Source organism: Massilia aquatica (assembly GCF_011682045.1).
Taxonomy (GTDB): domain Bacteria; phylum Pseudomonadota; class Gammaproteobacteria; order Burkholderiales; family Burkholderiaceae_D; genus Telluria_A; species Telluria_A aquatica.
In genome coordinates, this window is sequence record NZ_VVIW01000003.1 from 229109 (window position 1) to 457526 (window position 228418).

Sequence of the window (228418 nt, forward strand, 5' to 3'; positions counted from 1 at the left end):
ATGGGATATATATATTTTATGATTCCCGGGGACGTGCATTATATGTCGGAAAAGCCAGAGAGCAGACGATATGGAAAGAAATGAATCTGGCGTACAACCGAAAGCGAGATATTCAGAAAATATCGCTCGTACGCCATCCGGAACGAAATCAGGAATTTAAGCCAGGCTACGAAAAATTACGGCAGCCAAAAGACACGCAACTTGAATTATTTGATTTGGCTTGTTATTTTAGTGCTTATCGCGTTGATGATGGAATGATTGATGACCTGGAGGCGTTAATGGTAAGGGGGTTTGTAAATGACTTATTAAATGTCCGTATGGAAACTTTTGCGCATGCAAGATAATTTGGGAAGCTTTCGCCACGGATGATTTAATTACTTCAGGGTGACCGTCGGCCAAGCAGCGGACGGTTGCGCAAAACCAGAGATGCTATGGTGAAAATATAGTACTCGAAAAATAAAGTGAATCTATTACAGTCGGCCCAGGCGGGCGAGGGCGACGCCCGAGGAACCGGATCCGGACGATGTTATTGGGGGCGATCGCAGCAGTTCCAATGAGCAAATCAAACAAGCATTTCAGAGGAAAATCAGTCGGGTTCATCCGGAGAAATTCATCGGCCTGGACCAGGCAGTCGTTGAATTTGGCACTAAACGGGCGCGAATGATCAACCGGGCACGCGATCGGATTGTCGAAGATCGCGCGGCACTGCCGGCGGTGTAACCCGAGGCTGGCGGCCTCGGACTCTGGAATCGCCGACACTGTGCGATGGCAGTTTCGGCACCGACTACTTCCGGCACGGATTCGTTTTGCGTTCGGTGGCAGGAGCTGAGCTATTTCCCGGTCAGCGGGTCGAACCACAGTTCCCCGCGCGCCAGCGGCGTCTGCGGCGTCAGGCGGGGATTGGGCAGACGGATCACGCGCCGCTGCGTCATCGCCGCCCTGGCGATGATGTCGCCTTTGTAGCGCAGGAGCAGGGCATGGAGCGACCCGTCGCGGATCATCATTTCCATACCCGCTTCAATGCGGCGCGCCAGCTGCGCGCCTTCGGCGTCGCGGCGCAGGAAGAAGTAGCGCGGCAGCGGATAATGCAGCAGCAAGGTCGGTTCGATTTCCATCTGCGGGAAGGCGTCATGGCGTTCGCTCAATTCGCGCAGGGCTTCATCGGCGGAACGCGAGAAAAAGTCGAAGCGTCCCGCCGCCAGCATGGCGAACAGGCCGGCGTAGTTGCTGCCTTCGACCACGCTGATGCCGGCGTGTTGCAGGATCGCGATGTCGACCCAGCCCTGGCCGACGCCGGCGCGCAGCGGGCGCAGGTCGGCTGCGGATTTCACGCGGGCAAAGCGTGCGCGGTCGGTCTGGCGGATCAGCAGCAGGCGGTAGCCGAGCAGGCCGCGGTCGACCGGCAGGCGGATGGGCAGGAATTGCGTTTCCAGTTCCGGCGAACTGGCGCGTACGAAAATGTTGATGCGTCCGGACGGCGTCGCCATTTCCTGGGCCACGCGCGAGGGCGACATTGCGGCCGCCGAATGGCGCTGCTCAAAGGCGCCGAAGGCGGAGACAGTTTTTTCCAGCGCCGCGCGCAGCACCGCCCAGTCGTAGTCGTAGCGGCTGTCGACGCCTTCGCTGGTGAGTGGATAGGTGAGGGTGGCCGCGTGGGCGGGGCAGGCGAGCGCCAGCGATGCCAGCAGCATGCCGCAAAGGCCGGCCAATCGAAGGATGATCTTGTGCATCAGAAAGTGACGGGGACTGGCGAAACGCCAAGTGTGCCATGCGCGCCTGTGGCTCACCAAGCGCGGCGCTCTGCGCTGGCGCGATAACAACGGATCGCGGCGGCATGGACACGCGCCGACAAGGATCATGCGCAACTCAACAAGCAATGGACTACTGGCATCAACGCTGCGCAAGCACACCAATGTTGACAAGCACGGCGCGCTTTAGGCGCTCCCACGCCATGCACCGATCGCGACGATCAAGAAATGGCAGGAAGAGAAGCCGCCTGTGCTCCTGAAGGGCCTGTCGAAGCAAGCGAATCTTGGCACGTGGACACAATAAATTGTTTTATGGAAATGTTCTTAAGTGGTATTTGATGGTATATTGCAAGCGTGGATCAGTAGTAATGAAAGTCGGCACCCGCGCCTGTCAATTTCTGCCTGGAACGATATCTCCGAAGGTGGCCCGATGCAGGCTAATTCTTAATAGAAACACTGTCTTGACGGATGCTGTTGGAACTTATTGTCTTGTTCTGATGTCGAATAATTGCCCTTTCAGTGAGTTATCATGGAATGATTGTCGCCTGTTGTGGCTTGTTGAAATCGATGTTCTGTGTTTGAATAGAACGTTGAGCTCTCTCATCCTTCGCAGTTGTTGTTAGGCATGATCTCCCTCGTATTCCCTCGTCAGTTCCGTGCTGTTAGATGCTATTTAGCATGCATAACGGGCTGTTTGAATGCGTCGACATCATGCGCAATGGTGAGTCATCCTGTTGCGGATTGAGAAGCCCGGAGATTTTATTGCCGATGTATTTGGCAGGAAAAAGCAAGCTGATAAAACGCAGATGCCAGCGCGATCATCGATGTCTGTCGATCGCCATTGCACCGAACCGGATTAACTCGAACAAGTTTTTGGAGCGCTACAGAAGTGACGGATCAATCAAAGGGCGCGAATTGGGCGCTGGAATCGGGCACATGGTCCATGGAGCGCGGCGGAGCCGAATTGCGGCTGACTGAAACCAGGATGGGATTCCCGGTTTCTCCATTATTCACATCCGCAGATCTGGTCCAGGCGATGCACATGCGTACCGCGCCGGATGGTTCCGGCCCGGCTTACCCGCCCGAGTTCGAGTTTTCGCCGCTGGACGGCGCGCCCCTGCAGGCAGCCCGTAGCAGCGAGGCGGTCTGGATTGCACCGAGCGGCGCGCGTTCGGTGAACGACCCGTCGGCGCAGCTGGCCGTGGGGTTGCAGCAAAGCGCGCAATCGATCGACAGCGCCTTGCTGAGAGGCGGCGAGCCCGATGGCGAGCCGCCGCTGGAAATGCCCTTGCCGCCGCCCGGCGCGTATGAATTCTTTTCCGCGCCCTTCGGCACCCGCGCCAGTGCGCTCATTGCCATCGATACCAGCAAGGGCGCGGTATTTGCATGGCTGCCGGCCGCGCAGGCCTGGCAGCCGTTGGCGGGCGAGGATGCCCTGCTGTCCGAATGTCATTTGTCCCATCGTGCATGGCGCGCCGAATTGATGGTGCAATTTAACAGCTGTCTGTTCCTGGCGACGGACAATGGCCTGGTGCTGCTGCAGCCGGATTTTGCGGCACTACAGTATCGTGTTGCCTATTTCGGTGACGGTGCGGCGCAGGCTGCGCCGATCGCCTTCGAAAAAAGGGTGTGGGTGCCCGTGACCGACCGCAGCGGCATGCTCAAGATGGTCAACGTCGATACCGAAGGTGAAGAGGGCCCGCCTTTGTTACTCGGCAACGTTCACGATATTGGCGAAGTGAGCCGGCCCGTCGCCTATGGGCGGACGGCGGTCTGGCCTTGTGGAAAAGGCCAGATTTGTCTGCAGACGGGGCCTGACGGGTCGGTTTCCGCCAGCTTCATTCCTTGGCAGCAAGACATCATGCCCCACTTCGAATTCGGCTCGCCTTACCTCTCGCGTGCCGGCGTGCTGTGGCAACTGTGCTTTTCCGGCACCGAAGACACCTATGTGTACGTGCGCCTCGGAACCACCCGCTGGGAGCGCGTGCCCGCGCTCACGCCGCGCCTGTGCTCGGGTACGGTCAACTACCGCTTCAGCACCATGTATCCGGGCGTCGATCCGTGGCTGGAACCTGAACACGGCGACGACGGCGCCGCCAACGCGGTGGTGTTCCCCTTGCTGGAACTGAACGGTGGCGTGCTGGCGCTGAAGATGGCCAGTACATCGAGCCTGACCGCGCTGCTCAATTCGCACGACAAGATGCGCGCCGAACTGATTTTCGAAGACCGCAGCAGCGCGTTCGTGATTCAAACGATCCCCGTGCCGCAGCCATGGGACATGCGCGTATTCGTCCACCAGGGCGCCCTGTGGGCCTATCATCCGGGCATGCAGCGGATCATCGGCTGGGGCGTGGCGGTATGAGCGCGCTTGGCCGGCTGTTCCCGAAGTTGACCGTCGCGTTTGTCCTGGGCGCCGCATGGCTTGCCCCCGCGTGCGCCGTCCAGCAAGCATTCCTGGTCCAGAATTCAGGCTGGATGGAGCCGTTTTATACCGATCCGGATTCGCAGTTCAAGCCCCTCATCGCCGCCGTCGCGGGTGCCGCCGCCAGCCCCGGCGACAAGCTGACCCTGCTCGCGTTCAGCCAGACCAGCGGCACCAATGTCTCGCCGCTGGCGCTGGGCGAGATCGGTACCGCAGGCGCCGTCATGCCGTCCCTGGCCGCGCTGGGACTGGCCCGCAAGGGAGGTCCCAACTCGGCCCTGGCCGACACGGATTTCCAGGAAGCCATCGGCAGCGTCATTCGCACGACCTTCGGGGCCAGGCCGGGCATCATCTGGATTTTCACGAACAATAAGAACAGTCCGGGCAACGACCCCGCCACCGCGGCGCGCAATCTCGATTTCTACCGCATGCTGCACCTGGAGCCGTCCATCACGCGCACCCTCGTGTTCCCGCTCAAGATGCCCGTTCAAGGCAAGAAATTCGCGGCGCGCGGCTTGATGGTCTACGCGCTCGCCTACGGCAAGGAAGCCGGCGACGAGCTCAACAAGATCCTGGCCAATGGCAGGCTGTCGGCCATCCTGACGCGCCAGCCGGCCCGCTTAAAGCCGGTGGACCAGGACGGCGTGCGCATCGTGCCCGAATCGATCCTCAATACGCCGGACATCAAGGCCAGCATCGGCCGCGACCAGCGCACCCTGGTGCTCGATGTCGAGGCATCGAAGCTGGTGCCGGCGGTGCGCCTGAAGGCTTCGCTGGAAAACCTGTTCTATCCGTATCTGATCGGCCATGCGGGCGTGCAGGGGACACTGCGGGTCGGCCAGCGCACGGTGCCGCTGGAGGTTACGCCGGCCAACATCGACAACCTCGCTCCGGGCGAACGCAAGTCGATCGAAGTCAATTTCAAGCTGCCGCTGGAAGAAGTGCCTTCGGCCTGGTCGCGCCAGTCGATGGCCGCCATGGGCAAGCAGGTGACGATCCCCATGACCGTCGAACTGGGCCTGTCCGACCAGCAGCTGGCGCTGCCGGACAGCTTCAAGGCGGAGATGGCCGAACTGTTTCCGGGCGACCCGATCTCGGACGTCTTCGTGCCACCGGCCAGCGTGCGCGTCTCGATGACCCGGGTGCCGCTGCTGGTGCGGGTCCAGTATCCGATGCTGCCCGTGCTGGTGGTCATCGGCGCCGTGTTCGCTTTCGTGGCGGCGCTGCTGGGCCTGTTGCTGTTGTCGTCCCGCAGCACGCGCTACGCCGTCCATGTCGACGGCGTGCGCCGCCAGGTCGTGCTCAAACCCTTCCGCAGCCTGGTCATCCAGGATGGCGAAGGCAATCCGGTGGGCACGCTACGGCGCGGTGTCGGCGGCCCGCAAGTCTCAAGCGTGCTGCCGGGACATACGCTAACCCTTGGCTGACGCCATCTCCTTTTTCGCTTTTCACCTCGCCCAGGAACCATCATGCAAGAAAAAAAAGACAATGCCGGCTTCGCCTTGCCGGCGCCGGTCGAAACTAACCCGGCTGCGCCGGCCGCGCCTGCGACCGATACTGCGGCGCCTGCTGCGACCACCACGGTAGAAGGCCAAATGCCGGGCTTGCCCGCCGAAGCGGTCAACACCGGCTCGCGCGACATGATGATCGGCGGCGCCGTCCTGCTGGTGCTGTTCATCGCCTTCTTTTTCGCGAAAAACGCCTACGCCAACGGACTCGTCGGCAAACGGGTGCCGCCGGCCAAGGCCAATGCCGCCGGCTGGTGGATGTTCATTTTCATGGCCAGCCTGGCCACCGCCGTGGTGCTGGCAGTCGTCAATTCGGCCAAGTTCGTCGCGCCCATGTTCCTCGGCCCGCTCGGCGCGGTGGCGATCGTCGCCCTGGTCCTGATGATCCTCTCCGGCCGCAAGTAATTTCCCCCGCACCACTGACAGTTCACAAGGAATCCAAGCATCATGGCAGACAATCTCAACCAGACTATCGGCGCCGGCAACGAGCGTAAGGCGGAGCAGAGCATCGACCTGCGCCCCACGCTTTTCATAGGCATCGGTGGTACCGGGATGGAAGTGCTGATGCGGGTGCGCCGGCGTATCCTGAACACGATGTGGGGCGGTTCCGGCGCGCGCACGCGCATCGAGAGCCTGACCGAGTTCCCGGTTGCGCAATTCATCCAGTTCGACCTCGATACCGGCGCCATCGTCGACAGCGGCCGGGCCCAGTCGGAAGACTTGCAGTTCGACCAGGTCAAGTTCACCGACGATGAAAAAATCGTCGAAGGCTTCGACATGGACAAGTACAGCCGCGACGACGACGCCCTGGAAAAATACCCGCACATCAAGGAATGGCTGTCGCTCACGCCCAAGAAAATCCGTGAACTGGGCATCGATCCTTCCAAGGGCGCGGGCCAGATCCGCGCCGTCTCGCGCCTGTACCTGTTCGACAAATACATCAAGATCCGCGACAAGATCCGCCTCAAGCTGAAGAACCTGAAGGCCGGCCTGTCGCACGAAAGCCAGCTGAGCGCACTCGGCTTGCGCATGGAAACGAGCAAATTCCGTATCGTCATCGTCGGTTCGGTGGCCGGCGGCACCGGTTCCGGCGCCTTCCTCGACATGGGCCTGATGGCGCGCTGGCTGGCCAAGTCGGAAGTCGGCCACGCCGACGTCGAACTGATGCTGTTCCTGCCCACCGGCTATGCGGGCGCCAACAAGGACCGCACCGAAGCGAATGGCTACGCCGCGCTGATGGAGCTCGAATCGGCCATGCTGGGCAACAAGGGTTACGTGGGCCGCTGGGATGCCTACGACCAGCCGGAATTGCCGCGCGAGCCCTACCACGAAGTCTACCTGATCGATTCGGGCAACCTGGCGCAGCAGCACACCAAGGATGTCAAGGACGTCTACCACATGGTGGCCGACGCCCTGTTCGAAGATTTCGCCTCGGGCGACTTCGCGCGCAAGAAGCGCTCGGTGGCCGTCAACCAGGCGCAGCACAAGAACTTCCTGCACGATGCACTGGTGCCGAAGAACCGCTTTGCCGACATGCGCCTGTCGTATTCGAAACGCTTTTCCTCGTTCGGCCAGGCCGTGCTCGACACGCGCCAGGAAGCGCGCCGCGACGAACGCGCCTACCGCTGGGCCGGCGCCATGCTGATGGCCTTCTTCGGGGTGGGCGGCAGCGATGTGGGCGCCAACCGCGCCACCGACAAGCAGCGCGATGAATTCACCTCCGCGCAAATGGCGCTGAACAAGACGCCATTCAGCGATTTTCCGGAGTTTTCCGACAGCGCCATCGAGCTGAAACGATCGAGCGGCCAGTTCGACGAGTACGCCATCGTCGACAACCTGCTGCAGGACAAAAATGGCTTGCTGCTGGCCGGGGTGGAACAGCGCGTCAACGTGCGCATGGACACCATCAAGAGCGGCTTCGACCGCAAGGAATGGCCGGCGCAAGTGCGCGAAGCGGTCAAGCAGCTCGAACGCGATGCCGTGCGCGACCAGGATTCGACCGCCGACACCACCGAAGACCGGGTTACCAAGCGGCGCCGCGAAGTGCTGGAACAAATCAAGGGCAATATCCGCACCCAGCTGTATGCCTACCTGGACAACAAGGAATTCGGCGGCCTCGAATACGTGCTCTCGCTGGTCGAACAGATCAAGGACAAGCTCGAATCGCCCGGCACCGGCATCCTCAACGCCCTGAGCACGAATGCCGAGCGCTACCGCGAAATCAAGGAAGCCGTGCGCACCCGCGAGTACGAGCGCCTGCTGGCCAACCTCGAGCAGACCCGTGGCGGCCTGTTCGGCGGCGGCGAGAAGCAGGCCGTGACCGTCATGGATCACTTGCGCACCGAAATTGCCAATGCCCTCAAATTCCATCTGCGCGCCAAGGCCGCCGACGAAGCCGTGGCGCTCATGACCGAGCTGTCGGCCTGGCTGGGCAAGCGCACCGGGGTCGATGCCCAGGGCCGCGCCCACTGGAACGGCCTGGTCGGCGAATTCCAGGCCGGCCGCGAAGCGGTGCTGGCCATGCTGGCCCAGCTCCAGCATTCCAACGCCGTGCTGCAGCAGGATTTGCGCAAGGACCACGCCACCCTGATCGCCATCCAGGTCAACCAGCCCGAGGTGGCCTTGCCGGGTGCGGCCCAGCTGCGCGAATGGGCCGACGACGCCTTCAAGGACCTGGGCGGTTCCAGGGCGCTGTTCCCGATGCTCGGTGAACCGGCCCAGCGTGCCGACATCCTGCTCAAGGTCAAGCGCATGGCCGAGCGACAACTGGCCCTGGCCAGCGCCACCGATGGCGACACGGCGGCATCGGATCCCCTGTTCGATGCACTTGAACAGATGAATCCGGCCGAGCGCATGGACAAGTTCCGCAAGCTGCTGGCCTGTTCCATGCCGTGGATCGACGCCAACCTGGCGGGCGACTTCACGGTCAAGGCCGACCAGTTCAAATGCTTCATCGGGGTGGCCGGCGCCGCCAGGTTCAAGGCCAAGTTCGGCGATGAACTAGGCGCCGGCATTCCGACCCACGCCGGGATTACGGCGGCGCAACTGGAAATCGTCGAAACCGGCGTGCCCGGCCGCGCGGTCTGCTACTGCGAGCTGTCCGGGATTCCCATGACAGTCCTGCGCGGCATGCCCGGCTGGCGCACCAGCTACCGCAAGGAAGCCGAAAAGAATCCGACCCACACGCACATCGACGCGACCCAGTTCAGCCACCCGATGGCGCCGTCGACCGAAGAAATTGGCCGCCTGGCCGAAGACTTCAAGTACTACCTGCTCGCTGTCATGCTGGGCATACTGACCCGCTCGACGCAGCGCATCGTGCCGCGCGGCCAGTACCAGTTCGCCGTGGCGCGGGGCGACGTGCGCCGCATTGGCAACGAACGCGCCGTGCGCCAGAACGGCTTGCCGTCGACCTACCGCGCCGCCATCGTCAGCCGCGTGCAAGACCGCCTGGCCGAATGCGACGCCGAGCAGACCGCGGCCCTGGCGGCGCTGGCGCATTTCTACGAGACCGCCGTGTACACGCCCAAACTGGTCGAGGACGCCACCGGCGCGCAAGAGAGCCGCAAGGGTTTCGCCAGCGCCATATCGAGCGAAGTCATGCATGAGCTGCGCGACAAAGCGCGCCGCAAGGGCATGGGCGAGCGCGAACTGGACCAGCTCGACGAGCGCCTGCAGAACAGCCTGAAGGACTGGGCTGTGGTGGTGGCCGATTCGGATGAAGATGCTTACGACTACGAAGTGCGCGAGCCGGGCGACGATGGTCAGCCGCGCCTGAAATTTGCCATGCGTCCTGAGATGCTCGAAACGGGCGCCATGGCGGCGCTGCTGGCGCGCGGCGCCGCTGCCGGCGCGGCCGTCACGCCTGGCGCGGCGGGCTTGCCGGGCCTGGCGCCGGCCATGCCGCCGATGCCGGGCATGCCGCCGCCGCTGGGTGGAATGCCGCCGCCGCTGGTCGAGCATCAGTATCACCTTGGGGTGGGCGGCCAGCAGTACGGCCCGTTCGGCGCGATGCAGGTGGTGCAGATGGTCCAGTCCGGCCAGATCGCCGTTGCCGGCACCAAGGTCTGGCGCGTGGGCCTGACCGCCTGGGGCGAGCTGGGCCAGTTGCCGGAACTGGCGCTGCTGCTCCAGGCGCCGGCCGCGCCGATGATGCCTCCACCTCTGGTTTAAGGAATTTGTTGTGAAATCGTGTACCACATGCGCGTCCCCGCTCTGTAGCGACGTGAAATACTGCCCGTTCTGCGGGGACGGTACGACGGCCCAGGCCCGCGCAAACAAGCCAGCGGCGCGCGCCGCCGTGGCTGCGCCAGCCGATGGCGAGGCCGCGCCCGCGCCGCGCGCCAGGCGCGCGCCCGAAGCGGCAGCCGCGCCGGCGCCAGCGGTTCCCGCAGCGCGCCCAGGTCCGGCAGGGCCCGCCGTTCCCGCAGCGGCGGCGGGCCCTGCCGTCGCGGCGCGCGAGGGCGTGCGCGGCACCCCGCCATCGTTCCCTGTCCCGCCGGCGCCTGTCGCGCCTAAAAAAGGCGGGTTCGGCAAGTGGGTCGTGCTGGCTGTGATCGCGGCGGGTCTGTTCCTTTACTTCAAGAACAAGCCCGACCAGAACGAAGTCGCCTGCAATGCCGCTTTCGATGCAGGCAACAAGGCCTTGCTGGCCAAGGACATGGCGGGTGCGCGCAGCCAGGCGCTGCTGGCCAATGGCAGCTGCACCGGGGACTTGCGCAACAAGGCGCAGTCGCTGCAAACGGCACTCGAGTCGGCCGAGTCGGCCAGCAGCGGTTGCCTGCGCAGCTTCCGCACCATCGACAGCCACCTCGATGACCACAAGCTCGCCAGCGCGCGCGAGGCGCTGAACCGGCTCTCTAGCAGGTGTTCGGCCGAGCCGGATGCCGCGCAGGCGCGCGGCAAACTCACTGCGGCAGTCGTGGCAACGCAGGCTGCGCAAGCCATCCTGCGTGAAGCGCTCGACGCCAACGACGTCGCTGCGGCAAAGACGGCGTATGCACGCCTGCTTGGCCTGAACCGCGAGAACCCCGATCTGGCTTCGCTCAAGAAGGAGCTCGCCCAGTCGGTGGCGGCGGCCGCCGAGGCAGCCGTGACGCGTGCTGTCGCAGCGGCGCCGGAGCCTGCCAGGCCGGTTGCCCCGGCCCCGGTCCGGGTGCAGGAAGCGGCGCGCCCGTCGCCACCGCCACCGAGTCGTAAGCAGGAAGCGGACAGCGGCGCCGCAGTCAAGGCGGAGATGGCGGGCAGTTTCCTGCGCGAGGCGGAGACAGCGCTGTCGCAGAAAAAATTCGATGCCGCCAAAACCTACGTGGAAAGCGCACGCCGGATGGATCCGAACAATCCCCGTCTGGACAGCATGCTGCAGCGTATCAACGACCGCGAACACCAGGTATTGCAACAAGAATCGACCCTCAGATAAATTCACAACCCGGAAGAGCCATGCAAAATACATCGACAAAACTGATTGCCCTGGCATTGGTCACAAGCATCGTCGGCGGCTGCGCGATGCCTCCCCAGCAGGGTGATGTCTATCGTAACGCCTCCGATTCGCCGCGCAACGCCGGCGCCGAAGATCCGTGCAGCGTGGGCCAAGCGGCGCTCGCGGGCGCGGCCATTGGCGCCCTGTTGGGCGGCCTGACCAAGGGCGGCAAGGGTGCTGTGAAAGGCGCGCTTGCCGGTGGCGCCGTCGGTGCCGCTGGCTGCCTGGCGATTAACGCCAACTCGCGCCAGACGCGCACGGCGGCGCAGGTCGACCAGGCCTACATCCAGGCCAACAACCGCCTGCCGGCCGACCCCCAGGTGCTGGCTTACACGCCGACGATCGCCAGCACGGCCCAGCGTGGCCAGCCGGTGCGGGTCAACTCGACCGTCGAACTGGTCAACGGCTCGCAGAACAAGGTGACCGAAGTCCGTGAAGAGTTGCAGGTATTTGACCAGTCCGGCAAGCAATTCCTGGGCGGTCAGAAGCCGCTCACCAACAACAGCGGCGGACGCTTCGAGAATTCCTTCGTCATGACCTTGCCGCAGTCGGTATCGCAGGGTACCTACACGATGAAGACCACGTTGTATGTCAACGGCAAGGTATCGGCGACGCGCAACCTGCAGACCCAGCTTGTGATTGATGAGCGCGGCGTGATGATGGTGGCCAGCCGGTAAAGCGGCGCGACGCCCCGTGCGGGCGTCAGCGACGGTTCTGCCAGGGCTTTTTTCGCTGCGCGTCGAAGAAGAAGCCCTTCCACAGGAACATCAATTTCCCATCGGCCTTGGGGAACAGGAAGGTGCACCTGGCATCAATGGGTGTCACTGTCGCGGGCAAGTGCAGCTTGTCGGTGCTCGCGTGCATCTGCTCGCGAAAATAGTCGGCAGTGCGCTCCTGCGTTCGCGCGTAGGTCGGCGACCTGCATACGCGGCCGTCGAAGGCGAAACTGTCCTTGCTGATGCTTACCGGTTTTCCGACCAGGCGTTTCGCCTGTTTATCGTCTATCGCGGTTACATCGGCTGAGTCAAGGGCCGTAACAACTGTCCATTTGCCCAAAATATCGGCATTGTTCGCTTCACCGGCTCGCGCGCTCAATGCAATGACAGCGCCGAGGACACCGACAAACACGTGCGATAGTGTGGATTGAAGAATTTGCATCGTATTGGCGCCCCGGCTATTTTTCAGACGACAGGAAGGGCGCGGCTTCGCCAGCCCTGCGGATGATCAAGCCCCTTAAAAGAACGAACTTCGTCTTGCCGTCGCGTCCCTTGACCCGTGCTTTTGTCATTGATGCGATCAGCCGTCCAGCCGCCTTCAGGTTGCCGCTGCCGACGAGGTCGAATATGTCCGATGAGCCTGGGATGCCGAGGTTGTATGCCAGGCTCACCAAGGCGTCAAATTGAATCTCGGATAATGCCTGCTTAGTAACCCGGCGGCGAACACCCCTCTCCGCTTCCGCGACTTTTGATGAGAACGCCACCTCGACTTGAGCTGCACTGACCTTCTGCTTCAGCTCAGCTGCGGTGCATGGGCCATCGTGGGCTTTGATACCGATGCCCCAGGTGCAATTTCCGCACGCAACGCAACTTATACGGAGTTGGTGCGCATTAGCGGTCGAATGCGCATGTACAGACCAGCCGAGCCTGAGGCTTGGCGCGGCCGTGAAGCCTTACCCGGCCATGGCAGCTTAACGCTAAGTGCTCCATACTACTGATGGAAAAGGCGCGATCGACGAGGTGCTGTTGGGAGATGCAGACACTTTGCGGACAAGCTATGCGCTGGTGCAGCAAGGAGGATGGTCAGGGTGAGAGGATTCGAACCTCCGGCCTCTGTGTCCCGAACGCAGCGCTCTACCAGGCTGAGCCATACCCCAACGGCAAATCGTGATTCCTTTACCTACCAACGCCTTGTAAAAACAATGATTTGGTGACCGCTCCGCTTACTTGCGCATAGTTGCGCGAAACCGTAACCAAGAGCTCTTTGGTATGCATTGGTATGCATTGGTATTCATTTCAACGAAGTCGAAGAAAGATGACAAACGAAAAAGCCGCCCATTGAGGCGGCTCGTCTACGCATCTTGAGGTGCGCGCTACAGTCTCCACGCGCTGCCGACTCCGCCAAAGAATACTCGCTCTTCCGGTGCGTATCCAATACTTTGCCCAAGAAACGTTCTCTGTCCATCCAGCTCCAGTTGAACGAGTTTCCTTGAGGCAGGAGGGGGGAAGCCCCAATGCATGCAACGCACAGCCCGATTGGTAACCGCTGGACGTGGCAAATATTTCCTCGTTGTTGTACAGGCTCGCTATAAGAGCGCGAGAGGAGTTGCGGGACATACTCAGTTTGATGTGAATACGTTTATATTGTTCCTTTGTATATTCTAAATTTTTCAGTTAGAAGGATGCCAAATGCATCGGCCAAAACGGCGGACGCAGAGAGAGTTAATACTTGGAGTGATGGTTCTGGCTGCTCCTGACGAACAGGGTCAGCGAGCAATATCGACGCAGGCCCGTCGCGCTAGGAACCAGCGTCAGTCGGTCAGGTGTTCGTTCATCTTAGAGACTTCAGCGCTGAAATTGTGCGGTGCTTGACGTAGATGATTCTGCGAGGTGTCTTTTGATGACTTGGCGCGATAACGAGAGTTGCATGGCACCGCTAATTTTTCGACGAAGAGGTGGGCGTACTGCAATTCAAATGTCGTCGCGGACCGGATGGTACAAAAGTGAACGCGCGAGATTTCAGCGCCGAAATCGCAAGCGTAGCTTCCTTCAAATTTAAGCTTGGCCTGTTTCCTGAGCGTGGTCAGGGAACTTAGATGCTGCGTCTGTGCCAGTAACGCAGTATTCGTCATCCAAGCATCCTGTAATTTCTCCCAGTGCCAGAGCCCATCGGTCGTGGAAGCGTCCCATGTCGCTCACCTCAAGATTTTCCAAGAATGTGTGGAATGCCCTTCTGGAGGCGAACACCGGGCGCAGCAAGGCCATTGATTCTTTAAGTAGGTGCTCAGGCAAGCCTGCCTATGTGATGTGGTCAGCGTGTAGCTGATTCGTAAATGATGCGTATGGCAATTTGATTGTCAAGCGGGAGGGGGAATGTCGCGTTGTATTGAATCACCCGCATCGTTGAACGCTGCTCGTTAGGGGAAGTGATGAGGGGCGGCGCAATCATGGAAGTGCGATTTTTACTTGTGTATGCACAGTATCAACTATGGAATGTCCACGCATCGGCAGTCAAGTTGCCACAAGGCTATTAAAAGAGCATCAGCAAATTGCCATTCGTTGAAATTCATTGGGGTAACTATCGTTTCCTATGGTAAAAATTTACTTTTATGGAACTTTTCAATGATAAAATATCAGAAACTACTAACATGCATTGAAAATTTATGCCCAAATATCCAGAAGAAGTGAGTTTTCCTTTAGCTGTAGCACATGCTTTGGAAAGCATATCTCCCATGAAGAGGGCTATTGCGGAAAAGGCGCAAATTTACGGTGGCTGTCACGTCTTAGCACTATTAGCTTGCTTAGTTCTAGCGTTCTATTCCGGTTGGGTCCGCTGGGTGGCCGAGTTCTTCGTTTTGATCTCCCTGATTAACACGTGGTGTATGCGAAATGCATTATCGCAGCTGCAATCATATATGTCGACCGCCCATCCTGGTGGGCTAGACGCAGTCCTGTGGAAACACAGGATTTTGAATTATGTAGCGCTTCTATTGATGAGTTATGCCGTAGTCGCTATTTTGGTCTCTTGGTCCGGATGTATGCTCTCTGTATTTTTGGTAATGCTTATTAATATGGTCCATTATGCTGGCTATCGGGGGAGCGGTGCGTAGGTGCGCGAACAATAGAATAAGGAGAGAAAATTGGGATACCCGATAATTCGCTACAAATGTTCTAAGTGCGCTCGACAAGAGAGTGGAGGCGGCTCGCATAAACCGCTCTACTATCGACTTTCGAATGGTCGATATATGCGGCTAAATTCGTGTGTGGGCTGGTGTTTCTCATGCGATGGGTTGCGAAACATAGAGGACCTCTCGTTGGATGACCACTTAGCCGTTGTGCGCCGTATATCTCGTTCACTTGGCTCCGCAACGTCACGTTGGAGATGGTTTGCGACTACGTGGGAGTGCCAATCGTTTCATGCACTTGATGAAGGGCTATCCAATTCGCGTGAAATCGATGCCGAAAATTTCCGGAAGATGGCAAGACAATTAGAAGAAGCGACCACCTATATCGAATATTTGTCTTTGCGGAAATCTGAACCCAAGTGTTTGACATGCTCCAGTGAAAACGTGGAGCGCTTGACCAGGCAGGAAACCGAGGATTTTTGGGGCGGATGGAACCATCCGGTGTGTGGAGGCACCCTAGTACAGTCAATCCTCGGGAGTATGAATCTTATCGCGAGTGCGACTCGGTTGGTCTACGGCCCTGATGGTGGGTTTTCCTGTGAGGAGCCTGAGTCTCCGTGCGAGCTACTTTCTAAATTTACACATCAGGAAGATTGAACGAAGCAGCATGCGATAAGTCAAATTAAAAGAATGGTAAATTAACAATGGCAACGAGCCCCGGAAACAAGAATCCTGGTAACAATTTTGAATATTACTGTCCAAAAACTAGTTCTAACAAAGCTGTTCCTGCTAAGTTAAGGGGTAAAGGATAAGAAGTTAAAATATAGGAGGTCAGAGCATTTTATTGATACAAAATTTCTCTGGTTAGTAATGTTTTTTTTCCGGAAAAAGGAAAGCTACTAACGGAGCGTGTCGTTCTGGAGTTGGAAATCAGTTTGGGCGCAATCGAATGCGGATACGGAAGATGAACCGCTGCACTTCTGATTTGGCAATGAATTCACACGAGGCAACTCTTTTGAAACCTTACTTAATTGCCCGGAAAGATGATGCATTTAGCCTAATTTTTGGTAATTCCGACCAAGCCTTAGAGTTATCTCTGATACGCATGTTGAGTCCTCGGAGAAGGCCGATTTGTCGTTCGTGCATGGCAGCATGGGAGCGTACTTGACGGCGCAATACTGATTGGCTACCGGGGGGCAAGCTTGATTTATTTCCGCATACCACGATTTTCACGAAAGCGTTAGTACTTCCCCGCGCTAGTGCCGCTTTCTCAATGAATCATAGTAAGTCCCCTTACTTCTGGTCGGGGTGAGAGGATTCGAACCTCCGGCCTCTGCGTCCCGAACGCAGCGCTCTACCAGGCTGAGCCACACCCCGACGGGTGGTCAGATCTCACGCCTGATAAATTATGCCGCTCAGTGGTTCCTGTCAACTGCAAAGGTACACAGTTGCAGCAGGCTTTGCTTGTACAAACTTTCCGGCAATCCTGCAATCGCGTCCGCCGCGCGCTTGGCGGCAATTTCCGCCTCGCGCCGCGTGTAGTCGAGCGCGCCGCTGCTGGTCACCGCCGCCAGGATCGCGTCGAAATGCTGCTCGTCGCCTTGCTCGATGCAATTACGCACCAGTTCGCGCTGTTCCGGCGTGCCGTTTTCCATCAGCCAGATCAGCGGCAGGGTCGGCTTGCCTTCGCGCAGGTCGTCGCCGACGTTCTTGCCGATTTCGCTGGCGTCGCCCGCGTAGTCGAGCACGTCGTCGATCAGCTGGAAGGCCGTGCCCAGCGAGCGGCCGTATTCGCCGGCCGCGCTGATCTCGTCATCGTTGGCGCCGGAAATGAGCGCGCCCAGCTCGGCCGCCGCCTCGAACAGCTTGGCGGTCTTGGAGCGGATGACTTTCAGGTAGCTTTCCTGCGTCACATCCGGATCGTGCATATTGAGCAGCTGCAGCACTTCGCCTTCGGCGATCACATTGGTCGCGTCCGACAGAATCTGCATCACGCGCATATTGTTCAGGCCGACCATCATCTGGAACGAACGCGAGTACAGGAAGTCGCCCACCAGCACCGAGGCCGCGTTGCCGAACAGCGCGTTGGCGGTCTGGCGCCCGCGCCGCATCGACGACTCGTCGACCACGTCGTCGTGCAGCAGGGTGGCGGTGTGGATGAATTCGACCACGGCGGCCAGCTCATGGTGGGCCGTGCCCTTGTAGCCATAGGCGTTAGCCACCAGCAACACCAGCACGGGGCGGATGCGCTTGCCCCCGGCGCTGATGATGTATTCGGCAATCTGGTTGACCAGGCTGACCTCGGAATGCAGGCGCGCGCGGATCACCGTGTTGACTGCCTCCATGTCCGGAGCGATCGATTGGGCGATGGAATTTTGGGGTGCGTGTAAGATGGCGGCGGACAAGGCGAACCTGCAATGGACGTTAGGTGCGGCGATTATACGACAAGCCGCCTGTTTCCGCCCCATGCTCTACGGTTAAGCCCGCCCGCCGGCAGCGCCGGCCGTGCGTCCGTGGCGCGCCATGTCGTTGCCGACATACCACGAACATGTGGCCCTGTGCATGTATTTTGACGAAAAAAACCAATCCATGTATAATCTGCGGTTCCCCCGGCTCCGGCCAGGGAATTTTTTAACATTTGATGAGGTTTCCTATCATGTACGCGGTCATAAAAACCGGTGGCAAACAATACAAAGTTGTCGCTGGCGAAAAACTTAAAGTAGAACAGATACCGGCAGACATTGGTTCCGAACTCACCATCGATCAAGTTCTCGCAGTAGGCGCGGGCGACACCATCAAGTTTGGTGCGCCATTGGTCGAAGGTGCAACGGTACTGGTAACTGTTGTGGCACACGGTCGTCACGATAAAGTGAAGATTTTCAAGATGCGTCGTCGTAAGCACTACCAAAAGCATCAGGGCCATCGCCAGAATTTCACCGAAATTCAAATCGTTTCGATCAACGGTTAATTCCGTGTGCCAGGCGCGCAAGCGCCCGGCTAGATCAGTCCAAAGTTAACCAGCTATCCAGGAGTATTTAAATGGCACACAAAAAAGGCGGCGGCACAACGCGCAACGGCCGTGACTCAGAATCAAAACGCCTTGGCGTTAAAGTCTACGGCGGCCAGACCATCAATGCCGGCGGCATCATCATCCGTCAGCGCGGCACCCCGGTGCGCGCAGGCGAAAACGTCGGCACCGGCAAGGATCACACCCTGTTCGCGCTGGTCGACGGCAAGGTGAAGTTCGTTGTCAAGGGCGCAGGCTCGAAGCAGTTCGTTACCGTTGTTGCTAACGACGCAGCTCCAGCAGCAGTCGCAGCGTAAGTTGTATCCGCGCTGTCATGGCGCACATTTGTAAGGCGCAAGCCTTCCATTGAAAGGCTCTGCCCACGGTAGAGCCTTTTTAGTTTTAGGGCGGCACAAAATATGAAGTTTATCGACGAAGCAAAAATCGAGGTCATCGCCGGCGACGGCGGCAATGGCTGCGCATCGTTCTGTCGCGAGAAATTCCGGCCTTTCGGCGGCCCGGACGGCGGCGACGGCGGCAAGGGGGGCTCGATCTGGGCCGTTGCGGACCGCAACATCAACACCCTGGTCGACTTCCGTTACTCCAAAATGCACAAGGGCAGGGACGGCGAACCAGGCCGCGGCGCGGACTGCTATGGCAAGGGCGCGGAAGACATCTACATGCGCATGCCGGTCGGCACCTTGATCGTCGATAACAACAACGGCGAGATCATCGCCGATCTGACCGAACACGGCCAGACCGAACTGCTGGCCAAGGGCGGCGAGGGCGGCTGGGGCAATATCCACTTCAAGTCGTCCACCAACCGCGCTCCGCGTCAAAAGACCGAGGGCAAGGAAGGCGAACGGCGCGAACTGCGCCTGGAACTGAAAGTGCTGGCCGACGTGGGCCTGTTGGGCATGCCGAACGCCGGCAAGTCGACCTTCATTACGGCCGTCTCGAACGCCAAGCCGAAGATCGCCGACTACCCGTTCACCACCTTGCACCCGAACCTGGGCGTGGTGCGCGTGTCGCACGAGAAGAGCTTCGTCATCGCCGACATTCCCGGCCTGATCGAAGGCGCCTCCGAAGGCGCGGGCCTCGGCCACCAGTTCTTGCGCCACCTGCAGCGTACCGGCCTGTTGCTGCACATCGTCGACATGGCCCCGTTCGAGACCAATGTCGATCCGGTCAAGGAAGCCAAGGCCCTGATCAAGGAACTGGAAAAGTACGACGAGTCGCTGGTCGACAAGCCGCGCTGGTTCGTCCTGAACAAGCTCGATGTGGTGCCGGCAGAAGACCGCAAGAAGCTGGTCAAGGATTTCGTCAAGCGCATGGCCTGGAAGGGTCCTGTGTTCGAAATTTCGGCCCTGAGCCACGAAGGCTGCCCGGAGCTGGTCAACGCCATCTACCTGCACCTCGAGACCATCAAGAAGAGCGAGCACCGCGCCGAAGAAACGCAGATGACCGAAGAAGCACGCGGCATTGCGTCGATCGATCCGGACGATCCACGCTTCAAGATCCTCGACTAAGTTGGCAGTATCCATGCTCAAGCAGAAGCTGCGCGCGCAGCTTCTGAACCTGATCGCCCTTGCCAGTTCGCTGGCCGCACTCGCGGCCTTGCTGGACCCGGACCGGGTGGCGATCGCCATGGGCGTGTTTCTCGTTGGCGTGAACGGCTACAGCCAGTTCTTCGCCATGTATGTCGGCGTCAGGGTGGCTACCGCCGCCCTGGCGCTGCTGGCAGCAAGGCAGGCCGACCAGCCTGTCCTCGGCGATATCACCGCATTGTTCGTCCTGGCGCAGCCGGCCGGCCGCTTTGTCGCGGCTTTCGCCATCGGCCTGCCCCAGGGATTGTTGTTAATCGTTTGCGGGATCGAACTGGCGGCAGGCCTCCTGCTGCTTGCCTTGCGCCCGCGCTGACAAGAACCGCCGACCCATGAACTCCGTCATCCAGACCGCCACCCGCATCATCATCAAAGTCGGCTCCTCGCTCGTCACCAACGACGGACGCGGGCTCGATCACGCCGCCATCGCGCGCTGGGCCGCGCAAATCGCCGCCCTGCGCGCCCTCGGCAAGGAAGTCGTCATGGTCAGCTCCGGCGCCATCGCCGAAGGCATGCTGCGCCTCGGCTTCGAGAAGCGCCCGACCGACATCCACGAACTGCAGGCCTGCGCCGCCGTCGGCCAGATGGGTCTGGCGCAGATCTATGAAACCAGCTTTCGCGCGCACGGCCTGGGCACGGCCCAGGTGCTGCTGACCCACGCCGACCTGGCCGACCGCGAACGCTACCTGAACGCGCGTTCCACCCTCACCACCTTGCTGCGCCTGGGCGTGGTCCCGATCATCAACGAGAACGATACCGTCGTCACCGACGAGATCAAGTTCGGCGACAACGACACCCTCGGCGCGCTGGTGGCCAACCTGATCGAAGCCGACGCCCTGGTCATCCTCACCGACCAGCATGGCCTGTACAGCGCCGACCCGCGCAAGGACCCGGCAGCGGTGCTGATCGCCCATGGCGAAGCGGGCGACCCGGCCCTCGAAGCGATGGCCGGCGGCGCTGGCAGCAGCATCGGTCGCGGCGGCATGCTGACCAAGATCCTGGCCGCCAGGCGCGCCGCCGGTTCGGGCGCGCACACCATCATCGCCTGGGGCCGCGACAGCGACGTGCTCACGCGCCTGGCCGCCGGCGAAGCGATTGGCACCGAGCTGCGTGCCCCGACCGGGCGCCTGACAGCCCGCAAACAGTGGATGGCCGACCATCTGCACACCGCCGGCAAGGTGGTGCTCGACGCCGGCGCGGTGCAAAAGCTGACCAGGGAAGGCAAGTCGCTGCTGCCAATCGGCGTGATCGAAGTGCGCGGCGAGTTCGGACGCGGCGCCGTCATCACCTGCCTGGCCGAAGACGGCAGCGAGGTCGCGCGCGGGCTGTCCAACTACACCAGCGGCGAGGCGCGCCGCATCCTGCGCAAGCCCTCGTCCGAGATCGAAAAGCTGCTGGGCTTTCTCGAAGGCCCTGAACTGATCCACCGCGATAACCTGGTCCTGCTCTGATCCGGAGCGCAGCCGCGTGCTGCGCTTCTGGAAACATTGCGCTCTAGCATCGGATCAGTTACGCTTTGGCATCCATCCGCCTGCCTGACTGTGCGCCCATCCCATGAAAGACGTCTTCTCCACATTCCTGAGCTGGATCAGCACGCTGCTGTTCCTGTTGCTCGGCTTCTTCTACTATTCGACCACTTACAGCGTGCTGGTGTTCTTCGTGACCCTGCTGGCGGTGTTGGTGTGCGCGCCGCCGTCGCGCCGCTTTTTCACGGCGCGCACCGGCGTGACCCTGTCCGGGGGCGCCATGGCGCTGGCCACCTTCGTCCTGTTCATCGCCCAGGGCTGGATCGGCATTGCGCAAAATTTCGAGGTCGCGGAAGGGGAGCATGTCCAGCGCGAGCAGGACAAGGTGCAGGCGCTCGAGAGCGCGCGCGCACGCGAATGGGCGCGCTTCCTGGAAGCCAAGCCGGGCCTGTTGGCCAAGGCCACCGCCATGCGCGACCAGGGCAAGCTGGCCGAAGCCCTGGCGCTGATCGCGCAAGCGAACGCGCGCATGAAAGACCGCGATCTTGATGAGCTGCGCACCTCGATTCTCATCATCCAGACCGAAGCGGGCCTGAAAGACGAAGCGGCGCTGCCGCTGCGCCAGCGTCTGGCCCTGTACACGCGCCTGGCCGCGCTCGACCCGGCGAATGCGCGCTTCGCCGCCAAGGTGGCCGCGCTCGACGCGCAACTCAAGGAGAGCAGCGCGCGCGAACAGGCCGAGACCGAGCGTTTCAGCCAAGCCCACGGCCGCGAAGCCATGCTGGCGCGCCAGTTCGACAAGCGCAGCGGCGCGCACCGGAAGCTGCAGGCGGAGATCAAGCGCACCATGCTGAACCCGGCCAGCTACCAGCATGTGGAAACGACCAATCTCGATACCGGCAGCGGCATGAGCGTGTGGACCACCTTCCGCGGCAAGAGCGCGGCCGGCGAGATGGTTGAAAACAGCCTTTCGGCCACCGTTGACGACAGCGGCAATGTGCTGACCATCGAGGAGTAGGACGGGCGTGTGCGGCATGCGCGCGGCCGCGCGGCGCAATGATCCTGCCGAAAAACGCGCCGCGACGGTATGATGGCAATTTCGCCATCGTTCCACCGAGCCCCATGATCAATTCACTCAAGCGCCTGTTCGCCCGCCCCCAGGCTGTCGTTCCGGCCGCGCCGACCGGCGCGACGACTCTCTACAACATCTACTGCACGCGCCACACCATCGCGCAGCCGGCCTTTGCGCACGAACTGCAAGGGCGGCGCGACCTGTCCGACAGCGAGCTGCTGGTGCACCTGCACGGCTTTTGCGGCTATGTGTTCAGCCGCGGCACGGAAGCGATGACGCGCGATAAATACCACGTCATCCTGCACATGCAGCGGGTCCAGCATCACCTGAGCATGGAAGTGGCCGAGGATGCGCTGCCCGAGCTGCACGCCTGGGCGCGCGACGCGAACGCGCTGCTGTTCACGCCGGACGGCCACGTGCGCGACCCGGACGGCCATGTGCTGATCAACGTCGCCGACGGCCAGGCCGCTGCCGATGCCAGGGTGCCGTATCCGGCCAAGGCGTGGACGCGCAAGAGCGCCACCGAAGCCATGCTGGCCGCGCGCGGCATTGCGGTGCCCGACAGCCTGCCGCCGCTGGCGTGCGAAGAAGAAGTAACCCTGCGCGAGCGCGACGAAGTGATCGGCCGCGCGCGCGCCCTGCTGCTGGTGGCCCTGCGCGCCGAATCGGTGGCGGCGGGCGAGCCGATGCCGGTCGCCACCCTGCTCGATAAAATGCCGCTGGCGGACGACAGCCTGTCGCCGGCCGAACGCACTTTTCTCGCGCTGGAGTCGCCCTCCGAGCACGAGTGCGCGCAGTTCCTGTGGCGTTACGAAAGCCTGTACGTGCTGCAGTGGGCGCTGGGCATGGTCGACGAGCTGCCGTATCCGGACGCGCCGTGCGACACCGCCGCCGCGGTGGCGCGCCAGATCGAGATGCGCGGGCCGCAATTGCGCGACGCCAGCCAGATCGTCGACGCGCTCGACCAGACCTACCGCCTGCACTGGAATATCCGCCAGATCCGCCTGAAAAAGACCGGCGCCGACTTCGGGGCGGATGCCGACGTGGTGATGGAACGCCACCATGCCCTGAACTGGCTGGTGCGCTTCCAGCACGCCGACTGGGACTTCGTCGACACGCCGACTTAGCGCTTGATCAGTTCCGCCTCATACAGCGCCAGGTCGGCGGCCGAAAAACAGCAAAACACCACCTCGCGGATGCCAGGTGCGGCCAGCAGCGCCTCGCGCACGCTGGTCAGCGCCACGTTGGCGGCCAGTGCCGGCGGGTAGCCGTAGATGCCGGTGCTGATCGCCGGGAACGCGATCGACGCCAGCCCCCGCGCGGCGGCAATCCCGATGGCGTGCCGGTAGCAGCTCGCCAGCAGCGCCGCTTCGCCATTGTCTCCGCCGCGCCAGACCGGTCCGACCGTGTGGATGATGCATCTGGCGGCCAGCCGGTATGCGCCGGTGGCCTTGGCCTCGCCGGTCTTGCAGCCGCCGAGCAGGCGGCATTCGTGCACCAGTTCCGGCCCGGCCGCGCGGTGTATCGCGCCGTCGACCCCGCCGCCGCCCAGCAGGGACGAGTTGGCGGCGTTGACGATGGCATCGGCCGGCAAGGTGGTGATGTCGGCGCGTACGGCGCGCAGCAGTGCGCCATTCTGATGAAGCATGTCGTCGGTCATCCGATTCTCCAAAAAACCGCGCCTGGTCAGGAGACTACTTGACCGCCGGCGCCGGCGTCTTCGCCTTGTACTCGCACAGGTCGGCGATCATGCAGTTCCAGCACAGGGGTTTGCGCGCGATGCAGGTGTAGCGCCCGTGCAAAATCAGCCAGTGATGCGCATCCTGCATGAACTCCTTGGGCACGAACTTGAGCAGCTTCTGCTCGACCACCACCACATCCTTGCCGGGCGCGATGCCGGTCCGGTTCGAGACCCGGAAAATATGCGTATCGACCGCCATGGTCGGCTCGCCGAACGCGGTATTGAGCACCACATTGGCGGTCTTGCGTCCCACCCCCGGCAGCGCTTCGAGCGCCTCGCGCGAGTGCGGCACTTCGCCGCCGTGCAGGTCGATCAGCATCTGGCAGGTGGCCATGACATTCTTGGCCTTGGTGTGATACAGGCCGATGGTCTGGATGTACGATTTGAGTTCGTCGATCCCCAGCGCCAGGATGGCCGCCGGCGTGTTCGCCACCGGGTACAGCAGGCGCGTGGCCTTGTTCACGCCCACATCGGTGGACTGGGCCGAGAGCAGCACTGCGATCAAGAGTTCAAACGGCGTGGTGTATTCGAGTTCCGTGGTCGGGTGCGGATTGGCCGCGCGCAGGCGGCTGAAGATTTCAAAGCGTTTTGCTGGATTCATCTTATTGTTCCGGAGGCGGCGCCGCCTTCTGGCGCGCGCGTTCCATGGCGGCGGCGATGATGGCGCGCTTGCGCTCCTTCTCGGCGATTTCTTCGGGCGTGTTGGTCACCTGCGCCGTCACTTCCTGCATCTTGGCGACCGCTTTGGCGGCCAGGCGCGCATCGTTTTCCTCGCGTTCGCGCTGCAGGCGCGCGGTGCGGAAGTCGTGCCGCTCGCGCGCGCTGTCGGCCTGTTCCTGCGACCACGCGGCCCAGCCGGTGCGCTCGCCCGTCACCGGCATCATGCTGATGCAGTCGACCGGGCAGGGCGCCACGCACAGGTCGCAGCCGGTGCACAGGCTCGGCAGGATCGTGTGCATCTGCTTGGCCGCGCCCATGATGGCATCGACCGGGCAGGCCTGGATGCACAGGGTGCAGCCGATGCACAGCGCTTCATCGATAAACGCCACCGGGCGCGCACGCTCGATGCCGTTGGCCGGATTGATGGGAATGACCTTGCGGCCAAGCAGCGCGGCCAGGCGCGCCACGCCCTCGATGCCGCCCGGCGGGCACTGGTTGATGTCGGCAGTGCCCTCGGCGATCGCTTGCGCGTACGGGCGGCAGGCGGCGTAGCCGCATTTGGTGCACTGGGTCTGCGGCAGCAGGTCTTCGATGTGGTCGGCCAGGGTCTTGGTCACGGCGGCGGGCGGCGGGCGGCAAATGGGTGGGAAAGCGACATTATAGTCGCCGCCCGCCATCCTCAGCGCCCGCCCCGCAGGGCAGCGCCGCTGGCGGCGAAAAAAATGCCGCAGACGGGATCAACCCGCGTGCGGCATTTTTGGGAAGCGGGCTGAAATCAGCCGTGCTTCTGGATGAATTCGCCGATCTTCGGGCAAATCACTTCGCGCCAGCGACGGCCCGAGAAGATGCCGTAGTGGCCGCATTTCGGCGCCACGAAATCCTGCTGCATGTCGGCCGGAATGCCGCTGCACAGATCGTGCGCGGCCTGGGTCTGGCCGGCGCCGGAGATGTCGTCCAACTCGCCTTCGACCGTAAACAGCGCCACTGTGGTGATGTCCTGCGGACGCACCAGGTTGCCGCCGACGGTCCACGTGCCCTTCGGCAGGCGGTGTTCCTGGAACACGGTCTTGATGGTGTCCAGATAGTACTCGGCCGGCATGTCGAGCACCGCGTTGTACTCGTTGTAGAACTGGCGATGGCCTTCGGCCGGCTCGTCGTCGCCCGCCACCAGGTGGTTGTAGAACTCGCGGTGGCTCTGCGCGTGGCGGCCCGGGTTCATGGCGATGAAGCCGGCGTGCTGCAGGAAGCCCGGATACACCTTGCGCCCGAAGCCCGGATAGTTGGCCGGCACCGCGTAGATCACGGTGTTTTCGAACCACGAAAACGGCTTTTCGATGGCCAGGTCGTTGACCGCGGTGGGCGACTTGCTCGGGTCGATCGGGCCGCCCATCATGGTCATGGTTTTCGGCAGCTGCGGATCCTTGGCGGTAGCCATCAGCGAGATCGCGGCCAGCACCGGCACGGTCGGCTGGCACACCGAAATGACATGCAGATCGGGTGCGAGCAGGCGGATGAAATCCTGCACGTAGTAGATATAGTCGTCCAGGTGGAACGGACCCTCGGTCAGCGGCACCATGCGCGCATCGGTCCAGTCGGTGATATACACGTCATGGCCGGTCAGCAGGCCGCGCACGGTATCGCGCAGCAGGGTCGAATGGTGGCCCGACAGCGGCGCGACCAGCAGCACTTTCGGCTGGCCCAGTTTTTCAATCGCCTTGTCGTTCAGGTCTTTTTTGAAGTGCAGCAGGCGGCAGAACGGACGGGTCTGGACGACCTGCTCCATGATGCCGACCGTTTCGCCGTCGATGACGGTCGATGTGATGTCGAAAGCGGGTTTTTCGTAATCCTTGCCGAGTCGGTACATCAGCTCGTAGCCAGCGGCGATACGCTGCGCGAACGGCGTGTGCGCGAACGGCGACACCGGATTGGAAAACAGTTTGGATGAGGCGTCGGCCCACTGCATCAGTGGCGTCAGGAATGAGCGTTGCATCTCGTGCAATTGGTAAAGCATACATATTCCTTCGTTGTAATCGTTGCCTTGCAATCGTTTGCGTAAGGTGTGCTGATGAATTATAGGCCATTTGAAAGGCCGGTCTGCAATTTGCAATTCTTGTTGGAAATTACGCCGCTGTCAGTTTCAGGCAAGCCAGGCGTGTTCGATACACCGTTTTATCACACAATGCTGCGCTGCGTTTATGAGCTACCTAACGCAGCATGAAAAATGCCCCGACTGAGCGGGGCATGTGTTGTTGCAGTAAGACTGATCCGGCGTGACCGCTTGTCAGTCGAACGTCGGCGTTTCGACACCCAGGATCTTGTGCAGTTTCGGCGACGTGGTCGTGTACTGCATGTGGATCTTTTTATCCGGGAAGATGTACGGCGCCGCACCGAAGGCAGCCAGCGCCGCTTCGTGGAAGCCCGACAGAATCAGTTTTTTCTTGCCCGGATAGGTGTTGATATCGCCCACCGCAAAAATACCCGGCACGTTGGTTTCGAACTTCTCGGTGTTCTGCACCTTGAGCTGGCGGCGCTCGATGTCCAGGCCCCATTCGGCGATCGGGCCGAGTTTTGGCGACAGGCCGAAGAACACCAGCAGCATGTCGAGCGGTACGCGGCGGGTCACGCCGTCGGCGCCGGTGACTTTCACTTCGCTCAGCTTGCCGTCTTTTTCATCGAAGCCGGTGACCTGGCCGATAATCAGCTGCATTTCGTACGCTTCGCACAGGGCCTTCATCTTGGCCACCGAGGCCGGCGCGGCGCGGAAGTCTTCGCGGCGGTGCAGCAGCACCACCGATTCGGCCTTGCCCACGAAATTGAGGGCCCAGTCCAGCGCCGAGTCGCCGCCGCCGCAGATGATCAGGTTCTTGCCTTCGAACTGGCTCGGATCCTTGACCTTGTAGTGCACCTGAGTGCCGTCGAAGGCGTCGATGCCGTCGACCTTGATCGTGCGCGCCTGGAACGAACCGACGCCGGCCGCGATGAAGATGGTCTTGGTGATGAACTGGGTGCCGGTCGAGGTTTCAACGTTGAAACGGCCGTCTTCGCGGCGCTGCACCACGGTCACTTCCTGGTTCAGGTGGAAGGTCGGCTCGAACGGTTCGATCTGCTTGAGCAGGTTGTCGGTCAGTTCCTGGCCGGTACACACCGGTACCGCGGGGATGTCGTAGATCGGCTTGTCGGGATACAGTTCCACGCACTGGCCGCCCACGGCCGGCAGCGAATCGATCACATGGGCCTTAATTTCCAGCAAGCCGAGCTCGAACACCTGGAACAATCCGACCGGGCCTGCGCCGATGATCACGGCATCGGACTCGATGGCGCCGGCAAAGGAACTATTGGCAGCGACGCTGCCTGCTTCGTGGTTGGCGATGATAGTCATGCGCTTACTTCCTGTTGATTTTGGGGTGGGGTTGCTGCTTGCAGCGCTGCATCGGGCGTTGTCGCGGATGGCCGACAGTGTGCCACGATGGAGACGATCTTGCTGGCGCGAACCCTGGCGCCGGCCCGCGAGGGCGGTCCGGCGGGGCTGCTGGCTGGCTTAACGGATCAACTGATCGATCTTGTTCTGGACGTCTTTCCACTGTTCCGCGTCGGGCAAGGCCGGCTTGGTCTTGGTGATGGACGGCCAGGCGCGCGCCAGTTCAACGTTGATCTTGATGAACTGCTGCTGGTCGGCCGGCACATCTTCTTCCGCAAAGATGGCGTTGACGGGACATTCGGCCACGCACACAGCGCAATCGATGCACTCGTCCGGATCGATCGTCAGAAAATTCGGGCCTTCCCGGAAACAATCTACCGGGCATACATCGACGCAATCGGTGTAACGACAGCTGATGCACGATTCGGTGACAACGTGGGTCATAACAGTCCTATCAGTGAAAAGGGTGCTGCGGGCCGGTGGCGAAGGGCTTACGCCGACCATAGCAAAGCACTGTATTTTAAGGCAATTCGCTTATTCCCACAATTGAGGCTTATACACAATCCACATAAGCAAATGCGCCGTTGCGCCCGCACACATGGGCTGTTTTGCTCAAAAACCAAGACTTGTTTTCCTGCCACCCAAGCGAACTGAGCAGAAATGGTCGCCCTGATAACGCCGCACCGGTTTGATGCGGCGCAAACAGCCCGCCAAATCGTGCTACAGCAGGAACATGATCATGGCCATGATGGTCGGCGGCAGCGCGCCCGCCAGCAAGCCGGCCACGCCGATCGATTCATCCTCGAAGCCATCGCGCACCAGCGCCGCGCCGGCCGGATTGGGAGCGTTGGCGATGATGGTCAGGCCGCCGCCGGCCACCGCGCCGGCCATCAGCATGTACTTGGCCTGGTCGGACAGGCCGGCGATCAGCGAGCCGAGGTAGGTGAGGGCGGCGTTGTCGGTGATCGCGGTCAGCGCGGTGGCGCCGAAAAACAGCGCGGTCGGGCCCATGCTCGAGACGATCGGTTGCAGCCACCACTGCTGCATGCCGCCCAGCACCACCAGCCCGGCCAGGAAGAAGCCGACCAGCAAGCCTTCCTTCAGGATCAGGGGACTCTGGTACTTGTCGTAGGCATGGGTAAAGCCGATGAAGAACATGAACAGGCCCATGAAAATGACCGGATGGTGCGCAAAGCCGACCACGGCGGCCAGAAAAGCCAGGTGGATCGCACTCACCAGCAGCGGCACCCTGACCGTGTCGGGCGACGGCGGCGGTGCATCGACGATGTGCTTGCGCAGCATGACCGTGACCACGGTCGCGTTGATCAGCACGGCGATGGCGGCGCGCCAGCCGAAGGTCGAGGCCATGAAGGCGCTGTCCCAATTCCAGGTGGAGGCCACCATCAGCACCGGCGGCGCGGCGAAGGAGGTGAGTGTGCCGCCGATCGACACATTGACGAACAGCACGCCGAGGGCGGCGTACTTGAGCCACTCGGGCATGTCCTTGCGGAAAATTTGCGGTGCCAGCATCAGCGCGGCCAGGGTCATGGCGGCCGGTTCGGTAATCAGCGAGCCGAGCAGCGGCACCAGCGCCAAACACAGCCACACGTTGACCAGCGGCGTGCGCAGCGGCACCAGGCGGGCCAGGGCGGCGATGGCGGCGCGGATCGCTTCGAGCACCGGCCTGGACGCCGCCACCACCATGATCACGAACACGAACAGCGGTTCGGTGTAGGTGCGCGATTCGGCGTAGGCGATCGCTTCCTTACCGCCGACCAGGAAGGCCATGGCCACGATCAGCACCAGCGCCCACAGGCCGAACACGACCTCGACCTCGCCGAAGAAATGGAACAGCCCGGCATGGCGCGGATAGCGGTCGGCCAGGCGTTCGAAACTCTTGGCGGCGAAGGTGTGCGCCAGGGCGAGTCCGAACAGGATCGCGGCGATGAGTTGCATGTCGCTCATGTCATTCCGATAAAAAGTAGCCTAGAGGCATTATAGGACGGGAAGGGGCGGGCGGCGGAGGCGAACTAGGCGGGGCGAGCTCAACAAGGTATCATGTGCGCGAAAAACACAACAAGGAAAGTCATGGCTGACATCAGCATCGTTCAGGAGCATAGCCTGACACCGATCAAGGCGCGCGAAGCGGCCCAGAAAGTGGCCGACAAGATTGCCGCCGAATATGGCCTGACCTGTGCGTGGCAGGGCGACGTGCTCCATTTCGAGCGCAGCGGCGTGCACGGATCGCTGGCGCTGGAAGCGCAGCGGGTGGCGATGCATATCCGCCTGGGGTTCTTGATGAGTGCCTTTGCGCCGAAAATCGAGGCGAAAGTGAAGGAAAAGATGAAAGCGGTATTCGGCGCAGCCTGAAGCGGCCGCGCCGGGGGGGCGGGCAGAGCCTATCAGCCCTTCAATTCTTCGATCAGGTCGATGTACTGCTGCATGGCGTCGTCCTTCGACGTGCCTTTGAAACCATCCCACGCATCGTACTTGGCGCGCGCGACGAAGTCGGTCATGCCGGGACGGCTGCCGTCGGTGTCGCCGGCCGATGCCTGCTTGTAGAGCGCGTAAATCTTCAATAAGGTTTGATTATCGGGACGCTCGGGCAGATTTTTGGAATCGGCCAAGGCCTGGTCGAACTGTTCCTGCAAACTCATCGTATCTCCTGGGGTGGCTCAAATGAAGGATGAGAATCTTAGCGCAGCTTGCACGCCAAACCCCGGAAAAGCGCAAGAGATTAGAGGGGATGCTCAGCTTCGCTACCGCGTCGTCCCCGCGAAGGCGGGGATCCATAGCACCGCTGATCAAAGGTGCTATGGATCCCCGCCTTCGCGGGGACGACGGTTTCGACGCTCGTGGGTATGGGAGATGTAGCGGGTGCCCAGAGAACCAAGCTGCGTTGCAGCTACTAATCCTTCCGCTCCGCCTCGGCCTTGGCCTTCGCCGCCTTTTCTTCATCGCTGTCGCGGAACGGGTACGTGGCCACCTTCACCGCGCCCTTGGTCACCGCGACCCCGGCGCCAACCGCCGCCGAGCCGACCGCCACGCCGGCGCCGACTACCGCGCCGGTGACCGCAACGACGGCGCAGCCACTCGACATGGCCAGCACCAGCAGCGCCAGCGCGTAGCGCAGGGCGCCCATCGACATGCTTAAACCTTCAGCAGTTCGACGTCGAAAATGAGCGTGGCGTTCGGCGGAATCGCACCGCCCGCGCCACGCGCGCCGTAACCGAGGCTGGCCGGGATCGTCAGGCGCCGCGCGCCGCCGACTTTCATGCCCTGCACGCCTTCGTCCCAGCCCTTGATGACCCGGCCGGCGCCTAGCGGAAACTGGAACGGGTCGTTGCGATCCTTGCTGGAGTCGAACTTGGCGCCGGTCGTGCCGTCGTCGTTGCGCAGCCAGCCGGTGTAATGGACGGTCACGTGCTGGCCGGCTTGCGCTTCGGCGCCTTCGCCAACGATGGTGTCTTCGTACTGGAGGCCGGATTCGGTAGTAATAATGGACATGGTTTTCCTTAGTGGATCGGTGTGATTGGCGATTGTAGTGCATGCCGTGCCGAAGCGCTATTGACGCCACCCCCGCACGCGCCCAAAGCGCGCTACACTGCGTGGACTTTTTGACTACCATCCGGCCGCTTTCCATGACCAAGACTCCCTGGCGCCCCGTCGCCACCGCCTACCGCCGCGCCCTCGTCTCGCAGGCCAATCCCAAGATGCTGCTGCTGACGGTGATTCCCTTCGTGCTGTCGGTGCTGCTGTGGGCGATCCTGCTGGCCTACGGCTTCCAGCCGCTGCTCGACTACGTCCAGGCCCTGTTCCAGGACCACGACTGGTTCAAGACCACCAGCGCCACGCTCGGCACGTTCGGCATGAGCGCGGTAAAAACCATGATCGTGCCGCTGATCGCCATGCTGCTCCTGCTGCCTTTGATGATCGCCACCTCCCTGATCTTCATGGGCGTGGCCGCCATGCCGCCGATTACCCGGCACGTCGCGGCGCGCCATTACAGCACCCTCGAAGCGAAGAATGAAGGCAGCTTCATGGCCGGCCTGGCGATCAACATCAGCACCTCGCTGCTGTTCGTGGTGGTCTGGATCGCCACCCTGCCGCTGTACATCGTGCCGCCGGTGGCGGTGCTGGTGCAGGTGGTCCTGTGGGGCGCGCTGACCACCCGCGTGATGGTCTACGACGCCCTGGAAGACTACGCCAGCGCCGACGAAATGAAGGAAATCCGGCGCCGCCACCGCGCGCAGCTGACCTTCATCGGCATCGTCTCGGGCTTCATCGGGGCCTTGCCCGGCATTGTCTGGCTCGGCGGCGCGGTCATCTCGTTCGTGCTGTTCCCGTTCCTGGCGGCGATCTCGATCTGGCTGTATGTGCTCATCTTCGTATTTACCGCGCTCTGGTTCCAGTACTACTGCATGCAGGCGCTGGCCGACCTGCGCGCCGCCCGGAAAACCGCCCCGGACGGCGCTGCCACCCCTGTGGACGCGGGCACCCTGCCACCTGCCTGACGCGCTTTCGTGGCACACTGACCATTTTTGCAACAACGGAGAATCACATGGCAATCGGTTTGATCATCATCGGCGACGAAATCCTGTCGGGCAAGCGGCGCGACCAGCACTTTCCCAAAGTGCTGGAGCTGCTGGCCGAGCGCGGCCTCAAGCTGGACTGGGCCGAGTACCTGGGCGATGATCCGGCGCGCATCAGCGCTACCCTCAAGCGCACCATGGCCAGCGGCGACATCGTGTTTTCCTGCGGCGGCATCGGCGCCACCCCGGACGACCACACGCGCCAGTGCGCCGCCACCGCCCTCGGCGTGCCGCTGGCGCTGCACCCGCAGGGACGCCTCAACATCGAAGAGCGCATCGCCGACATGGCGCGCGAAGCGGGCACGCAGGCCGACCTGGGTTCGCCGGAAAACCTGCACCGCCTCAAAATGGCCGAGTTTCCCGAAGGCGCCTCCCTGATCCCCAACGCCTACAACAAGATCGCCGGTTTCACGGTCGGCACCCATCACTTCGTGCCGGGCTTTCCGGTCATGGCCTGGCCGATGATCGCCTGGGTGCTCGACAACTGCTACAGCGAGCTGTTCAACCGGCAGCCGCACAGCGAGCAGTCGGTGCTGGTGTACGGTTCGATGGAGTCGACCCTGAATCCGATGATGGAGGAACTGGAAGCGCGCTTCGCCCCGGTCAAGGTATTCAGCCTGCCGAGCGTGGGCGACGCGCTCACGCGCGGCCATATCGAACTGGGCGTGAAAGGCGAGCCGGCGCTGACCGCGACCGCCTTCGCCGACATGTGCGCGCAGCTGGGCGCCATGGGCATCGAATTCGCGCCGTACGAGGCTGGCGCCGGGACCTAGCATGACCGGCATGTGACGCGTTTTGCGGCAGCGCTTTTGCGCGGCGCGCTGAGCCGTTGTTTTTTTGCGAAAAACAAACGACCAGATCAAGTTTTCTTGAACATGCCTTCGCCACGGTCACCCGATGTGGTGGAATGGTGACCGTGCAGCACTCGTTCCCGCGTGAGATTCGCGTGAGATACGACCGAGTGCAGTTTTAAATACATCAGCTAAATAGATCAGCAATGCGATTGACCACCCGATTACACGAAGCGACCCGTTGCACGATGGCGAAGGTTGATGCGGTGATCGCAGGTACGATTGATTTAAACCGGTTGAGCCATCATGGAAAGTAATCGTCGTTCTCGACGGCCCCGCATCGTCGCCAGCGCGGTGCGCAAACTGCGCGCCCGCGCGGCAATGATCCAACTCGGCCATGTGCCGCCTGAGCCGGACGACGGCATGGCGGCGCCGCATTCCCACCTGTCCCTCGTGTCCGACGGCGCCGCCAGCGCCGCCGCCGCCACGCACACCGATTCCGACACCAACATCAACGCCGACACCTTGCCCAATACCGACACCACCAGCAACACCTTGCCCGATTCCGAACACGACACCGAGCCCCAAGGCACCCCTCCGCGCCGCCGCAGCCGCATCAAGCTGGTCCTGTGGCTGCTGATCCTGGCCTTGCTGGGGGCCGGGGTCTGGTGGCTGCTCGACGAAGTACGCACCTCGGCCATGCAGGCCAAGTACTTCGCCGGCATGGCAAAAAAGATCAGCTACAAGGTCGAGAAGGGCCCGAGCACCAACATCCGCTTCCCGCACGACAGCCCGTACGACGAGCGGCTCGGCTACGCCAACATGCCCGAGTACCTGGCCAAGCTCAAGGCGCGCGACTTCATGATCGATTCGCAGGCGCGCCTGTCGCCCAAGATGGTTGAACTGGCCGACCAGGGCCTGTTTGCCACCTACCGCGAAAAAACCAAGGTCGGCCTCGAAATCCTCGACTGCCGCAGCGAGCCGCTGTTCCTGTCGCGCTTTCCCGAGCGCTTCTACGAAAAATTCGACGACGCGCCCTCCTCGTTGGTGAAAAGCCTGCTGTTCATCGAAAACCGCGAACTGCTCGACCCGACCTACCCGAAACGCAATCCGGCGGTCGAGTGGGACCGTTTCAGCAAGGCTGTCTTCGACAAGTCGCTGCACGTGTTCAGCGGCGGCGACAAGCGCTCGGCCGGCGGCAGCACCCTGGCCACCCAGATCGAAAAATACCGCCATTCGCCGGACGGACGCACCAGCTCGCTCTCGGAAAAAGCGCGCCAGATGGTCTCGGCCACCCTGCGCGCCTACCAGTACGGCGAAGACACCACCAAAGCGCGGCGCCAGATCGTCATCGACTACCTGAACACGGTGCCGCTGTCGGCCAAACTCGGCTACGGTGAAGTCAACGGTATCGGCGATGGCATGTGGGTCTGGTACGGACGCGATTTCGCGGCCATGAACAAGATGCTCAAGGACGATCCGCATTCGCCCGAGGCGGCGCTGGTGTACAAACAGGCGCTCTCGCTGATGATCGCCCAGCGCCGTCCGGCCCACTACCTGGGCGCCGGCGCCAACGACCTTGAAAACCTGACCAACACCCACCTGCGCGTGCTGGCCCAGGCCGGCGTGATAACGACCCAGCTGCGCGACGCCGCCCTCGCTGTCAAGCTGGCGCCGGCCAAGGGTTCCGGGGTGGCGCCACCGGCGGCCAATGCCTTCGTCTCGCGCAAAGCCTCGAACGCCGTGCGCACCCACCTGGCCGGTCTGCTGGGCGACCCGCGCCTGTACAACGTGGACCGGCTCGACCTGTCGGTGGTCAGCACGCTCGACTCGGAAGCGCAAAAAGCCGTCACCGACATGCTGCGCAAACTGCGCAACGCCGACTCGGCGCGCGAGGCCGGCCTGACCGGCAAGGGCATGCTGGGCAACGGCGACCCGGCCAACGTGGTGTACAGCTTCACCCTGATGGAACGCGGCGAGAAGGCCAACTACCTGCGCGTGCAGACCGATAACTACGACCAGCCGCTCGACATCAACGAAGGCGCCAAGCTCGATCTGGGCTCCACCGCCAAGCTGCGCACCCTGGTGACCTACATGGACATCATCGACCAGCTGTACCAGCGCTTCAACGGCATGAGCGCCGAGGAACTGCGCAAGACCGTGGTCGATCCGAAGGACCGGCTGTCGCAGTGGGCGATCGAATACTTCCTGATGATGCCCTCGGGCGGCGCGCGCGACCTGCCGGCCATGCTGGAAGCGGCGATCGAACGCCAGTACTCGGGCAGCCCGGCCGAAGGCTTCTTCACCGGCGGCGGCATGCACACCTTCGGCAACTTCAGCAAACTCGACAACTCGCGCGTGATGAGCGTGCGCCAGGCCTTGCGCAGCTCGACCAACCTGGTGTTCGTGCGCCTGATGCGCGACGTGGTGCGCTACTACATGTTCCAGCTGCCCGGTTCCTCGGCCGCGCTGCTGGCCGACGCCGACGATCCGCGCCGCGCCGAATACCTGGCCCGCTTCGCCGACCGCGAAGGACGCGAGTTCCTTGGCCGCTTCTATAACAAGTACAAGGGCAAGAACGCGGCCGACGCCGAAAAAGTGCTGCTCGCGAGCTTCCGCCCGACCCCGACCCGGCTGGCCAACGTGCACCGCACGATCGCCCCCAATGCCACCCTGGCCCAGTTCTCGGCCTTTGTGAAGGACAACCTGGTGTCGGCCAATGAAGTGCCGGAAGACCGCATCGCCCGCATGTACGACCAGTACGCGCCAGCCAACATGTCGCTGGCCGACCGCGGCTACCTGGCCTCGATCCACCCGCTCGAACTGTGGCTGGTCGGTTACTTCCGCGCCAACCCGAACGCGACTTACTCGGACATGATCGGGGCCAGCGTCAAGCAGCGCCAGGAAGTGTATGCCTGGCTGTTCAACACCCACCGCAAGCACGCGCAGGACCGCCGCATCGCCGGCTTGCTGGAAGTCGAAGCGTTCCTGAAGATCCACGCGCAGTGGAAGAAGATGGGCTATCCGTTCGACTCGCTGGTGCCGTCGTATGCGACCACCCTGGGCGCGTCGGCCGACCGTCCGGCGGCGCTGGCCGAGATGATGGGCATTATCGTCAACAAGGGCGTGCGCAAACCGGTGCAGCGCATCGACTCGCTGCATTTCGCCGAAGGCACGCCGTACGAAACCCTGGTCAAGCAGGCCAAGAGCGCGCCGGGCGAGCAGATCCTGTCGCCGGAAGTGGCGCGCGCGGTGGCCGATGCGATCCGGGGCGTGGTCTCGGACGGTACCGCCAAGCGGGTCAAGACCGCCTTCAAGATGGCCGACGGCAGCATCATCGCCGTGGGCGGCAAGACCGGCACCGGCGACCAGCGTTTCGAGGTGTATGGCGGCGGCGGACGGCTGATCGAATCGCGTTACGTGAACCGTTCGGCGACGTTCGTCTTCAACATCGGCGAGCGCTTCTTTGGCAGCATGACGGCGTATGTGCACGGACCGTCGTCGGCCGATTACGACTTTACCAGTGCCTTGCCGGTGCAGTTGCTGACAGTGCTGGCGCCGACCCTGATGCCGATGATCGAGCCGCCGACGGACGGTACCGCCAAGCAGTGCGTGCGGTGACGAAGTAGTACGCGGTTAAGCCGTGGGGATTGTTTAGTCCCGCTAAACCATGAGCCGTCTTTCCCGCCTTCGCGGGAAAGACGGCTCTTAGCTTTTTGGCATGAAGAAAGGCCCGTACTTGCATAGTTCGTAAAATGTTGGCATCGTACCGAACCATGAAACCTTTGCAACGTGCGATGTCCAAAATCCGGAAGTTTACCCAGTTCTCGTTTCGCGACCTGGTTGCCACCGCCGGTCCCACCGTCCTCACCATCGTCGCCCTGTGCGCGGTCGCCTACCTGCTGGTCGACCCGTCGCCGCCGCGCAGCGTCACCCTCGGCACCGGCCAGGAAAACAGCGCCTACGAAGAATTCGGAAAAAAATACGCGGCCAAACTCGGCAAGCATGGCATCAAGGTCACCTTGCAGCGCTCGCTCGGCTCGCAGGACAACCTGCAGCACCTCAATGAAGGCAAGGTCGATATCGCTTTTGTCCAGAGCGGGTCGACCGGGCAGGCCGAAGCCCAGCGCAAGGGGCTCGTTTCCATCGGCAGCCTGTTTACCGAACCGGTCTGGCTGTTCCTGCGCGAAGACGCGCAAGTGACCCGGCTGACCCAGCTCAAGGGCCTGAAAATCAACCTCGGACCGGAAGGCAGCGGCGTGCCGAAGCTGTTTCGCCAGGTGCTGGCGCTGAACGGCGTCGAGCCGGGCGACCTGACCATCAGCGCGCTGGAAAACACGCCGGGCACGGTGGAACTGCTGGAAGGGCGCATCGATGGCCTGGTCTTCAGTTCGGGACCGGACGCGCCGCTGGTGCAGATGCTGCTGCAAACGCCGGGCTTCAAGCTGTTCGACTTTTCGCAGGCCGAGGCCTATTCGCGGCGCTTGCCGTTCGTCTCGCACGTGGTGCTGCCGCGCGGGATTGTCGACGTCGGGCGCGACTTGCCGGCCCAGGATTATCACCTGATCGCGCCGACCGCGACACTGGTGGCGCGCGAGGACCTGCATCCGGCGCTGATCGACCTGTTCGTGCAGGCGGCCAGCGAAATCCATGGCGGCACCGGCTGGTTCCAGCAGCAGGGACAATTTCCTTCGGCGCGCTACACCGAAATTCCGGTCGCGCGCGAGGCGGCCAAGTTCTACAAGGATGGCGCGCCGCTCTTGCAGCGCTATATGAGCTTCTGGCTGGCCAATTTCTTCGACCGGATGTGGGTCGTGGTGGTGGCGCTGGCCGCCCTGATACTGCCGCTGTCGAAAGTGGTGCCGCCCTTGTACGTGTGGCGCATCCGCTCGCGCGTTTACCGCTGGTACGGGCAGCTGCGCACCGTGGAGCAGGAACTGGAGGCGGCGCAAGGCCCGCAGCGCGCGCAGATTTGCGCAGGCCTGTTAAAGCGCCTCGATGAAATCGAAGAGATGGTGAACCAGATTTCGATTCCGCTGGCCTTTGCCGATGGACTCTATGGGCTGCGCAGCCATATCAATTTTGTGCGGCAGCGGGTGAAGAACGCCGATGGCGCGATCGCAGCGGCCAAATAGCGGCCCGTCGATGATCCTGCGGGCACTGCGAGCCGCCTGCCTGCTGATCGTGGCCGCCGCGTACCAATGCGCTTGCGCAGCGGCGCCCCGGCCTCTGCTCACCGACTACACGCACACCGCCTGGACCGAGCGCGATGGCGCGCCGACAGGCGTGACGAAATTTGCGCAGGGTCCCGACGGCTGGCTGTGGATCGCAACGCCTACCGGCTTGTACCGTTTTGACGGCGTGCGCTTCGAGCGCACCGACACCGTCCACGGCCACCGGCTCGAGTCCAGCAATATCATGGCGCTGACCACCGCACCGGACGGCGCGCTCTGGATCGGCTACCGCGTCGGCGGCGTGTCTGTGTTCAGGAAGGACGGCGCGCACACCTATGCGGAAGGCGGCGGCTTGCAGCCGGTCGGCGTGCTGCACATCGAAGCGGCGCCCGATGGGACGATCTGGGCGGCGATGCGCGACGGCGTGGCGGTGCTGGCGCCCGGCGCGTCCCGCTTCCGCTATCTTGGTCCTGAGTCCGGCCTGCCAGCGCTGGGCGTATTCCAGATTCTGTTCGCCCGCGACGGCACCACCTGGGTCGGCACCAACACCGGCGCCTGGTTTCGCAAGCGCGGCGAGACCCGCTTTTCCCGTGCATGGCCGCACGTTACGCTGGTCTGGCTGTGCGAGGCGCCGGACGGCACGATCTGGGGCAACGACTTCAAGCAGGGCTACTACCGCGTTCATACCACGGAACCTGCCGCCGGCGCGCTGGCCGCACCCGAAATCGAAGGCTATGGGATGTTCTTCGACCGCCAGGGAGCCATGTGGATGATGCATCCCGACGGCCTGGAACGCCGCCTGGGCCCGAACCTGCCGGATCAGCGCCTGTCGAAGGAGCACGGCATCAGCGGCCCGTTCCCGAGCACGCGCTTTGAAGACCGGGAAGGCAATCTCTGGATCGGCACCCAGCGCGGGATGGACCGGCTGCGCCCGAATCGCCTGCGCACGGTCGCCGTCACCCCGCAACTGGAGTTTCCCGCGCTGGTGAGCGGGCCATTGGGCCAGATGTGGGTGGGCGACTATGCGGGCGACCTGTGGCGCTTCGACCGCGAAGGGCGCATCAGCCGCGAAGTGGCGGGCAAGCTGACGGCCAGCTATACGGCGCCGGACTGCGTGCTGTGGCTGGGCGGGATGGAGGGCGTGCAGCGGCGCGGGCGCGATGGCGCGCTGACCGCGTTCCGCTTTCCAGACGAACTGACCGGGCTGCGCGTGCACGCCATGCAGCAGGACCGGCATGGCGCGCTGTGGGTCGCATTCTCGGCCGGCAAGGGCGTGTACAAACTGGCCGGGGGCGAGTGGAGCAAGGCGGGCGGCGTTCCCGATCTGCTGGCGACATCGATGGCGGTCGATGCCGGCGGCAATGTCTGGATGGGGCATCTGCGCAGCCAGGTCAGCATCGCCGGCGATGGCGCCGTACGCCGGCTTGGGGTTGACCAGGGCCTGAAACTGGGCACCATCCTGACGCTGCACGCCGACGGCAAGGCGATGTGGGTGGGCGGCGAGAACGGCGTAGCACTGCATCGCGACGGCCGCTTCAGCGCCTTGCAGGGCGAGCGCAACGAACAGTTCCGGGGCGTGTCCGGGATTGTGCGCGAGCCTGGCGGCGACCTGTGGCTGCATGGCGCCGATGGCCTGTATCGCATCGCCCGCGCCGATCTGAATGGATGGTTGAACGATGCGCGCATGGCGCTGGCATTCGAGCGCTTCGACGCGCAGGACGGCATGCAGGGCCACGCGCCGCAATTGCGGCCGGTGCCGTCGCTCAAGCGCGCCAGCGATGGCGTGCTGTGGTACGCCACGGCCGTGTCGGTCGGCAGCATCGATCCGGCCAACATCTTGCGTAACCGGCTGGCGCCGCCGGTGCAGATTACTGCGGTTCATGCCGATGGCGTGCGTTATCCGTTAGCCGATGGCCATGTGACCGCGCTGGCGCAGGGAACGCGCAATCTGCAGATCGACTTCACCGCATTGAGTTTGTCGATTCCCGAGCGCGTGCGCCTGCGCTACCGGCTGGTCGGGTTCGACCGCGCGTGGCAAGAGGCGATAGGGCGGCGCCAGGCGTATTACACCAATCTGGCGCCGGGCACATATCGCTTCGAGGTGATTGGGGCGAACGAGGACACTATGTGGAACACTGCGGGCGCCACGCTGGAACTGGCGATTGCGCCGACCTTCGTGCAAAGCGGCTGGTTCACATTGCTGGCGGTGGCGATCGGCTTGTCGCTGTTGTATGCGGCGTATGCCCTGCGCATTCGCTATCTGACGCAGCGCATGCAGGAGCGCTTGCAGGAACGCCTGGCGGAGCGTACCCGCGTCGCGCGCACCCTGCACGACACCTTGCTGCAAAGCGTGCAGGCGCTGCTGATGACGTTCGATGCCCACAGCCGCAAGGTGGAAGAGGGCACGCCGGAGCGCACGTGCCTGGACCAGACGCTCAATCTGGCGGAGCAGTTGCTGGCGGAGGGGCGCGACCAGATCATGGGCTTGCGCACGCCGTCGTCGGACGAGGTGCTGGAACTGACCCTGGGGCAGTTCGGCCAGTCGCTGGCCGAGTACTGGCCGCATGCGTTCGACATGCAGGTCGAGGGCAGTCCGGTCACGCTGCGTCCGGACGTGCATGCGGAAGTCTACGCGATCGCGCGCGAGGCGCTGTTCAACGCGTCACGCTATGCCGACGCCACCCGGATCGAACTCGGACTGGCCTACAGCGCCAGTAAGTTCGTCATGCGCATCCGCGATAACGGGCGTGGACTCGATGCCATTGTCGCCGCGGCGGGCCAGCGTGCGGGCCATTGGGGTCTGGTCGGCATGCGCGAGCGCGCGGGCAGCATCGGCGCGGTGCTGGACATTGACAGCAAGGCGGGGGCGGGGACGGACATCACGGTGACGGTGCCGGGCAAGATGGCTTACTGACGCTTTGGGACGTTAAGGTTAACTTGCGGTGCTCCCGCCGCTGTGTGAACGTGTATCAGGCCCCCATCCACGGCAAGCCTGCCTTGCACCACCCGCCCACCGTCTTGCGGTGGCCGTTCGCATCCTTGTCGCCTTCAAACCCTTCCAGGATATCGAACGCGTGGACATAGCCGTTTTCGGTCGCGACCCTGGCCGCGTGACGCGAGCGCACGCCCGAGCGGCACAAGAACAGCAGCACTTCATCCTTCTGCGCCACCGCTTGCAGCTGCTGCACAAAATCAGGATTGGGCACGCCCTCCGGCCACACGCTCCACTGCACCGCGCAGTGCTGCTGCGCGGGAATGGCGACTTTGCCGACCCAGGCGCGCTCGGCATCGGTGCGCACATCGACCAGGCGCACGCGCGCTTCGCTTTGCAGCAGCTCCCAGGCTTCCTGCGGCGTCACCGCCCCGGCATACGGTTGGCCCGGCGCGCGGGTGCGGGCGGCGGCAAGCAGGGTTTCGGCGTTACTCATGGCGTATTCCTCGTGATGGTGGGGACTGGTTTGCGATTATTATAGGAGCGGCGCACCATGGCGCGGCATTTTTCCCTTTTCGGTGCATGCCGCCTCAAACTGGTGCAATCGGCCGCGTTTGCACCAGTTTAGTGCGAGCGCAGCCGGGCGGCGCGGCCACGGCGCCAACAGGGACTCAGGAGTTTAGTGATATTTGGCAGCATATTCAACGCCGCCGGGGCCTTTGGCCTACGTGGTCTGGCTGGCACGCTTTCTGCTATGATCCCTGTGAGTTTTGCCGCCCGGGCGGCAACCCCCCATTTATATTAGGAGAGATACGCATGGCAATGACGGCCGCAGAAGTCTTGGAAATGGTTAAAGAGAAGAAGGTTCGCTTTGTGGACTTTCGTTTCGCCGATACGCGCGGCAAAGAGCAGCACGTAACGGTTCCGGTATCGCACTTCGATCTCGACAAATTTGAATCGGGCCACGCCTTCGACGGCTCCTCGATCGCCGGCTGGAAGGGCATCGAAGCGTCCGACATGATTCTCATGCCAGACCCGAACACCGCCAATATCGATCCGTTCATGGAAGAAATCACGCTGTTCATGCAGTGCGACGTGATCGAACCGGCCGACGGCAAGGGCTACGACCGCGATCCGCGTTCGATCGCCAAGCGCGCCGAAGCCTACCTCAAGTCGACCGGCATCGGCGACACCGCCTACTTCGGCCCCGAGCCGGAATTCTTCATCTTCGACAGCGTGCGCTGGAAGATCGACATGTCGGGCTGCTTCGTCAAGATCGATTCGGATGAATCGTCGTGGGCGACCGACGCCAAGACCGAAGGCGGCAACAGCGGCCACCGTCCAACCGTCAAGGGCGGCTACTTCCCGGTCCCGCCAGTCGATTCGTTCCAGGACATGCGCTCCGAAATGTGCCTGATCCTCGAAGAACTGGGCATCCCGGTCGAAGTGCACCACCACGAAGTGGCCGGCGCCGGCCAGAATGAAATCGGCACCCGCTTCTCGACCCTGGTCGAGCGCGCCGACTGGACCCAGAACCTGAAATACGTGGTCTGGAACGTGGCCCACAGCTATGGCAAGACCGCCACCTTCATGCCGAAACCGATCGTTGGCGACAACGGCTCGGGCATGCACGTGCACCAGTCGATCTGGAAAGACGGCAAGAACCTGTTCGCCGGCGACGGCTATGCGGGCCTGTCGGAAGATGCGCTGTTCTACATCGGCGGCATCATCAAGCACGCCAAGGCACTGAACGCGATCACCAACCCGGGCACCAACTCGTACAAGCGCCTGGTGCCTGGCTACGAAGCGCCGGTCAAGCTGGCTTACTCGGCCAAGAACCGTTCGGCCTCGATCCGCATTCCGCACGTGGCCAATCCAAAAGGCCGCCGCATCGAAACCCGCTTCCCGGATCCGCTGGCGAACGTGTACCTGTGCTTCGCCGCGCTGCTGATGGCGGGCCTGGACGGTATCGCCAACAAGATCCACCCGGGCGAGGCAGCGTCGAAAGACCTGTACCATCTGCCGCCGGAAGAAGACGCGCTGATCCCGACCGTTTGCGCTTCGCTGGAAGAAGCCCTGGACAACCTGAACAAGGACCGCGAGTTCCTGACCCGTGGCGGTGTGTTCAGCGACAGCATGATCGATGCCTACATCGAACTGAAGATGCAGGACGTGCAGCGCATGCGCATGACCACGCACCCGGCTGAATTCGATATGTACTATTCGCTGTAATTGTTTTTTGTTGGCAAGCATTGCCAACTTGCAGCACCTGTGGCCGTAGAGACATCAAAACGTATCTCTACGGTATAAAAACGCGAGGAAGGCCAAGGCTTTCCTCGCGTTTTTCATTGGATGTTGTATATTCGGTTGAATCTAATTACTCCACGGAATTCCGTGAAACAACGCTGATGCTTATGATAACGAGGATGTCCCGGATTCGCCCGCTCCGCCCGCTGCGCTCGCCAATGTTGCCGTCACTGGCACTGGCACTGGCGCTGGCGCTGCTCGCCGGCCTGGGCGTGCAGCCGCTGGCCCGGGCCGACATCTATTTGTGCGTCGACGCCAATGGCAAGAAGGAGTTGACCGACAACCCCAAGAGCGGCTGCAAGCAGCTCGATGTGCCCAACAATATCCCGGCGCCGTCCGCGCGCAAGAATACCGGTCCGGCCAAGCCGGTGACGACGCCGACCGATTTTCCGAAGGTGGGCGGGAGCGAGCAGCGCGCGCGCGACGCCGACCGGCGCGAAATCCTCAACGAGGAGCTGCGCGCCGAAGAGAAGAAGCTGGCGGAGCTGCGGCGCGAATACAACAAGGGCGAGCCTGAACGCCAGGGCAACGAAAAGAACTACGCCAAGTACGAAGAGCGGGTCAAGCAAATGGCCGACAACATCGCGCGCGCCGAGAAAAACATCGAAGCGCTGCGGCGCGAAATCTCGAACATCAAATGATGGGAGCCTCGCCAAACCTACTGCGCGACGCAATTTTCGTCCTGCGATGCTCACCGTACCTTCGTACGTCTCCGCTTCTCGGACGAAACTTGCGCCGCTCGCTACGGTTTTGCGAGCTCCCATGACTGTAGCCGCACCCCGGCGCGACGGCCTGGCCGGCCTCGACCTGCTGGCGTCGGCCGTGCTGCTGGTCGACGCCGGCGGCGCCATCACCTTTGCCAACGCCGCCTGCGAGAACCTGCTCGAAAGCTCGCTGCGCGCCCTGCAACGCCAGCAGCTGCACACGCTGTTCCTCAACGCCGAGGAGCTGACCAATCTGTGCGAGCAGGCGCTGGCCCATAAATATGCCGACCTGCGCCAGGACCTGACCCTGGAGCGCAGCGGGCGCGAGCCGCTGCATGTGCACAGCATCGTCAGCGAGGCTGGCGAGTGGGGCATCGTGATCGAGCTGCGCGAGAACGTCCAGCAACTGAAGCTGGACCGCGAGGAGCGCATCCTCGACCAGAGCCAGGTCAACAAGGAACTGGTGCGCAACCTGGCGCACGAGATCAAGAATCCGCTGGGCGGCATCCGCGGCGCGGCGCAGCTGCTCGAACTCGAACTGCCGGCGCTGCACCTGACCCAGCTGCGCGAGTACACCCAGGTGATCATCAAGGAAGCGGACCGCCTGCAAACCCTGGTCGACCGCCTGCTGGCGCCGCACCGGCGCCCGCATATCGTCGGCGACGTCAATATCCACGAAGTGCTCGAGCGCGTGCGCAGCCTGATGCTGGCCGAGTTCCCGGCTGGCCTGACCATCCGGCGCGACTACGACGCCTCGATCCCCGAATTCAGGGGCGACAAGGAACAGCTGATCCAGACCGTGCTCAATATCGCCCACAATGCGGCGCAGGCGCTCTCGGAGCAAATCGTGGCGGGCGACGCCCAGCTCATTTTCAAGACCCGCGTGGCGCGCCAGGTGACCCTGGCCAAGGTCCGCTACGGGCTGGCATTAGACTTGCATATCATCGACAATGGACCGGGCATCCCGCCGCAGATCCGCGACCGCATTTTCTATCCCCTGGTATCGGGACGGGAGGGCGGCAGCGGCCTGGGGCTGACACTGGCGCAGACCTTCGTGCAGCAGCACATGGGTGTGATCGAGTGCGAAAGCCGGCCTGGATTTACGGATTTCAGGATCCTGTTGCCGCTGCCATAAGCCGCGCACCAGCCTTGTTGTCCGGGTCCCATCAATTGAAGATCCATATTGCGGGGAAGCGCGAACACATGAAACCAATCTGGATAGTCGACGACGACGCCTCCATCCGCTGGGTGCTTGAAAAAGCCCTGGCACGCGAGAACCTCGCGACCAAAAGCTTTTCGAACGCGCGCGATGCGATGGCGGCGCTCGAATTCGATACGCCGCAAGTGCTGGTGTCCGACATCCGCATGCCGGGCGAGTCGGGGCTGGACCTGCTGCAGACGGTCAAGGCCAGCTATCCCGGCCTGCCGGTCATTATCATCACCGCGTTCTCCGACCTCGATTCGGCCGTCGCCGCCTTCCAGGGCGGGGCGTTCGAATACCTGGCCAAGCCGTTCGACATCGACAAGGCGGTCGAACTGATTCGCCGCGCGCTGGAGGAAAGCCTGCGCGAGACCAGCGTCGAATCGGGACCGACCGACACCCCCGAAATCCTGGGCCAGGCCCCGGCCATGCAGGAAGTGTTCCGCGCCATCGGGCGCTTGTCGCAGTCGAACGTGACGGTGCTGATTACCGGCGAATCGGGCACCGGCAAAGAACTGGTGGCGCGCGCGCTGCACAAGCACAGTCCGCGCGCGCAGCAGCCTTTCATCGCCCTGAACACCGCGGCGATTCCGAAGGACTTGCTCGAATCGGAATTGTTCGGCCACGAACGCGGCGCCTTTACGGGGGCGCAGACCACGCGCCGCGGGCGCTTCGAGCAGGCCGAAAACGGCACCTTGTTTTTGGATGAAATCGGCGACATGCCGTTCGACCTGCAAACGCGTTTGCTGCGGGTGCTCTCGGACGGCCACTTCTACCGGGTCGGCGGGCACCAGCCGATGAAGGCCAATGTGCGCGTCATCACCGCCACCCACCAGAACCTGGAACAGCGCGTGCGCGACGGCCTGTTTCGCGAAGACTTGTACCACCGCCTGAACGTGATCCGCCTGCGCCTGCCCAGTTTGCGGGAGCGGCGCGAAGATATCCCCCTTTTGGTGCGCCACTTCCTGGTGCAGAGCGCGCGCCAGCTCGGGGTCGAGGCCAAGCGCATGAGCGACCCGGCGCTGCATTTCCTCACAGGGCTCGACTTGCCGGGCAATGTGCGCCAGCTGGAAAACCTGTGCAACTGGATCACCGTGATGGCGCCCGGGCAGACGGTCGATGTCAAGGACATGCCGCTCGAACTGACGCAGGAAGGCGCGGCCGACACGGCGCTGCCGCCGGCCCCGGGCGAGAGCGCGGCGCCGCAGGGCGCCATGGCTGACGGCGGCGCCGGCATGGCGGCGCTGAACGCGGCCGGCGGCTGGATCGGTTTGCTGGAGCTGCAGGCGGCCGGCATGCTGGCGGCGGGGCAGTCGGAAGTGATGGACGTGCTGGGACGGCAGTTCGAGTCGGCCCTGATCAAGACGGCGCTCAAGCACACGCACGGGCGCAAGAACGATGCGGCGGTGCGCCTCGGGATCGGGCGCAATACCATCACGCGCAAGATCGCCGAACTGGGGATCGACGGCGCCAAGGACGAATAGGGCGGTGACGGGCGGCGGGCGCGTGCCCCGTCCCCGTACGGCATGGTGTAAGCTTCTGTCCAATTTATTGTTGGAACCATCATGCTGATCAACTGCGTCGCCTACCAGGAAGGCAAAAAGCTGTCCGACATTTCCGTCGAAGCCATCAGCGACTACATCCAAAAACCCGACTGCTTCGTGTGGGTGGCCCTGAAGGACGCCCAGCCGGACGAACTGGCCATCATGCAGCACGAATTCGGCCTGCACGAACTGGCGGTGGAAGACGCGCTGCGCGGCCACCAGCGTCCCAAGATCGAGGAGTACGGCGATTCGCTGTTCGTGGTGGTGCAGACCGTGGAAACCGATGGCGATGAACTGAGCGTGGGCCAGGTGGCCATGTTCGTCGGCGAGAACTACGTGCTCTCGGTGCGCAATAACGTGATGCGCGGTTTTCTCGGCGTGCGCGCGCGCGCCGAACGCGAGCCGCACCTGCTGGCGAAGGGGTCGTCGTTCGTGCTGTACGCGCTGATGGATGCGGTGGTGGACCGTTATTTTCCGGTGGTCGACGTGCTCGAATCGGAACTCGAAACCATCGAAGACCGGATTTTCATTCGCGGCTCGCAGCGCGACAATATCGAGCGCCTGTATGAACTCAAGCGCAAGGTGCTGGTGCTGCGCCACGCGGTCACGCCGCTGCTCGACGCCATCGGCAAGCTGCATGGCGGGCGCGTGCCTTCGTTTTGCCGCGACACCCAGGAATACTTCCGCGACGTGCACGACCACCTGCAGCGCATCAACGCCTCGCTCGACACCATTCGCGACACCATCGGCACGGCGATCCAGGTCAATCTGTCGATGGTGGCCATCGACGATGGCGAAGTCAATAAGCGGCTGGCCGCATGGGCCGCGATCTTCGCGGTGTTTACCGCGTTTGCCGGTGTGTGGGGGATGAACTTCGAATTCATGCCGGAGCTGAAATGGCATTTCGGCTACCTGGCCGCATTGTGCATCATGATCAGCGTGTGCTTCTACCTGTATTATCGGTTCAGGAAGTCGGGCTGGCTGTAGCCGCAGCGCCGACGATGCCGGCCTCTTAAAAGACGCGCATGAACTCGATAGAGATTACCTCACCGCCGCCGCGCCGCGCCATGGTGGCGGTGGCCGAAGCCGGCCGCGGCGGATGCACCGCCCGTGATACGCGGTGCCAATGCCGCCACTTGGTAATGCGTAGCGCTGCATGCCACTACTTTCCCACGCCAGCACTTATCAAGCTCCGGCATTGACGCGTTCCCATTTGTTTTCCTGATTTATGCATTTTGCATATATTACTTTGCCCAGAAACTTAAATTGCCGCAAGCCAAATTTATATCAATGACGATAGCAAGTGGCAGCGACAATCAAAATGATAGAAAATAAATGACGCACCATTAATTTTGCTCTAGAATAAGATCATAGACAGGCAAGATTGATGATCTATAAAGCCACTTGCACTTGCAAGCGTGCTGGTGGCATATCTGTCAAAGCGTCCTGTTTGTGGCTCGATGGGAAAATACCCGCCGGCCATGATAAGGCGCCGATGATGGGCAGGTTTTTGCGATGCTGTTTGACTTTTTAAATGCTGATTAAGGAATACCGATGCGCGCATTGAATATGACTGAACTGGACTATGTTTCGGGTGGCGATGGAGATGGTAACGCCAACGACAACGCTGGCAACAATGGCACAGTGGGCCCTAATCCAGGCTCCGGCCCCGTGAACCCACCGTTTATCCCGACCGAACCATGGGTCGATAGCGATGGCAACATTAACTTTCCTCCTTGATACTTCAAAGTAATTTGCTGATTCGACGGGATATTTCTTGAGATATCATTCAAGAAAAATCCCGTTCACAGGCAGGCAAGATTGACTGATCTATAAAGCCACCGGCACTGCGCACCTTGCCGGTGTGCTTGTGGCATAGCGGTCAAAGCGTCCTGATTGTGGATTGATGGGTAAATACCCTTTGGCCACGATCAGGCGCCGATGATGGACAGATTGTTTACGGATGCTGTTCGAATTTTTAAATGCTGATAAAGGATTGCCGATGCGCGCATTGAATGTGACTGAACTGGACTATGTTTCAGGTGGTGAGGGGGATAATAACGCCAACGACAACGCTGGCGGAAATGACGCACCTCCCCGTAATGGGAGCTCCGGCCCTGTCACCCCCTCCAGCCCCGTCTATCCTCCGTTTATCCCGACCCAGCCATGGGTAGGTGAGGATGGCAACACCAACCATCCGCCTTGATAATACAAAGTTGTTCCTGATTCGACGGGTATTTCTTGAGATAACACGCGTCGGCGCCTCGTCGACGATGATCAGTCAAGAATAATCCCGTTGAATTGCATCCTGCCTGCGAATCAGCGCTACGCTGATTCATTATTTTTTCTTGGTCCGCTGTAAAAATCCGCAACAGCCTTCCATTCCCCTGCTTCTTGCTGCGAGCGCACCGATCGCCGCCATTGCCTTATACCGGCGCTAATACCTTATCGATGTGAATGTCCCTGTCCATCTCGGGGCTGCGCAGTTCGACAAGTTGACCGCCGCGTAATTCCACCACCCTTTGCGCCGATGCAATCGTTTCCGGGCGGTGCGCGACCATGATGCAGGTGAGGTGAAGTTCGCTGATGGCGTGGTTGACTCTTTTTTCGTTGTTGATATCGAGGTGGCTGGTCGCTTCGTCCAGCGCCAGGACGCGTGGCGCCTTGTACAAGGCGCGCGCCAGCAGGATGCGCTGTTTTTGTCCGCCGGACAGGCTGCTTCCCATGTCCCCGACCAAGGTTTGATATCCCATTGGCATGGCGGCGATCTCATCGTGTACCGCCGCCATCCGCGCGCACTGTTCAACGCGCTGCGCATCCCTGGTGTCGGCGAAAAAACTGATATTGTCGAGAATCGACCCGGCCAGCAACACATCGTCCTGCATCACCGTTCCCACCAATTGCCGGAACGTCCGCAAGCCGAGCTGGCGTACCGGAATGCCGTCGATGCATACCTCGCCTTCGGTCGGTTCCAGCAAGCCGATCAGGATCTTGCACAGGGTGGTCTTGCCGCAACCGCTGGCGCCCACCAGGGCGATACTCTGGCCGGCCGGAATCGACAGGTTGACCTTGTCGAGCACCCAGGGCTCGCCTTCGGCATAGCGGAACCTGACATTTTTCAAGGTCAGGGACGGCTTGATGCGACTGATGTCGGTCTCGGTGACGGACTCGGGCTCGGTGTCTTCCAACACGATGTCGGCCAGCCGTTCGGCATGCATGCCGAGCATTTTGACGTTGATCGACAGATCGATCAGACTCATGATCCGGCTTGAGAACGTCGCCGCGTAACTGGTGAAGGCCAGCAGCATCCCGATCGACAGCGCGTTATCCATGACCAACCCGGCCCCGACATAAAACAGCGCCAGGCTCTGTACCCCGGCAATGGCGGTATTGGAAATCTTGAAGGCGATGCCGATTTTTTGCGTCTTGATGTCCCGGTTGATGACGTCCTGTTTCATGTTCTGCCATCTGGCACAGCGCTCCGCTTCGCGGCCAAACAGCTTGAGCGGGACAATGGCGCGGATCGTTTCCAGGAAATTGGTGTTTTCCTTGGCGGACAGCACCAGGCGCTCGCGCGATGCTTCCCGCAGCGGGTGGTAGAAGGCCCAGCGCAGCAGTGCATACAGCACGACGCCGATCACCACGATCACGCACAGCTTCGGGCTATACAGCAGCATCATGCCGAACGCCATCAGCGCCATGACGCCATCGAGCACGCTTTCGACGCACAGGCTCGTGAGCGTGCCCTGAATCGCGCCGATACTGCCGAAGCGGGACACGATGTCGCCCACATGGCGTTTTTCAAAATAGCTCACGGGCAGACGGGTCATGTGGGCGAACACCCGGGTCGCCCATTGGAAGCCGATGTCGATACTCCAGCGCATCAGGAACCAGCTGCGTGCCAGTCCGATGGCCGTCTGGGTAATCAGCAGCAAGGCGAAACCGCACACCAGCACCTTGAGTAATTCACGATCCCCGCTGACGATGACTTCGTCGACCACGAACTGATTGAACAGCGGCATGACGATGGCGAACACCTCGAGCGCAAGCGCGAGCATGATGACTTGCACCATGGCCCGTCGCAGTCCGATGATTTTGCCTGCCAGCTCGCGCACGGAGATGCGCCGCGCGATGTCTTCTTTTTTGAACGCCGGGGTCGGGCACAATTCCAGCGCCACGCCGGTAAAATGCTGCGACACCTCGTCCAGGCCCATGCGGCGCTCGCCTGCGGCTGGATCGAGAATCACCACGGTGACGGCCCCGCCCAGGCTCCTGGTGATCTTTTTCAGTACCACGAAGTGGTTGAGATCCCAGTGCAGGATGCACGGTGTTTTCAGCTCGTCCAGCTCGGAAAGATCAAGCCGCAGCGGGCGCGCCGCCAGGTGCATGGCAGCGCCGTGACGGATCAGCTGATTGAGGGTGGCCCCTTTCAGGCTGATCGCGAATTTGCGCCGCAGATCGCTCAAATCGGCGTGATAGCCGAAATGGTTCGCGACCATCGCCAGGCAAGTCAGGCCGCATTCGCTTGATTCAGTTTGTAAGATGGACTTCATGGATTGGCCAGGGAGGGCGAAAAAATAAGCGAGGCGGGCGCGCTGCGCCGTGCATGCGGAGGGAAGGTCATCGACTTACCTGGCGGGGAGCGACGCCAGCACCGGTTCAAGTATCCACTCCCATATCTTGCGGCGGTCCTGCTGGACATCGGCATCGAGCGTCATGCCGGGTTTGAGCGCTTGCTCGCTGCCGTAGGTCTTGATGGTTTGTCTGGCCAGCCTGACCTTGATCCGGTACATGCCTTCGTTCGGATTGACGCCATGAATATTCTGCTGGGCGTTACTGAGAATGGTGCTGGCGACGTTTGACGGCAATTCATTCGGCGCGAACGGGGTTTTGCTGACATCGATGATCGTTCCTTGCTGAAGCCCGAATTTTTGATAGGGATAGGCTTGATATCGAATCAGCACTTCCTGGCCGGGCGCGACGAATCCGGCGGTACGGCTGTGGGCATACAGATGCACTTGCAGTTCACTGCCGGCAGCGCTGGCGGCGTCGTCGGGAATGAGCGTGGCCAGCACCTGTCCCGCGTTGACCAGCTGGCCTGCCTGATAGGTGACCGTGGTAATCACGCCATCGTGCGGCGCCACGATCTGGCTGGCCTTGCGATTCTGGTTCTCGGCCAGTTCCTGGTCCAGCGAGGCGACTGCGCGGTCGAGTTGCGCCATCATGGATTGATGATTGGCTGTCACATCGTTTTTTTCCGACTCCAGACTCATCCTGGCAGAAGTGAGTTGGACCCGGGTCCTGGTCAGGGTGCTGATGCGGGAAGTCAGATCGAGCACGTCTTCCAGTTTCTGCTGCGACTGGGTAGGCGACACAAAGCCGCTGCTTTGCAGCGTTTCAAATTTTTCCAGGCTCTTTTGCGCCAGCGCCAGGCGTTTTTGCGCCAGCACCAGTTCTTGATCAATCTGTTCCGCTTCCATGTTCCAGTTAATCAGACGGGCCTCGACGCTGCGGCGTTTGTCATTATCCTGGGCGATGCGGGTCATGCGCTCCGTTTCCAGCGTTTGCTTGCGGATCGCTAACTGCTGGCCGATCAGCGCCGTGATTTCGCCCTTGCTGCCCTGGCGCTCCATCGATAAATCGAACAAGACCTGGCCTTCCCTGACGCGCTGGCCTTCGCGCACATGGCTGCGCACCAGCACGCCGGCATTGAGGGCGCTGATGGTCAGGCTGCCGCCGGCCGGCGTGGTAATGCCTGAGATGCGCGCCTTTTTGGTGAAACTGCCCCAGGTAATAAAGGCGAGCAGGAGCGCGGCAATCGCCACTGCGCAACAGGCGATCAGCGCACTGGAAACCGGCTGCGCCAACCGGATTGCTCCGATCCATTGCGCATTTTTGGAGGCGAATACTTCCTGGCGAAACAGGGCTTGCTGCGGCGGGACGGGGGAGGGCTGGGCTGCGGTATCGGAATCTTGCATGGGGCAGGTCGTTGCGCAGCATTCGCCAGTGCACGCGCAAGAAAAGGCGCGTGCAGATCTGGAAGAAACGATTGGGAGATATCGGCAAGTCCGCCTATGCGGAATGGGTAAAACCCGGATCGCATTTCAATTCAAATGAAATGGTTTTTAAGTCCACATTTCTTTTTCTAAATTATAAACGATTTGCCAGGAAGGTCAAAAATCCCGTTGCGGTTTTTTATATGAATGCATATTGAAACCAGATGGCGCTGCCGCCATTGCTGCGGCAAAGGCTGGCGCTGCGCCGGCGCCGCCGGAAGCGGCGCCGGCGTGGCTCATGCCGCCATCGACAAGGCGACCGCCTCGGCCACTTTGATGCCGTCCACCGCCGCCGACAAGATGCCGCCCGCGTAGCCGGCCCCTTCGCCGGCCGGGAACAGGCCGCGCGTGTTCAGGCTCTGCAGGTTGTCGTCGCGCCGTTTGATGCGGATCGGCGACGAGGTGCGCGTTTCCACGCCGGTCAGTACGGCGTCTTCCTGGTAGTAGCCGCGAATCTGCTTGTCGAACGCCGGAAAGGCTTCGCGCATGGCGACGATGGCGTAGTCGGGCAGGGCGGTGGCCAGGTCGGTCAGGTGCACCGCCGGCTTGAACGACGGCACCACCGAACCGAAGGCGGTCGAGGCGCGGCCCTTGACGAAGTCGCCCATCAGCTGGCCCGGCGCGTCGTAGGTGCCGCCGCCGAGCGCGAACGCGCCTTCTTCCAGGCGGCGCTGCAGGGCAATGCCGGCCAGCGGGTGGCCCGGGTTGTCGATATAGTCGGCCGGGGTAATCCCGACCACGATGGCGCTGTTGGCATTTCTTTCGTTGCGCGAGTACTGGCTCATGCCGTTGGTAACCACGCGGCCCGGCTCCGAGGCGGCCGCCACCACCGTACCGCCCGGGCACATGCAGAAGCTGTACACCGAGCGGCCGTTAGCGGCGTGGTGCACCAGTTTATAGTCGGCCGCGCCGAGGATCTTGTTGCCGGCGTTCGGACCGAAACGGCAGGCGTCGATCAGCGACTGCGGGTGCTCGACCCGGAAACCGACCGAAAACGGCTTCGCTTCAATATACACACCGCGCTCGTACAGCATCTCGAACGTGTCGCGCGCGCTGTGGCCGATGGCCAGCACCACGTGGCGGGTCGGAATATGCTCGCCGCTGGCCAGGATCACGGCGCGGATCTGGCGCGCGTCTCCCTCGCCCTCGACCTCGATATCGGCGACCTTGCTCTCGAAGCGGTACTCGCCGCCCAGGGCGATGATGTTTTCGCGCATCTGTTCGACCATCTTGACCAGGCGGAAGGTGCCGATGTGCGGTTTGCTCACATACATGATTTCGTCCGGCGCGCCAGCCTTGACGAATTCGGTCAGCACCTTGCGTCCGTAATGCTTGGGGTCCTTGATCTGGCTGTACAGCTTGCCGTCGGAAAAGGTCCCGGCCCCGCCTTCGCCATACTGCACGTTCGATTCCGGATTCAGTTCGCGCTTGCGCCAGAAACCGAAGGTGTCGACGGTGCGCTCGCGCACCACCTTGCCGCGTTCGAGAATCAGCGGGCGCAGGCCCATCTGGGCCAGGATCAGCGCCGCGAACAGGCCGCACGGCCCGGTGCCGATCACCACCGGGCGCTCGCTCTGGTCGTGGCCCTGCAACTGCTCGCCGCCGGCCACGAAGGTGTAGCTGGTGTCGGGCGCCGGCAGGATGTGGGCGTCGTGCTTGAGGCGGGCCAGCAGCGCGGCCTGGTCGCGCACCTCGGCGTCGACCGCATAGATCAGGACGATGGCCGTGCGTTTGCGCGCGTCGTAGCTGCGTTTGAATACACTAAAACCCAGCAAGTCGGCGTCGGCAATGCCGAGGCGCGCCAGAATGGCCTGGCGCAGGTCGGCGTCGGCATGGTCGAGCGGGAGTTTGAGTTCGTTAATTCGCAGCATAGGAGTCGTTCGTGGTTCAGGGTGAGGGAAAGCAGGGCAGGGCGCTATTTTACCGGCTGCATCGCCGCATGGGCGAATCGCGCTACACAGCGTGGGTATTTTCGATGTCAAGTTGTTGCTGCGCGTCCATTATTGTCTTTGCGAGAAATTTTGTTGCAAAACAGACTCATTCATTGTTCTTATTTTCCCGCAATGCACAATATTTCGTTTGGTGCATATACGCATACGAAGAATTTTCGCTGTAGTCGCAAGCAAAGTTGCATTTAGGTTCTTTTTGGCCGCCATTTTTTTGTCACTGACCCGATAATGCCCCTTGCAGAAAAATGACGCGACGCCCCCTGCCGCGCGCGGCCTGCCTGGTGATTTTCTACTGGGCAATGTGCCAGCGCGGTTTTGCGATCCGAAAGGCTGTCGTGCAAGCAAGCTGCTGCAGTGTCATTATCCTCATCCTAAACGGAGTTCTAAAAATGATGTTTCAAGAGAAGATTGGCGTACGTTCCGTTCGCCTCGCCCTCGGCCTGTTAGCTGGTATCGTCGCCGGCCAAGCCCTGGCCCAGGATGCACCTATCCAGCGTGTTGAAATCACCGGTTCGAGCATCAAGCGGATTGTGAAAGAAGGCGCGTTGCCAGTCCAGGTCGTATCCAAGGAAGTCATCGCTCGTTCGGGCGCGACTACGGTAGCCGACTTGCTCCAGAAACTGCCGGCAATGCAGGGTTTCACGATTGAAGCCGTGGCTGCGGGCAGTAACTCGGGTGGCCGCACGCTGGCCTCGATCCACGATCTGGGCGGCAGCTACACCCTGGTCCTGCTGAACGGCCGCCGCATGGCGCCTCTGCAAGACAGCGGCAGCGCGGTCAATCTGAACTCGATCCCGATGGCTGCGGTTGAGCGCGTCGAAGTGCTGACCGACGGTGCTTCGGCACTGTACGGCGCCGACGCCATCGCCGGCGTCATCAACTTCATCCTGAAGAAAAACTTCCAGGGCCTGACCCTGGACGCGGGTGTGTCGGTACCGACCAACCCGGGCGGCAAGAGCGCCAACGCCAGCATCACCTGGGGTTTCGGCGATCTGGAAACGAATCGCTACAACATCCTGATGACCTACCGCCACGACGAACAGAAGATGGTCAAGGCCACTGAACGCGAGTTCAGCAAGACCTCGTACATCCCGTTCGGCCACGAAGGCAAGAGCTACATCTATGACCGCACCTCGACCTCGGGCACCGCGGCCAACGTGAGCGTGGCGTTCAACAATACCGGTAAAGCCGATAAAGACAAGCTGCCGGCCTACGGCTTCAACCCGTACCGCGCCGTCAACGGCCAGTGCGCCCCCGGCTTCTTCCCGTACCTGTCGAGCACCCCGGCCGCCAACTACTGCGCCGTGGACAGTGCGTCGACCATCGAAACCGTGCCTGAATCGAAACGCGACTCCCTGTACACCTCGGGCCGCTTCAAGTTCTCGGACAACCTGACCGCCTTCGCCGATCTGTCGCTGGGCCGCTTCGACCTGACCGCGCGTATCGCCGCCAATCCGGTCAGCGTCGCCGTTGCACCGAACTCGGCAGTCTACAACCAGTACGTCAAGCCTTACCTGAGCGCCGACCAGCAGAAATACGTCCAGACCGCCACCGCAACTTACCGCGCCAGCGAATTCGGCACCCGTGACAGCCAGACCATCACCGACGTGATCCACTTCGTCACCGGCTTCGATGCCAGCGTGGCTGGTTGGGACGTGAATACCGGCCTGACCTACTCGAAGTACAAGCTCGACGAGCGCTACACCGGCGGCTACCTGTTGAACAAGGAATTCCGCAGCCTGATCGGCAGCTCGACCTTCAACCCGTTCCTGCCAACCGGTTCGCCGGGTTCGCCAACGGCTGCGCAGATCGGCAGCTCGATCTTCCACGGTTCGATCCGTGAAGCGTACTCCGACATGCGCGCCATCGACACGCGCGCTTCGCGCGAACTGTTCACGCTGCCAGGCGGCGCCTCCAGCATCGGTATCGGCGCCGACTACCGCGAACTGAACCAGGTACAGACCGCCTCGACCGCTGCCAAGAATGGCACCATCTATGGCTTCAGCGCCTCGAACGAATTCGACTACACGCGTGATTCGACCGGTGCGTTCGCCGAGCTGGCACTGCCACTCGTCAAGAACCTGGAAGTGACCACGGCGGTCCGTTACGACCGTTACTCGGGCGTGAAAGACGCGAACACGGGCACGACCAAGGGTAAAACCCAGGACGCCAGCACCTACAAGGTCAGCGCACGCTTCACCCCGACCACCGCGGTGCTGCTGCGCGGCTCGTACGGTACGGGCTTCCGCGTAGCCGACCAGGCCGAGATCGCCGGCACCCTGGTGCCAGGTGGCGTCACCGCCACCGCGTACGACTGCCCGGCCGCACTGATCGCTTCCAACGAAGCGCTGTGCAAAGCTGGTCGCCTGCAGTATTTCCTGAGCCGCGGCGGCAACGAGCAGCTCAAGCCTGAGAAATCGAAGCAGTACACCATCGGTTTCCGCGTCGAGCCATCGTCGAGCCTGACCTTCGGCGCCGACCTGTGGGATGTGCGCATGACCAACCAGGTGTCCTCGGTCAGCGAGACCCAGGCCTTCGCCGACGCCGGCAAGTTCCGCGAACTGTTCACCGACTTCGCCGATCCTGCAACCGGTATCAAGAGCTGGGCGTTCATCGACGCGCCGATCAACATCGGCCGTACCCACAACCGTGGTATCGACTGGGACCTGACCGTCGGCGAGAAGTATTCGTTCGGCAAGATGACCCTGAACGTCAACGGCACCCACATGCTCAAGGCCAGCTACACCAAGGCCGGTACCGACAACGAGTGGACCGACAGCATGGATAGCTACGGCACCAACGCTGCCGTGACCTTCCGTAACATCGCCAAGGCCGTGTTCGCTCTGGAAACGGGCAGCATGACCAACGCGCTGACGATCAACTACCGCAATGGTTACAAAGATCAGGAAACGATCCCGTACGACGTGGCGACCTCCAAGCCAGCGCTGTCCGCGATCCGCCTGGACGTGCCGTCGTACAGCACGGTCGACTACCAGGGCAAGTTTGCGATCAGCAAGCAATGGGAAGTTCGCGGCGGTATCAAGAACCTGATGGACAAAGAGCCACCACTGACCCTGCGCACGTCGTCGGGCCACCAGATTGGTTACGATGCCCGTTACGCGGACACGCTGGGCCGTACCGTCTACCTGAACACCAGCTACAAGTTCTAAGCTGAGTCCAGGTTAGTCGTGACAAAAAGCGCGTTGCTTCGGCAACGCGCTTTTTTTTCGTCCGCTGCGGTGTCCACTGCGGTGTCAGGTCTGGCATTTGGACACGGGCTGGACAGGCACGGCATCGGCCTTCCTGTCGCTTGCGCGAACGCGCAGCGTGCGGCCGATGGCGCTTACATCCCGCCCCACAGGGCGTTGAGCGCGGCCACGGCGGCAATCCCGGCCGTTTCGGTGCGCAGGATGCGCGGCCCCATCGACAGCGCCAGCGCGCCGCGCGCCATCGCCGCGTCTTCTTCCTGCACCGTAAAACCGCCTTCCGGCCCGATCATCAACGACAGCGCCTGCGGCGGCTGGTGCCGGGCCCAGTCGGCCAGCGACTGCCCGCCGCGCGGACTGAGCAAGATGCGCTTGTGCATACCCTGCTGCGCGCACCACTGGTGCAGGTCGTCGACCGGGGCCAGCCGCGCCAGGCGGTTGCGCCCGCTCTGTTCGGAGGCGGCCACGATCACGCCCTGCCAGTGCGCCAGGCGCTTTTCGGCGCGCTCGCCCGACAGCCGCACCACACAGCGCTGCGCGGCCAGCGGGGCGATCGCCGCCACCCCCATCTCGACCGCCTTTTCGATGATCCAGTCCATCTTGGACGCTTCGGGCAGGGCCTGGGCCAGGGTGATTTCGTAGGGCAGCTCGACGTCGCGCGCCACCTGCGCCTTGATGGTGACGCTGGCGCGGCGCTTTTCCACGCTGGCCAGGTGGGCGATGTATTCGCCGCCGTCGCCGTTGAACAGGCACAGTTCGGCGCCGATTTGCATGCGCAGCACGTGCAGATGATGAGCGACCGCCTCGGGCAGGTCGAGCGTGAGGCCAACCGCCAGCGGCACGGAACAATAGAAACGGGGCATGGAATCCTGGGAATGAGTTGAGGGTGTAGTCGAGGCCGGCAGGCGCGGCAAAGCGCTTCATTTTAATTCGCCACCCCATGGTCTGGTAAAATACTTGACCCGGTACGCCAAGCAGCGCCACCCGCATTTCCAATCCTACGACCTCACAGATTCGACCCATGAAAACGACGCTCCCTACCACTTTGATGGCCAACGCGATCCGCGCGCTGGCAATGGACGCAGTGCAACAGGCTAATTCCGGCCACCCAGGCATGCCAATGGGCATGGCGGAAATTGCGGTGGCGCTGTGGGCCGGCCACTACAAGCACAATCCGTCCAATCCGAAGTGGCTCAACCGCGACCGCTTCCTGCTGTCGAACGGCCACGGCTCGATGCTGCATTACGCGCTGCTGCACCTGTCGGGCTACGACCTGAGCATGGCTGACCTGAAAAACTTCCGCCAGATGCATTCGAAGACCCCGGGCCACCCGGAAGTCGACATCACTCCGGGCGTGGAAACGACCACCGGCCCGCTCGGCCAGGGCATCGCCAACGCGGTCGGCATGGCGCTCTCGGAATACCTGCTGGCGGCGGAATTCAACAAGCCGGGCTTCGACGTGGTCGACCACTACACCTATGCGTTTTTGGGCGACGGTTGCCTGATGGAAGGCATTTCGCACGAAGTGTGTTCGCTGGCCGGCACCCTGGGCCTGAACCGCCTGATCGCCCTGTACGACGACAACGGCATCTCGATCGACGGCAAGGTGGAAGGCTGGTTCACCGACGACACCCCGAAACGCTTTGAATCCTACGGCTGGAACGTGATCGCCGCCGTCGACGGCCACAGCGTGGCAGCGGTCGACGCGGCTATTTGCCAAGCGAAGCTCTCGTCCAAGCCGACCCTGATCTGCTGCAAGACCATCATCGGCAAGGGTTCGCCCAACCTGCAAGGCGGCGACAAGGTGCACGGCGCCGCGCTGGGCGACAAGGAAGTGGCGGCCGTGCGCGAGCACCTGCTGTGGACTTCGGTCCCGTTCGAGATCCCGGCCGAGGTCTACACCGCCTGGGACGCCAAACAGCACGGCGCCGCGCTGGAAGCCGAATGGAACACCAAATTCGCCGCCTACCGCGCGCAATATCCCGAGCTGGCCGCCGAATTCGAGCGCCGCATGAAGGGTGAACTGCCGGCTGATTTCAACGCCACCCTGGACGCGGCGATCGCCGCCTGCGTCGAGAAAAAAGAAAACATCGCCACCCGCAAGGCCAGCCAGAACGCGATCCAGGCGCTGGCCCCGACCCTGCCGGAATTTTTGGGCGGCTCGGCCGACCTGACCGGTTCCAATCTCACCAACTGGAAAGAGTGCATCGCACTGCGTTCCGGCAAGCCAGGCAACCACATCAACTACGGCGTGCGCGAATTCGGCATGAGCGCCATCATGAACGGCATCGCCCTGCACGGCGGCTACATTCCGTTCGGCGCCACCTTCCTCACCTTCTCCGACTACAGCCGCAACGCGCTGCGCATGGCCGCGCTGATGAAGCAGCGCTCGATCTTCGTGTTCACCCACGATTCGATCGGCCTGGGCGAAGACGGCCCGACCCACCAGTCGGTCGAGCACGTTTCGTCGCTGCGCCTGATCCCGAACCTGGACAACTGGCGTCCGTGCGACACGGTTGAATCGGCCGCTGCCTGGGGCGCCGCCGTCCAGCGCAAGGATGGCCCGTCGACCCTGATCTTCTCGCGCCAGAACCTGCCGTTCCAGGAACGCACCGCGGCCCAGATCGCCGACATCGCGCGCGGCGGCTACGTGCTGCAAGACGTGGCTGATGCCAAGGCCATCCTGATCGCCACCGGTTCCGAAATCGAACTGGCGACCAAGGCAGCTGCCGCGCTGGCCGCCGAAGGCATTCCGGTGCGCGTGGTATCGATGCCGTCGACCGACGTGTACGACCGCCAGGACGCCGCCTACAAGGCCAGCGTGCTCACCCGTGGCGTGCCGCGCGTGGCGATCGAAGCGGGTGTAACCGATTTTTGGTATAAATACGTTGGCCTCGAAGGCGCCGTGGTCGGCATCGACACCTTCGGCGAATCGGCTCCCGCGCCGGTGCTGTTCAAGCACTTCGGTTTCACGGTCGAGAACGTGGTTGCCAAGGTCAAGTCGGTACTGACGAACTAAGCGAAGTGTAAGCGAATGCAGGCGGCGCTTCGGCGCCGCCGCGTGCCACCCATTTTTATCACTCAGGAGCAAAGTAATGACGATCAAAGTTGCAATCAACGGTTATGGCCGTATCGGCCGCAATGTCCTGCGCGCTTTCTACGAAGGCGGCAAGAAACACGACATCCAGATCGTGGCGATCAACGACCTGGGCGATGCCAAGTCGAACGCGCACCTGACCCGCTACGACACGGCGCACGGCAAGTTCCCCGGCACCGTGACGGTCGAAGGCGACAACATGATCGTCAATGGCGACGCGATCCGCGTGTTCGCGCAGCGCAATCCTGCTGAAATTCCATGGGGTGAGCTGGGTGTGGACGTGGTGCTGGAATGCACCGGCTTTTTCACCACCAAAGAAAAAGCCTCGGCCCACCTGAAGGGCGGCGCCAAGAAAGTCATCATTTCGGCGCCGGGCGGTAAAGACGTGGACGCGACCATCGTGTTCGGCGTCAACGACAATGTGCTCAAGTCGACCGACACGGTCATTTCGAACGCTTCGTGCACCACCAACTGCCTGGCCCCGCTGGTCAAGCCGCTCAACGACGCCATCGGCCTGGAAACCGGCCTGATGACCACCGTGCACGCCTACACCAACGACCAGGTGCTGACCGACGTGATGCATGAAGACCTGCGCCGCGCCCGTTCGGCCACGATGAGCATGATCCCGACCAAGACCGGCGCCGCCGCCGCGGTTGGCCTGGTGCTGCCTGAACTGAACGGCAAGCTGGACGGTTTCGCGATCCGCGTGCCGACCATCAACGTCTCGCTGGTCGACCTGACCTTCATCGCCAAGCGCGACACCACCGTCGACGAAGTCAATGCCCTGATGAAAGCGGCATCCGAAGGCGCCCTGAAAGACGTGCTGACGTACCAGACCGAGCCGCTGGTATCGATCGACTTCAACCACAATCCGGCCTCGTCGAATTTCGATTCGACCCTGACCAAGGTGTCGGGCCGCCTGGTCAAGGTATCGTCGTGGTACGACAACGAGTGGGGTTTCTCGAACCGCATGCTGGACACCACGGTGGCACTGATGAACGCCAAGTAATCATTGGCCGGATCGACAAAAACGCCCTGCGGGGCGTTTTTTTTCGCGCCGGACTTGGCGTGGCAGGGCAGGCGGGTGCGTCGGAAACATCAAGTGTATTAAAAGGCAATCCCGCAAGTCCCTCTACGGTAGCGGCGCCAGCCATTTCGCTGCAACACGACTGTGCATCCGATACTGCTGGTCCGAACCAGCACAAAGAGCACCATGGGACCGATCGCTTACTCGCTCTGCCAGAAGCCAGTCATTGGACTGGTCATGTATATCACCTTCGCCTGTTCCTTTCCGCCGCTGATAGCCGACCAGCCGCTGGCGCTGACCGAGGCCGGCGCCAGCGCATCGGCCGCGTTTTCGGTCGCGGTGGACAAAAGCTACTCGCTCGACCTGACGTTTGCATTTCCGAATGCATGGGCGATGCGCAAGGATGAGATCGTCGGTTCGCGCTACGACCAGCACTGCGGGCCGGGTGTGCATTATGGCGACATTCCAGTAGCGCAGTTGGCGGGGCTGGGCCGCCCGATCCCGTTTCGCGTGGTGGTCCAGCGCAAGTCGGACAAGGCCGTCGTGATCGAGCGCACCTTCACCTCGCTGTGCCAGGTTTCCAGCGGCATCGAGCGCGCGCGCAAAACGCGCCGGATCGGCCGGCTCGACCTGGTCCGGGGCGACTACCTCCTGGTCATCACCAACCTCGAGCGCCAGGACGGGCTCGACCGTGTCGCCACCACGTTTTCCCTGGTTTCCGGCCACGGAAAATAGCCTGCCCCCAACACCGGGGTCAGGGGCTTGCCGCGAAAGGCTTTAGGACGAGGCCTGGCAGTTGCGGCGGATGCTTATTTGTAGACGCCGGACCCAACCATCATGTCGTCCACCCGCTCGATGTAGCCGGACTTGTTTTCGACCGCCTTGGTCACGGGATTGGGCCACTTGAAGTCGACCCAGCCTTTGCCGGCAGGCGACTTGGCCAGTTCGGCCATGTCCTTGATCATCAGCTTGCCGTTGCTGTCGGCCAGCGCCATCAGGTTCTTGCCCACAATCTTGGGATTGTTGCCGTGGACTAGGCAAACACCGTTCAGGTCATATACATACACATACAGATCGCGGTCGTGATACTCCTTGTTGGCGGTGTCGCTGATCGCCGCGAAGGCCTTGGCCTTGTCGGCCTTGATCAGCGCGACGGCTTTCTTGACCATCGCGACCGCTTCGTCGGCACTGCCTTTGTCGGCCGACCACGCCGCTCCCGGCAGGGCCAGCAGGGCTACGCTGAGTAAGCTTGCGGAAAACATTGTTCTCATCAATACACTCCGATCCAGGTCCATGGCGCGTTGTTGCGTGGAACCATTATGCCGATGTTCGCCAGCTTGTCAGGCACTTTGCGGCAAATTCTGGGTGCGGCCGGCGAATTCAATGCACAAAAACGACAGTGTACCGAACTGAACTACATACAGCCGAAGTTGCAAAACGACGGTTTTTGCATAGGTATGTTCGTCTAAAAACAACAGTAAATACTGCAAAATTGACGCATATGCATAAGTTGTTTTCTTCGCCACCATGTTCATGCGAAATTTGTCATCACCCGTACACATAAATGGGTTTCAAAAAACAAAGAGCGGATTTTATTCACGGAAGAATTTCTTACCTGGAGTTATCTTGAAAAAGCCTTTCGTACTGAAACAAAGTGTTATCGCCGTCGCGCTGACCATCGGCGTTTCCCACGTCGCACTGGCACAGCAGCAAGCGGCACAGCCGATTCAAAAAGTGGTCGTTACCGGTTCCAACATCAAGCGCGCGGTGGACGAGGAGACTTCCTCGCCGGTGCAAGTCATTGGCCGTATGGAAATCGCCGCCATCGGCGCCAGCACCGTCAAAGATGTGCTCGATACCCTGACGTCGAAAGCGACCGACCTGACCGATCTGGGCGGCGGCAATTCCTTCGCCTCGGGCGCCACCGGCATTTCGCTGCGCAACCTGGGCAAGGGCTCGACCCTCACCCTGCTCAACGGCCGCCGCGTGGCCAACTATGGCCTCGCCGACGGCGGCCAGGAAACCTTCGTCAACATCGACGCCATGCCGTCGGAAATCATCGACCGCATCGAGATCCTGCTCGATGGCGCCTCGGCCGTGTACGGGTCCGATGCGGTGGCCGGCGTGGTCAATATCATTACCCGCAAGGATTTCAGTGGCGTGATGGTCGCCGGCAGCATGCGCCAGTCGCTGCTGAAAAGCGCGATCAACAAGGACAAGACGGCCTCGCTGACGGCCGGTTCCGGCGACCTCGAAAAGGATGGCTACAATGTCTTCGGCCACTTCGAGGCGTATCACCGCCTGCCGTACGACGACCGCACCATCATGCCGGCAATCCCCGGCTATTACAAGGAATACGTCAATCCGAACTTCGGGGTGAAGTCGACCTATGCCTATCCGGGTAACTTCGTCGACCGTTATCCGGCCAATTATTCCGACCCTGCGCTGGCCGGGAAAAGCTTCAATACGCCTGTGGCCGGTTGCACCGATGTCGAAGATGGCACCTGCCGCTTCGATCAGTGGGCGCGCTATGGGGCGCATGCCGAAGCGAAGCGCTACAACTTCTTCGGCAGCGGCCGCCTGAAGCTGGGCGGTAACCGCACCGCGTTTTCCGAAGTGACGCTGGGCCAGACCACCACCACCTACTATAGTCCACCGCCGACAATGAGTTATACGGGCTCGCCGTCGACCTGGTTCAACAGCAAGGAAGGCAAGCTCAATTCCTTCCTGGAACCGAAGCTGCCGGTTGGCCACCCGAACAATCCTTATTCGTTCCCGGTCGCGCTGCGTTACCGCTACGCCGATGACGTGACGATGTTCAAGAGCGAGGCCCAGGCCAAGCAGTACCGCGTCATGGTTGGCCTGGAAGGCAGCGATTATGGCTGGGACTGGAACACGGCGGTCGGCGCCATGGGTTCCAAGGTGGAAAACAATATGCGAGGCAGCAAGCACGCAGCGAGTTACCTCGCGGCGATCACTAGCGGCGAGTACAAGTTTGGCGGCGTCAACAGCCCTGAGCTGCTCAATAAAATGTTCCCGAACCTGCTGTTCGGCGGCGAATCGAAGCAAGCCTTCATCGACTTCAAGGCTACCCGCGAACTGATGCAGCTGGGCGGCGGTCCGCTGGCGCTGGCTATCGGCGGCGACTTCCGTACCGATTCCTTCGACGCTTACGTCAGCGATAATATCGCCAACGCCGAGATCGTCGGCTACGGTTCAATCAATGTTACCGGCTCGCGCCACATCAGTGCCGCCTTTGCGGAGTTGAACGCGCCAATCACCAAGGCACTCGAAGTCAATGCCGCGATGCGGGTCGATAAGGTGGGCGACACCGATATTTCGGTGGTGCCAAAACTCGGCATGCGCTTCCAGGTGAGCAAGAGCGTGCTGCTGCGCGGCACCGTTGCAAACGGCTTCCGTGCACCGAACGTGGCCGAAACCGGGAAGGTCGACTTGTCCGCCTTCCAGAACAGTCAGGTCGATCCGAAGCGTTGCGCAACTGCCACCCAGCTGTACAACATCTTAAAAGAGGGTAATACAATCGACAAGGCCGACGCCCTGACTGCGCGCGATCGCGGCTGCAGCGTCAGCTTCGCCGCCCAGATCAAGGGCAATCCGGAGCTGGAACCGGAAAAGTCGCGCAGCTATAACGTCGGTATCGTGCTGCAACCGCTCGACAGCCTGAGCATGACCGTGGACTACTATCGTATCGAGCGGCGCAACGAAATCGGCACCAAGACCGTCAGCCAGATCCTGGCGGACGAAGACCGCCTGCCGGGCAGCGTGCAGCGCCGCGCCGTGACCGAGGAAGATAAGCGCTTCTCGACGCGCGCCCAGGAATTGTCGGGCAAAAACATCCAGTATCCGATCGGTCCGGTCGGTTCGATTTCGAACCGCTATGAAAACATGAACCGCTCCAAAGTGTCGGGCATCGACGTGGAAATCAACCACCGCTGGAACCTCGGTTCCGCAGGGCGCCTGGTCAGCAACCTGAAAGGCAATTACCAGCTCGATTACCGCAAGTGGGATACGGTCACCGACACGTTCACGGAAGACCTCTCGGCCAACTACGAGAAATACCAGTATCAGGTACGCGCCTCGAGCGCCTGGATCAACGGACCGTTCAAGGTGGGCGCCGCGGTCACCTTCCGCCCAGAAACGACGCTGGTTGACGATCAGTACGACGTCAACTACAACGCATCGGGCTGCGAAGACCAGGGTATTCCAACCGAGCTGTGCCGCGTGAAAAAGGATGTCGTCACGGATCTGAACATGAGCTACACGGGGATCAAGAACACCACCATCGCCCTGAACCTGTACAACATCTTCGATCGCGAGGCGCCGCCGAACGTACGTGCTTCCAACCCGGCTGTGCGCGGACGCAGCGCACGCGTGTCCTTGCAGTACACCTTCTGATCGATGTACTGACGCTGTTGCGCGCCGCTGCCCGGCGGCGCTACCCGACCCGGCCCTGGCGCCGGGTTTTTTTTCGCCTGTACCGTGCGTTTCTTTCGTGACGAAAACAACGAAAATTCACATAGATGCACATTTTTGTGAATTCCTCTTGGCCCCCGATCCATGTTTGTGCGAAATTCATGGCCCTCGCTTTTGTGCCCGCCTGTGGGCGTGCGCTGCGGGGGGAACGGAAAACACGATTTACACATACTTATAAAGCAATCCTGGAGCTGATTTTGAACAAGAAACTCGCAGTAAAACGTAGCGTCATCGCCGTCGCCCTGACCCTGGGCAGCGCCCAGGTCGCGCTGGCGCAGGAACAAGCCGCCCAACCGATCCAGAAGGTCATCGTCACCGGCTCGAACATCAAGCGCGCGGTCGACACCGAAACCTCGTCCACCGTGCAGGTGCTGGGCCGGGCCGAAATCGCCGCCATTGGCGCCAGCACCGTCAAGGACGTGCTCGACACGCTGACCTCGAGCGGCACCACCACCTTGTCCGACAAGAACGGCGGCAGTTCCTTCGCCGGCGGCGCCTCGGGCATTTCGCTGCGCAACCTGGGCAAGAATTCCACCCTGACCCTGCTCAACGGCCGCCGGGTCGCCAACTACGGCCTGGCCGACGGTGGCCAGGAAACGTTTGTGAACATCGACGCCATGCCGTCCGAAGTGATCGAACGCATCGAAGTGCTGCTCGACGGCGCTTCGGCCGTGTACGGTTCGGACGCGGTCGCCGGCGTGATCAACATCATCACCAAGCGCGATTTCCAGGGCGCGCTGGCCAAGGCCGGCGCGCGCCAGTCGCTGCTTAACAGCAAACTGGACAAGGACAAGACCGCCTCGCTGACGGTCGGCAAGGGCGACTTCGAAGCCGACGGCTACAACGTGTTCGGCCACTTCGAGGCCTACCACCGCGAGCCGTACTCGACGCGCGAAGCCATCAACGCGGTGCCGGGCTGGTGGAACAAATACGTCAACCCGAGCTACGGCGTGCAATCGACCTATTCGTATCCGGGCAACCTGGTCGACCGCTATCCTGCCGCTTACCCGGCCAATCCGGCATTGGCGGGCAAGACCTTCAGCACCCCGCTGGCCGGCTGCGCCAACGTGATCGACGGCACCTGCCGCTACGACCAGTGGAGCCGCGTGGGCCGCAGCCCGGAAGCGAAGCGCTACAACTTCTTCGGCACCGGCCGCATGAAGCTGGGCGGCAACCGCGTCGCGTTTTCCGAAGTGACCCTGGGCCAGACCAACACCATTTACTACAATGCACCGGCCATCATGCAGTTCACCGGCACCCCGGTCAACTGGTATAACAGCAAGGATGGCAAGCTCAATTCCTACACCGAGCCGAAGCTGCCAGTTGGCCATCCGAACAATCCCTACAGCTTCCCGGTGGCGCTGCGCTACCGTTACGCCGACGATGTCAATCTCTTCAAGAAAGATGCGCAAGCGAAGCAGTACCGCGCGCTGGTCGGGCTCGAAGGCAGCGATTACGGCTGGGACTGGGCCACGGCGATCGGCGTCATGGGCTCGAAGGTCGACAATGAATCGCGCAGCCGCAAGCATGCCGTCAACTACACTGCCGCGATCATGAGCGGCGAATACAAGTTCGGCGGCGTCAACAGCCCCGAGCTGCTGCAGCGCATGTTCCCGGCCTCGACGGTCGGCGGCGAGTCGAAGCAGATCTTCATGGACGTCAAGGCCACGCGCGAGCTGATGCAGCTCGACGGCGGTCCGCTGTCGCTGGCCATCGGCGGCGACTTGCGCCGCGATTCGTTCAGCGCCTACGTGAGCGAGAATATCTCGAGCGGCCAGATCGAGGGACTGGGCGCGATCAATGTGGACGGCGCGCGCAATGTCAGCGCCGCGTTCGCCGAACTGAATGCGCCATTGACCAAACAGCTCGAACTCAATGCCGCGATGCGTCTCGACAAGGTGGGCGACACCGACCTGTCGCTGGTGCCGAAAGTGGGCATGCGCTACGAAGTGAACAAGCGCTTCATGGTGCGCGGCACGATCGCCAATGGTTTCCGCGCGCCTAACGTGGCGGAGACCGGCAAGGTCGACCTGGCCGCTTTCCGCAATAGCAACGTCGATCCGAAGCGTTGCGCCACCGCCAACCAGCTGTACGCCGCGCTCAAGACCGGCACTACCCTGGACCAGGCCGACGCCTTGCGCGCGCGCGATGTCGGCTGCAGCGTCAGCTTTGCCTCGCTGACCAAAGGCAATGCCGAGCTGGAGCCGGAAAAATCGCGCAGCTACAACCTTGGCCTGGTGATCGAGCCGCTGGCCAATATGAGCCTGACGTTCGACTACTACCATATCGAACGCCGCAATGAAATCAACACCCGCAGCACGCGCCAGATCCTGGCTGACGAAGACCGTCGTCCGGGCAGCGTGCAGCGCCTGGCGGTGACGGCCGACGACATGCGCCTGGCGGCGCGCGCCAAGGAGTTGACCGGTGTCGATGTCGCGTTCCCGATCGGCCCGATTGCGGCGGTGTCGAACCGTTACGAGAACATGAACCGCACCCGCGTTTCCGGTATCGACATGGAAATGAACCACCGCTGGAACATGGGTTCGGCAGGCAGGCTGGTGAGCAACCTGAAAGCCAACTACCAGCTCGACTACCGCAGCTGGGATACGGTGACCAATACCTTCACCGAAAACCTGGCCGGCAACTACGAGCAATACCGCTACCGCGTGCGCGCCTCGACGGCGTGGACGCGCGGCGTGTGGAGCGTGGGCGGCGCGGTGACGTACGTGCCGGGCACCCGTTTGTACAATGACAAGTACGACACCAACTACACGGCCGAAGGTTGCGCCGGCCAGGGCATCGACGCGGAATATTGCCAGATCAAGCGCGATGTGGTGACCGACATGCACGTGACGTACACCGGGTTCAAGAACACCACCCTGTCGATGAATCTGTACAACGTGTTCGACCGCGCACCGACGCCTGACGTGCGCGCCGAATACGAGCCATCGCGCGGCCGTTCGGTGCGTGCCGCGTTGCAGTATCAGTTCTGATAACGGCATAATGGCGCCGCAGGGCGCCATTTTGTAGATCGCAACAGCCAGAACTGTCGACGATTTTTTTCGAAAATCGCTAACCTCAAAACCGTCATTCCCGCCTTCGCGGGAAAGACGGTTTTTAGTTTGTCGGCAAAAGCACGCCAAACGCTAATTCATATAAGCAAACTTGTTTATCTTCGTGTCGCAGGCTTTCCGCCTTCGATATACTTTTCGGACGAGATAGACGAGCACGCATTACCAATCAAACAAGAAGGAACACCGATGGCAAAGCAGTTGATCGCCCACGGCGCACTGGCGATCTTCTCGCTCGGCGTCATCGCTCCAACCCAGGCCCAGCAGGCGCCTGCCACCGATGGCGCCGCCCGCGCCGCCGCGCGCCAGGGGGCCGGCGCCAGCACCTCCGAACAGATCGACAAGGTCGAAATCACCGCCACCCGCGCCGTCAACGCCGTCGACGTGCAGCAGGTCCCGGCCGCCATCACCGTGCTGCAACCCGAAGGCCTGGCCAAATTTAGCCTGGGAAAACTGTCCGATATCGCCAGCCTGGTGCCGGCCATGAGCGTGCAGGAGCAGGGCGCCGGCGTGAACAACATCACCATGCGCGGCCTGGTCGTGCGCGGCATCGTGCCGTCCGAAATCCAGGATTCCTCGCTGGTGGCCGTGTATGTCGACGAGATGCCGGTCACCCTCAAGTCCGGCAACCCCGACCTGAAAGTGCTCGACCTGGAACGCATCGAAGTGCTGCAAGGCCCTCAGGGGACCCTGTTCGGGGCCGGCGCCATGGCCGGCGCGGTGCGCCAGATCACCCAGAAGCCCGATACGACCGACCTGTTCGGCTCGGTCGAAGCGGTCGGCTCGCGCACCTCCGGCTTTGGCGGCAACAACGGCAACCTGCGCGGCATGGTCAACATTCCGCTCAAGGCCGAGGTGGCCGGCCTGCGCCTGACCGGCTATACCGGCAAGGAGTCGGGCTACATCCGCAACGACTTCAGCGGCGCCACCACCAACGCCGTCTCGACCAACCAGGGCCGCGCCGCGCTGCGCCTCCGCGCCTCGTCCGACCTGGTAATCGACGCCAGCGCCACCGCCTCCAACATCAAGGGCGGCATCAACGATGCATATTCGAAGCTGGCGCCATTCACCACCTTCGCGCTGCTGCCGCAGCAGAGCAACGATTCGTTGCAACTGTATAACCTGTCCGTGAACTATGACCTGGGCGGCGCGCAGCTGGTGTCGTCGAGCTCGTATTTGCACCGCGATACGGCGTATGCGCAGTCAGCCCAGTATCCGGCCACGGCCTTCATTTTCAGCGGCAAGAATCCGCTGATGGCGTCGGCCTACACGATCGGCAATGCGGTGACCGACTTTGCCCAGGAACTGCGCCTCAATTCGAAAGCGGCGGGCCCGTTCAAGTGGACCGCCGGCGCGTTTTTCGAAACCGGCGAACGCAAGCTGCGCCAGGAGCAGCCGACCGCCGGCTTCGACGCCCGTTTCGGCGAGACGCGCAACTTCCCCGGCTATAACTCGCAAACCAACGACGGCGCCACCACGCCCAACAATTACTTTTCGGGCCGGCAAGACACCAAGTCGCACCAGGTCGCGCTGTTTGCCGAAGGCACGTACACCGTGTTCGACAAGCTCGACCTGACCGCCGGCCTGCGCCTGTTCAAGGGCACCCAGGATTTCGACCTGCATTTCAGCGGCCTGTTCGGCAACCTGGTCGGCGCGACGCCAGCGCTGCCCACCGGCAGCCCCGAGGTGAGCAGCAGCAGCGCCACCGCGCAGGGCGCCAATCCGCGCTTCGCGGCGGCTTACCATGTGGATCAGGATCACCTGCTGTACGCCAACGCGGGCAAGGGCTTCCGCTACGGCGGCAACAACCAGCCGGTGCCGTTCAATTTTTGCGGCGTGAACGCGCCGTCGACCTTTGCGCCGGACAGCCTGTGGAGCTACGAAATCGGCTCCAAGAACACCCTGTTCGAGCGCCGCATGACGCTGAACGTGAATGCCTACCTGACCAACTGGAACGACGTGCAGGTGTTCAACAGGTTGCCATGCACCTATTACTTCACCCAGAATGCCGGCAAGATCCGCAGCGAAGGCGTGGAAGTGGAAGGCGCGTTCAAGCTGACGCGGCGCGCCAGCATCGGTTTCAACGCGGCCTACAACCATGCCTACGCGCGCGACGCGGTGGTGACCGGCATCGCGGCGCAGAATATTCCGGCCGGCTCGCGCACGCCGTACGCACCGCGCATCGCCGCCAGCGCCACGGTCAGCTACCGGATTCCGGTGGCCGGCACGGATGAAGTCGGCGTGGCGGCCAGCTATGCCTACAAGGGCAGCGCCTACACCAACTTTGCCGCCGCGCAGGGCAGCTATTCGGAGATTCCATCGTCGAATACGCTCAACGCTACCTTGAGCTACACCACGCGCGGCTATGAAGTCGGCCTGTTCGGCACCAATCTGACCAACGGCAACAAGGTCAGCGATGTGACCACCAACAGCATCGCCATCCAGCCGGGGGATACCTTGTTCATGGCGCGTCCGCGCACAGTGGGAGTCCGTCTCAAAGCGCGTTTTTAAGCAGGTGACCTCGAAAAACCTACTGCGCGGCGTCATTTTCCCCCTGCGATGCTCACCGTACATTCGTACGGCTGCGCTTCTCGGACGAAACTGACGCCGCTCGCTACGGTTTTGCGAGGTCCCCACAGTGTTGCAGTGCACTTACCAGGAGAACTTGCTTATGACAACAGCAGTGGCAAAGGAAGTGTGCACAAACTACATGGACGCCGCGCAACAGCAGCAAATGCGCGGCGAACGCGGGCGCTGGCTATGGCTGGCGGAGTGGCCCACCTGGCTGTTGATCGTTGTCATCCATGGCGGATGGCTGGCCACCATGGCGTACTGGCGCGAGCTCGGCACGCCCGCCGCCACGCTGCTGATGATCTGGTGGTGCGCGTGGTACATGTCGCTCCAGCATGAATTGATCCACGGCCATCCGACCCGCTGGCCGACGCTCAACCGCCTGTTCGGCACGGTGCCGCTGGCGGTCTGGTATCCGTATCAGCTGTATCGCGACAGTCATCTGCGCCATCATGTCGATTTCCACCTGACCATGCCGGCGCTCGATACCGAGAGCCATTATGTGTCGCCCGCCACCTGGGCCGGCATGGGCAAGCCGCTGCGACAGCTGCTGTGGTTTAACAAGACCTTCTGGGGCCGCCTGCTGGTCGGTCCGGCGATTGCGATCACGTCGGCCTGGATTGAGGCTGTGCGCCAGCCCTTGCGCGGGGACTGGACGCAGGCGCACATGTGGCTGCGCCATGTGGTGATGCTGGCGGTGCTGCTGTGGACGGTGGAGGTCACGTTCGGTGTGTCGGCAGTATATTACGTGCTGGCGATTTCATACCCGGCGCAGTCGCTGGTGATGATCCGGTCTTATTACGAACATCGCCCGGCCGAGCACCACAAGCAGCGCATCGTGCTCAACGAGGCGGGTTTCGTGTTCCGCCTGCTGTATCTGAACAATAACTTCCATCTGGTGCACCACGACTTTCCATCGCTGCCGTGGTATCTGCTGCCGCGTGTCTATCATGCGCGGCGCGACGCCTATATCGCCCGCAGCGGTGGCTTTTACGTGCGCGGCTACGGCGAGCTGATGCGCCGCTTCGGCCTGACGCCGGTCGACGCACCCGTGCATCCGCACATGCCGGAGTAAGCGATGACGTGGAAAGTGGCTTTCCCGATGTATAACGTCTCGGCCCGGATCGGAGCAGGGTACGAAGCCCTGTTCGAGGCGCTGGCCGAGGTGCTGCGCGCCGGCGGCATGCTTGAGGCCGTCGAGCTCGTACGCGATCCGGTCCTGCCGGATTTCTGGAAGCGGCCCGACATGCTGCTCAGCCAGACCTGCGGCTATCCTTACCTGACCCAGTTGCGCGACCACGTCCGGCTGCTGGCCACCCCGGCCTACGACTTTGAAGGCTGCGAGGGGGCGGACTACGCCAGCGCGATCGTGGTGCGCGAAGGCGGCGGCATCGTCACCCTGGCCGACGCGCGCGGGCGGACGGCGGCCGTCAACGACGCCGCTTCCAACAGCGGCATGAACGCGCTGCGCCATGCGGTGGCGCCGCTGGCGCGCGAAGGGCGTTTCTTCAGCGGGGTGATCTGGTCGGGCAGCCACCGCGCCAGCTTGGAACTGGTGCGCAATGGCGCAGTCGACCTGGCTGCCATCGATTGCGTCACCCTCGGCTATCTGCGCCGGGAACAGCCGGCGAGCCTGGACGGGATCGCGCTGCTTCAATACTCGGCGCCGTCGCCCGGCTTGCCGCTCGTGGCTGGCGCCGCCGTGCCGGAGGCGTTGCGGCAGCAGTTGCGCGAGGCCTTGCTGGCGCCGCCGGCAGCGCTCGCCGCCATCATGCCGGCGCTGTCGATCCGGGCTTTCGCGCTATATACAATACAAGAGTATGCCCGCATCGGCGTGCTGGAATCCGAGGCACGGGCACATGGCTATCCGCAGTTGGCATAGCCCCGGACAACGTTTAAGGAAGAGAAGACATGTTACTGAACGTCGTGAAGCAGGTACTGAGAAAAAACTGGATGCTCCCGTTCGCCGTAGCGCTGCCTTTTGCGCTAGCATCCTATTTTCGTACCGGCGCGGTGGACTGGCCTTATACCCTTTTCTTGCTTGCAGCGCCTTTCGCTGGCTTGTTGCTAATAAAAGTTCCAATCGAATATCACGCTGCCAGGAAAAGGCTGAGCGCCGCACGCTGAGCAACCTTTCCGATCCCGGTAACAGGCGGCCTGCGTGCCGCTTGACTAGGCGAACACCGCCTCCCACAACTGCCTGACCGGCGCGCTGTGCTTTGCCACCAGCGCCGCATCGACGCGCGCATTGTCCTTGCCCTGCAGGCGCATCTGGTGCTGCAGCTTGCGCATGGCGCGGTAAGCGTCGCCCACTGCCAGCGCCAGATCCGCATCGATCAGCCCCAGATCGGCGAACATGCGCAGCAGGCCGATGTTGCCCAGATTAATGGTCAGCTGCGGATACTGCGCGCAATGGCGCAGCACCAGGTACTGCGACATGAATTCGACATCGATCATGCCGCCCACGTCCTGCTTGAGGTCGAACAGGCCGGGGCGCGCCGGATGGGCGTCGATCATCTTCTTGCGCATCTTCAGCACTTCCTGCTTGAGCTCGTCCGCGCGCGCCGAACGGTCGGTGCGCAGCACCCGTTCGCGCACGGCTTCGAAGCGCTCGCCGATGGCGGCGTCGCCGGCGCAGAAACGCGCGCGCGTGAGCGCCTGGTGTTCCCAGATCCAGGCCGAATTTTCCTGGTAGCGCTCGAAGGCGGCCACGCTCGAGACCAGCATGCCGCTGGCGCCGTCCGGGCGCAGCGCGGTATCGATGTCGAACAGAATGCCGGCCGAGGTGTGCGCCGTCATCCAGGTAATGAAGCGCTGGGCCAGCTTGGCGTAGTTGCCGGGCGCATCCTGGTCGTCGTCGTCGAACAGGAAAATCACGTCCAGGTCCGACACGTAGCCGAGTTCCTTGCCGCCCAGCTTGCCGTAGGCGATGACGGCGAAGCGCGGCACCTCGCGGTGGCGCGAGGCGATCGCCTGCCAGGCGGCGTCGATGGTGGCGGCGACGATGGTGTCGGCCAGCGCCGACAGGTAATCGGCCAGCTTTTCCACGGTCAGCTCGCCCGCCAGGTCTTGCGCCAGCAGGCGGAACAATTGCGCGTGGTGGGCTTCGCGCAGGATGTCCATCTGGCGCTCGGTGTCGCCGGCGGCCGCGCCCAGTTGCTCCTTGAGTTCGGCGGCCAGCGCGGCGCAGTCGGGCACGGCGCTGCGCACGCGTTCGTCGAGCAGTTCGTCGAGCACGATCGGGTGCTGGGTCAGGAAGGTGGCGGCCCAGCCGCTGGCGTACATCATGCGGATCACGCGCTCCAGGGTGTGCGGATATTCGGTCAGCAGGGACAGGTAGGCCGAGCGGCGCGCGATGGCTTCGAAAAACGCCAGCAGGCGGGTGAGGGTGGAACTGGCGCTGCCGGAGCCGGCCTCTTGCGCGGTCTTGGCGATCAGCGGCAGCGCGGCGTTGACCAGCGCCAGCAGGCGGGTGCGGCTCGCTTCGGGCAGGGCTTGCACCTTGCTCGATTGCCAGGTGCTCATCAGGCGGCCGGCGGCGCCGCCGGCGTCGTCGAAGCTGAGCGCGCGCAGGTGCGCTTCGATCGCTTCGCGGTTGTCGAGGTCGGCCCCGCCCCAGTTGCTGGCGCCCGGGTCGACCGTGTCGCCGCTCTGTTCGGACTTGTCGCTGAAGATGGCGTCGAACTGGGCGGCGACAAACTGGCGGGTGGCGTCGAGCTGGGCCAGCAGGGTGGCCACGTCGGGCAGGCGCATCATTTGCGCGATGACGGCGCGGTCGGCGTCGCTGGCGGGCAGGGTGTGGGTCTGGGCGTCGTCCAGGTATTGCAGGCGGTGCTCCAGGTTGCGCAGGAAACTGTAGGAAGCGAGCAATTGCTCGACCGTGTCGGCCGGCAGCAGTTCCTTGTCGGCCAGCACGCGCAGGGTGGCGCGGGTGGAGCGGTCGCGCAGGGCGGCGTCGCGCCCGCCGCGGATCAGCTGGAACACTTGCGCCAGAAATTCAATTTCGCGGATCCCGCCGCGTCCCAGCTTGACGTTGTTGCTGCGGTCCGGGTGCAGGCGCTCCTGGCGGTCGACCTCGGCGCGGATCTGGGCATGCATGGTGCGGATGGCGTCGATCACGCCGAAATCGAGGTAGCGCCGGTAGACAAAAGGATGGACGATGGCTTCCAGCGCGGCAATATCTTCCGCCGTGCCGGTAACGGCGCGCGCCTTGACCCAGGCGTAGCGTTCCCATTCGCGGCCCTGCACGATCAGGTATTCCTCGACCATGTTCAGGCTGGCCACCAGCGGGCCGGAATTGCCATTCGGGCGCAGCGCCATGTCCACGCGGAAGGTAAAGCCATCTTCGGTGATCTCGGACAGGGCGGCGATCAGCTTCTTGCCCAGGCGCGTAAAAAACTCGTGGTTCGACAGCGGGCGCTGGCCAGCCCCGGCGGCGGTGTCGCCATCTTCCGGGTAGACGAAGATCAGGTCGATGTCGGACGAGACATTCAGCTCGCCACCGCCTTGCTTGCCCATCGCCAACACAATCATTTCCTGCGGCAAGCCCGATTCATAGCCCATCGGCATGCCGTGGCTGGCTACCTGCTCGGCCATGAGGGCGGTGAGGTGGGTGCGGATGGCAAAGTCGGCGAACGCGGTCATGGTCGCCACCACTTCGGCCAGGTCGGCCTGGCCGTCCAGGTCGCGTTCGATCAATCCGGAGACCAGCAGGTTGCGCAGGCGGCGCATGGCGCGCACGGTGGGAAGCGGCGGGGCGCCCGGCTTGGCGTCGTCCAGCGCCAGGCGCGCCAGCGTTTGCGCCAGATCAATCCGGTCGAGCGCGCCGGCGCTGATGCTGGCAACAGCGCCGGCGCGGTTGGGGTCGGCCGCCAGCCAGCGTTGATAAAAGCGCGAGAGCGGTGTCAGGGAGGCTGGAGTCATTGGTTGGCGTCAGGAAAGGGTAAGTGAAAGTCGGGTTCGGCGGCGCTTGTATAAGGTAAAATTAACATGGGCCGCGCTACGGTGAGGATCAGGACGATGGTAAGGGAGCCGGCGCGATTCGCGCAAGCGCTACCTTATTGCACTACATTTGGATACGGCGGGACCCTTTATCAGCTTATTGATGCATACACCGGAAGCACAGGCGGCCGCCGAGCACCTGCCCATTGCAGAGCGCTGGCGGCGGCTGCGTTCCGCCTATCGGGCCTGCAACCGCGCCACCCATCATGTGCTGGGCTTCACGATCAAGCTGGCGCTGCTGGTGTATTTTCTGTTCACCATTGTGTTCCTGGTGCTGCGCTACGCCATCCTGCCGAATATCGACTATTACAAGGGCAATATCGAGCGTATTGCCAGCCGCGCGCTGGGCAGCGATGTCACTATTACCCGCATTTATGCTTCCTGGCGCGGCTTGCGCCCGAACCTGTTCCTGGGCGATGTGATCCTGCGCGATCCGGCCGGCCGCCAGGTGCTCAGCCTGCCGAGCGTGTCGGCCACCCTGTCGTGGTGGAGCGTGCCGACCCTGGAACCGCGATTTTACTCTCTGGAAATTATTCGGCCCGACCTCGACATCCGGCGCGACGCCAGCGGCCAGCTGTTTGTGGCCGGCATGCCGATCAAGCAGGGCGACAGCGGCGACAGTGGTGGCGCCGACTGGGCCTTCAAGCAGCGCCAGATCCTGATCCGCGAAGGGCGCGTGCAGTGGACCGACCAGCTGCGCGGCGCCCCGGTGCTGGCGCTGGAGAACGTCGATGTGGTGCTCAAGAACCGCTGGCAGCACCACCGCTTCGGCCTGCGCGCCACCCCGCCGGCCAGCCTGGCCGGGCCGCTCGACGTGCGCGCCGACTTTGCCCATCCGCGCTTTACGGCGCGCATGGCCGACATGCGCCAGTGGAAAGGCGAGCTGTACGCCGACCTGCCCGATACCGACCTGGCGGCCTGGACCCCGTATCTCGATTACCCGGTCAAGCTGAGCCAGGGCCAGGGATCGGTGCGCGCCTGGCTCAGCCTGGACCGGGCCAAGCTGGCCGGCTTCACCGCCGACGTGGCGCTGGCCGGCGTCTCCGCGCAGCTGGCGCGCGACTTGCCGGCTTTGGCGCTGGCGCGCGTGCGCGGCCGCCTGTCCGCGCGCGAAACCTTTGCCGCCGGCACTAATCGCGGCACCCCGGCCTGGGGCGCGCACGGCCACGAAGTCACGCTCACCGATTTTTCCCTGCTCACCGCCGACGGCCTGAGCCTGGCGCCGACCACCTTGTCCGAGTCCTACACCCCGGCGCGCGGCCAGACCCCGCAGCAGGTGACAGTGAGTGCGCGCCAACTCGACCTGGAAACCCTGTCGCGCCTGGCCGCACAGTTGCCCTTGAGCGAGGTGCAGCGCCAGTTGCTGGTCGACAGCGGCTTGCGCGGCAAGGTGAGCGACCTGTCGGCCAAATGGCAGGGCAAGTTCCCGGACATCGCCAGCTACCACGTGCGCGCCAGGCTCGACGGCTTGAGCATGCGCGCCCAGCCGGCCCGGCTGGCCGTGGCCAAGACCGCCTCAACCCCGGCACGGGCGGCGTTTCCGCCGATTCCGGGCATCGAGAACCTCTCCGGCACGATCGACGCGAGCGAAAAGGGCGGCGCGCTCACCCTCGCTTCGCAGCAACTGGTGTTGCAACTGCCGGCCTGGTTCGCCGACCCGGCCATGCCCTTCGACCAGTTCGACGCGCGCGCCCGCTGGACCTTTGCGCCCCAGAACAAATTGCTGGTGGAACTGGAAAGCCTGAATTTCGCGCAAGGCACGCTGACCGGCTCGCTGTCGGGCACGCACCAGATGACCCTCGGCTCGCAGCCGGGCAAAGCGGCCGACATGGTCGACCTCAGCGGCACCGTGAGCGGCTTCGCGCTCAACAGCATCGGCCGCTATCTGCCCCTGAAAACCCCGGAACACTTGCACCACTGGCTGACCGGCGCGCTGGAAGACGGCATGGCGCAGGACGCCACCTTCCGCCTGCGCGGCGACATGGCGCATTTCCCGTTCCGCAGCAACACGCCGGGCGAGCGCAAGGGCGAGTTCCGCATCGGCGGACGCCTGGAAAACGCCAGACTGAACTACGCGCCGGGCCACTTCGCGCCCGACGGGGTGGCGCCGGTGTGGCCGCAGGCCGAGCAGATCAACGGCAGCTTCCTGTTCGAGCGCACGCGCATGGAAATCAAGGGCGACACGGCGCGCACGCGCGGGGTGGCGCTGAGCGCGGTCAAAGCCGTGATCGCCGACCTGGCCGATCCCGACAAGGTGCTCGAGATCGACGGCAACGCCGCCGCACCGATGCAGGACTTCCTCGGCTACGTCGAGGCGAGCCCGGTGCTGAACTGGATCGGCCGCTTTACCGAACACACGCGCGCGACCGGCAACGCCAGGCTGGGCTTGAAACTGCAATTGCCGCTGGCGCACCTGATCGAATCGAAAGTGCAGGGCAGCTTGCAGCTGATGAACAACGACGTGGTGCTGTTCGAGCCCTTGCCGCCGCTGCAATCGGCCATCGGCAAGCTCGAATTCAACGAAAAAGGCCTCAACCTGAACGGCGTCGGCGCCAGCTTCCTGGGCGGGCCGCTGGCACTCACCGGCGGCACGCAACGCGACAATGCGATCGTGATCAAGCTGGCCGGCAGCGCCAGCGCCGACGGCATCCGCAAGACCTATCCAGCGGCGGCCTTGCAGCATGTGCTGGGGCTGGTGTCGGGCGCGGCCCGCTACACCGGCTCGGTGGTGGTGCGCGATCACCAGGCCCAGGTGACGGTCGATTCGACCCTGGCCGGCATGGGCGTGGAGCTGCCGGCGCCGCTCAACAAGGCGGCCGCCGACAGCCTGCCGCTGCATTTCACCCTGACCGGCTTGCCGGTAAGCGAGGCCGGCGTGGCGCGCGACGAAATCCGGCTGGCGCTGGGCGCCCACATCGGCGCGCGCTACCAGCGCATCAAGCTGGGCAAGGGGCCGTGGAAGGTCGAGAGCGGCGGCATCGGCGTGAACGTGCCGGCGCCGATCCCCGACAGCGGGCTGATGATCAATGCCGAGATGAAGACCATCAACGTCGACCAGTGGATCGCGATCGGTTCGTCGGTGGCGCACGCGGCGCCCGAGCCGGCGGCCGCAGCGGCGGCGGCGGCCGCCCCGGCGGCCGGCGCACCGGCGCTTGGTGCGGCCGAGGGCGGCATGGACCTGGCCCAGTACGTGGTGGCCGATGTGCTGGCCGCGCGCGCGAACGAACTGATCATCAGCGAACGCAAGCTCGACAACGTGGTGGTGGGCGCCTCGCATGTCAAGGGGACCTGGCAGGCCAACGTCGATGCGCGCCAGGTGGCCGGCCACGTCACCTGGGTCGAGGGTCCGAGCGGGCAGGGCCTGGGCAAAGTGACGGCGCGCCTGGCCTCGCTGATCATTCCGGAATCGGCCGCCGCCGGCGTGAAAGACTTGCTCGAAGGCGGCAAGAGCGCGGCCGCGACCATTCCCGCGCTCGACATCGTGGCCGAGCATTTCGAACTGTTCAACAAGAAACTCGGACGCCTGGAACTGGTCGCCAGCAACGCCCAGCTTGCCAGCGGGCGCGAGTGGCAGATCAACAGCTTGCTGCTGGCCAATCCCGACGGCGTGCTGCGCAGCACCGGCAAGTGGGTGACCGGGGAAGGGCAGAGCAACACCAGCCTGAACTTCGTGCTCGACATCGAGGATGCCGGCAAGCTGCTAGACCGTTTCGGCTTCCCCGAAACGCTGCGGCGCGGCAAGGGCAAGATGTCGGGCGAGATCGCCTGGAATGGCTTGCCGTATTCGCTAGACATTCCTAGCTTGTCCGGCAAGATCGACATGAGCGTGGCGGCCGGCCAGTTCCTCAAGCAAGACCCGGGCGCGGCCAAGCTGCTCGGCGTGCTGAGCCTGCAAATGCTGCCGCGCCTGCTCAAACTCGACTTCCACGATGTATTTTCGGAAGGGCTGGCCTTCGACGGCATCAGCGCCAACGCCAGCATCACGCGCGGCGTGGCGCGCACCGACAACCTGAAAATGCATGGCGTGGCCGCCACCGTGCTCATGGCCGGCACGGCCGACATTGCAAACGAGTCGACCAACCTGCATGTGGTGGTGATCCCCGAATTTAACCTGGGCACCGGCCCGCTGGTGTACGCGCTGGCGGTCAATCCGGTGGTCGGGCTGGGCAGTTTCCTCGCGCAACTGTTCCTGCGGGCACCCGTGATGAAGGCGCTGACCTATGAAATGCAGGTCACCGGGCCGTGGAAGGCGCCGGTGATCACCAAGCTCGGCGCGCCGAAGGGCCCGCCGCCGCTGGTGCTGCCGGCGAGCAACGTGAAGCCCGACAGTAACTGAACAGACCGACTGAACAGAAGCACCGACCGGAGACCGAGACATGACCCACGTGGCCGCAGTACAAATGATCAGCACCCCCATCGTTGCCGAGAACATCGCCACGGCGCGCCGGCTGGTGGGCGAGGCGGCCGCGCGCGGCGCCACCCTGGTCACCTTGCCGGAATACTGGCCGATCATGGGCATGAGCGACACCGACAAGGTGGCCCACGCCGAAGCGCCCGGACACGGTCCCATCCAGGACTGCATGGCGCAACTGGCGCGCCAGCACGGCATCTGGCTGATCGGCGGCACCTTGCCGCTGGTGTCCACGGACGCCGGGAGGGTCATGAACACCACCCTGGTGTACGACCCGCAAGGCGCGCCGGTGCAGCGCTACGACAAGATCCACCTGTTCGGTTTTACCAAGGGACTTGAAACCTACGACGAGGCGCGCACCATCGTGCCGGGCGAGGCTGTGGTGGCGTTCGAGGCGCCGTTCGGGCGGGTTGGCTTGTCGGTCTGCTACGACCTGCGCTTTCCCGAGCTGTACCGGGCCATGGGCGAGTGCGCGCTGATCGTGGTCACGGCCGCCTTCACCCACACCACCGGTCTGGCGCACTGGGAAGTGCTGCTGCGCGCGCGCGCCATCGAAAACCAGTGCTACGTGCTGGCCTCGGCCCAGGGCGGTACCCACGTCAATGGGCGCCGCACCTTCGGCCACAGCATGCTGATCGACCCCTGGGGCGAGGTCAAGGCGCTGCTGGAAGAGGGCGAAGGGGTCGTCAGCGGCGAGCTCGACGCGGCTTTCCTGGCGGGGGTGCGCGAAAGCTTGCCGGCACTTAAGCACCGAAAGCTGTGAGCCACCCTGCGCGCTACCGTAACAGGCCGACTATGGCACAATGCCTGATCCACACTGAAAGACCCGCAAAATGACACCGTTCGAACCGAATCTCTCCTCCCTGGCAGTCGCGCGCGATGTGCTGCTGACGCCCTTTGGCCTCGACGAAGGCAAGCTGCTCAGCACCCTGGGCACGATGTTTACCCACAAGGTCGATTACGCCGACCTGTATTTCCAGTTCACCAAGAGCGAATCCTGGAGCCTGGAAGAAGGCATTGTCAAGACCGGCAGTTTTTCGATCGACCAGGGCGTCGGCGTGCGCGCCGTGTCCGGCGACAAGACCGCTTTCTCGTACTCCGATGAAATCTCGGAACGCGCCCTGCTCGATGCGGCGGCCGCCACGCGCACCATCGCGCGCGCCGGCGCCGGCAAGATCAAGGTGGCGTCCTCGATGACCCCGGTGGGCGGGCGCTCGCTGTACCTGCCCAACGATCCGCTGGCCTCGCTCGACGCCACGGCCAAGGTCAAGCTGCTCGAACGGGTCGAAAAAATGGCGCGCGCGAAAGATCCGCGCGTGGTGCAGGTCATGGCCGGCCTGGCCGGCGAATACGACGTGGTGCTGGTGGTGCGCAGCGACGGCGTGCTGGCGGCCGATATCCGTCCGCTGGTGCGCGTGTCGGTGACAGTCATCGTCGAGCAGAACGGCCGGCGCGAGAGCGGTTCGGCCGGCGGCGGCGGGCGCTACAGCTACGGCTACTTCGATGACGCCATGCTCGAGCGCTACGCCGACGAAGCGGTCAAGGCGGCCGTGGTCAACCTCGACGCGCGTCCTGCGCCGGCCGGTCCGATGACCATCGTGCTGGGCCCGGGCTGGCCTGGCGTGCTGCTGCATGAAGCGATCGGCCACGGCCTCGAAGGCGACTTCAACCGCAAGGGCTCGTCGGCGTTTTCGGGCCGCATCGGCGAGCGCGTGGCCGCCAAGGGCGTCACCGTGGTCGATGACGGCACCCTGGCCGATCGCCGCGGTTCGCTCAACATGGATGACGAAGGCAATCCGACCCAGTGCACCACCCTGATCGAAGACGGCATCCTGAAAGGCTACATCCAGGACACCATGAATGCGCGCCTGATGAAGATGCCGGTCACCGGCAATGCGCGCCGCGAATCGTTCGCGCACCTGCCAATGCCGCGCATGACCAACACCTACATGCTCGGCGGCGACAAGGACCCGGAAGAAATCCTGGCCTCGGTCAAGAACGGCTTGTACGCGGTCAACTTCGGCGGTGGCCAGGTCGATATCACCAACGGCAAGTTCGTGTTTTCGGCCAGCGAAGCCTACATGATCGAAAACGGCAAGGTTACCTATCCGGTCAAGGGCGCCACCCTGATCGGCAACGGTCCTGACGTGCTCAACCGCGTATCGATGATCGGCAACGACATGCGCCTCGATTCCGGCGTGGGCGTGTGCGGCAAGGAAGGCCAGAGCGTGCCGGTGGGCGTGGGCCAGCCAACCCTGCGCATCGAAGACGTGATCGTGGGCGGTACCGCGTAAAGCGCTGGCTGTCGCTGGCAGGCCGCTGGCGCTTGCCGGCGCCCGCGGTTCAGGCAAGTTCCCAAGGGGCGCACTTCTGGTGCGCCCCTTGCGTTTCTGGCCGCTGGCCGTTGCCGGCTGCCCGCAGTCAAACAAAACATGCGCACGTGCGGACAGTCAGAACTTGTAGGTCGCCCTCACGTAAAACGTGCGCCCAAGCGGGTCCGTGTAGCGCGGATCGTAGCCCTGCTGGAAGGTCGTGCTCTGGACCGTGAATGGTGGATCGTCGTCGAGCAGGTTCTTGACCCCGGCGGTCACGCTGACCTTCTGGCTGGCCGTGTACGTGCCCGCCAGCGACCAGGTCGAGTAGTGTCCCACGCGGCCGGGCACAACGCCGTTTTCGTCGGGCTGGTCGTCATAGCCGGACAGGTAGCGGTTGGACAAGGTCTCGTTGACCGGCCCCCGGGTCCAGCCCAGGGTGGCGTTGTGACGCCAGCGGAACACGGGGGTGGCATCGGCAAAGCGCCCGGCGTTGACCGTGAACGGGCCGTTGCGCTCGTTCTGGTAGTCGTAGCGGTCGACATAGGTGCCATCGACGCCGAGCGTAAAGTTACCGAGCGCGCCGCGCTGCAGGCGCCACAGCACGCCCAGGTCGACGCCACGCGTCTTGACCTCGCCCAGGTTCTGGATGATCGCCAGCACGTAGTCGAGCCGGGTGCGGGCGGCATTGTAGGAATACAGGTTCTGGTATTTCTGGTAATCGCCGAAGATCGATTCCTCCGCCAGTTCGCTGATCTGGTCCTTGAGCCGGATATCCCAGTAGTCGGCGCTCAAGGTCAGCTTGTCGGTCGGCTCGAGCACGATCCCGGCGCTGTAGGTGCGCGAGCGTTCCGGCCTGACCTGGGAATTGCCGCCACTGCGGATGTTTTGCTGCTGATCGCAGGAAATGTTGGGATTGGCCCCCGGCGCCGCTTTCCCGCCAGGGCACAGCACCGGATCGTTCCAGGAATTGCTGGTGTTGGTGGTCGTCTGCGGCCCGTGCAGGTCGTACAGGGTGGGCGCGCGGAAGCCCTTGTTGAACGAGCCGCGCAGCAGCACCTGCTTGGTGGGCTGCCAGCGCAGCGCCACCTTGGGATTGAAGCTGTGGCCGAAATCGGTGTAGTCGTCGTAGCGCGCGGCCAGGTTCACTTCCAGGTCCTTGAGGAGAGGGACATTGAGCTCGGTGAACACGGCGCCGATGTTCCGGCTGCCGGACTGGTCCTGGGAGTCGGCGGCGCCGGAGCTCGACGCCTGGCTGGCCAGGGCGCGGTTGACGCGGTAGTCGGCTTCGTCGCGCCGGAATTCGCCGCCCAGCGCGAAGCCGAGCGGGCCGGCGGGCAGGGTCATCAGTTCGCGGCTGGCCTTGAAGTCGATGGCGCCGCTCTTGATCTTGGCGCGCCGGTATTCGCCCTGTAACAGCGACTGGCGCAGGTAGTCGTTGCCGGCGCTCGTTTGTTCGCCGAAGGGGTTGAGCAAGCCGTTGCCGACCCCCTCGATGATGCGCGCATCGACCACGTAGCCGTCGGTGAACGCGCTGCGCGCCCGCCCTACCGCATACGACAGGCCGAGGTTGTAATCCCAGCCGCCGAAGCTGCCTTCCATGCCGCCCAACAGGCGGTCGGTCAGGCTCACGTCGAGGCCTTCGCGCTTGCCGGTCACCAGCGGGCGCCAGCTGACGTCGAGCGGCTCGCCGGTGAGGCCGGCGACGGCGGGCGTGATGCCGGCGCCGGGGTAGAAGGGGCTGGTGCTGGTCATGGTCAGGCCGATGCCGGCCAGCGGCGGCGGCGCCACACGCGCTTCGTTGGTGCTGCGGCTGTGCAGGTATTCCAGGGTGCCGGTGTGGTCGGCGCCGATTTTTTTGCTGAAGCGGCCGAGGAAGGTTTCTTGCCTGGTCAGCGGGATCAGGTCGACAAACTGGGTCGAGTCGAAGCGGCAGTTCGGCGCGCCGCTCAGGTTGGGGATGGAATACGGCGGCCGGCAGCCAGTGGCAAAGCTGGGATTGCCGGAAATGCCTTTCTCGGAATAGAAGTTGGCGGGGAAGGTGGTGCCGCTGGTCTGGTTCAGGCCGCGCTCGGGACGCACCCCGGTGCGCGCGAAGTCGCGGTCGGTGGCGGTGAGGGAAGACTGGCGGTGGAAGTCGGCCACCCCGAGCAGGTTGTAGCCGTCGGTGGCCAGGTCGCCCCAGCCGCCGGTGAAGTTGATGCGCTGCTCGTCGCCGCCGCCCGAGCCGGCCGGCTGGTACGCTTCCACGCTCGCTTCCATGCCGCGGTAGGAGCGCTTGGTGACGAAGTTGATCACGCCGCCGATGGCGTCGCTGCCGTAGATGGCCGAGGCGCCGTCGCGCAGCACCTCGACCCGTTCCAGCGCGGCCACGGGAATGATGTTCAGGTCGACCGTATCGGCGAAGAAGGGGTGGTTCGCCAGGCGCCGGCCATTGAGCAGGACCAGGGTCTTGTCGCCGCCCAGGCCGCGCAGGTCGGCGGTGGCGCGCCCGCCGGTGCCGGAGCCGACCGACTGGCTGGCGCCGGTCGAGGTCTGGTTCATGGGAATGGTGGCCAGCACCTCCTGCACGGTCGAGAGCCCCTGCTTGGCGAAGTCGTCGGCGCGCAGCGAGGTGATCGGCAGCGCGGTCTGGGCCGCCAGGCGGCGCCGGATCGAGGTGCCGACGATTTCGACTTTTTGCATGTCGCCGGAAGCGCCGGCCGGCGCCGGCGCCTGGGCCTGGGCCGGCGCAGCCAGCGCAGCGGCGCCAAGCAGGGCGCCACCGGCGCACAGACGGCGAATGGCGGCGCAGAGGGTTTTTTCAATCATGTGCGGCTCCGGTTAAAAGGTGTAACGCACGCCGGCCGTGAAGAAACGCCCCACGGCGCCGGCATAGTCGAGCGGGTTGTAGGCGGTGGCGCCGTAGGTCAGCGGATCGAGCGGGGCGATCTTGTCGAAGATGTTTTGCGCCGACCCGAACACTTCGACCCGGGTGCTCGGCTTCCAGCGGAAGGTCAGGTCGACCGTGGTGAAGGAGGGCAGTTCGCAGCCGGCCGGGGCCGCATCACCATTGGCGAAATGGCTGGCGCAACCGGCCGGGTCGTTCTTGAACAGCGTGTTCTTGAGGTCGCCCCGGTAGTTGACGTTGGCCGCCACCCGCCACGCGGCGCGCTCCCACGACAGGGAAAAATTGACCCGGTCGTCGGGCGTGCCGACGCAGTTTGTGACGTCGCAGTTGCCATGGGTGCCGGCAAAATCGCGCGAGCTGCCGTCCTGCTCGGTGCGCAGCCACTTGAACAGGTGGGTCCACCTGGCGTTCATGGTGAGCTCGCCGGTGCCGGGTCCGACGTCGAAGCGCTGGGTCAGGTCGAGGTCGGCGCCGCGTACTTCGGTGCGGGCCGAGTTGACATAGCTGGCCAGCACCGCCGTGATCGGGCCGGGGTCGCCGGGCAAGGCGGCGCTGGTCGGATCGCGCGCGATGCGCCCCGCCGCGATGGCGGCATCGCTCTGTTCCTGGTTGATTTCGTTCTTGCGCTTGATTTCCCACAGGTCGAGCGCGACATTGGTGCGCTTATAAGGGTCCCACACCATGCCGAGATTGATACTGCGTGATTTTTCGGGCGACAGCGCCGGGTTGGGCGAGGTGATGATGGCGATCGGGGCCGGGGCACAGGCGATTTCGACCCCCAGGCCACAACGCAGTGGATCGACGGCGGTGGAAAACGCGGCCAGGCCGCCGACGCCGTTTTCAGCCGTGCTGGGGGCGCGAAAGCCGCGCGCATACGTGCCGCGCAAGGCAAAGGTGCGCACCGGCGTCCATTTCACGCCGAACTTGGGCGTGTAGGAGTCGCCGGCGTCGGTGTAGTGGTCGGCCCGCAGCGCCCCCGTCAGTTCGAGCGTCGGGTGCACCGGCGCGAGCACCTCGCCGTACAGCGCGGCCACGTTGCGCCCGCCCTTGTAGGCCGAGTAGCCGAGGCCGACGATGTTGCCGCGCCCGGTGCCGGGCACGGCTTCCAGCTCGGCTGTTTCGCGCCGGAATTCGCCGCCCAGCGCGACGCCGAGCGGCCCGCCCGGCAGTGCGGCCAGTTCGCGCGAGGCGCGCATGTCGAGCTGGGCGATGCGGCTCCTGGCATCGTTGCGTAGCGCCGGCGCCAGCGCCGCGTACAAGGCCGGCGAATTGAGGCCGGCGTTTTCGGCGATGCGCCATACACTGCCCGGCGCCAGCGCGGCGTAGGCCGGATTGGCGCTGGCCGCCGCCACATTGGCCGGGCTCGGATTGAGCAGGGCGAACATGACGTCGCGCTGCGGGTAGCGGCTGCGTTCCTGGTCAACCTGGTTTTGCGAGAACAGCAGGGCGGTGTCGAGCTCCCACGGGCCCACGCTGCCCTTGACCCCGGCCAGCAAGCGCACGAAGTCGGAGTCGATCTGGCTCACGCGCGGGCCGACATCGGCGGCCAGGTAGCGCAGCCGCGCCGGGGTGCCGAAGTAGGGATTGTCGGGATGGCTAGCGCCCAGCATGACGTTGGCGCTGTTGACCGGCCCGGCGGGCGAGCCGACCGCGCCGCTGACCGCCGACGGCGTCGAGGAAGAGGTCGATTCGCTGCGGTACAGGTTCAGTTCGGCGTAGGTTTGCACCTCCGGCGTGGCCTGGAAGGTGGCGCGTCCGAAAAAATTGATCCGTTTCTGGCGCGGCTGGATCTGGTTGTACAGTTGCGCCGCGTCGACCAGGCAGCCGCCGCCGGGGTCGCCCTGCGGATGGCGGGTGAAGTTGGCGCAGGCCGCGCCCGGAAAGGTGCGCGTGAAACCGGCGCCGGCCGGGTTGCCGCGGTTGTCATAGTCGAGCGTGTCGGGGTTGCGCACATTGCCGTTGATGGCGCTGCCGCCGGCATTGTTGGCGGTGATGGCGCCGGTGCCGCCGAGCGACTCCTGGGCGCTGAAGCCCCAGGGGCGCAGGTCGCCGCGTCCGATGTAGGCGCGCTCGGCGCGGTCGCGGTTCCAGATCTCGCCGCGCCGTCCGTACTCCAGGCTGGCCAGCAGGTTGTAGCGGTCGGCCTGCAGGTCGCCCTTGCCCCAGGTGAGCGAGGCGACCCCGTCGTTGCCGTCGCGCTCGCGCGACTGGCCGAAGCTGGCGCGCACGGTGGTGCCGCGGAAGTCGCGCCGCAGGATCACGTTGACCACGCCGGCGATCGCGTCCGAACCGTACATGGCCGAGGCGCCATCCTTGAGTACTTCGACCCGCTCGACGGCGTCGGCCGGGATGATGTTCAGGTCGGAAAAGACTTTCTGGCCGTCGTCGGCCAGGCCGTACGGGGCCACCCGGCGCCCGTTGAGCAGCACCAGGGTGGAGGCGGCGCCCAGGCCGCGCAGCGAGATGCCGGAGGCGCCGCTGGCGAAGCCGCCGCCGAAGCTCGACGGCACCGAGCCCTGGTTGTCGACCGCCAGGGTTTGCAGCAGCTCGGCCACGGTGGTCTTGCCGGAACGCTCGATATCGTTGCGGTTGAGGGTGATGACGGCGGCCGCCGTTTCCCTGGTGGCGCGCGGGATCAGGGTGCCGGTGATTTCGACGCGCGGGATGGGCGCGGGCGGCGCGGCGGTTTGCGCCTGGGCGGCGCACGAGAGCAGGGCCAGGCCGGCGGCGCTGCCGCCGGCGAACAGGCACCGCAGCGAACGGGAGAGAATGGTTTCTTGCATGAGAGGCTCCATAAAGCGTATGACTGCCCCGTCCGCTTCGAAGTACCATGATTTAGGTCAATCTATCTGATTGGAAAAGTTGACCGTATTTGATCTGGCGCAAAGGCCGGGCAGGGGGCTCGGTGATTGAGTTTTGCACCCGAGGCGGTCGCACAACTGATCTGGATCAAATGTGACAGGCATCGGCGCCGCTGTTGTGGGAAGCGCGCAACCGCTTGTGCGCTGCGGCGCTGACGGGTGCCGATAAAACAGCTTGCCAAATTGCAGGAATTGTTGTTATAGTCCTTGCACCACTTTCGGATCTTGCCATGCACAACGTCGTTTTCTTTACCTGCTACTTTTACTTTAGCAATTCCAACCCAAAGGCGGTGGAGTAGCGGCAGGTTCACGTAGCAACGACGAGATCTTGCAACATCCAGAGAAACCGCCAGTCATGGCGGTTTTTTTTTGTCCAGCCAGTCAGAAACCAGTTTGATACACCAGCCACGGAGAACACCATGCCACGCACCGACGATCTACGCATCCGCGAAATGAAGGAACTGACGCCGCCCTCCCATCTGATCCGCGAGTTTGCCTGCGGCGAGCGCGCCGAGCAGACCGCGGCCGGCGCGCGCGTGGCGCTGCACCGCATCCTGCACGGCCAGGACGACCGCCTGATGGTAGTGATCGGCCCCTGCTCGATCCACGATACGAAGGCGGCGATGGAATATGCGCGCCGCCTGATCGGCGAGCGCGAGCGCTTCAAGGGCGAACTCGAAATCGTCATGCGCGTGTACTTCGAAAAGCCGCGCACCACGGTCGGCTGGAAGGGCTTGATCAACGATCCGTACATGGACAACAGTTTCCGCATCAACGATGGCCTGCGCATGGCGCGCGAGCTGCTGCGCGACATCAACGAGCTCGGTTTGCCGGCCGGCACCGAATACCTTGACGTGATCAGCCCGCAATACATCGCCGACCTGATCAGCTGGGGCGCGATCGGGGCCCGCACCACCGAGTCGCAGGTGCACCGCGAACTGGCGTCCGGGTTGTCGTGTCCGGTGGGCTTCAAGAATGGGACCGACGGCAATATCAAGATCGCGGTGGAAGCGATCAAGGCGGCGTCGCAGCCGCACCACTTCCTGTCGGTGACCAAGGGCGGGCATTCGGCGATCGTGTCGACCAACGGCAATGAGGATTGCCACATTATCCTGCGCGGCGGCAAGACCCCGAACTACGATGCCGCCAGCGTGGACCTGGCCTGCCAGCAGATCGCCGCGCAGGGCCTGGACGCGCGCCTGATGATCGACGCTTCGCACGCCAACAGTTCCAAGAAGCCGGAAAACCAGGTGCCGGTATGCGCCGATATCGCCGCCCAGGTGGCCGGGGGCGATGGCCGCATCGTCGGCGTGATGGTGGAGTCGCACCTGGTGGCCGGGCGCCAGGACCTGGTGCCGGGCAAGGAACTGGTGTACGGCCAGTCGATCACCGATGGCTGCATCGATTGGGACAGCAGCGTGGCCGTGCTCGAAGGCCTGGCCGAGGCGGTGCGCCAGCGCCGCCAGCGCGCGCCGGCCTGAAGCGATCGCAGCGGGCTGAAGATGCCGCACTGAGGCACAGCGGGGCGTGCGCCAGCGGCCCCGCGCCTCTCCCGATAAGCTGAAACGGCGGCGCTGCCCGGCGCCGCCGCCTGTTCATTTCCCCAACGCCGCGACCGGCGCCCATATTGAACGCCGCCATACGCAACATGGCGCGCTTCCACGCGCCCGCTTTTCAAGCGGGCACGGCTGCGCATTGCCAACCCCTGCAATTAATTTCCTTTATTCAAACACAAATTTCTGTTCCGTATGCAAGAAACTACAGTGCAATCGACTGCACGCGACCACGGCTGTTGTTTATATACATATTGTGTGTTTACCGTTGACATCAATTATTCCCATATGTTTCTATCTTGGGCTTGATTGGCAAAAAAGCACAGAAGTGCGGCGCCAGTTGGAGTATGTCGCTTTAAGCGAAGTGAAGAAGTTTCAGCCGACGGAGACAAGGTTACCAAGAACTCGGCTGTTGTACTTTGCATCGGGACGTGTCCGCGATCCGGAACGTGCCACCGCGAGGTTCGCTACTTAAATTGATGCACCCTCCAAAAGAGATGGTGTTAATACTAATATTTTATAAAATCAAGGGATTCACACATGATGACAGAAACCGTTTTATCGCGTTCACTGCGCCTGGTCTTTTCGGGCGGTATCGCAGTCGGCCTCGGCCTTGCGGCATTGCCAGCCGTCGCCCAGACCGCTTCACAGGACAATTCGATGCAGCGCGTCGAGATCACCGGCTCGTCGATCAAACGCGTCGCCGCTGAAACCGCGCTGCCTGTCACCATTCTTAAACGCGAAGACATCGAGCGCACCGGCGCCACCTCCGCCCAAGACCTCGTCAACCTGATTCCGGGTAACTTCGGCGGCGGCGTCACCGCCAACAACGTCGGCGCCTCCGGCGTGCCGTCGACCGCCAACCTGCGCGCCCTCGGCGCCCGCTACACGCTGGTGCTGCTGAACGGCCGCCGCGTGGCCAACTATGCGGTCGGCAACAACCCGGTCGACCTGAACTCGATTCCGCTGTCGGCCATCGAACGCATCGAAGTGCTGCGCGACGGCGCCTCGGCCGTGTACGGCGCCGATGCGGTGGCCGGCGTGATCAACTTCATCCTGCGCAAGGACTACAAGGGCGTGGAAATGTCCGCCTACAAGACCCACGTCGACCAGGGTGGCGGCAACACCAAGAGCTTCAATATCACGGCCGGCTTCGGCGACCTGGCGACCGACCGCTTCAACGTGCTGGTCAGCGCCAACCACGAAGAGAACGAAAAACTGCTGGCGTCCGAGCGCAGCTTTTCGACGACCTCGGTGCGTCCCGACCTGGGCATCAACAAGTCTTCGCCGCGTAACGGCGTGCCCAACCTGACCTTCATCGATTCGCTCGGCAACAAGTACGTGGGCGTCAACCCGTTCCGCTACAACGGTTGCAAGAACGACGAATTCAGCCTGGTGGTTAACAGCGAAAAAGGCTGCGGCACCGACTACGTCAAGTACATCGACCTGGTTCCTGAAGCCAAGCACGACAATATCGTCACACGCGGCGTGTTCAAGGTCAGCGACAGCCTGGAACTGTTCGCCGAAGCGGCTTACACCAAGGACAAGATGATCGCGGCGTCCTCGCCGGCGCCGTATACCGAGCCGATGAACTACCCGGTCAAAGGCCGCTTTTATCCGAAAACCATCAAGCTGCCGAAAGGCTTGAAACTGCCTGCCGGCTACAAAATGCCGAATGGCACTGTTACGACTGCGGAAAGCGTTCTCGCGGCCGATATGGACGTCACCCCGACCGGTCCGCTCTCGGGTACCTGGCGTACCGTCGCCGGCGGCGGCCGCAACGACCTGACCAAGACCGAGAACACCCGTGTCGTGGTGGGCGCCAAGGGCAATATGGTCGGCTGGGATTACGAAACGGCATTGACCTATGGCAAAAACGAAGTCGAAATCAGCTTCGGCCCAGGCAAGTTCAGCTACGCCAAACTGCGGCCGCTGGTCGATTCCGGCGAGATCAATGTGTTCGGCACCCAGGATGCGGCCAGTCTGGCAGCCTTGCTCGGTTCGCAGCTGAGCGGCTTCGAAAACGGCGGGGTGTCGACCTCGAAAGAGTTCGATTTCCGTATGTCCAAGGAAATCTTCAACCTGCCGGCCGGTGCGGTCGGCTTCTCGGTCGGTACCTCCTACCGTACTGAAAAGCTGAGCCAGGTATCGTCCGATGTGCTCAAGAACGGTGACGAAGTCGGCGGCGCTGGCGAAATTCCTGGCGTGACCGGCGACCGTAAAGTGTTCGGCCTGTTCTCGGAAGTTGTTGTTCCTGTCGTTAAGGACCTGGAACTGACCGCCGCTGCGCGCTACGACAAGTACAAGAACGGTTTCGGCACCGAATTCGACAATCTGAGCCCGAAACTTGGCTTCACCTACCGTCCGAGCGCCATGATCATGGCGCGCGGTTCGGTGGCCCGCGGCTTCCGCGCCCCGACCCTGGTCGACAACCTCAATCCAAAGGCGCTGAACAACACCTCGTCGAATTTCAACGATCCGATCCGCTGCCCGAATGGCGTGGCGATCAACGACACGGTGGGCGAACGCCAGGATGAGTGCTCGGTCCAGCTCGACACCCAGAACAGCGGCAATCCTGATCTGAAGCCGGAAAAATCGAAGCAGTACACCCTGGGCCTGGTATTCCAGCCGACCTCGACCATCAGCGGTTCGATCGATTACTGGAACGTGAAGATCGACAAGTCGATCAACGCGATGTCGGAAAATACCGTGTTCGGCGATCCGGTTGCCAACATCAACCAGTTCTACCGCTACGATCCGGTAATCGAAGACAAGTATTTGAAAGACAAAGTAGACGCGGAAAAGCTTAATCTGCCTCCGCCGCCAGTGCCGGTCGGCGCCAAGAAGCTTCCTTACAAGGCCAGCACCAACAAGGACTTCCCGCTCGCCTACGTGGCACTGCCACGCGTGAACACCGGCAAGTTCTACGCCGCCGGTGTCGATTTGAACCTGAACTACCGCCAGAAGTTCGGCGACATGGGCACGGTCGGCGCGAACTACGATTCGACCTACTACAGCAAGCATGGCTACCAGTACGAGGGCGAAAAGGAAGTCAGCGACCTGGGCAAATTCAAGGACTTCGGCCCGACCCCGCGCTATCGCCACACCCTGGGCCTGACGTACGGCCTCGGCCAGTGGAGCGGCTCGGTCACCCACAACTACACCAAAGGGTACTGGGACTACACCGATCCTTCGCTGATCGCCGCCGACTACCCGGAACTGCGCAAGGTCGGCAACTACTCGACCTTCGATGCCACCATTGGCTGGAAACCGATGAAGAACCTGAGCATGACCTTTGGTGTCAAGAACATCGCCGACGAAGACCCACCATCGTCGCGTAACGGCGCCAACTTCCAGGTCGGCTACGATGCGTCGTTCACCAACCCGCTGGGCCGCACCTTTTACGCACGTCTGAACTACAAGTTCCTGTAATTGCCGGGGTGGGCGGCGGTTGACAGACAGCCACCGCTTACCTTTGCAAGAAACTTGTAGGACGTAAAAAACCCCGCCGGACACCCTGTCCGGCGGGGTTTTTTCTTGGCGGTGCGGCCTTGCGACATTTCAGGGGTTTGATCTGTATCAATCCCGGCCGGGTCCAGCCACGTAAGCTCTAAAGCGGACTGATCCAGTCTCCGCTTCGGAGGATGTATGCAAATCGTGTTGGCCAATCCGCGCGGCTTTTGTGCCGGGGTCGAGCGCGCCATCGAGATCGTCGAGCGCGCCCTCGAGGTGTTCGGCGCGCCGGTCTATGTGCGTCACGAAATCGTGCATAACCGCCACGTGGTGGCCGCGCTGCGCGAGCGCGGCGCGCTGTTCGTCGAGGAACTGGCGCAGGTGCCCGAGCACAGTATCGTGGTGTTCAGCGCGCACGGCATCGCGCCGCAGGTGCGGGCCGAGGCCGACGCGCGCGGCCTGCGCGTGTTCGACGCCACCTGTCCGCTGGTCGGCAAGGTCCACATGGAAGTCGGGCGCCACGCGCGCGACGGCCGCGAAGTGATCCTGATCGGCCACGCCGGGCATCCCGAAATCGTCGGCACGCTCGGCCACTACAGCGGCCCCAGCGCGCGCGCCATCCACGTCGTCGGCAACGCCGGCGAAGCCGCGCAGCTCCAGGTGCAAGACCCCACGCGCCTGGCGTACGCCACCCAGACCACGTTTTCGATCGACGACATCAAGCCCATCCTGCATATCCTGCAAATGCGCTTTCCGGCGCTGACCGGGCCGCGCAAGGAAGATATCTGCTACGCCACCCAGAACCGCCAGGCCGCCATCAAGGAACTGGCCGCCACCTGCGACCTGATCCTGGTGATCGGTTCGCCCGCCAGCGCCAACTCGCAGCGCCTGCGCGAGATCGCCGCGGGGCAGCAGGTCGACGCCTACCTGGTCGATGACGCCGAGCAGTTGCAGCGCGCCTGGTTCGACGGCCGCCGCCGCGTCGGCATCACCTCCGGCGCCTCCACCCCCGAAGTGCTGCTCGGGCAGGTGGTGGCGCGCCTGCAAGCGTGGGGCGCCGGCCCGGTGGAAAATCGTCCCGGCGTGCGCGAGCACGTGGTGTTCGCCCTGCCGCGCGAACTGGTGCGCGCGGCCCGCACCGCAAGCTGAATTTCAACCCTGTGAGGAGAACCATCATGCCCGAACAAAACGTCTCGATCCTGTCCTTCGCGGAAGAAACGGTCCGGCTCGAACATACCTTCAAACTCGACAAGCCGTGCCCGGTCTCGATTTCGTTCGATCCGTCCCCGGCCAGCGTGATGCTCTCAAGCGACCCGCAGCGTCCGCTCCAGGTCAGCATGAACATGCTGCTGGCCGCGCGCGAGCCGGTGCCCGTGTGCATCACCGTGTGCGAACCGATCTGCGCGCGCAGCGATTACACGATCGGCATCGAGGTGTTCGGCAACCCGTTTGCCAGCATCACGGTGCGCGGCACCACGCGTTTGTTCGCCTGCCGCGACGATGTGCCGACCCCGACCCCGGTGCCCGGCTGATGTGTCCGGGGCCGCGCCCGGGTCTCCGCCTTTCCAACCGTAATCGTCACGCCAAGGAGCTGTGAGCAATGCCAAGCAATGAAAGCGACAACATCAGCATGAGCCGGGCCGAGCTCGATTACCTGATCCGCATGGCCGGCAAGACGTCGCGCATCGTGCAGCAGGCCGCCTCGACCCTGGAAGAAGAAATCGCGCTCGGGGTGGCGGCCGCCAAACGGGTCGAAATGCGTTTCGTGGACGTGGAAAAACTGCGCGCCGGCGACCCCGCCGACGTGATGCAGCGCTTTCGCCGCGACGCGCACGAGGTGGTCGACATCCTGCTCGACATGGTGGTCCTGGCCAGCAATTCGCTCGGTGCGCTGTCGGAGCGGGTAGTCACGGTGCGCCCCGGCGGCGCGGCGGCGCCGAAGCAGGGCGGCGACGCCACCGCGTCCTTAAAGATGCCGCAGCCGATCGCGCCGGGCAGCTCGCTCAGCGTGCCGATGACCCTGGAAAACGCGGCCGATGTCCCGACCGGGTTGTTTCGTTTCCACTGCGCCGACCTGCTCAGCGAAAGCGGCGCCCGCCTGACGGCGGCGCAGATCGCCTTCGTGCCGGAGCAGCTGTTCATCGCGGCGCGCTCGGCGGCGACGGTGCAAATCACGGTGACGGTGCCGCCGGATTGCGCGCCCGGCACCTATTCCGGGCTGCTGCTGGCCAGCGCGCTGGAACAGGTGCGCGCCGTGCTCACCGTGCAGGTCGAGTCGCCCGGTGAGTGAGGCGGACGGGCGTTCCCGTTTTGTCGAGGCCAGCCTGGCGCGCTACAAGGAGCTCACCATGGCGCGTCTGCTGGAATACCTGCCCAGCAAGGAGCCGCGGCGCTATCTGTACGACCTGCTGCCGGTGTATCCGCTGCGCTCGGGCAAGGGCCTGCGGCCGGCGCTGTGCATCGCCGCCTGCTGCGCCTTCGGCGGCGAGGTGCGCCGGGTGCTCGAATCGGCGGTCGCCATCGAGCTCTATCACAACGCCTTCCTGATCCACGACGACATCGAAGACGGCAGCGAAAGCCGGCGCGGCCAGCCGACCCTGCAGGCCGACCAGGGCCTGGCGGTCGCGCTCAACGTGGGCGACGCCATGCAGGTGCTGTGCATCCGCCTGCTGCTCAACAACCTGGCGATCGTCGGCCCGCAACTGACCTGGCGCATCGTCAACGAAATCGAGCACATGGTGTGCCAGACGGTCGAAGGCCAGGCGCTGGAACTGGGCTGGGTGCGCGACAACGTGGCCGAGCTGAGCGAGGAAGACTACCTGCGCATGGTGCTCAAGAAAACCTGCTGGTACACCTGCATGCACCCGCTGCGCATCGGCGCCCTGGTCGCGACCGGCGGCGCGCTGCCGCTCGAGCGCTTCGACCGCTTCGGCTACTACATGGGCGCGGCGTTCCAGATCCAGGACGACATCCTCAACCTCGATGCCGACGAAGGCAAGTACGGCAAGGAAATCAACGGCGACATCTGGGAGGGCAAGCGCACCCTGATGCTGATCCACACGGTGGGCCATTGCGAGGAGGCGGAAAAACAGCGCATCCGGGCCTTCCTGGCGCTTCCCCGCGGGGCGCGCCAGCAAGCCGAGGTCGACTGGGTGCGCGCCACGATGGACAAGTACGGCGGCATTGCCCATGCGCGCAGCTGCGCGCGCCAGTTGGCCGGCGCGGCCCTGCATGAATTCGAGCAAGTCTTCGGCGCGCTGCCCGACTCCGAGCACAAGCGCTTCCTGCACCAAGTGGTGCTTTACATGATTGAGCGCGATCTGTAATCGAGCGCGGCGGGAGCCGGCGGCGCGGCCTGCGCGCCCGGTTGCAGCAGCGCCCCGGCCACGCCGCCGCCCAGTTCCAGCGCGCTGCCGGCCACGCCCAGGCCCCAGTCGAGCGCGGCGCGCGGATTGGCCGCCATCGACAGCGCCACCCCGGCCGCCGCCGTGCCTGTTTGCAAGCCCAGACGCACGCAATGGGCACGCCCGCGCAGCAGGTGGCGCGCCCCCATCCCGGCCAGCGACAGCAGCGCCTGCAAGGCGGTCTTGCGCAGGATGTCGGCGCCCATCACGCGGCGCGCCGGCACCAGCCCGGCCAGCACGCCGCCGGTGACATCGGCGTAGGCGGGGTCGCTGCGGGCGCGCGCCACGATGATGCGCAGCGCGTCGAGCCAGACCGGGGTCAGGTGGCGGTTGCGGATCAGCTGCACGATCAGGCGCGCCAGCGCCATGTCGAAGCGCAGCTCGCGTTCGACCCGCTGCGCGTAGGGCAGCAGGCTGGCGTGCGTAAAATCGTTGCGCGCGCGCGCCGCGAGCAGGGTTTCGGCGGCCCAGCGTCCGCTCAGCATGGCGTACTGGATGCCCTCGCCGTTGAGCGGGTTGATCAGGCCGGCGGCGTCGCCCGCCAGCAGCACCCGTTCGCCCACGCAGGGCAGGGCCGGATCGTAGGTGCTCAAAGGCCAGCCGGTCACCGGGCCGCGCAGTTGCGCGTCGCCGAGGCGCGCGCGCAGGGCCGGGTCGCTGGAGATCAGGCGCACCATCAGCTGGCGCAGGTGTTCCTCGTTGCGCGGCAAGGTCGCGCGCACCATGCCGATGCCGACATTGGCCGAGCTGGGGCCGGTCGGGAACAGCCAGTAATAGCCGGGAAAGGTATCGTCCGAAAAATACAGGTCGCAGCGGTTGCCGGTGTCCGGCAAGCCGTCCATGTAGGCGCGCATGGCGATGATGCGGTTGCGGTCCGGCACCGTGTGCCCGCGCAGCAGGCGGGCCACCACGGAACTGCTGCCGTCGGCGCCGATCAGCGCTTGCGCGCGCAGGGTGGCCGGCCCGGCCGGGCCGTTGACCGCGACGCTGACGCCGCCGGCGCCGCTGGCGAAGCCCTGCACCCGGGTGTTTTCCAGCACCCGGGCGCCGGCCGCGCGCGCCCGTTCGAGGATCCACTGGTCGAGTTCCTTGCGCGCGATGACCCGGCCATGCGCCGGCATGCCCGCCACGCGCGGGATGGGATGGGTGATCAGGTGGCGCCCGTTCAGGTACAGCGCGGCCTCGTGGATGATGTTGGTGTGGCGGTAGCCGGGCAGGCCGGAAATGCCGAGGCGGTCGAGTTCGAGCAGGGCGGCCGGGCCGACGAAGTCGCCGCAGACTTTATCGCGCGGGAATTGCTGGTGGTCGAGCAGGAGGACCGAGAAGCCGGCGTCGGCCAGATGGGCGGCCGCGGCGGCGCCGGCCGGGCCGGCGCCCGCGATGATCACGTCGCCATCGCGCGCGGCGGCAATTTTCAGAGTCAGCATGGCGGGGAAGGTCTGGACAGGGAATTGTCCAGTATCCACGCCCCGGACAAGCGCATTGCTGATGTAACGCAAGGAGCGCGTAAAAAGCGCCGATGGCGGGATTTATCACGGTGATAAAATATGTCGCAATGTGCTCACTGTCAGGCAACCTGACTTTTTCGCTGCCGGGAGCCATCGCGAGGATGACCGCCATGCCGATAACGCTGACCTGCCGCGCCTGCAAGGACGGCAAGCTGCACGAGATCGTATCTCGACGCGAATTTTTCCCGAACAAAAAGATGGTCAGCGTTGAGCTGCGGCACGTGCAATGCGATGCTTGCGGCGCCGTCGACACGCTGTCCGCGCAACACGCCGACAACTTGCGCAGGCTGGCGGCGCGCAAGGCCGAGTATGGCGAGCAGCTGATGGGCGAAGAGTACATCGCATTGCGCAAGCGCTACGGCCTGACCCAACGGCAGGCGTCGAAGATCTTCGGCAAAGGCCTGATTGCCTTTTCCCGCTACGAAAATGAGGATGTTTAGCATCAGGCGGCGACGGCTCTTGAAGGGAATTACCCTGGAGACCTTGGCCGAGCGGGCCGGAATCGGCAAGGCCACGCTGCAGCGGCTGGAAACGCGTGGCGACTGCACGTTTGAAAACTTTATCCGTACCGTGCTGGCGCTTGGCATGGCAAGCGAATTGTAGGAAATTTTCGTCTCGAAGACGGTGTCCATCGCGCAAATGGAACGTGAGGCTGAACTCGCGACGCGCATGCGGGCTCCCCGCAAGTCGGTGTCAAAGAGGCCTGGATGCAAACACTGACGTTACGACGTGATGCATGGTATGACAGGATCAAGCTTGCCCGGCCGTGCCAGCGGCCAGGCGAAAAAAAACCGCCGGACTGTGCATCCGGCGGTTTTTTCACATCAGCCCGGGACGCTTAAAACGCGTAGCTGGCGCGCAGGTACACCGCGCGGCCGATCGGGTCGCTGAAGCGCGGATCGTAGCCCTTCTGGAACAGGGTGCCCTGGTTCGAGAACGGCGGCTGTTCGTCCAGCAGGTTCTTCAGGCCGGCGGTCAGGGTCAGGCCCTGGACGCCGCTGTAGCTGCCCGACAGGTTCAGCAGGCTGTAGGCTTCGACCTTGTGCTTGAACTCGTCGGCCACCTGGTTCTGGTCCTGATACGAGGACTTGAACGATTGCGACAGGTTCACGCCCCAAGGACCGTTGCTCCAGTTCAGCGCTGCCGTGTGCTGCCAGCGGAACACCGGCGCCATGTCGGCGTAGCGGCCCACGTTGTGGATGAACTCGCCATTGCGCTCGTTCTGGTAGTCGTACTTGTGCACGTAGGTACCGTCCATGGTCACGGTGAAGTTGCCGACGCTGGTGCGCGGCAGGCGCAGGGTCATGCTCAGGTCGACGCCGTCGGTCTTGACTTCGCCAAGGTTGTTGAGGAAGTTTTCGATCGCGTTCGGCGAGCCGTCCGGATTACGCAGGAACAGCGCCTTGTACTTCTCGTAGTTGCCGTAGATGCTTTGCTCCGGCAGGGCGGCGATCTTGTCCTTCAACTGGATGTTCCAGTAGTCGGCCGCAATCGTCACGCTCGGGATCGGCTCGATCACCGCGCCGAAGGAGAACGACTTCGATTTCTCCGGCTTCAGGTTGATATTGCCGCCCTGCAGCTTGTACTGTTGCAGGTCGCAGTCACGCAGCGGATTCGAGCCTGGCTGCGGCTTGCCGCCAGGGCACAGGATCGGATCGTTGTAGCTGTCGTTGGTATCGTTGCGCGACGGCGGACCGTTCTTTTCGAACAGGGTCGGGGCACGGAAACCGGTGCTGGCCGAACCGCGCACCAGCACTTGCGGGGTCGGCTGGTAGCGCAGGCCGACTTTCGGGTTGGTGGTGTTGCCGACGTCGCTGTAGCGGTCGTAGCGCGCCGCCAGCTGCACTTCCAGTTCCTTGGTGAACGGCAGGTTCAGCTCGGTAAACACGGCCTGGATATTGCGCGAACCGGTTTTCGACAGCGAACCCGACAAGCCCGAGCTCGACGCCTGCGAGGCGATCGCGCGGTTGACGTTGAATTCGGCCGTCTCGCGCCGGATCTCGGTGCCGACCGCGACCGCCATCTGGCCGCCGCCCATGGCCATGATGTCGCGGCTGGCCTTGAAATCGAAGGCGGTGTTTTTCACTTCGGCGCTCTGCACGCGGCCGCGCAGGGCGGTGCTGTCCAGATAGGCCTTGCCGGCCGCGTCCTGCAGCGCGAACGGGTTGAGGATGCCATTGGCAACGCCGGCCGCGAACGAGGCGTCGGCCACGTAGCCGCCCACGAAGTCTTCGCTCGACTTGGAGATCGAGTGCGCGATGCCGCCCTTGTAATCCCAGCCCGCCAGCAAGCCTTCCATGCCGAACACCACGCGGTCGGCCTTGCCTTGCGAATCGATGGTGCGCTGGCCCGCTTCCAGCGGACGCCAGTTGACCGACAACGGTCCGCCCGACACGCCGCTCTTCGGATAGTACTTGCTGGTGTTCGGCAGGATCAGGCCGGTTTGCGGCGGCGGCGCGGTGCGCGAGGTGACGTCGTTTTGCGAATGCAAAAATTCCAGGCTGGCCAGGTGGTCGGCGCCCAGCTTCATGCTGCCGCGCGCGAACAGGGCCACTTGTTCCTGGTCGGGCATGCTGTCGATCTGGCGCGTGTAATCCTGGCGGCAGATGCCGGCCGCGTTCGGTACCGAGAACGGTGGATTGCAACCGGTGGCCCAGCCCGGATTGCCGGACTTGTCGGCGCCGGCATCGTAGAAGTTGGCCGGGAAGGTGGTGCCGGACGTGAGGTTCAGGCCGCGGCTAGGAACGATCCCGGTTTTCGAGAATTCGCGCTCCTGCGAACCGATCGAGGTCTGCTTGTGCCAGTCGACCACGCCGAAGACGTTGAAGCCGTCCTTGTCCAGGTTGCCGAAGCCGCTGGACAGGTTGACGCGTTTTTCGTCGCCGCCGTCCTTGCGTGGGCGCACCAGTTCGCCGGTGATGGTGGTGGTCGTGACCGAGCGCTTGGTGATGAAGTTGATCACGCCGCCGATGGCGTCGGTGCCGTAGATGGCCGAGGCGCCGTCGCGCAGCACTTCGACCCGGTCGAGGGCGGACAGGGGAATCATGTTCAGGTCGACGCTGGAGCTGTCGTACGGGTGGTTGGCGAGGCGCCGGCCGTTGAGCAGCACCAGGGTCTTGTCGCCGCCCAGGCCGCGCAAGTCGGCGCTGGCCTGGCCGCCGGTCGGCAGGCCGCTGCTGTTGCCGCCAACGACGTTGCCGCTGCCCATGGTGCTCTGGTTCGATGGAATGCGCGACAGCGCTTCCTGGGCCGTGGTCAATCCCTGCTTGATGAACTCGTCGGCCTTGATGATCGACAGCGGGTTGGCGGTTTCGCTTTGAATGCGTTTGATCGACGATCCGGTGATCTCGACACGCTGCATCGGCTGGCCGTCCTGGGCGAAGGCCGCGCCTGCAAAGCCGCCGCCGGCTGCAAACATCGCGCCCAACGACAGGGATAATACGGTTGGCTTCATCATGCTGTTCAACTCCATCCAAAAGTGAGAGGGGACTATAGAATCATCAGGGGCAGCGGGTGTCAATCGTGCAAGTTTGCGTTTGATCGAAATACAACGAAAATGGCTAAATTGTTTAGCTTGATTGCAAAGTAAGCTTCCAGTCAGCAAGTGTGTTCACACATGCATTATTTGCTGCCGTCTATTGAACGCGTGGGTCAGGGAAAGGGCATGTCCAGGGAGTCTTCGGATGCAATGATCAGCCCGGGCTGGCATAGGTATTTCACCAAGGCCGGATCGCGGCGCAGAATCAGTGCGGCGAGCTCCACGGTGGCACCTGCCTGGCCATGGCTAGCGATCTCGCTCGGTGCCAGCGGGATTTGCCACATTACCCCGTCGCCTTCCCAGGGAACGTCGTCGGCCTCGACCGGCGCCAGCCGCTCCGGATGGCCCGCCGGGCAGCGCAGGGCCACGCTGAGGGCGGGGCGGCCGCTGGCCCGGTCGCGCACGGTTACCAGCATCTGCGCATCCATTGCCAGATTCGGATACCAAGCGGCGATGTAGTCGCCAAAGGGTGCATCGTCGATCCATATATTTCCGCTGGATAGGCCTACCCAGCCCTGGTACCAGGCGCAGTCGTCGGTTACTTGCCAGAGCACATCGCCGAGAGTGACATTCATGGGGCTCCGTTGGCCGTGTGAAAAAGGGCGATGCCTGCGCACCGCCCGTTATGCAATGACTTGCGTGTTTTGGAGTGAACGCGTGATTAGCTCCCTAGTCGCGCCTTACTATTCTGGTAAGCGCCTTATTATTTTGCCTCTCGGAACTTACTCAGAGCCTCAACAAGGGCGCTCACCTCTGTCATATTAAAAGGCGCGCTGACAGTGTGCTCTTGCACGCCGTTCCCAAAATATTTCTTTATCAATTCTTCCCTGATTGTGTCTTTTTTATCTTTTTCCATCAGTTCAATAAACGGCCCAAGGGCCGCGAGTTCTATTTGAGTTTGACGGGCGCGGTCGGCAGTGGTGCGATGACGAGCAGATTCCCGTGCAAGATACCAGCCCGGCAAGGTAATTGTGATGGTGGCTCCGATCCGAAACAAGACCGTTATCATGGTTTCCGCGGACGGTGCGTGTCCAATCCATTTTTCGAGCAATCCTAGTGCCATGGTCACGCCAAGTGAAAAAAACACAATCGCGGCAATTCGAAACCGATTCGCTTGAGTTGTTTCCTTATCAGCCGCGTTTTCATAACTACCAGTCACCCCTTTGGTTCCAAAAGAGCTATACAATTTCGCCGCGTTGGTTTCGTATTCTTTAAGAACTTCAGAAAAACGTTCTGCATCATCTTTGGCTGTCTCTTGTAATTTCGACGCATCTACTAGCCGGGCTTGCATTGCTTCGTCATGCTCTTTTTTACGGTCACGTTCTGCGTCGTGGTACTGACTCTGTAACTCCGCCACTTGAGCTGATGCTTGTGACCGAAGGCTTGCCGCGTCTTCATCCATCTTTTTTATCTTACTCAGGAGATGGTTAGCGCTTTCTGCTTGGACTTCCAACATTTCTTTGGTTTTTGCATGTTGACGCGATAAGTCTTCCATGCTTTTTTTCGCCAAGTCACGATGTTCCGATAGCATTTTATTATATACCGCGCCTGCCGTTTCTTCGGGCGGTCGAGCGAAAGTCCACATTAAAGGCTGTATATTTTGTGAAACGACTATAACCGCAGATACCAATTGGTCGAGCTGACGAGTAGTTGTGAAAGCCTCAAATCGCGCGAGCACTTCATTTAGCTGATGCGCAATTTGATTCAATCCCACTAAGCTGATCAATTCTGGAGGGTTGGCTGACAAATGACTTTCGATTACACGACGCATGGCAAAAATTTGCGTAATATAAGTTTTTGCATCTGGCAATTCGATCAATGCTTCGCGAAGCGCATTTGTGGCCGGCAGAGTATTCATCAGTGAGATTGCCGCATGAATTGGGTGACTAGTGAATTCTTCTGGTGTCATAGGATCTTCAAACGGAGGGTGGGGTGGGCGAATGGCATTATTCTATATTGAAAATCGCCTTACGCCAAAGCACTGCAGAATTTTCCTCACTATTTTGACTGTGCCGTCGTGAACGTGTGATTAGTTCCCTAGTCACCATCACGCGGTTCCTTTTTTCGCCGAATAGCGCTCCAATAAAGAAGGCCCCAATTTGAAAGTCGGAACCTTTTTTACTTAATGCATTCTTTTCCATAACTCGGGGTGGAACATAAGAATATTTTCCGGTGAACTGATCACTTGGCGGCGAGCACCGCGACCGTCGTTGCCCACGGCTTTCCATCATGACCAGGGACGTCCTCCTGACCAACATGCAGGAGAGTGCAACCATGCTCTGTTAAATAGTGGTTGACGGCAGCGGCAAAATCCATTGTTCCGTCGATCGAGTGCGAGCAGAAGCTGCAACCGCTCAATTCGTTAGAACTTACTCGGGCGACTGCAGTAGTCTTATTGTCCATGCGCTGGTCCATTGTGGGTACTGGCGGCCGGCCAGCTGCGGGCGCCTCACGGCGCGTGATTTTCCTTGGGCTCAGTAACTGTCCGGTAAGGCCTGGAATACGGTGTCACCGCTGAACCAGCGGTCTTCCGCTTTCTCATCCGTAAGTGCAACCCAAAGCGCTTGACCCAACTCGTGGCTGTCGTTTGGAAATTTGGCTTGCCCGTATCCCTCATTGGCTCCAACTACTATCGCAGCAATATTAGAAACCATCTGTTCATCTTCCGGAGCATCCGTACCAGGTCTACGGCAAGCCTCGACATCAAGTGAATTTAGCTTTCGACACATGCTGGGGCGAATATCATAGACGGAGCAGCGGCCATCCTTGAGCAGGGCGCACGGCCTGTCGTATCTTCCCATGTTGAGCCCGTTGGCATACGATGCCTGCGCGGATATCTTTTTAAGCTGGATTTCGAAATCCTGTTTTGGTTGTTTCCGCAACTCGCGAGCTATTAGAAATACTTCAGGCGGTACAACTTCCACTCGGAGCGAACAACAGAAGTTACAGCCTGACGTACAATCAAATTGTAGACCCCGCTCCTTGGCCCGGACCACTTGTGTATCAACTTGACTATACAGGTTACGTACTAGATTGATTGCAAATGTCTTATTGCGAGTCATACGCAGTTGCTGGCGATATTTTTTTGCTTGTGACTCTCTAGTGCTATTCAGTCTGTCGCGTTCGTCGTCGGTCAAATCAAACATATTTTCCTCGAACTATTCTGGGAAGTGCCGTACCCCAGTTGCCCTCATCCACAATGCTGACCAGCGATTAGCCGGTTGCTTGTCACTTTTCGTTTGCGCCTGTCGTAGCCTAGCTGTTTTTAGCATATTTTCCTCTCAGGATCACCTTACTTGGGTCTGGGCCGGTTGTGGAGTGCTTTCACGCCACCTAATTCTTGTACGAGCTGGGCCGCTCCAAACGCCACAGTGAACAACGGCTTGTCAGAGCAAAACTTGTCGAGATACGCATTGATGGTGGGAAAGTCGGGCACGTCAACTTCCAGTTTTCGGGCTCTATCGGTCTGGTAGTAGTTGTATGAGGCAATAAACGACGCAACCCACTGTTCGTAGAGCACAACCATGGTCGAGTTTTCGCGTCTAGCCTCGATCCACTTACCGCAACCGTGTTGCCCCACACCTCTAATTTGCCAAACTTCCCCCTCATTTGCTCGAGCGGTCATAGTTGAAAAAACCGATATTGCAACGACAAGGACATGGAGGAACAACCGGGTGGCTTTCATAGTTTTACGATCTTCAGCGGGCCGTGGCCCAGGTGTTATAGCAGTTCTTGAGATACTGTTGGGGCGCTGGCATCGGATGTGAATTGCCTGGCTTTGTTTTGCGCTCATGACCGCGATACGCCTTCTGAATCCGCTCCCAATCCTTTGGGTACAACTCTATGAACTTTTCGGCAAACTCATCTTGAGAGAAGCCAGGCGCAAGCGCCGCCGCGACTGCTGCGACCTTCTCGTCTTTTTCAAAATTACGCTCATGGTCGTTTTTCTAAAAGGTGGGCGTCCCCAAGTGTACGACTGTTTACCTGATTGCAACCATTCTTACAGGGTAACGCGACGAAATATTTGTGAACGCGTGATTACAGCCCTAATCACGCGTTGCAAACGCCGGCGACGCGCGTACTTCGGCACTGCGCCGGATAACCGGCAGCGCCGCACACGATGCGCGATCTTACTTCGCCAAAAGTGACATTCTGGGGAGGGATGCGCTTGTAGCGGAAACGAAAAAGGGCGATGCCTGCGCACCGCCCCCGGTCATGCGTTCGCTACACGTTCAGACTAGAACTGGTAACGCGCGCCCGCCTTGAAGTAGCGGCCGATAGCGCCGGACGCGTCCATCGGGTTGTAGCTCATGCCGCCGTAGGTCAGTGGATCGAGCGGTGCGACCTTGTCGAACAGGTTGTTGACCGAACCGAACAGCTGGAAGTTCTTCGACAGGTTGTAGCGCACCGACAGGTCGGTCGCGGTGAACGAGGCCAGGGTGCATTCCGGGTTCGGGGCCAGGGCGCCGTTGGCGAACTTGGAGGCGCACAGGTCGCCTTCGAACTGCACGTTCTTCATCTTCGAACGGTAGTTGGTGGTCAAGGTCAGGTTCAGGTCGTTCCAGTCCCAGCCCGCCACGAAGCTGATCTTCTGCTTCGGCGTACCGGCGCAGTTGGAGGTGTCGCAGTTGCCGTGGGTGCCGGCGTACTGGTACTTGACGGTGGCCGACTCGGCCCGGATCCACGAATCGATGTAGGTCCAGGTCAGGCCCAGGTTGGCGCGGCCGTAGTCGCCGAGGCGGAACTTCTGCTTGATGTCGACGTCGACGCCCTTGATTTCGGTGAAGCTCGAATTGCGGTAAGGCGCATTCGAAATCAGGATGGTGCCGGTGTTCGGAATGGCCACGCCGCCGACCACCAGGTTGTTGTCGGCGCGCACCGCGGTCGGCAGGGCCGCCGCTTCGTTGTACGGCAGCGGATTGATCTCGTCGCTGCGCTTGATCTTCCACAGGTCGACCGACAGGCTGGTGTCGTTGAGCGGATCCCAGACCATGCCGAGCGTCATGCCCTTCGAGGTTTCCGGTTTCAGGGCCGGGTTGCCGACCTTGACCGCGGCCAGCGAGATCGAGCAATCGGTGGCGCTGCCGCCGCCGGCTGCCGGCGTGCCGCCAGGGCAACGGATTGGATCGCGCGTGGTGGCGGTGCCGGTCGAACGCGACGAGGCGCTCGCTTCAGCCGCGCCCGGTGCGCGGAAGCCTTCCGAGTAAGTGCCGCGCAGGGCGAAGCTCTTGACCGGGGTCCACTTGGCGCCGAATTTTGGCGTGGTCGAGGAGAAGTTGGTGTACTTGTCGTAACGCAGCGCGCCCGACAGTTCCACCGACTTGATGATCGGCGCGGCAACTTCGACGAACACGGCCGAGATTTTCTCTTCGCCCTTGGCCGCCACGTAGGACGAGTTGATGGAGCCGTCTTCGGTGCCCGAGAGCGATGGATTGTCGAGTTTTTCGCGGCGGTGTTCGGCGCCCACGGCCAGGCCCATGGCGCCGCCCGGCAGCTGGAACAGTTCGCGCGAGGCTTTGAAGTCAATCACGTCGAGCTTGGTGGTGGAATGCGAGGTGGCGGTGCGCACCATGGCCTGGTACAGCGAGGCCGGATTCTTGCCGGCCTGCTCACCGATGTAGTACGGGAAGTACTGGCTGGCCGGGTTGCCCAGCGCCGCCTGCACCACGCGCAGGTTCAGCATGTTGCTGTACAAGAGGTCGAGTTTCGATTCCGAATGCACGTAGGCGGTGTCGAAATCCCAGCCCATGGCCGCGCCCTTGGCGCCGATCACCAGGCGGTTGAATTCATTGTTGACCGAACGCTCGCTCGGGCCCACGTCAAAGGCCGAATAGCGCACGCGCACCGGCACGCCGTACGGGTTTTGCGGGTGGTTGGCGGCCAGTTGCATGGTCGTGCCCACGCCCGAACCCCAGTTGGTCACGCCGGTCGGATTGCCGGCCGATGGTGGACCGGCATAGGTACGCGTGATTTCGCCCGGAACCAGGGTGAACGAGGTGTCGCGCTTGGAGTAGCCGACTTCGCCGTAGACTTGCAGGTCGTCGTTGATCTTCTTGCTCACGCGCGAGTACAGGTTCAGGCCGTCGACCTGCGGCTGCATCGAGCGGAACTGGTCGTGGTGCCACAGGCAGCCGCCTTGCGGATCGCTGTTCTTGGTTTGCGACAGGGCCGCGCAGCCCGGCAGCGACACATAGGTGTTGTTGGCCGGGTTGCGGATCGAGCCGGTCGGGCTGGCGCCGGTGTTGTTGCTGCCCGCCAGGTAGCCGGAAGCGAACTGGGTATCCATCGCGTAGCCGTACGGGCGCAGGTCGCCATGGCCGATCCAGCCGCGCTCGGCGCGGTCTTTGTTTTTCAATTCGTTGTTGGTGTAGTACTCGGCGTTGACCAGCACGTTGTAGCCGTCGGCTTCCAGGTTGCCCTTGCCCCAGGTCAGCGAGCCCTTGGCCATTTCGCCGTCCTTGTATTTGGACTGGCCGATCGTGCCCTTGGCGATCAGGCCCGTGAAATCCTTGCGCAGGATGATGTTCACCACGCCGGCGATCGCGTCCGCGCCGTAGGTCGAGGAAGCGCCGTCTTTCAGCACTTCGATGCGCTCGACCGCTTCCATCGGGATGGTCGACAGGTCGGTGAAGCTCTTCTGGCCATCGTCGGCGCGCGCGAACGGCGCCATGCGGCGGCCGTTGAGCAGCACCAGGGTCGAGGTGGCGCCGAGGCCGCGCAGCGAGATCGCGGTCGAACCGGCGGCAAAACCGTTGCCGAAGCCGGTTGGCAGCGAACCGGCGCCATCGGCGGTCAGGGTCTGGAGGTATTCGGCGACCGTGCCCTTGCCGGACTTGGCCATGTCTTGCGCGGTGATGACCTGGACCGGGGAAGCAGTTTCGGCGGTAGCACGTTTGATGCTCGAGCCGGTGACTTCGACCCGTTGGATCGGTGCCGACGGGTCTTGCGCCATGGCCGGTGCGGCCAGGGTGAATGCTGCCGAAGCGAGCGCCACAGAGACGGCGTGCGCCATTACGGTTTTTCTAAACATGTGTAACTCCAGAGGGTATCAATGTTAAAAACTTCTATATCTGCATGCATATTTCGCTTTCCGCCCGCTTCCCAGCACAGGCTTGCTGAGATGGGCGCAATATGCATGGTGTCTCTCGTTTTCTTGTGAAATAGTTGGTGAGAACATTTTCCAAGCGCACACATCTCAACACTGGAATGTCGGACTGTCAATGTACACGCGGTACGCTTTGGCAGCGAAACAACAGTTTCCCGACGCTACAAATTTGCACTTGAATTTGTCTCCGTTGTCTGCCGTCAACAAAGATTATTTTCGGCATGACAGCGCCGGCATGCTGCGCCGGGTGCCCCGCGCCGGGCCAAAATGCGCTATCGTCATGGCCTGCCGAACAACCCGCCACGCCGACCAGGAAGGATCCCGCCGCACCTCATGCTTGCCTACATCCTGCGCCGCCTGTGGCAGATGCTGCCCACCATGGCCGGCGTCGTGCTGCTGGTGTTTATACTGTTTAACTGGATTGGCGGCGATCCGGCGTATCTGCTCGCCGGCAAGATGTCCGATGCCGCCGACATCGAGAACATCCGGCGCCAGCTCGGCACCGACCAGCCGATGCATGTGCAGCTGTGGATCTTCGTCAAGCAGATCCTCACCGTCGATTTCGGCAACGCCTGGAGCACGGGCGAACCGGTCGCGCGCATCATCGCCAGCCGGCTGGGGCCGTCGCTGACCGTGCTGATTCCCCTGACCGTGCTCGACACCACGATCGGCATCGCGCTGGCGCTGGCCGTGGCCTTCGTGCGCGGCTCGCTGACCGACCGCGCGGTCATGCTGGCCTGCACGGTCGGCATGTCGGTCAGTATTCTGGTGTACATCATCGCCTTCCAGTACGGGCTGGCCTACAAGCTCGGGCTGTTTCCGGTGCAGGGCTGGGGCAGCGCTCCGGGCGAGAACCTGCTGCGCTATGCGGCACTGCCGGTGCTGATCGGGCTGGCGGTGTCGATCGCGCCGACCCTGCGCCTGTACCGCAGTTTCGTGCTCGACGAAGTGCAGCAGGATTACGTGCGCACGGCGCGCGCGAAAGGCTTGCCCGAACGCCGCATCATGTGGGTGCACGTGCTGCGCAATGCCGCCATTCCGATCATCACGCACGTGATGGCGAACCTGCCGGCGCTGTTGATCGGCGCGTTCTTGCTGGAACGCTTTTTCGGCATTCCCGGGATCGGGCGCGAAGTGATTCTGGCGGTCGAGCGCAGCGATTTTCCGGTGATCAAAGCCATTACCGTGTACGTGGCGGCCGCCACTATGGTGTTCAACCTGCTGGCCGACCTGCTGTACCAGGCGGTCGATCCGCGCGTGCGGCTCGCATGATGACGGCCGCGAATTTGCACCCCGCCCCGGCGGGCCTGTGGACCCTGGCCCTGCGCCGCCTGCGCGCCGACCGCGTGGCGATGGCGGCGCTGGCGGTGGTGGCGCTGTTCCTGGCGCTGCTGGTCTTGTCCGGCACCGGCCTGGTCGCCGCCGGCTGGGAGAAAGAGGTGGCCGTCACCTACGCGCCGCCATCGTTCATCGGCGCCGATACGCCGATGGGCGAGGGCGCCGGCGCGGCGCGCAGCGGGCCGCCGCCCGCGAATGCCTTCGATCCGCTGGCCGGCGACATCGCCGCCATCATCGACGCCCAGGGCGAGGCGATCACCGCGCCGCCGCCGCCGCGCCTGGCCACCTTGCCGTTCGGCGCCGACAAATGGGGCCACGACGTCCTGCTCAAGACCATCAAGGGCGGCGAAACCTCGATCGTGGTCGGGCTGGCGGCGGCATTCATCGCGGTGGCGCTGGGGACCTTGTTCGGCGCCTTGTCCGGCTACTTCGGCGGCGTGGTCGACGACCTGTTCAACTGGTTCTACAGCGTGTTCACCTCGATCCCGTCGATCCTGATGATCCTCGCGGTGGCGGCCGTGCTGCAGCACAAGGGCGTGGCGACCATCGTGCTCATTCTCGGGCTGACCGGCTGGACCGGGCCGTACCGCCTGATCCGCGCCGAATACATGAAGCACAAGGGGCGCGAATACGTGCTGGCGGCCGACGCCATTGGCGCCTCGCACTGGCGCAAGATGTTCTCGCATATTTTCCCCAACGTCAGCCATGTGGCGCTGGTGCAGCTGTCGATCCTGGCGGTCGGTTTCATCAAGGCCGAAGTGATTTTGAGTTTTCTCGGCTTCGGCGTGCCGGTCGGCGTGGTCTCGTGGGGCAGCATGCTGAACGAAGCGCAGAACGAACTGATCCTCGGTAAATGGTGGCAGCTCAGCGCCGCCGCCAGCGCCATGGCGCTGCTGGTGACGGCATTCTCGCTGTTCACCGATGCGCTGCGCGATGCGCTCGATCCGAAACTCAAGTAGAAGGCTTGCATGCTGCTTCAAGTAGACAATTTGCGCATTGCCTTTCGCCTCGACAAGCACAGCACGGTCGAGGCGGTGCGCGGCGTGACGTTTTCGGTGCCGCGCAATGCCACCGTGGCGCTGGTGGGCGAGTCCGGCAGCGGCAAGTCGGTCAGCTCGCTGGCGGTGATGGGCTTGCTGGTGCCGGAGACCAGCATCATCGACCCGGCCTCGCGCATCGTGTTCGATGGGGTCGAGCTGCTGGCCTTGGCGCGCGCCGAGCGGCGCCGCCTGTGCGGCAAGCGGATCGCGATGATCTTCCAGGAGCCGATGTCGTCGCTCAATCCGGTGCTCACGGTCGGCTACCAGATCGGCGAAGTGCTGCGCCTGCACATGGGCATGACTGCGCGGCAGGCGAGGGCGCGCACCCTGGCGCTGCTGGACGACGTCGGCATGCCGGACCCGGCGCGCAAGATCGACGCCTACCCCGGCCAGCTGTCGGGCGGGCAGCAGCAGCGCGTGATGATCGCCATGGCGATTGCCTGCGAGCCGGCGCTCTTGATCGCCGACGAGCCGACCACCGCGCTCGACGTCACCATCCAGAAGCAGATCATGGCGCTGATTGCCAGGTTGCAGAAGGAGCGCGCCATGTCGGTGCTGTTCATCACGCACGACCTGGGGCTGGTCAGCGAGATCGCCGATCAGGTGATCGTGATGCGCCATGGCGAAGTGCGCGAGCAGGGCCTGGTGCGCCAGGTGCTCGACCATCCGGCGGACGCGTACACCCGTGCCTTGCTGCACTGCCGCCCGCGCCTGGACCAGCGTCCGCTGCGCCTGCCGGTGCTGGAAGATTATCTCGACGGGCGCGAGCCGGCCGCCGGCGCCCAGCGCGTGCGCGGCTACGCGGCCGGGGACGAGGAGGTGCTGGTGGTGCGCAAGCTGAGCAAGAGTTTTTATGCGCGCGAGGGGCTGTTCGGCAAGCGCGAAATGCGCGCCGTGAGCGACGTCTCGTTTACGCTCGCGCGCGGCAAGACGCTGGGCGTGGTGGGTGAATCGGGCTCGGGCAAGACCACGGTCGGACTGACCTTGCTGCGCCTGCATCAAGCGAGCGGCGGTACGGCGATATTCGACGGCAAAGACCTGATCGGCATGGCGGCGCGCGATTTCCTGCCCTATAAACGGCGCATCCAGATCGTGTTCCAGAACCCGTACGCCTCGCTCAATCCGCGTTTTACGGTGGGGCAGATCCTGCTCGAACCAATGCGCATCCACCGCATCGGCGCGACGGATGGCGAACGTACCGCCATGGCGCTGCAACTGCTGGGCAAGGTGGGACTGCCGGCGCACGCCATGCGGCGCTATCCGCACGAGTTTTCGGGCGGGCAGCGCCAGCGCATCGCCATTGCCCGCTGCCTGACCATGCGGCCCGAGATCCTGGTGTGCGACGAATCGGTGTCGGCGCTGGACGTGTCGGTGCAGGCGCAGGTGCTCAACCTGCTGCAGGACTTGCAGGACGAATATCGCATGAGCTACATCTTCATTTCGCACGACCTCTCGGTGGTCAAGTACATGGCCGACCGGGTGATGGTGATGCGCGCCGGCGAGGTGGTCGAGATGGCTGACTCGGACGAGCTGTACCGCAATCCGCGGCATCCCTACACCCAGGCCCTGCTGGCGGCGATTCCGCGCACCTGAACCCGGCGGCGGTGCCACAGCCCCGGGCCGCAATACCACCTTTGGGGGAGAGCCGCGCCGCGTTTTCGGATAAGATAGCGGCATGCCCAATCTTATCGAATTGCTTCAGCTCTACGGTGTGCTCATCGTGTTTGCCATCGTGCTGGTCGAACAAATCGGTATGCCGATTCCCGCCTTCCCGATCCTGATCGTGGCTGGCGCGCTGTCCGTGGGCGGCGAAATCAGCTGGGGCGTGTGCCTGGCCGTGGCCATCGGCGCCTGCCTGATCAGCGACGTCATCTGGTTCAACGCCGGCCGCTACTACGGCAAGCGCATCCTGCGGCTGCTGTGCAAGATCTCGCTCTCGCCCGACTACTGCGTCAGCCAGACCGAAGACCGCTTCAAGCGCTTCGGCCCCAAATCGCTGATGGTCGCCAAGTTCATTCCCGGCTTTAACATCATCGCCTCGCCCATGTCGGGTGCGCTCGGCGTGAGCACGCCGCGCTTCCTGGCCTTCAGCATGACCGGCAGCCTGCTCTGGAGCGGCACCGGGATCGCCATCGGCGCCCTGTTCCATAAGAGCGTCGACAAGGTCCTGGTCATGCTCGAAAGCATGGGTAGCACCGCCCTGATGGTCCTGCTGACCTTGCTGGGGCTGTTCATTCTGTACAAATACGTCGAGCGGCGCCGTTTCCGCCAAGGGATGCAGATCGAGCGCATCAGCATGAGCGACCTGGCGCAGTTGATCCACGGCGGCCAGCAGCCGATCATGGTCGACGCCCGCAGCATCACCGCCCAGCAGCTCGAACAAGCCGTGCCCGGCGCGCTGATCTACAACGCCTCCGCGCGCGAGAGCTTCATGGCCCTGCTCGACAAGGAGCGCCACATCGTCGTCTATTGCAGCTGCCCCAACGACGTGACGGCCGCGCAGGTTGCCCGGGAGCTCATCGCGCTCGGCTATCACCGGGCGCGGCCCCTGCATGGCGGGCTGGACGCATGGAATGCCCATCATGCCGGCGATGCCGGGCAGCGCAGCGTCCACATCGGCTGACCGGCCCTGTCACAGCGCGTACCTATACTACGCCCGGGCTAGCCGAAAGTCGCCCTGCGGCCAGAATTCGTGCCGTATATGTACTAAAACTACAAAGAAAGCTTGCACCGTCGGTATGTGATCCATTAAGCTTGGCGAGTCCATAGAACAATCGCCACCATGACCGACCACGCCACCGCGCCTCACCCTGCTGCCTCGCCATCCCCTTATGTTGACGGTCCGCGCCTGCTGGCCGACATTGGCGGCACCAACGCCCGCTTTGCGCTGGAGACCGCTCCCGGCCAGGTCGGCCGGATCGACGTGCTGCCGTGCGCCAACTACCCGACCCTGGCCGATGCCCTGCGCGCCTACCTGGGTTCGCCCAAGGTGGTGGCGGCCGGGGTGGACGGCTTGCGCCACGCCGCGCTGGCGATTGCCAATCCGATCACGGGCGACCTGGTGCGCATGACCAACCATCACTGGGAATTCTCGATTGCCGCCTTGCGCCTTGAGTGCGGGTTCGACACGCTGGAAGTGGTCAACGACTTTACCGCGCTGGCGCGCGCCTTGCCCCACCTGGCTGACAAGAAACAGCAGGTCGGCGGCGGCGTGGCGCGTGCCGGGACGCCGCTGGGGCTGGTTGGCGCCGGCACCGGGCTCGGGGTATCGGGGCTGATTCCCGCGGGCGACAGCTGGACCGCCTTGCTCAGCGAAGGCGGTCACGTGACGTTTTCGCCGGCCAGCGAGACCGAAGTGGCGATCTTGCAATTTGCGTGGCGCCAGTACGAGCACGTATCGGCGGAACGGCTGTTATCGGGCGACGGCATCGAGCTGATCTACCGGGCGCTGGCGCATCACACGGGGCAGGAAGCGCAGGAACTGGACGCCCCCGAAATCTCGCGGCGCGCGCTGGCGGGGGAATGTGCGTTGTGCGACCAGGCGATCGAAGCGTTCTGCGGCATGCTCGGCACGGTGGCGGGCAATCTCGCGGTCACGCTCGGGGCGCAGGGCGGTATCTATATAGGTGGCGGGATCGTGCCGCGTCTGGGCGAGCGCTTTGCGCGCTCATGCTTCCGTAGCCGCTTCGAGCAGAAAGGGCGCTTCGTGCAGTACCTGTCGCAAGTGCCGACGTTTGTCATTACAGCCGACTATCCCGCCTTCCTCGGCGTCTCCGCCATCCTTTCCGAAAAGCTCGGCCGCTAAATAGTTGTAAAACCGGGGACAGACCCCGGTTTTACAACTATTTTCAGAATAATTGCAAAACCGGGGTCTGTCCCTAATGGCGTTAACTTAGGCTCCGTCATTCCCGCGAAGGCGGGAATGACGGAGCTAAGTTTTGTGGCCCAAAGCGCTTAACTTAACGGCATTAGGGTCTGTCCCCGGTTTTGCAATTAGTTGCAGCTTGGAGCTCAGCCCTCTCGGCAGAGCGCATTTGCAGGGGATTCTGACGCGGGGACTTGTCCTTTTTGCGCTTTTATCGGGTACAATGGCCTGTGTTGGAGCAAACGATGTCGATCGTTCGTGTAGTGCGCGCCCGGAGCTTGGCCTCCATGCCGCTGCGACGAACCAGCGTTTCTCTTGAAAATCAACGGTTTAGCCTCGCCAGGTATGCAGGCAACCGTGTGGCAGGGTTCGCATCTCGCCACCTGTAACATTCCCGCCCAGCGCGCTTCGTCGCAGGCGACGGATTCCAGTTTCAACGTGTTTGCATGCTGTCGGCGTCATTTTGTGATGCGCGCTGCCATGCGTTGAATGGTATTTGGTTGTTTTTTCTCTGCAGATCTAATTGCAACATCCGCACACGACATCGTTATGAATACTGATGAGGCCAAACGGGTCCTCGAAACCGCTTTGCTCTGTGCGCGCGAGCCCATGTCGATCCACGGCATGAAGAAGCTGTTCGTCGATGTCGATGACCATGGCCGCCCCATCGGCGCCGGGGTCGGCGCCGATACCATCAAGATCATGCTGGAAGAGTTGCGCCGCGATTGGAGCGAACGCGGCATCGAAATCGTCAGCCTGGCCAGCGGCTGGCGCTTCCAGAGCCGCCCGGAAATGAAGCAGTACCTCGATCGCCTGAGCCCGGAAAAGCCGCAGAAGTATTCGCGCGCCACCCTGGAAACCCTGGCGATCATCGCTTACCGCCAGCCGGTCACCCGCGGCGATATCGAAGAAATACGGGGCGTTGCCGTCAATTCGCAGACGATCAAGATGCTGGAAGACCGCGGCTGGATCGATGCCATCGGCTACCGCGATGTGATCGGACGCCCGGCCTTGCTGGGCACGACCAAGCAGTTCCTTGACGATTTGGGGTTGAATTCGCTGTCCCAGCTGCCTCCGTTGCAGCAAATCAGCGACATGCGGGGCGGTCACGACATGGAAACACTCGAGGCTGCCTTGCAGGAAAATTTTGATAAAGCGGCGGCCTCGGAGGCCGCAAACGACGATGGTGCAGGTAGCGGCGACGCGCAGGGGGACTTTCCTCCCGCCGTCGCGGATGCGGCCGGCTCCGATACTTCATCTCCTGAAGTCCTCATTCACGACCCTGCGCCAGAAATAACGGTTGACGCTGCGCCAGGTCAGCACAACCAAGAAACGAATAATGAATCCAACTAAACCGACAGAGACAAGTAACGCCGACGTAGCAGGCATGGACGAGGCAACAGCAAAGCCGAAACGCCGCACCAAGGCACAGATCGAGGCCGATGCCGCCGCCGGCACCGACGCGCCGAAACCGAAACGCGCCGCCGCCAGGAAGGCCGTCGCCGACAGCGAGGCCGTAGCGTCGGCTACCGCGCCGGCTACCGCGCCGGCTGCCGCGACTGCCGCCGCACCCGCAGCGGACGACGCGCCAGCCAAGGCCCCAGCCAAGCCGCGCGCCAAGAAAGCAGTTGCCGTTGCAGCGGATGAGTCCGCTCCGGTAGCCGCCAGCGCGCCCGTCGCCGCAGCTCCGGCCGCTGCCAGCGCGCCCGTGGCCGCCGCCACCGACAAGCCCGCTCCGGCCGCCCGCAAGCCGCGCGCCCCAAAAGAAGCCGCCGCGCCAGTGGCCGCCGATGCACCCGCCCCGGCCGACGGCGCCGCGCCAGCCAATGGCGAGCGCGGCCCGCGTCCGCCACGCGGTCCGCGCCAGATGCGCGAACTGCGCGGCCAGCGCGAAGCCCGTATCCAGATGGAGCGTATCGAGTCGGGCGAACCGGAAGCGGTCGCCGAAGCACCGGCCGAGCAGCTCGCCCGTCCGGAGCGCGGTCCGCGCCCCGAGCGCAGCCTTGACGCCAAGCCGCGCGTCAAAAAGAACAAAAAAGGCAATCCGGGCCTGCAGCATCACGGCAAGAACAAGATGAACGATGCCGATGCGGCGTTTTCGTACGTCACCTCGGACGCCTTCGATGCCAACGACGGCGGCCGCGCGCAGCCAGTCAAGGTGGTACGCCGCGACCTGACCTCCGACGACGATGCGCCGAAGCTGCACAAGGTGCTGGCCGAAGCCGGTCTCGGTTCGCGCCGCGATATGGAAGACCTGATCGTCGCCGGCCGCGTCTCGGTCAACGGCGAGCCGGCCCATATCGGCCAGCGCATCCTGCCGTCCGACGCGGTCCGCATCAACGGCAAGCTGATCCACCGCAAGGTGAGCAGCAAGCCGCCGCGCGTGCTGGTGTACCACAAGCCGGCCGGCGAAATCGTCAGCCACGACGATCCGGAAGGCCGCCCGTCGGTCTTCGACCGCCTGCCGACCATGAAGGCCGGCAAATGGCTGGCCGTCGGCCGCCTCGACTTTAATACCGAAGGTTTGCTACTGTTCACGACTTCCGGTGACCTGGCCAACCGCCTGATGCACCCGCGCTACAACATCGACCGCGAGTACGCCGTGCGTACCCTGGGCGAGCTGGAAGAGGGCATGCGCCAGAAACTGCTGGCCGGCGTCGAGCTCGACGACGGGGTGGCGTCCTTCACCAAGATCGCCGATGGCGGCGGTGAGGGCATCAACAAATGGTATCGCGTGGTCATCGGCGAAGGCCGCAACCGTGAGGTGCGCCGCATGTTCGAGGCGGTCGGCCTGACCGTCTCGCGCCTGATCCGTACCCGCTACGGCATCATGACCCTGCCAAGCAACCTGAAACGCGGCCGCTGGGATGAAATGGAAGAAAACACCGTGCGCGACCTGCTGGCCGCCTTCGGTGTCGAGAAGAAGGGTGCCGGCGCTGGCGCCGGCGCCGACGCGCGCGGTCCGAAAGGCCGCAGCGACGCCAAGCCGCGCAGCGACGACGACAAGCGTTCCGATGGCAACCGCATGGACCGCGTCGACGCCAACCGCAATGCCGATCCATTCGGTCCGCCGAACGGGCGTGGCGGTGCGGGACGCGGCGCCGGTGGCCGTCCTCAGGGGCGTCCGGGTGGTGCGGGCGGCATGGGTGGCATGGGCGGCGGCATGGGCGGACAAGCGCGCAACGCCGGTGGCTTCGACGGGCAGAGCCGTGGCCAGGGCCAGGGTCGTCCGCAGGGCGACGGCCAGCCGCGTTCGGCGCGTCCGCAGGGTGACGCGCAGCCGCGCAGCGCGCGTCCGGGTGGCGGCAACGGTGGCAATGGCGCTGGCGCCAAGGGCCCGCGTCAGCCGGATCCCTTGCAGACGACATTTGGTTTCGGCAACGCCGGCGGTGGCAACCGTCGTCCGCAGGGTCCGCAAGGCCCGCGTGGCGCCGATCACGGCATGCCGCGCCGCGGCCGCCGCGGTTAAGCGCCAGGCGTACGTACGCGGGTGGCCGGGGTGTTGTTTTCGGCCCCCATCCGCGCGCACGGCTCGCCGCGCGGCACTGCCGGCGCGGCTTTTGTTTTAAACTTGATAAGTGTTGTATGCCTGTTCATTTGCCCGTCATCGGATTGCGAACGGCCCGATAACAGGTTATAATCTGCAGCCTAATAAAAGTTCTTCCCACCACACACTGGTGCAAGTGCTTTCATCTGGTTGGGAGTATAGGAAGATGGGCAGATGCCCATTTTTTTTTTGGTAAATCGTTTTTAGTGGTCCTGCGGGGCCGTGATCTGGAGAACTTGTTTGCAGCAGTTTGAATTAATCGCCAAGACAGTCGGTGGCCTGGGCTACGAACTCGTTGAAGTCGAACGGGGCGAGCGCGGCATCCTGCGCGTGTATATCGATTTCACTGCAGCCGACGCGGCCGAAAAAGGCCCGATTACGGTCGAGGACTGCGCCACCGTGAGTCACCAGCTGTCGCACGTGTTGACTGTGGAAAACGTCAATTACGAGCGCCTGGAAATCTCGTCGCCGGGGCTCGACCGCCCGGTGCGCACCCTGGCCGATTTCGCGCGTTTCGCCGGTTGCGAATGCACCGTGAAGCTGCGCGTGGCCATGCCCGGCACGGCCGACCGCAAGACCTATACCGGTATCTTGCAGGCCCCGGAAGGCGAGAATATCGCATTGGAATTTGAAAGCAAGGATGGTCCGGCGCTGTTGGAGTTTACGCTCGCCGACTTGGATAAGGCCCGTTTGGTGCCGCAAGTGGATTTTAAGGGACGCAAAGCATGAGCCGCGAAGTTTTGTTATTGGTTGACGCGCTGGCGCGCGAAAAAAATGTCGATAAAGATGTGGTCTTCGGGGCGCTCGAATTCGCATTGGCGCAAGCCACGAAGAAGCGTTACGAGGGCGAAGTCGACATTCGCGTGTCCATCGACCGTGATTCGGGCGAGTTCGAGTCCTTCCGCCGCTGGCATGTCGTGCCCGACGAGGCCGGCCTGCAGCTGCCCGACCAGGAAATCCTGCACTTCGAAGCCAAGGAAAATATCCCCGACATCGAAGTCGACGAATATATCGAAGAACCGATCGAGTCGGTCGAATTCGGCCGCCGCTTCGCGCAAGACACCAAACAGGTGGTCCTGCAGCGTGTGCGCGACGCCGAGCGCGAACAGATCCTGGTCGACTTTTTGGAGCGCGGCGACTCGCTCGTGACCGGCACCATCAAGCGCATGGAACGCGGCGACGCGATCGTCGAATCGGGCAAGATCGAAGCACGCCTGCCACGCGACCAGATGATCCCGAAAGAAAATCTGCGTATCGGCGACCGTGTCCGCGCTTACATCCTGCGCATCGACCGCAATATGCGCGGCCCGCAGGTGATACTGTCGCGTACCGCGCCGGAATTCATCATGAAGCTGTTCGAACTGGAAGTGCCGGAAATCGAACAAGGCTTGCTCGAAATTAAATCGGCGGCGCGCGACGCTGGCGTGCGTGCCAAGATCGCCGTGTATACAGCCGACAAGCGCATCGACCCGATCGGCACCTGCGTCGGCATGCGCGGTTCGCGCGTGCAGGCCGTGACCGGTGAACTGGGCGGCGAACGCGTCGACATCGTGCTGTGGTCGGAAGATCCGGCCCAATTCGTCATCGGCGCGCTGGCGCCGGCGAATGTCTCGTCGATCATGGTCGACGAAGAAAAGCATGCGATGGACGTCGTTGTCGACGAGGAAAACCTGGCAATCGCGATCGGCCGCTCCGGCCAGAACGTGCGCCTGGCTGCCGAGCTGACCGGCTGGAAGATCAATATCATGACAGCGGAAGAGTCCGAGAATAAATCGGCTCAGGAAACCGCGGCAGTGCGCGCACTGTTCATGGAAAAACTCGACGTCGACCAGGAAGTGGCCGACATCCTGGTGGAAGAAGGGTTCGCTAGCCTGGAAGAAATCGCGTATGTGCCGATTTCCGAAATGCTCGATATCGAATCCTTCGACGAAGATACCGTCAACGAACTGCGGACCCGTGCCCGTGATGCGCTGGTGACTGAAGCAATTGCTTCGGAAGAAGGCCTGGAAGGGATGGACGAGCAGCTGGTTAACCTGGAAGGCATGGACCGCAACACTGCGGGCAAGCTGGGTCTGGCCGGTATCAAGAACGTTGAGGCGTTCGCGGCGCTCGCGTACGACGAATTCGGTGCCATTCTGGCGCTGGCGTCGGACCGTGCACGTGATCTGATCAAGAATGAATTTAATGATGTGACCGACGACGAGATGAAGCTGGTCGACTCAAAGTATGACGACCGCGCCAAGGCGCTGCAGGCGAAAGCCTGGAGCCTGGCAGAAGTGGCCAAGGCTTAATTTGAGTAACCTTATCATCTGTCTCGACACAAAGAAAAGAGGACTGAATGGCGAGTAACAACGTAGCCCAATTTGCCACCGAACTGAAGATGCCTGCAGATTTGCTGCTGACGCAGCTGCGTTCTGCCGGCGTCGATAAAAGTTCGACGTCAGATCCATTGTCGAAAGATGATAAGGATAAGTTGTTGGATCACCTGCGCCGTACCCACGGCACGGCGACTGACACCGAGAAGAAGAAAATCACGCTGACGCGCAAAGAAACCACTGAGATCAAGCAGGCTGACGCCACTGGCAAGTCGCGCACGATCCAGGTAGAAGTGCGCAAGAAGCGCACCTTCGTCCAGCGCGACGATCCGGCACCGGCGCCCGCGCCGGTTGCCGCAGCCCCTGTTGCACCAGTGATCGACGCGGCCGAAGTGGCCCGTCGCGAGGAAGAAGCACGCCGCCAGCAAGAGCTGATTGCGCGCCAGGAAGCCGACCTGCGTGAAAAGCAGGAGCGCCTCGCCAAGCTCGACGCTGAAAAAGAAGCCCAGGCCAAGCAGGCCGAGACCGACGCCAAGAAAGAAGCGGATGCCGAAGCGAAGCGCGTAGCCGCTGCCGCCGCGGCCGCCGCTGCCGGCGCCGACCAGGCTGCCGCCGACGACGCCAAGAAGGCTGCCGCCGACGAAGCCAAGAAAAAGGCTGCTGTCGCTGCGCAAGAAGCCGCGGCCCGCGCCGAAGCGAACGACCGCGCCCGCAAGGCCGTGGCCGACGAAGTCGCGCAGATCAAGGCCATGATGAATGCGCCGCGTCGCGCGATCAAGGCGCCGGAACCCGTTCCGCCGCCGGTCGCCGCGATCAAGCCGAAGCCGCCTGAAGGCACCCTGCACAAGCCAGCCGACAAGAAGCCGGGCGACAAGCCGGGCGACAAGAAGCCGGTCACGGCGGACAAGAAGTCGATCAAGTCGGCCAATGTCTCCTCGACCTGGTCGGACGACGCCAAAAAACGCGGCGCGCCGGGCTCGATCAAGCCACGTGGCAACACCGGTTCGCCGGGTGGCCGCGACAGCTGGCGCGGTGGCGCCAAGGGCCGTCGTCCATCGCACAGCGATGACCGCGAAACCAATTTCCAGGCGCCGACCGAAGCGGTCATCAAGGACGTTCACGTTCCTGAGACCATCACGGTCGCCGAACTGGCGCACAAGATGTCCGTCAAGGCATCCGAAGTGATCAAGCAGCTGATGAAGCTGGGCCAGATGTGCACCATTAACCAGGTGCTGGACCAGGAAACAGCGATGATTCTGGTCGAAGAGATGGGCCACAAGGCGTTTGCGGCTGAACTCGACGACCCTGAAGCACTGCTGGCCGACCAGGGCGAACACGCCCACTTCGAAGCCGTCTCGCGCGCACCGGTGGTCACCGTCATGGGTCACGTCGACCATGGTAAGACCTCCTTGCTCGATTACATCCGCCGCGCCAAAGTGGCGTCGGGTGAAGCGGGCGGGATTACGCAGCACATCGGCGCTTACCACGTCGAAACGCCGCGCGGCATCATTACCTTCCTCGACACCCCGGGTCACGAAGCGTTTACGGCGATGCGTGCCCGTGGTGCCAAGGCAACCGACATCGTGATTCTGGTGGTTGCCGCCGACGATGGCGTGATGCCGCAGACGAAGGAAGCGATTGCTCACGCAAAAGCTGCCGGCGTGCCGCTGGTGGTCGCCATCAACAAGATCGACAAGCCGGGTGCGAACCTGGACCGGGTCAAGCAGGAACTGGTAGCCGAACAAGTCGTGCCGGAAGAATACGGTGGCGAGTCGCCATTCGTGCCGGTGTCGGCCAAGACCGGCGAAGGCATTGATGCCTTGCTGGAACAGGTTCTGCTGCAAGCCGAAGTGCTGGAACTGAAAGCCCCGATCGACGCGCCAGCGCGTGGCCTGGTGGTCGAGGGACGTCTGGACAAGGGCCGTGGTCCTGTTGCGACGATCCTGGTGCAGTCCGGTACCCTGCGTCGCGGCGACGTGATCCTGGCTGGTTCCTCGTATGGCCGCGTGCGCGCCATGCTGGACGAAAACGGCAAGGCGATCAGCGAAGCTGGTCCGTCGATCCCGGTCGAAATCCAGGGCCTGACCGAAGTGCCGGTTGCCGGTGAAGAAGTCATGGTCATGGCCGACGAGCGTAAAGCGCGTGAAATTGGTCTGTTCCGTCAAGGTAAGTTCCGCGACGTCAAGCTGGCCAAGCAGCAAGCTGCCAAGCTCGAGAACATGTTCGACAACATGGGCGAAGGCGAAGTCAAGAATCTGCCGGTCATCGTCAAGACCGACGTGCAGGGTTCGCAGGAAGCGCTGGTTGGCTCGCTGCAAAAACTGTCGACCTCCGAAGTGCGGGTACAGGTTGTGCACGCGGCGGTGGGTGGTATTACCGAGTCCGACGTCAATCTGGCAGTCGCATCGAAAGCGGTCATCATCGGCTTCAACACCCGTGCCGACGCCCAGGCGCGCAAGCTGGCCGAGTCGAACGGCGTGGACATTCGCTACTACAACATCATTTACGATGCGATCGACGAGATCAAAGCGGCCTTGTCGGGCATGCTGGCACCGGAGAAGCGCGAGCACATCACCGGCCAGGTCGAGATTCGCCAGGTTATCCTGGTCTCGAAAGTCGGCGCGATTGCCGGTTGCCTGGTCACCGATGGCGTGGTCAAGCGTTCGTCCTCGGTACGCCTGCTGCGCAACAACATCGTTGTGTGGACTGGCGAGATCGACTCGCTCAAGCGCTTCAAGGACGACGCGAAAGAAGTGCGCGCCGGTCTGGAGTGCGGCCTGTCGCTCAAGAACTACAACGATATCGAAGTCGGCGACGTCCTCGAAGTGTTCGAAGTTCAAGAGATCGCCCGTACGCTGTAATCGTTGGATGTGGCACGGTGAGGCGTCCCGGAAGCAGGACGCGGCGCTGGCCACGGCATATTGAAGTCATTCTGGCCTCAAACGTAAAAACCGTCATTCCCGCGCAGGCGGAGTGACGGTTTTGATGTTTTCAGGCCGTATTTTTACAGCCGGCATGCGGACTGGTGTCCGACACCGCAAACCGAAAAGCCGTCGTCCCCGCGAAGGCGGGGATCCATGGCACGTCTAAGCAGAGGTGCTATGGATTCCCGCCTGCGCGGGAACGACGGTTTTGCGGGGCAGGTACTAAAGCGTGTTTCAAAAAGCGAGTTTCAAACTTGCCACGCCACCTTTTTCCCCCTACAAAATCATAAAGAGTAGTATACGACCATGGCTAAACACAGCAAAACCATTCCCGCCCGCGGCTTGCGCGTGGCCGACCAGATCCAGCGCGACCTGGTCGAGATCGTCGCGTACGGTCTGAAAGACCCGCGCATCGGCATGATCACCATCACCGAAGTCCAGATCACACCCGACTACGCCCATGCCAAGGTGTTCTTCACCATGTTCAAGGACGACAAGGAAACGATCAAGAACACGGTCGACGGTCTCGGCGCCGCAGCCGGCTTCATCCGCAACCAGCTGGGCAAGCGCCTGCACATCCACACCTTGCCGATGCTGCACTTCGTGCACGACACCTCGACCTCGCGCGGCATGGAAATGTCGCTCCTGATCGACCAGGCCAACGCCACCCGCGCGGCCGATGCCGAGCCGGACCCGGTCCCGGAAGATATCAGCAAGCCCGACACCGAATAAGCCAGCATGAAACAAGCCCACATCAAACGGGTGCGCGACCTGGTCGACGGCGTGCTGCTGCTCGACAAACCGGTCGGCCTGTCGTCCAACGACGCGCTGATCAAGGCCAAGCGCGTGCTCAACGCCAAGAAAGCCGGCCACACTGGCACGCTCGACCCGTTCGCCACCGGTTTATTGCCGCTGTGCTTCGGTGAAGCGACCAAATTCTCGCAAGACTTGCTCGAAGCCGACAAGACCTACGAAACCACGGTCCACCTTGGCATCACCACCACCACCGGCGACACCGAAGGCGAAGCGATCGACATGCGCGATGTCGACGTGACCCTGGCCCAGATCGACGCCGTGCTGCCGCAGTTTCGCGGCCCGATCATGCAGGTTCCGCCCATGTATTCGGCGCTCAAGCGCGACGGCAAGGCTTACTACGAGTACGCGCGCGAAGGCATCACCCTGGAGCGCGAAGCGCGCCCGGTCACCATCCTCAAGCTTGAACTGATCTCGTTCGAGACGCCGCTGCTGAAGCTGGCGGTCACGTGCAGCAAGGGGACCTATATCCGCGTGCTGGGCGAAGACATCGGCCACGCGCTCGGTTGCGGTGCGCACCTGGTCCAGTTGCGCCGGACAGGGGTCGGCGCCTTGACGATCGACGGCATGGTCACGCTGGAAGCATTGCAGTCGCATGAGGCACCCTTGAGCCTGCTTGCTCCGGTCGATGCCTTGCTGTCGAGTTTTCCGGCGGTGCAGTTGACCGGGGAACTGGCCAAACGCTTCCTGCAGGGCCAGCGCCTGGCGCTTGGCAAGGAAGGACTCGCTTTGCCGGAAACGCTGGGCCGGGTGCGGGTGTATCACGACACCCGCCTGCTGGGCACCGCGAACTTGCAGGAATACGCAATCCTGGCGCCCGAACGCCTGATCGCCGCCGCGCACTAGCGGGACCCTTGCGGCCAGCCACGGGGCCGCGCCACTCGCCCCGCCAGCGTTCTGGCGCTGGCGCGGGCGGGTGGCGCGGGCGCCTCAGTTGTTCAAGGAGATCACCTTGCCCTGGTCGTTAAACCAGACTTCGCCACGGCCGAGCATGACGCCCTGGGTGTTGCTGGACATATTATGCGGCACGCCATTCAGGATGGCGGCCCGGTATTTGTCGGTGAAAATGGCGTCGTAATTGGCGATCAAGGCCGCGCTGTTCTTGAGTTTGGTACGGCGCCCGCCAAGGTCGACCTTGACCGGATAGCGGATCTGCGCCGCCACCACCTTTTTGTTGCCTTCCTTGACGCCCAGCCAGAATGTGTAAGCTGCGCGGTTAATCCGCTTCACATCCTCGCCGGTCTCGGCGCCAGCGCGCCAGTAGCGGTCATGGGTGCCGCCCTTGCCGCCGCCGGTGCTGGTCAGGTGCACCGGCAGGCTGGTCGCCGAACCGCGCTTGCGCCAGACGCCGACCAAGGTGTTGCACTCTTTGGACGGGCTCAGATCGAAGTCGGCGCTCTCGTTGTCATGCTCGTCCCATTCGGCCAGCTTGATGCGGCCATCGCCCTGTATCGTGCCGCGCAAAATAATGTCCTTGCGCTGCGAGACGTAAAAATAGTCGCCGTCAACGCCCGGGTTGTTGAAGTTGAGGCTCATGCCGATCCGGTACTTGCCGCCGATGGTGCCCTCGAATTCTGCCAGATAGCCCGGATCCGCCTCGCACGCCGCCAGGGCGGAAGGAGAAGCCAGGCCAAGTGCCGCGCCGTAGATCAGCGCTATAATTCCGGGTAGATTTTTTTTCATGAACGCTGCCTTAAGGTGAACGTCATTTTACTCTCCTCACCATGCGACCTGTTTTGCCGTCAGGCAGACACAACGCCGGCGCGCGCCGTGCACGGCCGCTAGCAATGCCGTTCACGCCTTTCCATCTTGGCCCCGGCGCGGCCATGAAGGCCATCGGCGGGCGCCATTTCAGTTTCATGGTGTTCGGCGGCGCGCAAGTGCTGATGGACCTGGAACCGCTGGTGCGCATTTATATGAGTACCGCCATCCTGCATGGCCCCACCCACAGCGTGCCCGGCGCGCTGCTGGTCGGCGCCGTGGCCGCGCTGAGCGGCAAGCCGGTCAGCGAATTCGTGCTGCGGCGGCTAGGCATCCGTCATCAACCGATCAGCTGGCTAGCCTCGTGCATGGGCGCCTTCCTGGGCACCTTTTCCCATGTTTTGCTGGACGCCATCATGCATGACGACACCCAGCCATGGTGGCCCTTGTCGAGCACCAATCCGTTTCTCGGACTGGTGTCGCTGCGCGCGCTGCATTTGGCTTGCCTGGCGGGCGTGGCGCTCTGGCTGCTGGTCGATACCTGGCGCAATTTCCGGAAACGCCGCTAGCGAGCTCGCTTACCAGTGATAGCTCAGCGCCGTGAACACGACGGCGTTGTGCGGGGTGTCGGTGAGCGGGCTGTCGGCCGCGCTGCCCAGCAGGCGCGAAACCGTCACGCCGCTGCCCAGCGAGTATTTTGTGCTCAATTCCACATTCCAGCGCAGCGACAGATAGATGTCCTTGACCCCGGCGCTGGCCTGGTACACCTGTCTGCGGCCGCGCCTGGCCTGCTGCGGCGACACCCCGAAATAAGATTGCATGTAAGCGTGGTTGACCACGTTCATGCCCACGCCGGCGTTGAGCGATTGGTGTGTGCTCAGGCGCAAGCCGTAGTTGCCGCCCAGTTTCAGGCGCACGCCCTTGCGGTCGTCGCCGCCCCCGTACAGCAGGCTGGAGCGAAAGCCGATGTTGTGCGCCAGCTGGTAACTGGCGAACGCCCCGGCCTCGATGCCGAAGCGCAGCTTGTCGTCGCGGTCGTCGGCGCGGCGCGAACGCGTGCCGTAGGTCAGCAGCGGGCCGAACTTGAGCATCGGGTCTTCCGACAGTTGCATGCCGACTTCGCCCGGTGCGGCAAAGATGCCGTTGCTCCACTGCGCCGATATGCTCGGCAGCACGACCATCTTCATGCCGCTGCGGCCCTCGCTGACCGGCACCACTGCCGCAATCAGGCTCAGGTCGATATCGGTGGTGCCTTCCGGCATTTGGGTGGTGGACGATTGCGCCGCGGCGGGCAGGCTGATGGCCGCCAGCAGGGTAATGGCGGCGGCACTGGCGCGGTAGCGCGCCGGACTTGAAGTGGTCATGGTTTCCTGTCGGAGTGGGTGGTCAAATGTAGCCAAGTTCGAGTCCGCGCAACACCGCCCGTACGCGGTCGCGCACGACCAGCTTGGCGAGGATGTTCGAGACGTGATTCTTGATGGTGCCTTCGCTCGGCCCGAGCGCGGCGCCGATTTCGGCGTTGTTGAGGCCAGCCGCCATCAGCGCCAGGATTTCGGTTTCGCGCGCGGTCAGGCGGGCGGCGCCTTGGGCTGGGACAGCCGCGCCGCTGGCCTGTTCGTAGGCGGCGCGGGTGCGCTCGGTCAGGCCCGGCCGGAACAGGGTGGCGCCGGCGGCGACGCTGCGGATGCCGTCGGCCAGCCGTTCGAGCGAAATATCTTTCAGCAGAAAGCCGCGCGCACCGGCGCGCATGCCGTCGAACAGCGCCTCGTCATCGTCGAAGGTGGTCAGGAGAATGGTTGGCGGCAGCAAACCCTGCTGCCTGCGCAGCAGCTCGATGCCCGAACACAGCGGCATGCGCACGTCCAGCAGCAGCACATCGGCCTGCGCCTGCGCGATCACGGTCACCGCTTCCTCGCCATTGGCCGCTTCGGCCACCACGCGGATGTCGTCGGTCAGGTCGAGCAGGCCGCGAATGCCGCTCCTGACCAGCATCTGGTCGTCCACCAGGACCACGCGGATCGGGCTCATGCGGCCGCTCCCGCTGAAGTTCCTGTTTGCGGCAGGCGGATGTCGAGCGCGAAGCCATGCGGCGCGCGGTTCGCCGCCAGCAAGGCGCCGCCCAACTGATCGAGCCGTTCGCGCATGCCGCGCAAGCCATTGCCCTCGGCCGCGCCCGCGCTGCCACGGCCGTCGTCGGCAATCGCGAGCAGCAGGTCGCCGTTGGTGTCGCGTTGCAGGCTGATCGTCATGGATGCCGCGTCCGCGTGGCGAATGGCGTTGCTGATCGCTTCCTGCACCGCGCAGAACAGCGCATGGGCGAGCGCGGCCGAATCGATGCCGAGCCGCTCGCCGATGGAGAGCGCGATGCGCGGCGCCGGAATGCCGGCGCACAGGGTTTGCAGCGCCAGGCGCATGTCGATATCGCCCCCGCCGCGTTCGCTGCTGACCAGCAGGCGCACGTCGGCCAGCAGGGTGGCGGCGAGGCTGCTGGCCGTGGCCAGCGAGGGCGGGGCGGCCGCGCCCGCCTGGCGCTTGGCCAGGTCCAGGTGCAGCTTGAGCGCGGTCAGATGGTGGCCGGCCATGTCGTGCAGGTCGCGCGCCAGGCGCAGGCGCTCGCTGGCGCGCACCGCTTCGCCCAGCAGCGCCTGGGTCGCCTGCAGTTCGGCATGCGCCGCGGCCAGCGCCACGCGCGCGCGCCGTTCGCGCAGGGCCACCAGCACCAGTGCCGTGACGATGCACATGATGACCGCTTCGGCGGCCGTGAGCGTGCAGGCCATGATAAAACGCTCATCGGACATGCGCAGCAACACAATCGTCAGCAAGGCCGCGGCCGATGACAGCACGATCGCCCCCGCCAGCCAACGCATGGCCTGGCGCAGCGGGAGTGTGCCGAGCTGGGCGTTGAAGACATAAATCAGGCCCATGTCGCCGACCACGGCCAGGCACAATTGCAGCGCCAGCGCCGCCGGCGAGCGCAGCACGGCAGGCCAGGCCGGTCCGCTGGCGCGCAGCCAGGCCAGCGCGGCAAAACCGATGGCGCAGCCGGTGCGCACAAGGCGTAGCAGCAGGGTGGTCAGTTCGATGCGGTCGGAGCCGGCGACCAGGGCCGATGGCGCGCTGGTGAAGCGGGCCGCAACGCTCTGGGCCAGGTAGCCGCTCACGCTACGGAAGTTGTCGGCATCGGGCATGTAGATCCATAACAGCGCGCAGCCCGGTCCCGCCACCAGCAGGCAGGCCAGGGGCCATACGGCACGCGGGAAAAGTCGATCGAATCGGAAGGTCATCGTGGCGCCTGTCTGCGCCGGAAGCGCTTGCTGTCAAGGCTGCAATTTTACGTGACGGCGGGTGGCGCCGGTCAGTGCCGGAAGTCATGCGCGGTCTCTACCTTCCGGCACATGGCGCTGAGGCGGCCCTGCACTAGAATGACGCTCCCACTCTCTGTATTGCCGCCGATGAAAACGCTGACAAAATTGCTCTTGCTTGCCGCCTGCCTGCCTGGCGCCGTGCCGCGCCTTGCGGGCGCCGCCGATACCGACCCCGTTGCCACGGTGGAGATCAACGCCCAGCGCGATCCGGAATGGATCGGCTACCGGCGCGCCTACAAGGCCGCCGCCTTCTTCGCCCCCTTCGTGCGCACCCGGCCCCTGATCCAGGCGCATCTGCAAGTGCGTCCGCTGCGCCCCGATGTGCCGCTCGACGGCCTGCGCCTGTCGGTGGCCGGCGCGCGCACCCGCTTCGAGGTGGCGCTCGACGCCATGGGACGGGCCACGCTGCCAATGGAAAAACAGGCCTACGAAGATGACGCGGTGATCACCCTGAACCGGCAAAAGGGGAACTACTATTTCAGCGGGCGCTACAGCATCCGCGAGCGCGACGACGGCCTGTACGACGCCAGCCTGCTGCGCGAAGCCTGCGAGCAATTGCTGGCGGCGCAGCGCGCCTCGGGTTACCGCATGCGCCTCTTGGGCAAGCAGTGCGCGGGCGTGACGATCGTGTATCCGGCCGGGTCAACGCCCGAGGTTGCGCTGGAAGCGGGCGGGGCGGCGTCGCGCATGCTGGCGCCGCAGGCCGCCCACCCGTTCGAGGATGGCTCGATGGGCATGTATCAGGTGGTGACGGTGCGCTTTGCCGACCTGCCGGCCGGGGCCAGGGTGAATGCCGTCACGCGCCCGCTGGCGATCGGCACGGTCTACGAATAGCCGGACAGACGCTTAGCCGATGGTCTGCACCACTACCCCGTCGGCATCCCTGATCAGGGTCTTCTTGACCGACCACGCGACTTGCGCCAGGCCAGCCAGATGGTAGTCGCCTGCGAACGGCGCCAGGGTCGATCCGAAGGCGGCCAGCGTGACGGGGCGCATGAACACGGTCAGCGTCTGGCCTTCCAGCACCGCGTCGTCGATCGCGGCAGGCTCGAACACCAGTTGCCAGTCGCTGCCGGCCAGTGCCAGCGCGTTCCCGAACGGCAGCCGCAGGGGGAGCAGGGCCAGCAGATCGGTAACCTGGCGCGCGCCCAGCGTGACCTCGAGCGACGCGCCGGCGCCGCCGCGCACCAGCTCGGTCACCTCAAGCACATCGGTGAAGATGTGGCCGGTTGAAGAACCGTCGCGCGCCATGCCGGCCGCCACCGCCGCGCCGACATCGGGCAGGTCAAGAAGGCTGGCGCGCCCGAGGTCGGTGATCCACAGCGGCATGTGCGGCAGCAGTGCGTCCAGCAATTTCCTCGGCGCCCAGCGGGTTGCCGCGCGCTCTTCCTCGAGTGTCAGGCCAACCACCTGCAGGAATTCGACGCGGCCGTTGACGGTCTCGATGGCCGGCAGTTGCGGGTCGCCGGCAAAGGCCATCGAGCAGATGCTGGTGGGCGTATCGAGCGCGATCGGGCCGTTGGCGGTCATCCAGTGGCCGTCCTCGAACACATTGCCGGTGCGGAAAACGTAGCGCGCCAGGTTCTGCAGGAAATCGAAGGCCCACGACGGCGCTTCGGTCTCGCCCGGCAGCGCAAGCAGGCGGAAGGTCAGTTCCAGCCCGTAGCCGCTGTGGTCCGGGTCCTCGGACTCCTTGCCGTACAGTTCGGACAGGCCGTAGGTGACGTAATGCCAGTGCGGCAATCCGTGCGTGCTGTGGTAGACGCTGATGCCGTCCAGTGGATCGCCGCCGCCCAGGAACGCCGGCCGCACCGGCGCCGCGTGGCGTGGCTCCTGGCCGGGATACAGCTGCGCCAGGCTGGCGCTGATGGCGTCCCAGCCACCGGTGCCGCTATCATTGTCCGCTTGATCGTTCATCATGATTTCCAAATTATAAAGACAGGCGATTATGCTGCGCCGGGGCGGGGCCTGGCAATCGCGGCGTTTGTCATGCCGCGGACACGAAAAGCCGTCACAATTGCACCGCGCCGTTGCGTGTCTGTGGTGAAAAAAGCAGCAAGCCATTGAAATTGCAGGGATTTTCAAATTGGTGGTGCGCAATACACCGCTTTAGCGTGCTATACTAGTCGGTTCCTGATTTAAGCAGCACCGTACACCTTCGTACACCACGTACATTTCCGTTCCTTACGACCATGTCAAATTCAAAACGCGCAATTCGTAACATCGCTATCATCGCCCACGTTGACCACGGCAAAACCACGCTCGTGGACAAGCTGCTGCGCCAATCCGGTACCTTCCGTGAAAACCAGGCAGTCGAAACCCGCGTAATGGATTCGAACGACCTCGAAAAAGAACGTGGCATTACGATTCTGTCGAAGAACTGCGCGGTTGAATACAACGGCACCCACATCAACATCGTCGACACCCCGGGCCACGCCGACTTCGGCGGCGAAGTCGAGCGCGTGCTGTCGATGGTCGACTCGGTCCTGCTGCTGGTCGATGCGCAAGAAGGCCCGATGCCGCAGACCCGCTTCGTGACGCGTAAAGCGCTGGCGCTGGGCTTGAAGCCGATCGTGGTCGTCAACAAGATCGACCGTCCGGGCGCACGCGCTGAATGGGCGATCAACCAGACCTTCGAACTGTTCGACAAACTGGGCGCCACCGACGAACAGCTCGACTTCCCGGTCGTGTTCGCATCGGCCCTGAACGGCTACGCCAGCCTCGACTCGGAAGTGCGCGAAGGCGACATGACCCCACTGTTCGAAGCCATCCTCAAGCACGTTCCTGTGCGTGACGACAATCCGGACGGCCCGCTGCAGATGCAAGTGACCTCGCTCGATTACTCGTCGTACGTCGGCAAGATCGGCATTGGCCGTATCTCGCGCGGCCGCATCAAGTCGGGCCAGGACGTCATCGTCCTGAACGGTCCTGATTCGACCCCGATCAAGGGCCGCATCAACCAGGTCCTGAACTTCAAGGGCCTCGAGCGCGTGCTGGTCGACGAAGCCGTTGCCGGCGACATCGTCCTGATCAACGGTATCGACGAAATCGGCATCGGTTCGACCATCTGCCAGCCGGACACCCCGGAAGCGCTGCCGATGCTGACCGTCGACGAGCCGACCCTGACCATGAACTTCATGGTCAACAACTCGCCACTGGCCGGCCGCGAAGGCAAGTTCGTCACCAGCCGCCAGCTGCGCGACCGTCTCGACCGCGAACTGAAAGCCAACGTTGCCCTGCGCGTTGCGCCAACCGACGACGACACGATTTTCGAAGTCTCGGGCCGTGGTGAGTTGCACCTGACGATTCTGATCGAAAACATGCGCCGCGAAGGCTTCGAGCTGGCCGTATCGCGTCCACGCGTGGTGTTCAAAATGGTTGATGGCGTGCGCCACGAGCCGTTCGAGCAACTCTCGGTTGACGTTGAAGAAGCCAACCAGGGCGGCGTCATGGAAGAACTGGGCCGTCGTCGTGGCGACCTGCAGAACATGGAATCGGATGGCAAGGGCCGTGTTCGTCTGGAATACAAGATTCCTGCGCGTGGCCTGATCGGCTTCCAGGGCGAATTCATGACCCTGACCCGCGGCACCGGCTTGATGAGCCACGTGTTCGACGAGTACGCACCGGTCGACAACTCGAAAGGCGAAATGGCTGGCCGCCGCAACGGCGTGCTGATCTCGCAAGACGACGGCGCCGCGGTTGCCTACGCAATCTGGAAACTGCAGGACCGCGGCCGTATGTTCGTGGTGCACAACGACCCGGTGTACGAAGGCATGATCATCGGTATTCACTCGCGCGACAACGATCTGGTCGTCAACCCGATCAAGGGCAAGCAGCTGACCAACGTGCGTTCGTCGGGTACCGACGAAGCGGTGCGCCTGGTACCGCCGATCCAGATGTCGCTCGAATACGCGGTTGAATTCATCGCCGACGACGAACTGGTCGAAATCACGCCAAAATCGATCCGTCTGCGCAAGCGCTACCTGAAAGAGCACGAGCGTAAAAAAGCCGGCCGCGATTCCGCGTAATTGACCGGCGCTAACGGAGTGCCTCGCATTCCGTAGCGACAACGCCTTCCCCTGGACCCGTCCGGCGGAAGGCGTTTTGCATTCCACTAGTTGCAAAACCGGGAAAAGTTGTAAAACCGGGGACAGACCCCGGTTCGCCGGCCGCCGGCTTTACAACTTTCTGATGCGGCTGCTGTCGAGGTCGGGCCCAGGCAGGGTACTGATGCGGGGCCGCATTGCAGGCTCAGGCTGCTAATTTATGAAAGAACTGCATGTCGTATCCGTTTTTAAGTGATGTCATCAAAGACCTGACCGGCCTCGACCTGCCGTTGCCGATCGCCACCTTCGGCTTGCTGGTCGCCATGGCCATCCTGGCCGGCGCCGCCTGCCTCAAGCGCGAGCTGGCGCGCCTGCATGCCGAGGGGCGGGTCGGGCCGGCGTACAAGCGCGTCAAGGGGGACGATGGCAGCGTGAGCGAGGTGGCCGTGGCGCCGCAGGAGATCGTCAGCGACCTGGCCTTCATCGTGGTGCTGGTCGGGATTGTCGGCGCGCGCCTGTTCCATATCCTGGAGCATACCGACCAGTTTCTGCTTGATCCGTGGAGCATGATTTTCAGCCGTTCGGGCCTGAGCGTGTTCGGCGGGCTGATCCTTGGGACAGTGGCCGGGGTGGTGTGCCTGCGGCGCTGGAGGTTGCCGATCCGCCCGCTGCTCGACGCGGTCGCGCCGGCCATGATGCTCGGCTACGCGCTCGGCCGCGTCGGCTGCCAGGTGTCCGGTGACGGCGATTGGGGCACGGTCGCCAACATGGCCTTGAAACCCGATTGGCTGCCGACCTGGTTCTGGGCGCAAACCTACGACAACAATATCTTCGGCGAAGTGATCGCGGCGCCGGGCGTGTATCCGACCTCGGTGTACGAGACGGTGATGGCGCTGGCTTGCTTCGCGCTGCTGTGGGCGCTGCGCAAGCACCGCTTCCAGACCGGCTGGCTGTTCTCGGTGTACCTGGTGCTGGCCGGCATCGAGCGCTTCGTCATTGAACAGATCCGGGTCAACCCCGTCATGACCATCGGCGGCGTGCATGCGAGCCAGGCGGAGATGATTGCCGTGGTGCTTGCGCTGGCCGGACTGGTCGGCATGGTGCTCCTGAGCCGCCGCGCGGCATCGGCGCCGGGCGCGACGCCGGTGCTGCCGATACCCTAGCCCGGTCCGGCATTGCCGGTTCGCATCGTGCAAAAATGACGCCGGCGGTGTTTTGGGCAGGTGGCCTGCGTCTTATTTGACTTTCACATCGCCGCGGTACCAGTCGTTTCCTACCTGGCGCAGATCCGGTGCCTGCGCCGGGCCCAGCGCGCCCGATCCGCTGCGACTGGCGTCGATATACGAAATCTTGCTGATCTCGACCGTCTGGTCGCGATCGTAGGTGGTGCTGTGGAGAACCAGGGTGCCGTTGGCCCAGTCGATGCTCTTGAGCGTACCCTGCTCGATGGTGGCATTGATCGACCCGCCGAAGTGGCCGTGGGCCATCAGATAGGTCCCTGTCGGGGTGTTTTCGAGTTGTTGCTTGATGCTGTCCGTGCTCATATCATGCTCTCCGGTTGGATGCGGCCAGTTTCTCTTCATACACGCGACACTGCGCATCCGCCTGCTATCTGGATGTGCATTATGAGCAAGATTAATCGGCGGATAAGGCTTGGATAACTAGCTTTTCTGATAGCTGGCGCTGGGTGGTCGGATGCGCCTGCAACCGGGGTCAGAGCTTTAATCAGAAATATTTCGAGTCAGAGCTCTGACCCCGGTTGTAGGTGCAATCAGGGCTGGCTCGGACAATTCACGCGGATTGCTGGACAGCACCGGCTTACCGTGCGGCGTGTTTGCCTCTGGAAGGCGCGCAAAAAACACACCGGGGTCTGACCTCTGATTCGAAACATTTCGAATCAGAGGTCAGACCCCGGTGGTAGGGGAAATCGCGTGGCTATCGGCGTAATCAGCGATATTGCTAATTAAAGCTCTGACCCCGGTGGTGGGGCTTAGTGCAGGCCGAGCAGGGCCAGCACGCGTTCGCGGCTGATGCCGACCAGCGCCGAGGTGATCGCCAGCAGCGATTCGTAGTTCGGGGTGCTGGCGGTGTCGGCGAAATCCTGCGCCATTACTTCGATGTCGGCCGCCGGCGGCTGGTTGGCGGAGGCGCGGCTGGCCGCCGCACTGAGCGCCTGGCTGGCCGCATCCTGCGAACGCTGCACTTGCGAGAGCGCTTGCACGACTTCATGCAAACTCTGGCGCAAGGCGTCGCTGTCGTTTGCGCGCCATTGCTGCGGGGCGACGACGTCGGTGTCGGCTTCCACCGCGACCCGTCCCACACCCTGGATCGAGAGCGAGTCGCGGACCATCGGCCAGGCGTTTTCGGGCGTACTGAAGACCAGCGCGCCGCTGCCATCGGCGCTCACGCGCATGTTGGCGGGCGCCAGCGCGCGGTCGAAGCGCACCACGATTTCGTCGCGCGTGAGGGTCGGGTCGACCGCCACCGTCAGCGGCTGGGTGTTGCTGCCGACCGAGAACGAGAGGGTCTGGCCGGCCCCGGCGGTGAGCATGTCGAGGTTCAGGCCCTTGATGCGGAAACGCTGGCTGGCCGGGGCCGGGCTGGAAAAATTCAGGCGCGCGTCGACGCTGCCGCCGCTGGACTGACGCCGCTTGTCCATGGTCGCGCCGAGCTGGCGCAGATGGGCTTCGATGGCGCCGCTGTCGCCGCGCCGCGAACTGAGCTTGGCGCTGATTTCACCCTTGAGCGCTTGCAGCTGGCCGGCCACCTGTTCGAGGAAGTCGAGCGCTTGCTGGGCGCTGGCGACGTCGCCCTGCAATTGATGGTCGACCCGGGCCAGGCCGCGCCGCAATGGCGGGGCCGAGCCAGGAACCGGCTGGGCCGGGTTGAGTTGCGGAGGGCGCGCCTGCGCCGCGCCCGGCGCCGCTTCGCTGCGCACCCCGGCGCCACTGGTGGCGTGGGCGCCGGCCGGACCGCTGGTGGCACTGGCGGTGCTGTTGGTGGGGCGGATCGCTTCCATGGCGTTATAGCGCCGCGAACAGGGACAGGTTGCCGATCTTGGCGTAGGCCTTGTAGGTCGCTTCCAGCGCGCTGGTGTAGCCGCCCAGCTCGGTGGCGGCGAGGCCGTAGTCGAGCTGGCCGATGTCGGTCAGCGCCATCTGGTTCGACAGGCTCACATTGCTGTGGTTTTCGTCGAGCGTGCTGATGATGTTCTGGGCCCCGCCCAGCACCGCGATCTTGCCGGAGATGAGCTCGAGCGCGGTGTCGAAGCCGTCCAGGTTGGCGGCCAGGATGGTGCGCACGGTCGGGTCGTTGGCGGAGACGCCCGGGGCGCCGAGCGCGGCGATGCTCTGGTCGAGCTGGTTGAGCATGGTTTCGATGCCCTTCATGTTGCCGTTCGCAACCTGGGTGATGCCGTTGCCCACCACCACCGTCTGGTCCTTGGTGTTGCCGGCGAAGCTATAGCGCGAACCAAGCGCGGCCGCCGCATTGTAGGTAATCGGGGCAACGTCGGTCTGGGTGCCGGAAAACACGTAGCGCCCTTCCTGGTCGATCGAGTTGGCCGTGTACAGCAGGCTTTCGCGCAGCGCCGTCAGGGGCGAGACCATGGCGGCCAGGTCGGCCGGGGCGTTGCCGCCGTCGGACGACCAGACCAGCAGGTCGCGGCCGGCCATCATGTCGTTGACCATGCTCGAGAGGTAGGATTCGTTCTTGGTCAGGCGGATCTTGAGCGCGCCGATGTTGGCGCGGTACTGGGTGACGTCCGATTCTTCGCGGTGCAGGCGCGACATGCGCACCGTGTCGACCGGGTCGTCCGACGGCAGCAGGATGCGGGTGCGGCTCGACATCTGCTGGTTGACGTAGCTGATGCGCTCCTGGTTCAGCTGGAGCGAGATGTTCATCGTCGATTGGTACTGGCTGGTGGCAATCCGCATACGTTTCTCCTTAACCCATCATGGCCAGCGTCGCATCGAACAGCGAGTTGGCAACTGACATTACTTTCATATTCGCCTGGTACATATTCTGGTACTCGACCAGATTGACCGCTTCTTCATCCTTGTTCACGCCGCTGGTCGAGGTCCAGTCGTCCATCGCATGGTTGCGCATGGTCTCGGCGGTGGCCAGGGCCACCCGGTTCTGCTGGCTGTCGACGGCGAGCTTGCCGACCAGCTGGGAATCGGCGTCGCTGATCATGACCGAGCCGATCCCGGCCAGGGTGACCGTCTGCTTCTTGATCTTGATCAGCTCTTGCAGGTTGCCGCTGTCGCCCGGCTTATTATCGCCTGAAAAGGCGAGGTCGGCGGTCTGGTAGCCGGCCGTGACCTGCAGCATGTTCGACGGGCTGCCGGGGGTGAACACGAACAGCGGGCCGCCCAGGGTGCCGTTCATGGTGTAGCCGGCGGCCAGCTGGGTGTTGACCTTTTGCGCCAGCTGCTCGGCCAGGCTGGAAACGTCTTTTTGCATCGGCAGCAGGATATCGCGTTCGAACAGGCCCAGGCCGCCGAGCTGGGCGCCGACGCCGGCCTTGTCGAGCTGGAACGAGGAGCCGGCAAAATCGACGCGCAGGTTTTGCGTGGCGCCGCCTTCAGCCACCAGGGTCGCGGCGATGTCGCCGATCACCAGCGCCTGGCCGGTCTTGAGCGAGATGCTGCGCGTGCCGTCGGGCTGGTCGGTCACTTCCAGGCCCACCTGGGTGGAGAGGGCGTCAATGGCCATGTCGCGCGCGTCGATCAGGGTCGAGGTGCTGCTGCCGGAAGCGCTGGCCAGGCTGATCTGGCGGTTCAGGTCGGCGATGGTCTGGATCGAGGCGTTGGCCGAGGCGACGATCGCGCCGCGCTGGTCGCGCAGCGATTGCAGCTGGCCGTTGTACAGGTTGTTCATGCTGTTGAAGCGCTGCGCCATGGCGCCGGCGGCGGTCAGCACTTGCTGGCGCAGCGGGGTCGAGGTCGGATCGACGCCGGCCACCGCGTTGAGGGCCTGGAAGAATTTGTCGACGCCGTTGGAGAGGCTGGCGTCGTTGTCGCCCATCACGCGCTCGAGCTGGGTCAGGTACGGCTGGGTCTGGGAAAACTGGCCGACGCCGGAACCGGCGCGCCACAGTTGCTGGTTCTTGTAGCCATCGGAAAAACGCAGCAGCGAATTGACCGCCACCCCGTTGCCGGCCGAGCGCGGACCGGCTTGCGGACCGACCGCGGTCAAGAGGGCCGACTGGCGCGTGTAACCCTTCGTTTGCAGGTTAGCAATGTTCTGGCTGGTGGCTTGCAGGGCGAGTTGGGAAGCAAGGGCGCCGCTCAGGGCGTTGTTCATGATGCTCATGGGGTCGGTTCTTTCTCAATGCTGCTCGGTGCGTGCTTTAAAAGCCCTGCAAGATGGGTCGTCATACTGACAAGGCGACCGAAATCTTGCCGCCATTAAATTTTTTGTTGCGGAGTTTGGCGCGTAATCGGCTGCGCGCCGGCCGGCGCGGCCGGCGCCGCGGTTTGCGCGACGGTGGCCGGCAGCAGCTGGCGCAAGATGGCGTCGGCCACGCCGAAGGCGCGCTGGTGCGCCATTTGTCCGGCCATCATGTTGTCGGCCATGTCCTGCATGTCGCGGTTGACCGGGTCCTTGAAGACGCTGTCGTCGTCGGCCATGGCACGGGTGCCGCTGCGCATTTGCTGCAGCATATTGCCGATAAAGAAACTTTCGAATTCGATGGCGGCCTTGGTGGCCTTCGCCACGAAGGCCGGGTCGGCGGCCGGGGTCACGGCGGCTTCGTGGTCGGCGCCCATGCCGGCGCGGGTGAGCTTGCTAGTCAGGTCGAGTGGATTCATGGCGGGACTCCTTCAGATAACGACCAGTTCGCCTTCGATGGCGCCGGCCTGGTCGAGCGCTTGCAGGATCGCCATGATGTCGTCGGGCGAGGCGCCCAGGCTGTTGACGATGTCGACAATGGTTTGCAGCTTGGCGCCGGCCGGCCACTTGAACATGGCGCCGGAACCCTGGTCGACCGAGAGTTTCGATTGCGGGGTGACGGCGGTGCGGCCGCCCGAAAACGGGCCGGGCTGGCTCACGTTCGAGCTTTCGGCGATCACCACCTTGAGCGAGCCGTGGGTGACGGCGGCGGCCTTGACGCGCACGCCTTCGGCGATCACGACCGTGCCGGTACGCGAATTGAACACCACTTTCGGGGTGTCGGTGCCGACATCGACCGAAATCGCCTGCAGCTTGGCCATGAAGGCCACGCGCTCGGTCGGATTGGCCGGGGCGATGACTTCGATGCTGGCGCCGTCGGCGGTGGTGGCCAGCGGGCCGAAGCGGCGGTTGATGGCTTCGACGACGTTGGTGGCGGTCTGGAAGTGCGGGTTTTTCAGGCGCAGCATGACTTCGGCGCGGGTCGAAAAGTCGCTGCCGATTTCGCGTTCGATGTTGGCGCCGTTGGGAATGCGTCCGCCGGTCGGGGTGTTGACGGTGACGCTCGAACCGCTGGCGCCGGTGGCGTTCAGGCCGCCAACCACCACGTTGCCTTGCGCCAGTGCGTAGACTTCATTGTCGGCCGCGCGTAGCTGGGTGAGCAGCAGCACGCCGCCGCGCAGGCTTTTCGAGTCGCCCAGCGACGAGACGGTCACGTCGATCGGCTGGCCGCGCCGGTAGCCGGGCGGGAATACCGCGCTGACCATGACGGCCGCCACGTTCTTGTTCTTCGCTTCGGCGCCGTCCGGCAGCTTGACGCCGAACTGCTTGAGCATGTTGACCACCGACTGGCTGGCGAACTTGACCTGGGTGCTGTCGCCGCTGCCGTTCAGGCCGACCACGAGGCCGTAGCCGACCAGCGGGTTCTCGCGCACGCCTTCCACGCTGACCAGGTTGCGCAGGGTTTGCGCGGCCGACGCCGGTAGGGCCAGGCAGGAGAGCAGGGCGAGCACGGAAAAGGGGAGGGTAAGGGTATGGAAAAAAGCGCGTGATTGCATGGTGTTTCCTTAGAACGGCACAGGACGGGCAAAAGCGAGGCGTCGTTTAAAACGGCATCCAGGGACCGAGGAAGAAGCGGGTCAGCCAGCCTGGCTGATTGGCATTGGCGAGGGCGCCCCTGCCGGAATAGCTGATCTGCGCATTGGCCACGCGCAGCGATGAAACCTGGTTGTCGGCGTCGATGTCGGCGGCGCGCAAAAATCCCTTGAGGCGCACGAATTCTTCGCCCTGGTTCAGGGTCAGGCTTTTTTCGCCGGCCACGCGCAACAGGCCGTTGGGCAGCACTTCCTGCACGATCACGGTCAGCGCGCCCGACAGGGCGTTCTGCTGGGTGCTGGTGGCGTCGCCCTCGAAGCTGCGTTCGGCCGAGAGGTCGATGCCGGCTTTCGGGAACGTCTTGCCGAGCAGCAGAGGCGGGGTCACGCCGATGCTCGACTCCTTGCTGATGCTGGTGCCGGCGCGCTTGCTGGCCTGGGTGGTTTCTTGCAGGATCACGGTCACCACGTCGCCGGTGCGGAAGGCGCGGCTGTCGGAGGTCAGCGGCACCGCTTCGGCATTGAACACGCCGCCCGACAGGCCGCCGCGCACCGCCGCGCGCGGCAGCGGGGCGGTGTCGTCGGCCATCGCGCGCGGTGGCGGCTGGACGGTGCTGGCGCAACCGCCCAGCACAGCCAGCGCAAACAAGGCGGCGACGGCTTTCATCAGCGGGCCGCCTGGGCCAGGTATTGCAGCATGTTGTCGGCGGCCGAGAGCACCTTGGTGTTCATCTCGTAGGTGCGCTGGGCGGCGATCATGTCGACCATTTCTTCGACCACCTGCACGTTCGAGCCTTCCAGCGCGCCCTGCTTGAGCTTACCGAAAGCGCCGTCGCCCGGACGGCCTTCGGCGGCGGCGCCGCTGGCCGGGGTTTCCGAGAACAGGTTTTCGCCGAGTGCCAAGAGGCCCGTCGGGTTGACGAAGTTCGACAGGGTCAGTTGACCGAGTTCGGATGGCGTGGTGCTGCCGGCAATGGTCGCCGAGACCATGCCGTTTTCACCGATGGTGATCGCGGTGGCGTTGTTCGGCACGGTAATCTGCGGCACCAGCGGCAAGCCCTGGGCGTTGACCAGAGTACCGGTGGCGTCGACCTGCAACTGGCCGGCGCGGGTGTAGGCCGGGTCGCCGTTGGGGCGGCGCACTTGCAGGAAGCCGTTGCCGGAAATGGCCACGTCGAGCGGCTGGCTGGTCGTTTGCAGGCTGCCGTTGGTGAACACTTTCTGGGTGCCCAGCAGATGGGTACCGTTACCGAGCTGCACGCCCGATGGCGAGAGGGTATTGTCGGCGCGCTGCGCGCCCGGCTGCTGGTCGACCTGGTAGAACAGGTCTTCGAAGACCACGCGGTCGCGCTTGAAGCCGACGGTGTTGACGTTGGCCAGGTTGTTGGCGATCGCCTGCAGTTTGGCGTCCTGGGCTTGCACCCCGGTTTTGCTGATCCACATTGCTGGATTCATGATGGTTTCCTTTAACTTTAACTTGTGTGGCGCGCGGGGAACTTCAGCTGCCCAGCAGGCGGTTGCCGACTTCATTCATGTTGTCGCTGGCCTTGAGCAGCTTCATCTGCAACTCGAAGCTGCGGTTCAGGCTCATGGTGGCGACCATTTCTTCGACCGCCGACACATTGCTGCCTTCCAGGTGGCGTCCGCGCACGACCACGGTTTCATCGGCCGCCAGCGGCTGGCCGCTGCGCGAGACGATCAGGCCGCCTTCGTTCTTGGTCACTTCGCCGGCTTCGGCGTTGACCAGGCGCAGCTTGTCGATCACCTGCATCTCGGCCGTTCCCGGCGCCAGCACCGAAATCGAACCGTCCGAGCCGATCGTCACCGCGTTATGCGGCGGCAAAACCACCGGGCCGCCTTCGCCCATCAGCGGATGGCCGTTGACCGACAGCGCGCCATCGGCGTCGATGTTGATGGCGCCGGCGCGGGTGTAGGCTTCGCCACCCTGCCATTGCACCGTCAGGTAACCGTTGCCGGTAATCGCCACATCGAGGTCGCGCCCGGTTTCCTTGACCGGACCGGAGCGGGCCGACACGGAATCGGACTGCATCCGCACATAGTGGCGGTCGTCGAAGCCCGAGCCGCCCAGCGCTTGCGTGGCCGACATTTCCAGGTTGGCGCGAAAGCCCGTCGTATCCATGTTCGCCAGATTGTTGGCGTGGACCTGCTGGGCCTTCAGCGCGCGTTCGGCGCCGCTCAGTGCTGTAAAGATCAATTTATCCATGTTGCTCCCTCAATGACGCAGTTCCAGAAACTCGTATTTCCGTGCAGATACTTATAGTGCCTGCATTAAGGACTGAATCATCTGATTTTCTGTTGAAATCACCTTGGAATTTGCTTGATAGTTGCGCTGTGACGTCATCAGGCCCACAAGTTCTGACGTAATGTCAACATTTGAGCGTTCCAGCGCGCCGGTATTGAGCTTGCCGGCCAGGCCGCTGCCCGGATTGCCGTACAGGGGTGAACCGGACGAGGCGTTGGCGGTCCAGCTGGTGTCGCTCACCGCGGTCAGCGAACCTTCGTCGGCGAACGTGGCCACCGCCACGGTGGCGATCACCTGGGCTTGCTCGTTGCTGTACTTGGCCATGACCGAGCCGTCCACCGCCATTTCGACGCCGATGAAGGTGCCCGAGGTGTAGCCGTCGGCGCTGTTGGTGGTGGTGATGGCTTCACCGGCGTTGAGGGTGGTGCCGGCGTAGTTGATGTCGAGCACGACCGGGGCCGAGCCGTTGGTGGCGGTGAAGTTCAGGGTGGTGGCCGGCGGCACGGCCGGCAGCGCGCCCAGGTTGGAAAATGCCAGGGCGGTGGTGGTGCCCAGCGGGGTGCCACCGTCGATCGCATAGCGCACCGAGACGTTGGTGCCGGTGCCCTTGATGAAGTACTGCGACAGAGTGTGCTGGCTGCCCAGCGAATCGTAGAACACCGATTGCTTGGCCATGTTGTAGCTGCCGGCGACGGCCGGATCGAAGGTGGGGACCGCTGGCACCGTCCAGTCGTTGGACAGGTTGCCGACGTAGTTGACCTTGGTGCTGGCGACGGCCGGGATCTGGCCGGTCGGTACGTTGATATTGCCCATCACGCCCATGGCGCTGCTGCCCTTGATGGCGGCGTAGCCTTGCACGGCGCGGCCGTTGCTGTCGACCAGCAAGCCATCCTTGTTGGCCGAGAAAATGCCGACCCGGCTGTAATTCATCACGCCCTGGCTGTCGCGGCTGACAAAAAAGCCGCGCCCGTCGATGGCGGCGTCCAGGCTGCGCCCGGTGGTGGTCACGCCGCCGTTCAGGCCGATACTCTGGGTCATCGAACCGACTTCCACGCCGGTGGCCTGGGAACCGGCGTACATGGCCGAAAAGTTGGCGCGGCTGCTCTTGAAGCCGTAGGTGCCGGCGTTGGCGATATTGTTACTGACTGCTTCGAGCTGGGTGTTGATCGACTGGATGCCCGACAATGCGATTTCGAAACTCATGATGGTATTCCTTTAATTTGCGGTGGAGGAGTTGGCGGCCGCCAGCGATGCGCCGGACTTGCCGTTGAAACCAGTGACGGACGACGGCGCAACATCGCCGATTCCTGCCACCTTGAGGACCACACCGCCACCGGCCGACATGCGCACGCTGTCTAAGCGGCCGATGACTTCGATGGCGTCGAGCGCACCAGCACTCGTTTGTACTTTGATATCGTATTTCCCGGGCGCCAGACCAAGCGCGACCGGATCGATGGAAAACTGTTGCGGACCCGCACCGCGCGAACCGAGCTGCACGTCGTGCTTGACGCCGTCGGCGCCGATCAGGGTCACCGTGTTGGTGGCGCTGGCGCCCTGCAGCGTGATGCTGGCTTTGAGCGCGCTGCCGTCCAGGCGCACGCTGTTGGTCTGGACCGTGATGTCGGAGCCGACCTGGGCGCCCAGGGCCAGGGTCTGGATGCTTTCCAGCACGCTGGCGCTGGTGCTGTTGAGCTTGGCCAGGCTTTGCATCGCTTCGGTCTGGCTCAGCTGCGAGAGCTGGTTGACGAACTGCGACGGATCGCTTGGCTCGAGGGGATCCTGGTTGCGGATCTGCGCCACCAGCAGCTTGGTGAACATGTCTTGCGTTTCGCTGGCGGGAGCCTGGCCGATGACCGTGTTGGCGTTGCCGGCAAGGTTCTGGTTATTCGCGCCGTTGAGGTGATTGGTGAGCATGGGATCAGCCTTCGCCGAGGCGCAGAAGACCGGCTTGCATCGACTTGATGCGTCCCAGCACTTCCACATTGGTTTCAAAGGCACGCGAGGCCGACATCATGTCGGTCATCTCGGCCACCTGGTTGACGTTCGGATAGAACACCATGCCGTCGGCGTTAGCCACGGGATTACCCGGCTCGTAGGCCTTGCGCAGCGGTTCGGATGACTGGACTACGTCGAGCACCTGCACGCGGCTGCCGGCGCCGAGCTTGCCGGAGCCGTTGTCGAGCATGGCGGCGAACACGGGTTTGCGGGCACGGTAGGTTTCGCCTTCCGAGCCGGACACCGAATCGGCGTTGGCCAGGTTGCTGGCGATGGTATTCAAGCGCACCGACTGCGCCGCCATGGCCGAACCTGCAATTTGGGAAATGTCTTTAAAGCTCATGATTATTGTCCTGCGATAGCTTTGGCCAAACCCTTGAGCCGCATGTTCACGAACGTCAGGCTGGTCTGGAAATCGGATGCGTTTTGCGAAAACGCGGCTTGTTCGACGCCGATTTCGACGGTATTGCCGTCGGCGCTGGGGTGGTACGGGACGCGGTACAAAGCGTCCTGATCGTCGGCGAGACCCGGCATGCTTGAGTCGGTCTCGATTCGCTGCTGCAGCATGGCGCCGAAGTCGACGTCGCGTGCCGTGAATCCCGGCGTGTTTTCGTTGGCGATATTGGCCGCCAGTACGCGCGTGCGGTCGGCGCGCAGATGGAGCGCGTCGGCGTGCACGCCAAGTGCCTTTTGGAAATCAATCGACATGAAGCTTCCTCCGTGAATGAACTGCAGTGTGAATCTGGTTAGAATGACTCTGTGCGGCGTTCCTTGCGTCGCGCGCAACGATTGCCAAGGTGCTATTTATGTCCGATGTTTGCCGCGCCACCAGCGCTTTGTTACTGCCATTAACGGCCGCTGTACTGATTTCATTAGCCGGGGGCAACACAAATGCGGCAGAAATGTCGATCACGGCCAGGCTGGAGCAGGCCGCGCGCGAGCAGCTGGCGCGCCAGGCCGAGACGGCCGGCTTGTCGGAACCACAATTTACTGTCAGCGTTGCAACGCCGCGCGCCGCGCCGCCGTGCGCCAAAGCGCTCAACATCGAAGCGGTCGACACGCGCACGCCGGCGCGCATGCGCTTTGCGGTGCTGTGCCCGCAGGATGCCGGATCGAACAACGGCGGCTGGAAATATGAATACGTCTTGCGCGGATCGGTCAGCGCGCTGGTGGCGGTGACCGCCGTGCCGGTCGCTGCCGGGCAGGCGCTCACGGTGCAGGATGTGACGCTCGAGCGGCGCGATGTGACCACCATCGCCGACGCCATCGGTTCGGCCGAAGCGGCCACCGGGCAAGCCGCGCGCCGTTCGCTGCGGGCCGGCGAAGTGCTGCGCCAGGCGCAGTTGAGCGCGCCGTTATTGGTCAAGCGCGGCGAAGCGGTGATCATGCTGGCGCGCTTCGAAGCGCTCGAAATCAGCACGGCCGGCGAAGCGCTCGACGCCGGCGCCATCAATGCGCTGGTGCGGGTACGCAACCTGGCCAACGGCCGGGTGGTGCGCATGCGCGTGATCGCGCCCGGCACGGTCGAGCCGGCGGACATTCCGCGCTCGGCGCAGCCCTGATGCGAAACCAGCATCACTCGGATGCTCCCTGCAGGCGCGCGGCCAGGCGGGTGAGCTTGGCGGCGTAGGCCGGATCGGTGGCGTAGCCGCCCTTGGCCAGGCCCCGGGCAAAGGCGCCGGCATCGCTGCCGGTGCCGATGGCGGCGGCGTAGCGTGGGTTGTCCAGCAACATCTGGGCGTAGTCGCGGAAGGCGGCGGCCTGGTCCGGGTAGGCGCGGAAACGTTCGGTTTTCTTGACCGCCGTGCCGTGTTCGAATTCGGTGGTGGCGTTGTCCGAGACGTCGCCCTGCCAGCTCGAACCAGCCTTGATGCCGAACAGGTTATGGGTGCTGGCGCCTTCGGCCTGGCGCAGCGGACGCTGGCCCCAGCCCGATTCCAGCGCGGCATGGGCCGACACCAGTTGCGGGTCCACGCCCAGGCGTTCGCCGGCTTCGCGCGCCCATGGTGCTATCTGGTCCAGAAAGGCTTTTTGCCCGGAACCGTCGGCAAAGGCGGCGCCGAGCGTGCCGACGGTGCCACCCTGCGCGCCCTCACTTTCCTGCAGGCGCGCCTGCAGCATGCGGCCCTGCGGGCTCAGGCTGGCCATGCCGGAGTCGGCGCTGCCCTGGCTGATGAAATCGGTGATTTCGTTTTGCATCGACTGGTAGACGCCGCCGAAACCGGCGCCGCCGCCCACGGCCGCCATCGGGCGCGTCGACTGGGTCGGCGCGGTCGGGCTGACCGGGGCGGTATGGAATTCAGCGTGCTTCATACAGGGTCTCCTCGCCGTGCAGCACACGCTGCATGATGGAAAATTGTTCGGTCAGCAATGCGCTGTTGCGAACATTCAAACGTTTGCATTCAAGTACCAATTGCTCCAGCGCTTGCCAGTCGGCGCTGAGCGCATCGCGCTGCGGCGCGGCCAGGGTGGCGATCAGGGCCGCCATGTCGGCCTTGGCGCCGCACAGGGCGCGCACCAGGGTCACGCGCTGCACGCGCCGCTGTTCCATGCTGTCCAGCAGCGGCGCCAGTTCGTCGGCCAGCGCGGTCAGTTCGGTGCTGCGGTGGCGCAGGGCGGCGTCGAACTGGCGGGCCAGCAGCGCGAGGATGGCCTTGCAGGCGTCCAGGTCGGCAGTCACGCCGGCCGTCAGCTTGCCGACGGCTTGCTCGCGCGTCATGCGGCTCATCCCTGGCCTCCGTGGAAGCGGGTGATCAGGCCGGCCAGGCGGGCCGGGTCGAACGGCAGTTCGCCCTTGGCCAGCGCATCGCGCAGCTGCGCCACGCGCTCGTGGTCGACGTCGGGCATGGCGGCCAGGGCGGCCATGGCCGGTTGCAGCACTTCCGATTGCAGGGGGGCTGAGCTTGCCGCCACAGCGGCGCCGCCGGCAGTCGTTTTGACCTCGGAGACCACGGCGGCGCTGCTGCGCTGCACCGCCGCCGCATCGGCGGAGGCACCGCCAGAAGAGATTTTCATGCGTGGACCTCGGCTTTTGGATTGGATCGTCATGATTATTTGCCCTGGGCGTCGGCGCCCTTGACGTTCTTGAGTTTGTCACGCAGCGCGTCGACCGAGCCCTTGGCGCCGACCGCGGCTTCTTCGCCGATTTCGGTCGTGCCCGGCACGCCGAACATGGCGGCCACGGTATCGGCCTGGGTGCGGGTCAGGATCAGCATTTCGATGCGGCGGTTCACGGCCGCGCCGGTGTTGTTCGGGTCGAACGGGGCGCGGTCGGCCATGCCCACCACTTGCAGCACGCTGTCGGCGTTCATCGAGCCTTGCAGCAGCTGGGAACGGGCGGCCATGGCGCGCGCGTTCGACAGGCTCCAGTTCGAATTGCCATCCTGGTCGCCGGCATATTTGCGGGCGTCGGTGTGGCCGATGATCAGCATCTGGTTTTCCATTTTTGCAAAAACCGGGCCCATCTGGCGCAGCAGGCGCCCGAAGCGGTCGGTCGGCATCGCGCTGCCCAGCAGGAACATGCCCTGGCGCTCGGTGTCGTGCAGGGTCACGCGCAGGCCGTACGGGGTCACCACGCTTTCCAGGTTCTTGGTCAGGCCGGCTTCTTCGCTCATGATGCCCAGCTGGCGCGACAGCACCGCCAGTTCGGCCGGCGAGTCGTAGCGCACTTTCGGGCCTTCGCCGCCGTTTTCCTTGTGCGGGCTGGTGCCGCTGTGCGGCATGGCGAAACGCTCGATCAGGCTGCCGCGCGGGCCGCCGCCGATTTCGGGCTTGTTGCCCTGGCCGTCGGCGTAGCTGCCGTTTTGCTCGCGCACCATCGCTTTCATGGTTTGCTGGTCGCGTGCCGCCATCAGCCAGAGGACGAGGAACAGGGCCAGCAGCGCCAGGCAGAAGTCGGCGAAGGCGACTTTCCAGGCGCCGCCGTGGTCGTCCTCGTGCGCCTTGCCACGGCCGCGGACGATGATCGCCGCGTCGTGCTTGTCATGTTTATCATGCTGCTTTTGCACGCTGCTCTCCTGCCTTGTCGGTGGCGCGGCGTTTCGGCGAGCCGCTGTCCTCGCCTTCGCCGCCCATGGCGTTGATCCAGCTTTCCAGCTGCGCGAAGCTCGGCTTGATGTTCAGCTGCACCAGGCGGCGCCCGGCATCGATGGCCAGCAGGGCCGGTTTGCCGGCCACGTGGGTGACCAGGACGACTTTGACGCATTCCATGTTCGACGCTTCCTGGTTCACCAGCTGCTTCATCATGTTGCTGATCGGGTCGAGTACGCCGTAGCAGAAGAAAATGCCGAGGAAGGTGCCGACCATCGCGGCGCCCACCTTGGCCGAGATGGCGCCGGCATCGGCGCCCTCGGCCACCGAGTTCATCGCCAGCACGATCCCGAGCACCGCCGCCAGGATGCCGAACCCGGGCATCGCTTCGGCAATCTTGTGCAGCGACTTGGACGGCTGCACCAGCTCTTCGTGAATGGCTTCCAATTCCTGCTCCAGTACGCCTTCAAGCTCGTGGGCGTTGATTTTTCCCATCGCCATCAAACGGAAGTTATCGACAATAAACGCCAATAGTTTAGGTTCTTCGAGCACCAGCGGGTAACGCTGGAACAGGGGGCTCGATGCCGGGTCTTCCACGTGCGCATCGAGTGCTTTCAGGCCGCCCGCGGCGGTTTGCAGCAATTCATACATCAACAACAACAATTGGCGCTGGAACTCGGAACCCTGCTTCTTGCGCGTGACGATCTTGCGCATCTGGGTACTCAGTTCCTTGAGCACGTGGTTGGGGTTCCCCAACACCAGCGCCCCGGCGCCGCCGCCGGCAATGATCAGGATTTCGACCGGATGCCAGATGGCGTCGAAGGTGCCGCCCATGAGGACAAATCCGCCGAAGATACAGCCGAGAACAATGGCGATGCCGACTAATGGCTGCATAGTAAATTCCTTTGGTAAGTCTTGTTGTGCTTAGGTAAGAGGGAAAACCGGGTCTGTTCAGCCTTTAAGAGCTGCTTTCATCTTGGCCAGCGCCGCTTTATTGAGCTGGCAGACGCGCGCGTCCGACAAATCGAGCACGGCGGCCACTTCCTTGTAGCTCAGTTCGAATTCGTAAATCATCTGGATCACGCGCTGTTCGCGCTCGTCCAGGGACCTCAAGGCCTGTTCCAGGCTGCGCTTGACCATGAACTGCTCTTCCGGGCCGGGCGCGCTGTGGGCCCGTTCGGCGGCTTCCTGCAGCACTTCGTCAAAGCTCAGCAGCAGTTCGGCGCCATCGTCCAGCTGGTACTGGGCATAGGCTTCGGGGCTCAGGCCCAGCGAGGCGGCCGCTTCGGTGTCGGTCGGTTCCCGTCCCAGCGAGCGGGTCAGGGCGCGCACCTGGTCGCGCATCTTGTGGCTGTCCTGGCGCACCGCGCGCGGACGCCAGTCCTGGCGCCGCAGTTCATCGAGGATGGCGCCACGGATGCGCAGCGAGGCAAAGCTGCCGAAACCGGCGTCGGGCGAGCCGTACCGGCGCAGTGCTTCGAGCAGGCCCATCAGGCCGATCTGTTCCATGTCGTCGCGTCCCATCAGGCCCGAGACCTGGGCGCCCAGCTGGCGCACGATGCGCTTGACCAGCGGCGCGTAAGCGACCAGCTGGCGCTGCTCTTCGCGGGCGTCGAGCACGGGCGCGTAGTCGGCAACCTGGCCGTAAGCGCTGCCGTAGTCGTTAGCGTGCTCGTCCCGAACGGGCACGTCCCGGACGGGCATGTAGCTGGCGGCGCTGCCGCTGTCGGTGTAATCGGCGTGATAGGCCACGAGATCCCCTGGCTATTCGATGATCAGTTTGCCGATCATGACTTCGGAGAACGGCTTTTCGAGCTTGTCCTTGTCATAAGTGGCGGCGAAAGTGCTGTTGAGCTGCTCGGCGTACTTCTCGACCGTCAGGTCCTGCGCTTCGCTCATGCTGTGCGCCGAGAGCGCGCGCACGGCCACGCTGCGCAGCATCGGCAAGTCATCCTTGACCTTCTTTTCCTGCTCGGCCGTGGTCGAGAGCACCAGGTCGGTCGAAATGTAGTGGGCCTGGTTTTCGCCGGGGCTCTTGCGCAGCATGACGATCACCTTGTCGAGCGAGACATATTTGGCCGGCTTTTTCTTCGGCGCTTCGGCGGCGACCGGTTTGCCATCCTTGCTCGGGATCGGCTGCTTGAAATACAAAAAGGCGCCCGCGCCCGCCGCGCCGAGCACGCCGAGGACCACGAACACGATGATCAGTTTGGTCGATTTTTTCATGCGGCGTACTCACGGCCGGACAGGGAGAAGGTGGACGACGGCTGGCCCGCTTCGGAGAGTGCGCGGCCAGGATCGTTCTCCTGCGCTTCCTGTCCAGGCTGGCGGCCGCGGCCCTGGCCCTGCTGGTCGGCAAAGGCGGCGCCGCTGCGCGGGGTTGCCGTAATGGTCACGGCGACATCGCTGAACTGGCGCGAGGCCAGGTCGGAGCGCATGGCCTCGCTGACATTGCCCAGCTGGCGCCGCACTTCGCTGTTGCTGGCGCTGATGTTTACTTCCAGCGCGCCGCCGGCGGCGTGGCGGATCGCGATCTCGATGCGGCCCAGCTGCGGCGGGTCGAGGCGGATCACGGCCTGGTCGATATTGCGGCCCAGTTGCAGTTGCAGGCGCTCGCCCAGCGCTTCGCGCAGGGGCTGCTGCCAGTCGGCCGGATTGGCCGGCAGCTTGACGTCGGCCGGGGCGGCCATCGTGACGTTCTGGGCGGCCAGGGCGTTGGTGCCGGCCATGATGCTGGCGGCGCCGGTGACGGGCACGTCGCTGCGCAGCATGGTGTCGGGCGCGGCGGCGAACGGCTGGGCGGCGCTGGCGACCGTTGTTTTCTGGGCCAGCGGGACGCTGGCGGCGGTGCCGCTCTCGCCGCTGCGCAGCGGGGCGCGCGGCGCCGGGGCAGCCACGGCCACGGCGGGCGCTGGCACGGCCACGGGCGCAGCGGCAGGCGCGCGCGCATCGGCTGCCGCGGCGTCGGCAGGGGCGGCCGTGTCGCTGGCCGGCGCGGCCGGTGCCGGCGCGTTGAAGGTGAACGAGACGGTGCTGGCAGGAACCGCTGCCTGGACCGGGGCGAACGGCGCTGCGGGCAGTACCGGCGCCGGCGCCGGCGCAGCCGCGAGCGGAACAGAGAAACTGACTGGCGCAGTGGCGGTGGCGGTGGCGGTGGCGCCGGCGAGCGGCGCGGCAGCGTCGACCGGCGCTGCCGCGCCAGGCAGGGAGGCCGTCATCGGCATCGGCGCAGCTTGCGGCAGGACGATGCCGAGCGGCAGGTTCATGCCGAACGCGGAGCTCATCGTCATGGCTGGCGTGCTGGCGGCGTCGAGATGCGCCACGGGCAGGGCGGGCGCGTCGGCCAGCGCCGGCAGTTCGGCCAGGCCGTCGGCCGGGGCTTCCTCGCCGCTGCTTTCGCCGTCGGCATTGAACTGGCCGGCGGGCGCGTCGAACACCAGCCAGCTGGCAAACGGGGTGGCCGGAGCGGCCGCGGCGGCGCCGGGTGCGGCCGCGAGCGCAGGGGCGGCGGCAGCCGTGGCCGGGGCCGGAGCAGGGGCGGTGCCGGGGGCCGCTGGCGCGGCCGGGGTAGGATTCAGGTTAGCGAGCATCATGGTTATGCCTGGTTACGTTCTGTGTCGTTTTCATTGTCGAGGGCGTAGGCGATAAACCCGGCTTTGTTCGTGTGCATGTGGTTCATTTGCGCTTCCAGCGCATCCAGCTCGGCGGCGCACAGCTCGGCTGCCTTGTCGTGCTGGGCGCGCAGCGCCTGCAGCGCGCGGGTCTCGGCAGCGCTCCAGGGGCCGCTGGCCGCCAGCACGCGCAGCTCGGTGCCAAGGGCGCCAACGGCGCGGTCCAGCGCGACCCAGTCGCGCGCGTCGCCGGCGGCGGCCAGGGCCGCCGTCAGCGCGTTCAGGGCGGCGCGCCTAGGCATTGCGTGCCTGCACGCCAAGCCAGCCCTGGCGGATCGTGCCGAGGATCTCGACCACTTCGTCCAGCATGGCCGGGTCCATCTTGATGCCGGCGCCATGCAGGCGCGCGGCGCAGAAGTCGTACAGCCGTGCCAGGTTTTCCACCACGTCGCCGCCTTGCTCGAAGTCCAGCGAGCTGGACAGTCCGTTGATGATTTCGACACATTTGTCGATGCTGATCGCCTTTTGCTCGTAGCGCTTGCCGACGATGTGGCCGCGCGCGCGGGCCAGCTCGTCGAGCAGGCCATCGGTCAGCAGCAGCACCAGCTCGACCGGTGATGCACGCGCCGTCTGAGCATCAAGGTTAACCGAGTGGTAGTCGCTGTAAGCGTCGGAATAGGACATCTTTTCCTCTCTTAATTGGATTTATCGCCGAACAGTGCGTCGAACATGGAGGTGTTGGACGCCATGCGGCTTTGCAGTGTCTGCAACTGTGTAAATTGCATCAGATAGCGCTTGTAGGCGCTGTCGTACTGCTTGTCGAGCTGGTCCTGGCGCTTGACCAGGCTGGTCTGCAATTTGGTGTTCTGTTCCAGCCGCTGCTTGAGCTGGCCGTCGGTGCTGCTGCTCCATTCCTTCAGGTAGCCGTCCAGGCTGCCCGCGATGCCGCTGCTGGCGCCGTTGACGCTGCTGCCGATCAGGGTGTCGAGCCCTTTCGGCGAGACCGCCAGCTGGCTGGTCAGGCGCGTCGCGTTGAGCGACAGGCTGCCGTCGCGCGTGGCCACGATGCCGTAGGCGGCCAGGCTGTCGGCGCCGTTTGCGCCGCGCAGCATGCTGACCATGCGCGCCTGCAGCACGCGCACGCCGCCATCGTTGGCGAATACGCCCGGGTTGGCGCCCTTGGCCGGGTCGCCCGGTGCCACCATGGCGTCGATCACGGTCTTGAGCTTGTTGTAATCGTCGACGAATTTCTGCACCTTGGCCACGGTGCCGGCATTGTCGCTGGCCACCGTCAGGGTCACCGGCGCGTCGCCCGGGGCCTGCGCCTTGGTGAAGGTCATGGTCACGCCGTCGACGTTGGTAAATACGTTCGAGGCCTGGTTGATCGCGGTGCCGCTGCCCTGCGCGCCGAGCCAGACCAGCGCGTCCTGGCCGGTGACGACCTGGGTCGGCGCGTTCGAGAGCGCGGTTTTCAGGCCGGCATTGCCCACCGCCGCCGTGTTCAGCGAAATATTGCCGGCCGCACCTGTTGCTTTCGAGGTCAGCATCAGCTGGGTGACGCCGTTGACGGTGACGATCGAGGCCGACACGCGTCCGTTGTTGGTCGGTTCGGCATTGATGGCGGCGGCGATTTCGCGCGGGGTCAGGGTGGCGTTGCCGTCGCTGTTGGCGCTGGCCAGGTTGATCGAAAAGCCGGGCGCGCCGCCCAGTTCGATGCCCAGGCTGCCGCCGTCGGCCGCGCTGTCGGCCAGGCCGTTGTACGAGACCTGGTTGGCGGTGGCGAGGCGTTCGACGAAAAAGCTGTAGTTGCCGGCAGTGGCGTTCACGCCGGCGCTGGCGCTGCCGATCGCGGTGTTGCTGAAGGTCGCGGCCTGGGTCAGCATGGTCTTGCCGGAGGTCAAGGACAGCAGCGAACTCTGGTAGCCCGAAATGGCCGAGCGCAGCGAGCTCAGGGCGGCGGCGGCGCTGCTGGCCTGCTTGGTCTGGGCGGTCAGGATGCTCTGGCGCGCCGAGGTGTAGTTGGTCGCCAGGCCGGTTGCGGTGGTAGCCGGATCGTAGGTGTTGCCAATGGTCGCCATGGGGTTCTCCAGAATGTCTGACAGGTTTGCTTAGCTTGCGCGGTGTGCCGATTGCGCCGATTTATTTGTTTACGGCAATTTTTTCGATTTCTTCAATTACTTTCGGCCGGCCAGCCACGATTGCGTGGCCAGGTCGTCTTCGCGCTTGCGTTCGGTGCGGTTGCGGGCCAGCTCGGCCACGCCTTTTTTCTGTTCCAGCACCTGGCCCAGCAGTTCGCGTTCGCTCCAGGCGTCGGTCAGGGCGCGCTGCGAGACGGCCATGGTCGCTTCGTGCAGGGACAGGTCGGTGCGGTGGTTGTCGGCCAGCGCGATCACGGCCAGCTTGTACTGGCCGCAGTTCAGGGCCAGCGCCAGCGGCAGCGCGCCGCTGGCGCCGCTGCCGCTCGCCAGGCTGTCGAGGCGGGCCAGGTTGGCCTGGTAACGGGCTTTGGTCGCGTGCTGGGCGGCCATGTCTGCCTGCAACTTTTCCACCTTGGTGCTGCGCAGGCGGACCAGGGTGTCGAGGCTGTCGATCGTGCTGTTGATGGTCATGACATCATCGCTTCAAGTTGGGAAATGCATTCAGGCAAAGGTGCCGCTTCGCGCGTACCCTGGCACAGGTAGGCGTCGATATGGGGTTCCAGGCGCACCGCGTGGTCGGTGACCGGATCGGCGCCCGGCACGTAGGCGCCCAGCGGAATCAGGTCGCGCACCCGGGCGTGGCGCGCCAGCGCGGCTTTGAGCTTGCGGGCGGCCAGCGCGTGCGCGGCCGGGACCACCTGGGCCATGCAGCGGCTGATCGACGCGGCCACGTCGATGGCCGGATAATGGCCGCGTTCGGCCAGTTCGCGCGTGAGCACGATGTGGCCGTCGAGGATCGCGCGGGCGGTGTCGACCACCGGGTCCTGCTGGTCGTCGCCTTCGGCCAGCACGGTGTAGATGGCGCTCATGCTGCCGTGTTCGTGCTCGCCGTTGCCGGCGCTTTCCACCAGTTGCGGCAGGGCCGAGAACACCGACGGCGGATAGCCCTTGGTGGCCGGCGGCTCGCCCAGCGCCAGCGCCACTTCGCGCAGCGCCATGGCGTAGCGGGTGAGCGAGTCGACCAGCAGCAGCACGTTCAGGCCCTGGTCGCGGTAGTGCGCCGCGATCGCATGGCACAGTTCGGTGGCGCGGATGCGCATCAGGGGCGATTCGTCGGCCGGGGCGATCACCAGCACGGCCTTTTTCAGGCCTTCCGGGCCGAGCGACATGTCGACGAATTCGCGCACCTCGCGCGAGCGTTCGCCGATCAGGCCGACCACGACCACGTCGGCCACGGTCTGGCGCGTGATCAAGCCCAGCAGCACGGACTTGCCGACCCCGCTGCCGGCCATCAGGCCGACGCGCTGGCCCTTGCCGATGGTCAGCATGGAATTGATGGCGCGCACGCCGACGTCGAGCGGCTCGACCACCGGTTGTTTTTTCAGGGGATTGATTTTCGGCGGCGTCATTTCCAGGCGGTGCTCGCCGCCCAGGCGCCCGAGGCCGTCGATCGGCTCGCCCAGGCCGTTGACCATGCGCCCCAGCCACGAGGGGCCGATCTGCAAGGTTGCGGCGGTCGGACTCGGCAATACGCGGGCGCCGGTGGTCAGGCCAATGGCTTGCTTGAACGGCATCAGGAACGACAGGCGTTCGCGAAAACCGACCACCTGCGCGTCCAGCCACTCGCCATCGACCGTTTCGATGCGGCAGCGCTGGCCCGTGTGCAGGCGGCAGCCGGCCGATTCCAGCAGCAAGCCCGAGGCGCCGACCAGGCGTCCGGTCGGGATCGCGACCGGGACGTCTTCGAGCTCGACGGTGCGCAGGGAATCGGCCAGCTTACTCATGCTTCAACCTCGTCGGGCACGCGCTCGACGACGGGCGTCAGTTGCGCGCTGACCTGCGCCATGCAGTTGGCCAGGCGGCCCTGGCAGCCGGCGTCGACTTCATTGTCGCCGGCGCGCACGCGGCATTCGCCCGCTTCCAGCGCCGGGTCGGGCAGCAGGGTCCACTTGGCGGCGCGCACCGGATCGAGTTCGGTGATGCGCTTGAGCTCTTCCGGATTGAGGCACACTTCGATACGGTCTCGGGTGGGCGGCATGGCGGCCAGCGCTTCATCCACCAGTGCCAGCAACTGGACCGGCTGCAAGGCCAGTTCGGCGCGGATCACCTGGCGCGCCACCTTGCCGACCAGGTCGACGACTTCCTTGCGCTGGGCCGAGCGGAATTCTTCCACCATCTGGTTCAACTGGGTGAACATGCCGTCGAGCGGGCCGGCCAGCTGCTCGAAGCGCTCCTGCACCTGGGCCATGGCTTGCTGGCGGCCGGCCGCCAGCCCCTGGGCCAGGCCGGACGCGTAGCCTTCGGCGCTGCCGCGTTCCTGGCCGTTTTCGAAGCCCTCGCGCTGCCCCTGCTGGTAGCCTTCTTCGACCGCACTTTGCCATTGGCCGGCGGCCTCGGAGGAACGGGCGGCGCCGAGCACGTCGAGCTGCGACAGCGGCGGGAAATGGTAGGGGCGGAATTGTTTCATTCTACGACGGCCTCGGCGAACAGTTGGACTTCGATCTCGCCGTTGTCGGCCAGTTGTTTGACGGTTGCCATGATGTCCTTGCGGGTCTGTTCGATGCGCGACATCGGCACCGGGCCGGCGCGGCGCAGCAGGTCGTCGAAGTTCTGGGCCTGGCGGCGCGGCATGGTGGTCAGGATCGCATCGCGGATCGCCGGTTCCGCGCCCTTGAGCGCGATCGCCCACTGTTCCAGCGGCACGTCGTCGAGGATGCGGGTAATCGTGGCCTCGGTCTGGCGCGACAGGATCAGGAAGTCGTACATGCTCATTTCGATTTCGGTCACCACGTCCGGATCGTGGGCGCGCAGCAGTTCGACCATGCCGGCGCGGTTGCCCGGCAAGCGGTTGAGGATTTCGGCAACCTGGCGGATCCCTTCCACGCTGGCGCTCTGGGTGTCGAGCGCGCCCAGGCAGCGGGTCACCAGCTCTTCCAGTTCGGTCAAGAGGTCGCGGTCGATTTCGTCCAGGCGCGCCAGGTTCAGCAGGACCAGGTCGCGGCCCTCCAGCGGCAGGGCGTCGAGGATCTGGCCGGCCAGCGCCGGCGGGACAAACGCCAGGAACACCGCTTGCATCTGCACGTGCTCGTTGGCGATGTAGTCGGCCAGCCATTTTGGCGAGGCCCACTGCAGGCGCGCCATCATCGGGCGGATGGCGTCGCCGTAAATGTTGTTGAGGACGCTGTTGGCGATGTCGCTGCCGAGCGCCAGGTCGAGCGAGCGCTTGAGGTAGCTGCGCGAGGCGCCGTGCACGCCCGACTGCTGGCGGTAATCGTCGAAGAAGGTCTGCATCGCGATGCGCACCGAGTCGACCTTGATGCCGCTCATGCGCGACATGACTTGCGTCACTTCGAGCAGTTCTTCGCGGTCGAGGCAGCGCAGCACGGCGGCGGCCGGCTCTTCGCCAATGCTGAGCAGGACGATGGCGGCCTGTTCGACAGGGGTCAGTCCAGGCGCCTCTTCGGCGTCCACATTATTGTCCAGTTCGGCCATTTTTCTGCATCCATTGTTTGACGACTTCGGCGACCCGCTCCGGTTCCTTGGCAGCGAGGACTTTCAGGTGATCGACCATCACATCGACTGCCGATCCGGCAGGGGGAAGATCATAGTTTTCCAGCAGCGGCACCATTTGCAGCGGGGCGCCCAGGGCCGGGACCGCGCCGGCGTCGCCGAGGCGGGCATCACCGACGCGCATGGCGGGACCGGCGACAGCGGTGGCCGCACCAGCCGAACCGGCCGGGCCGCCCAGCAACTGGGCCTCGCCAGCGACGGCCGCAGCCGGGGCCAGGCGCACCGTGAGCAGGCGCAGCAGAGGACGGATGATCAGCAGGAAGCCGAGCAGGATGCCCACCGCCCACGCCGCCCAGCTGCTCATGTCGACCACGTTGTCGCGTTCCTGCCACCATGGGGCGGCGGCCGGCTGGACCGGGAAGGTCATGGCGGACACCGTCAGCACATCGCCGCGTTCGGTGTTGATGCCCAGGCCGCTGCGCAGGGTTTTTTCGATATTCGCCAGTTCGGCCGGGGTCCAGCCGGTTTTCGCGGCGGCCACGTTATTGTTCAGCACCACAGCGACGCTGAGCTTACGCAAACGGCCGCGGCTGCGCTTGATCTGGGTGATGTTGCGGTCGTACGCAAACTGGCGCGTGCTGGCGTTCTTGCGCGCGCTGCCATCGTCCGCTGCGGCGCCGGCGGCGCCGGCGGCGGCCTGCGGATCGGGCAGGGCCGGCGGACGGTTCGACAGGGTGCCCGGCACGCCCATGGCCATGCGGTTCTTTTCCTGCTCTTCGCGGGTCGCTTCGCTGGTTACTTTCGGGGCGTCGCCGTATTTTTCGCTGGTTTCTTCGATCTTGTCGTTGTCGATATCGGCGGTAACGCTGAGCTTGAAGTTATTCGCGCCCAGCACCGGGCCGAGCAGTTCATTCACATTGCCGCGCACCTGGTCCTGGTATTTCTTGGCGTTGGCGTCGCTGCCCTGGGCCGCGCCGTCGAAGCCTTCCGACAGGTCGATGCGGGACGACAGGTAATTGCCGGCCTGGTCGACCAGGCTCACCCGCGCCGGGGACAGGCTGGCAACGCTGCCCGAAACCATGTTGATGATCGCGGCGATCTGTTCCGGCGCCAGGGTACGGCCCGGTTTCACGGCCACCACCACCGAGGCCGACGATTTTTCGCCGTCGCTGGCCACGAACGAGGTCGAGCGGGCGATCGACAGGTGCACGCGTGCCGAGGCGATCGCGTCCATCGAAAGGATGCTTTGCGCCAGTTCGCCTTCCAGGCCGCGGCGGAAGCGCACGTCCTGCACGAACTGCGACACGCCCAGCGGATCGTTCTTGTCCATCAGTTCCAGGCCGGCCGGCAGCTGGGCGGTGACGCCCTTGGCGGCCAGCAGCATGCGCACCTTGCCCAGTTCCGAGGACGGCACCAGCAGCTGGCCGGTGTCCGGATGCAGGCGGTAAGCAATCTTGTCGGCGTCGAGCACGGCCATCATGTCGCCCGAGGCCACCCGTTCGTTGGCGCCGAAGACCGGCTTGTAACCCGCCTGGTCGTTCCACATGTACATCATCACCGCTGCCGTGATGGCGATCGCCAGCACCAGCATCGGGGTCAGGTTGTTGCGCAGCGCCGGCGGCAGCGACGGCATGGCGCCCATGCGCCCGGCGAAGGTGGATTTAAGAGAGGCAATCACGCTGGTGGGTTCCCGTGGTAAGGGTGGAGTCGCAAACGGCAACTTAGACAGGGAGCTTGATCAGCTCGTCCATCGCGCCCATGACCTTGTTACGCACTTGCATGAGCATCGAGAAGGACAGGCTCGCTTCCTGGCTGGCCAGCATGGCGCCGACCAGGTCGTCGCTCTTGCCGCTGTCGACATCGTTCATTTTCTGGCCGGCCGCGGCGTCTTGCTGGTTTACGCTTTCCAGCGCATCCTTCATGCTCTGCGTGAAAGAAAACCCGGCCGCCAGCTGCTGGCCGCCGGCATGGCCGATGTGCGCGTGCGCGGCCAGTTGACCGGCATCGTTGGCCAGTACCTTCATCTCCGACTGGAGCTGGGTAGCGAGCGTATTGCCTGTTGTGTTTCCGACTTCCATGTTGTCATCCCTGCATAATTTTTTGTTCATAATCAAACAGTTACGACTGATTTTCTGTCGTAGCCGGCCTGAACGGTGAAGCGCCCAGTGTGCGCGTTCCGTGCCGCGATTCCAAACGAAAACATGCTCGACGGCAAAAAATTTTATTGCTGAGTCGGGTAAAACCAACAAATTTCCCTAAACCTCTTGGAGGAGAAGCAAAGGTGTCGAAATGCCTAACGATATCGCTTACTGTTGGTAACGGGCGCAAGTGTGGGAACTTGAGCCATTCCCTTGAAATAATTGCCATAAGGAACCAAATAACCACTTACCGCTTGGCAATTATAGTGCCACTTGGAAATTAAATCCATCAAATAAAGGTGCTCTGATATACTGTTTTCCTCAAACAAAACAAAGAGTTGCCCTCTTTGCCACGCACTTGCCGAGTTACTTATGACCATGATAAATAAGACAAACTTGCCAACATCACCGCAAGTGCTCGACCCCCGCCTGCTGGGCCGGCCGGTGCATTTGCTGCCCCAGTTCGCCGCCCAGGTGGCCGAGGATGTGGCGGTGGCCCTGCGCCAGAGCGCCGTGCGTCGCTACTGGGAGGGTTTCCGCATCGAAGCGGCCGGTTTCGTCGGCGCCCCCGACAGCACCCGGAGCGGACGCTGGCTGGCCTTCGAAGGCCCCGCCGGGAATATCGCTTTCGCCCTCGAACGCTCGCTGCTGCTGGCGGTGCTGAACCAGCGCTATGGCCGCCGCGGCGCCGCGCCCGGACCGGCGGTCGACCCGTCCACAGTACGCGTGACGGCCACGGAAGAACGCCTCGCAGTTGTGTTAGGTCAACAATTAGCCTCGGTCCTTGCCAGACGGGTGGATGCAAACCTTGCGCGGGCGCATAATGAAGCCAGTGCGCCTGCCGGCGAGCTGGTGCCGGGCAGCGTGCCGCCGGCGCCGCCCGCGCCGGATGGCTGGACCCTGGGCATTACCTTGCGCCAGGGCCAGGGTGGCGAATGCGGACAGGTATGGCTGGCGCTGGACCAGGACATGGTGGCGCGCGTATTGCAGGGACTCACGCCGGAGCGCGCGCGCGAACGCGCGCCGCAGGCCAGCGTGGCGCTCGGCAGTGCGCTGCAGGTGACCCTGGACGGGCGCCTGGTGAGCAAGGAAATCACGCTCGAAGCGCTGTTTTCCCTCAAACTGGGCGATATCATCCCGGTGACGGTGGGCCGGGCCGATGTCTTGCTGGCCGAGTCGCGTTTGTTTACTGCCGCGGTAACCGAGCATAACGGTACGCTCTGTTTAACCTCTTTTGAAGATAGCGACTAATGAATATCAACGAGAACGAACTCCAGGCGCCGGATATGGCCGCCGGAATCGACGAAGAATTGATCATCGATGAACCTGTCATGGGCGTGCCCGCAGGGGTCGACAACACGCGCGCGGCCGACAAGCGGCCGCAGCGCGACTTGCCGCAGATGATGCGCAAGATTCCCGTGACCCTGACCCTGGAAGTGGGCTCGGCCAGGATTTCGCTGCAGGAACTGATGGCGATCGGGCCATCGAGCGTGATCGCGCTCGACGTGCTGGCCGGCGAACCGCTGGTCATCAAGGTCAACGGCACCCCGATCGGGCGCGCCGAAGTGGTGGTTGCCGGCGAACAGTACGGTCTGAAGGTCATCGACCTCGATGGCCTCGACCTCGACCTCCTGACCGCATGAAAAGCGCGGCACGCGCAGGTACGCTGGCTGTGCTCGCTTGCGGCCTGCTGCTGATGCTGGCCGCGCCTGCCCCGGCCTCGGCCCAGGACTTGCTGGCCGGGGTGATTCCCGGCGCCAAGACCGACCTGACGGTCAAGTCGCAGGTGCTGGTCCTGATGACCCTGCTTGGGCTGTTGCCCATCATGGTCATGATGATGACCTGCTTCACCCGCTTCGTGATCGTGCTCTCGCTGCTGCGCCAGGCGCTCGGCCTGCAGCAGGGCTTGCCGAACCGGATCATCACCGGAGTCGCCCTGATCCTCACCCTGCTGGTGATGCGTCCGATCGGCGACCAGATCTGGCGCGAAGCCTTCGTGCCCTACGACCAGGACAAGATCGGCATGCAGGATGCGCTGAAGGTGGCCGAAGCGCCGCTCTCGCGCTTCATGCTGGCCCAGACCAGCAAGGCCGCGCTGGCCCAGGTGGCGCGCCTGGCGGGCGAACCGGCCGAGCTGGCGCCGCAGCAGCGCGCCTTCACGGTCAAGCTGGCCGCGTTTGTCCTGAGCGAGCTGAAAACCGCGTTCCAGATCGGCGCCATGCTGTTCATTCCTTTCCTGATCATCGACCTGGTGGTGTCCTCGGTGCTGATGGCGATGGGCATGATGATGCTCTCGCCGCTGGTCATTTCCCTGCCCTTCAAGCTGCTGCTGTTCGTGCTGGTCGATGGCTGGACCCTGACCGTCAACACCCTGGTCGGCAGCATCCGGCCGTTCTGACGATGGGAGACAGTATGGGAGAGAGGCGATGACCCCCGACGTGGCGGTGGACCTGATGGTCGGCGCCTTGCAAATCGTCATGCTGATGGTGCTGGTGCTGGTGGTGCCGGGCCTGATCATGGGCCTGCTGGTGGCGCTGGTGCAGGCCGCCACCCAGATCAACGAGCAGACCCTGAGCTTCCTGCCGCGCCTGCTGGTGACCCTGCTGGCGGTGATCATGGCCGGGCACTGGATGACGTCCTACCTGATGGATTACTGCGTCTCCGTGTTCCAGCGCGCCGCCGCCCTGGTCGGATAACGCAGCATGGAGCTGGCCGGCTACCTGTTGCCGTTCCTGAACGCCCTGTGGTGGCCGTTCGTGCGCAACCTGGCCTTGCTGAGCGCGGCGCCCGTGGTGGGCGACATCCTGGTGCCGCTGCCGGTGCGCGTGCTGCTGGCGCTGGTGCTGGCCTTCATCATGCTGCCGTTCAGCCCGGGCAACGCGGTGGTCGATCCGTTTTCGGTGATGGGCATCGCCACCACCCTCGAACAAGCCGTGATCGGCGGCGTGCTGGGGCTGGCGATGCATTTTTCGATGTCGATCATTAATGTGCTCGGTTACCTGGTGTCGAGCCAGATCGGTTTTTCGATGGCCCAGATGAACGATCCGGTCAACGGCACGGCCTCGGACGTGGTCTCGGGCATGCTGTCCTTGCTGGCGATCATCGTGTTTTTCGCCATCGACGGGCACCTGGTGCTGACCGGCGTGCTGGCGACGAGCTTCAAGGCCTGGCCGGTGGGCGCAAGCTACGCCCCGATGCTGCTGGGCACGGTGGCGCTGAAGGCGGCCTGGATTTTTTCGGCCGCCATGCTGCTGGCGCTGCCGATCGTGTTTTCCACCCTGGTGGTGCAGCTCGGCTTTGGCCTCTTGAACCGGGTGGCGCCGTCGCTGAACCTGTTTTCGCTGGGCTTTTCGCTGACCACCCTGTTCGGCCTGATGATGCTGATCCAGATCGTGCGCTTCATTCCCGAACACTATATTGCGATGAGCAACCAGATCCTTGAACTGATCGACCAACAGATGAAGGCGGCCCATGGCTGACGACGCGAGCGGTGGCGACAAGACCGAAAAGGCCTCGCAGCAAAAGCTGCGCAAGGCCCGTGAAGAAGGGCAGGTGGTGCGTTCGCGCGACCTGGCCACCGCGATCGGCATCCTGGTCAGCCTGAAAGTGTTTTCCATGATGCTGCCGAGCTACCTGGAGTCCTTCCGCAGCCTGTTCGCGCTGGTCTTCATTCCGCTCGGGGCCGACGGCGCCATCGAAAACCTGAGCTCGACCATTTTCACCAGTTCCATGTGGCTCTTGATCACCATGGTGCTGCCGCTCCTGGGCGTGCCGTTCGCGGTGGTGCTCTCGTCCCTGATTCCGGGCGGCTGGGTGATCAGCACCAAGAACATGGCGCCCAAGATGGACCGCCTCTCGCCCATGAAAAACCTGGGCAACCTGTTTACCGCCAAGCACGGCATCGGCGTGGCGACCTCGGTCGGCAAGGCCGTCGTGCTCGGCTGGGTGCTGGTGCACGTGAGCCGCTCGGGCATGAACGCCTTTGTCGAATTGCAAAAAATGCCGCTCAGCACAGCGCTGCCGGCCGGCGCCGGGATGATGCTCGACGCCCTGATGGCGATGTGCATGGTGTTCGTCATGTTCGCCGTGCTCGACGTGCCGGTGCAGGCTTTCCTGTTCGCGCGCAACCAGCGCATGAGCAAGCACGACCAGAAGGAAGAACACAAGAGCAGCGAAGGCAAGCCCGAAGTGCGCCAGCGCATCCGCCAGTTGCAGCAGCAGATGGCACGGCGCAGCGTGAGCAAGACCGTGCCCACGGCCGACGTCGTCATTGTCAATCCGGAACACTATGCGGTCGCGCTCAAGTACGAGGCCAGCCGCGCCGAAGCGCCCTTCGTGGTGGCCAAGGGAGTCGACGAGATGGCCCTGTTCATCCGCCAGATTGCAAAACAGCACAATATCGAGACCCTGGAGCTGCCGCCGCTGGCGCGCGCGATCTACAATACCAGCCAGGTCCAGCAGCAAATTCCGGCCCAGCTGTACCAGGCCGTGTCGCAGGTGCTCAACTATGTGCTGCAACTGAACGCTTTTCGTGCCGGCCGGCGCACTGCGCCGCCACGTTTCCCCAACGAGGTGGTCGTGCCATCTCATCTGAGTGAGGTTCCCGCCACATGAGTTTTTTGAACAGCCTGCTGACCGAGTTAAAGCGGCATAAATTCGCCACCCCGGTGTTCTTGCTGGTCATCTTGTCGATGATCATCCTGCCGCTGCCGCCGGTCTTGCTCGACGTACTGTTTACCTTCAACATCGTGCTGGCCATGATCGTCATCCTGGTGTCGGTCTCGGCCAAGCGGCCGCTCGACTTCTCGGTGTTCCCGAGCGTGATTCTCGGCACCACCATGCTCAGGCTGACCCTGAACGTGGCCTCGACCCGGGTGGTGCTGCTGCACGGCCACACGGGCAGCGACGCGGCCGGTAAAGTGATCGAAGCCTTCGCCAATGTGGTTATCGGCGGCAATTTCGTGGTCGGCTTCGTGGTCTTCATCATTTTGATGATCATTAACTTCGCGGTGGTGACCAAGGGCGCGGAACGCATTTCCGAAGTGTCGGCGCGGTTTACCCTGGACGCGCTGCCGGGCAAGCAGATGGCGATCGACGCCGACCTCAATGCCGGCCTGATCAACCAGGAAAAAGCCCAGGTGCGGCGCCGCGACGTGGCCGCCGAAGCCGACTTCTACGGCGCCATGGACGGCGCCTCGAAGTTCGTGCGCGGCGACGCGGTCGCCAGTATTCTGATTTTGATCATCAACATGGTGGGCGGCGTGGCGATTGGCGCGCTGATGCACGACCTGTCCTTCGGCGACGCCTTCCGCCTGTACGCGCTGCTGACCATCGGCGACGGCCTGGTGGCGCAGATCCCGGCGCTGCTGCTGTCGGCCGCGGCCGCCATTCTGGTGACCCGGATCAGCGATGCGGGCGACTTCGAACAACAGGTCGGCGGGCAGCTGCTGGCGTCCCCGGCGGTGCTCTACAGCGCCTCGGGCATGATGCTGGTGCTGGCCATGGTGCCGGGCATGCCATGGCTGATGTTCGGTATCTTTGCGGTGGTGCTCGGCTACGTGGGCTGGCGCCTGGCGCGCATGGTCAAGGCGCCCGACCAGGCCGGGGTGGCGGCAATCGAAGCGGCCCTGCGCGACGAGCGCGCCCCCGAGCTCGAATGGCAGCACCTGCCGGCGGTGCAGGCGCTGACGGTGGCGGTCGGCTACAAACTGGTCGGACTGGTCGATGCCGCCCAGGGCGAACCGCTGACCAAGCGCATCAAGGGCGTGCGCCAGAGCCTGTCGGAAGCGATGGGCTTGCTGCTGCCGCCAATCAATGTGCGCGACGACCTGTCGCTGCGCCCGACCCAGTACTCGATCATGCTCAGCGGCACCGTGGTGGCCGAGGCCGAAGTGGTGCCGGAATGCCTGATGGCGATTGCCTCGCCCTCGGTGTACGGCCAGCTCGACGGCATTCCGGGGATCGAACCGGCCTACGGCATGGCGATTACCTGGATCGCCCCGAGCGAGAAGGCCCATGCGCTCGGGCTCGGCTACCAGGTGGTCGAGGTGCCGAGCGCGATCGCCACCCATTGCTCCAAGGTGGTGCGCGATTACCTGCCGGACCTGTTCCGCCATGAAGATGTGGCGGCGATCCTGGAACGGATGACGGCGCTCTCGCCCAAGCTGGCCTCGGCGCTGGACAAGGCGATGACGCACACCCAGCTGCTGCGCGTGTTCCGCGTGTTGCTGGCCGAAAATGTCTCGCTCAAGGATATCGTGGTGATCGGCACCACCTTGCTCGACAGTTCGGAAACCACCAAGGACCCGATCCTGCTGGCGGCCGAAGTGCGCTGCGCGCTGCGGCGCCAGATCGTGACGGCCTTGTTCGGCAAGAAGAAGGAAATGCCGGCGTTCAATCTGTCGGGCGAGCTGGAGAATATGTTGCTGGGGTCGCTGAACCAGGCGCGCCAGGGCGGCAAGGTGGCGCTGGATAATTTCCCGATCGATCCGCAGTTGCTCTCGCAATTACAGTTGAACATGCCGGTGGCGCGCGAGCAGATGAAGCAGCAGCAAAGTGCGCCGCTGCTGCTGGTGCTGCCGCAGATCAGGCCGCTGCTGGCCAGGTACGCGCGCCTGTTCGCACCGGGGCTGCACGTGCTTTCTTACAACGAGATTCCCGAGAACCGCGATGTGAGCATCGTCGGCACCGTGGGATAAGCCGCGCTAGGGCTCGCCATACGGCATCATCCCCGGCAACGGCCTTTCGGTATACCGCACCGTGGTCGCCGCTTCCGTCCTGGTGGTCTTGGCCAGCAGCAGCGCCACTTCGGCCATGGCCCGGAACAGGGACGGGGGCAGGGCGGCGCTGACCTGGGACGAATACTGCTGCAAGGGTTTGCCCGGCCAGATGCCGTGCCTGACGCTGGCGCGCGCCAGGCGCAAACCGGCCGTTTCGATCGCCTGCTTGAGCGCCGGCAAGGAATGGCGCAGCAGCGCCACCGCGCGCGGATGCTCGGCCGCCAGTTCCATCATCACCCCATCGAGCAATTCCAGCTGCACCGTGGCATGGCTGCCGTCGGACAGCACCACGTCCAGCCGCAGCGCCGCCTTGGCGCGCTGGCGCCGGCTGGGCGGCGGATCGGGCAGCCCGGTCAGCAGGCGCAGCGCCAGTTGCTGGCCGCCCGCGCCCGGCAGCACGAAACGCCACGCTTCCGGATGCCACAACAAGGTCGCTTGCTGCTGCACCGTGCTGGCCTGCATGGCTTGCTGCACGCCCGACATCAACAGATTGCCCGGCATGAACTGGGCGCGTCCCTGCTCCTGCAAGGTGGCCAGCTGGGCCGCGTAGGTGCGCACCATGCCGCGCCAGGCGCTGGCCAGGGCGGCGCCGTCGAGCACCGGCCAGGCCAGCTGGCGCGCCATGAATACCTGGTCGCTGCGCATGGAGGCGCTTTCGCTCAGGTTGGCGGGCAGGCCGCCGCCTGAGGCGGGCGAGGGCGTCACCGTCTGCGCCTCCGGCAGCGGCAGGGCCGCCACGGCCACGGCCGAGGCCGGCGCCGGCAACAGCGACAGCGGTGCCAGCGGGGCAATCGGCGCGCCGAGCGGCTGCGAAGGAATGGTAGACATGGCGTTCACGCAGGTTCAGGATAAAAAAAGAGCCAGCCGGTGGGCCGGCTGGCTCGGTCGGTGCCGGCGCGGCGCGCCGCTGGCCCAGCCGGTGATTATTGCAGCAGCGACATGACCATCGAGGACATGCTGTTGCTCTGTTTTAGCATGGCGGTGCCGGCTTGCAGCAGCATCTGGCTGGTGGTCATTTTCGAGCTTTCGCTGGCGAAGTCGACGTCCATGATGCGGCCGGTGGCGGCCTTGCTGTTGGTGCTGATGTTCGACAGGTTGTTGTAGACGTGTTCGAGGCGGTTGGCCGAGGCGCCCAGGGCCGAACGCACGGTGCCGATCGAGGCGATTGCGGTCGAGAGCTTGTCGATCGAGGTCGAGGCGGTGCCGGCGGCGGTCAGTTCGGTGCCGGTGACGGCCACGGCGGCGTAATTGGCGGTGGTGGCGAGCACGTCGGTGCCCAGGGTGGTCATGCTGGCCGACATGTCGACGACCATTTTTTCGCTGGTGCTCGAACCGATCTGGAACGTCATGGACGAGGCGATGGTGCCGCCGGCGAGCAGCTTGGCGCCGCCGAAGGTGGTGTTGTTCATCACGTTGTACAGTTCGGTGCCGAGGGCGTCGTATTCCGACTGCATCGCGGTCTTGTCGGCCGCGGTGGAGGAGGCATCGGCCGCTTGCGTGGCCAGGTCCTTCATGCGCACCAGCATGTTGCTCACTTCATCGAGCGCGCCTTCAGCCGTTTGCAGCATCGAGGTCGAGTTCTGGGTGTTGCGCATGGCCACGGCCATGCCGCTGGTCTGGGCTTTCAGGCGGGTGGCGATCTGCAGGCCGGCGGCGTCGTCCATCGACGAATTGATGCGGTAGCCGGTCGACAGGCGGGTCATCGAGGTCGACAGCGAGCCCTGGGTGCGGTTGATCGAATTTTGTGCGGACAGTGCGGCGTTGTTCGTGTGCAGACTCAACATGGTCAAAACTCCTGGGGTAGGGGGAGGGACTTTCGGAGCCGCAGTGTCTCGCGCTCTTACCATGACAAGACGACCGTTTTACCGGCCGCGTTAAGTGCCATATGGAAATTAAGCGAACTATTTTCCGAGCATAAATTCCGGGCATAAAAAAAGCCAGCCGGTGAGGGCTGGCTGGAACGGCGCCCGGCGCAAGCGGCCGGGCATCCTTGCTGACAGGATTATTGCAGCAGCGACATGACCATCGAGGACATGCTGTTGCTCTGCTTGAGCATGGCGGTGCCGGCTTGCAGCAGCATCTGGTTGGTGGTCATCTTCGAGCTTTCGCTGGCGAAGTCGACGTCCATGATGCGGCCGGTGGCGGCCTTGCTGTTGGTGCTGATGTTCGACAGGTTGTTGTAGACGTGTTCCAGGCGGTTGGCCGAGGCGCCCAGGGCCGAACGCACGGTGCCGATCGAGGCCAGTGCGGTCGAGAGCAGGTCGATGCTGGCGTTGGCGGTGGCGGTCAGTTCGGTGCCCGGGGTGCCCGGCACGGTGTAGGTGCCGCTGGTGGCGCCGATGGCGGTGTTCAGGGCGGTCATGTCGGTGCCCAGGTTGACCGTCATTTTTTCGCTGGTGCTCGAACCGATCTGGAACGTCATGGACGAGGCGATGGTGCCGCCGACCAGCAGCTTGGCGCCGCCGAAGGTGGTGTTGGTCATCACGTTGCTCAGTTCTTTACCGAGCGCGTCGTATTCCGACTGCATGGCGGTCTTGTCGGCCGTGGTCGAGGACGCATCGGCTGCCTGGGTGGCCAGGTCTTTCATGCGCACCACCATGTTGCTCACTTCGTCGAGCGCGCCTTCGGCCGTTTGCAGCATCGAGGTCGAATTCTGGGTGTTGCGCATCGCCACGGCCATGCCGCTGGTCTGGGCTTTCAGGCGGGTGGCGATCTGCAGGCCGGCGGCGTCGTCCATCGACGAATTGATGCGGTAGCCGGTCGACAGGCGGGTCATCGAAGTCGACAGCGAACCTTGGGTGCGGTTGATCGAGTTTTGCGCGGACAGGGCGGCGTTGTTGGTGTGAAGGCTCAGCATGGTCAAACTCCTGGTGTTTAGTGGTGGGTGCTTCTCGGAGCCGCGCTGGTTTCGCGCTCTCATGAATACAAGGCGACACTTTGATCCAGATCATTAAGTGCCACATGGAAATAAATTTTATTTAGGCGAAAAAAAAGCCAGCCGGATGATCGGCTGGCCTGCGGCGACCCGGCTGGCAGCCGGGATGCTGATGATTATTGCAACAGCGACATGACCATCGAGGACATGCTGTTGCTCTGTTTCAGCATGGCGGTGCCGGCTTGCAGCAGCATCTGGCTGGTGGTCATCTTCGAGCTTTCGGCGGCGAAGTCGACATCCATGATGCGGCCGGTGGCGGCCTTGCTGTTGGTGCTGATGTTCGACAGGTTGTTGTAGACGTGTTCGAGGCGGTTGGCCGAGGCGCCCAGGGCCGAGCGCACGGTGCCGATCGACGCCAGTGCGGTCGAGAGCAGGTCGATGCTGGCGTTGGCGGTGAGGGTCAGTTCGGTGCCCGTGGCGCCTGGGGCGGTGTAGGTGGCGGTGGTGTCGTCGATGGCGTCGTTCAGGGCGGTCATGTCGGCGTTCAGATTGACCGTCATTTTTTCGCTGGTGCTTGAACCGATCTGGAAGGTCATCGGGCCGGCGATGGTGCCGCCGACGAGCAGCTTGGCGCCGCCGAAAGTGGTGTTGTTCATCACATTGCTCAGTTCCTTGCCGAGCGCGTCGTATTCCGACTGCATGGCGGTCTTGTCGGCGGCGGTGGAGGACGCATCGGCGGCCTGGGTGGCCAGGTCTTTCATGCGCACCACCATGTTGCTCACTTCGTCGAGCGCGCCTTCGGCCGTTTGCAGCATCGAGGTCGAATTCTGGGTGTTGCGCATGGCCACGGCCATGCCGCTGGTCTGGGCTTTCAGACGGGTGGCGATCTGCAGGCCGGCGGCGTCGTCCATCGACGAATTGATGCGGTAGCCGGTCGACAGGCGGGTCATCGAGGTCGACAGCGAACCCTGGGTGCGGTTGATCGAGTTTTGTGCGGACAGGGCGGCGTTGTTGGTGTGAAGGCTCAGCATGGTCAAGGTCCTGGTAACTGTGGTGGGTGGGGAGTCGGAGTCGCGCTGTTGTCGCGTCCTTATCCATGCAAGGCGACACCTCGATCCGGACCATTAAGTGCCTTACGGCAAACCTTGAGCATTGTCAAACCCGTGGCGGGCACGACGAAAAAAAAGCCAGCCGGGTGGACGGCTGGCCTTTCGGGGACCCGGCTTGCAGCCGGGCATGCTGCTGATTACTGCAGCAGCGACATGACCATCGAGGACATGCTGTTGCTCTGCTTGAGCATGGCGGTGCCGGCTTGCAGCAGCATCTGGTTGGTGGTCATCTTCGAGCTTTCGCTGGCGAAGTCGACGTCCATGATGCGGCCGGTGGCGGCCTTGCTGTTGGTGCTGATGTTCGACAGGTTGTTGTAGACGTGTTCCAGGCGGTTGGCCGAGGCGCCCAGCGACGAACGCACGGTGCCGATCGAGGCGATCGCGGTCGAGAGCTTGTCGATCGTGGTCGAGGCGGTGCCGGCGGCGGTCAGTTCGGTGCCGACCGTGTTCGGGGCGGCGTAGTTGGCGGTGGTGGCGGTCACGTCGGTGACCAGGGTGCCCATGCTGGTCGACATATCGACCGTCATTTTTTCGCTGGTGCTCGAACCGATCTGGAACGTCATGGCCGAGGCGATGGTGCCGCCGACGAGCAGCTTGGCGCCGCCGAAGGACGTATTGGTCAGAACATTGTTCAGCTCGGTACCGAGTGCGTCGTATTCGGACTGCATGGCGGTTTTGTCGGCGGCGGTCGAGGAGGCATCGGCTGCTTGCGTGGCCAGATCTTTCATGCGTACCAGCATGTTGCTCACTTCGTCGAGCGCGCCTTCAGCGGTTTGCAGCATCGAGGTCGAGTTCTGGGTGTTGCGCATGGCAACGGCCATGCCGCTGGTCTGGGCTTTCAGGCGGGTCGCGATCTGCAGGCCGGCGGCGTCGTCCATCGACGAATTGATGCGGTAGCCGGTCGACAGGCGGGTCATCGAGGTCGACAGCGAACCTTGTGTGCGGTTGATCGAATTCTGTGCGGACAGGGCGGCGTTGTTGGTGTGAAGGCTCAGCATGGTCAAACTCCTGGGTGTTGGGGGTGGAAACTTTTCGGAACCGCGCTGGTTTCGCGCTCTCACCACTACAAGGCGACACTTTGATCCAGATCATTAAGTGCCACATGGAAATATATTAGGTGTAGGCGAAAAAAAAAGCCAGCCGGGTAGACGGCTGGCCTTGTAGGACCCGGCTGGCGGCCGGGATGCTGGTGATTATTGCAACAGCGACATGACCATCGAGGACATGCTATTGCTCTGTTTCAGCATGGCGGTACCGGCTTGCAGCAGCATCTGGTTGGTGGTCATTTTCGAGCTTTCGCTGGCGAAGTCGACGTCCATGATGCGGCCGGTGGCGGCCTTGCTGTTGGTGCTGATATTCGACAGGTTGTTGTAGACGTGTTCCAGGCGGTTGGCCGAGGCGCCCAGCGACGAACGGACCGCGCCGATCGACGCGATCGCGGTCGACAGCTTGTCGATGGTGGCCGATGCGCCGCCGCCGGTCAGTTCGGTGCCGAGCGTGTTCGGGGCCGCGTAGTTGGCGGTGGTGGCGGTCACGTCGGTGACCAGGGTGCCCATGCTGGTCGACATATCGACCGTCATTTTTTCGCTGGTGCTCGAACCGATCTGGAACGTCATGGACGAGGCGATGGTGCCGCCGACGAGCAGCTTGGCGCCGCCGAAGGAGGTGTTGTTGAGCACGTTGTTCATTTCGGTGCCGAGGGCGTCGTATTCCGACTGCATGGCGGTCTTGTCGGCGCCGGTCGAGGAGGCATCGGCCGCCTGGGTGGCCAGGTCCTTCATGCGTACCAGCATGTTGCTTACTTCATCGAGCGCGCCTTCAGCCGTTTGCAGCATCGAGGTCGAGTTCTGGGTGTTGCGCATGGCAACGGCCATGCCGCTGGTCTGGGCTTTCAGGCGGGTGGCGATTTGCAGGCCGGCGGCATCGTCCATCGATGAATTGATGCGGTAGCCGGTCGACAGGCGGGTCATCGAGGTCGACAGCGAACCCTGGGTGCGGTTGATCGAATTCTGTGCGGACAGAGCGGCGTTGTTGGTGTGAAGGCTCAGCATGGTCAAACTCCTGGGTGTTTAGTTTGTGGTTGTCGGAGTCGCTGGTTTCGCGCTCTCATCAATACAAGGCGACACTTTGATTCATATCATTAAATGCCTTGTGGAAATATTTTTTATGATTGACAAACCGATCACGGCACGGCGCGTACGGACGAAAAAAAACCAGCCGGGTGGACGGCTGGCTTTCGCAGGACCCGGCTTGCGGCCGGGTTCAGTACTGATTGCAGTTTACTGCAGCAGCGACATGACCATCGAGGACATGCTGTTGCTCTGCTTGAGCATGGCGGTGCCGGCTTGCAGCAGCATCTGGCTGGTGGTCATTTTCGAGCTTTCGCTGGCGAAGTCGACGTCCATGATGCGGCCGGTGGCGGCCTTGCTGTTGGTGCTGATGTTCGACAAGTTGTTATAGACGTGTTCCAGGCGGTTGGCCGAGGCGCCCAGGGCCGAACGCACGGTGCCGATCGACGCGATCGCGGTCGAGAGCTTGTCGATCGAGGTCGAGGCGGTGCCGACGCCGGTCAGTTCGGTGCCGCCCGCAGGCACGGCGACGTAGTTGGCGGTGGTGGCGAGGACGTCGGCATTCAGGGTGGTCATGCTGGCCGACATGTCGACGGTCATTTTTTCGCTGGTGCTCGAACCGATCTGGAACGTCATGGACGCGGCGATGGTGCCGCCGGTCAGCAGCTTGGCGCCGCCGAAGGTGGTGTTGTTCATCACGTTGTACAGTTCGGTACCCAGGGCATCGTATTCCGACTGCATGGCGGTCTTGTCGGCGCCGGTCGAGGAAGCATCGGCCGCTTGCGTGGCCAGGTCCTTCATGCGCACCAGCATGTTGCTTACTTCGTCGAGCGCGCCTTCAGCGGTTTGCAGCATCGAGGTCGAGTTCTGGGTGTTGCGCATGGCAACGGCCATGCCGCTGGTCTGGGCTTTCAGGCGGGTGGCGATCTGCAGGCCGGCGGCGTCGTCCATCGACGAATTGATGCGGTAGCCGGTCGACAGGCGGGTCATCGAGGTCGACAGCGAACCCTGGGTGCGGTTGATTGAATTTTGTGCGGACAGGGCAGCGTTGTTAGTGTGAAGGCTCAGCATGATCGAACTCCAGTGTAGGGGGTGGGAACGTCGGAGTCGCGTGCTTCGCGCTCTCCCAAGTACAAGACGACTGTTTCGCCAAAGTCGTTAAGTGCCGTACGGAAATAAATTGGATTATTTTTGTGTGGCCAAAAAAAATAATCGCAAAATACATTATTTTCGTTTTTAATCAATCACTTAGCCATTGCAGGCTACGCTCAAGGGCCGATAAATCCGCGCTGCCGGGCACGCGCAAGATGGTTGTTTTTTCATCAGCCGGGACCCACCATGCACCGCACCTGCCCCGATTAGCCGTTTTACTTGCCAGTCTGCCATGCACGATCGCGTGTGCCATCGCCCAGCCGCTTCCGCCCATGCCCAAGGCCGTCGCGGCCTGGCACGCATGACTTCCATATATGGATGGCGAGCGGGACCATGTCGGCTTGGGAGGGCGGGGCGGTCTCCTTGCCCGACTGCGAAACGGTAGCGCAGGCAAGCTTCAAGGCACGCCCGGCGCAGCCGACGATGCGCCGGTCCCGGGAAGCGCAGGCGGGCATTGCCTGACGCTGCCGCCGCCGCAGTGAAGGCCCGCTTCGACGCCGGTACGCCGTGTCTTTTTCCCCATCCAGGGCGGCCTCATGTACGATCTCGCTGGAGCGCCCACAGCGCCCCGCCCGATCAAGCTCATCCCCACCGAACACATGACCCAAAAAAACGACCCGATCCGTGCCAGCGGCCTCGACACCTTGCGCGCTGCCGCCATCATCCTTGTCTTGATGTCGCATTATTGCGGTTTTGTCAGCGGGGCAGCGACGTTCGGCGAGCTGGGGAAGGTCGGCTGGGCCGGCGTGGACCTGTTTTTTGTGCTCAGCGGCTATCTGATCGGGAACCAGATCCTGTCCGCGCTGGCGCGCAAGGAAGATTTTTCCCTGAAGACCTTCTTCGCCAAGCGCCTGCTGCGCACCTTGCCGAACTATTACGTGGTGCTGGCCGTGTATTTCCTGTTGCCGGATTTGCTGGGCGGCTCCAGCACCGCGCCGCTCTGGCGCTTTCTGACCTTCACGCAAAATAGTGGACTGGGCTACGGCCAGACCTTCACGCACTCGTGGTCGCTGTGTATCGAAGAACAATTTTATCTGGCGCTGCCGTTGGTGGTGCTGGCGCTGCGGCGCTTGCCGCGTCCTTTGACGCTGGCCTGGTGCGTCATTGTTGCTGCCATCGCCGGCGGCATGGCCGCGCGCGCCAGCGGCTTTCTGCTGCACGAGTACGATTCGTTTTCGGAGCAACTGTATTACGCGACCCTGTGCCGCTTCGATGCGCTGCTGCCGGGCGTGGCGATTGCCTTGCTGCGCAATTTCCACGGCGCGCTGTACCAGCGCATCCTGCGGCACGGCAATCTGCTGCTGGCGGCGGGACTGGCCGCGGTCACTGCCACGTTATATGGCGTGCAGCATGACTTGCCCGGTCCGATGCTGGCCACCACCTTCGGCTTTTCGCTGGTCGCGATGAGCTATGCGCTGCTGGTGCTGGCCGCGCTCAGCCCGGATTCGCTGCTGGGCCGCCTGCGGATCCCGGGTGCGACCTCGCTGGCGCTGTGGTCGTACGCGATTTACCTGGTCCACAAGCCGCTGTTCATGGTGGCCGCGCCGCACCTGCGCCGCCTGAAGATCGACACCGGCGCGCCGCTGACCGTGCTGCTGATGTTCGCCGCCGGGATCGGCGCCGGCTGGCTGCTGTTCCGCGTGGTCGAGACGCCGTTCATGCAGCTGCGGGCGAGATGGTATCCATCGCAACACGCCAGAGCGGGGCTGGCGCCGGCGTTGTAAAGGCGGTGCCAAAAGCGGCGGCGCCGGGATCGCCCGGCGCCATCTTTGATATGATGCGTCTTTCCGGTGCGATCATGCGGACCTTGCGCGTCCGCATTCCGGCGCGCACGCGCCCATCCCGCCGCTGGCATGACCGACATCATTGACATTTCCGCAGCCGCGCCACAGCACGGCCGACATCACAGGTACACGCACTTGAAATCAACGAATTACCGGGGCAGGAAGCTTTCTGTCGCCCCCATGATGGACTGGACCGACCGCCATTGCCGCAAGTTCCATCGCGAAATCACCCGCCACACCTGGCTCTACACCGAGATGGTGACCACCGGCGCGCTGGTGTACGGCGACGTCGAACGGCACCTGCGCTTTAACGATGAAGAGCATCCGGTGGCCCTGCAACTGGGCGGCAGCGATCCGGCCGACCTGGCCACCAGCGCCAGGCTGGGCCAGCAATGGGGCTACGACGAAATCAACCTGAACTGCGGCTGCCCGTCGGAGCGGGTGCAGAAGGGCGCGTTCGGCGCTTGCCTCATGGCCGAACCGCAACTGGTGGCCGATTGCGTGAAAGCCATGCGCGACGCCGTCACCATCGACGTCACCGTCAAGCACCGCATCGGCATCGACCGCAACGAGGAATACGGCTTCGTGCGCGATTTCGTCGGCACGATTGCCGATGCCGGCTGTAACACCTTTATCGTGCATGCGCGCAACGCGATCCTCAAGGGACTCTCGCCCAAGGAAAACCGCGAGATTCCGCCGCTTAAGTATGAGGTGGCGTACCAGCTCAAGCGCGAGTTTCCTGACCTGGAAATCATCATCAACGGCGGCATCAAGACGTCCGACGAGATCGCGCTGCACTTGCAACACGTCGATGGCGTGATGCTGGGACGCGAGGCGTATCACAATCCCTACGTCATGGCCGAGTACGACGCGCGCTTTTACGGCGACCATGCGCAGGTCAAGACGCGCGAGCAAGTGCTGGCGGCGATGATCCCGTATATCCAGGCGCAGCTGGACCTGCACGCCGCACGCGGCTTGAAGCTCAACAGCATCACGCGCCACATGCTGGGCCTGATGGCCGGACTGGGCGGGGCGCGCAGTTTCCGCCAGGTGATGTCGGACCCGAAACGGCTGGCCGCGGCCGATCCGCATCTGCTGCTCGAAGCGGCGGCCGGCATGCGCCGCGCAGCCTAGGAGCCTGCGCGGCCTAGCCGCAAGTCGGCATCGCAGCATCGTTCCGTCCCGCACGGAACGATGCGCATGCGGGCGCCGTGCGCGCGCCCTGTTTTCCTCCTTTCTTCGGTCCCCGCATGACTCGCCTTGACTTGGCATGCGCTCGTCTCTTTCCCCGCGCAGCATAGTTCCAAAAAGAAACTATATTTCAATTGCGCAAACGCATTTTTGCTTGCTCTAGAGCAAAATATACCTCTATAATCGGTGCATCTCTTGCCTGTTTTCCAATCAGCGCCAGCGCTACTCAAACTGTTGTTGTGTTGAAACAATTCGTTCTCAAATCAACTTTTTTGCATGCGCAGTCACTGTTTTGATTTATCCTAAATGAAGCGCACATAGCCACGCGTTTCTTCAGAGGCAGCGCCACAGTACCCGCGGTTACCCTAGCTAATTCGATCAATAGTTCCATAGAAAAGACGCGAAATGAATTTATCCAACATGAAGGTCGGCACCCGTTTAGGTCTCGGATTTGTCCTGGTCCTGTCTTTTCTGGTCGCAGTCACGATCGTCGGCATCATCAGCATGGCCCAGATCCAGACGCGCCTGGATAACGTGGTTGGCGTCAACAACGTGGTCACCCGTCTGGTGATCGACATGCGCACCAATGTCAGCGAGCGCATCGTGTCCTTGCGCATCCTGACCCTGATGACCGATTCGGCCGACATGGAACCGGAAATGAAGCGCATCAAGGAACAGACCGCGCGCTACGACGAAGCCCAGAAGAAGCTGAGCGACAAGTTTGCCAGGTCGGCCTCGCCCGAGGAAAAGAGCCTGCTGGCCCAGATCAAGGAACATGAAGCGCTGGCGATGCCGGCCGTGGCCAAGGCGTCCGAACTGTGGATGGCCGACAAGGCCGAAGACGCCACCCGCGTCATGATCAAGGAAATCCGCCCGGTCCAGAAAAAATGGATGGATGCGCTCGAACAACTCGCCGCCCTCGAAGACAAGCTCAATAGCGCAGCCCAGAAAGACGCCGAAAGCGGCTTCGAAGCGGCCCGCCTGACCATGCTGATCCTCGGCGGCGTGGCGATCCTGCTGGGCGGCATCGCTGCCGTCTTCATCACCCGCGGCCTGCTCAAGCAGCTCGGCGGCGAACCCGACTACACCGCCAAGATCGCCAGCAGCATCGCCCATGGCGACCTGTCGGTGCATATCGATACCAGCCACGCCGACAAGGGCAGCCTGCTGATGGAAGTGCGCGAAATGCGCAACAGCCTGAAAGACATCGTCGGCCAGGTGCGCGGCGGCACGGAAACCATCGGTACCGCCTCGCGTGAAATTGCGGCCGGAAATATCGACCTGTCCTCGCGTACCGAAATGCAAGCAAGCGCTCTGGAAAAAACCGCCTCTGCCATGGAAGAACTGACCTCGACCGTGAAACAGAACGCCGACAACGCCCGTGAAGCCAACCAGCTCGCGGCCAGCGCCTCGGACGTGGCACGCAAGGGTGGCGAAGTGGTTTCGCAAGTGGTCGACACCATGGGCTCGATCAACGCCTCGGCCAACAAGATTGTCGACATCATCGGCGTGATCGATGGCATTGCCTTCCAGACCAATATTTTGGCGTTGAACGCGGCGGTGGAAGCTGCCCGTGCCGGCGAACAGGGCCGCGGTTTCGCGGTCGTGGCCTCCGAAGTGCGCAACCTGGCGCAGCGTTCGGCGGCGGCGGCGAAAGAAATCAAGACCCTGATCGGCGATTCGGTCGAGAAGGTCGAGCGCGGCAGCAAGCTGGTCGGCCAGGCCGGCGTGACGATGGATGAAGTCGTTGCCAGCGTCAAGCGCGTCACCGACATCATGGGCGAGATCGCCAACGCCAGCCAGGAACAGAGCGCCGGCATCGAGCAAGTGAACATGTCGATCATCGAGATGGACAGCATGACCCAGCAGAACGCCGCGCTGGTCGAACAAGCCGCCGCCGCCGCGCAGAGCCTGCAAGACCAGGCCAGCGAACTGGCGCACGTGGTCAGCATCTTCAAGTTGATCGAAGGCGAAGAGGCGCATGTTGCCGCGTCGCCGGCCATGGTGGTGGCGGCGCCGGCGCGTCCGGTCAAGGCAGCGCCGCTGCGCGTGGCCAAGCCGGCCGCAAAGCGTCCGGCGCCCGCCGCTAGCGCCGCCGCCAAGCCGAAGAAGGCTGCCGCGACCACCAGCAACGACGAATGGGAAGAATTCTGATCCGCATTCCGGGCCGGTAAGGACGGGGCGGGCAGTGCGGTAAACAGCCGCAGCGTTAGCGTCGACGTAACACAGACGCGCGATTGAACGTTACATTAGGGAAATTGTATGTTGACCTCTACGCGTTTTAGCAGTGTGTTTGCCGGCTTGCTGGTGTGTGGCGCCGCTGCGGCGGCCGAAGTGCCGGCCAGTTTCGACGCCGGCAAGTGCAAGGCCGAGTATCCCAAGGCCTCGCTGATGAACGAGGAGCAAGGTACGGTGTCGATGTCCTTCCTGGTCAGCCCGGACGGCTCGGTGGTCGAATCGAAGCTGGAAAAGACCAGCGGCTTCAAGAATCTCGACAAGGCCGCCATCAAATCGATCAGCGCCTGCAAGTTCAAGCCCGGCACCAAGGATGGCGCCCCGGCCCAGACCTGGACCAAGGTCGACTACGCCTGGAAGCTCGACTAAGCGGATCCACCTTCACGCCCCGCCGGTGTCCCCGGCGGTGTCAGACCTGACACCAGTGGTTGACCTATTGCTAGTGCGCATGTATGTTCCCGCGCATGCACATCAAACTCCTCATTGCCGCCGCTTGCCTGCTGGGCCTGTTTTCGACTATCGGCGCCTCGCTGCCGTATCCGATCCTGCCGCCGCTGTTCGCCTCGGGCGCGGCCAACGGTCTCAATTCCTTTCTCGGACTGCCGCCCAAAATGCTGTTCGGCCTGGCGCTGATGATCAATCCGCTTGGCTTGTTGATCGGTAATACCCTGCTCGGCCCGCTGTCGGACCGCTACGGCCGCCGCCCGCTGCTGATGCTGACCACCATCGGCGCCGCCCTCGGCCACATGCTCACGGCGGCCGCGCTGCTGCTCGAATCGTATCCGCTGTTTATCGTGGCGCGTTTCGGTACCGGTTTGTTGGAAGGCAACGGCGCGGTGGTGCGCGCGATGCTGGCCGACCGCCTCGAGGGCGACTTGCGCGTGCGCGCCATGTCCTGGCTGAACGGGGCCTTTTACCTGGGCTGGCTGGCCGGGCCGCTGCTGGCCGGCGCCACCGTGGCGTGGGGCATCACGGTGCCGTTCTGGATCGCCGCCGGCGCCCTGGTCATGACCAGCTTGCTGGTGGCGCTGGTGCTGCCGCGCGAGACGCCGTCGCTGGCCACTACCTCATGGTGGTACGTGGCGCGCCACCAGCATGCCTTCCACTTGCTGCGCCACGCCGACCTGCGCAAACTGTTCATCGTCCAGTTCGCCTATACCTGCGGCGTGACCGCCTTCTACGAATTCTATCCCTTGTGGCTGGTGGAGTTTCCCGGCTACGGCACACCCGGCATCGCCTGGGTCACGGCCGGCCTGTGCGCGGTGATGACCCTGACCGCCGTGTTCGCCGGCGGGCCGAGCCGTTTCGCGCCGCTGCAACGGGCTGCCTGGAGCGCATTCGCCTGCGCCACGGCGATCGCGGCGGTGGCGCTCGGGCATGTCTGGCTGGGACTGGCGGCGATCGTGCTGTTCGGGATTCCGAATGCGTTCTACAACGCCATCGTGCCGGGCTGGTGCGCGGAGCGCTTCGGCGCGCTGGGGCAGGGCGCCGTCATGGGCTTGCTGTCGACCACGTTCTGCCTGGCTAATATCGTCATGGCGCTGGCCGGATCGGTGCTGACCCTGTTCGATACGCGCCTGATCCTGCTGCTGGGCGCGCTCTTGTCGGCCTGGGCCGCCTGGCGCCTGATGGGCTGGCGCGTGCAGATGGCGGGCCCGGCCGTGGCGAGCGCGCCGCTCAAGGAGTAAACCAGGGCGCAGCCTACTGCGCCCTTGCCGTCACAGCGCTGGTCGCTTGACCAGTGCCGCCGACTGCGCACCGGCGTCCGCCGACCCGTTCAGCATGGTCTGATCGAGGAAGCTGGCGGCGCGCCGGCTGTAGTCCGGACGCATGTGGATGCTGTCGGTGTAGAGTGGCGCGCCGTGTTCGTCGAGCACCGGGCACAGCTGGTCCTTGCACATGGACTGGGCCGGTTCGATGACGATCGCCCCGGTCTCGGCGGCAATCGCGGTCAGGCGCGCCAGCGGCGCCGCGTTGCGCTTGCGAAAATCGGCCAGGTCGAAGCCGGGCACCTTCGGCAGCGGGGCGATCGAGGCGAAACGCGAGCCGGTGTACATCGATTGTGGATCGTAGGCGGCGCCGGCCGGCGGCTGCAGCACCAGGAACACGCGCTTGCCGTTCTTGCGCAAGGTGGCCAGGCTCTCGCGCAGCGATGCATAGGCCAGCTCTTGCGCGTCGGCGGCGGGAAAGGCCTTCTGCACGCCGTTTTTGTCGACCAGCAGCTCGTGCTGGCCGGCATTGAAGTAGCCGTACCAGGCCGCGCCCACCACCACCGTATCGACCGCGCCGCTGTTGGCCAGCGCGTAGGCCGCCTTGACCGTCTTGGGACACAGCGGAAAGCGGATCTGCGGCAGGCGCACCGTGTGTTCGATCGGCGGGCAGCCGCCGGCGGTGGCGAAAATAACCGTGCTGAAGCGCGCCGGATCGCTCGCCACCGCGTGCTCGATGCGCGGGCCGTACTGCTGCATCACGGAGTCGCCCAGGAACACGGTCAGGCCGGGTCCGCGGCTGGCCGCTTTCTGGAACACCACGCCCTCGTAGCGCAGCGGCGCCAGGGTCGGGCCGGGGTACTGGCTGTCGTTCAGGGCCGCCAGGTAGGGCTCGGCGCCATGGGTGTCGATCCGTTCGCGCAGTACGCTGGTGCCGATCGCCAGGCCGAACACGGCGATGGCGACCATGCCCAGACCGAGCGCCCAGGTCACGCGCGTGCGGTCGCGCCGTTCGCGCAGCGGGATTTCGACCAGGCGATAGGTGAGGTAAGCGAGCACGAAGCCGGCCACGATCAGCGCCACCTTGACCAGCATCGGCGGCTTCTGGCCATAGATAATATGGCCGTAGGACAGCAGCGGCCAGTGCCACAGATACAGGGGATAGCTGATCAGTCCGATCGCCACGGGCAGGCGCCGTCCCAGTACCAGGCGGTTGAGCACGGCATCCTTGCCGGCCAGGATCAGCAGGCAGGCGCCGCCGACCGGCAGCATGGCCCACCAGCCGGGAAACAGCGACTGCTCGTTGGTCAGCCAGAATGCCAGCCCCAGCAGCACCGCGCCGCCCAGCGACAGCGCCGTGCCATGCCGCGTGAAGCGCTGCGCGTGGTGTAGCTGCAGATACGCGACCACGCCGCCGGCCATCAGTTCCCAGAAGCGCGTGAGCGGCGAAAAGAAGGCGGCCACCGGATGGTCGGTCACCAGCACCAGGTTGGCGCTCATCGAGATCAGGAAGATCACACAAGCGACCCATAAAAAGCGCAGCTTGCGCGAGAAGACCAGCCACAGGATCAGCGGCCACAGGATATAGAACTGTTCTTCGACCCCGAGCGACCACAGGTGCAGGAAGGGCTTGGTGATGCCGTCGTTATCAAAGTAGCCGGCCTCGTTCCACAGCACCAGGTTCGACACGAACGTGGTGCCGGCCACGGCGTGCTTGCCGATCTGCTGGAACTCGCCTTGCAGCAGGGTCATCCAGCCGAAGGCGAGGGTGGCGAGCATGACGACCGTCAGGGCAGGGAAAATGCGGCGGATGCGGCGCACGTAGAAATCGGCGATGCTGAATGTGCCTTTTTCCAGCTGCGACAGGAGGATCGAGGTGATCAGGAAACCCGAGATGACGAAGAAGATATCGACGCCCACAAAGCCGCCGGCAAACCAGGTCGGCCACGCATGGAAGGCGATCACGGCGATCACCGCCAGTGCGCGCATGCCATCGATGTCTGGGCGGTAGGCGAGCGCGCCCGCGTGCGCGCTAGGATTATTGGGTGGAATGACAGCCTCCGGGTGCGAATGATTGGACAAAAAACAATGTCAACAACACACGCATTATAGTGGATGCGCTTTCAGTGGTTGTAATTTGTTTAATGCCATGGGCATACAAATGTTGTAACAAATGTCACTGCACACCCATTCGACCATGCGCGGGCCGCATGGTTCCACGTCGTTCGGGGCAAGCTGTCCGGCCTCAACGCTTCGCTGTGTTGCGGTCCGCTTATGGGGCGTCATCCTCCTCGCGCGCCGGCCGGCCGATCCAGAGCCGATGCGGCCCCGGTCCCTTGGTGGCCAGCTTGTCCGCTGGATTGCGCAACCAGCAGCGCTCCAGCGACAGGCAGCCGCAGCCGATGCAATCGTCGAGCGTGTCGCGCAGTTTTTTCAGCTGCGCCATGCGCTGGTCGAGATCGTGACGCCAGGCGGCCGACAGGCGCATCCAGTCGTCGCGGCTGGGCGCGCCGCTGCCGAGGGTGGCCAGGGCGGCTTCGATCTCGGCCAGGCTCACGCCCACGCGCTGCGCCACGCGGATAAAAGCGATGCGGCGCAGCACGTCGCGCGCGTAGCGGCGCTGGTTGCCGCCGCTGCGGGTGCTGGTGATCAGCCCGCGCTTTTCGTAGAAATGCAGGGTCGACACGGCCACCCCGCTGCGCCGCGCGACTTCGCCCACCGTCAATGCCGGATGGGCTTCGCGTACCGGATGCTGATCTGCCACTGAAGACTCCTTGACCTCAACTTAACTTGATGTTTTAGACTGGCTTTCGCTGCCCAGGCAACTATTCTAAAGGAGAATTTCAGATGGCAAGGAACACGCCCAGGAACCCGTCGGACGGGGTATTTCGCGTCGATAAATTCGTGGTGCCGGCGGCCTCGCTGCCGGCCTTCGTGGAGCAGATGCGCGAGATTCAGGCCATGTTCGAGCGCCTGCCCGGCTGGCGCCAGAAGCATTTATTGACGCAATTTGGCGGCACCGGGGAATTTAATGTGGTGACCATGGTCGAATGGAAGACGGCCGGCGCGATGGCGGTGGCCCAGGAAATCGTGCAGCGGCGTTTTGCCGAACAGGGCATTGCGCCGGCCCAGGTGCTCGAGCGCCTCGGGGTGCGCTCGGACCGTGGGTTTTATATTGCCGCTTGAGCGCGGCGGGCCTTGCGTGCGCGATACAGTTTGCGCAGCCACAGGAACAGGGGGATCACGATCAGCAACCACGGCAACAAGGCAACGACCACGGTGATCATCACGCCCAGGCTCGACATGAGCACATGTCCGGATTTTGTCGCCGCCTGCGCTACCGGGGCCAGCCAGCTTTCTTCGGCGTGCAGCGATTCGGTGACCAGGTGCAGTTCGACCCGCGTCATGTCGGTCTGGCTGGCGAGTGCCTTGCGCTGGCCCAGGATGCTGTCGAGGTCGGCCTGGGTCTTGGACAGCTGGGCTTCGGCGGCCAGCACTTCCTCCATGTTGCCGGTCTTTTTGGCCAGCAGGTCGAGGATGCGGGTTTTGAGGGCGGTCAGGTTGGCGATCTTGGCGTCGACGTCGATGACCTCGGCGGTCAGGTCTTCGCTGTCGCGCTTGTGCTGCAGCAGTTTGCCGTGCTCGAGCATGGTTTTCAGAAAGGCGTCGAAGGCTTGCGGCGGAATGCGCGCGGTCAGGGTGGCGCTGGCGTCCTGGTTCGGACGCGCCTGCGACTGGTCGGCGTCCAGCACGATGCAGCCGAGCTTGATGCAGGCGGCCTGGATGGCCTCGAAGTGCTTGTGCAGCTCGGCTCCGGGCGCTTCCAACTTCAGGCTGTGACGCATGGCAATGTAGCGCCGCAGTGGCACTGGCTTGGCTTCTTGCTCCAACACCACGTCTGCAACAGGCGCGCTGGCTGCGGAATAGGAGCGGCCAGTCATGCCGATGCCTTCGCCGGAGTCATTGTCGGAACAGGCGGTCAGAAGGAGGGCGAGGGCGATACCGGGCAGGATTTTCATGGGAGGCCGTGAATGGATGTTGAGGGAATAATAACATCATGCACGTGCCAGATGGCAACCGGTGCAGGCTTGCGCGGCCGTGTTGGCCGTGCGGGGCCAGGACTGGCTGGCCCGCCTCCGGTCAGGCGCTTCCCGGCGTGCTGGCACCAGCAGCCGGGCGGGGGACTTGCGGGTAGCGGGTGGGCTAGCTGACGGCCGCTGCGCGCAGGCGGCGTGCCGCCTGGCGGCGGTCGTAGCTGTCGATCAGTGCATTTTGCGAAATTTCATCGCCAATGCCGCGCAGTTTGAGAAAGCGCTGGGCGGCGTCGCTGCCGAAAGCGCGCTGCAAGGCAATCGCTTCGTGCAATTGCGCTGCGGTTTCTACGTCCTGGCGACGTTCTTCGTGACGGCGGTCTGCATCGTCCATGTTGTTCTCCTGGTTACTGTATTGCATTTATAACACGCAAAGAAAATGCATGCTGAATATGCGCGTACCGAACGCGGGTATTTACATTATCGTCAGAAGGCCATCGAACTTGATACACAGTGCATGGATAGGTGAGGAAATCATGGGCGCCGGGCTGTGGGTGCTGTCGGTGCCGCAGTTGCCGCAGTAGTGGCGCCGGTGCGGCGTGTGCGCAAAGCTGCCCAGGTCCAGGTGCGGATGGCCGCAGCGCGCACAGCCAACGCAGCCGAGCGCCTGGCCGGCTGCCCGCGCGCTGGTGTACGCCAGCAGGGCGGGCGGGGTGATATTGACCTGCACGATATCGGTGCCGGGGAACAGCGCGCCGGTGGCGCTGGTGCGCAATGCGACTGCCGCGCAGCGCGCCGTAGCGGGCACCGTAGCGGACGCCGTAGCGGGCGCCGTAGCGGACGCGCTGGCGCCGATGGGCTCGGTGGCGAACTCGGTGGCGCCGTCGGGCGCGTGCCTGATGGTCACGCTGGCGCAGGCGGCCAGGTCGATCACGGGTGGATTGAGCGCGTAGCCCATCTTTTCCAGATGGTGCGCGCAGCGTTGCTGGCCGCTCTCGGCCAGCGCGGCCAGGTCGGCCTTCACGCCCCAGTAGGCCTGGTGCGTGCGGCACCACTGGCGCGCGGCGCCGTTGCGGTACTTGCCGGCGGCGACCAGCACGCAGCCGGCCACGGCGTCGCCGCCCTGCTGGGCCGGAAAATAGCCGGAGATGAGGCCGCTGGCGACCGCGATGTGGCCGACCGTGGCCTGATGCGGCCAGCAGATGCCGGCCGCGTGCCGCAAGGTCAGTGGCGTTGCAACATCAGTCGGCATGGGCGAGGTAGAGGCTGCCTTTGCCGTCCGGCAGCCAGGTTTCGGCGATATCGGAGCTGACATCGAAAAAGCCCACGCCATGCTGGCCGGCGAGGCGGGTCACGGTGGCGTGCGCATCGTCGATCCGGGTCCACGGAAAACTCATGTAGATGAAGGCCTTGCCGATGGTGTAGTCGGTGTCGGTCATGTCTTCGTCTTCTTCCTCGTCGCCCTCGTCCTCGTCCGCGCGCTCGTCGAGCGGCATGGCCGGGAAGGTCTGGACGATGTCGGCGTAGAACGCTTGCAAGGCGGGGCTGGTGACGGCGGGGTCGGCGTAGGAATGGTCTTCGTCCAGCTCGGTTTGTTCTTCATGCCAGGCGAGGAAGGCCTCGCGTTTCTTGGGGGCGGCTTCCGCTGCGAAAACCATCAGGTCGTAACTCATGCTTGTGTGCCTTTATCGGGTGAAGTGCGCTGGCGCTATTTTAGAGCAAGGATCAGAATCCGAGATTTTTACCTCTTGCCATTCTGGTAAGATGTTCACTCCTTAGCAACCCGGTTCTTGCGGACCTACCGTGCCGCAGGACGCGACAATGACATCCACACCAGCTCAGCCATCCCGCGCGCGGCGCGTTCTGTTCGTTCATCAAAATTTCCCGGGCCAGTTCAAGCGGATTGCCGCGCACCTGGCACGCGACCCGGCCTACGAGGTGCTGGCGATCGGCAAGGAAGGCTGCCCCGGCCTGCCGGACGTGCGCACACTGAGCTACAAGCTGCACCGGACCCAGGCCAAGGAAACCCACCACTACGCGCGCCCGTTCGAGTCGGGCATCCTGCATGGCCAGGCCAGCCTGCGCGTGCTGCTGGCCCTGAAGGAGAAGGGGTTTGTGCCCGATGTCATCATCGCCCACCCTGGCTGGGGCGACACCATGTTCGTGCGCGAAGCCTTTCCCGATGCGCGGCTGGTGCATTTTTCCGAGTTCTACTATCACACCGACAATGCGGACGTCGGCTTCGACCCGGAGTTTCCCAGCACCATCGATGACCGGGCCCGGGTGCGCGCCAAGAATGCACTGCAACTGCTCAACCTGGAAGCATGCGACGTTGCGGTCGCGCCCACCCACTGGCAAAAGCGCCTGCACCCCAAGCCCTACCAGGACAAGATCGCGCTGATTCACGAAGGCATCGACACCGCCTGGCTGTGTCCGAATCCCGCCGCCTCCTTCACCCTGCCGAATGGCAAAGTGCTGCGTCCGGGTGACCCGGTGGTGACGTATGTGTCGCGCAACCTGGAACCGTACCGCGGCTTTCATACCTTCATGCGCGCGCTGCCGGCCATTCTGGCCGACAATTCCGGCTGCGACATTGTGCTCGCCGGCGGCGACGCGGTGAGCTACGGCGCGCGTCCGGCCGGCGGCAAGAACTGGCGCGAGACCATGCTGGCCGAAGTCGCCATCGATGCCAGCCGGGTGCACTTCCTCGACCGGATTCCATACGCGCGCTACCGCGACCTGCTGCAAGTGTCGGCCGCGCATGTGTACCTGACTTATCCGTTCGTGCTGTCGTGGTCGATGCTCGAAGCGATGGCCTGTGGCTGCCTGCTGATCGGCTCGGACACGGCCCCGGTGACGGAAGTGATCCGCGACGGCGAGAACGGCTTGCTGGTCGATTTTTTCGATACGCGGGCGATTGCCGCCACCGTCACGCGCGCCTTGCGCGAAGGCGAGCGCTTCGCGCCCATGCGGGCACGGGCGGTGGCATCGATCAAGGCGGGCTATGCGGTGGAGGAGGGGCTGGCCGGCTACCGCCGCCTGATCGACGCTGTGGCGCTGTAGCGCCCGGCGGGCCGCGGCGTCGTTCCCGTGTGCGTGGAAACGGCGCTGGCGGCCATATTACGCTTGAGCCAGCACCCGGCCGCTGAAGTTGGTCTCGGCGCACCACAAGGTACTGGCGCGCGCCAGCAGCACCGCTTCGGCATCGGCCAGCCAGCCATCGGCATCGGCGATGCGCCACATGGCCTGCATCAACTGGCGGCGCAGGTCTGGGTGGCGGATTTCGTCGAGCAAGCCGTCGAGCATGGCGCCGTCGATCCGCACTTCGCCGTGGAATGCCGAGGTCAGCATGTCCTGGCAGAGCTCTTGCAGCAAGAGCTGGAAGGCGTCCTGGTCGAGCTCGATATATTGCAGGATCTTGCTGCTGTCGAGGGCGGCAAGTTCGCTTTGCGCCAGATTGCCATCGACCACCATTGCCAAGGCAAGGACACGGCCTGCTGCTTGAGGGCTATCTGTTTCGTAACGACGCATGGTGCTACTCCATTTGTAAGGCGTGGAAAAATGTCCACCCGAAAATTATATGGGCGCACGATATAAAGAAAAACTCGATTAATACTAATTGAAACATCGATTTTTTCGATGTACTAGCCCGTGTGGCGTCCGTTGCCGTTTCGGATGCGATTTTCCGAAGCGATGAACGGTCCCGCGTGATACATCGCGCAAACCGAATATACTTGGATGATCAATCGACTAAATCGAGCAATCGCCAGGAGGCCGCGCGCATGTCCAATCTCAACTTCAAGCACTTGCGCTATTTCTGGATGGTCGGCAAGACCGGCAGCATCGCCCGCGCAGCCGAACAGCTGCACCTGACGCCGCAGTCGATTTCCGGACAACTGAGCGAGTTTGCCGAGACGCTCGGCGTGGAACTGTTCCGCCGCGCCGGACGCAACCTGGAACTGACCGATACCGGCCGCCGCATCCTCAGTTACGCCGAAACCATCTTCAACACCGGCGACGAACTGCTCGACATCGTGCGCGACCAGTCGCTCAAGACTGCGGTGGCGTTTCGGGTGGGGTGCGCCGATTCGGTGTCCAAGCTGATCGCCTGCCGGCTGGTCGAGCCCGCGCTCAGCCTGGCCGAGCCCTTGCGCCTGATCTGCCGCGAAGGCCGCCTGGCCAGCCTGCTGGCCGACCTTGCGGTGCACCGCCTCGACCTGATCATCGCCGACCGTCCGATGCCGCCGCATCTGAGCGTCAAAGGCTACAACCACTTGCTGGGCGAAAGCGGCCTGAGCGTGTTCGCCACGGCGGCGCTGGCGGCCACCCTGAAAGGGACCTTCCCGGCCTGCCTGGACCGCGCCCCCTTGCTGCTGCCGGGGGAAGATTTTGCGATCCACCACAAGCTGCTGCAATGGCTGGCCAACCAGCAGGTGCGCCCGCGCGTGGTTGGCGAGTTCGACGACAGCGCGATGATGAAAGCCTTCGGCCAGTCCGGCGCCGGCGCGTTTTTCGCGCCGACCGTGATCGCGCGCCAGGTCTGCCAGCAGTATGCGGTGGTGGAACTGGGCACGGTGCCGGGACTGGTCGAGCAGGTGTATGCGATCACCACGGAGCGCCGCATGAGCCACCCGGCGACCCTGGCGATCAGCCAGATGGCGCGGCGCGAATTGTTTGTGTGACGGCGCTTATGCGGCAGGCGTATCCGGCCTGACGGCGGGACGCGCGCGCCGCCTGGCCCACTTGCGGTTCAGGTACAGGCGCACGGGATTTTCGAACAGATAGAACGAGAGCGCGCCCAGGCCGATCGCGCCCAGCAAGCCGGCAAGGTGCGGGATGCGGCCCGCGCCCACGGCGTAGTAAAACGGTTGCTGCCACAGGTACAGCGAAAACGAGCACACGCCGAACCACTGCAGCACCCGTGCCGCCAGCAGTTTTTGGATGATCGGTGCGGTGCGCTCCAGATGATTGATCGAATAGGCCAGGCACAGCGGCGCGAGCGTGTATTGCAGTTCCTTGTGGGCGTAGGTCGAGTAGCACGCGATCGCCACCACCAGGGTCAGGACCGGGAGCCAGGGCGAGGTCTGGCGCAGCCATGGCGCCTGCGTGCCGGCCGCCATCACGCGATAGGCGGCCGCCGCGACCAGGCCAATGGCGGCCGACTCGCTGCGCAGGAACCAGGGGGTTGCGCCCGCTGGCGGATGTCCGGGGTAGTACATGTTCATCGCCAATATCGCGCCTGTGCCGGCGAGCAGCAGGGCGGCGCCGGCAAGGCGGTGGCGCAGGGCGCCGGCCAGCACGGCGAGCACCGCCAGGAACATATAGCTATGCTCCTCCACGCTGAGCGACCACAGATGCCCGATCGGCCAGGTCCGTGCCCAGATGCTGATATCGGCGGGGAAATAATTGCGCAAGAACGCGAGGGTCGCAATCAATTCGCCTTGCGGAACCACGAAGCGCACCGGCTGCACAAAGGCCGCATAGACCGCCATTGCAATGACGAACAGCCAGAAGGTCGGAAACACCCGGCTCACTCTGCGCACGAAAAAATCTTTCAGCGGCACCTTTTTGATGAACAACAGGTTGCCCATCAAAAAGCCCGACAGCACGAAGAAAAGTTGCACGCCGAACTCGCCGAGCCAGGAAAGTTCTTGCGTCGATTTGAAGTGCGAAATCAGTACGGCGATGATTGCCAGCCCGCGCCACCCGTCAAGGTAAGGGATATGCCTGGTGGGGCTGCTCATGATGGTTACCGCCATGTTGTTGTCGATCAATCAATCAAGTTACCACATGGCCATTGATACGACAAATGATTCGTCGTGCGCGTTGCGGTTCGCAATCTGGAAAAACCATGCGGACAATTTTCTCCGTCACCGCTGACCCCATTGTGCGAGAATGCCCCTCTCCCCTGGATGGTGCGCATGATGACCAGACCCGCCGTAATCATCACCGGACTGACGCTCGTGCTGGCAGCTTGCAAGCCCGCAGTCACAGCGCCCGCGCAAGACCTTCCTGCGGCAATGAGCAAGAGCGCGACCACCCTGCTGCAGTCACCACTTTTGCACGCGGCCTCAATTGCTGTCGTTTATCGCGGCAGGGAATTCATTCTGCATCAAGGCGAGCTGGAGACCGGCAAAGCCAATCGGCCGGATGATACAACGCTGTATGAAATCGGCTCAGTCAGCAAGACTTTTGCTGGCCTGCTGCTGGCGAACGCTGTGCTTGATGGAAAGGCGGCGCTTGACGATCCCATACAACAGTACCTGGCGGCCGCCTACCCGAACCTGCAGTCGCAGGGGCAGCCAATTCGCTTGCGCCATTTGATTACGCACACCAGCAATATGCCGGGCATGCTGCCACTGCAGGTGAACGCCGCATTGAAGGATTTCGCTGCACACGCCACGCCGGCAAAGCTCAATGCAGCCTACGCCAACTACGGACAAGAGCAATTCTGGCAGGAGTTGCACACGGTCCGTATCCAGGGGCCGCTTGGCAAGGACTACGCCTATTCCAGCGCCGCTACCGAACTCATTGCGCACACGCTCGAAAAAATCTACGGCATGCCGTATGACGTCCTGCTCGCGCGATTCGTCGCGCGCGAAGCCGGCATGCAAGATACCAAACTGAAAATCACACCCACGGAGAGCGTCCGGCTGGCGCCCGGCTACCACAGCGACAACCCCGTGATAACGACCCCGATGCCACAGCTGCCTTGGGGGGCGGCCGGCAATCTGAAGTCGACCATGCCGGATATGGCGAAGTACCTGCGCCTGCAATTGAGTGCCAATCCTGCGGTGGTCGAATCGCACAAGCCGCTGGTGCGCTTTCAGGACGACTTCAGCATTGGCTATTTCTGGAACATCGGCACCAATCGCCAGTTGGGCATGCATTATGTCCACCATGGCGGCGTGCCACGCGCGCAAAGCTACGCCTACGTTGTTCCTAAATATCAGCTTGGGGTCTTCATCATCACCAACCAGAGCGGCGACGCGACCGCCGGCGCCATGGAAAGCGCGCTGGCGCATCTTTTCGACACAGTCGAATCGTTGGAGAGCGCAAAGTAGGCCGGCCCTTGTCGTGCGCCTCGGCCCCCAGGAACCTGCCTGAAGCAAGGCCAGCCATCGGCGCTTGGCCTCGGTGATGATGGATGTCGTTGTCCTCGGCTCCGGTCTGTTTCCGGCCGGGAGCGGCGGCTTGCACCTCGCCTGGATGGACCGACCGGGATCTGGCGAACCGGTGAGCGCCGTCTTGACCGTACGTGCTCCACGGCGGATGGATGGCGCGAGAATGTGAAGCGGAAAACAAAAAGCCCAACACGATGGTTGGGCTATATGCTTGACTTGCAATGCAAACGATGGGGTGGCTGATGGGGCTCGAACCCACGACAACAGGAATCACAATCCTGGACTCTACCAACTGAGCTACAGCCACCATCGAATCTGCATTTTGTTCAGATGCTTCCTGAACAGAAAAAGATTATACAAACATCTGAGCGAACTGGCAAATCAAAATGCGTGGAATGCTAAATATTTTCAAATCAGCACTTCACGCACGGGCGGCGCGATGCCCAGCAGGTTGGCAAATGCCCGCGACAGCGCTGGCGCCCCGGCGCTGGTAAAACCCTGCAACGTGGCGGACGATGGCGCCAACCCCGCAGTTCCGGACTCGCCTGTCGCCGGCAGCATGGCACTGGCCACGTTGCCATGCGCGGCCAAACCGGATGCTTCCACGCCGGACTGTTTGACGCCGGACGTCTCCACGCCCGGATTAAGTAATCCCGCAGTCCCCAGCAAACGCGCCAGGTGGCGCGCCACCGCGTCGCCCGTGTCGATCAGCACGATCTCGCGCGAGGTTGCCTGCGCAATCACCTCGCCCAGCATGGGCAGCACGAAGGGGTAGTGCGTGCAGCCGAGCACCAGCGTATCGGCGCCCTGATCGAGCAGCGGCGTCGCATAGCGCTCCAGCAGCGCGCGGATGGCGGGCGAACCCAGGTCGCCCAGCTCGATCTGGTCGACCAGCCCCGGACAGCCTTGCAGCAAAAACTGCGCATGGCTGGCCGCGCTGACCTGATCGCGCAGCAGCAGGAACTTGGCGCCGGCGACGGTCACGCTGGTGGCCAGCACGCCCACCTTGCCGTTGCGCGAGGCCGCCGCCGCCGGCTTGAGCCCCGGCTCCACCCCGACGATGGGCATGTCGGGATAGTGCGCGCGCAATACCTTGATGGCGGCCACCGTCGCCGTATTGCACGCCACCACCAGCGCCTTGGCGCCGTTGGCGATCAGGAAACCGGACACTGCCAGCGAACGCTCGACCAGCACGCTTTCGGGCTTGTCGCCATATGGCGCAAAACCGGAATCGGCGAAGTACAGCAAATGCTCATGCGGCAGCTGCGCGCGAATATGGCGCAGGACCGACAAGCCGCCCACGCCGGAATCGAACACGCCGATCGGCGCGCTAGCGGACGCGGTAACCGCTGCGCTGGCCGGCGTGTTAGCCACCATGGGGACGCTCGCGTTGCTCACTCGTTCGTCGCCTCAGACCACGGTCACCGGAATCTTGCCGACGCTCGACAAGGATTCGATTTTCGCTGCCCACTCCTTTGGACCGGTGTTGTGCACCGAAGTTCCGTTGGAATCGACGGCCACCGTGACCGGCATGTCGATCACGTCGAACTCGTAGATCGCTTCCATGCCCATGTCGTGGAAACCGAGCACCTTGGCGCTCTTGATCGCTTTCGAGACCAGGTACGCCGCGCCGCCGACCGCCATCAGGTAGGCCGACTTGTGTTTCTGGATCGACTCGATCGCCGCCGGACCGCGCTCGGCCTTGCCGATCATGGCGATCAGGCCGGTCTTTTCCAGCATCATGTCGGTGAACTTGTCCATACGGGTGGCGGTGGTCGGGCCGGCCGGGCCGACCGCTTCGTCGCGCACCGGATCGACCGGGCCGACGTAGTAGATCACGCGGTTCTTGAAGTCCACCGGCAATTCTTCGCCCTTGGCCAGCATGTCCTGGATGCGCTTGTGCGCGGCGTCGCGCCCGGTCAGCATCTTGCCGTTCAAGAGCAAGGTCTGGCCCGGCGTCCACGAAGCGACTTCTTCTTTCGTCAAGGTATTGAGGTCGACACGGCGCGATTTTTCGGTGTCCGGGGTCCAGTGCACGTCAGGCCAGGTCGACAGCGCCGGCGGCTCGATGTAGCTCGCGCCCGAGCCATCGAGCACGAAGTGCGCGTGGCGGGTGGCGGCGCAGTTCGGGATCATGGCGACCGGCTTCGATGCCGCGTGGGTCGGATGCATCATGATCTTCACGTCCAGCACGGTCGTCAGGCCGCCCAGGCCCTGCGCGCCGATGCCGAGCGCATTGATCTTGTCGCACAACTCGATGCGCAATTCCTCGGTCTTGTTCTGCGGGCCGCGCAGTTTCAGCTCGTACATGTCGATGTCGTCCATCAGCACTTCCTTGGCCATCAGCATGGCTTTTTCGGCCGTGCCGCCGATGCCGATCCCGAGCATGCCCGGCGGACACCAGCCCGCGCCCATGGTCGGCACGGTTTTCATGACCCAGTCGACCAGCGAGTCGGACGGGTTGAGCATGACGAACTTGGACTTGTTCTCGGAGCCGCCGCCCTTGGCCGCGACCTTCACGTCGACGGTGTTGCCTTCGACCAGTTCCATGTGGACCACGGCCGGCGTATTGTCCTTGGTGTTCTTGCGTTCGAACTGCGGGTCGGCCACGATCGAGGCGCGCAACTTGTTGTCGTCGAAGTTATACGCGCGCCGCACGCCTTCGTTGACGGCGTCGGTCACGGTGCCCGCAAAGCCTTCGAAGCGCACGCCCATGCCGATCTTGAGGAAGACATTGACGATGCCGGTGTCCTGGCAGATCGGGCGCTTGCCCTCGGCGCACATGCGCGAGTTGGTCAGGATCTGGGCGATCGCATCCTTGGCGGCGTCGCTCTGTTCCGACTCGTAGGCGCGCGCCAGGTGGGCGATGTAATCGGCCGGGTGGTAGTAGCTGATGTACTGGAGGGCGGCGGCAACCGATTCGATCAGGTCTTCCTGCTTGATGATAGTCATGGCTATGGTTCTCGTTGGCTTAGTGGGGAGTCTTGGACTGGTTCTGGGTGCCGATCATGATGCGGTCGGTGTAGGCGATTGCCAGTGCCGAGAGCAGGAACACGATGTGGATGACGGTCTGCGCAATCAGCGTTTGCGGCGTGTACGCGTGGGCGTTGATGAAGGTCTTGAGCAGATGAATCGACGAAATGCCGATGATCGCCATCGCCAGCTTGGTCTTGAGCACCGAGGCGTTGACGTGCGAGAGCCACTCCGGCTGGTCCGGATGGCCTTCCAGGTGCATGCGCGAGACAAAGGTTTCGTAGCCGCCGACGATGACCATGATCAGCAGGTTGGAAATCATCACAACGTCGATCAGGCCCAGCACCACCAGCATGATGGTCGCTTCGTTGAGCTTGGTGGCGGGCGCCATGCCGGGCACGGTGACGGCGGTGAGGATGTGTTGCAGCGATGATGCATCGCCGAGGACGGCGCCGATCAGGTCTTTCAGTTCAACCCAAAAATGGAAGACATAGACGCATTGTGCCAGGATCAGCCCCAGATACAGCGGCAACTGCAGCCAGCGGCTCATGAAAATGACGTTGTTTAACGGGGTCAGCTTGCGCTGCTCGGTCGGGATGATCGGTTCAGACATGAAAGGCTTGGCTCCAGAGTAAGGCAAAAATTTTCGCTGCGTCATTTTACCAGCGCTTGGGCTTGCCGCAGATAGCCTGCCCCGTCTGTCAGCGTATTGATCTGACGCAAACCACAGCTGCGCCGGGGTTGATATTGTCGTTAATGCAAGTGACCATACCGCTTAGGTGAGTGATCCATGCTTTAATGTCTTGTTGACCTTCTTCGCTGTCTGGCAACGTAAGGGCGCAGTAAGCGAGCGGGACTAAGGTTTTAGCAAACAACACCACTAATGGAGACTCAGCATGGCAGCAACAGATTCCCCCCAGCAGGAAAATCAGGGCTTGCAAGAAAGCCGCGTGTTTGCGCCGCCGGCCGCCTTTGTGGCCAACGCCGCCATTTCCGGCATGGATGCCTACAACGCGCTGTGCGCCGAAGCGGCCAGCGATTACGAAGGCTTCTGGGCCCGCCTGGCGCGCGAGAATCTCGACTGGCACAAGCCGTTCACCTCGACCCTGGACGAGACCGACGCGCCGTTCTACAAATGGTTCGATGACGGCCAGCTGAACGTCTCGTACAACTGCCTCGACCGCAACCTCAAGAACGGCAACGCGAATAAAACCGCCATCATCTTCGAAGCCGACGACGGCACCGTCACGCGCGCCACCTACCAGGACCTGTACGAACGCGTCTGCAAGTTCGCCAACGGCCTCAAGGCGCGCGGCATCAAGAAGGGCGACCGCGTCATTATTTACATGTCGATGTCGATCGAAGGCGTGGCCGCGATGCAGGCGTGCGCCCGCATCGGCGCCACCCACTCGGTGGTATTCGGCGGCTTTTCGGCCAAATCGCTGCAGGAACGCATCATCGACGCCGGCGCGGTGGCGGTCATCACTGCAGATGAACAACTGCGCGGCGGCAAGCACCTGCCATTGAAAAGCATTGTCGACGAAGCGCTGGCGCTGGGCGGCTGCGACAGCATCAAGAACGTGATCGTTTACAAGCGCACCGGCGGCAACGTTGCCTTCACCGAAGGGCGCGACCTGTGGCTGCACGAGCTGGTGGCCGGCCAGGCTGCCGAGTGCGAGCCGGAATGGGTGGGCGCCGAGCATCCTCTGTTCATCCTGTACACCTCCGGTTCGACCGGCACCCCGAAAGGCGTGCAGCATTCGAGTGGCGGATACTTGCTGTGGGCCGCGCTGACCATGAAGTGGAGCTTCGACATCAAGCCGCAAGACGTGTTCTGGTGCACCGCCGATATCGGCTGGGTGACCGGCCACAGCTACATCGCCTACGGCCCGCTGGCGGTTGGCGCGACCCAGGTCGTGTTCGAAGGCATTCCAACCTACCCGAACGCCGGGCGTTTCTGGGACAACATCGCCAAGCACAAGGTCAGCATTTTCTACACGGCGCCGACCGCGATCCGTTCGCTGATCAAGGCGGCCGATGTCGACCCGGCCGTGCATCCGTCCAAGTACGACCTGAGCAGCCTGCGCCTGCTCGGTTCGGTGGGCGAGCCGATCAATCCGGAAGCCTGGATGTGGTACTACAAGAACGTTGGCGGCGAGCGCTGCCCGGTGGTCGATACCTTCTGGCAGACCGAAACGGGTGGCCACATGATCACGCCGCTGCCGGGCGCCACGCCCATGGTGCCCGGTTCGTGCACCTTGCCGCTCCCGGGCATCATGACCGCGATTGTGGACGAAGCCGGCGCGGACGTGCCGAACGGGCAGGGCGGCATCTTGGTGGTCAAGCGGCCGTGGCCATCCATGATCCGCACCATCTGGGGTAATCCGGAACGCTTCAAGACCAGCTACTTCCCGGATGAGCTGGGCGGCAAGATGTACCTGGCGGGCGATGGCGCGATCCGCAACAAGGAGACTGGCTACTTTACGATTACCGGGCGCATCGACGACGTGCTGAATGTGTCGGGGCACCGCATGGGCACCATGGAAATCGAATCGGCGCTGGTAGCCAATCCGATGGTGGCCGAGGCGGCCGTGGTGGGCAAGCCGGACGATACCACTGGCGAATCGATCTGCGCATTCGTGGTCCTCAAGCAGGCGCGGCCGACCGGAGAAGAAGCCAAGAAGCTGGCGCTGGAGCTGCGCAACTGGGTCGCCAAGGAGATTGGGCCGATCGCCAAGCCGAAGGAAATTCGTTTTGGCGACAACCTGCCCAAGACGCGTTCGGGCAAGATCATGCGGCGCTTGCTGAGGGTGTTGGCCAAGGGCGAGACCATTACGCAGGATGTATCGACCCTGGAAAATCCGGCGATTCTGGAGCAGCTGAAGGAAGCCTCGTAAGGGCGGGTGCAAATTTCTTCATACTTCGCGGAATCTTTGCTATAATCTGCGGCTTCGCGAAGGCGGAGATGTAAAGCAGGAGAGATGGATGAGTGGTTGAAGTCGCACGCCTGGAAAGCGTGTATAGGTTCATAGCCTATCCGGGGTTCGAATCCCCGTCTCTCCGCCAAAAACAGTAAAAAGCCCCTATGACAGGGGCTTTTTCAATTTTACCTACCCACCTTTCTACCCACCATGCACCAAAGGGCTTTTGATTGCGGATTGCGGCCGCGACGCTGCGATGCAAGCGGCCTGCCAGCACTCAATTTCGGCGGAATCCCAGGCCACTGCCTTTTCGCCAATGTGGATGGGCGCCGGGAAAGTGCCAGCCTTGATCCTCTTGTAGATCGTGGTGCGGCCTAAGCCGACCAGCATGGATACATCATTGAAACGTAGAAACTTTTTAGGGTGGGTCATCGGGTAAATCCTTGTTCTGTTGATCGTCGGCCACTGGGCACGCCCTTGGGCTGTCGGCGTTATGTGGGCGCGGTGGGTCATGGCGCCGTCCGTGTCATGTCGTACAGCTCGTCGGCCACGTCGGCCGCCATGCTGGCGCAGGTTTGCAGCGCATCCGCCCGGCTCTCCGGCCGCAAGATCGGGATCGCAGCCAGGAGCGCGCTGATCACGTTGGCCAGGCCGGCCAGGCGCTTGACGTCTACTTCGCTGATAGCGGTGCTCATGCTGCACCCAGTTGGCGGTGGGCTACGCGCTGCGATGTGGTATCTTTCTGGTCGTTCATAGCATGCTTTCAAAAATTTTGGCTGTGACAGGCCATCCGGCGTCTGCGCGTCGGGTGGCCTTCTTTTTTGTGCTGCCGGTGGCCGGCGCTGGTTACTTGATATCGCCGGCTGGCGGATCGTGCAGGTCGAGTGCAAGCTGCGACGGCTCGCCGTAGATTTCGATCATTCCTTTGTTTACCCTCGCATAATCCGACGGCGTGCCCGTACCTGTGCCGAGTCGCTGGGCTGGCGGAATCGTGGCGTCCAACTTACCAAGGGTAATTTCATCAAAATGTTTCGTGCCGGCGACGGCGTTGACGATCCGGTATGCATGGCCGTAGAGCATTCCTGTGCCGCGCACGATGCCAACCACCGAGTGATAAAGTGGATCTCGGTCGTGGCGATTGCTGAGCTGCTCGTTAAGCTGAGGCAGCTCGATTTCGCCACGCAATATTCTGTCGATTTGCAGATCACACCATACGGCGAATCGGACGCTAAGCCAGCGTGCGAACGGCGTTACTAACTTCGGGTGCATCCAGGTCCCGCCTTCGCGCCGGCCACGTTTTGTTTCTAAAAGGGACTCAGGATCACAATTAGAAATCTGCTCCGCAAGGGCGGCCATGTATTCCTTTGTTTCCTCCTGCTTGAGCCAATCGCCAGGCCGCTTAGCGAACTTCTTCGCCGCTGCTGTGGCATTGAACCAGCCGTCCGCACGAAACGAGTAGCCCTTGCCTTCGTATTCGGCCGTAATGATTGTGACGGCGCCAGCAGAGTGCGCTGGATGCTGGCCAGCGGCACCAGCCAGCAGCTCGTGCGGTTGACGGCCGCTCATCGCACGCCTCCTTTCTTCGGCTTAAAATCTTGGATCATGGCGATCATTGCTCGATCGCCGCCGACACTGTAGGTCACGTCGCAGGCTATCTGCATCGTACGGGCAGACTGTTCCCCTTTGCTGAGCATGGTGACGAGAATGTCGGCCTGACCAAAGCCAGCCCGTGTAGCGCGCGCCAAGATAATGTCCACGTGCTCGCGCAGACCCGGTGCAGCCGGCTCCGATGGATCGTAGGCGTAGATTGCGACCATCAGGAATGATGCAGCTGCGCTGAGGTTGTAGTGGTCGCCTTCTTTGACGAAGTGGTGGGACTCGCTCATGCTGCACCTTCGCTTCCCGCTGGGGCTGCTTTTGCGTCAGCTTTCTGGAACAGCGACGAGTGCACGGCACGCAAACCATCACGGTCAATGTCCTCCTGCATCTCTTCGCGCTGTTCCTGAAGAAACTGCGCTTCAACCGCAATATGCTTGATCAACCCACCGAGATGTTCCAGAACGGTCGCTGATGGAGGGAAATCGCTGCTGTTTGCAGCACTGAACAACAGATGCCCAATCGCTTCGATGCCACTCATCAGCATGTAGTTGGCGTTGAACGCGTGCTTGATGGCTGCGGTCACCATTTGACGCTCGTCGCTGGACATGACGTGATCAGCTGGAAAACTGCTGGGCAGCTGCCTGAGGAGGCTGCCGAACTCGTAAGGCGCGCGTTCCCTATTTTCGAAGTGCGGGTTGGTGGCGGTCATGCTGCACCTCCGCATGCAGGGGTAGCTTTTGCGAAAACGAGCTCTTCAATCTTCTCGTGCCCATCCTTGATTTTTTCAAGCGACGAGCCCAGCAGGCGTGTAAACGCGTACAGGGTGTCAATAGTTTCGTGGTCACGCTCGCGATATTCGAAATGCTCCAGTAGACTCGTGATCGCCGAGTTGAGCGCGCGCATGTCCATTTGCGCAGTATTGATTTCGCTGGCGGCTTTCTTTGCCGAATCAAACGGATTTCCACTCGTCGCGGTCATGCTGCACCTCCGCGCACCATCACTGCAATGGCGTCGACGCCTTCTTGAGCTACAACGCAGTTGCGGGAAATCGCTTTCAACAGCGCGTCCAGGCGGAGCATCGTACGGCCTACGTCGGGAACGATGCTGTCGCCATAGCTGTCGATCTCCTCGAAACACATTTCGCAAAGGGTTTGCGCTGCTAAGGTATGCCCCTCAATATCGGTAGCATGTATGTCAATGCAGCGGAGCAGGGCTTGCGCACCGGCATTTGACTCGCCGCCGTGTGCCTGTGCCGTATGATCCGACGCAAGCATGAGTGGTTTCTTTACAAGATTATCTTGCGATCCAATTTTTGTGGTGTTAACATTCATTTGTTGGCTCCATTTGCGTAGGTGTCAAGAGTCCGGAATCGATCTGCTCCCCAGCTTTCTCGATTTCGGGCTTTGTTTTTTGTAGTGCTACTTCTTCTTGTTCAGCGCCTCCCTCTCCCTTGCTTCATCCAAGATTCTGTTGATAATCCAGTTCACCGATCGGTCCTGGTCCATTGCCATCCCCTTAAGCCAGTCACGGTTTTCTTCCGATGTACGAACCAGAATCTGCACTACGGGCTGCTTAATCATCACTGCTATCTCCTTGATGTCACGGTGACACACGCTGATAGTAAACGTCCACCTCGTTAACTACAAGCTATATTTATGTCACGGTGACTCCATTTAAATTGGGACGGTATGCTTGTATCCTGCGCGTATGACCCAAGACCCAAAGAAAATCGTGTCGCGCGAATCCGACAAATTTATGCTCCGATTTCCAGAGGGAATGCGCGAACACGTCGCCGATGCAGCCGCTCGAAATCGACGTTCGATGAATGCAGAAATCTTGGCGCGACTGGAGCAAACTTTCCGCTGGGACGCCGTGGGCCACCAACACCCAGGCGAACTGACTGCTGAGATCGAAACATCAGCGGCGCGGCTTCAGGAGCTCGTTCGCGAGTTCCGGATGCAGCAGGTTGTCATAAGCCCATCGCACTCTCCGCTGCCCTACATCGACGAAGAGGATGATGTTGATATCCCTGATATGCCAGCCGTACCCCGCCACACTCGCACACGTCGGACGCCAAAATAATTAATTAATGCACGGGCGGCTTTTGCTGCAAAAGCCGGCGCCCGAGGCTTAGCCCGGCGGATCGTCGCCGGGCAGCGGCAGGTGTTGCTGGTGCTGGCCAGGGGCAGCCGCCATCCGCTTGGTCACCGCGTCTTGGGTGATCATCGCTGCCAGTTTCGTCAGGCCCTTATTCGTGATGCGGACTTGGCGCCGTGTCTTCGGCTCACCAGTGGTTTTGCTCTCATACGGGAAGCTGTTGTATCGCAGGTCAAGCGCCTGCAATCGATCGCCGTAGGCCTTGTAACCTTCCGAGCCGATGCGCTCGTAGATCCATTTTTTGCTAACGAGATAGTCCATGAGGTCGCACTGGCGCATCTTCAGATTGGCGGCCGCATCGCGGAAGCACATCGAGCCGCTCGCATCCGCTATCAGGTTGAACCCAGCCACCGCCGGCGCTTGGTCGGCGACTTGGTGCTTCAGCTGATGTACTTTGCCCTCGGCTGTGCGCTTCGCCTCTACCTCGTCGGCCCAGGCGCGGGCTGCGGCCGCTGGATCTGCAAAGTTCGGCAAGGATGGCGGGGCAGCGTCTTTTTCAAGTTGATGCCACCGCGCAATCACCTTCCGGCGCAACACCGCACTGTAGCCAGTCAGTAGGGTGTCGGTCAGCTCGCGGTCGAGTAAATACTCGGTTTGTTGGCGGTTCAGGCTATCCAAATAGATCCCCTCAAATTTGAGGGGATCTAAGCCGAGCTCTATGAGCATTGCTTTCGTGTCACGCTTGACGTTGTCATGGCGCTTCTCGGTAAGCTCGGCGATTTCCCGAGTCGGCATCACTATGGGGGCCGACGCGGCCAGCAGATCGCTGGGTGGGCGGCCGCTCATGCTGCACTCCCGACAAAGGCGGCGAGGTCGCGTGTCGCGTCAGCGGCCAGGCTAACGCAGGTTTCCAGGATCGCACGGCGCTCGACGGCGGGAAGGATATCAATAACGCTGAGAAGGGCAACAGCTGCGCCAAGACGGCCACCAGCGGCTTTGATCTGCTCGGCAAAGCCGCCGGAGATTGATGCAGGGCGTGCGGTTGCGGGTATTTCGCTGGTGCTGGTCGTGCTGTTGATGGTCATGTTCGCCTCAGGTCGGTTGGACTGAGACTAACTATACGCAAGAAAAACTAGCTAAACAAGAGTTTTTGGTATTTTTCGCTAGTTTTTTTTATTTTCGTCTTCGTCCATCCATCCGCCAAACGCTCTCAGGGCGGCTATAACAAGATCTCTGTGGGCTTTGCTTTCGATACGATCAAACGCCGCTCCGACTTTGACCGCTTCATCCGAGAGCCCGGCTCGCGCTGGTGCTTGGCTATTCTTAGCGGCATTCTCTAGCTCCGTTAGAAGTCCTTTCATTGAAAGGGAGAAGTCTAGTTGGTGACCAGGGCCATAAGTTAGAAATTCAGGGAATGTTTGCAGTGCATCGGCAACCGCTTGCAGCCGTGACCGCTTAGGAGCAGTGCCGCCTTCTTTCTCCCACTGTTGAACGGTCTGCCACGCTGAGACGCCGACCTTTTCCGCCAACTCTTTCATTGACATACCGAGTTCTTCACGGCGCTGCTTTATTCGAGTGTGTATTGTATCCATGTCGTGATCCTACACTAGATTAATAGGTGGTGCACGCAAAATACTAGCCGATGCTGGAAATTCTAGTATAGAATGGGGCATGAACGGAATCGACAAAACTATCGCGTACTTCGGCGGCCTTGCATCCGCTGCTCGGGCCCTCGGAGTTGGGCGTTACCAAGTTGTTCAGTCGTGGCGAGCTGTCAACCGTGTTCCGGCTGAGCACTGCACGCGAATCGAAGAACTGACTGGCGGGGAAATCCGCTGCGAAGAACTCAACGATCGGGTTGACTGGGCAGTAGTTAGAAACTCGCACTCGCGCCCCACCTAATCCCACTGCGAAAAATATAGCCAACGCCACCGCTCATACGGCGGCGCGAGGCCCCTTTACGCCTAAATTTTGGAGATCAGCATGAAAACCCTCATCAAACGCACCGTCATCCAACTGTACTGCCGCGAGCTGATCAAGGGCTCGACGGTCATCCGCGCGTTCAATCGCCTCAACCTGTGGGGCGTGTAAAAAATGGAAGACATCAAAATTGGAAATGATGTCTCTGTCGGCGTAGCCGACTATGACACCGTGGCGCTCGACATTCTTGATGCGATTGGTGGTGATGGTGAGCAGATCGAAGGGGGCGTGTATCTCTTCCTCTCCACTGCCCATGCGACCAAGCTTGCCAATGCCATTTTGACGATGGTGAAAGTCGCAAATGATGCGGACAGCAAGGTGGAGATTCCAGGTGACTGAGCTGCAAATTGACGACGAACTCAAGGCATGGATTGACCCCCTGTCGGCCGACGAATATTCGATGCTTGAGGCCTCGATTCTGCAAGAGGGATGCCGCGACCCGCTGGTCGTGTGGGGTAACTATTTGCTGGATGGGCACAACCGCTATGCAATCTGCCAGCAGCATGGCATCTCCTTCCAGACCTACGAGAAGACTGGTCTTCTAACCAAGGCCGACGTCAAGATCTGGATGATCGAGAACCAGCTCGGCAAGCGCAACGCCACCGACTACGTGCGGGCAGCACTTGCGCTGAAATTGAAGCCGCTACTGGAGCAGCGCGCGAAAGATCGCATGATGGCCGGCAGGCCAGACCCTGTGCAGAATTCTGCACAGGGTGTCGGCAAGACGCGTGACGTGATAGCCAAAGCGGCTGGCGTCTCCCACGATACCGTGCGAAAAGTGGAGCAGATAGAAGCCAGCGCCACGCCTGAAGTGAAGGCTGCGGTACGGGCCGGCGAGATATCGATCAATGCAGCGGCCAAGACGCTGCCGCCGTCGAATAAGACCGCGCCACCTGGCGCTGCTGAGCGTGCAAACAGTTCCGATGGACCGCCACCGGTGCCCACCGATGCCGGAATCCCGACATCGCAGCCCGCCCCGTCCACCAATGGCGGCTCGACCGAGCCAGAGCCGGACGAGCTCGCCCTTAACGGCGGGCTTGACGGCCTGGTCGACGACACGCCCGACTTCATCGAGCTGCTGCGCGCCGAAGAAGAAAAGGTGCGCCTGCTGACCGAGCAGGTTGCAACCCTGACGTCCGAGATTGAGCGTCTACGCACTGCCGATCACGCCGCTGAGGCGGAGAGCTGGCACTACAAATTCGACCAACTCTCGAATCGGAACCGCGATCTGCAAGGCAAGGTTGTGACTTCGCAGGAAGAGGCAGACAGCTATAAAAACGAGCTGACTAAGATTCAGAAAATGATGGGCCTGAAAACTATCTGGGATATCAAGCCAGCGCTGGCCGCTAAAGGGAATGCGCGATGAGCAAACAGTTAAAACTCCGGGAATACCAGACTGGCAGTGTAGAGGCCCTGCGCGCGCGCATTCGCGAAGGGATCCGCGTGCTGATCTTGTCCATTCCAACTGGCGGCGGCAAGACTGTAATCGCCACCCACCTGGCTATCGAATGCTTGTCCAAGCCTGGCAAGCGCGTGCTATTCGTCGCGGACCGCATAGCACTGATTGAACAGACAAGCACGACTTTTGATCTGTACGGTATTCCCCATGGCGTCATCCAAGGTAACCATTGGCGCACCAAACCATGGGAGCGCGTCCAAGTGGCGAGCATCCAGACCATCGAGAAGCGTGGCTGGCCAGATGCCGACTTGATTATCGTCGACGAATGCCACACCGTCCACAAGACCGTTGCCGAGCGAATAGCGCACCTGAAGGTCAGCGCCGATGAGCGGGAGCGCAAAGCGATAGTAATTGGATTGAGCGCGACCCCCATTACAAGGGGGCTGGGAATTTCCTATGAAGCTGTCGTCACCACTATCACAACTAACGAACTGATCCGCGGGCTCGTCGAGACGGATGGTGCGCGCTCGCCTTACTTGACGCAATACCGTATCTATGCAGCCTCTGAGCCTGATATGTCCGGCGCCAAAACTCTCGGGGGCGAATGGACAGACAAGGCGGCTGCCGAGCGCTCAATGCCAATCGTCGGGGATTGCGTCGAGGAATATCTCCGTCATGCGCCCGGCAAGAAGTTCATCGCTTTCGGCTGCAATGTCGCGCACTGCGAGGAATTGCAGCGTCAGTTCGAACAGGCCGGCGTGGTGACTTCGATGTACACCTACAAAACCGATGACGAATCTCGGGCAGCAATGGTGGAGGAGTTTCGCAAGCCAGATAGCTACATCCGGGGGCTGATCAGTGTCAGCGCCTTGAGTAAGGGTTTCGATGTGAGCGACGTGGAAGTCATCATCATGGCGCGCCCGCTGAAATCCAGCTTGGCCGAGCACATTCAGATCCTGGGGCGCGGCCTGCGCATCCACCCCGGCAAGGCCGAATGCATCGTGCTGGACCATAGCGGCAACTGCATGCGCTTTTGGGCCGAGATGAACGAGTTCTTCGAGAGCGGCGTCAAGGAGCTGGACGACGGCAAGAAGAAGGCGAAACCGAAGTCCCTGCCGAAGCCGGAAAAGGAGCCCGTAAAGTGCCCCGGTTGCGCTCACGTTCACATGCCTATGCCAAGCTGCCCGGCGTGCGGTCACGCCTACAAAGTCACGCGCTCGTTTGAGCACCAGCCAGGTCTCCTGGCCGAGGTTGCGCCAGCAAAGGGCGGCAATAAGAAGGTAGCGACTACTTTTGAGGACAAGGCCGAGTTCTTCACTGGGCTGCGTTTCATCGCCGAGTCGAACAAATGGAATCCCGGCTGGGCGTCGCACAAGTTTAAGGAAAAATTCGGCGATTGGCCGGATTCGACGATCAAAGCGATGCCCTCTGCGGAGCCTAGCAAAAAGGTGCGGGGCTGGGTCACTTCACGCCGCATCGCCGAAAATCACGCCAAGAAGAAGGCTGTGAGCGCATGAGCGACTTCCTGCAATTCGTCCAGGCGAACGGCATCATCGTGCCGGACAATTTCACGTCTGGCCGCTGGATTCGGTGCAAGACCGAGAGCCACCCGCGCAAGAAGAACGGCAGCATCAAGCTGGCCGACGATGGCCTGGTCGGCTGGTGCCAGGATTACGCCGTGCACGCTGAGCCGGTGATGTGGCGCGCCAGCGATGAAGCGGCCGCGCTCGCCGCACCGATCGACCGGGCCGCGATCGCACGCCGCCAGGCCGAACGCCATGCCGCGCTGATTAAGGCGCGAGACGGCGCGCGCGCTTACTACGCCGCATGCGCGCCGCTGCGCGACAGCCACCCGTACTTGGTGAGCAAAGGCCTCGGCGTGGCCGGCTGCGTTGGACTGCGAGTCGATCACAAAGGCTGGCTGGTCGTTCCGATGCTCTACAACGGCAAGATCCTCAGCGTGCAGCGCATTTCGCCAGAAGGCGAGAAGAAGTTCCACTTCGGCGCCACCACGAAGTGCGCCTACTACACCATCGAGCGGCCTAGCGCCGTCGTCACGGTCCTGGTCGAGGGCTTCGCCACCGGTCTGACCATCTACCAAGCTATCCCGAACTGCCGTGTTGTCGTCGCCTTCAACGCCGGAAATCTTCCCGTCGTCGCTGAGCGCATGGACCGGTTCGGCATGGGCGTTGTATGTGCGGACAACGACCTGGAGACAGCTGCACGCATCGGCCGCAACCCTGGCCTCGATGCTGCGCACGCCGCCGCCGAGCTGCTGGGCGTGGGCGTCGCAGCGCCGGCCTGCAACGGCACTGACTGGAACGATTACGCCATGGAGCAGATGGAGCTGGCGCTGGAAGGCCAGGCATACAGCTTCGCCCGCAAGCGCACGGTGCTCCAGGTGCAGGCGAGCGTGTTCGCCGATATCAAGCTGAAGGTAATGCGGGAAGCGCGGCTGCTGCGCGCGAAGTAGGGCAAGCAGCCCGTATCCGACTTCGTGCGAATTTCGTTCGAAGCCGAATGCGGTACCAACCGGACGAAGTTCGTCCGGTTGCCAGGTGGAGCGGACGACACCTCAAAAAACGTGCAAGCGCCTGAATCGGCCCACACCGCAAAAAGACCGACCGCACCGTCGAACACCAGGGCACAGCACGAACAAGGCGCAGAGGGGGCCTTGCCGAGGCCTGAGAGCACAGGCCGGAGCGAACAGAGGTACAGAGTTGGAATGCTTGGCTCGTTTGGCAGGCGCATTCACCAGAGTGCGTCAATCGAAAGAGCGAGGGGGCGGCCTGGGCGAGCCGTAGCGGAACTGACCATCCGTGAATACGTCACTTTCGATACAAGTTTTTGCTGATTTTGCTCGGGGGCCAGGAACACCTAACCCTCATACATACCGACTGCGGAGGGGTTCCAACCAACCCCTCTAAATGACAACTATGGCCGAGAGAAATGCATGACAAAAAGCGAGCGCCCGATACCGGCAAAGATTGAGCAGCGCCTGATGGATTTACTGAAAATGAAGGAGTTCGATATGCAAGAAGTGAACTGGTGCCACGCAACGTACTGGTCCCGGCGCGATGACTGGCACGCGATCCTGGTGGCGTGCCACAACGCCGCGCTGGCCCGGACGGCAGCCGAAACCGTCGACGTGCGCCCATGAGCAAGCGCCCGACACTCACGCTGCGCTGGCCCGTCAAGACGCCGCCGGTGCCCGACATCGTCTTCGTTGACGTAACCGAGGACAGCGCGCCGCCGGCGCTCAAGCCAATTCGTGTCGCAACTCTGCCACCGGTGGAGCACGTCACGGTGGAGGAAGAGCACCGCGTAAACGTCCTGCGGTTGCTGGAAGGATGGGCGGCCTGGATCAGAACTGACGAGCCGCTTGCCGAAGGCGTGCCACGGCAAAGCATGGGCGCCCCTGATGCACGCATTCACGGCGTCGAGGACATGGAAATCGAGGCAAATAAGCACTCGGTGCGCGTGGTGCACACGGCGGTATGGGAATTGGACGTTGTCGAGCGTGAAGCCGTGCTGATGCACTACAGGCTCAAACGACGTGGCGTCTGGCGCGCCGACTTCGCCAAGGTGTTCGATCAGGCGGTCGACAGTTTGTACGAATTTCTCAAGGACCGCGTGGCCTGTTAGGCCTTGGACGTTCGGATTTTTCAGCATAGCGAGGCGGCGCATTCCGTCTAAAAATGGGGAGAAAAAAATGGGTCAAATGAACGAGTCGGCGCAAGCCAATCAGCGCAGCGAGAAGCCAGCAGTTTCGCTCAAGGTCATGAAAGAGCGCGGCATGCCGGGCGTGTCCACGGTAAAGAGCTGGGGCGTCGATCCGCGGCTGGTGCAGTTCGAGCCCGGCTTCAATCGGCCGATCAACCGCGAGCACGTCGAGTCGATCAAGAGCGCGCTGCGGGCCGGGTACGAGCTGGACGACATCAAGGTCCGGATCGAGGACGGCGTCATCATTGCCGTCGACGGACATCACCGGGTCACCGCCGCAGTCGAGTGGCTGGCCGAGCCTGGGGTGCGCGAACCCGATGGCGGCTTCCAGCTGGGCGCCAAGCAGTTCCGTGGTGGTGATGCGGAACGCGTCATTCACCTGATCACCAGCTCGCAGGGCCTGGGCCTGACGCCGCTGGAGCGCTCAGCGCAGTATCGCAAGCTGGTCGGCTGGGGCTGGACGCCGGCGGCGATCGCAGAGGCGGTAGGGCGGTCGGTTCAGAACGTCAGCGATGCCCTGGTTCTGGCCGACGCAAACAGCGACGTGAAACAGGCCGTGACGGAAAAGCAGATCAGCGCCAGCAATGCCGCAAAGATCGTACGCCAGAGTGGCGGGCGCGCCGGCGCCGTGATCGCTGAGCACGTCGAGGCCGCGCGCCTCCAGGGCAAGGCAAAGGCCACGGCCAAGCAGATCGCCGGGGGCACGCCGAAAGACTTGGTCTCTGCAATACGCCGAGAAATTGATAGCGGCGGTACTTTCCGGGCAGAAGAGCTGTGCCCAAGTTTCGCGGACCTGATCACCTACCTGCGCGGCACGGCGTCCACAGCGATGCCCACCCAGATGCAGCAACCGCAGTAACGCGCCAGCCGCCCCGCGATCCGGGCGGCACAACGAAAGCACATATGGAAATCATGTTTTTTGTTCTGGCGCTCGCGCTCGTGTTCGGCGCTATCGCCTACTTCATCCTCTGGCGCCGCGCGCGTTCGGGCGCCAAGAAAGAACCTGCGCCTAAGTTTCCGCCAGCTCCAACCCAGCCGCCCAGCCCACGCGCAGAACCCCAACTGCGTAGCGTGGCAGCACCACCGCTGAACAACGCTCTATACCCAGGGCACGTACCGCCTCGGACTATTCCGCAGCCTCGACCGGCACCGCCTGCGCCATCCAAGCCGTCACGCTCATCTACCGATACCACTTCCCCTGCCGACATGTACTCACCGAGTCCCGCGCCTGCATCTTCCTGGAATGAGCGCTCAAGTTATCAGGGTAGAGGCGGCACGTTCGACGGTGGCGGCGCCTCGGGCGACTGGTCCAGCACCCCAAGTTCGTCGTGCTCGTCATCGTCATCGTCGTCCGATAGCTCCAGCTCCTCAAGCTCATCCAGCTCGTCTGATAGCGGCGGCAGCTGCTCCAGCTCAGATTAAGCCCGGCCCCGCTGCGCACCGGATATGCGCAGCACCTCAAGGAGCACAGCCATGCTGAACACACCGACGAAATTGACCTGCAATACCTGCGCGCACAAGGGCTTCAGCATCATTTTTGCGATATTCGACCCATCGTTGCAGCAGTGCTACCGGCCCGGCCGAAAAATCGACTTGGTGACGGGCGAGCCAGAGGACGCCTGGTGCAATCTTGAGAGGCGGGCTGATTGCCGGTGCGGCCCAGCCGGCCGCTTCCACAGCGACGCACAGAAGGAGGATGCGCCATGCTGAACGAAATCGAAGTCCTCACTGCCCTGGCCCTGACCATCGTGGCCGGCATCTTCATCGGCGGTCTGGTGCTTTCGCTTGCCGCCATTGCCGGCGCGTCAAAAGAAAGCGCCGCCCGGCGCGAGTACAAACGGAGGCGCCTGTGAGCCCGTACGAGCTGATTGCCATCGCATTCTGGCTAGGCGTCTGGTGTGGCGCATACGTCATGGCATCCATCCTGCGCGGGAGGAAGAAATGAGCGCGCGGCCAAGAACCGCGGTTGCCGACCTGGCCGGCGCCGAGCTGGATTACTGGGTGGCGCGCGCACGCGGCACGCCGGCCGAGCACCTGTACATCGAGATCGTGCCGCGCACCGATATCCGCATCTGCGTCGATGTGTCCGGCGCGATCCCGGCGCGCTTTGACCCGTCCACGAGCTGGGCGGTCGGCGGGCCGCTGCTGGATACAGAGATTGCCGCCGAGTTTAAGGCCCTGTCCGACGCGGAATGGCAATGCGAGGACGTCATGACAGCAGCCACGGGGCGCGGGCCAACGCACCTCATCGCCGCCATGCGCGCCTACGTGGCCAGCGTGTACGGCGCCACCATCGAGGCCACGCCATGAGCGAGCGCCCAATCACGCCGGCCGAGTACTTCGCCGTGCTCAATGCGCCTGCCCGCCGCAACCCCGAGCGCAGCTGGGCGAAGCCGCAGGAGCGATACCGCGATCCGGCCTTGAGTGTCAAGTTCGAGCGCGAGCAGAAGGGAAAAATAAACCGCTGCAATTCGGCAATTTCCTTGGTGGAGTATGGTAAGGTGGGAGGGTCTTCTACAGGAGAAACTATGCTTCTCACCGCCAAACTCGGCTTTCCCTCTGTCGCTGGTCTTCGTCGAGTTCGCCGGGATGAAGTGCGCGCCCCAACGTTCGTCAAGCCCGATGGGCTCGACCTTTGCTTGTCCTGCTGGAAGGAGTGGATGAGCCGAGACGACACCGACCTGGGCATCAAGAACCAGTCCACCCTGCGCGGCGAAGGTGATGGGTACGGCACCGTTGACACCTCGCAGATGCGCCGGGACAACGAGATAGCTGAGGCGACCGATGCCATGGTGCGCAGCCTCAAGAGCTCACACCAGTGGGCGATGCGGCGCAAGTGCGGCATCACACGCGGCAACGTCTGGAACTTCCATCAGCTGGACTATGTGGCTGAAGCGCAGGATGCGTGTGTCGAGCTGGAAAAGAAGTTGCGCACGAACATTGCAACCCGGTTACTTTGGTGATAGAGTTACGGCACTGGCTGTTTCTCCTATGGGGAAACGGCTTTTTTGCTTGGCGCCCCAAGACGAATGATGACTGCAAGCCGCGCTTCAATGCGCACCAGCACCGGATCAATAACCCGAGCAGAAGTCATTCGTGTTGGGGGAATAGCCTACCGGGCGCCCGTGAACGCCCCTTTCAGGATTAGCTATCCGCCAGAGGGAAACTCCACCGGCCACCAACAACCCTACCGCCTACCTTGCAGATAGCATGGAGGCACAGAGAAGCCCGCACCGAAAGGTAGCGGGCTTTTTGCGTTCAGAGTTTGCAGGGCCGGCTTTGTCCGGCACGAGTCAGCGGAAACACCGAGCCATGACCTGCACTGGCCGGCAAGCTGTAAAGCCCCGATTTCGCTGACTCACCCGAATTTACATTGCTCCGCCGAGGTCACCATGACGCAGACCACCAAGCCCGACAAGCGCCAGGTGCGCGCATACATGGCCCGGCGCACGTACGCTGAACCTGACGACCCGCCGCCCACGATCGAGGAGATACGCCGCATCTTGGGCTGGGGCCTGGTCCCGCATAACGACGACGCGAACGAGCAGCCATGACCACCGCACACGAGCGCACCTGGCTGATGATCGCCATTCAGCTGGCCACGCTGCAGAACGACATCGCCCAGGCCGCGCGCCACTCGGTAGGCATGGGCGCCATGAGCAACAGCCGGGTGCCACCTGCACATGCAGGCATCGCCCGGATCGCCTGATACAGCGCGCCATCGCACTCCAGCGGCGCGAATCGCAATAGCGGGTGCAGTCACCGACGAACCATGACTACGGTCTCCCACCGCAGCGGATCGCGGCTAATCGCGTAGAGCGGGCGGTGACACTACCAAGAACCAACGAAGGGAAAGCCGCTATGGCAGCACGACCCAAGACAGTTTGTCGTAAGGTGGCATGCGGCGCATTGCTCGATACGCCAGGCTACTGTGCCAGACACGCCAAGCTAAAGGTAGGCTGGAATCGCTCACACGGTGACAAGAGCAGTGCAGAGCGCGGATATGGCTGGGAATGGCAGAAGCTACGTTCACGCATCCTGAGCCGCGACGTGGGCCTGTGCAAGATTAAGCGGCCGGGCTGTACCTTCGTCGCCCGTGAGGTCGATCACATCATAGGCAAGGAGCAAGCTCGCAGCCGAGGATGGACCGACGAGCAGATCGACGCGGAAAGCAACCTTCAGTCGGCCTGCACTCGCTGCCATACGGCAAAGACGCAGGAGGAAGGATAGCAATGCGCGCATTCGGCACGGAGGGGGGGCGGTCAAAAGTCCGGACGGAAAGCTCTCTAGACCGACTGTTTCATTCAATTTTCACATCCACAATTCAAACTTTCAAAATTTCCACGGAGTAACCAATGCCGAAGCCCCGCACGCCTTCGAATATCCTCGAGGCACGGGGAGCGTTCGCCCACAATCCGGATCGCCAGCGCGAAGATTTTGAATCCGGCGCCTTCGATAAAGCGGCGCCGGCGTATTTCAATGACGCCCAGGTCGCAGTGTGGGATGAAATGGTCGGCCTGTTGCCGGAATCCGTATTGCAATCAACCGACCGCATGGCCGTTGAGTTGACGTCGCGCCTGGTCGCCCGCTTCCGCGCGCTCGACGATGGCGATGTGACGATGGCACAAGCGGCGCAGATTCGAACCGCGCTGGCCTCGCTTGGCATGACCCCGGCCGACCGGTCGCGTGTGTCGTCCAAAAAAGCCCCCAAAGTCAATCCGTTCCTGGCGTTGGTGGGGCAGAAGAAAGCCTGACGTGTCCGCCGATTATGTCGGCACCGCGCTGGAGTACGCGAAGGCGGTCACCCGAGGCGATGTCATTGCGTGCAAATGGGTCAGACTCGCGTGCAAGCGCCACCTCAACGACCTGAAGGCGGCTAAGAAGCGCGGCGCCAAGTTCTATTTCGACGAGGATGCCGGTAACAAGGTCTGCCAGTTCCTCTCGCTGATGCCGCACACCAAAGGCAAGTGGGCCCGGCAGCGCGAGCTGATCGTGCTGCAACCGTGGCAGTGTTTCGCGTTCTGCGTGCTGTTCGGCTGGAAGCAGTCGAAGGACGGGCGCCGGCGTTTCCGCAAAGCCTATTTCGCCGTGCCGCGAAAGAACGGGAAGTCGATCATCGGCTCGGGCATCGGGCTCTACATGTTCGCGGCCGACGGCGAGTTTGGCGCCGAAGTCTATTCGGGTGCGACGACAGAGCGCCAGGCATGGGAGGTATTCCGGCCTGCCAAGCAGATGCTCGAGCGCACGCCAGAACTGCGCGACGCTTTCGGCGCTGAGGTGTGGGCCAAGGCGTTGGTCAATCCCGAGGACGGATCACGTTTTGAACCGGTTATCGGCAAGCCGGGTGACGGTTCGAGCCCATCGTGCGCCATTGTGGATGAGTACCATGAGCATGACACCAGCGACCTGGTCGACACGATGGAAACAGGCATGGGGTCGCGTGAGCAGCCCCTGATGCTGATGATCACGACTGCCGGCTTCAACATCGCCGGCCCGTGCTTCGATCAGGAGTCGGACGCAAAGAAGATGCTCGAAGGTGTACTCGACAATGACGAATTGTTCGTACTAATTTACACCATCGACGATTCCGACAAGTGGGATGATCCGGCTTCGCTGTACAAGGCAAACCCGAATATGGGCGTGTCGGTTGATATCGACTTCCTGCTCAGCCAGCAACGCCAGGCGGTGCAGAGTGCCTCGAAGCAGACGCGATTCAAGACGAAGCACCTGAACATCTGGTGCTCGGCCAAAGCGGCGTGGCTCAATCTGCTGGAGTGGGACAAGTGCACGGATCGCACGCTGCGCCCGGAGCAGTTCAAGGGTGATAAGTGCTACCTCACGCTCGACCTGGCACACCGGTCAGACGTGTGCGTGATCATGCTGATGTTCGTGAAAGAGATCGCAGGCAAGCAGCACTTCTACCTGTTCGGCAGTTACTACTTGCCCGAGAACGCGATCGAGAACGACACCAAGAATTGCAGCGCCTACCGCAAGTGGGTAATCGAGGGGTTCCTGCAACAGCACGACGGTGCCGAAATTGACTTCGATCTGATCGAGGAAGACACGCTGGCCATGATCGCGGAGTACGGACCGGAGGAAGTCGTATTCGATCCGTACCGCGCCGCGCAGCTGGAGCAGCGATTGACGAAGCAGGGCATCAACGCGGTGGAGCTGGGGCAGACGGTAAAGAACCTGTCGTTGCCGATGAAAGAGTTTGAAAGTGCAGTGAAAGCCGGCCGCGTGCACCACGACGGCAACCCGGTGCTGACCTGGATGGCTTCGAATGTGGTTGCCAAGCTGGACGCAAAAGACAACATCTACCCTCGCAAGGAAAAACCCGAGCAGAAGATCGACGGGATTGTCGCGGGGATCATGGGCGTAGCGCGCGCGATGAGCGGCGAGACGAACGAAATTTTGCAAGGTTTTGTGGATATCTAAATGAAAATATTTGATGCGATTGCCGCCATGTTTACCGGGTGGCAGGCATCGTCACGTCCAGAGATTTCGAACGTGAGCTACAGCGACGCCGTGATGGATGCATTCGGCGTCTCTGCGGCCGGCACCACGGTATCCGCCACTTCCGCCATGCGCGTGTCGGCTGTGGCCGCCTGCGTTGCCAAGATCAGCGGTGCGATCGTCAGCATGCCGATCCATGAGTACTCGATGGATGGCGGCGAGATCCCGGCCATCCTCCCGCGCAGCGACCTGTGGTATCTGCTCAACGAGCAGCCCAGCCCGCAATTTACTGCGGCGTCGATGTGGGAAGGCGCCAGCATGTCGCAACTGCTGCGCGGCGACGCCTTCGGCCTTATCAAGTGGCGCGCCAATGGCAGGCCCCGCGAGATACTGCCGCTGCCATGGGGGTGCGTGTCACCGATTCGCACCATCGCCGGAGGTGTTCGCTACTACGTCAACATGCCTTCGCATGGCATTTCCACCTGGTTCGAACCGTCCGACATCCTGCATTTCCCCGGCATGGGCTTTGATGACACGATCATGCGGTCGATGTCGGTGATCCAGTTTGGCGCGCGCAATGCAATCGGCAATGCCCTGGCCATGGATGAGTACAGCGGGAAGTTCTTCGAGAACGGCGCTCACCCTTCGATGATCCTGCAAAGCACTGGCAAGATGAGTCCAAGTCAGATTGCAGACCTTCAGCAAGCCTTCGCGCGCAAGTACGCCGGCCTGAGGAACGCGCACGCTGTGCCGCTGGTGCTGACCGAAGGGCTGACGGCCAACCAGATGAATATTTCAGCCGAGGACTGCCAGCTGCTTGACGCCCGCAGATTCCAAGTTCTCGATGTGGCGCGCGCATTTGGCGTGCCGGGCTTCATGATCAACGAGTCGACCGGCGCGACATCGTGGGGATCTGGCATCGAATCGATTGGCCGCGCTTTTGTTCAGTACACCTTGCAGACCTGGCTGAAAAAAATCGAGCAGGAGCTCAACCGCAAGCTGTACCCGCGCAACACCGGCCGCTTCCTTGAATTCCACCGTGAAGCGCTTTACGAGGGCGATATTGGCGCGCAGGGCGCCTTCTACCGGCTGGCGCTGGGCGGGCCTGGTGCCGGCGACGCCTTCATGACGTTAAACGAAGTGCGTCGCCGGCAGCGATTGCCGCCAGTGGACGGCGGCAATGAGCTCTACCGCGCGCCGCGCGATCAACCCCAACCTGCTCCGAAAGGTGTCGAATGACCTACCTTATGAAACTCTGCGTTGATAACGCCGCATCCTCGACGGTGAAGCAATCAATCTTTGTATCGAACAGCACCGGCCAGACGCTCTATATCCGGGGCGTCATCGCCGCGAACTTCGACGCGAATGCGGCCGATGTGATCGCCAGCCTGGATCAGGCCGATCCAGAGCAGGTGCTCAATATTCGATTCAACACTCCAGGAGGCGATGTCTTCCAGGGCAAGGAGATCGCTGCGGCCATCAGGAACTATCCTGGCGCGACCATCGGCCACATCGACAGCCTGTGCGCCAGCGCCGGCACCAGCATTGCCCTTGCATGCGACGAGGTCGAGATGAGCAAGGGCGCCTTTTTCATGATCCACAACGCGCAGGCAATGGCGTTCGGCGACAAGACCGATCTGCGCGATCAGGCCGACCTGGTCGAAAAGATTGAACTCTCGATCGTGGACGACTACACCGAGAAGACCGGCAAGCCTGCCGACGAGGTGATCGCAATGATGGAAGAGGAAACGTGGATGGACGCCGACGAGGCGTTGTCCCACGGCTTCATCGACCGCATCGCTGGTGCCACGGCCAAGGCTTCGAACGCCTGGAACCTGGCCGCCTATTCGAACGCGCCCGCAGCACTCGCCCCGCGGGCGCCATCGGTGACCCCTCCGCCTACGCAGCGGTCGATGTCCCAGGCAAACGCCAACCGCCTCGCACTGATTCAAGCCCTGTAACGCTTCTCGCGTACGCCCGCCGAGGTCGGTCCACCTCACCCAATCGGGGGCCAATGTGGCTCCCTTTTTTTTGAAAGAAACACATGGTCACTATCGAAGCCCTGCGCGAGAAGATTGCAAACCTCGCTACCCAAGCCAATCACCTGCTCGCCGAGAAGGGTGATCAAGTCTGGACCAAAGACGACCAGAAGAAATTCGACAACCTGACGGACGAAATCGCGTCAACCAAGGGCCAGGTCCGCAACATCGAAAAAATGCGCGAGCTGGAAGCCGACCAGTATTTCAAGGAAAACGGCCCAACCAACAAGGCCGAGCCTGGTGTAACAGTCGACGCTCTGGTCGCCGTCGCCCTGTACATGCGCAACGGCACCAACGTCACGGCCGAGCAAGCCGTCGCAATCCGCAACGCGATGTCGACCACGACCCCGGCCGAGGGCGGTTACACCGTGCCGGCCGAGATCGCCACGATGGTGATCGAAAGGCTCAAGGCGTTCGGCGGTATGCGCGAGGTGGCCACGATCATTTCGACCACCGGTGGCAATCCGCTGAATTACCCGACGTCGGATGGCACTGGTGAGGTTGGCGAAATCGTTGGCGAGAACGCGCCAGCGACCGGTGGCGATGTCACGTTCGGCACGGTCGGGCTGCCGGTGTTCAAGTATTCGTCCAAGAAAATTGCACTGCCGCTGGAGCTGATCCAGGACAGCGCCATCGACGTCATCGCCCTGGTTGTGAACCGCCTGGCGATGCGCATCGCACGCATCCAGAATACCCACTTCACCATTGGCCCAGGCACGACCGCTCCAGACGGCGTGATCACCCGCGCCGGCATTGGCAAGATTGGTTCGACGGGCCAGACTGTCACGATCACTTACGACGACACCATCGACCTCAAGCACGCGGTCAACCGCGCATACCGCGCCAGCGCTGCGTACATGATGAACGATCTGAGCGTTGCCACCGTGTCGAAGCTGAAGGACACGACCAACCGCCCGATCTGGACGCCGGCGATCACCGCCAGCGCCCCTGATCTGTTGAACGGCCACCCTGTCGCGATCAACGACGATGTCCCGGTCATGGCGGCAAACGCGAAATCGATCGCGTTTGGCGACTTCTCGCAGTACACCATTCGCGATGTGGCGGGCAGCACGGTCCTCCGCCGCTTCGACGACTCGGCGTTTGCCTTGAACGGCCAGGTTGGCTTCTGCGGCTGGCAGCGCTCCGGCGGCAACCTGCTCGAGCCGGCCGCCGTCAAGGTCTACCAGAACTCGGCCACCTAACTCACGCGCGGCGAGCATCAAGCTCGCCGCATCCTCACCTCAAGAAAGAATCTCATGGCAAAAGTAACAAAGGCGCCCGAAGGCGCTGTGAAAGTCCGCGTGCTGGTGGGCTGCACGCTGGGTCATTGCGATGACGTGGTCGAGGTTGCGGCTGACGATCTGCCCGGCCTGGCCGGCGTGGTCGACGCCGATCCCGCTGCCGTCGCGTACGCCGAATCCATCAAGAAAGCCTAACCTATGACCATCCGCCTACTCTGCGCCTACGCGAGCTACCCGGCGAACGCTCTCGCAGTGTTCGACGCCGCCACTGAGGCCGGCCTGGTAGCCGCAAAGATGGCGAGCACCGATTTGACGGGCGGTGCGATCTATATCGCAAAGTATCCGAACTCCGGCTTGCCTTTGACGGGCGAGCCCATCACTCGTACCGAAGCGCTATACCGTTTCTGGGGCATTTGCGGTACCGGTGGCGTGCTGTGCCCTGCTGGCAACCAATCTCCCAGCAATTTCACGAGCAGCATGAAATTCGAGGTAGAGGCGCCGTTCTATGCGGTGCGGCTGCTGCGGATCAATCGTTCAGGCGCAAACGTGCTGGACGCGCAGAAGGCCCTCATCGGCGTGACTGGATCGAACGCGACAGACACGTCATACGGACTGACGGCGAGCCAGAACCTCACCGTGCCGGTGATCAATGGCGTCCCCTATCCGCAACTCGCGCCCGCTGGAACTGCAAACGGCTTTCAGCCGGTTGTTTGGCCCGGTCGGGAGGTTGCCAGCCTGACCAACACGACCACTACCGCAACGATGACCACGAAGCTGCCGCACGGCCTCATCACCGGCGCCACGGTCACAGTTCGCAATGCCGACCTGCCGGCCTACAACGTGACGAACACCCCAGTCATCGTGACCAGCACAACGGCATTCACCTACGCCATGGGCGCAGATCCTGGCGCAGCTGCGGCGGCGGTCGGCAGCTACACGGCCAGTATGGTGGGCGTGCTGCGACCCAATGTCGACCAGACGTACGCGATGTCGGAGAAGTCGTATGTCAAGAGCGTGCCTCGCCTCGACGGCAGCGGCCGACCTTTGCTGCTCATTCGGCTGCACTGCAACGGCGCCGTGTATCCATTTCCGTTTCACACGATGTCTGCACTGGCCCGCACCCCGTCAGCGGCACTGCGCGGCCGCACATACCAGATGGGGTATGCATTGAGCGATGCCGTGGCAACGCCGAACACGTTGATGGGCCTGGCTGGGGAATTGCTGGACGTGTACCCAGTTGTGTCGCATTCAGTCCCGGTGTTGAGTCTTTGGCATGCCAACGATTCGACCGGCCAGAACGACGCGATCGTCGCCGACAAGATTTCAAGCTGGATGCACCGTGCATGTTTGACGCTGTCGACTCCGCAAAAGCCGATCGCATTTTCCAATTTCTGCGCAAGTTCACAGACGTCGATGACCTACTGGAACCAGGTAAAAGCGGCTTTGGCAGCAGGCGCTCCGCCGCCGTCCATCCTTGTGGTGGGCTGCGACAGCGTGAACGACGGCGTGAACACCGATGGAACGGTGGCAGCCGCGTTCGGGCTGGCCGCCGATGTGATGAGCGTCTGCAAAAGGTATGGCATCCCGAAGCCGGTCATGCACCCACGCATGCCGCTCAATACCTTGAACGCGGCGCAATACGCACTGAAGGTTGCGCAGGACATCGAGCTGGCGAAAGTTGCCGCCGCCTTCGGGATCGACTGGATGCCGCTTCCTGTCCTGGGTGATGGGGCGAACCCGGAGCGCTGGAACACGGCCTACAACCATTTAGGTGACGGCTACCACCCGAACGAACTGTGCATTGAAACCGTTTTGTCCACGTACGCCGCTGCGTACATCGCTTCGCGGTATTTGTAAAAGCCATGACCTCACGACAAATCACCCCGCCGGCCGCGATGGCGGTTTCGCTGGAAGCCGCAAAGCTCCAGCTGCGCGAGACGTCGACCGATCTGGACACGTCGATCGAACTGTGGCTTAAGGGCATCACGCTGGAATGTGAGCACCAGATCGGCCGCGCGCTGATCAAGCAGACCTGGCAAGCCACGCTGCCGGCCTTTGACGACGCTATCCGGCTGGAAGGCGCGCCGCTGATCGCCGTGCAGAGCGTCAGCTACTACGACGCCGACAACGTGCTCCAGATCCTGGCGCCGGAAGCCTACTACGTCGATGCTGTGACCGAGCCCGGTTACATCGTAGCGGCCGCCGGCGCGGGCTGGCCAGCCACGTACACACGCCGCAACGCCGTGGTGGTCGAATACACCTGCGGCTACGGCGAGACCGAGGACAAGGTGCCCGAGAGCATCAAGCTGTACATCCTGGCGCGCCTGTCCGAACAGTTCGACCCGGCGACGCGCGAGTTCAAGGAAACATCGCAGTCCGTGTATGTCAACCGGCTGCTGGACCGCTACCGGGTGTACGCATGAGCGCCTTCGCGCAGACCCTGCGCCACCTGGTGACGATTCAGCAGCGCGGGCCGGCGCAGGACGCGGCCGGCGAGCCGCTGCCGGACGCCTGGGCCGACTGGCCGCCCAAGGTGTGGGCAGACATTCGATTCACGGGCGGGCTGGAAACGATCAAGGCAGGCGCTGTTACCCCGACCGCGCAAGCGTCGATTCGTATGCGCCAGCGCGCCGGGCTGACCACCAGCATGCGCGTGCTCTACGAAGGCAAATTCTACGAGGTGCGCGCCGTGCTGCCCGACATGAAAAACCGTTCTTTTGTTGACCTGGTTGCGGAGGTGGTAGGTGCTTAAATTTGACACAGCAGCGTTTCAAGACGCGATCGCCAAGGCCACGAATCAGATCGCCGAGGCCGTCGACGAGTCCAGCCTGCGTGCCGCCGGGTTCGCCGGCGCCGAGGTGTTCCGCGACGAGGCAAAGCGCAACGCTGCCGCTCACCGTAAGACCGGCGTGTTGGAGAAGAGCATCATCATCAAGCGCGTGGAAGAGGGCTCCGATGGCAACAAACGCCAGGAGTACGTGGTGACGGTCCGCAGTGGTGCGTACGGCGCCAAGGGCGACGCCTTCTATTGGCGCTTCCTGGAGTTCGGCACGGCCAGCACGCCGGCGTCTCCCTTCATGCGCCCAGCGTACGAGAGCAAGAAGCAGGAGGCCGCTGCCGTGATGGCGGCGACGCTCTCCGAAGCTATCGGCAGGAAGCTGCGCAAATGATCCTCGAAGCCACGATCTTCAACGCCCTGCATGAACTGGTCGACAACAGGGTTTTCCCGGACTTCGCGCCGGAGGGCACGCCACGGCCATATATCACGTACCAGGCCGTTGGCGGCAATCCCATCAACATGATCGACGGCACAGTCCCGGACAAGGAATTGACGCGCGTGCAGGTCAACGTGTGGGCCGGCACGCGCTTGGAAGCATCCGGCCTGGGCAAGCAGGTCGAGAACACTTTGCGCGACGTGGCGGCGCTGCAAACCACCGTGCTAACCGGCAGGATGGCAACCTTTGATGAAGCCACCAAACTGCGCGGGACGATGCAGGACTTCGAATTTTTCTTCTGACCCGACTCTTTTTTCCATGCCCGTTTCGGGCGAACCACCGGCCCGCCTCGCGCGGGTTTCTTATTTCCCGAAAGGAAAACACAAATGGCACTTTCTCTTCCAACCGGCACGCTCTACGCGCTGGCCACCGTCTACGCAGCCGCAGTTCCCGTTACCGCCGGCACCAACGCGACCGAAACCGTTCTGTCTGCAACAAACACGCTCGCCGCCGGCGACTACGTCGAATACACCGGCAGCTGGAGCCGCGCAACCAACCGCGTGTTCCGCGTCAAGGCTGCGACTGGCACCACCGTCACCCTGGAAGGCCTCGACACCACGTCGACGTCGCTGTTCCCTGCGGGCGGCGCAACGGGCTCGCTGCGCAAGATCACCACCTGGGTACCAATCGCGCAAATGATCAGCTGCGAGCCATCGGGCGGCGAGCCGAAATACGCCACCGTCAACCTGCTGGACGTCGAGAACGAAATCAGCCTCCCGGACGGCTACAGCGCGCAGACCTTGGCAATGTCGATCGCAGACGATCCGAACCTGCCGCACCACGCTGCGCTCAAAAGCGCGGCCGAACTGCGCAAGATTGCCGCAATCAAGGCGGAGCTGCCCGCCGGCAGCAAGATCCTTTACAACGGCTATATCAGCTTCGACGAATCGCCTTCGATGACAAAGGGCCAGGTGATGGCCGTCAAAGCCGGCTCGGCCTTGCAAGGGCGCCCAGTTCGCTACTCCGCGTAATTCCACCCCCATCCAGTTGTGTCTCCTGACCCGCATGTGCGGGTTTTTTTATGCCGGCGGCTTGATCACCGCCGGTCTTTTTCTCTCTGAAAGCAAAAAATGACCAAGACCATCGCAAAACCAAAACGCTCCCTCGACGTATCGCCAACCTTCAAGGCCGCAGTGACCATTCCCCGCGCGGGCAGCGACTCGTTCGACATCGAGTTCGTTTTCAAGCACCGCACCAAGGCCGAATTGAAAGAATTCTCGGATGCGGTTGCGTCTGGCGCCGGCGACGAAGATGCGAAAGACAGCGATGTGCTGCTCGACATCGCCAGCGGCTGGGACCTGGACGAACCTTTCGACGCCGACTCGCTCGAAAAGCTCACGCAGCGCTTCATGGGCTCGACCCAGGCTGTGCTCAGCGCCTACTTCTTCGAACTGTCGGGTGCGCGCGCAAAAAACTGATCGCGCTTGCAGAGTCCATGTATCGAAAGACCCCGTCGGCCGAAGAACTGGAGGCGGCGTGTCTGACGAAAGAGGACTTTGCAGGCGAGGAAGTAGACCCCTGGCCCGACAACATGCCGGCGCTGCTGCTGTTTCAGTACATGCGAACGCAGTGGCGAACTGGCGCCAATGGGCCGTGCGGCCTCGATTACATGGTCATGCACCACAGGATGGCCCGCATGGACCTGTCACCCGACGAATACGACCAGCTCGAGGCGGATATCCAGACGATGGAAGTCGCCGCGCTCAACTGCATTTACGCAGATAGTTAGCCGCCTTCGGGTGGCATTTTTTTTAGGCCAGGCCAATGTCAGAAACCACGAACAACGCGACAATCAAGGTCGCCGTCGACGCCGAGGGTGTTGAGGTAGGCCTGCGCAAGATTGATGACGCCGCAGCCAAAACCGGGCGCAATCTTGATAGCCTGGGGAAGAGCGACAGCGCGTTCGCCAAAATCGGGGCAGGTGGCGATGCGGCCGCTGCCCGCGTGCAGGTCGCAGCCAAGACGCTCGCTGAATCCGTTGCGGCGACGCAGGCAGCGATGGCGGAGGGTGGCAAGGCCAGCGCCGCCTACTACGCTTCGATCGCCAATTCCAAGGGCGCGCCGGAGGCGATGAAGCCGTTACTCGCGCAGATCGACGCGCTGACCGCTGCGGAGAAGACCCGCGCCCAGACATTTTCCACCGGCCTGGAGCAAACCAAGAGCCTGTTCGCGATCGCCGGCGCTGCCGCTACAACCGCGCAACAGCAGATCGCGGCCATGCGACTCGACTCTGACCAGCTGGTGGTGCCGGATGAGGCTATCCAGAGCCTGAAGGACTGGCGTGAGGCGGCAGCTTACGCCGTCGGTACGGCGGTCGGTGGCGGGATCGCTATTGCCAAGACCGCCTTCCAGGAAGTCACCGAATTCATCAAAACCAGACTGATCATCGCCGGGACTGCTGCCGCGATCGGCATTTCAGCTGCCGTCCTTGGGGCCACGTATGCGGCTTACAAGACGATCGACTTCGCGGCAGGGCTGCTCACTGGCGAGAGCTACAAGAGCGCCAATATCGACGCCCTGGTTGCTGCCAACAAGGAAGTGGTCGACCTGCAAAAGAATTTCCGTTTGAGTGCGAACGAGGCGTCCGGATTGGCCGCAGCCCTGGCTGGGCTCGGCGTTGCCAAAGGCGATTACATCGAGACCTTCCGCGAGGCGGGAACCGCGATCAAGTCGAACAAGGATGAGCTTGACGCGCTCGGGGTCAAGTACAAGGATGCCGCCGGCAACCTGCTGCCGATGCGGGATGTCCTGGTCAACGTTCAGACCGAGCTGTCGAAATATACGGAGGGCCTCGAGCGCAATGCTGTCGCGTCGGCACTGGGCTTCGGCTCATCTGAAAAGATCGACGCTGCCCTGAGTGTGACTGCGGAAAAGCTGGCCGCCGTGACCGAACGCCAGCGCGAGTATGGGCTGCTGATCAGCGGAACCCAGCAGGCCGAGATGGGGCGCTATGCCTCCGTCATGGCCGAATTCAACGTCGAGCTGGATAACACGTCACAGGGGTTCAAGCGTGCGATTGCCGACAACATCATGCCGGCGCTCACCAATCTGGCTGATTTCTTCAAAGAAGGCTGGCCATCAGTCGTCCAGGGATTTCGGGGTGGGATGGCTGCGTTCACCAGCCTGTTCTACGGACTGAAGACCGTCGTCGACATCGTCGTTGAATCCGTCAAGGCCACGTTTGACGTCGTCATTCAGGGATTCGGAGGGGCCGTCAAGGTATTCGGCAATCTGATCAAGGGAGACTTTCGTGCTGCGGCAGCCAGCCTTGTGGAGATCTGGGACGGCGCCATGGCTCGGTTTGGCAAGGCCGGTGACAAGATGGTCGACTATGCGCGCGCCAACGTTTCGGCCATCAAGCTGGCTTGGGGGCAAAAACTTTTCCCGGACGAGTTGCAGCCGCGGCTGCCAGAACTAAAGAGCGCGGACCAGGCCAAGGACGCGATCAAAAAGGCTGCTGACATCAATGAGCAGGCCGCCGCGTACAAAAAGCTGTCGGCCGTCACGGCTGACCACATTGCCTTACTACAGGCAGAGGCGACCGCTGGCGCTAAACTTAGCGAAGGCCAACGGCTGGCCTTTGAGTTTACACGTGAACTCGCCGCCGGAAAATCGAAGCTGACCGACGAGCAGAAGAGAGAGCGTACTGCGCAGATCGAAACTCAAATCGCTCTTGAAAAGACGATCGAGAAAAATGCAGAAAGCCAGAAAGCCGGAACGTCTGCATCGACTGCAGCATCTGCTGCTGCCAGCAAACAGGCAAGTGAATATGCGAATCTCGGCCAGGCTATTCAGTCAAAAATTGCGGCCAACACCTTAGAGCTGGCCACAAGCACGGCCACGTCCGAAAGCCAGAAGCTCGGGATCAAGCTGGACTTGGAACTCAAGTCCGGCAAGCTCAAGCTCACGGATGCCCAGATCGCCTCCACAAAAGCATCGCTGGCCGAGCTGGCGGTGACCGAGCGGAAAATGAAGCTCCAGACCGCTGAGAAGGGCGTCGCAGAATACATTACGCAGAATACGCTTGCGCGCGTGGCTTTTGCTGCAACCCTTGCTTCCGAATATGAGCTGTACGGTCAAGTAAGTGACGCACGCGACCTGGCTGCGGTGGGCCTGCGTGTCGAAGCCGAACTCCAGAAAAAACTGGCCGATCTGCGGAAGGCCGATCTGCCGATCTCCGAAAAGATGATCGAGCAAATGCGCGAGTCTGCGAAAGCGCGTGCGATCGACGAACGGGCCACGCTCGCGCAGACGAAGGCGCTGGGCTATGCCGCTCAGCTCCATGACGAAAATATCCGCTTTGCCGCCGAGTCGA

At 62.9% G+C, this 228418-nt stretch carries 209 protein-coding genes and 4 tRNA genes (2 of these 213 cut by a window edge); 114 read left to right on the forward strand and 99 right to left on the reverse strand.

The annotated features are described in order from the left end of the window. Positions 1-344: the 3' portion of a helix-turn-helix domain-containing protein gene (locus F1609_RS07065; protein ID WP_167075789.1), read on the forward strand. It extends 334 nt beyond the left edge of the window; the window shows 344 of its 678 coding nt (coding positions 335-678); the start codon falls outside the window, past its left edge; it ends in the stop codon at positions 342-344. Between the two features lie 486 nt (positions 345-830). Here the strand turns inward: F1609_RS07065 and F1609_RS07070 are convergent, their stop codons facing one another. Then, on the reverse strand, positions 831-1730 hold the full coding sequence (locus tag F1609_RS07070) for a transporter substrate-binding domain-containing protein (protein ID WP_229421696.1): 900 nt from the start codon (positions 1728-1730) through the stop codon (positions 831-833). 1060 nt (positions 1731-2790) lie between these two features. Between F1609_RS07070 and F1609_RS07075 the strand changes: the two genes are divergently transcribed. The 6 genes from F1609_RS07075 to F1609_RS34055 are packed head-to-tail and all read left to right on the forward strand — an operon-like array spanning position 2791 to position 11834. Beyond that, the gene (locus F1609_RS07075; protein WP_167075790.1) at positions 2791-4110 is read left to right on the forward strand and encodes a hypothetical protein; all 1320 of its coding nucleotides are present in this window, start codon (positions 2791-2793) and stop codon (positions 4108-4110) included. After that, a complete protein-coding gene (locus F1609_RS07080) occupies positions 4107-5597 on the forward strand; it encodes a hypothetical protein (RefSeq protein WP_229421698.1) in 1491 nt (496 codons plus the stop codon). Before F1609_RS07075 ends, F1609_RS07080 begins: the two co-directional genes overlap by 4 nt. 42 nt (positions 5598-5639) lie before the next feature. Continuing rightward, positions 5640-6083 (forward strand): hypothetical protein, encoded by a 444-nt coding sequence (locus F1609_RS07085; RefSeq protein ID WP_187362945.1) that lies wholly within the window; start codon positions 5640-5642, stop codon positions 6081-6083. 42 nt (positions 6084-6125) lie between these two features. Continuing rightward, positions 6126-9851, forward strand: a complete 3726-nt coding sequence (locus F1609_RS07090) for a tubulin-like doman-containing protein (protein ID WP_167075791.1) — start codon at positions 6126-6128, stop codon at positions 9849-9851. Between the two features lie 52 nt (positions 9852-9903). Then, a complete protein-coding gene (locus F1609_RS07095) occupies positions 9904-11097 on the forward strand; it encodes a hypothetical protein (protein WP_167075601.1) in 1194 nt (397 codons plus the stop codon). 20 nt (positions 11098-11117) lie between these two features. Continuing rightward, positions 11118-11834, forward strand: coding sequence for a hypothetical protein (locus F1609_RS34055; RefSeq protein ID WP_187362946.1), 717 nt, complete (start codon positions 11118-11120; stop codon positions 11832-11834). A gap of 25 nt (positions 11835-11859) precedes the next feature. Here F1609_RS34055 and F1609_RS07105 read toward each other — a convergent pair whose 3' ends face one another. From F1609_RS07105 to ispB, 6 genes are all read right to left on the reverse strand, one after another. After that, entirely contained in the window at positions 11860-12315 is a 456-nt protein-coding gene (locus F1609_RS07105) for a hypothetical protein (RefSeq protein ID WP_167075792.1), read from the reverse strand. Between the two features lie 16 nt (positions 12316-12331). Continuing rightward, positions 12332-12748, reverse strand: a complete 417-nt coding sequence (locus tag F1609_RS07110; protein ID WP_167076040.1) for a glycoside hydrolase family protein — start codon at positions 12746-12748, stop codon at positions 12332-12334. Positions 12749-12953: 205 nt separating this feature from the next. After that, positions 12954-13030 (reverse strand) — tRNA-Pro (locus tag F1609_RS07115). A gap of 654 nt (positions 13031-13684) precedes the next feature. Then, entirely contained in the window at positions 13685-14005 is a 321-nt protein-coding gene (locus F1609_RS07120; protein ID WP_167075793.1) for a hypothetical protein, read from the reverse strand. Positions 14006-16298: 2293 nt separating this feature from the next. Next, positions 16299-16375, reverse strand: a tRNA-Pro gene (locus tag F1609_RS07125). Between the two features lie 38 nt (positions 16376-16413). After that, the gene (gene ispB, locus F1609_RS07130) at positions 16414-17403 is read right to left on the reverse strand and encodes an octaprenyl diphosphate synthase (RefSeq protein ID WP_167075794.1); all 990 of its coding nucleotides are present in this window, start codon (positions 17401-17403) and stop codon (positions 16414-16416) included. A 251-nt stretch (positions 17404-17654) separates the two neighbouring features. On the opposite strand from ispB, the gene rplU reads away from it, so the two are divergent. The 7 genes from rplU (at position 17655) to F1609_RS07165 (ending at position 23274) form a co-directional block, all read left to right on the forward strand. Further along, on the forward strand, positions 17655-17966 hold the full coding sequence (gene rplU, locus F1609_RS07135; protein WP_054268134.1) for a 50S ribosomal protein L21: 312 nt from the start codon (positions 17655-17657) through the stop codon (positions 17964-17966). Between the two features lie 71 nt (positions 17967-18037). Further along, on the forward strand, positions 18038-18322 hold the full coding sequence (gene rpmA, locus F1609_RS07140; RefSeq protein ID WP_166879937.1) for a 50S ribosomal protein L27: 285 nt from the start codon (positions 18038-18040) through the stop codon (positions 18320-18322). A 102-nt stretch (positions 18323-18424) separates the two neighbouring features. Then, positions 18425-19534 (forward strand): Obg family GTPase CgtA, encoded by a 1110-nt coding sequence (cgtA, locus tag F1609_RS07145; RefSeq protein WP_167075795.1) that lies wholly within the window; start codon positions 18425-18427, stop codon positions 19532-19534. A 13-nt stretch (positions 19535-19547) separates the two neighbouring features. After that, positions 19548-19925, forward strand: coding sequence for a hypothetical protein (locus F1609_RS07150; protein ID WP_167075796.1), 378 nt, complete (start codon positions 19548-19550; stop codon positions 19923-19925). A 16-nt stretch (positions 19926-19941) separates the two neighbouring features. Beyond that, positions 19942-21060 (forward strand): glutamate 5-kinase, encoded by a 1119-nt coding sequence (gene proB, locus F1609_RS07155; protein ID WP_167075797.1) that lies wholly within the window; start codon positions 19942-19944, stop codon positions 21058-21060. Between the two features lie 103 nt (positions 21061-21163). Beyond that, on the forward strand, positions 21164-22093 hold the full coding sequence (locus F1609_RS07160; RefSeq protein WP_167075798.1) for an AAA family ATPase: 930 nt from the start codon (positions 21164-21166) through the stop codon (positions 22091-22093). 104 nt (positions 22094-22197) lie between these two features. Continuing rightward, the gene (locus F1609_RS07165) at positions 22198-23274 is read left to right on the forward strand and encodes a DUF4272 domain-containing protein (protein WP_167075799.1); all 1077 of its coding nucleotides are present in this window, start codon (positions 22198-22200) and stop codon (positions 23272-23274) included. Here F1609_RS07165 and F1609_RS07170 read toward each other — a convergent pair. The 7 genes from F1609_RS07170 to F1609_RS07200 form a co-directional block, all read right to left on the reverse strand. Continuing rightward, positions 23271-23807: an O-acetyl-ADP-ribose deacetylase gene (locus F1609_RS07170; RefSeq protein WP_167075800.1), complete on the reverse strand. Its 537-nt coding sequence runs from the start codon at positions 23805-23807 to the stop codon at positions 23271-23273. The genes F1609_RS07165 and F1609_RS07170 overlap by 4 nt on opposite strands. 34 nt (positions 23808-23841) lie before the next feature. Continuing rightward, on the reverse strand, positions 23842-24489 hold the full coding sequence (gene nth, locus F1609_RS07175; RefSeq protein WP_167075801.1) for an endonuclease III: 648 nt from the start codon (positions 24487-24489) through the stop codon (positions 23842-23844). A gap of 1 nt (position 24490) precedes the next feature. Continuing rightward, complete coding sequence (rsxB, locus tag F1609_RS07180) at positions 24491-25165, reverse strand: electron transport complex subunit RsxB (protein ID WP_370661600.1); 675 nt, start codon at positions 25163-25165, stop codon at positions 24491-24493. 158 nt (positions 25166-25323) lie between these two features. Further along, a complete protein-coding gene (locus F1609_RS07185) occupies positions 25324-26559 on the reverse strand; it encodes a polyhydroxyalkanoate depolymerase (protein WP_167075803.1) in 1236 nt (411 codons plus the stop codon). A 270-nt stretch (positions 26560-26829) separates the two neighbouring features. After that, positions 26830-27927 (reverse strand): NAD(P)/FAD-dependent oxidoreductase, encoded by a 1098-nt coding sequence (locus tag F1609_RS07190; protein ID WP_187362948.1) that lies wholly within the window; start codon positions 27925-27927, stop codon positions 26830-26832. Positions 27928-28086: 159 nt separating this feature from the next. Further along, positions 28087-28410 carry a ferredoxin FdxA gene (gene fdxA, locus F1609_RS07195; RefSeq protein WP_166879954.1) on the reverse strand — a complete coding sequence of 108 codons (324 nt, stop codon included), beginning with the start codon at positions 28408-28410 and terminating at the stop codon, positions 28087-28089. Positions 28411-28686: 276 nt separating this feature from the next. Further along, positions 28687-29931 (reverse strand): putative Na+/H+ antiporter, encoded by a 1245-nt coding sequence (locus F1609_RS07200; RefSeq protein WP_167075804.1) that lies wholly within the window; start codon positions 29929-29931, stop codon positions 28687-28689. Positions 29932-30054: 123 nt separating this feature from the next. On the opposite strand from F1609_RS07200, the gene F1609_RS07205 reads away from it, so the two are divergent. After that, positions 30055-30336, forward strand: a complete 282-nt coding sequence (locus F1609_RS07205; RefSeq protein WP_167075805.1) for a polyhydroxyalkanoic acid system family protein — start codon at positions 30055-30057, stop codon at positions 30334-30336. A 32-nt stretch (positions 30337-30368) separates the two neighbouring features. On the opposite strand, the gene F1609_RS07210 is transcribed toward F1609_RS07205, so the two are convergent. From F1609_RS07210 to F1609_RS07220, 3 genes are all read right to left on the reverse strand, one after another. Beyond that, entirely contained in the window at positions 30369-30623 is a 255-nt protein-coding gene (locus tag F1609_RS07210) for an acyl-CoA-binding protein (protein ID WP_167075806.1), read from the reverse strand. Between the two features lie 251 nt (positions 30624-30874). Continuing rightward, positions 30875-31114, reverse strand: coding sequence for a hypothetical protein (locus tag F1609_RS07215; protein ID WP_187362949.1), 240 nt, complete (start codon positions 31112-31114; stop codon positions 30875-30877). Positions 31115-31116: 2 nt separating this feature from the next. Beyond that, on the reverse strand, positions 31117-31473 hold the full coding sequence (locus F1609_RS07220; protein ID WP_167075807.1) for an FKBP-type peptidyl-prolyl cis-trans isomerase: 357 nt from the start codon (positions 31471-31473) through the stop codon (positions 31117-31119). Positions 31474-31607: 134 nt separating this feature from the next. Here F1609_RS07220 and F1609_RS07225 point away from each other — a divergent pair, with 134 nt between their 5' ends. The 5 genes from F1609_RS07225 (at position 31608) to F1609_RS07245 (ending at position 41437) form a co-directional block, all read left to right on the forward strand. After that, positions 31608-32480: an EI24 domain-containing protein gene (locus F1609_RS07225; RefSeq protein WP_167075808.1), complete on the forward strand. Its 873-nt coding sequence runs from the start codon at positions 31608-31610 to the stop codon at positions 32478-32480. 47 nt (positions 32481-32527) lie between these two features. After that, on the forward strand, positions 32528-33331 hold the full coding sequence (locus F1609_RS07230; protein ID WP_167075809.1) for a competence/damage-inducible protein A: 804 nt from the start codon (positions 32528-32530) through the stop codon (positions 33329-33331). 324 nt (positions 33332-33655) lie between these two features. After that, complete coding sequence (locus F1609_RS07235; protein WP_229421701.1) at positions 33656-36970, forward strand: transglycosylase domain-containing protein; 3315 nt, start codon at positions 33656-33658, stop codon at positions 36968-36970. Positions 36971-37146: 176 nt separating this feature from the next. Then, the gene (locus F1609_RS07240) at positions 37147-38484 is read left to right on the forward strand and encodes a TAXI family TRAP transporter solute-binding subunit (RefSeq protein ID WP_167075810.1); all 1338 of its coding nucleotides are present in this window, start codon (positions 37147-37149) and stop codon (positions 38482-38484) included. Further along, positions 38459-41437 carry a sensor histidine kinase gene (locus F1609_RS07245; RefSeq protein WP_167075811.1) on the forward strand — a complete coding sequence of 993 codons (2979 nt, stop codon included), beginning with the start codon at positions 38459-38461 and terminating at the stop codon, positions 41435-41437. The genes F1609_RS07240 and F1609_RS07245 overlap by 26 nt, the downstream gene beginning before the upstream one ends. 55 nt (positions 41438-41492) lie before the next feature. Here F1609_RS07245 and F1609_RS07250 read toward each other — a convergent pair whose 3' ends face one another. After that, positions 41493-41951 carry a rhodanese-like domain-containing protein gene (locus F1609_RS07250; RefSeq protein WP_167075812.1) on the reverse strand — a complete coding sequence of 153 codons (459 nt, stop codon included), beginning with the start codon at positions 41949-41951 and terminating at the stop codon, positions 41493-41495. Between the two features lie 320 nt (positions 41952-42271). On the opposite strand from F1609_RS07250, the gene glnA reads away from it, so the two are divergent. The 7 genes from glnA to F1609_RS07285 all read left to right on the forward strand — a co-directional run bounded on the left by glnA (position 42272) and on the right by F1609_RS07285 (position 49417). Next, positions 42272-43687 (forward strand): type I glutamate--ammonia ligase, encoded by a 1416-nt coding sequence (glnA, locus tag F1609_RS07255; RefSeq protein ID WP_167075813.1) that lies wholly within the window; start codon positions 42272-42274, stop codon positions 43685-43687. Positions 43688-43920: 233 nt separating this feature from the next. Beyond that, on the forward strand, positions 43921-44403 hold the full coding sequence (locus tag F1609_RS07260; RefSeq protein ID WP_167075814.1) for a DUF4124 domain-containing protein: 483 nt from the start codon (positions 43921-43923) through the stop codon (positions 44401-44403). Positions 44404-44524: 121 nt separating this feature from the next. Further along, positions 44525-45601, forward strand: a complete 1077-nt coding sequence (gene glnL, locus F1609_RS07265) for a nitrogen regulation protein NR(II) (protein WP_167075815.1) — start codon at positions 44525-44527, stop codon at positions 45599-45601. 68 nt (positions 45602-45669) lie between these two features. Continuing rightward, the gene (ntrC, locus tag F1609_RS07270; protein ID WP_167075816.1) at positions 45670-47151 is read left to right on the forward strand and encodes a nitrogen regulation protein NR(I); all 1482 of its coding nucleotides are present in this window, start codon (positions 45670-45672) and stop codon (positions 47149-47151) included. Between the two features lie 81 nt (positions 47152-47232). Beyond that, positions 47233-48198: a magnesium/cobalt transporter CorA gene (corA, locus tag F1609_RS07275; protein ID WP_167075817.1), complete on the forward strand. Its 966-nt coding sequence runs from the start codon at positions 47233-47235 to the stop codon at positions 48196-48198. A 567-nt stretch (positions 48199-48765) separates the two neighbouring features. Further along, positions 48766-48951 carry a hypothetical protein gene (locus F1609_RS07280; RefSeq protein ID WP_167075818.1) on the forward strand — a complete coding sequence of 62 codons (186 nt, stop codon included), beginning with the start codon at positions 48766-48768 and terminating at the stop codon, positions 48949-48951. Between the two features lie 223 nt (positions 48952-49174). Beyond that, on the forward strand, positions 49175-49417 hold the full coding sequence (locus F1609_RS07285) for a hypothetical protein (RefSeq protein ID WP_167075819.1): 243 nt from the start codon (positions 49175-49177) through the stop codon (positions 49415-49417). Positions 49418-49637: 220 nt separating this feature from the next. Here the strand turns inward: F1609_RS07285 and F1609_RS07290 are convergent, their stop codons facing one another. From F1609_RS07290 to F1609_RS07300, 3 genes are all read right to left on the reverse strand, one after another. Continuing rightward, positions 49638-51764 carry a peptidase domain-containing ABC transporter gene (locus tag F1609_RS07290; protein ID WP_167075820.1) on the reverse strand — a complete coding sequence of 709 codons (2127 nt, stop codon included), beginning with the start codon at positions 51762-51764 and terminating at the stop codon, positions 49638-49640. 75 nt (positions 51765-51839) lie between these two features. Then, complete coding sequence (locus F1609_RS07295; protein WP_167075821.1) at positions 51840-53189, reverse strand: HlyD family secretion protein; 1350 nt, start codon at positions 53187-53189, stop codon at positions 51840-51842. 314 nt (positions 53190-53503) lie between these two features. Next, positions 53504-55138 carry an NAD(P)/FAD-dependent oxidoreductase gene (locus F1609_RS07300; protein ID WP_167075822.1) on the reverse strand — a complete coding sequence of 545 codons (1635 nt, stop codon included), beginning with the start codon at positions 55136-55138 and terminating at the stop codon, positions 53504-53506. Positions 55139-55605: 467 nt separating this feature from the next. On the opposite strand from F1609_RS07300, the gene F1609_RS07305 reads away from it, so the two are divergent. Further along, a complete protein-coding gene (locus F1609_RS07305; protein ID WP_167075823.1) occupies positions 55606-58386 on the forward strand; it encodes a TonB-dependent receptor in 2781 nt (926 codons plus the stop codon). Between the two features lie 173 nt (positions 58387-58559). Here F1609_RS07305 and F1609_RS07310 read toward each other — a convergent pair whose 3' ends face one another. After that, positions 58560-59285, reverse strand: coding sequence for a 16S rRNA (uracil(1498)-N(3))-methyltransferase (locus tag F1609_RS07310; RefSeq protein WP_167075824.1), 726 nt, complete (start codon positions 59283-59285; stop codon positions 58560-58562). A gap of 158 nt (positions 59286-59443) precedes the next feature. Here F1609_RS07310 and tkt point away from each other — a divergent pair, with 158 nt between their 5' ends. The 3 genes from tkt to F1609_RS07325 all read left to right on the forward strand — a co-directional run bounded on the left by tkt (position 59444) and on the right by F1609_RS07325 (position 63281). Then, positions 59444-61441, forward strand: coding sequence for a transketolase (gene tkt / locus F1609_RS07315; protein ID WP_167075825.1), 1998 nt, complete (start codon positions 59444-59446; stop codon positions 61439-61441). Between the two features lie 76 nt (positions 61442-61517). Then, entirely contained in the window at positions 61518-62528 is a 1011-nt protein-coding gene (gene gap, locus F1609_RS07320; RefSeq protein WP_167075826.1) for a type I glyceraldehyde-3-phosphate dehydrogenase, read from the forward strand. Between the two features lie 204 nt (positions 62529-62732). Next, the gene (locus F1609_RS07325; RefSeq protein ID WP_167075827.1) at positions 62733-63281 is read left to right on the forward strand and encodes a DUF5625 family protein; all 549 of its coding nucleotides are present in this window, start codon (positions 62733-62735) and stop codon (positions 63279-63281) included. Between the two features lie 74 nt (positions 63282-63355). On the opposite strand, the gene F1609_RS07330 is transcribed toward F1609_RS07325, so the two are convergent. Continuing rightward, positions 63356-63808 (reverse strand): cache domain-containing protein, encoded by a 453-nt coding sequence (locus F1609_RS07330; RefSeq protein WP_229421703.1) that lies wholly within the window; start codon positions 63806-63808, stop codon positions 63356-63358. A gap of 364 nt (positions 63809-64172) precedes the next feature. On the opposite strand from F1609_RS07330, the gene F1609_RS07335 reads away from it, so the two are divergent. The 6 genes from F1609_RS07335 to F1609_RS07360 all read left to right on the forward strand — a co-directional run bounded on the left by F1609_RS07335 (position 64173) and on the right by F1609_RS07360 (position 74809). Next, the gene (locus tag F1609_RS07335) at positions 64173-66962 is read left to right on the forward strand and encodes a TonB-dependent receptor domain-containing protein (protein WP_167075829.1); all 2790 of its coding nucleotides are present in this window, start codon (positions 64173-64175) and stop codon (positions 66960-66962) included. Positions 66963-67237: 275 nt separating this feature from the next. After that, positions 67238-70033: a TonB-dependent receptor plug domain-containing protein gene (locus F1609_RS07340; protein ID WP_167075830.1), complete on the forward strand. Its 2796-nt coding sequence runs from the start codon at positions 67238-67240 to the stop codon at positions 70031-70033. Between the two features lie 267 nt (positions 70034-70300). Then, positions 70301-72622, forward strand: coding sequence for a TonB-dependent receptor (locus F1609_RS07345; RefSeq protein ID WP_167075831.1), 2322 nt, complete (start codon positions 70301-70303; stop codon positions 72620-72622). Positions 72623-72782: 160 nt separating this feature from the next. Continuing rightward, positions 72783-73757 carry a fatty acid desaturase gene (locus F1609_RS07350; protein ID WP_167075832.1) on the forward strand — a complete coding sequence of 325 codons (975 nt, stop codon included), beginning with the start codon at positions 72783-72785 and terminating at the stop codon, positions 73755-73757. A gap of 3 nt (positions 73758-73760) precedes the next feature. Beyond that, positions 73761-74564 carry a phosphate/phosphite/phosphonate ABC transporter substrate-binding protein gene (locus F1609_RS07355; RefSeq protein WP_229421704.1) on the forward strand — a complete coding sequence of 268 codons (804 nt, stop codon included), beginning with the start codon at positions 73761-73763 and terminating at the stop codon, positions 74562-74564. Between the two features lie 29 nt (positions 74565-74593). Continuing rightward, positions 74594-74809 (forward strand): hypothetical protein, encoded by a 216-nt coding sequence (locus F1609_RS07360; RefSeq protein WP_167075833.1) that lies wholly within the window; start codon positions 74594-74596, stop codon positions 74807-74809. A gap of 45 nt (positions 74810-74854) precedes the next feature. Here F1609_RS07360 and glnE read toward each other — a convergent pair whose 3' ends face one another. Then, positions 74855-77605, reverse strand: coding sequence for a bifunctional [glutamate--ammonia ligase]-adenylyl-L-tyrosine phosphorylase/[glutamate--ammonia-ligase] adenylyltransferase (gene glnE, locus F1609_RS07365; protein WP_167075834.1), 2751 nt, complete (start codon positions 77603-77605; stop codon positions 74855-74857). Between the two features lie 181 nt (positions 77606-77786). On the opposite strand from glnE, the gene F1609_RS07370 reads away from it, so the two are divergent. The 3 genes from F1609_RS07370 to tldD all read left to right on the forward strand — a co-directional run bounded on the left by F1609_RS07370 (position 77787) and on the right by tldD (position 84388). Continuing rightward, positions 77787-82019, forward strand: a complete 4233-nt coding sequence (locus F1609_RS07370; RefSeq protein WP_167075835.1) for a YhdP family protein — start codon at positions 77787-77789, stop codon at positions 82017-82019. 40 nt (positions 82020-82059) lie between these two features. After that, the gene (locus F1609_RS07375; protein WP_167075836.1) at positions 82060-82857 is read left to right on the forward strand and encodes a carbon-nitrogen hydrolase family protein; all 798 of its coding nucleotides are present in this window, start codon (positions 82060-82062) and stop codon (positions 82855-82857) included. A gap of 70 nt (positions 82858-82927) precedes the next feature. Continuing rightward, a complete protein-coding gene (gene tldD / locus F1609_RS07380) occupies positions 82928-84388 on the forward strand; it encodes a metalloprotease TldD (RefSeq protein ID WP_167075837.1) in 1461 nt (486 codons plus the stop codon). Between the two features lie 156 nt (positions 84389-84544). Here the strand turns inward: tldD and F1609_RS07385 are convergent, their stop codons facing one another. Further along, on the reverse strand, positions 84545-87217 hold the full coding sequence (locus F1609_RS07385) for a TonB-dependent receptor (RefSeq protein WP_167075838.1): 2673 nt from the start codon (positions 87215-87217) through the stop codon (positions 84545-84547). 12 nt (positions 87218-87229) lie between these two features. Continuing rightward, a complete protein-coding gene (locus F1609_RS07390) occupies positions 87230-90079 on the reverse strand; it encodes a TonB-dependent receptor (RefSeq protein ID WP_167075839.1) in 2850 nt (949 codons plus the stop codon). A gap of 497 nt (positions 90080-90576) precedes the next feature. On the opposite strand from F1609_RS07390, the gene aroG reads away from it, so the two are divergent. The 6 genes from aroG (at position 90577) to F1609_RS07420 (ending at position 98489) form a co-directional block, all read left to right on the forward strand. Continuing rightward, positions 90577-91638 carry a 3-deoxy-7-phosphoheptulonate synthase AroG gene (aroG, locus tag F1609_RS07395; protein ID WP_167075840.1) on the forward strand — a complete coding sequence of 354 codons (1062 nt, stop codon included), beginning with the start codon at positions 90577-90579 and terminating at the stop codon, positions 91636-91638. A gap of 612 nt (positions 91639-92250) precedes the next feature. After that, on the forward strand, positions 92251-95142 hold the full coding sequence (locus F1609_RS07400; RefSeq protein WP_167075841.1) for a TonB-dependent receptor plug domain-containing protein: 2892 nt from the start codon (positions 92251-92253) through the stop codon (positions 95140-95142). Positions 95143-95358: 216 nt separating this feature from the next. Continuing rightward, on the forward strand, positions 95359-96312 hold the full coding sequence (gene ispH, locus F1609_RS07405; RefSeq protein ID WP_167075842.1) for a 4-hydroxy-3-methylbut-2-enyl diphosphate reductase: 954 nt from the start codon (positions 95359-95361) through the stop codon (positions 96310-96312). A gap of 26 nt (positions 96313-96338) precedes the next feature. Beyond that, positions 96339-96695 carry a hypothetical protein gene (locus F1609_RS07410; RefSeq protein ID WP_167075843.1) on the forward strand — a complete coding sequence of 119 codons (357 nt, stop codon included), beginning with the start codon at positions 96339-96341 and terminating at the stop codon, positions 96693-96695. Positions 96696-96763: 68 nt separating this feature from the next. Next, positions 96764-97453 carry a COG1470 family protein gene (locus F1609_RS07415; RefSeq protein ID WP_167075844.1) on the forward strand — a complete coding sequence of 230 codons (690 nt, stop codon included), beginning with the start codon at positions 96764-96766 and terminating at the stop codon, positions 97451-97453. Further along, the gene (locus F1609_RS07420; protein ID WP_196785409.1) at positions 97446-98489 is read left to right on the forward strand and encodes a polyprenyl synthetase family protein; all 1044 of its coding nucleotides are present in this window, start codon (positions 97446-97448) and stop codon (positions 98487-98489) included. Before F1609_RS07415 ends, F1609_RS07420 begins: the two co-directional genes overlap by 8 nt. Here the strand turns inward: F1609_RS07420 and F1609_RS07425 are convergent. Beyond that, entirely contained in the window at positions 98465-99994 is a 1530-nt protein-coding gene (locus F1609_RS07425) for an NAD(P)/FAD-dependent oxidoreductase (protein ID WP_167075845.1), read from the reverse strand. The two genes, F1609_RS07420 and F1609_RS07425, sit on opposite strands and share 25 nt — an antisense overlap. Positions 99995-100086: 92 nt before the next feature. Here F1609_RS07425 and F1609_RS07430 point away from each other — a divergent pair, with 92 nt between their 5' ends. Both F1609_RS07430 and F1609_RS07435 read left to right on the forward strand, forming a co-directional pair. After that, positions 100087-100515 (forward strand): type II TA system antitoxin MqsA family protein, encoded by a 429-nt coding sequence (locus F1609_RS07430; protein ID WP_196785410.1) that lies wholly within the window; start codon positions 100087-100089, stop codon positions 100513-100515. Further along, the gene (locus tag F1609_RS07435) at positions 100508-100678 is read left to right on the forward strand and encodes a helix-turn-helix domain-containing protein (protein WP_267876773.1); all 171 of its coding nucleotides are present in this window, start codon (positions 100508-100510) and stop codon (positions 100676-100678) included. The genes F1609_RS07430 and F1609_RS07435 overlap by 8 nt, the downstream gene beginning before the upstream one ends. 235 nt (positions 100679-100913) lie before the next feature. Here the strand turns inward: F1609_RS07435 and F1609_RS07440 are convergent, their stop codons facing one another. The 7 genes from F1609_RS07440 to F1609_RS07470 form a co-directional block, all read right to left on the reverse strand. Continuing rightward, complete coding sequence (locus tag F1609_RS07440; RefSeq protein ID WP_167075847.1) at positions 100914-103532, reverse strand: TonB-dependent receptor; 2619 nt, start codon at positions 103530-103532, stop codon at positions 100914-100916. Between the two features lie 194 nt (positions 103533-103726). After that, a complete protein-coding gene (locus F1609_RS07445) occupies positions 103727-104188 on the reverse strand; it encodes a hypothetical protein (protein WP_167075848.1) in 462 nt (153 codons plus the stop codon). A 128-nt stretch (positions 104189-104316) separates the two neighbouring features. Further along, positions 104317-105522, reverse strand: coding sequence for a hypothetical protein (locus F1609_RS07450; protein WP_167075849.1), 1206 nt, complete (start codon positions 105520-105522; stop codon positions 104317-104319). 272 nt (positions 105523-105794) lie between these two features. Then, positions 105795-106016 carry a hypothetical protein gene (locus tag F1609_RS07455; RefSeq protein ID WP_167075850.1) on the reverse strand — a complete coding sequence of 74 codons (222 nt, stop codon included), beginning with the start codon at positions 106014-106016 and terminating at the stop codon, positions 105795-105797. Between the two features lie 71 nt (positions 106017-106087). Then, the gene (locus tag F1609_RS07460) at positions 106088-106759 is read right to left on the reverse strand and encodes a YkgJ family cysteine cluster protein (RefSeq protein WP_167075851.1); all 672 of its coding nucleotides are present in this window, start codon (positions 106757-106759) and stop codon (positions 106088-106090) included. A gap of 146 nt (positions 106760-106905) precedes the next feature. Beyond that, on the reverse strand, positions 106906-107298 hold the full coding sequence (locus F1609_RS07465) for a hypothetical protein (RefSeq protein WP_167075852.1): 393 nt from the start codon (positions 107296-107298) through the stop codon (positions 106906-106908). A gap of 552 nt (positions 107299-107850) precedes the next feature. After that, positions 107851-110643, reverse strand: coding sequence for a TonB-dependent receptor (locus F1609_RS07470; RefSeq protein ID WP_196785411.1), 2793 nt, complete (start codon positions 110641-110643; stop codon positions 107851-107853). A gap of 408 nt (positions 110644-111051) precedes the next feature. Between F1609_RS07470 and F1609_RS07475 the strand changes: the two genes are divergently transcribed. The 12 genes from F1609_RS07475 to truB all read left to right on the forward strand — a co-directional run bounded on the left by F1609_RS07475 (position 111052) and on the right by truB (position 127406). Then, positions 111052-111990 (forward strand): ABC transporter permease, encoded by a 939-nt coding sequence (locus tag F1609_RS07475; protein WP_167075853.1) that lies wholly within the window; start codon positions 111052-111054, stop codon positions 111988-111990. Next, a complete protein-coding gene (locus F1609_RS07480; protein ID WP_167075854.1) occupies positions 111987-113015 on the forward strand; it encodes an ABC transporter permease in 1029 nt (342 codons plus the stop codon). Before F1609_RS07475 ends, F1609_RS07480 begins: the two co-directional genes overlap by 4 nt. 9 nt (positions 113016-113024) lie before the next feature. Next, positions 113025-114689 (forward strand): ABC transporter ATP-binding protein, encoded by a 1665-nt coding sequence (locus F1609_RS07485; protein ID WP_167075855.1) that lies wholly within the window; start codon positions 113025-113027, stop codon positions 114687-114689. 82 nt (positions 114690-114771) lie between these two features. Then, positions 114772-115719, forward strand: a complete 948-nt coding sequence (locus F1609_RS07490; RefSeq protein WP_167075856.1) for a VTT domain-containing protein — start codon at positions 114772-114774, stop codon at positions 115717-115719. 159 nt (positions 115720-115878) lie between these two features. Next, positions 115879-116901 (forward strand): glucokinase, encoded by a 1023-nt coding sequence (locus tag F1609_RS07495; protein WP_167075857.1) that lies wholly within the window; start codon positions 115879-115881, stop codon positions 116899-116901. Between the two features lie 609 nt (positions 116902-117510). After that, positions 117511-118314: an SMC-Scp complex subunit ScpB gene (scpB, locus tag F1609_RS07500; RefSeq protein WP_167075858.1), complete on the forward strand. Its 804-nt coding sequence runs from the start codon at positions 117511-117513 to the stop codon at positions 118312-118314. Continuing rightward, positions 118301-120430 (forward strand): 23S rRNA pseudouridine(2605) synthase RluB, encoded by a 2130-nt coding sequence (gene rluB / locus F1609_RS07505; RefSeq protein WP_167075859.1) that lies wholly within the window; start codon positions 118301-118303, stop codon positions 120428-120430. The genes scpB and rluB overlap by 14 nt, the downstream gene beginning before the upstream one ends. A 318-nt stretch (positions 120431-120748) precedes the next feature. Beyond that, positions 120749-121237: a ribosome maturation factor RimP gene (gene rimP, locus F1609_RS07510; protein ID WP_167075860.1), complete on the forward strand. Its 489-nt coding sequence runs from the start codon at positions 120749-120751 to the stop codon at positions 121235-121237. Next, positions 121234-122799 carry a transcription termination factor NusA gene (gene nusA / locus F1609_RS07515; protein ID WP_099874597.1) on the forward strand — a complete coding sequence of 522 codons (1566 nt, stop codon included), beginning with the start codon at positions 121234-121236 and terminating at the stop codon, positions 122797-122799. The genes rimP and nusA overlap by 4 nt, the downstream gene beginning before the upstream one ends. 47 nt (positions 122800-122846) lie before the next feature. Continuing rightward, on the forward strand, positions 122847-125684 hold the full coding sequence (gene infB, locus F1609_RS07520; protein ID WP_167075861.1) for a translation initiation factor IF-2: 2838 nt from the start codon (positions 122847-122849) through the stop codon (positions 125682-125684). A 369-nt stretch (positions 125685-126053) separates the two neighbouring features. After that, the gene (rbfA, locus tag F1609_RS07525; RefSeq protein WP_167075862.1) at positions 126054-126479 is read left to right on the forward strand and encodes a 30S ribosome-binding factor RbfA; all 426 of its coding nucleotides are present in this window, start codon (positions 126054-126056) and stop codon (positions 126477-126479) included. 6 nt (positions 126480-126485) lie between these two features. Next, positions 126486-127406, forward strand: coding sequence for a tRNA pseudouridine(55) synthase TruB (gene truB, locus F1609_RS07530; RefSeq protein ID WP_167075863.1), 921 nt, complete (start codon positions 126486-126488; stop codon positions 127404-127406). Positions 127407-127490: 84 nt separating this feature from the next. Here truB and F1609_RS07535 read toward each other — a convergent pair whose 3' ends face one another. Then, on the reverse strand, positions 127491-128243 hold the full coding sequence (locus tag F1609_RS07535; RefSeq protein ID WP_167075864.1) for a hypothetical protein: 753 nt from the start codon (positions 128241-128243) through the stop codon (positions 127491-127493). 104 nt (positions 128244-128347) lie between these two features. On the opposite strand from F1609_RS07535, the gene F1609_RS07540 reads away from it, so the two are divergent. Continuing rightward, on the forward strand, positions 128348-128830 hold the full coding sequence (locus tag F1609_RS07540) for a metal-dependent hydrolase (protein WP_196785412.1): 483 nt from the start codon (positions 128348-128350) through the stop codon (positions 128828-128830). A 9-nt stretch (positions 128831-128839) separates the two neighbouring features. On the opposite strand, the gene F1609_RS07545 is transcribed toward F1609_RS07540, so the two are convergent. Genes F1609_RS07545 through F1609_RS07555 form a run of 3 tightly spaced genes read right to left on the reverse strand, consistent with a single transcriptional unit; the run spans position 128840 to position 131545 of the window. Next, positions 128840-129625: a MipA/OmpV family protein gene (locus F1609_RS07545; RefSeq protein ID WP_167075866.1), complete on the reverse strand. Its 786-nt coding sequence runs from the start codon at positions 129623-129625 to the stop codon at positions 128840-128842. Between the two features lie 22 nt (positions 129626-129647). Then, the gene (locus F1609_RS07550) at positions 129648-130289 is read right to left on the reverse strand and encodes a response regulator (protein WP_167075867.1); all 642 of its coding nucleotides are present in this window, start codon (positions 130287-130289) and stop codon (positions 129648-129650) included. Further along, positions 130286-131545, reverse strand: a complete 1260-nt coding sequence (locus F1609_RS07555) for a sensor histidine kinase (RefSeq protein WP_167075868.1) — start codon at positions 131543-131545, stop codon at positions 130286-130288. Before F1609_RS07555 ends, F1609_RS07550 begins: the two co-directional genes overlap by 4 nt. A 168-nt stretch (positions 131546-131713) precedes the next feature. Here F1609_RS07555 and F1609_RS07560 point away from each other — a divergent pair, with 168 nt between their 5' ends. Next, on the forward strand, positions 131714-132460 hold the full coding sequence (locus tag F1609_RS07560) for a hypothetical protein (protein ID WP_167075869.1): 747 nt from the start codon (positions 131714-131716) through the stop codon (positions 132458-132460). Positions 132461-132472: 12 nt separating this feature from the next. Here F1609_RS07560 and F1609_RS07565 read toward each other — a convergent pair whose 3' ends face one another. Beyond that, complete coding sequence (locus F1609_RS07565; RefSeq protein ID WP_167075870.1) at positions 132473-133543, reverse strand: suppressor of fused domain protein; 1071 nt, start codon at positions 133541-133543, stop codon at positions 132473-132475. 275 nt (positions 133544-133818) lie between these two features. Between F1609_RS07565 and typA the strand changes: the two genes are divergently transcribed. Further along, positions 133819-135654, forward strand: coding sequence for a translational GTPase TypA (typA, locus tag F1609_RS07570; RefSeq protein ID WP_167075871.1), 1836 nt, complete (start codon positions 133819-133821; stop codon positions 135652-135654). 251 nt (positions 135655-135905) lie between these two features. Next, the gene (locus F1609_RS07575; protein WP_167075872.1) at positions 135906-136835 is read left to right on the forward strand and encodes a prolipoprotein diacylglyceryl transferase; all 930 of its coding nucleotides are present in this window, start codon (positions 135906-135908) and stop codon (positions 136833-136835) included. Between the two features lie 72 nt (positions 136836-136907). On the opposite strand, the gene F1609_RS07580 is transcribed toward F1609_RS07575, so the two are convergent. The 13 genes from F1609_RS07580 to flgB form a co-directional block, all read right to left on the reverse strand. Then, positions 136908-137216 (reverse strand): hypothetical protein, encoded by a 309-nt coding sequence (locus F1609_RS07580; RefSeq protein ID WP_167075873.1) that lies wholly within the window; start codon positions 137214-137216, stop codon positions 136908-136910. Positions 137217-137662: 446 nt separating this feature from the next. Next, on the reverse strand, positions 137663-138691 hold the full coding sequence (locus F1609_RS07585; RefSeq protein WP_167075874.1) for a hypothetical protein: 1029 nt from the start codon (positions 138689-138691) through the stop codon (positions 137663-137665). Positions 138692-138695: 4 nt separating this feature from the next. After that, positions 138696-139607: a flagellar hook-associated protein FlgL gene (flgL, locus tag F1609_RS07590; RefSeq protein ID WP_167075875.1), complete on the reverse strand. Its 912-nt coding sequence runs from the start codon at positions 139605-139607 to the stop codon at positions 138696-138698. Positions 139608-139617: 10 nt separating this feature from the next. After that, positions 139618-140988: a flagellar hook-associated protein FlgK gene (gene flgK / locus F1609_RS07595; protein ID WP_167075876.1), complete on the reverse strand. Its 1371-nt coding sequence runs from the start codon at positions 140986-140988 to the stop codon at positions 139618-139620. A 95-nt stretch (positions 140989-141083) separates the two neighbouring features. Then, positions 141084-141485, reverse strand: coding sequence for a rod-binding protein (locus F1609_RS07600; protein ID WP_167075877.1), 402 nt, complete (start codon positions 141483-141485; stop codon positions 141084-141086). 12 nt (positions 141486-141497) lie between these two features. Further along, positions 141498-142622 carry a flagellar basal body P-ring protein FlgI gene (locus F1609_RS07605; RefSeq protein ID WP_167075878.1) on the reverse strand — a complete coding sequence of 375 codons (1125 nt, stop codon included), beginning with the start codon at positions 142620-142622 and terminating at the stop codon, positions 141498-141500. A 46-nt stretch (positions 142623-142668) separates the two neighbouring features. Then, positions 142669-143325 carry a flagellar basal body L-ring protein FlgH gene (gene flgH / locus F1609_RS07610; protein WP_167075879.1) on the reverse strand — a complete coding sequence of 219 codons (657 nt, stop codon included), beginning with the start codon at positions 143323-143325 and terminating at the stop codon, positions 142669-142671. Further along, positions 143325-144113, reverse strand: coding sequence for a flagellar basal-body rod protein FlgG (gene flgG, locus F1609_RS07615; RefSeq protein ID WP_167399876.1), 789 nt, complete (start codon positions 144111-144113; stop codon positions 143325-143327). Before flgG ends, flgH begins: the two co-directional genes overlap by 1 nt. 43 nt (positions 144114-144156) lie before the next feature. Further along, on the reverse strand, positions 144157-144882 hold the full coding sequence (locus tag F1609_RS07620; protein WP_167075880.1) for a flagellar basal body rod protein FlgF: 726 nt from the start codon (positions 144880-144882) through the stop codon (positions 144157-144159). Positions 144883-144933: 51 nt separating this feature from the next. Beyond that, the gene (locus F1609_RS07625) at positions 144934-146124 is read right to left on the reverse strand and encodes a flagellar hook protein FlgE (protein ID WP_167075881.1); all 1191 of its coding nucleotides are present in this window, start codon (positions 146122-146124) and stop codon (positions 144934-144936) included. A 12-nt stretch (positions 146125-146136) separates the two neighbouring features. After that, positions 146137-146835 (reverse strand): flagellar hook capping FlgD N-terminal domain-containing protein, encoded by a 699-nt coding sequence (locus F1609_RS07630; protein WP_167075882.1) that lies wholly within the window; start codon positions 146833-146835, stop codon positions 146137-146139. Between the two features lie 4 nt (positions 146836-146839). Then, on the reverse strand, positions 146840-147259 hold the full coding sequence (gene flgC, locus F1609_RS07635; protein ID WP_166894964.1) for a flagellar basal body rod protein FlgC: 420 nt from the start codon (positions 147257-147259) through the stop codon (positions 146840-146842). A 2-nt stretch (positions 147260-147261) separates the two neighbouring features. Further along, the gene (flgB, locus tag F1609_RS07640; protein ID WP_167075883.1) at positions 147262-147624 is read right to left on the reverse strand and encodes a flagellar basal body rod protein FlgB; all 363 of its coding nucleotides are present in this window, start codon (positions 147622-147624) and stop codon (positions 147262-147264) included. Between the two features lie 194 nt (positions 147625-147818). Here flgB and flgA point away from each other — a divergent pair, with 194 nt between their 5' ends. Next, positions 147819-148478: a flagellar basal body P-ring formation chaperone FlgA gene (gene flgA / locus F1609_RS07645; protein WP_167075884.1), complete on the forward strand. Its 660-nt coding sequence runs from the start codon at positions 147819-147821 to the stop codon at positions 148476-148478. A 13-nt stretch (positions 148479-148491) separates the two neighbouring features. Here the strand turns inward: flgA and F1609_RS07650 are convergent, their stop codons facing one another. The 17 genes from F1609_RS07650 to fliE form a co-directional block, all read right to left on the reverse strand. After that, the gene (locus F1609_RS07650; protein ID WP_167075885.1) at positions 148492-149229 is read right to left on the reverse strand and encodes a glycoside hydrolase family 73 protein; all 738 of its coding nucleotides are present in this window, start codon (positions 149227-149229) and stop codon (positions 148492-148494) included. Beyond that, a complete protein-coding gene (gene flgN, locus F1609_RS07655) occupies positions 149216-149644 on the reverse strand; it encodes a flagellar export chaperone FlgN (protein WP_167075886.1) in 429 nt (142 codons plus the stop codon). The genes F1609_RS07650 and flgN overlap by 14 nt, the downstream gene beginning before the upstream one ends. Then, positions 149641-149931 (reverse strand): flagellar biosynthesis anti-sigma factor FlgM, encoded by a 291-nt coding sequence (gene flgM, locus F1609_RS07660; protein WP_167075887.1) that lies wholly within the window; start codon positions 149929-149931, stop codon positions 149641-149643. The genes flgN and flgM overlap by 4 nt, the downstream gene beginning before the upstream one ends. Positions 149932-149966: 35 nt before the next feature. Continuing rightward, positions 149967-150923 (reverse strand): flagellar motor protein MotB, encoded by a 957-nt coding sequence (locus F1609_RS07665; RefSeq protein WP_167075888.1) that lies wholly within the window; start codon positions 150921-150923, stop codon positions 149967-149969. Beyond that, the gene (gene motA, locus F1609_RS07670; protein ID WP_167075889.1) at positions 150907-151839 is read right to left on the reverse strand and encodes a flagellar motor stator protein MotA; all 933 of its coding nucleotides are present in this window, start codon (positions 151837-151839) and stop codon (positions 150907-150909) included. Before motA ends, F1609_RS07665 begins: the two co-directional genes overlap by 17 nt. A gap of 57 nt (positions 151840-151896) precedes the next feature. Continuing rightward, positions 151897-152649, reverse strand: coding sequence for a FliA/WhiG family RNA polymerase sigma factor (locus F1609_RS07675; protein ID WP_167076048.1), 753 nt, complete (start codon positions 152647-152649; stop codon positions 151897-151899). Between the two features lie 60 nt (positions 152650-152709). Continuing rightward, positions 152710-153171: a flagellar basal body-associated FliL family protein gene (locus tag F1609_RS07680; RefSeq protein ID WP_167075890.1), complete on the reverse strand. Its 462-nt coding sequence runs from the start codon at positions 153169-153171 to the stop codon at positions 152710-152712. Then, on the reverse strand, positions 153168-154538 hold the full coding sequence (locus tag F1609_RS35035) for a flagellar hook-length control protein FliK (protein WP_167075891.1): 1371 nt from the start codon (positions 154536-154538) through the stop codon (positions 153168-153170). The genes F1609_RS07680 and F1609_RS35035 overlap by 4 nt, the downstream gene beginning before the upstream one ends. A 2-nt stretch (positions 154539-154540) precedes the next feature. Then, positions 154541-154858, reverse strand: coding sequence for a hypothetical protein (locus F1609_RS07690; protein WP_167075892.1), 318 nt, complete (start codon positions 154856-154858; stop codon positions 154541-154543). Further along, complete coding sequence (gene fliS, locus F1609_RS07695) at positions 154851-155240, reverse strand: flagellar export chaperone FliS (RefSeq protein ID WP_166877203.1); 390 nt, start codon at positions 155238-155240, stop codon at positions 154851-154853. Before fliS ends, F1609_RS07690 begins: the two co-directional genes overlap by 8 nt. Before the next feature lie 11 nt (positions 155241-155251). Continuing rightward, a complete protein-coding gene (fliD, locus tag F1609_RS07700) occupies positions 155252-156634 on the reverse strand; it encodes a flagellar filament capping protein FliD (RefSeq protein WP_167075893.1) in 1383 nt (460 codons plus the stop codon). A gap of 96 nt (positions 156635-156730) precedes the next feature. After that, positions 156731-157165, reverse strand: coding sequence for a flagellar FliJ family protein (locus tag F1609_RS07705; protein ID WP_167075894.1), 435 nt, complete (start codon positions 157163-157165; stop codon positions 156731-156733). Then, positions 157162-158478 (reverse strand): flagellar protein export ATPase FliI, encoded by a 1317-nt coding sequence (fliI, locus tag F1609_RS07710; RefSeq protein WP_167075895.1) that lies wholly within the window; start codon positions 158476-158478, stop codon positions 157162-157164. The genes F1609_RS07705 and fliI overlap by 4 nt, the downstream gene beginning before the upstream one ends. After that, positions 158475-159161 (reverse strand): flagellar assembly protein FliH, encoded by a 687-nt coding sequence (fliH, locus tag F1609_RS07715; RefSeq protein ID WP_167075896.1) that lies wholly within the window; start codon positions 159159-159161, stop codon positions 158475-158477. Before fliH ends, fliI begins: the two co-directional genes overlap by 4 nt. Further along, on the reverse strand, positions 159158-160186 hold the full coding sequence (locus tag F1609_RS07720; protein ID WP_167075897.1) for a flagellar motor switch protein FliG: 1029 nt from the start codon (positions 160184-160186) through the stop codon (positions 159158-159160). The genes fliH and F1609_RS07720 overlap by 4 nt, the downstream gene beginning before the upstream one ends. Beyond that, the gene (fliF, locus tag F1609_RS07725) at positions 160167-161882 is read right to left on the reverse strand and encodes a flagellar basal-body MS-ring/collar protein FliF (protein WP_370661601.1); all 1716 of its coding nucleotides are present in this window, start codon (positions 161880-161882) and stop codon (positions 160167-160169) included. The genes F1609_RS07720 and fliF overlap by 20 nt, the downstream gene beginning before the upstream one ends. A gap of 43 nt (positions 161883-161925) precedes the next feature. Beyond that, positions 161926-162228 carry a flagellar hook-basal body complex protein FliE gene (gene fliE / locus F1609_RS07730; RefSeq protein WP_167076050.1) on the reverse strand — a complete coding sequence of 101 codons (303 nt, stop codon included), beginning with the start codon at positions 162226-162228 and terminating at the stop codon, positions 161926-161928. Positions 162229-162738: 510 nt separating this feature from the next. On the opposite strand from fliE, the gene F1609_RS07735 reads away from it, so the two are divergent. The 7 genes from F1609_RS07735 (at position 162739) to F1609_RS07765 (ending at position 169040) form a co-directional block, all read left to right on the forward strand. Then, positions 162739-163593 (forward strand): hypothetical protein, encoded by an 855-nt coding sequence (locus tag F1609_RS07735; RefSeq protein WP_229421707.1) that lies wholly within the window; start codon positions 162739-162741, stop codon positions 163591-163593. Between the two features lie 80 nt (positions 163594-163673). Continuing rightward, a complete protein-coding gene (locus F1609_RS07740; protein WP_229421737.1) occupies positions 163674-163985 on the forward strand; it encodes a FliM/FliN family flagellar motor switch protein in 312 nt (103 codons plus the stop codon). Continuing rightward, a complete protein-coding gene (gene fliP, locus F1609_RS07745) occupies positions 163982-164740 on the forward strand; it encodes a flagellar type III secretion system pore protein FliP (RefSeq protein WP_167075899.1) in 759 nt (252 codons plus the stop codon). The genes F1609_RS07740 and fliP overlap by 4 nt, the downstream gene beginning before the upstream one ends. A gap of 28 nt (positions 164741-164768) precedes the next feature. Further along, positions 164769-165038, forward strand: coding sequence for a flagellar biosynthetic protein FliQ (locus tag F1609_RS07750; RefSeq protein WP_167075900.1), 270 nt, complete (start codon positions 164769-164771; stop codon positions 165036-165038). Between the two features lie 6 nt (positions 165039-165044). Next, positions 165045-165821, forward strand: coding sequence for a flagellar biosynthetic protein FliR (gene fliR / locus F1609_RS07755; RefSeq protein ID WP_167075901.1), 777 nt, complete (start codon positions 165045-165047; stop codon positions 165819-165821). After that, positions 165814-166956, forward strand: a complete 1143-nt coding sequence (flhB, locus tag F1609_RS07760) for a flagellar type III secretion system protein FlhB (protein ID WP_167075902.1) — start codon at positions 165814-165816, stop codon at positions 166954-166956. The genes fliR and flhB overlap by 8 nt, the downstream gene beginning before the upstream one ends. Further along, positions 166953-169040, forward strand: coding sequence for a flagellar biosynthesis protein FlhA (locus F1609_RS07765; protein WP_167075903.1), 2088 nt, complete (start codon positions 166953-166955; stop codon positions 169038-169040). Before flhB ends, F1609_RS07765 begins: the two co-directional genes overlap by 4 nt. A 6-nt stretch (positions 169041-169046) precedes the next feature. Here F1609_RS07765 and F1609_RS07770 read toward each other — a convergent pair whose 3' ends face one another. From F1609_RS07770 to F1609_RS07800, 7 genes are all read right to left on the reverse strand, one after another. Continuing rightward, the gene (locus F1609_RS07770; RefSeq protein ID WP_167075904.1) at positions 169047-169949 is read right to left on the reverse strand and encodes a flagellar hook-length control protein FliK; all 903 of its coding nucleotides are present in this window, start codon (positions 169947-169949) and stop codon (positions 169047-169049) included. 95 nt (positions 169950-170044) lie between these two features. Next, entirely contained in the window at positions 170045-170905 is an 861-nt protein-coding gene (locus F1609_RS07775; protein WP_167075905.1) for a flagellin N-terminal helical domain-containing protein, read from the reverse strand. 218 nt (positions 170906-171123) lie between these two features. After that, positions 171124-171978, reverse strand: a complete 855-nt coding sequence (locus tag F1609_RS07780; protein ID WP_167075906.1) for a flagellin N-terminal helical domain-containing protein — start codon at positions 171976-171978, stop codon at positions 171124-171126. Between the two features lie 194 nt (positions 171979-172172). After that, on the reverse strand, positions 172173-173027 hold the full coding sequence (locus F1609_RS07785) for a flagellin N-terminal helical domain-containing protein (protein WP_167075907.1): 855 nt from the start codon (positions 173025-173027) through the stop codon (positions 172173-172175). A gap of 215 nt (positions 173028-173242) precedes the next feature. Further along, positions 173243-174103, reverse strand: a complete 861-nt coding sequence (locus tag F1609_RS07790; RefSeq protein WP_167075908.1) for a flagellin N-terminal helical domain-containing protein — start codon at positions 174101-174103, stop codon at positions 173243-173245. 195 nt (positions 174104-174298) lie between these two features. After that, entirely contained in the window at positions 174299-175156 is an 858-nt protein-coding gene (locus F1609_RS07795; protein WP_167075909.1) for a flagellin N-terminal helical domain-containing protein, read from the reverse strand. 228 nt (positions 175157-175384) lie between these two features. Continuing rightward, positions 175385-176245, reverse strand: coding sequence for a flagellin N-terminal helical domain-containing protein (locus F1609_RS07800; protein ID WP_167075910.1), 861 nt, complete (start codon positions 176243-176245; stop codon positions 175385-175387). Positions 176246-176925: 680 nt separating this feature from the next. On the opposite strand from F1609_RS07800, the gene F1609_RS07805 reads away from it, so the two are divergent. From F1609_RS07805 to F1609_RS07825, 5 genes are all read left to right on the forward strand, one after another. Further along, positions 176926-178050, forward strand: a complete 1125-nt coding sequence (locus tag F1609_RS07805; protein ID WP_167075911.1) for an acyltransferase family protein — start codon at positions 176926-176928, stop codon at positions 178048-178050. 195 nt (positions 178051-178245) lie between these two features. After that, complete coding sequence (gene dusA / locus F1609_RS07810) at positions 178246-179244, forward strand: tRNA dihydrouridine(20/20a) synthase DusA (protein WP_267876774.1); 999 nt, start codon at positions 178246-178248, stop codon at positions 179242-179244. Positions 179245-179706: 462 nt separating this feature from the next. Continuing rightward, complete coding sequence (locus tag F1609_RS07815; protein ID WP_229421711.1) at positions 179707-181455, forward strand: methyl-accepting chemotaxis protein; 1749 nt, start codon at positions 179707-179709, stop codon at positions 181453-181455. 108 nt (positions 181456-181563) lie between these two features. Next, complete coding sequence (locus F1609_RS07820; protein ID WP_167075913.1) at positions 181564-181905, forward strand: energy transducer TonB; 342 nt, start codon at positions 181564-181566, stop codon at positions 181903-181905. 95 nt (positions 181906-182000) lie between these two features. After that, the gene (locus F1609_RS07825; protein ID WP_167075914.1) at positions 182001-183224 is read left to right on the forward strand and encodes an MFS transporter; all 1224 of its coding nucleotides are present in this window, start codon (positions 182001-182003) and stop codon (positions 183222-183224) included. A gap of 30 nt (positions 183225-183254) precedes the next feature. On the opposite strand, the gene F1609_RS07830 is transcribed toward F1609_RS07825, so the two are convergent. Together F1609_RS07830 and soxR are read right to left on the reverse strand one after the other, a co-directional pair. Next, positions 183255-185234: an acyltransferase family protein gene (locus F1609_RS07830; RefSeq protein WP_167075915.1), complete on the reverse strand. Its 1980-nt coding sequence runs from the start codon at positions 185232-185234 to the stop codon at positions 183255-183257. Between the two features lie 283 nt (positions 185235-185517). Beyond that, a complete protein-coding gene (soxR, locus tag F1609_RS07835) occupies positions 185518-186009 on the reverse strand; it encodes a redox-sensitive transcriptional activator SoxR (RefSeq protein ID WP_370661602.1) in 492 nt (163 codons plus the stop codon). Positions 186010-186092: 83 nt separating this feature from the next. On the opposite strand from soxR, the gene F1609_RS07840 reads away from it, so the two are divergent. Continuing rightward, positions 186093-186431, forward strand: coding sequence for an antibiotic biosynthesis monooxygenase (locus F1609_RS07840; RefSeq protein ID WP_167075916.1), 339 nt, complete (start codon positions 186093-186095; stop codon positions 186429-186431). Here the strand turns inward: F1609_RS07840 and F1609_RS07845 are convergent. The 4 genes from F1609_RS07845 to F1609_RS07860 all read right to left on the reverse strand — a co-directional run bounded on the left by F1609_RS07845 (position 186416) and on the right by F1609_RS07860 (position 188949). Next, positions 186416-187264: a DUF4349 domain-containing protein gene (locus F1609_RS07845; protein WP_167075917.1), complete on the reverse strand. Its 849-nt coding sequence runs from the start codon at positions 187262-187264 to the stop codon at positions 186416-186418. The two genes, F1609_RS07840 and F1609_RS07845, sit on opposite strands and share 16 nt — an antisense overlap. 184 nt (positions 187265-187448) lie before the next feature. Beyond that, positions 187449-187670: a hypothetical protein gene (locus F1609_RS07850; RefSeq protein WP_167075918.1), complete on the reverse strand. Its 222-nt coding sequence runs from the start codon at positions 187668-187670 to the stop codon at positions 187449-187451. An 81-nt stretch (positions 187671-187751) separates the two neighbouring features. Further along, positions 187752-188528: a hypothetical protein gene (locus tag F1609_RS07855; protein WP_167075919.1), complete on the reverse strand. Its 777-nt coding sequence runs from the start codon at positions 188526-188528 to the stop codon at positions 187752-187754. Then, entirely contained in the window at positions 188518-188949 is a 432-nt protein-coding gene (locus tag F1609_RS07860) for a hypothetical protein (RefSeq protein WP_167075920.1), read from the reverse strand. The genes F1609_RS07855 and F1609_RS07860 overlap by 11 nt, the downstream gene beginning before the upstream one ends. A 148-nt stretch (positions 188950-189097) precedes the next feature. Between F1609_RS07860 and F1609_RS07865 the strand changes: the two genes are divergently transcribed. Next, positions 189098-190339, forward strand: coding sequence for a glycosyltransferase family 4 protein (locus tag F1609_RS07865; RefSeq protein ID WP_167075921.1), 1242 nt, complete (start codon positions 189098-189100; stop codon positions 190337-190339). A gap of 57 nt (positions 190340-190396) precedes the next feature. On the opposite strand, the gene F1609_RS07870 is transcribed toward F1609_RS07865, so the two are convergent. Further along, a complete protein-coding gene (locus F1609_RS07870; protein WP_167075922.1) occupies positions 190397-190807 on the reverse strand; it encodes a tellurite resistance TerB family protein in 411 nt (136 codons plus the stop codon). 251 nt (positions 190808-191058) lie between these two features. On the opposite strand from F1609_RS07870, the gene nhaR reads away from it, so the two are divergent. After that, positions 191059-191958, forward strand: coding sequence for a transcriptional activator NhaR (gene nhaR / locus F1609_RS07875; RefSeq protein ID WP_167075923.1), 900 nt, complete (start codon positions 191059-191061; stop codon positions 191956-191958). A 6-nt stretch (positions 191959-191964) separates the two neighbouring features. Here nhaR and F1609_RS07880 read toward each other — a convergent pair whose 3' ends face one another. Beyond that, positions 191965-193035, reverse strand: a complete 1071-nt coding sequence (locus tag F1609_RS07880) for an acyltransferase family protein (protein ID WP_167075924.1) — start codon at positions 193033-193035, stop codon at positions 191965-191967. Between the two features lie 162 nt (positions 193036-193197). Between F1609_RS07880 and F1609_RS07885 the strand changes: the two genes are divergently transcribed. Beyond that, on the forward strand, positions 193198-194340 hold the full coding sequence (locus tag F1609_RS07885; protein WP_196785415.1) for a serine hydrolase domain-containing protein: 1143 nt from the start codon (positions 193198-193200) through the stop codon (positions 194338-194340). A 291-nt stretch (positions 194341-194631) separates the two neighbouring features. Here the strand turns inward: F1609_RS07885 and F1609_RS07890 are convergent. The 4 genes from F1609_RS07890 to F1609_RS07905 all read right to left on the reverse strand — a co-directional run bounded on the left by F1609_RS07890 (position 194632) and on the right by F1609_RS07905 (position 197986). Next, positions 194632-194707: transfer RNA gene (locus F1609_RS07890), tRNA-His, on the reverse strand. A 101-nt stretch (positions 194708-194808) separates the two neighbouring features. Continuing rightward, the gene (gene murI, locus F1609_RS07895) at positions 194809-195777 is read right to left on the reverse strand and encodes a glutamate racemase (protein ID WP_167075925.1); all 969 of its coding nucleotides are present in this window, start codon (positions 195775-195777) and stop codon (positions 194809-194811) included. A gap of 33 nt (positions 195778-195810) precedes the next feature. After that, on the reverse strand, positions 195811-197352 hold the full coding sequence (locus F1609_RS07900) for a fumarate hydratase (protein WP_167075926.1): 1542 nt from the start codon (positions 197350-197352) through the stop codon (positions 195811-195813). Between the two features lie 19 nt (positions 197353-197371). Continuing rightward, a complete protein-coding gene (locus F1609_RS07905) occupies positions 197372-197986 on the reverse strand; it encodes a YqhA family protein (protein ID WP_167075927.1) in 615 nt (204 codons plus the stop codon). A 283-nt stretch (positions 197987-198269) separates the two neighbouring features. Between F1609_RS07905 and acs the strand changes: the two genes are divergently transcribed. Continuing rightward, positions 198270-200270, forward strand: coding sequence for an acetate--CoA ligase (gene acs, locus F1609_RS07910; RefSeq protein WP_167075928.1), 2001 nt, complete (start codon positions 198270-198272; stop codon positions 200268-200270). Between the two features lie 78 nt (positions 200271-200348). Then, positions 200349-200439, forward strand: a tRNA-Ser gene (locus F1609_RS07915). 56 nt (positions 200440-200495) lie between these two features. Here the strand turns inward: F1609_RS07915 and F1609_RS07920 are convergent. From F1609_RS07920 to F1609_RS07955, 8 genes are all read right to left on the reverse strand, one after another. Beyond that, the gene (locus F1609_RS07920; RefSeq protein WP_167075929.1) at positions 200496-200726 is read right to left on the reverse strand and encodes a helix-turn-helix transcriptional regulator; all 231 of its coding nucleotides are present in this window, start codon (positions 200724-200726) and stop codon (positions 200496-200498) included. A 77-nt stretch (positions 200727-200803) separates the two neighbouring features. After that, on the reverse strand, positions 200804-200989 hold the full coding sequence (locus F1609_RS07925; RefSeq protein WP_167075930.1) for a hypothetical protein: 186 nt from the start codon (positions 200987-200989) through the stop codon (positions 200804-200806). 151 nt (positions 200990-201140) lie between these two features. Continuing rightward, positions 201141-201860: a KilA-N domain-containing protein gene (locus F1609_RS07930; protein ID WP_167075931.1), complete on the reverse strand. Its 720-nt coding sequence runs from the start codon at positions 201858-201860 to the stop codon at positions 201141-201143. Beyond that, positions 201857-202180, reverse strand: coding sequence for a hypothetical protein (locus F1609_RS07935; protein ID WP_167075932.1), 324 nt, complete (start codon positions 202178-202180; stop codon positions 201857-201859). Before F1609_RS07935 ends, F1609_RS07930 begins: the two co-directional genes overlap by 4 nt. Continuing rightward, the gene (locus F1609_RS07940; RefSeq protein WP_167075933.1) at positions 202177-202602 is read right to left on the reverse strand and encodes a hypothetical protein; all 426 of its coding nucleotides are present in this window, start codon (positions 202600-202602) and stop codon (positions 202177-202179) included. Before F1609_RS07940 ends, F1609_RS07935 begins: the two co-directional genes overlap by 4 nt. Then, complete coding sequence (locus F1609_RS07945) at positions 202599-202871, reverse strand: hypothetical protein (RefSeq protein WP_167075934.1); 273 nt, start codon at positions 202869-202871, stop codon at positions 202599-202601. Before F1609_RS07945 ends, F1609_RS07940 begins: the two co-directional genes overlap by 4 nt. Further along, entirely contained in the window at positions 202868-203224 is a 357-nt protein-coding gene (locus F1609_RS07950; protein ID WP_167075935.1) for a hypothetical protein, read from the reverse strand. Before F1609_RS07950 ends, F1609_RS07945 begins: the two co-directional genes overlap by 4 nt. A gap of 87 nt (positions 203225-203311) precedes the next feature. Continuing rightward, complete coding sequence (locus tag F1609_RS07955; protein WP_167075936.1) at positions 203312-203476, reverse strand: hypothetical protein; 165 nt, start codon at positions 203474-203476, stop codon at positions 203312-203314. Positions 203477-203600: 124 nt separating this feature from the next. Here F1609_RS07955 and F1609_RS35200 point away from each other — a divergent pair, with 124 nt between their 5' ends. After that, on the forward strand, positions 203601-203975 hold the full coding sequence (locus tag F1609_RS35200; RefSeq protein ID WP_167075937.1) for an Arc family DNA-binding protein: 375 nt from the start codon (positions 203601-203603) through the stop codon (positions 203973-203975). Between the two features lie 48 nt (positions 203976-204023). On the opposite strand, the gene F1609_RS07965 is transcribed toward F1609_RS35200, so the two are convergent. From F1609_RS07965 to F1609_RS07975, 3 genes are all read right to left on the reverse strand, one after another. Beyond that, entirely contained in the window at positions 204024-204836 is an 813-nt protein-coding gene (locus F1609_RS07965; RefSeq protein WP_167075938.1) for a phage regulatory protein/antirepressor Ant, read from the reverse strand. Beyond that, positions 204833-205075 carry a hypothetical protein gene (locus F1609_RS07970; RefSeq protein WP_167075939.1) on the reverse strand — a complete coding sequence of 81 codons (243 nt, stop codon included), beginning with the start codon at positions 205073-205075 and terminating at the stop codon, positions 204833-204835. The genes F1609_RS07965 and F1609_RS07970 overlap by 4 nt, the downstream gene beginning before the upstream one ends. Positions 205076-205153: 78 nt before the next feature. Next, positions 205154-205582 (reverse strand): helix-turn-helix domain-containing protein, encoded by a 429-nt coding sequence (locus tag F1609_RS07975; protein ID WP_167075940.1) that lies wholly within the window; start codon positions 205580-205582, stop codon positions 205154-205156. A 79-nt stretch (positions 205583-205661) separates the two neighbouring features. On the opposite strand from F1609_RS07975, the gene F1609_RS35330 reads away from it, so the two are divergent. The 30 genes from F1609_RS35330 to F1609_RS08125 all read left to right on the forward strand — a co-directional run. Further along, positions 205662-205892 (forward strand): transcriptional regulator, encoded by a 231-nt coding sequence (locus F1609_RS35330; RefSeq protein ID WP_166893590.1) that lies wholly within the window; start codon positions 205662-205664, stop codon positions 205890-205892. 192 nt (positions 205893-206084) lie between these two features. Then, positions 206085-206309, forward strand: coding sequence for a hypothetical protein (locus F1609_RS07985; protein ID WP_167075941.1), 225 nt, complete (start codon positions 206085-206087; stop codon positions 206307-206309). Further along, on the forward strand, positions 206302-207336 hold the full coding sequence (locus F1609_RS07990; protein ID WP_167075942.1) for a hypothetical protein: 1035 nt from the start codon (positions 206302-206304) through the stop codon (positions 207334-207336). Before F1609_RS07985 ends, F1609_RS07990 begins: the two co-directional genes overlap by 8 nt. Beyond that, positions 207333-208886, forward strand: coding sequence for a DEAD/DEAH box helicase (locus F1609_RS07995; RefSeq protein WP_167075943.1), 1554 nt, complete (start codon positions 207333-207335; stop codon positions 208884-208886). Before F1609_RS07990 ends, F1609_RS07995 begins: the two co-directional genes overlap by 4 nt. After that, complete coding sequence (locus F1609_RS08000; RefSeq protein ID WP_167075944.1) at positions 208883-209842, forward strand: toprim domain-containing protein; 960 nt, start codon at positions 208883-208885, stop codon at positions 209840-209842. The genes F1609_RS07995 and F1609_RS08000 overlap by 4 nt, the downstream gene beginning before the upstream one ends. Positions 209843-210322: 480 nt before the next feature. Then, positions 210323-210529, forward strand: coding sequence for a hypothetical protein (locus F1609_RS08005; protein ID WP_167075945.1), 207 nt, complete (start codon positions 210323-210325; stop codon positions 210527-210529). Then, complete coding sequence (locus F1609_RS08010) at positions 210526-211014, forward strand: hypothetical protein (protein ID WP_167075946.1); 489 nt, start codon at positions 210526-210528, stop codon at positions 211012-211014. The genes F1609_RS08005 and F1609_RS08010 overlap by 4 nt, the downstream gene beginning before the upstream one ends. A 67-nt stretch (positions 211015-211081) precedes the next feature. Beyond that, positions 211082-211951: a ParB/RepB/Spo0J family partition protein gene (locus F1609_RS08015; protein WP_167075947.1), complete on the forward strand. Its 870-nt coding sequence runs from the start codon at positions 211082-211084 to the stop codon at positions 211949-211951. A 614-nt stretch (positions 211952-212565) separates the two neighbouring features. After that, positions 212566-212802, forward strand: a complete 237-nt coding sequence (locus F1609_RS08020; RefSeq protein WP_167075948.1) for a hypothetical protein — start codon at positions 212566-212568, stop codon at positions 212800-212802. Next, on the forward strand, positions 212796-212945 hold the full coding sequence (locus F1609_RS08025) for a hypothetical protein (protein WP_167075949.1): 150 nt from the start codon (positions 212796-212798) through the stop codon (positions 212943-212945). Before F1609_RS08020 ends, F1609_RS08025 begins: the two co-directional genes overlap by 7 nt. 43 nt (positions 212946-212988) lie before the next feature. Beyond that, positions 212989-213402 (forward strand): phage protein NinX family protein, encoded by a 414-nt coding sequence (locus F1609_RS08030; RefSeq protein ID WP_167075950.1) that lies wholly within the window; start codon positions 212989-212991, stop codon positions 213400-213402. After that, positions 213399-214055 (forward strand): hypothetical protein, encoded by a 657-nt coding sequence (locus F1609_RS08035; RefSeq protein ID WP_167075951.1) that lies wholly within the window; start codon positions 213399-213401, stop codon positions 214053-214055. Before F1609_RS08030 ends, F1609_RS08035 begins: the two co-directional genes overlap by 4 nt. A gap of 429 nt (positions 214056-214484) precedes the next feature. After that, positions 214485-214646, forward strand: a complete 162-nt coding sequence (locus F1609_RS08040) for a hypothetical protein (protein WP_167075952.1) — start codon at positions 214485-214487, stop codon at positions 214644-214646. Then, positions 214643-214801, forward strand: coding sequence for a hypothetical protein (locus F1609_RS08045; RefSeq protein ID WP_167075953.1), 159 nt, complete (start codon positions 214643-214645; stop codon positions 214799-214801). Before F1609_RS08040 ends, F1609_RS08045 begins: the two co-directional genes overlap by 4 nt. Positions 214802-214953: 152 nt before the next feature. Beyond that, positions 214954-215322, forward strand: coding sequence for an HNH endonuclease (locus F1609_RS08050; RefSeq protein WP_167075954.1), 369 nt, complete (start codon positions 214954-214956; stop codon positions 215320-215322). Positions 215323-215447: 125 nt separating this feature from the next. Next, complete coding sequence (locus F1609_RS08055) at positions 215448-215846, forward strand: P27 family phage terminase small subunit (protein WP_167075955.1); 399 nt, start codon at positions 215448-215450, stop codon at positions 215844-215846. A gap of 1 nt (position 215847) precedes the next feature. Then, positions 215848-217530, forward strand: a complete 1683-nt coding sequence (locus F1609_RS08060) for a terminase large subunit (protein WP_167075956.1) — start codon at positions 215848-215850, stop codon at positions 217528-217530. Continuing rightward, the gene (locus F1609_RS08065; RefSeq protein ID WP_167075957.1) at positions 217531-218787 is read left to right on the forward strand and encodes a phage portal protein; all 1257 of its coding nucleotides are present in this window, start codon (positions 217531-217533) and stop codon (positions 218785-218787) included. Beyond that, positions 218784-219509 carry a head maturation protease, ClpP-related gene (locus tag F1609_RS08070; protein ID WP_167075958.1) on the forward strand — a complete coding sequence of 242 codons (726 nt, stop codon included), beginning with the start codon at positions 218784-218786 and terminating at the stop codon, positions 219507-219509. The genes F1609_RS08065 and F1609_RS08070 overlap by 4 nt, the downstream gene beginning before the upstream one ends. Positions 219510-219592: 83 nt before the next feature. Next, the gene (locus tag F1609_RS08075) at positions 219593-220789 is read left to right on the forward strand and encodes a phage major capsid protein (protein ID WP_167075959.1); all 1197 of its coding nucleotides are present in this window, start codon (positions 219593-219595) and stop codon (positions 220787-220789) included. A 54-nt stretch (positions 220790-220843) separates the two neighbouring features. Further along, positions 220844-221023, forward strand: a complete 180-nt coding sequence (locus F1609_RS08080) for a hypothetical protein (protein WP_167075960.1) — start codon at positions 220844-220846, stop codon at positions 221021-221023. A 3-nt stretch (positions 221024-221026) separates the two neighbouring features. Next, on the forward strand, positions 221027-222685 hold the full coding sequence (locus tag F1609_RS08085) for a hypothetical protein (protein WP_167075961.1): 1659 nt from the start codon (positions 221027-221029) through the stop codon (positions 222683-222685). Positions 222686-222690: 5 nt separating this feature from the next. Continuing rightward, on the forward strand, positions 222691-223251 hold the full coding sequence (locus F1609_RS08090; protein WP_167075962.1) for a head-tail connector protein: 561 nt from the start codon (positions 222691-222693) through the stop codon (positions 223249-223251). Beyond that, on the forward strand, positions 223248-223580 hold the full coding sequence (locus F1609_RS08095; RefSeq protein WP_167075963.1) for a phage head closure protein: 333 nt from the start codon (positions 223248-223250) through the stop codon (positions 223578-223580). Before F1609_RS08090 ends, F1609_RS08095 begins: the two co-directional genes overlap by 4 nt. Further along, entirely contained in the window at positions 223573-223998 is a 426-nt protein-coding gene (locus F1609_RS08100) for an HK97-gp10 family putative phage morphogenesis protein (protein ID WP_167075964.1), read from the forward strand. Before F1609_RS08095 ends, F1609_RS08100 begins: the two co-directional genes overlap by 8 nt. Further along, positions 223995-224345 carry a DUF3168 domain-containing protein gene (locus F1609_RS08105; protein WP_167075965.1) on the forward strand — a complete coding sequence of 117 codons (351 nt, stop codon included), beginning with the start codon at positions 223995-223997 and terminating at the stop codon, positions 224343-224345. Before F1609_RS08100 ends, F1609_RS08105 begins: the two co-directional genes overlap by 4 nt. Positions 224346-224429: 84 nt before the next feature. Beyond that, positions 224430-225074, forward strand: a complete 645-nt coding sequence (locus F1609_RS08110) for a phage tail protein (RefSeq protein WP_167075966.1) — start codon at positions 224430-224432, stop codon at positions 225072-225074. 99 nt (positions 225075-225173) lie between these two features. After that, positions 225174-225521: a phage tail assembly chaperone gene (locus F1609_RS08115; RefSeq protein ID WP_187362950.1), complete on the forward strand. Its 348-nt coding sequence runs from the start codon at positions 225174-225176 to the stop codon at positions 225519-225521. A 17-nt stretch (positions 225522-225538) separates the two neighbouring features. Then, positions 225539-225832: a DUF1799 domain-containing protein gene (locus tag F1609_RS08120; protein ID WP_229421713.1), complete on the forward strand. Its 294-nt coding sequence runs from the start codon at positions 225539-225541 to the stop codon at positions 225830-225832. Positions 225833-225867: 35 nt separating this feature from the next. Then, positions 225868-228418 carry the 5' portion of a hypothetical protein gene (locus tag F1609_RS08125; RefSeq protein WP_167075967.1) on the forward strand. The gene runs 2933 nt beyond the window's last position, so only the first 2551 of its 5484 coding nucleotides appear in the window; its start codon is at positions 225868-225870; the stop codon falls past the right edge of the window.

Excerpts from the sequence above, each read along its gene's own strand:
- F1609_RS07430 (WP_196785410.1), top strand. The coding sequence starts at position 100,087 with ATGGCGGGATTTATCACGGTGATAAAATATGTCGCAATGTGCTCACTG.
- F1609_RS07625 (WP_167075881.1), bottom strand. The coding sequence starts at position 146,124 with ATGAGTTTCGAAATCGCATTGTCGGGCATCCAGTCGATCAACACCCAG.
- F1609_RS07790 (WP_167075908.1), bottom strand. The coding sequence starts at position 174,103 with ATGCTGAGCCTTCACACCAACAACGCCGCCCTGTCCGCACAGAATTCG.
- motA (WP_167075889.1), bottom strand. The coding sequence starts at position 151,839 with ATGCAGCCATTAGTCGGCATCGCCATTGTTCTCGGCTGTATCTTCGGC.
- F1609_RS07280 (WP_167075818.1), top strand. The coding sequence starts at position 48,766 with ATGCGCGCATTGAATATGACTGAACTGGACTATGTTTCGGGTGGCGAT.
- F1609_RS07650 (WP_167075885.1), bottom strand. The coding sequence starts at position 149,229 with ATGAAGCACGCTGAATTCCATACCGCCCCGGTCAGCCCGACCGCGCCG.
- F1609_RS08045 (WP_167075953.1), top strand. The coding sequence starts at position 214,643 with ATGACCACCGCACACGAGCGCACCTGGCTGATGATCGCCATTCAGCTG.
- F1609_RS07090 (WP_167075791.1), top strand. The coding sequence starts at position 6,126 with ATGGCAGACAATCTCAACCAGACTATCGGCGCCGGCAACGAGCGTAAG.
- F1609_RS07410 (WP_167075843.1), top strand. The coding sequence starts at position 96,339 with ATGCCCGAACAAAACGTCTCGATCCTGTCCTTCGCGGAAGAAACGGTC.
- F1609_RS07400 (WP_167075841.1), top strand. The coding sequence starts at position 92,251 with ATGATGACAGAAACCGTTTTATCGCGTTCACTGCGCCTGGTCTTTTCG.
- scpB (WP_167075858.1), top strand. The coding sequence starts at position 117,511 with ATGAATACTGATGAGGCCAAACGGGTCCTCGAAACCGCTTTGCTCTGT.
- F1609_RS07375 (WP_167075836.1), top strand. The coding sequence starts at position 82,060 with ATGACCCACGTGGCCGCAGTACAAATGATCAGCACCCCCATCGTTGCC.
- F1609_RS07210 (WP_167075806.1), bottom strand. The coding sequence starts at position 30,623 with ATGAGTTTGCAGGAACAGTTCGACCAGGCCTTGGCCGATTCCAAAAAT.
- F1609_RS07800 (WP_167075910.1), bottom strand. The coding sequence starts at position 176,245 with ATGCTGAGCCTTCACACTAACAACGCTGCCCTGTCCGCACAAAATTCA.
- F1609_RS08040 (WP_167075952.1), top strand. The coding sequence starts at position 214,485 with ATGACGCAGACCACCAAGCCCGACAAGCGCCAGGTGCGCGCATACATG.
- F1609_RS07585 (WP_167075874.1), bottom strand. The coding sequence starts at position 138,691 with ATGGAAGCGATCCGCCCCACCAACAGCACCGCCAGTGCCACCAGCGGT.
- flgC (WP_166894964.1), bottom strand. The coding sequence starts at position 147,259 with ATGAGCTTTAAAGACATTTCCCAAATTGCAGGTTCGGCCATGGCGGCG.
- F1609_RS07535 (WP_167075864.1), bottom strand. The coding sequence starts at position 128,243 with ATGAAAAAAAATCTACCCGGAATTATAGCGCTGATCTACGGCGCGGCA.
- flgL (WP_167075875.1), bottom strand. The coding sequence starts at position 139,607 with ATGCGGATTGCCACCAGCCAGTACCAATCGACGATGAACATCTCGCTC.
- F1609_RS07185 (WP_167075803.1), bottom strand. The coding sequence starts at position 26,559 with ATGCTTTACCAATTGCACGAGATGCAACGCTCATTCCTGACGCCACTG.
- F1609_RS07985 (WP_167075941.1), top strand. The coding sequence starts at position 206,085 with ATGGAAGACATCAAAATTGGAAATGATGTCTCTGTCGGCGTAGCCGAC.
- F1609_RS08110 (WP_167075966.1), top strand. The coding sequence starts at position 224,430 with ATGGCACTTTCTCTTCCAACCGGCACGCTCTACGCGCTGGCCACCGTC.
- flgB (WP_167075883.1), bottom strand. The coding sequence starts at position 147,624 with ATGTCGATTGATTTCCAAAAGGCACTTGGCGTGCACGCCGACGCGCTC.
- flgA (WP_167075884.1), top strand. The coding sequence starts at position 147,819 with ATGTCGATCACGGCCAGGCTGGAGCAGGCCGCGCGCGAGCAGCTGGCG.
- F1609_RS07220 (WP_167075807.1), bottom strand. The coding sequence starts at position 31,473 with ATGTCCATTATTACTACCGAATCCGGCCTCCAGTACGAAGACACCATC.
- F1609_RS07770 (WP_167075904.1), bottom strand. The coding sequence starts at position 169,949 with ATGTCTACCATTCCTTCGCAGCCGCTCGGCGCGCCGATTGCCCCGCTG.
- F1609_RS08015 (WP_167075947.1), top strand. The coding sequence starts at position 211,082 with ATGGGTCAAATGAACGAGTCGGCGCAAGCCAATCAGCGCAGCGAGAAG.
- F1609_RS07975 (WP_167075940.1), bottom strand. The coding sequence starts at position 205,582 with ATGGATACAATACACACTCGAATAAAGCAGCGCCGTGAAGAACTCGGT.
- F1609_RS07495 (WP_167075857.1), top strand. The coding sequence starts at position 115,879 with ATGACCGACCACGCCACCGCGCCTCACCCTGCTGCCTCGCCATCCCCT.
- F1609_RS07225 (WP_167075808.1), top strand. The coding sequence starts at position 31,608 with ATGACCAAGACTCCCTGGCGCCCCGTCGCCACCGCCTACCGCCGCGCC.
- F1609_RS07945 (WP_167075934.1), bottom strand. The coding sequence starts at position 202,871 with ATGACCGCGACGAGTGGAAATCCGTTTGATTCGGCAAAGAAAGCCGCC.
- F1609_RS07555 (WP_167075868.1), bottom strand. The coding sequence starts at position 131,545 with ATGACCTTCCGATTCGATCGACTTTTCCCGCGTGCCGTATGGCCCCTG.
- nth (WP_167075801.1), bottom strand. The coding sequence starts at position 24,489 with ATGAATCCAGCAAAACGCTTTGAAATCTTCAGCCGCCTGCGCGCGGCC.
- F1609_RS07995 (WP_167075943.1), top strand. The coding sequence starts at position 207,333 with ATGAGCAAACAGTTAAAACTCCGGGAATACCAGACTGGCAGTGTAGAG.
- F1609_RS08080 (WP_167075960.1), top strand. The coding sequence starts at position 220,844 with ATGGCAAAAGTAACAAAGGCGCCCGAAGGCGCTGTGAAAGTCCGCGTG.
- flgG (WP_167399876.1), bottom strand. The coding sequence starts at position 144,113 with ATGAATCCAGCAATGTGGATCAGCAAAACCGGGGTGCAAGCCCAGGAC.
- F1609_RS08000 (WP_167075944.1), top strand. The coding sequence starts at position 208,883 with ATGAGCGACTTCCTGCAATTCGTCCAGGCGAACGGCATCATCGTGCCG.
- F1609_RS08065 (WP_167075957.1), top strand. The coding sequence starts at position 217,531 with ATGAAAATATTTGATGCGATTGCCGCCATGTTTACCGGGTGGCAGGCA.
- F1609_RS07550 (WP_167075867.1), bottom strand. The coding sequence starts at position 130,289 with ATGAGCCCGATCCGCGTGGTCCTGGTGGACGACCAGATGCTGGTCAGG.
- rpmA (WP_166879937.1), top strand. The coding sequence starts at position 18,038 with ATGGCACACAAAAAAGGCGGCGGCACAACGCGCAACGGCCGTGACTCA.
- F1609_RS07720 (WP_167075897.1), bottom strand. The coding sequence starts at position 160,186 with ATGGCCGAACTGGACAATAATGTGGACGCCGAAGAGGCGCCTGGACTG.
- F1609_RS07440 (WP_167075847.1), bottom strand. The coding sequence starts at position 103,532 with ATGATGAAGCCAACCGTATTATCCCTGTCGTTGGGCGCGATGTTTGCA.
- F1609_RS07860 (WP_167075920.1), bottom strand. The coding sequence starts at position 188,949 with ATGAGTTACGACCTGATGGTTTTCGCAGCGGAAGCCGCCCCCAAGAAA.
- F1609_RS07490 (WP_167075856.1), top strand. The coding sequence starts at position 114,772 with ATGCCCAATCTTATCGAATTGCTTCAGCTCTACGGTGTGCTCATCGTG.
- infB (WP_167075861.1), top strand. The coding sequence starts at position 122,847 with ATGGCGAGTAACAACGTAGCCCAATTTGCCACCGAACTGAAGATGCCT.
- rplU (WP_054268134.1), top strand. The coding sequence starts at position 17,655 with ATGTACGCGGTCATAAAAACCGGTGGCAAACAATACAAAGTTGTCGCT.
- F1609_RS07920 (WP_167075929.1), bottom strand. The coding sequence starts at position 200,726 with ATGACCCACCCTAAAAAGTTTCTACGTTTCAATGATGTATCCATGCTG.
- F1609_RS07385 (WP_167075838.1), bottom strand. The coding sequence starts at position 87,217 with ATGATTGAAAAAACCCTCTGCGCCGCCATTCGCCGTCTGTGCGCCGGT.
- F1609_RS07815 (WP_229421711.1), top strand. The coding sequence starts at position 179,707 with ATGAATTTATCCAACATGAAGGTCGGCACCCGTTTAGGTCTCGGATTT.
- F1609_RS07190 (WP_187362948.1), bottom strand. The coding sequence starts at position 27,927 with ATGACTATCATCGCCAACCACGAAGCAGGCAGCGTCGCTGCCAATAGT.
- F1609_RS07605 (WP_167075878.1), bottom strand. The coding sequence starts at position 142,622 with ATGCAATCACGCGCTTTTTTCCATACCCTTACCCTCCCCTTTTCCGTG.
- fliH (WP_167075896.1), bottom strand. The coding sequence starts at position 159,161 with ATGAAACAATTCCGCCCCTACCATTTCCCGCCGCTGTCGCAGCTCGAC.
- F1609_RS08115 (WP_187362950.1), top strand. The coding sequence starts at position 225,174 with ATGACCAAGACCATCGCAAAACCAAAACGCTCCCTCGACGTATCGCCA.
- F1609_RS07880 (WP_167075924.1), bottom strand. The coding sequence starts at position 193,035 with ATGGCGGTAACCATCATGAGCAGCCCCACCAGGCATATCCCTTACCTT.
- fliI (WP_167075895.1), bottom strand. The coding sequence starts at position 158,478 with ATGAGTAAGCTGGCCGATTCCCTGCGCACCGTCGAGCTCGAAGACGTC.
- F1609_RS07245 (WP_167075811.1), top strand. The coding sequence starts at position 38,459 with ATGGCGCGATCGCAGCGGCCAAATAGCGGCCCGTCGATGATCCTGCGG.
- F1609_RS07070 (WP_229421696.1), bottom strand. The coding sequence starts at position 1,730 with ATGCACAAGATCATCCTTCGATTGGCCGGCCTTTGCGGCATGCTGCTG.
- F1609_RS07575 (WP_167075872.1), top strand. The coding sequence starts at position 135,906 with ATGTCGTATCCGTTTTTAAGTGATGTCATCAAAGACCTGACCGGCCTC.
- corA (WP_167075817.1), top strand. The coding sequence starts at position 47,233 with ATGCTGATCAACTGCGTCGCCTACCAGGAAGGCAAAAAGCTGTCCGAC.
- F1609_RS07805 (WP_167075911.1), top strand. The coding sequence starts at position 176,926 with ATGACCCAAAAAAACGACCCGATCCGTGCCAGCGGCCTCGACACCTTG.
- F1609_RS07300 (WP_167075822.1), bottom strand. The coding sequence starts at position 55,138 with ATGCTGCGAATTAACGAACTCAAACTCCCGCTCGACCATGCCGACGCC.
- F1609_RS35200 (WP_167075937.1), top strand. The coding sequence starts at position 203,601 with ATGACCCAAGACCCAAAGAAAATCGTGTCGCGCGAATCCGACAAATTT.
- F1609_RS07435 (WP_267876773.1), top strand. The coding sequence starts at position 100,508 with ATGTTTAGCATCAGGCGGCGACGGCTCTTGAAGGGAATTACCCTGGAG.
- F1609_RS08120 (WP_229421713.1), top strand. The coding sequence starts at position 225,539 with ATGTATCGAAAGACCCCGTCGGCCGAAGAACTGGAGGCGGCGTGTCTG.
- F1609_RS07565 (WP_167075870.1), bottom strand. The coding sequence starts at position 133,543 with ATGAACGATCAAGCGGACAATGATAGCGGCACCGGTGGCTGGGACGCC.
- F1609_RS08025 (WP_167075949.1), top strand. The coding sequence starts at position 212,796 with ATGCTGAACGAAATCGAAGTCCTCACTGCCCTGGCCCTGACCATCGTG.
- F1609_RS07855 (WP_167075919.1), bottom strand. The coding sequence starts at position 188,528 with ATGCCGACTGATGTTGCAACGCCACTGACCTTGCGGCACGCGGCCGGC.
- F1609_RS07865 (WP_167075921.1), top strand. The coding sequence starts at position 189,098 with ATGACATCCACACCAGCTCAGCCATCCCGCGCGCGGCGCGTTCTGTTC.
- F1609_RS08070 (WP_167075958.1), top strand. The coding sequence starts at position 218,784 with ATGACCTACCTTATGAAACTCTGCGTTGATAACGCCGCATCCTCGACG.
- F1609_RS07260 (WP_167075814.1), top strand. The coding sequence starts at position 43,921 with ATGTTGCCGTCACTGGCACTGGCACTGGCGCTGGCGCTGCTCGCCGGC.
- F1609_RS07330 (WP_229421703.1), bottom strand. The coding sequence starts at position 63,808 with ATGTTTTCCGCAAGCTTACTCAGCGTAGCCCTGCTGGCCCTGCCGGGA.
- nusA (WP_099874597.1), top strand. The coding sequence starts at position 121,234 with ATGAGCCGCGAAGTTTTGTTATTGGTTGACGCGCTGGCGCGCGAAAAA.
- F1609_RS07675 (WP_167076048.1), bottom strand. The coding sequence starts at position 152,649 with ATGCCCGTCCGGGACGTGCCCGTTCGGGACGAGCACGCTAACGACTAC.
- ispH (WP_167075842.1), top strand. The coding sequence starts at position 95,359 with ATGCAAATCGTGTTGGCCAATCCGCGCGGCTTTTGTGCCGGGGTCGAG.
- F1609_RS07465 (WP_167075852.1), bottom strand. The coding sequence starts at position 107,298 with ATGAAAGCCACCCGGTTGTTCCTCCATGTCCTTGTCGTTGCAATATCG.
- glnE (WP_167075834.1), bottom strand. The coding sequence starts at position 77,605 with ATGACTCCAGCCTCCCTGACACCGCTCTCGCGCTTTTATCAACGCTGG.
- F1609_RS07630 (WP_167075882.1), bottom strand. The coding sequence starts at position 146,835 with ATGCTCACCAATCACCTCAACGGCGCGAATAACCAGAACCTTGCCGGC.
- F1609_RS07350 (WP_167075832.1), top strand. The coding sequence starts at position 72,783 with ATGACAACAGCAGTGGCAAAGGAAGTGTGCACAAACTACATGGACGCC.
- F1609_RS08105 (WP_167075965.1), top strand. The coding sequence starts at position 223,995 with ATGATCCTCGAAGCCACGATCTTCAACGCCCTGCATGAACTGGTCGAC.
- flgH (WP_167075879.1), bottom strand. The coding sequence starts at position 143,325 with ATGAAAGCCGTCGCCGCCTTGTTTGCGCTGGCTGTGCTGGGCGGTTGC.
- F1609_RS07765 (WP_167075903.1), top strand. The coding sequence starts at position 166,953 with ATGAGTTTTTTGAACAGCCTGCTGACCGAGTTAAAGCGGCATAAATTC.
- F1609_RS07205 (WP_167075805.1), top strand. The coding sequence starts at position 30,055 with ATGGCTGACATCAGCATCGTTCAGGAGCATAGCCTGACACCGATCAAG.
- F1609_RS07705 (WP_167075894.1), bottom strand. The coding sequence starts at position 157,165 with ATGACCATCAACAGCACGATCGACAGCCTCGACACCCTGGTCCGCCTG.
- F1609_RS07285 (WP_167075819.1), top strand. The coding sequence starts at position 49,175 with ATGCTGTTCGAATTTTTAAATGCTGATAAAGGATTGCCGATGCGCGCA.
- F1609_RS08005 (WP_167075945.1), top strand. The coding sequence starts at position 210,323 with ATGACAAAAAGCGAGCGCCCGATACCGGCAAAGATTGAGCAGCGCCTG.
- F1609_RS07900 (WP_167075926.1), bottom strand. The coding sequence starts at position 197,352 with ATGACTATCATCAAGCAGGAAGACCTGATCGAATCGGTTGCCGCCGCC.
- rluB (WP_167075859.1), top strand. The coding sequence starts at position 118,301 with ATGAATCCAACTAAACCGACAGAGACAAGTAACGCCGACGTAGCAGGC.
- F1609_RS07780 (WP_167075906.1), bottom strand. The coding sequence starts at position 171,978 with ATGCTGAGCCTTCACACCAACAACGCCGCCCTGTCCGCGCAAAACTCG.
- F1609_RS08020 (WP_167075948.1), top strand. The coding sequence starts at position 212,566 with ATGCTGAACACACCGACGAAATTGACCTGCAATACCTGCGCGCACAAG.
- F1609_RS07795 (WP_167075909.1), bottom strand. The coding sequence starts at position 175,156 with ATGCTGAGCCTTCACACCAACAACGCCGCTCTGTCCGCACAGAATTCG.
- F1609_RS07445 (WP_167075848.1), bottom strand. The coding sequence starts at position 104,188 with ATGAATGTCACTCTCGGCGATGTGCTCTGGCAAGTAACCGACGACTGC.
- F1609_RS07970 (WP_167075939.1), bottom strand. The coding sequence starts at position 205,075 with ATGACCATCAACAGCACGACCAGCACCAGCGAAATACCCGCAACCGCA.
- F1609_RS07290 (WP_167075820.1), bottom strand. The coding sequence starts at position 51,764 with ATGAAGTCCATCTTACAAACTGAATCAAGCGAATGCGGCCTGACTTGC.
- F1609_RS07830 (WP_167075915.1), bottom strand. The coding sequence starts at position 185,234 with ATGCGCGCACTGGCGGTGATCGCCGTGATCGCCTTCCATGCGTGGCCG.
- F1609_RS07750 (WP_167075900.1), top strand. The coding sequence starts at position 164,769 with ATGACCCCCGACGTGGCGGTGGACCTGATGGTCGGCGCCTTGCAAATC.
- glnA (WP_167075813.1), top strand. The coding sequence starts at position 42,272 with ATGGCAATGACGGCCGCAGAAGTCTTGGAAATGGTTAAAGAGAAGAAG.
- F1609_RS07310 (WP_167075824.1), bottom strand. The coding sequence starts at position 59,285 with ATGCCCCGTTTCTATTGTTCCGTGCCGCTGGCGGTTGGCCTCACGCTC.
- F1609_RS08075 (WP_167075959.1), top strand. The coding sequence starts at position 219,593 with ATGGTCACTATCGAAGCCCTGCGCGAGAAGATTGCAAACCTCGCTACC.
- tkt (WP_167075825.1), top strand. The coding sequence starts at position 59,444 with ATGAAAACGACGCTCCCTACCACTTTGATGGCCAACGCGATCCGCGCG.
- F1609_RS07170 (WP_167075800.1), bottom strand. The coding sequence starts at position 23,807 with ATGACCGACGACATGCTTCATCAGAATGGCGCACTGCTGCGCGCCGTA.
- F1609_RS07355 (WP_229421704.1), top strand. The coding sequence starts at position 73,761 with ATGACGTGGAAAGTGGCTTTCCCGATGTATAACGTCTCGGCCCGGATC.
- F1609_RS07345 (WP_167075831.1), top strand. The coding sequence starts at position 70,301 with ATGGCAAAGCAGTTGATCGCCCACGGCGCACTGGCGATCTTCTCGCTC.
- F1609_RS07360 (WP_167075833.1), top strand. The coding sequence starts at position 74,594 with ATGTTACTGAACGTCGTGAAGCAGGTACTGAGAAAAAACTGGATGCTC.
- F1609_RS08095 (WP_167075963.1), top strand. The coding sequence starts at position 223,248 with ATGAGCGCCTTCGCGCAGACCCTGCGCCACCTGGTGACGATTCAGCAG.
- F1609_RS07085 (WP_187362945.1), top strand. The coding sequence starts at position 5,640 with ATGCAAGAAAAAAAAGACAATGCCGGCTTCGCCTTGCCGGCGCCGGTC.
- flgM (WP_167075887.1), bottom strand. The coding sequence starts at position 149,931 with ATGAAAATCTCTTCTGGCGGTGCCTCCGCCGATGCGGCGGCGGTGCAG.
- F1609_RS07620 (WP_167075880.1), bottom strand. The coding sequence starts at position 144,882 with ATGGATAAATTGATCTTTACAGCACTGAGCGGCGCCGAACGCGCGCTG.
- fdxA (WP_166879954.1), bottom strand. The coding sequence starts at position 28,410 with ATGACCCACGTTGTCACCGAATCGTGCATCAGCTGTCGTTACACCGAT.
- F1609_RS07235 (WP_229421701.1), top strand. The coding sequence starts at position 33,656 with ATGGAAAGTAATCGTCGTTCTCGACGGCCCCGCATCGTCGCCAGCGCG.
- F1609_RS07305 (WP_167075823.1), top strand. The coding sequence starts at position 55,606 with ATGATGTTTCAAGAGAAGATTGGCGTACGTTCCGTTCGCCTCGCCCTC.
- ntrC (WP_167075816.1), top strand. The coding sequence starts at position 45,670 with ATGAAACCAATCTGGATAGTCGACGACGACGCCTCCATCCGCTGGGTG.
- F1609_RS07150 (WP_167075796.1), top strand. The coding sequence starts at position 19,548 with ATGCTCAAGCAGAAGCTGCGCGCGCAGCTTCTGAACCTGATCGCCCTT.
- F1609_RS08055 (WP_167075955.1), top strand. The coding sequence starts at position 215,448 with ATGCCGAAGCCCCGCACGCCTTCGAATATCCTCGAGGCACGGGGAGCG.
- F1609_RS07600 (WP_167075877.1), bottom strand. The coding sequence starts at position 141,485 with ATGAATCCACTCGACCTGACTAGCAAGCTCACCCGCGCCGGCATGGGC.
- F1609_RS07905 (WP_167075927.1), bottom strand. The coding sequence starts at position 197,986 with ATGTCTGAACCGATCATCCCGACCGAGCAGCGCAAGCTGACCCCGTTA.
- F1609_RS07560 (WP_167075869.1), top strand. The coding sequence starts at position 131,714 with ATGAAAACGCTGACAAAATTGCTCTTGCTTGCCGCCTGCCTGCCTGGC.
- gap (WP_167075826.1), top strand. The coding sequence starts at position 61,518 with ATGACGATCAAAGTTGCAATCAACGGTTATGGCCGTATCGGCCGCAAT.
- flgK (WP_167075876.1), bottom strand. The coding sequence starts at position 140,988 with ATGAGCATCATGAACAACGCCCTGAGCGGCGCCCTTGCTTCCCAACTC.
- F1609_RS35035 (WP_167075891.1), bottom strand. The coding sequence starts at position 154,538 with ATGATGCTCGCTAACCTGAATCCTACCCCGGCCGCGCCAGCGGCCCCC.
- aroG (WP_167075840.1), top strand. The coding sequence starts at position 90,577 with ATGCCACGCACCGACGATCTACGCATCCGCGAAATGAAGGAACTGACG.
- fliS (WP_166877203.1), bottom strand. The coding sequence starts at position 155,240 with ATGTCCTATTCCGACGCTTACAGCGACTACCACTCGGTTAACCTTGAT.
- F1609_RS07415 (WP_167075844.1), top strand. The coding sequence starts at position 96,764 with ATGCCAAGCAATGAAAGCGACAACATCAGCATGAGCCGGGCCGAGCTC.
- F1609_RS07240 (WP_167075810.1), top strand. The coding sequence starts at position 37,147 with ATGTCCAAAATCCGGAAGTTTACCCAGTTCTCGTTTCGCGACCTGGTT.
- typA (WP_167075871.1), top strand. The coding sequence starts at position 133,819 with ATGTCAAATTCAAAACGCGCAATTCGTAACATCGCTATCATCGCCCAC.
- F1609_RS07940 (WP_167075933.1), bottom strand. The coding sequence starts at position 202,602 with ATGACCGCCACCAACCCGCACTTCGAAAATAGGGAACGCGCGCCTTAC.
- F1609_RS07785 (WP_167075907.1), bottom strand. The coding sequence starts at position 173,027 with ATGCTGAGCCTTCACACCAACAACGCCGCCCTGTCCGCACAAAACTCG.
- F1609_RS08010 (WP_167075946.1), top strand. The coding sequence starts at position 210,526 with ATGAGCAAGCGCCCGACACTCACGCTGCGCTGGCCCGTCAAGACGCCG.
- F1609_RS07580 (WP_167075873.1), bottom strand. The coding sequence starts at position 137,216 with ATGAGCACGGACAGCATCAAGCAACAACTCGAAAACACCCCGACAGGG.
- F1609_RS07450 (WP_167075849.1), bottom strand. The coding sequence starts at position 105,522 with ATGACACCAGAAGAATTCACTAGTCACCCAATTCATGCGGCAATCTCA.
- fliD (WP_167075893.1), bottom strand. The coding sequence starts at position 156,634 with ATGGCGACCATTGGCAACACCTACGATCCGGCTACCACCGCAACCGGC.
- F1609_RS07370 (WP_167075835.1), top strand. The coding sequence starts at position 77,787 with ATGCATACACCGGAAGCACAGGCGGCCGCCGAGCACCTGCCCATTGCA.
- F1609_RS07690 (WP_167075892.1), bottom strand. The coding sequence starts at position 154,858 with ATGCCTAGGCGCGCCGCCCTGAACGCGCTGACGGCGGCCCTGGCCGCC.
- truB (WP_167075863.1), top strand. The coding sequence starts at position 126,486 with ATGAAACAAGCCCACATCAAACGGGTGCGCGACCTGGTCGACGGCGTG.
- murI (WP_167075925.1), bottom strand. The coding sequence starts at position 195,777 with ATGGTGGCTAACACGCCGGCCAGCGCAGCGGTTACCGCGTCCGCTAGC.
- F1609_RS07840 (WP_167075916.1), top strand. The coding sequence starts at position 186,093 with ATGGCAAGGAACACGCCCAGGAACCCGTCGGACGGGGTATTTCGCGTC.
- F1609_RS08090 (WP_167075962.1), top strand. The coding sequence starts at position 222,691 with ATGACCTCACGACAAATCACCCCGCCGGCCGCGATGGCGGTTTCGCTG.
- fliE (WP_167076050.1), bottom strand. The coding sequence starts at position 162,228 with ATGAAGGTACTGGCCAACGATGCCGGTCAACTGGCCGCGCACGCGCAC.
- nhaR (WP_167075923.1), top strand. The coding sequence starts at position 191,059 with ATGTCCAATCTCAACTTCAAGCACTTGCGCTATTTCTGGATGGTCGGC.
- F1609_RS07230 (WP_167075809.1), top strand. The coding sequence starts at position 32,528 with ATGGCAATCGGTTTGATCATCATCGGCGACGAAATCCTGTCGGGCAAG.
- F1609_RS07475 (WP_167075853.1), top strand. The coding sequence starts at position 111,052 with ATGCTTGCCTACATCCTGCGCCGCCTGTGGCAGATGCTGCCCACCATG.
- F1609_RS07455 (WP_167075850.1), bottom strand. The coding sequence starts at position 106,016 with ATGGACAATAAGACTACTGCAGTCGCCCGAGTAAGTTCTAACGAATTG.
- F1609_RS07295 (WP_167075821.1), bottom strand. The coding sequence starts at position 53,189 with ATGCAAGATTCCGATACCGCAGCCCAGCCCTCCCCCGTCCCGCCGCAG.
- F1609_RS07740 (WP_229421737.1), top strand. The coding sequence starts at position 163,674 with ATGGGCGTGCCCGCAGGGGTCGACAACACGCGCGCGGCCGACAAGCGG.
- F1609_RS07930 (WP_167075931.1), bottom strand. The coding sequence starts at position 201,860 with ATGAGCGGCCGTCAACCGCACGAGCTGCTGGCTGGTGCCGCTGGCCAG.
- F1609_RS07775 (WP_167075905.1), bottom strand. The coding sequence starts at position 170,905 with ATGTTGAGTCTGCACACGAACAACGCCGCACTGTCCGCACAAAATTCG.
- F1609_RS07950 (WP_167075935.1), bottom strand. The coding sequence starts at position 203,224 with ATGAATGTTAACACCACAAAAATTGGATCGCAAGATAATCTTGTAAAG.
- F1609_RS07200 (WP_167075804.1), bottom strand. The coding sequence starts at position 29,931 with ATGAGCGACATGCAACTCATCGCCGCGATCCTGTTCGGACTCGCCCTG.
- F1609_RS35330 (WP_166893590.1), top strand. The coding sequence starts at position 205,662 with ATGAACGGAATCGACAAAACTATCGCGTACTTCGGCGGCCTTGCATCC.
- F1609_RS07540 (WP_196785412.1), top strand. The coding sequence starts at position 128,348 with ATGCCGTTCACGCCTTTCCATCTTGGCCCCGGCGCGGCCATGAAGGCC.
- F1609_RS07820 (WP_167075913.1), top strand. The coding sequence starts at position 181,564 with ATGTTGACCTCTACGCGTTTTAGCAGTGTGTTTGCCGGCTTGCTGGTG.
- F1609_RS07325 (WP_167075827.1), top strand. The coding sequence starts at position 62,733 with ATGGGACCGATCGCTTACTCGCTCTGCCAGAAGCCAGTCATTGGACTG.
- F1609_RS07845 (WP_167075917.1), bottom strand. The coding sequence starts at position 187,264 with ATGAAAATCCTGCCCGGTATCGCCCTCGCCCTCCTTCTGACCGCCTGT.
- F1609_RS07925 (WP_167075930.1), bottom strand. The coding sequence starts at position 200,989 with ATGAGCACCGCTATCAGCGAAGTAGACGTCAAGCGCCTGGCCGGCCTG.
- F1609_RS07885 (WP_196785415.1), top strand. The coding sequence starts at position 193,198 with ATGATGACCAGACCCGCCGTAATCATCACCGGACTGACGCTCGTGCTG.
- F1609_RS07165 (WP_167075799.1), top strand. The coding sequence starts at position 22,198 with ATGATCAATTCACTCAAGCGCCTGTTCGCCCGCCCCCAGGCTGTCGTT.
- F1609_RS07485 (WP_167075855.1), top strand. The coding sequence starts at position 113,025 with ATGCTGCTTCAAGTAGACAATTTGCGCATTGCCTTTCGCCTCGACAAG.
- F1609_RS07680 (WP_167075890.1), bottom strand. The coding sequence starts at position 153,171 with ATGAAAAAATCGACCAAACTGATCATCGTGTTCGTGGTCCTCGGCGTG.
- rbfA (WP_167075862.1), top strand. The coding sequence starts at position 126,054 with ATGGCTAAACACAGCAAAACCATTCCCGCCCGCGGCTTGCGCGTGGCC.
- F1609_RS07545 (WP_167075866.1), bottom strand. The coding sequence starts at position 129,625 with ATGACCACTTCAAGTCCGGCGCGCTACCGCGCCAGTGCCGCCGCCATT.
- F1609_RS34055 (WP_187362946.1), top strand. The coding sequence starts at position 11,118 with ATGCAAAATACATCGACAAAACTGATTGCCCTGGCATTGGTCACAAGC.
- proB (WP_167075797.1), top strand. The coding sequence starts at position 19,942 with ATGAACTCCGTCATCCAGACCGCCACCCGCATCATCATCAAAGTCGGC.
- F1609_RS07120 (WP_167075793.1), bottom strand. The coding sequence starts at position 14,005 with ATGACGAATACTGCGTTACTGGCACAGACGCAGCATCTAAGTTCCCTG.
- F1609_RS07470 (WP_196785411.1), bottom strand. The coding sequence starts at position 110,643 with ATGTTTAGAAAAACCGTAATGGCGCACGCCGTCTCTGTGGCGCTCGCT.
- F1609_RS07825 (WP_167075914.1), top strand. The coding sequence starts at position 182,001 with ATGCACATCAAACTCCTCATTGCCGCCGCTTGCCTGCTGGGCCTGTTT.
- F1609_RS07105 (WP_167075792.1), bottom strand. The coding sequence starts at position 12,315 with ATGCAAATTCTTCAATCCACACTATCGCACGTGTTTGTCGGTGTCCTC.
- F1609_RS07080 (WP_229421698.1), top strand. The coding sequence starts at position 4,107 with ATGAGCGCGCTTGGCCGGCTGTTCCCGAAGTTGACCGTCGCGTTTGTC.
- fliP (WP_167075899.1), top strand. The coding sequence starts at position 163,982 with ATGAAAAGCGCGGCACGCGCAGGTACGCTGGCTGTGCTCGCTTGCGGC.
- F1609_RS07935 (WP_167075932.1), bottom strand. The coding sequence starts at position 202,180 with ATGAGCGAGTCCCACCACTTCGTCAAAGAAGGCGACCACTACAACCTC.
- F1609_RS07480 (WP_167075854.1), top strand. The coding sequence starts at position 111,987 with ATGATGACGGCCGCGAATTTGCACCCCGCCCCGGCGGGCCTGTGGACC.
- F1609_RS07425 (WP_167075845.1), bottom strand. The coding sequence starts at position 99,994 with ATGCTGACTCTGAAAATTGCCGCCGCGCGCGATGGCGACGTGATCATC.
- F1609_RS07850 (WP_167075918.1), bottom strand. The coding sequence starts at position 187,670 with ATGGACGATGCAGACCGCCGTCACGAAGAACGTCGCCAGGACGTAGAA.
- F1609_RS07390 (WP_167075839.1), bottom strand. The coding sequence starts at position 90,079 with ATGCAAGAAACCATTCTCTCCCGTTCGCTGCGGTGCCTGTTCGCCGGC.
- cgtA (WP_167075795.1), top strand. The coding sequence starts at position 18,425 with ATGAAGTTTATCGACGAAGCAAAAATCGAGGTCATCGCCGGCGACGGC.
- F1609_RS08035 (WP_167075951.1), top strand. The coding sequence starts at position 213,399 with ATGAGCGAGCGCCCAATCACGCCGGCCGAGTACTTCGCCGTGCTCAAT.
- F1609_RS07075 (WP_167075790.1), top strand. The coding sequence starts at position 2,791 with ATGCGTACCGCGCCGGATGGTTCCGGCCCGGCTTACCCGCCCGAGTTC.
- acs (WP_167075928.1), top strand. The coding sequence starts at position 198,270 with ATGGCAGCAACAGATTCCCCCCAGCAGGAAAATCAGGGCTTGCAAGAA.
- flhB (WP_167075902.1), top strand. The coding sequence starts at position 165,814 with ATGGCTGACGACGCGAGCGGTGGCGACAAGACCGAAAAGGCCTCGCAG.
- F1609_RS07965 (WP_167075938.1), bottom strand. The coding sequence starts at position 204,836 with ATGAGCGGCCGCCCACCCAGCGATCTGCTGGCCGCGTCGGCCCCCATA.
- F1609_RS07460 (WP_167075851.1), bottom strand. The coding sequence starts at position 106,759 with ATGTTTGATTTGACCGACGACGAACGCGACAGACTGAATAGCACTAGA.
- flgN (WP_167075886.1), bottom strand. The coding sequence starts at position 149,644 with ATGAGCCGCATGACGCGCGAGCAAGCCGTCGGCAAGCTGACGGCCGGC.
- F1609_RS08085 (WP_167075961.1), top strand. The coding sequence starts at position 221,027 with ATGACCATCCGCCTACTCTGCGCCTACGCGAGCTACCCGGCGAACGCT.
- tldD (WP_167075837.1), top strand. The coding sequence starts at position 82,928 with ATGACACCGTTCGAACCGAATCTCTCCTCCCTGGCAGTCGCGCGCGAT.
- F1609_RS07215 (WP_187362949.1), bottom strand. The coding sequence starts at position 31,114 with ATGTCGATGGGCGCCCTGCGCTACGCGCTGGCGCTGCTGGTGCTGGCC.
- fliR (WP_167075901.1), top strand. The coding sequence starts at position 165,045 with ATGGAGCTGGCCGGCTACCTGTTGCCGTTCCTGAACGCCCTGTGGTGG.
- glnL (WP_167075815.1), top strand. The coding sequence starts at position 44,525 with ATGACTGTAGCCGCACCCCGGCGCGACGGCCTGGCCGGCCTCGACCTG.
- F1609_RS07160 (WP_167075798.1), top strand. The coding sequence starts at position 21,164 with ATGAAAGACGTCTTCTCCACATTCCTGAGCTGGATCAGCACGCTGCTG.
- F1609_RS07250 (WP_167075812.1), bottom strand. The coding sequence starts at position 41,951 with ATGAGTAACGCCGAAACCCTGCTTGCCGCCGCCCGCACCCGCGCGCCG.
- F1609_RS08050 (WP_167075954.1), top strand. The coding sequence starts at position 214,954 with ATGGCAGCACGACCCAAGACAGTTTGTCGTAAGGTGGCATGCGGCGCA.
- F1609_RS07870 (WP_167075922.1), bottom strand. The coding sequence starts at position 190,807 with ATGCGTCGTTACGAAACAGATAGCCCTCAAGCAGCAGGCCGTGTCCTT.